The sequence below is a fragment of the Kaistia sp. SLG-1 genome (assembly GCF_059699055.1).
On the sequence record NZ_AP048544.1, the window covers coordinates 866,408 to 1,096,382 of the forward strand.

The following is a 229,975-nucleotide window of genomic DNA, read 5'->3' on the forward strand; positions in this document are numbered from 1 at the left end:
CTCGTCGAGGCGCTGGTCGCCCGTCCTGTCGTGAAAACTGTCGCCGAGCGCGATGACGCGTTGAGGCGCCAAGCGGGCGAGGATCGCCGCGAGCCGCGCCAGCGTCGTCCGCGTGTCGTAGGGCGGCAGCATCTGGCCGCGCCGCGCGAAGGACGAGCCCTTTTCGAGATGCAGGTCGGCGACGACGAGCGTGCGCTCGTCCGGCCACCAGAGCGCGCCTTCGATTAGCGGAACCAGCGGCACCGAGGCGACCGAGAGCCCGGCAGTCGCCGTTTCCGTCCTGTCCGGGGCTGTCGCGGTTCCTTGCATGTCGTTCCGGTTCGAAGCGGGGAATTGAATCAGGCGAGCATTCTAGCATTCGCGGCGCCGCACGAAACCTCGAAGCGCGTCCGTTTCGGCTCGCTCCTACATTCCTGCGAAGTGGCGTACAATCCTGCGGCAGATGCCCGGGGCCGGGAACGCTTTGGCATCGCCCGCATCCAATGAGCGCCCACCGATCGCGACCGCGCTTGGGGGCGGACGAGGAGGCAGGAATGGCCAGCCACGAACTAGCCCGCATCGAGCTCGGCGAAGCCGATTTGATCCTCCGCGCGCTCCGGCACGAGGAGGCGGCGGTCCGCACCATCATCCGCCAGAACAACCGGCGCCTGTTCCGCCTGGCGCGCGGCATGACCGGCGATGACGACGAGGCGGAGGATATCGTGCAGGCCGCCTATGTCCGCGCCTTCTTGAGGCTCGGCAGCTTCCGCCGTGAATCGAGCCTCGCCACCTGGCTGTCGCGCATCGTCATCAACGAGGCGCTCGGCCGCATCCGCCGCCGCCATCCGACGGTCGAGCTGACGCCGATGATCGAGGCCGAAGCGACCGAAGCCGACATCATCCCGTTCCCGCTGGCGGCAGCCAGCCCAGATCCGGAGAGGAGCATGGCCCAGCGCGAGATCCGCCAACTGGTCGAGGCCGCGATTGACGCGCTCCCGGAACCGTTCCGCATCGTGCTCGTCGCCCGCCTGGTCGAGGACCTTTCGGTCGAGGAGACGGCGTCGCTGTTCGATCTCAAGCCCGAGACGGTGAAGACGCGCCTGTTCCGGGCGCGCAAGCTGCTGCGGCAGGCGCTGGAAGCCAAGGTCGGCGACGTGCTCGGCGATGCCTTCCCCTTCGGCGGCGCGCGCTGCGAGCGCATGGCCGACCGCGTCGTGGCGATCCTCGCATCGCGGGAACCTTCGTCGACCGGCGACATCTAACGGATCGTCGCGGGCCAACCGGCCATCGCATCGACAAGATTATCGCAGCGACTGGGAGACGATCATGAACGCGCTGAAAACGATGGGCATCGCCCTTGGCGGGCTGATGCTGACGACGACGCTTGGCCTCGCCGCCGAGACCGCGAAGCCGACCGATCCGGAAATCGCCCACATCGTCTACACGGCCGACACCATCGACATCCAGGCGGCGCAACACGCCGTGAAGACATCGAAGAACAAGGCCGTGCTGGAGTTTGCCAAGGACATGATCCGCGACCACGAGGCGGTCAACAAGCAGGCCCTCGCGCTCGCCGCCCAGCTCAAGGTCACGCCGAAGGACAATGCGACCAGCCAGGCGCTGACGAAGCAGGCGGACGCGACGGCGAAGCACCTCGCGACGCTGAAGGGGGCGGCCTTCGACAAGGCTTATGCCGACAACGAGGTCGCCTATCACCATGCCGTCAACACGGCGCTCGAGACGACGCTGATCCCGGCGGCGCAGAACGCGCAACTGAAGGACCTGCTGACGACCGGCCTCAAGATCTTCCAGGGCCATGAGGAGCACGCCCGCATGGTGGCGGGAGAGCTGAAGTGACGGGCGGCTGGGGCCGCCGGCGGGCGCGCGTCGGGTTGGCGCTCGCCGGCGTCGTGCTCCTGCCGGCCGCTTTTACACCTCTCGCTGCATCGGCCGAGACGATCACCGTCCAGGTGAGCAAGCTCGCCTTTGTTCCGGCCAGCGTCACAGCAAAGGCAGGCGACACGATCGAATGGGTGAACGCCGATTTCGTCGACCACACGGCGACTGCGGCTGACAAGGGCTTCGACGTGAAGCTGCCGGCCGGCAAGACCGGCAGCGTGACGCTGAGCAAGGCGGGGACGTTCCCGTATTTCTGCCGGGTCCACCCGATGATGAAGGGGATGATCGCGGTTACGGAGTAGGGGAGTTTGGCCTCTCCAGAGGGGTGGGGCGGCGCCTGTTGCGGCACTGGAGTGCGTGGCCCCGCCGCTCGCCCACCCTCGCCGTCATCCCAGCTCGCCGTCATACCATCCTCGCCGTCATCCCCGCGAAGGCGGGGATCCATACAGCCGCTCTTTTGGGAGGTTTACACGCCCGCCGCTTCGGCTGAATGGATCCCGGGTCGGGGCCCGGGATGACAGCGAGGGTGGGATGACGGCGGAGCCAAGAGGCTGTGGCAGCCAAGCGCGGGAGTCGAAGCCCAAGACCACGAGCCAGCAGGCCCGTCACGCCGCCTCACTCCACCGCAGCCCTTTCCACCACTTCGCCCATCGCCTCGCGGACGAGGTCGTCGGCGTTCTCGCGCAGGATTGCCTCGTTCGCCTCGCCGCCGACCGGCTCCTTGCCGATATCGAGCATCACCGGCACGGCGAGCGGCGAGATGCGGTCGAGCGGCTGATGCCGGATGTGGTCCTTCACCCGCGCCAGCATGTCGGAGAGACGGCGGACGTCGAGCAGTCCGGTCGCGGCATCCGCCCAGGTCGCCTGCAGCAGGATGTGGTCGGGCTCGTGGCTCCGCAGCACGTCGTAGATCAAATCCGTCGAGATCGTCACCTGTCGGCCGGTCTTCTCGCGGCCCGGATGCCGGCGCTCGATCAGGCCGGAAATCAGCGCGCAGCTGCGAAAAGTCCGCTTCAGGAGGTGACTTTCCGCCAGCCAGGCGTCGAGATCGTCGCCCAGCATGTCCTGGTCGAACAGATCGCCGACGGATGGCCTTTCCCGGGCGAAGGCCTCGCCCATGTCGCCGAGGCCCCAGACGGCGAGCGCATAGTCGGAGGCGACGAAGCCCATCGGCTTGAGCTTCGCCCGCTCGAGCCGTCGGGTCAGCAGCATGCCGAGCGTCTGGTGCGCCAGCCGCCCCTCGAACGGATAGGCGACCATGTAGAAGCGGTCGCCGCGCGGAAAGGTCTCGACCAGCAGCTCGTCGCGCGCCGGCAGGACGGAGGCCCATTTCTGCAGAGCGAGCCAGTCGGAGACCTGATGCGGCAGCCGGCTCCAGGCGGTCTCGTCGGCGATCAACCCGCGGACGCCGTCGGCGAGGTAGGTCGAGAGCGGGAACTTGCCGCCGAAATAGGACGGCACCTTGGGCGCCTCGTTCACCGTGCGGCTGGCGATCGCCTCGTTGTCGCGAATGCCCTCGAAGCGCAGCACGAGACCGGCGAACAGGAAGGTGTCGCCCGGCACCAGCGTCTCGAGGAAATACTCCTCCACCTCGCCAAGCACGCGGCCGCCCATGCCGAGCGGGGCCCCGCTTCTTCGCGAGGCGAGCCGCACCTTCAGCATCGGATCGGCGACGATGGTGCCGACATTCAGCCGGTATTGCTGCGCGACGCTCGGATGGGTGATGCGCCAGGTGCCGTCGGTGACCCGGCGGATCTTGGCGAACCGCTCATAGCTCTTCAGCGCATAGCCGCCCGTGGCGACGAAATCGACCACGCGGTCAAAGGTCTCGCGCGGCAGCGACGCATAGGGCGCGGCGGAACAGATCTCTTCATGCAGGTCGTCGGCGGAAAACGGCGCGGCGCAGGCCATGCCGAGCACGTGCTGCGCCAGCACGTCGAGCGAGCCGGATTTCGGGCGCGGCGTATCCTGCGCGCCGATCGTGCTCGCCTCCAGCGCGACGGTGCATTCCATCACCTCGAAGCGATTGGCCGGCACGAGTAGGGCGCGCGACGGTTCGTCCATGCGGTGGTTGGCACGGCCGATGCGCTGGGCGAGCCGGCTCGCACCCTTCGGCGCGCCGACATTGACGACCAGATCGACATTGCCCCAGTCGATGCCGAGATCGAGCGTCGAGGTGCAGACGACGCAGCGGAGGCTCCCCACCGCCATTGCTGCCTCGACCCGGCGGCGCTGCGCGACGTCGAGCGAGCCGTGATGCAGCGCGATCGGCAACGCGTCCTCGTTGACCTGCCAGAGCTCCTGGAACACGCGCTCGGCCTGGCTGCGCGTGTTGACGAAAACCAGCACCATGCCGTTCGCCTGGATCGCGGCGTAGATCTCGCCGATCGCATGCACGGCCGAATGCCCGGCCCAGGGCAGGCGTTCCTCGGTGTCGAGGATGGAGATCTCCGGCTTGGCGCCGCCGGCGACGGTGACGAGATCGGACAGGTTGGCCGGTTCGCCTTGGGTCTGCGGCATCAGCCAGGCGCGCAGATCGTCCGGCTCGGAGACCGTCGCCGACAGGCCGACGGTTCGCAGGTCCGGCGCGAGACGGCGGAGCCGGGCGAGCCCGAGCGCCAGCAGGTCGCCGCGCTTCGCCGTCACCAGGGCGTGCAGCTCGTCGAAGATGACGGTCTTCAGATCGCCGAAGAAGCGGCCGGCATCCGGATTGGAGAGGAGCAGGGCCAGCTGCTCCGGCGTCGTCAGCAGGATCTCCGGCGGCTTCAGTTTCTGGCGCTGGCGCTTGTGCGCCGGTGTATCGCCGGTGCGTGTCTCGATCGCGATGTCGAGGCCGATCTCTGAGGCCGGGGCCTCGAGATTGCGGGCGATGTCGACGGCGAGCGCCTTGAGCGGCGAGATGTAGAGCGTATGCGGCCCGCGTCCGCCTTTTCCCGCCGGCGGGCGCGTCGCGAGATCGACGAGGGTGGGCAGGAAACCGGCGAGCGTCTTGCCGGCGCCGGTCGGCGCGATCAGCAGCGCGGATCGTCCCTCGCGCGCCTTTTCCAACAGCGCGAGCTGATGCGGCCGCGGCGCCCAGCCGCGACGGGCGAACCAGTCGGCGAACGAGTCGGGCAGGCTCGCGACAAGGCTTCCAGGGTCGGCTTGGGGGCGAAACTGGTGCGTCACGTTCGAGAGGTAGCGCGCGGCACGGTCATCGCCAAGGGAAAACTGGAACAAAACGGGACCAGAGTCGCGAAGCTCCGCAAGGCCATCAGGCCCGTTCGAACCGCATCACCCAGTTCTTTTCCCAATTGTCGCCGCCATCGGCCGAGAACCATTGTTCCCAGATCGGCCGCTCGCCGGCCGTCCAGTCGAAGCGCACGCGCACCGGAACCCCGCCCTCCCTGTCGTCGCCAAAGAACTGGCCATGCCCGTCCCGGAACTGGCCGATCGTCGGCGGGAAAAGCCGGAAGCTCTTGGTGTCCGACCAGTAGATCGACCAAAGGCCGGAAACGGGATCGAAGAGGCGTAGCGTCATGCCGGTGAAGCCGCGCGCCGGGACGAACATCGTGTCCAGATTGCCGCCATGCCCGCCCGCATGCCTCCCCTCGGGGATCGGCATCACCTTCTCCACGCGGGATGTCGCCGGGAATGTTTCCCACTCCGTCGAGCCGACGAGGCGGTGCTTCAGGAACTCGTTGGTGATGGTCCACTCGCCGATCAGGAAGTCGAAGTCGCCGAAACCACTCATCTGCCCCTCCGCGTGAAGCTGGGATCATGACGTTGTCCCAGCGGAAAGGGAACGGCAAGGAATCCTCGCGCGGATCTCGCAGGTTTCCCTTTCATCAGGGTCGAGACCACCTAGATTGGAGGCATGCGTCCGTCCGACTTGCTGTCCCCCGTTCCGGAAGGCCTCTATTGCCCACTCGGCGGCTTTCACATCGATCCCGTGCGGCCGGTGGCGCGGGCGCTGATCACCCATGGCCACTCCGACCATGCCCGGCCCGGCCACGGCGCCGTGATGGCGACGCGCGAGACGCTCAAGATCATGGCCGAACGCTACGGCCCCGATTTCGCCGGCAGCGAGACGGTGGCCCGCTTCGGCGAAGCGGTCACGATCGGCGACGTCACCGTGCAGTTTCATCCGGCCGGCCATGTGCTGGGCTCGGCGCAGATCGCAGTCGAGGCGAAGGGGATGCGCATCGTCGCGTCTGGCGACTACAAGCGCCGGCGCGATCCCACCTGCGCGCCGTTCGAGCCGGTGAAGTGCGACGTCTTCATCACCGAGGCGACGTTCGGCCTGCCGGTGTTTCGCCATCCCGACGACGGCCACGAAATCGGCAAGCTGCTCGCCTCGCTCGCCGCCTTTCCGGAGCGGGCGCATCTCGTCGGCGCCTATGCGCTCGGCAAGGCGCAGCGGGTGATCAAGCGGCTGCGCGAGGAAGGCTACGACCGCACGATCTACATCCACGGCGCGCTGGAGCGGCTCTGCCGGCTCTATCAGGAAGAGGGCATCGACCTCGGCCCGCTGGAGGCGGCGACCGTCGAGGCCGGCCGCAAATCGGCCGGCGACACGGATTTCGCCGGCGCCATCGTCGTCGGGCCGCCCTCCGCCTTCGCCGATCGCTGGGCGCGGCGCTTTCCCGATCCGGTCTCCTGCTTCGCCTCCGGCTGGATGTCGATCCGCCAGCGCGCCAAGCAGCGCGGCGTCGAGCTGCCGCTGATCATCTCGGATCATTGCGACTGGGCCGAGCTGACCCAGACGATCGCCGAGATTGCTCCCGCCGAGGTCTGGGTCACGCATGGCCGCGAGGAGGCGCTGGTGCGCTGGTGCGAGCTGGCCGGGATCCGCGCCCGGCCGCTGCACATGGTCGGCTACGAGGACGAGGCGGAGTAGGCCGCCTTGGCGCCCTGCTGCCGGCTTTCGCGCCAGAGCAGGAACATTGACGCGCCGACGATCAGCGCCGCGCCCGCCCAGAGATGGCTGGGCGGGATCCAGCCGAAGACGAGCCAGCCGGCGATGACGTTGAGCGGCAGCTTGACATGGTCGAAGGGCTGCACATAGGCGGCGTCGGCCCTGGCATAGGCGAGCGCCAGGAAGCCTTGGGCGGCCGCGGTAAGCACGCCGACGGCGACAATGGCGATCCAGGCGTCGCCGGACGGTAGGACGATGCCCGTGGGCAGCGCCAGCAGCAGATTGACCGGCGCGAGCAGCAGCAGCAGCCAGGCGGTCACCGCCTCGGGGCTATCCTCGGCGAGCAGCTTCTTCTGCACGAGCGAGACGCCGGCCCAGAGCACGGAGGCCGCCAGCGGATAGAGGCTGGCGATGGTGAAGCTTTCCGAGAACGGATCGAGGATGATCAGCCCGCCGGCGAAGCCGACGACGACGGCGAGCCAACGCTCGATCGAGACCTTTTCGCCGAGAAAGAGCCCGGCGCCCAGCGTGACGACGAAGGGCGAGGTCATGACGAGGGCGATCGCCTGGCCGATCGGCACGGCATGCGAGAGGCCGAGCACCCAGAACTGCACGCCGACGGCGGCGAGCAGGACGCGCAGCGCCTGCAGGCCCGGCCGGCGGGTCCGCAGCGAAGGCAGGCCGCGCCGCGCCGCCCAGGGCAGGACGACGACGAGGGCGATGGCATATTGCAGGAAGGCGGCGGTCGGCGCCGGCAGATGCAGGCTGACGGTCGCGACCTGTTCGAGCGTATTGACGCCGGCAAAGGCGACGCCGGCGAGGATCATCCAGAAGGCGCCGGCGACGGGCGCTCCAAGAGCGGAAGGCTTTGCAAGCGATGGCTTGGCGAGGGTCGTCTGACTCATGTTGGTTCCCATCGGGTTCGACAACACGAAATCAGGGCATGAGCGACAGCCATTGCGCCGGCCGCGAGGGCCGGGTTGCAATGTCTTCGCCGTTCTCTTCCATCCGGACTATGACCGTCGGCTTCGGAATTTAACCGAATCTGCTGACCCTTTCCGCTGGAACGGAAAGGCGCTCGCGGGCTTGAAGGAGAACCTTCTTACCGCCGGTGGGGAGTTTCACCCCGCCCTGAGAACGAGATCCGACGAAACGCCGGACCGCTCACATCTAGTCGGTCGCCGGCGTCACTTCAACCCGGGCGCGCCGGGGCTTTCCCGCGTCGTCGCCACTCCGCAGAACCTTTGTTGGTCGCGTTTTCTTCACGCGAACCGGTATCCACTTCGCTCGAAAACGCTCTAGATTGCCGTCATGCAGGCCTTCGCCGCCCTTCTCGACCGCCTGATCCTGACGCCGTCGCGCAACGCCAAGCTGCGGCTGATGGCGGAGTATTTTCGCGAGACCCCGGATCCCGATCGTGGCTGGGCGCTGGCGGCGCTGACCGGCTCGCTTGACGTCCCCGCGGTCAAGCCGGCGATGCTCCGCGCGCTGGTCGCCGAGCGCATCGACGAAGTGCTGTTCGCCTATTCCTACGACTATGTCGGCGACTTGGCGGAGACGATCGCGCTGGTCTGGGACGAGGGCGCGATCGCGCCGGTGGCGGCGGAGCCGGTACCCCTCTCTCCAACTCTTCCCCACAAGGGTGGAGAGGGCGCTCCGGTGGGCGTCCTCGACATCTCCATGGACGAAAGCCGAAAGCCCTCCCCCCTTGTGGGGGAGAGTTGGGTGGGGGGTACCGCCTCGACGCCTCAAGCCTCTCGCAAGACAAACCTCCCCTCGCTCTCCGCCATCGTCGAAACGCTGCTCGCCTCGTCGCGCGCCGACGGGCCGAGACGCGTCGCCGCCTTTCTCGATGCGCTCGATGCCGAGGGGCGCTGGGCGCTGCTGAAGCTCGTCACCGGCGGCCTGCGCATCGGCGTCTCGGCACGGCTCGCCAAGCAGGCGCTGGCCGATTTCGGCGCCGAAAAGGTGGAAGGGCTGCAGGTCAACGAGATCGAGGAGCTCTGGCACGGCCTCAAGCCGCCTTATCTGCCGCTGTTCGCCTGGCTGGAGGGGCGGGCGGAGAAGCCGGTTTCGTCGGCGCGGGCGCCGTTCCGGCCGGTGATGCTGGCGCAGCCGCTGGAGGAGGCGGATCTTCCGCGCATCGTTCCCGAGATCTATGCGGCGGAGTGGAAATGGGACGGCATCCGCGTCCAGGCCGTGTCGGACCAGGGCGTGCGCCGGCTCTATACGCGCACCGGCGAGGATATCGGCGACACCTTTCCCGACATGCTGGAGGCGCTCGACTTCAAGGGCGCGATCGACGGCGAACTCCTGGTCGGTCGCCGCGAGGGTGAGGTGATCGAGCCGGGCTCCTTCTCCGAGCTGCAGCAGCGCCTCAACCGGAAGACCGTCTCCGGCAAGCTGATTGCCAGCCATCCGGCCTTCATCCGCGCCTATGATTGCCTCGTCGACGGCGAGGACGACGTCCGCGCGCTGCCGTTTCGGGATCGGCGCGAGCGGCTGGAGAGTCTCGTCGCCGGCTCGCTCGCTGGCCGCATCGATCTGTCGCCGCTCGTTGCCTACGAGACGACTGACGATCTCATGGCGAAGCGCAGCCAGCCACCGGCGCCCATCATCGAGGGCCTGATGCTGAAGCGCTGGGATTCGGTCTACGAGCCCGGCCGGCCGAAGGGGCCCTGGTTCAAGTGGAAGCGCGATCCCTACACGGTCGACGCGGTGCTGATGTATGCGCAGCGCGGCCACGGCAAGCGCTCGTCCTTCTATTCCGATTACACCTTCGGCGTCTGGAAGGCGGGTGAGGGCGGCGACGAGCTGGTGCCGGTGGGAAAAGCCTATTTCGGCTTCACCGACGAGGAGCTGGTCGAGATCGACCGTTTCGTCCGCCGCAACACGCTGAACCGCTATGGCCCCGTGCGCGAGGTGACGCATACCGCCGCGACCGGCCTCGTGCTGGAAGTGGCGTTCGAGGGGCTGAACCGCTCGACGCGGCACAAATCCGGCGTCGCCATGCGCTTTCCCCGCATCAGCCGCCTGCGCTGGGACAAGCCGCCGGCCGAGGCCGACCGGATCGAGACGCTGGAGGCGTTGCTCGGCCCGGACGCGGGATGAAACGCCAGCGGTGATTTAGCCGGTTTTCCGACCGCCCCGATCCGCTATCATCCGACCGAATCGAACGCCGGGTCCGTGTCGGGCGCGGCGTCACAGGAGATGACGAATGAACGGCCTTCAACGCTTCATGGGCGGCTCGCCTGCCCAGGTCCTGCTTCGGCTGATCGTCATTTCGCTGGTCGTCGGCATCGTGCTCTCCGCGCTCGGACTGTCGCCCTACGACATCATCCAGAAGGCCGAGCAGATGGTCTGGCGCATCTGGAACATGGGCTTCGGCGCCATCGAGTGGATCTGGAAGTATTTCCTGCTCGGCGCGGTGATCGTCGTCCCGGTCTGGGTCGTCATCCGGCTCCTCAATCTGGGCAAGGGCGGCTAGCGGCCGTCCAGGCTCAGTCCCTGCGGAAGATGACACCGGCGAGCCAGCCGGTGAAGACCGCCAGGATCACGCAGATCACGCCGTAGAGCAGGCCCTGATTGTGGGCGAGGTCGAAGGTGAACTGCTCGAAGCCCATCTTGGCGATGCGGATCTCCGACTGGTCGGTGGCGAGCAGCGCGCCGTCGCGGAACAGATAGACGTTCACGACATAGCGCCCGACCGGCACGTTGGCCGGAATGCGCATGGCGGTCTGGAAGATCTCGTTGCCGGGAAAGGTGACGCCGTAGGCCTCGCTACGGAACAGGCCGTCCTGCTGTTTCAGCCGGATGAAGGCCTTGCGGAATTCGTCGTCGAAGTCCGCCGTTTCCGCCCCGTCGTCGGCCGAGACCGGGAAGATCATGTCGTCAGCGCCGATCTGGAAGCGCTTCAGGATCTGCGGCGTCGTCACCTGCGAAAGCGGGCGCGACGAGTTGATCGCGTAGAAGGACGGGATGTTGACGAAGGTGCGCGAGGCGCTGTTCAGCCAGACGCCGAGGAAGCGGTCCTTCTGGCGGGTCACCACCGTCTCGGGTGGGCCCTTGATCGCCACCACGACATCATAGAACTCGGCGCGCGAGACCGTTGCCGCGTCGCGCTCGATGGCGCCGAAGACGGTGATGCTGGTGCCCGTGAAGTTCGAGGTGATCCGCACCTCCTCGGCCGAAAGCGCGACGATGAGCTGCTCGGCGCGCGCCGGCGACAGCCCCAGCGAGAGCAGGGCGAGCGCGAGGAGGGCCGCCAGCCGTCTCACCTCGTGTCGCCCGTCAGCGTCGCCAGCGAGAACAGCTCGGCCGGCGTGTGGACCAGGTCGACGAGGAAGCGCACGCCGACGGCGAGCACCAGCAGCGCCAGCATGGCGCGGAGCTGGTCGCCGCGGACATAGGCGCCAACCCGCGTGCCGAACTGCGCGCCGATGACGCCACCGACCATCAGGATCAGCGCGAGCACGCCGTCGACCGTGTGGTTGCTGGTCGATTGCAGCACGGTCGCGACCGCCATCGTGCCGGTCATCTGGATCAGAGAGGTGCCGATGACGATGTTGGTGGGAACGCGCAGCAGGTAGATCAGCGCCGGCACCAGGATGAAGCCGCCGCCGATGCCGAGCAGCGATCCGAGCGCGCCGATGCCGACGCCGATGGCGATGACCGGGATGACGCTGACATAGAGTTTCGAGCGCTGGAAGCGCATCTTGAAGGGCAGGCCGTGCGCCCAGTTGTGCTGGCCGGGCCTGCGCAGCGGGGCCGGCCGGCCCTTCCGCGCATTGATCATGGCGCGGATCGATTCCGTCAGCATCAGGCCGCCGACGAGGCCGAGGAAGGTCACGTAGCAGATGGCGATGACCAGATCGAGCTGGCCATAGCGCCGGAGCATGCTGAATAGCCCGACGCCGATCGACGAGCCGACGATGCCGGACGCCACCAGCACCCCGGCGAGCTTCATGTCGACCATGCGGCGGCGCCAGAAGGTGATGGCGGCGGAAGCGGAGGAGGCGACGACCTGCGCCGTCGTGCTCGCGACCGCGACGGCGGGCGGAATGCCGGAGAAGATCAGGAGCGGTGTCAAAAGGAAGCCGCCGCCGACGCCGAAAAGGCCGGACAGGAAGCCGACGGCGCCGCCCATGCCGAAGATGATGAACATGTTCACCGGCAGTTCGGCTATGGGGAGGTAGATCTGCACGACGACAGAACCGCTGGCACAGGGTGGCGTTGAGGCAGAAGCCGGCCGCGACCGGACCGAAGCCATCACAAAGCCTAGTCAAGACAAGGGCATGACGAAGCAATGGACGTCGTGGCCGATAAAGCCGCTCGGCCCGCCTGTGTCAACGGCTGATCCGCCGGCGGCGACGAAGCGCCGGCCGGCTTCCAGCCTCAGCCGCGCGGCGTGGCCGTCTTCGTCACGTCGCGCATGCTCGTCTGCGCGGGCGAAGTCTTCCACTCCGGCCGGACGCGCGGCTCCGAATTGGCGGTGGTGTCGAGCGGCTTCGCCTTGAAGGTCTGCACCGAGGCGCGGGCGGCGGCGAGCGCGTCCGGCTTCATCGCCTTGGCGACCTCGTCGCGGCGCTTGCCGGCGTCGCGGTCGCCCTGCTGGGCGGCCAGCGCGAACCACTTGTAGGACTGCATCAGGTCGACGCCGACGCCGAGCCCGCGCGCATAGAGGACGCCGAGATTGTACTGGCTGTCGGCGACGCCGAGATTGGCGGCCTGGGTGAAATATTCCGCGGCGCGGCCATAGTCCGGGTCGCCGGTGGCGCCCTCGCTCATCAGCACCGCGAGATTGTGGGTGGCGCGGGCATTGCCCTGCGCGCTCGCCTTCTCGTACCAGCCCTGGGCGGCGGCGAGGTCGCGCTGCACGCCTTCGCCGCGCTCGTAGAGGCTGCCGGTGCGGTATTGCGCGATGGCGAGGCCGGCCTCGGCGGAGCGCTGGTACCAGTCGGCCGCGAGGCGCGCATCCTTCGGCACGCCGTTGCCGCCCTCGGAGAGACGGCGTCCCATCTCGAAGGCAGCGACGGCATCGCCCTTGGCGGCGGCCGTCTCTAGGTCCATGCCCTTGGTGGCGTCCGGGGTCGTGCTGAAGCTCGTGGCCGGCGGCGCTTCCGGCGCGATCGCGGCGAAGCGGCTGTCGGTCGTGGCGGGCGGGTCGAAGGCCAGCGCGCTGGAACCCTCGGAGTTCGGCGCCACCATGGCATTGGGAGCCGGCTTCGCCGGCGCGGCGACGGGGGCTGCCGGCTTGGCCGGAACCGAGCCGGTGGCGAGCGGATCGGTCGTCGCGGGAGCTGTGCTCTCGGTCGCGGTGCTGCGGGCCGACGGGAGAAGCTTGGAGGCCTGGCGCGTCAGCGGATCGGTCAGCTGCATGGCGCCGATCGCCAGCACGATGGCGGCGATGGCCAGCACCAGCGGCCGCTTGCGCGAGCGCAGCGCGTCGCCGATGCGGCTGAAGGTGCTCGGCCGTTCGCCGTCCTTGGCATCGTCGGCAAGCGCATCGGCGGATTCCGACTGCGCGGCCTGGGCGGCGCGGCGGGCGGCGGCGATGAAGTCGGCCTTGCGGTCGCCGGGGCGATCGGCCGGAGCAGCGCCGGTCACCACCGGAGCGTTGGGCGGCAGGACGGGGCGGCCCGAGCCCGGAGCGAGCGGGCGATGCTCTTCCGGCAGGCCGGCGCCGAGCGAGGAGGTCGTCCCGGACGCATGCGCGCGCTTAGCGTCGGAGCGCTCTTCGGTCTCGAGCTGGGCGATGCGGCTCACCACCTTGGCCAGCGTGTTGTGCACGGCCTCGAGCGTCTCGTGCGTCTGGCGATCCGACCGGTCGGCCGCCATCTGCAGGGCGCGCATGTCTTCGCGCAGCGCCTGGATCAGATGATCGTCCGTCCGGCCGTTCAGGCTGCCGGCGAATTCCTGGAAGGTGGCGCGGGCGGCGTCGCGCGCCGCTTCGATCGTATCCTGACGGCTGTCGCCGAGCAGGCTTTGCAGCCGGTCGAGGTTTTCCTCGACGCGGGAGATGGCGCGGGTGTCGGAGCCGGCCGAAACCTGCTCGGCCAGCGCGCCGACCTGCGCCTCGAGCTGCGCCAGCGCATGATGGTCGTCGGGCCGCGTCGTCTCGTCGAGCCGGCGGACGAGCGCCTGCATCTGTTCTTCGATCGCGCTCAGGCGGGCCGGCTCGCGTGCGACAAAATCCTCGCGCAGCTGGCTGATTTCCGAGCGCAGGCCGTCGAAGGAGTCGGAAGCGACCGGCGCGCGGAGCGTCGGCAGCTCGGCGAGGGCGTCGAAACGGCCGGCCAGCGCGTCGATGCGGTCCTCGAGCCGCGAGAGCGCCGTCGAATCGAGGCCCGCCGGACGCGGGTCGATCTCGTCGATGGTCGTGCGGATGCCGGCGATCTGCTTTTCCAGCCGGATCATCGTCAGCGGATCGGCGCCGCGGGAATGTCCGTCCATGTCGCGCCGGAGCGAATCGATCTCGCGCTCGATGCCGGAAAGGTCGATGGCCGGAGCCGGGCGGGAGGCGAGGGCGTCGATCGCGGCGTGCAGGCCGGCGACCTGCCGCTCCACGGCGGCGCTGACAGCGTCCGATCGGGAGATGGTCAGCGAGGCGACGGCGTTGCGGATGTCCTCGACCTCGGTCTCGAGCTCGCGCGACGGCGCGCTCGTCTCGATCGAAGTGGCGAGCTGCGCGATTTCCCGCGCCAGGCGGTCGAAGCGATCCTCACCGGGCGCGCGGCGGACGATCTCGTCCAGCCGCTCGATGATGTGGCCATAGCCGGATTCGATGGTGGCGAGCGTCGTCTCGCGGGCGGCGAGCTCGACCGACTGGCGGACTTCCGCCAGCTCGCGGCGCAGGTCGTCGATCGCCTCGGCTTCCGGCGGCCGGGTGTCGGCCAGCGCCTGGATGCGAGCGGCGAGTTCGTTCTTCAGCGTCTGGCCGCTTTCGTCCGTGCGGCGCGCCTCGGCCTGGATGCGGCGACCGAGCAGGGCGATGTCGTCGCGCAGCGCCGCGATGGCGTCCTCGATCGCGACGGCGTCGAAATGATTGGGCGCGCCGCTGGTCTCGCGGTCGATCGCCTGCTGGCGGTTGGAGATCTCGGCGATCGCCGCCTGCAGGCTGTTCAGCGTCTCGGTGCGGGCGCGGTTCGGCGCGCTGCCGGCCGAAGCGGGTTGCTGGACCGGAGCCTGGACGGGGGGCGCCTGGAGGGGAGCCTGCCTGGCCGTATCCACCTTGGCCGGATCCGATTTGGCGGCCGCCAGCTGGCTGGCAAGCGCGGCGAGCTTGGTCTCGATCCCGCTCAGCCGTTCGGCCTGGCGATCGTCGAGCTGGCGCCCGAGCGCGTCGATGCGGCCATCGAGGAGGGCGCGGCCGTTATCGGACTTCGGCGCGGGGGCACGCGGAACCGCGGGCTCGTCCGGCCGGATCGCCGGCCGTCGCGAGGATCCCTCGATCGCGTCGATCTGCTGGGAGAGATTGTCGACCAGGGCCGAGAGCGCGGCAAGGCGCTCGGCGCCATCCGGTTCCTGCCGGCGCACGAACACGCCAGCGGTTCGCCGCGGAAGGTCCGAGCCAGGCTGGCCTGTTCCGTAACCCGACCTGCTGTCCGACTTCATGTCCCACAACCCCTGGATGCCCTGATCACGGCATCGTCCCCAATCGCCATTGCCTCGTTGCCGACGCCGGGTGGCCCCTGGAGCCACTCGTGGCCCGATTCACCCTACTGGCTTCGTTTGCAGCTTCGCGTCATCATGGTAAACAACCGGTTAACCAACCAGCATGTTCTACACGCTTCGGTAATGAGGCTTAACGATTTTCCCAGAGCCGCCCATGGCTTAGGCGGCTTTTTTTGGAGGTCGCCTGAGCCGTTTAACCGTTATCGGAGAACGAAATTTCCGTTAGGTGACGATAAAGCGCTTTACCTGACGCAGCGACACCTGCATGAAGGGAGCATGCATTTCGGCGGCCTCCTCCCGGTTCGACCGATACGCTGCAACCAAGAATAAGGATGTGACTCCCATGAGCATGGCCCAACTTGCGGGGATTTCCCGTGAAGATCTCGACAGTGCCGGCGCCCCCGACGGCAACAAGCAGACCACCTTCACGATCGGCGATCTTTCGCGCGAGTTCGATGTCACCCTGAGGACGTTGCGTTTCTACGAGGACAAGGCGCTGCTCAATCCGCGCCGCGAAGGTCTGAACCGCATCTATTCCCGCCGCGACCGCTCGCGGCTGAAGTTGGTCCTGATGGGCAAGAAGGTCGGCTTCTCGCTGACCGAGATCAAGGAGATGCTCGATCTCTACGATCTGAAGGACGGTCAGGTGCTGCAGATGCGGCTGGCGCTGCGCAAGTTCAACGAGCAGATCGAAGTGCTCGAGCGCCAGAAGGTCGATATCGAGCAGGCGCTCGACGAACTCCGCCGCACCGTCGACGTGGTGGCGGGCCTGCTGCGCCAGAAGGAAGCCGGCGCCGCCTGATCCTTTCCGCAATCCGGACTGGCCGCGCCGATTCTGATTTCGGCCCGGCCCCTAGGTCGGCACCTTCTTCTCCTCCCTGGGTGCCGACCCTCTTCCCGCCGCGCGGGTTCGCGCCGCTGCCGCAGCGTGATAGGGTCGGCCGGCGTCGAAAAAGGGAGCAGGCTGATGTTGCAGGCATTCACCCCAAGACCGGTCACTACAAGGCCGGTCGATCCGGCGACGATGTGCCGTCGCATCGGGCTGGCCACGTTGACGATGGCGCTGCTTGCGGCCGCCGCGCCGGGCGCCGGCGCCGAGACGATCGCCCCGTCTCCCGCTCCCGGTTCCTCTGCCGCCTCCGACGCTGAAATCGCGCCCCGGGCCGGCCGCTACACGATGGTTCCGGCGGCAGGCGGCTTCGTCCGCCTCGACACGCAGACCGGCGCGGTTTCCCATTGCCAGCGCGGCGACGCGGCGGCGGGCGGCGTCTGGCATTGCGCCGCCATTCCCGAAGACGTGCTGACCGGACCCAAAGACGCGCTGACCGGACCGAAGGACGCGCTTGCCGGGCCGAAGTCGCCGGAAGCCGCCGGCGGCGACGTCGCCGAGCTCCAGCGCCAGGTGACGGCGCTTCGCACGCGCATCGACGAGATCGAACGCCGGCAGGAGCCCAAGCTCGGGGCATTGCCGTCCGGCGATCCGGAGCTCGATCGCGCCATGAACTTCAGCCAGGAGCTGATGCGCCGCTTCTTCGGCATGGTGCGCGAGCTGAAGCAGGACGCCGACGAGGGGCGGATCTGAAGCCGCTAGCGGGGTCTGAAATGCCCTTCCTTCACCTCTCCCTGAGGGAGAGGTCGACGCACGGAGTGCGGCGGGTGAGGGTTTACGGCCTCTCCGGAGAATTCCCTAAACCCTCACCCGGCTCTTCGAGCCGACCTCTCCCTCAGGGAGAGGTAAGGGGCAACGCGGCTCGGGGGGAGGGGAACGGACTCGCTCATCGAATTACGGGCCAGGTCCTCAGGCCGGCCGGGCTTTGAAGCGCTCGGTCGCCGCGATCAGCTCGTGGATGTTGCCGGGCTCCGACATGGCGTGGCCGGCATCCGGCACGATGCGGAGGTCCGACTCGGGCCAGACCTTCGACAGGTCCCAGGCGATCGCCGCCGGCGTGCAGAGGTCGTAGCGGCCATGCACGATGACGCCGGGGATCCTGGCGATCCGCCGGGCATTGGCGAGGATGAAGTCGTCGCGGTCGAAGAAGCCCCGGTTGACGAAATAGTGCGCCTCGATCCGGGCGAAGGCGAGCGCGTAATAAGGCGAGCCGAAGGCCGACACCCGCAGCGGGTCCGGCAGCAGCGACAACGCGTTGCCTTCCCACATGCTCCAGGCGCGGGCCGCCTTGAGGCGGACGGCCTCGTCCTCCGAGGTCAGCCGCCTGTGATAGGCGTTGATCATGTCGTGCCGTTCCTCGGGCGGGATCGGCGCCTGGTAGGCCTCGAACGCCTCCGGCAGCAGCCAGGACGCGCCTTCCTGGTAGAACCACAGCAATTCGCGTTCGCGCAGCGTGAAGATGCCGCGCAGCACCAGCTCGCTGACGCGCTCCGGATGCGTCTCGGCATAGGCGAGCGCCAGGCACGAGCCCCAGGATCCGCCGAAAAGCTGCCATCGCTCGATGCCGAGATGCTCCCGGATCGTCTCCATGTCGCCGACGAGGTCCCAGGTCGTGTTTTCGCGGAGCTCGGCATGCGGCGTCGAGCGGCCGCAGCCGCGCTGGTCGAACAGGATGATCCGGTAGGCGGCGGGATCGTGATAGCGCCGCATGTTGGGGCCGCAGCCGGCGCCTGGCCCGCCATGCACCATCAGCACCGGCTTGCCGTCGGGATTGCCGCATTCCTCGACATGGATCTCATGCAGGGCCGAAACCTTGAGCCGGTGCACGGCATAGGGCTCGAGCGGCGGGAAGAGCTGCAGGCGGTTCTGGGCGGAGGAATCGGGGGGCATGGCGGAACTCCGGGTCAGGCGTCGGTCGGCTTGTCGGCCGGGAGCGGCGGCGCGCCGGGCGCTTCGCGACGCAGGAGTCTTGCCGCGAAGGCCGGCAGCGGTCCGAACAGGGATGCCGGTGTGGTGCCGGGCGCGGCGAGGGCGGGTGTCGGCTCTGCTGTTTCGGTAGGCGCCGGTTCAGCAGGGTTCGCGGCGGCGACGCTCGCGGCGGGGATCGGGGCCGGCTGGGGAGCGGGGCGGGATCTCGCCTTCCAGCGGCGCTGCAGCTTTCGCGCCGCGTAGCGGATGCGAAGCCAGACCAGCGGCCATGGCACGCCGGGCAGCAGCGACAGCGCCAGCAGGGTCGCCACGCCGCAGACCATGCCGATCAGGCCGGACAGCCCGACGGGCAGGCCGAACCAGCCCGTCGGCCCCAGCACCGTCGGCGTGACCGTGCCCATGCCGAGGAAGCGCCCGGCGACCTCCGGCGCGAAGCGTGCGAGCAGCACGTTGGCGACGGTCAGCCACAGCCCGACCGCGATGGCGGCGACCGCGGCGAGCGGTGTGGCGCGCCGCATGCGCCAGCCGACGAGCAGCAGCGGCGCGAGGCTCGCCGCCGAGACCGACAGCGCGACGCCGGCCAGCATGGCGATGCTGCCGATGGAAAGGCGGTTCATGCCGAGGATGGCGGCTGTGACCAGGAGGATGCCGAGCCGGGTGATGAAGATGCGCCGCCCGGCCGGCACCCGCCGCTCGATGAAGGCGCCGTAGAGATCGTTGCCGATCGTCGTCGCGGCGGTGGCGAGCCCCATGGCGATGGCGATCAGCGAGGCGGCGAGCAGGCCGCCGATCAGAAGCACCGCCGGCATGGCGGAAAGCCCGACCCGGTCCGGGAAATTGACGACGAGGCCGAGCGGATCGAGCGTCGCCTCGATGCCCGCCAGCCGGCCATAGACGGCGTAGCTCGGCGCCGCCAGCAGGATCACCGCCGCGATGGCGATGCCGGCGACGAGATTGCGCCGTGCGGGCGGCTGCCTCAATGTCGACCAGGCCGGGAAGATCAGCGTCGGCATCGCCCCGACGCCGGCGACCAGCGAGATGGCGAAGGCGGTGATCACCAGGTCGGGGATGCGCGTCGCGCTCGAAAGCGACTCGGGCTCGGCCAGCCCGATCCACGGCATCGGCAGCCAGCTTTCGCCGAGCGAGACCGCCGCCACCGGCACCAGATAGGAAAGGGCCACGATCGGCCCGAGGACGGCCGCGATGGCGATCGCCGCCCGAAGGCCGCCGATGACACAACCGAGCGCGGCGAGGCCGAGGAGGATGTCCTCGGCGAGCTGCGGCCTGAGGCCCAGCATGCGTCCCGCCACCGTGCCGGCCAGCGACGCTTCCGCCGCCAGCAGCGGCAGCAGCGTCAGCAGGACGGCGACGGCGGAAAGGGCCCGGACCGGGGTTCCGAACCGCGTGCCGAGCGCCTCGGCCAGCGTCGTCGCGTGCAGGCTGCGCGCCGCCGGCGCGACGACGAGGACTGCCAACGCAAGGCCGATGACGAAGGCGGCGATCAGGACCAGTCCGCGCGCGCCGCCGAGCGCGGTGCCGACCGGGGCTGCGGCGAGTACGATCGCCGACAGCGCCGTGCCGGCGAGGGCCCAGCCGATCGCGGCGGAGGCCAGATTGCCGCCGCGCATGATGTCGCCGAAGTCGAGCGAGCGAAATCTGACGGCAATCGCGGCGGCGATCGCCAGCGGGACAATGGGGAACAGGGCGGGCAGCACGGGCCAGGCGCCGAACTGATCCAGCGCCTCGACCAGCGCCAGGCTCGCCAGAACGATGACGAGGGCGGTCGCCGCCATTGTCCCGAGACGCACTTCTCCGACCAATTCAGCCTCTTCCTGCCCGTTCGACGGCCGATCGGACAGGAGCGGCTCTCCCTTGTCAACGATGGTTTCCCACGCCCTCCGTGACAACCGGAGTTTTGGCGGATCGACGCGGCGAGGCCGCCTGCGGCCGGATCAGCCGGGCGGCCTCGCGCTCGAAGGTCTTCACGCCGCGCTTGAAGCCCATCAGGGGCTGGGCGATCTCGGCGACGGCATGGGCCGGATCGGTGGCGTCCATCACGACCATGTCGGCGGCGTTGCCGACCGCGATGCCGTAATCGGTGCAGCGCATCAGCCGCGCGGCTGATCCCGTCACCATGTCGAGGCAGCAGAGCATGTCCGCCCGGCGGCCGAGCTGGGCGACATTGGCATAGAGGTTGGCGATGCGGTTCAGCGAACCGTCGCCGAACGGGGTGAACGGGTTCAGCACATTGTTGGTCGCGAGCGAGCAGGTGACGCCGAGCTCGGCCAGGCGATGCGCCGGCGCCACGCCGCGCGGCACGCTGTGCTCGTGCTTTCGCCCCATCAGATAGAGATCCGTCGCCGGCAGGACGGTGACGGCGATGCCGGCGGCGGCGAGTTTCTGCCCGATCGCGGTCAGCGTCGCCGGCGGAATTGCTGAAAGCTTGGTCACATGCCCGACCGCGACGCGCCCGCCCCAGCCGCTCCGCTCGGTCGCCGCGATGACGGTGTCGAGATGCATCCAGCCGGGGTCGAGGTCGAAATCGAGGTGAAAATCGATGTCGAGATCGAATTCCCGGGCGATGGCGAAGATGCGATCGACATGGCCTTCGGGATCCGTGTCGGTATAGGGACAGCCGCCGATCGCGTCGGCCCCTGACTCGCAGGCGGCGACGATGAGCGCCTCGGCGCCGGGATCGTTGAAGAGCCCCTCCTGCGGAAACACGCAGAGTTCGAGATCGACCGCCCAGGCATAGTCCCGCTTCAGCCGGCGGAGTGCCTCGAACGAGCGCAGCCCGATGCGCGGATCGATCTCGACATGCGTCCGGATCCGCATGGTTCCCTGCAGGATCGCCTTCACGAGCGTCCGTTCGGCGCGGGCATGGACGTCGTCCTCGCTGAAGTCCCGCTTCAGCCGCGAGACTTCGGCGATCGCCTCGCCGAGCGCGCCATCAGCCGAGCAGCGGTCAAGGATGCAGGATTTGTCGAGATGGATGTGGCTGTCGACGAAGCCGGGCAGCACCAGCCGGTCGCCGGCCGTCTCGCTGCGCCGGGCGGGCCCGAGATCCCTGCCGATCGCCGCGATGACGCCGTCGACGACGCCGATGTCGAAGGAGCCGCGGCCCTGCTCGGGCAGGCGGGCGTTGCGCAGGACGAGGTCGAACATCGTGCGGGCTCCAAGGCCTGATATGCGGCAGCCGGACACAAGGCGGGATTTCCGGCTGCCGGGTTCTCCCAAGCAAGTCCCGCGCCATGACCGGGCGTCCGGACAGCGAGGGTTCCGCAAAGGGCGGGCGCGGCCGGTTGTGCCGGATGGCCCCTATCGAAAGAAAGTTGCGGCCGGCGCGGGCGCAACGGAAGATGCGCGGCAGGGGCTGCCGATTCTGTCGGCTCGGGGAGGCGACATGCAGACTTTCGTGAGCGATCCGGCGCTGATGTTTCTGGCCCTGATCGCGCTCTACAGCCCGCTGGCGGCGCTTTCGTCCTATTTGCCGGTGGTCGGCCCCTACAGCCAGAAGGACCAGCTCCGGCTGGCCCTCGGCCTGTTTCGCAATGTGGCGATCTTCGTGCTCGCGGCGATCTGGATCGGCGAGCCGCTGCTGCGCCTGCTCGGCATCAGCACGGCGGCGCTGTCGATGACGGGCGGCATCGCACTTCTCTACGCTGGCATTCCGATGATGCGCGGGATTGACGAGGTTGTGCCGGAGCAAGCCGCCGCCGCCATGCCGGATGCGTCCGGGACCGTGGAGAACTGGCGGTCAGTCCTGTTCACGCCGCTGACGTTTCCGCTGACCGTCGGCGGCACCACTTTCGGCCTGATCGTCGCCTTCGCGTCGCGGGGCAACGGCGTGGCGGACGAGTTGCGCTTCACCGTCGCTGGCCTTGCCTATGCGGTCGTCACCAGCGTCACCCTCTACGCCGCCGGCCATCTTCACCGCCGCGTTTCGCCGCGGATGCGGATCATCCTCTCGCGTGTGGCAGGCATCCTTCTGACGGCGATCGCCGTAACGCTCCTCGCCAATGGAGGGACGCAGCTGGTCGTTGCGACGCTTCGCGAACTGGGCGTTCTGGGGCCAGGGATCGCCCCGGCCATCTAGGCCGATCAAGTTCTTTCACGGCTTCGGCAGTATTGGCCTCAGGCCCGCGTTGTCGGGGGAGAGTGTGCGGGCATGACCGAGTGGAAGAGGAAGCTTCCGGCACAATGGTACGATTTGACTAGACTTGGGACACCTTGCTCATGCCTCCCTCGCGGGAAGAGGGCATAAGAATTCCTAGCCTGCTGCATTCTGGGGGGAAATGATATGGCATCGGCGACGACGGGGAAGCTGTCTCTCGGGGCGTTGACCGCGATGGTCGTCGGCTCGATGGTCGGGGCGGGTATCTTCAATCTGCCGGGGCGGTTTGGTTCGGCCACCGGGCCGTTTGGCGCCATCATCGCCTGGCTGATCGCCGGAACCGGCATGTACATGCTGGCCCGGGTGTTCCAGGCGCTGGCCGAAAAGCGCCCCGACATCGATTCCGGCGTGTTCGCCTATGCGAAGGCCGGCTTCGGCGACTATATGGGCTTCCTGTCGGCCTTCGGCTACTGGCTCGGCAGCTGCCTCGGCAACGTCTTCTACTGGGTGCTGATCGGCTCCACCCTCGGTCGCTTCTTCCCGGAAATCTTCGGCGACGGCAGCGCACCCACCGCCATCATCGTCTCGCTGGCCGGCGTGTGGCTGTTCCACTTCATGATCCTCCGCGGCGTCGAGCAGGCGGCCTTCGTCAACACCATCGTCACCATCGCGAAGATCGTGCCCATCCTCGTGGCTGTTCTCGCAATGGTCTTCTTCTTCAACTACGCGCAGTTCTCGGAGAACTTCTTCGGCGGCATCGGCATGCCGGAGAAGACGCTGGTTGCGCAGGTGCGCGACACGATGCTGATCACCGTGTTCGTCTTCCTCGGCATCGAAGGCGCGAGTGTCTATTCACGCTTCGCCAAGAAGCGCTCGGACGTCGGCAGCGCGACGATCCTCGGCTTTGTCGGCGTGACCGGCCTGATGGTCGCCATTACGCTGCTGCCCTATGCCAACATGCCCCGCGCGACGATCGCGGGCGTCAGCAATCCCTCGCTGGCCGGCGTGCTCGAAGTGGTGGTCGGCCATTGGGGCGCGGTGTTCATCTCGATCGGCGTGCTGATCTCGGTGCTTGGCGCCTATCTGGCTTGGTCTCTGATTTGCGCGGAGGTTCTGTTCGCCGCCGCCAAGTCGCAGGACATGCCGAAGCTCTTCGCCGCGCAGAACGGCAACCGGGTCCCTGCCAACGCGCTGTGGCTGACCAATATCGTCGTGTCGCTGTTCATCATCTCGACCTACTGGTCGCGGGATGCGTTCAACTTCATGCTCGACATGACCAGCGTGACGGCGCTGCTGCCCTATCTGCTCGTCGCGGGCTACGGCGTGCTGCTCGCCCGCAGCGGCAAGGGCTATGAATCCACCCCGAGCGAGCGCCGCCGCGACCAGATCTTTGCCTGGATCGCCGTCTTCTACACGCTCGTCATGTTCGTCGCCGCCGGGCTCAAATACGTGCTGCTCGTGGCGGTGTTGTTCGTGCCGGGCACCATTCTCTACGTCTGGGCCCGCCGCGAGCAGAATGCCCGCCTCTTCACCCCGACAGAACTCGTCGTCTTCGCCGTCACGGTGGTCGCTGGCCTCATCGGGACCTACGGCCTGCTGACCGGCACGATCACACCTTGAATGGAAGGATAGTCACATCATGGCCAATGAAATCCAGTTCGGTGTCCATTCCGAAGTCGGTCAGCTCCGCAAGGTGCTGGTCTGTGCACCCGGTCGCGCGCATCAGCGCCTGACGCCGAGCAATTGCGACGACCTGCTGTTCGATGACGTGCTCTGGGTCGACAACGCCAAGCGCGACCACTTCGACTTCATCACCAAGATGCGCGACCGCGGCATCGAAGTGCTGGAGATGCACAATCTCCTCGCCGAGACGGTGGCGATCCCGGAAGCGAAGAAGTGGATCCTCGACAACCAGGTCGTGCCGAACCAGGTCGGCCTCGGCCTCGTCGACGAAGTGCGCTCCTATCTCGAGGGGCTCACGAACCGCGAGCTGGCCGAGACGCTGATCGGCGGCCTGTCGACGGCGGAGTTCCCCGAGACGCATGGCGGCGAGATGCTGAAGCTCGTGCGCGAGGCAGCCGGCGTCAACGAATATCTGCTGCCGCCGCTGCCGAACACGCTCTACACGCGCGACACCAGTTGCTGGATCTATGGCGGCGTCACGCTGAACCCGCTCTACTGGCCGGCCCGGCACGAAGAGACGATCCTCACCACCTCGATCTACAAGTTCCATCCCGACTTCGCCGGCAAGGTGAACGTATGGTGGGGCGATCCGACCGAGGATCACGGGCTTGCCACCTTCGAGGGCGGCGACGTCATGCCGATCGGCAAGGGCAATGTCCTGATCGGCATGAGCGAGCGCACCTCGCGCCAGGCCATCAGCCAGGTGGCGCAGGCCCTGTTCGAGAAAGGGGCGGCGGAGCGTGTCATCGTCGCGGCGATGCCGAAGCTGCGTGCCGCCATGCATCTCGACACCGTCTTCACTTTCGCCGATCGCGACTGCGTGCTGCTCTATCCCGATATCGTCAACGGTATCGGTGCCTTCTCTTACCGCCCGGACGGCAAGGGCGGACTGGAGCTGCACAAGGACAAGGGCACCTTTGTCGAGACCGTGCGCGACGCGCTTGGCCTCAAGAAGATGCGTGTCGTCGAGACCGGTGGCAACGACTACATGCGCGAGCGCACGCAGTGGGATTCGGGCGCCAACCTCGTCTGCGCGTCGCCCGGCGTCGTCTACGCCTATGACCGCAACACCTACACCAACACGCTGCTGCGCAAGGAAGGCATCGAGGTCATCACCATCACCGGCGCCGAGCTCGGCCGCGGCCGTGGCGGCGGCCATTGCATGACCTGCCCGATCTCGCGCGACGCCGTCGACTACTAGTCGCGTTTCGAGCGAAATGGAGCCCGCCCCGCAAGGGCGGGCTTTTCGTTTCCGGGGGCATCTGACGCGCGTTCAAAACTCTGTCCGCAACGGTTGCGCTGGACCGCTTTGTCGCGCATGGATGGCTGGATCAGACGAGACGTCGATCGGCTCTACTTCACCGCCGGTCCGTCCAACCGGGAAGACATCCGCACGATGCGTTGGCTGCTGCGCAACCTGAAGCGAGCGATCGCGCTCGTCGTCGTCATCCTCCTGACGCTGCTCGCGGCGCGCATCTACGAGACGCAGCGCGGCCTGCCGCTGGCGCTCTGGCACACCCATGTGCCGCACGAGATGACGGCGAAGCAGATGGAGAAGGCGATCTGGCCGGACTACACCCGGACGGAAAACGCGATCTTCGACGACATCCGCGACGAGGTGACGGCCAAGCTCCCGGCCGAGCAGAAGGTCGCTTCCAACCGCTATTTCGCGGATAGCCGGGTCAACCCCGAAAGCTTCAAGCAGGACTGGAACCGTTCCGTCGTCCTGCAGCCCGAGGGGGCGCCGGTGGGCGCGGTGGTGCTGCTGCACGGCCTGACGGATTCGCCCTACAGCCTCCGCCACATCGCCGAGCGCTATCGCGATCGCGGCTTCGTCGCCGTCCTCATCCGCCTCCCTGGCCACGGCACAGTCCCGGCCGGGCTGACCGCCGTCGACTGGGAAGACTGGATGGCGGCGACCCGGCTCGCGGTCCGCGAGGCCAAGCGGCTCAGCGGGGCCGAGGCGCCGCTGCATCTCGTCGGTTATTCGAATGGTGGCGCGCTGGCGCTGATGTATGCGCTCGACGCCGTCGAGGACCCATCGCTGGCGCGTCCCGACCGGCTCGTCCTGCTGTCGCCGATGGTCGGCGTGACGCGGTTCGCGCGCTTCGCGGGGCTTGCCGGCCTTCCGGCCATTCTTCCCGCCTTCGCCAAGACCGCATGGCTCGGCCGGCCGCCGGAATTCAACCCGTTCAAGTACAATTCATTCCCGGTCAACGCCGCCCGGCAGTCGCATCTCCTGTCGTCGACGCTGCAGGAGCGCATCGCCCGTCTGGCGCGCGAGGGGAAGCTCGGCGGCCTCGCGCCGGTGCTGACCTTCCAGTCGGTCGTCGATTTCACCGTCTCGACGCAGGCGATCATCGCGGCGCTCTATGACCAGCTGCCGGCCAATGGCAGCGAGCTGGTGCTGTTCGACATCAACCGCAATGCCAAGCTCGGGCCGTTGCTGAACGCGTCGACCGACACCGTGCTTTCGCGCGTCCTGCCGCCGGCCGAGCGGCGCTACCGGACGACCGTCATCGCCAATGCGTCGGCTGACGAGAGCGAGGTGGTGGCGCGCACGGTCGAGGCCGGCCAGACCGCCGAGCAGACGACGCGGCTGGGGCTCGATTATCCGCACGACGTCTATTCGCTGTCGCATGTGGCGCTGCCGTTCCCGGTCGATGACGGCCTCTACGGCACGGATCCGGATCCGGCGGACGATTTCGGCATCAATCTCGGTGCCATTGCCTCGCGCGGCGAGCGGGGCACGCTCCTCGTCGGCCTCGACACGCTGATGCGGATCTCGTCGAACCCGTTCTATCCCTATCTGATCGAACGGGTGGAAGCGCTGATGCAGCCCGCGGCGACGCCGTCGCCCTGAGCGGGAGGCGGCGTCTATCGGCGGCCCATTGGCGGCCCAATGTCAGCGGACGAAGAAGCCGATGACGATGGCGTTGGCGATGTCGATGAAGAAGGCCGAGACCAGCGGCAGGATGATGAAGGCCATCGGCGCCGCGCCATGCACCTTGGTGACGGCGGTCATGTTGGCGATCGCCGTCGGCGTCGCGCCGAGGCTGATGCCGCTGAAGCCGGACGAAATAACCGCCGCCTCGTAATTGCGGCCCATGGCCGGGAAGACGACGAACAGCATGTAGAGCACGGCGGCGATCGTCTGGAGGCCGAGGACGAGCACCAGCGACGGGCCGAGGCCGCCGAGCGTCCAGAGCTGCATGCTCATCAGCGACATGGCGAGGAAGACGTTCAGCGACAGATCGGAAATGAGCGCCAGCGCGCGGGTGCGAGTCGGCCAGTGCATGGCCGGCATCAGCCGGGGCAGGGTGTTGGTCAGCACGATCGCCACCAGCAGGCAGGCGACGAAGAGCGGCAGGCGGATGCCGAACTCGGTGAAGATCTCGTCGAGCGCATAGCCCAGCAGCACCGCGACGTTGAGGACCAGGATGGTCCGCAGCAGGCTGATATGGCTGACGTCGTCGCCGTCGGTAGCGCCCTTGTCCTTCGGCAGGCCGATCATCGGACGCGCGCCCGTCGGGCCGCTCAGTCCGTAGCGCGAGATCAGGAGTCGCGCGACCGGGCCGCCGACGAGGCTCGCGACCACGAGGCCGAGCGTCGCCGCCGCGATGCCGACTTCCATGGCGTTCACCAGGCCGAATTTCTGCGTGATCATCGGCGCCCACGCGATCGTCGTGCCGTGGCCGCCGATCAGAGACGCCGATCCGAGCAGGACCGTGATCCCCTCCGGCAGTCCGAGCACGGCGACGCTGCCGGCGGCGATCAGGTTCTGGATGACGAGGAAGACGAGCGTGAGCAGCAACAGGACGAGCAGGGGCTTGCCGCCCGCGAGCAGGTCGTCCAGCCGCGCGTTGAGGCCGATACCGGTGAAGAAATAGAGCAGCAGCAGGTCGCGGGCGCCGAGATCGAACGAGATCGTGGTGTCGAAGAAGCGGTAGGCGCACAGCGTGGCAAGCGCCGCGAGCAGGCCGCCGGTCACCGCCTCCGGGATGTTCCAGCGCCGCAGCGGCGCGATCCAGTGATTGAGGCCCGTGCCGACGAAGAAAACGACGATCGCGATCGTCAGGCTGAGGAATCCTGGAACTGCAACGGTCGTCACGTTTGCCAATACCTGTCTTGTTAGCCGCTGGGCCTTGGGTCGTCGGAGGGCGCTCGGTGGCGCTCGCAGGGCGGGTGAACCGAATCAATCTCGCCTCCGCAAGACCTACACGGCCGATCCATTCCTGGCGATTTCGAAAATGCCCCGGGTCCCGCGTCGCCGGGACATCGCCCTTTCGAGCCATTCCAGTCTTGACCCAGATCAATTGTCACCTGCCGTCCGTATTGATAAAAGCAGTCCTCGGGGCTGACGTAAGGTTTGAACGCGGAGGCGGCGGGGGCCCCACCATGACTGTTCAGAAGACGGCAGCGGAAACGCGAGCCAAGCCGACCCATTTCAGCACAGCTTCGCTGCCCGTCCGCGATCAGTTCGACGCCTGGCGGGTCTTCATGGCGCCGGCGATCGATCTCGACATAAGGGGTGGGCGCACCGAGGCCTTCGAGGCCGAGCAGACCGCCTGGGACATCGGCAGCTTCGCGCTGACACGGGCGAGCCTGCCGGGCGACGGCCGCGAGCGTGTCTGGCAGCATCACCGGAAAAATGCCCTCGACCACTGGTGTTTCGTGGTCGTCCAGGGGAACGCTCGCGGTGCGGGCGGCGCATCCCGGCACCTGTTCTTCCGTTCGCTCGGCGAGCCCTTCGACGGCGCGGCGAGCGATAGCAACGTGCTCAGCCTCTATATCCCGCGTGAACTGTTTGGCGAACGGCTGACCCGCATCGACAGCGCCACGAGCGAGGTTCCGAACCTCGGGATCGGCGCGCTTCTCGCCGATTATTTCATCAGCCTGGAGCAGCGGCTGCCGGATATCGCGGTCGCGGATCTGCCGCAGGTGGCCGAGGCGACACGGGCGATGATCGCCGCCTGCGTCCGCCCCAGCGCCGAGCGGATCGAGGTGGCGCAGGGCGCCATCGTCGCCACGCTGATGGAGCGGGCGCGCCAGATCGTGCAGGCCAATCTCGGCAATATGCGTTTCGGACCGGAGCATCTCGCCCGCGATCTCGGCGTGTCGCGGTCGAGGCTCTATCGGATCTTCGAGCCGTTCGGCGGTGTCGCGCGCTATATTCATCGCCAGCGCATGCTCGCCGCCCATACGGCCCTTTCCGATCCGGCCAATGCCAGCTCCATTGTCCGCATCGCCGAGAGCGTGGGTTTCGGCGATGCGTCGGGCTTCAGCCGCGGGTTCAAGCAGGAGTTCGGCTACAGCCCGCGCGATGCGCGCGTCGCCGGGACGATCCGCTTGTCCGTCCCGCCGCCGCCGCGTCTGCGCGGATCGCAGACGACCGATTTCGCGACGATCCTGCGTCGTCTCGCAGCGTGAGGTTTTGCTGGCCCTTTGGGATTTCGCGCACAGGTCTGGGATGCGGCGCTCATCACAGTTCGCGGGCAAATCGCTAAGGTCCGCCGCGCCGGGACACGGTTGTTCCGTTGCGACGGCAGGTTGGATGGATGTCGGGTTGCAATCTTGACTGTGTCAGGCGCTGTCGTCACACAGGGTTGGGCTGCGCGGCGTCGCGCAAGGGTTCCGGAATAAGCAGGACGCTCGGGAACGGTCCCGTATCGTCCAGCGACTTCCGGGCATTTTAGGTTTGGGGGTTTTCGTGACGAAACGGGCTGATCATCGGAAGAGCACGGGCAGTCTTTGGCGTTCCGTCGCGTTCATCCTCGCTGTTGCACCCGTTCTGGCGGCCTGCCAGCGGGAAACCAAGGAGGCCGCTCCCGAAGTGCGCCCCGTCCGCACGGTGACCGCCGTGCGCGAAGCCGCCGGCGAGACGGTCGTCCTGACCGGCCAGGTGCAGTCCCGCAACGAGGCGGGCATGGCGTTCCGGATCGGCGGCCGCATGATCGAGCGTCCCGTCAATGTCGGCGACCGGGTCGAGGCCGGCCAGGTGCTCGCCCGTCTCGATCCCGTCAACGAGCTGAATGCGCTCCGTTCCGCCCAGGCGGCGCTCGCCGCCGCGCAGGGCCTGGTGACCCAGACCCGCAACGCCTATGACCGGCAGGAGCACCTGCTGCGCAACGGCTTCACCACGCGCGCCAATTACGACCAGGCGCAGCAGGCACGGAACACCGCGCAGGCGCAGCTCGACGATGCCGAGGCGCAGCTCGAGATCGCGCATGACCGTGTCGCCTTCACGGAACTGAAGGCCGATGTCTCCGGCACGATCACCGCGCGCGGCGCCGAGCCGGGCGAAGTGGTGCAGGCCGGCCAGATGATCGTCCAGCTCGCCCATGAGGGCGGCCGCGACGCCGTCTTCGACGTGCCGGCGCAGGTGCTGCGCACGGCGCCGACCGATCCGCTGATCACCGTCCGCCTGACCGACGATCCGTCCGTGAACGCGGTCGGCCGCGTCCGCGAGGTCGCGCCGCAGGCCGATGCCCAGACGCGCAACTTCCCCGTCCGCGTCGGTCTCGACAATCCGCCGGAGGCGCTCCGCCTGGGTTCGACGGTGACCGGCACGATGGTGACGGACACGGTGCCGGTGATCGCCATTCCGGCATCCGCGCTGACCACCGCCGAGCAGAACCCGGCCGTCTGGATCGTCGATCCCGCCGCCTCGACCGTCTCGCTCCGCAATGTCGAGATCGTCCGGCACGATCCGGCGACGGTGGTCGTGTCGCAGGGGCTCGACACGGGTGAGATCGTCGTCACCGCCGGTGTCCAGGCGCTTCATCCGGGCCAGAAGGTCCGTCTGCTCGGTGCCACGCAATGAGCGGCTTCAACCTCTCTGCCTGGTCGCTCAACCATCGCTCCTTCGTCGTCTACTGGATGATCGCGGTGATGGTGGCGGGCATCGCCTCCTTCATCAACCTCGGCCGGAACGAAGATCCGCCGATCACCATCAAGACGATGGTCGTGCACGCCGTCTGGCCGGGCGCGACGATCGAGGACACGCTCAACCAGCTCACCGAGCGGCTCGAGCGCAAGATCCAGGAGATCCCGGAGGTCGACGACGTCCGATCCTCGACCAGCGCCGGCAGCACGACGCTGTTCGTCAATTTGCGCCAGGAAGTGACCTCGGCCGAGGTGCCGGATGTCTGGTACGAGGTCCGCAAGGGCATCGGCGATATCCGCCAGACGCTGCCGAGCGGGGTCCTTGGGCCCTTCTTCAACGATAGCTTCGGCGACACCTTCGGCATCATCTACGGCTTCACCGCCGACGGCTTCACCCATCGCGACCTGCGCGACTATGTCGAGGCGGCGCGCTCGCGCCTGCTGCAGGTGCCGGATGTCTCGCAGATCGAGATCATCGGCGCGCAGGACGAGAAGATCTATGTCGAGTTCTCGACCAAGCAGCTCGCCGGCATGGGGATCGACCGCTCGGCGCTCTTGAACGCGCTGCGCGCGCAGAACATCGTCAGCCCGGCCGGCGTGCTCGAGACGGGCGAGGAGCGCATTTCGCTGCGCGTTTCCGGCGCCTTCGCCAGCGAGCAGGACCTGCTCGATCTCAATGTCGTCACCAATGGCCGGCTGGTCCGCCTGCGCGACATCGCCGAGATCCATCGCGGCTATGCCAGCCCGCCGCAGCCGCAGTTCCGCGTCGACGGCAAGCCGGCGATCGGCCTCGGCATCGCCATGCGCGAGGGCGGCGACATCCTCGCGCTCGGCGAGAACGTCCGCAAAGCCATGGCGGAGATCACCGCCGACCTGCCGCTCGGCATCGAGCCGACGCTGGTGGCCGACCAGGCCGTCGTCGTCGACGAGGCGATCGGCGATTTCACCACCTCGCTCTGGCAGGCGATCGCCATCATCGCGGTGGTGAGCTTCGTCAGCCTCGGCATCCGCGCCGGCACCGTGGTGGCGCTCGCCATCCCGATCTCGCTCGCCATGGTCTTCGCCGTGATGAACGTCGTCGGCATCGATTTGCAGCGCATCTCGCTCGGCGCGCTGATCATCGCGCTCAGCCTGCTGGTCGACGATGCGATGACGACGGTCGATTCGATGACATCGAGGTTGGCCGCGGGAGAAACCAAGGAAGACGCGGCGGCGAACACGTTCAAGACGCTGGCGCTCGCCATGCTGACGGGAACGCTGGTCACGGCCGCCGGCTTCGTGCCGATCGGCTTCGCCCGCTCGTCGGCCGGCGAATACACCTTCTCGATCTTCGCCGTCGTCAGCATCGCGCTGGTGGTGTCGTGGCTCGGCGCGGTGATCTTCTCGCCGCTGATCGGTGCGGTGCTCCTGAAGGCGCCGAAGCAGAAACCGGATCCGAACAAGGTCAGCGTCATCGTGCGGGTGTTCCGGACGATCCTGCTGACCGCGATGCGGATGCGCTGGGTCACCATCGGCCTGACGGTCGCCGCCTTCATCGGCGCGCTGCTGCTCTTGCCGCATGTTCCGCAACAGTTCTTCCCGGCCTCGGACCGGACGGAGCTGATGGTCGACCTGCGCCTGCCGCAGAACGCGTCGATCTACCAGAGCGGCGACGTCTCCGCCCGCTTCGACGCCATCATGCGGGACGATCCCGACGTCGAGCGCTGGAGCACCTATATCGGTCGCGGCGCGATCCGCTTCTACCTGCCGCTCAACGTCGAGCTGCCGAACGAGTTCTTCGCCCAGGCGGTGGTGATCGCCAAGGACGTCAATGCGCGATTGCGGCTCGAGGAACGGCTCGAAACCAAGCTGGCGGAGCAGTTCCCGGATTCCGTCTCGCGCGTCGCGCCGCTCGAGCTCGGCCCGCCTGTCGGCTGGCCGGTCCAGTATCGCGTCAGCGGACCGAACGTCGACCAGGTGCGCGACATCGCGATGCGTCTCGCCCAGGTCGTCTCGGCGAACCCGGATACCAAGCGCGTCAATTTCGACTGGATGGAGCCGGCGCGCATGGTGCGCGTCAAGATTGACCAGGACCAGGCGCGGCTTCTCGGCCTGAGCTCGCAGGCGCTCGCCTCCGCGCTGAATGCCGTGGTGACGGGAACGACCGTCACCCAGGTGCGCGACGACATCTATCTGGTGGATGTCATCGCCAGGGCGACCGACGAGCAGCGTGTTTCGCTCGCCAATCTGCAGACGTTGCAGGTGCCGCTGCCGAACGGACGGACCGTGCCGCTCAGCCAGTTCGCCACCTTCGACTTCGGCCAGGAATACCCGCTGATCTGGCGTCGCGACCGCGTGCCGACGCTGACGGTGCAGTCCGACGTTCGCGCCGGCGGTTCGCCGGAGGCGGTGGTGGACGAACTGACGGAGCAGGTAGCCGCGCTGCAGGCGACCTTGCCCTCCGGCTACAGCATCGCCGTCGGCGGCGTCGTCGAGGAGAGCGCCCAGTCGCTCCAGTCGGTCATGGCCGTCGTGCCGATCATGCTGTTCCTGATGGTGTCGTTCCTGATGGCGCAGCTGCAGAGCTTCGGCAGGCTGTTCCTCGTCCTCTGCGTCGTGCCGATGGGCTTGATCGGCGTCGTCGGCGCGCTGTTCCTGTTCAACCGGCCGCTCGGCTTCGTCGCCATTCTCGGCATCCTCTCGCTGCTCGGCCTGATCGCGAAGAACGCCGTGATCCTGATCGAGCAGATCGAGGCGGAGCGCAGACGCGGCCTGCCGACCTGGGACGCCGTCGTCGAGGCGACGGTGTCGCGCTTCCGGCCGATCATGCTGACGGCGATCTCGACCGTGCTCGGCATGATCCCGATCGCCGCGACGATCTTCTGGGGCCCGATGGCTTTCGCCATCATGGGCGGCCTGCTGGTCGCGACGCTCCTGACGCTGGTGTTCCTGCCCACCCTCTACGTCACCTTCTACCGGGGCAGGGAAGGCGAGGCGGCACCCGTTGCAGCAACTCCGGCGCCTCCGGCCCCCGCGACGACCTGATCCGGCATCGGTATTGCCGATCAAAGAAAAGGGCCGCGGTCTTCCGCGGCCCTTTTTCTTTGGCTCGGTGGTCAGGCCTGTCTTTTCACCGCTGAGGGAACCTTTGTAAGGGCAGCGCGCCGTCGCCCCGGCGGAGGCCGGGGCCCATGAACACCGACCAAGAAAGCTTGGTCCAGCAAGCTGGCTCAGCCTATCGGCCACAGGCCGGTGTGTCTGGATCCCGGCCTTCGCCGGGATGACGGCGGAGAGTGGCAAGATCCGATCCGCGCGAGGAAGGGGTGTTGCGCGAAGGTCCCCTCAGGGAGAGGTGAAGGGCCTGCCGGCAAGCCACCAGCCGCTTACTTCCGGGCGGCGCTTTCGAAGATCAGGATCGGGGCGGTCAGCACGGCGCCGGCGGCGGAGCCGATCACCTGTCCGGCGCCGAGCGTCGTCGAGCCGAGCGAATTGGTGCCGGCGAGGCTCGAATCGGTCACCGATTGCCCCTGGATCAGCCGGTCGCCCATCAGCTGCACCACCTCCGGGCTGGTGGCGAACTTGCTGTGGTTGAGGCGATCGCCGTTCTGCAGCGCGGTCAGGTCGAGGATGGTGATGCCGGTGGCCGTTTCCATCTGCGAGAGATACGGCTCGCGGGTGATGTCGACGGCGCCGAGCCGGGTCATGCGGCCCGAAAGCAGCCGGGACAGCCGCAGCGCCCGGTCGCTGGTGGAGACGAACAGCGTGATATGCGGCCGCTTCGGCCCCATCTCGAGGACCTGCTTGCGGAACACGTCGATGTCGAGGTCGGGCGAGGCGAGGATCAGGTTCGACACCTTGGCCGGGACGCGGCCGTCCTGCAGCGCGATCTGCCGGAGCGCCTCGACGGCGAGCCAGCCGCCCATCGAATGCGCCATGATGGTGACGTCCGAGACGGCCGGGCTGGTGGCGGCGGCGCGGATCACGGTGGCGAGCTCGCTGCGCGAATAATTGGCGCTCTCGCGGTCGTAATTGTAGTCGAAGATGTTGCCGCGCGACGGCCACGAGAACAGGATCGGCGCCACATTGGCGTCGGTGTCGTGGACGATCTGGGCGAAGCGGAAGATGCTGTCGGCATATTGGGTGTTGAAGCCGTGCACGAAGATCAGCACGCGGCGCTTCTTGCCCGAGGTGCGCTTGAACCAGTCCTTGGCCTCGCTCGGCTGCATCGTCGTCACCTTGGTGGTGACGAAATCGCGCGCGGGGTCGCCGGGCACGCGGCTCGGCCACTGGATCGAGCCGACCTGGCGCTGTTCCGGGATCGAGACGACGATGTTGTTGAGCGAAAGATCGGAGCCGCGCTCGCCGTTGAAATAGACGCCGGGCGCATCCGACCTGGCGCGGGTGGTGGCGACGAGCAGATCGACCTTGTCCGCCGCGGCGGCATCGGCCTTGACCGGCGTCAGCACGCCTTGCGGCCGCGAGGCGCAGGCCGCCAGCACGATCGCCAATCCAAGGATGAGCATCGTCCGTGAAAGGACAGAGACCACTGACGACACACGCCCCCCGCACACAATTCCGACCAGCACGACGCCCCAAGCTAGCCGGCGCTTCTGACGACAGTGTTACACGGTGCGGAAGACGTGGTGAAGCGCGGCCGGCGTCGACGTCCCCATCGACGCGTCGAACGTTGTGTCGCGCCCGATATTTCGGCCGGACGTTGCAGTTTCGCCGCTGTGGCGGAGCGGTCGTGCCGGATCAGGGGCCCGCGGTCAGGGTCAGTTCGGTGACGCCGGCCGCGATGTTGACGCCGATCTCGCCCTCGACGGAGATCGGCTGGAGCGCGAAGGCCTGGTTCGACCCGCCGACCAGCACGTTGGCGCCGAGCCCGGGACCGAAGGCGGCGTCGGCGCTGGCGCCGACATATTTCCCGGCCAGCGCACCGACCACCGGCGCATCATTGATCTTCGCGACGACGCCCCAGACGAGATGGCCCTTCTCGACCGCGCCGAGCGTGACGCCGAAGGTCTCGATCTTGCCGGTGTAGGCGCCGGTGATATCGCTCTTCAGGGGTTTGAACGAACACGTCATCGTCTGCTTCTCGACCACGAACATCCCGATCCCCGACGAGACGTCGCAGGACAGCGTGCCGATCTTGGTGGCGGACTGCGCCATGGCGGCGGGGGCCATCGCGAGCAGGCCGGCCATCGCCAGGCCGGCGGCGAGCCCCGGCGAGCGGAGGGCGATCCGGGTCTTCCGGGTGGTTGCGAACGACATGAGCATCCCCTTTCCTGATGAACGAAAGTTCATTCCGCTAGAGCGATTTCAAGCGAAGTGGATACCGGTTCGCGTCAAGGAAACGCGACCAAACAAAATAGTCTAGAAATGGAAGCCGACGCTGGTGAAGACGCCCTGTTCGGTCGTGTCGAAGACGAAGCCGTCCTTCTCATAGTCCGTGTAGATGACGCGATAGCCGATCGCGGTCGAAATCGTCTTGGTCCAGTTGTAGCCGATCGTGGCGAAGCCCTGCGACGTGAAGTTGGAGCCGACGCTGAAGCCGCCGACGTCGGCGAGCGCGTTGATGAACCAGCGTTCGTTGATGTCGTAATGCAGGCTGAGGCCGATCGTCGGGTCGATCCACTGCTTGGTTCCCTCGACGTCGAAGGAAAACCGGGGATCGGCCGCGTCGAGATCGAGCGACACGTTCAGGCGCTGGTATCGAAAGCCGGCCGTCGCGCTCAGATCGAGGTTCTGGATGTCGAGCGGCAGCCGGTAGCCCACCAGGGCCGAGGCGGTCAGCTGCTTCTGGACGAAGTCGAGCGAGCCGCCATTGCGGCCGACCTGCGCGTCGTCGCCGATCTTGACCCACATCAGGTCGGTCAGGAACAGCCAGTCGCCATATTCCGCCCCGAAGGATCCCATCACCGCGCCCTTGAGATGCTGGAGCGCGTCCCAGGCGGTGACGTCGATGTCCTGGGGCGGCAGTCCGCGCACGCCGACATCGCCGGAGACACCCGCGGCCCAGCCATAGAGGGTGGCCTGGAAGCGCCAGTCCTGTACGGGCGCCACGGGCTCGACGGGCGTCGGCGTGATGTCCGCGGCGAGGGCAGGCGACATCGTCGCCGCCAGCAGGAGCGGGGCAGAAAGGCGGAGCAGGTTCATGGTCCCCTCGTCCAGGATGCTGTCCGGTTGATGCTCCTGCCTGCGATCCGCCGCGGCGGCCCGGACGGGCGAAGCAGATCGCGGGCTGGAAGGGAATTGATTCACGAAACCGCGATGGCTGCTTGTTCGCGGGGGACATGATCTTGTCTTTCGAGGACAAAAGATGTGCCGCAGCGGAAAGTCAGATGAAGGCGCGCCGGATTTCATGCTAGCGTTGCATGGAAGCCCATATTTCGGTGCGCCATGGCGAATTCTGAGCCAAACGGGGAATGCGCCTGGACGACCGCGTCCGACGACGTCGGCGCTCGTTCCGGCGCGGCGCGACGTCGGAGCGAGGGAGAGGCCGCCGGTCCGCAGATCCTGGTCCGGCTCGGCATGGCGACGGCGATCCCCCGCCTGCTGCGCGAATACGGGCTCGATCCGGCGGCCGTTCTCGCAGGCGCCGGGCTGGACTTGCTCCTGTTCGACGATCCCGACGCGCTGGTTCCGCTCAGGGCGCTCGACGCCCTGCTGGGGCTGTGCCTCGAAGCGACGCAATGCGAGCATTTCGGCCTGCTGATGGGGCGCGCCTGCGGACCGTCCGCGCTCGGCGCCGTCGGCTGCCTCACCCTGCATTCGCCGACGGTCGGCGCGGCGCTCGACAGTCTCGTCCGTCATTTCCGCCACCATGGCCAGGGCGCGGAGCTCCATCTCGGCCTCCGCAGCGATGTCGCCATGCTCGGCTTCCAGCTGCCGCTCGCGGCGCATGCCGACCAGATCGCCGACGGCGCGGTGGCTGTCGCCTGCAATCTCCTGCGCGCGCTTTGCGGCCCCGGCTGGCAGCCGGTGGAGGTGCTGCTGCAGCGCCGCGTTCCCAGCGAGCTCGGGCCCTTCCGCCAGCACCTCGGGCCGAACCTCCGCTTCAATCAGGAGGCGCCGACGATCGTCTTCTCCGCGCACTGGCTCCGCAGCCCGGTCGAGGGGGCGGACCCCGTGATGCGGCGGATCCTGGAGCACCGGATCGCCGAGATGGAGGCGGAAGCGCCGGTGAGCCTGAGCGACAGCCTCCGGGGTTATCTGCGCTCCATGCTGCTCAAGGAGAACTGCTCGATTGAGGCGGCCGCCCGCCGGCTGGAGCTGCACCCGCGCGCCCTGCGTCGCCGGCTCGCCGAGGAGCGCACGACCTACAGCGCCCTGGTCGACGAGGTGCGTTTCGAGATCGCGCGCCAGCTTCTCTCCCTGACGTCGCTGACGGCCGGGGAGATCTCGTCGGCGCTGGATTTCTGCGACGGCGCGGCCTTCACGCGGGCGTTCAAGCGCTGGTCGGGATGGACGCCCTCGGCCTGGCGAAACCATGCGGCCGCCGCGCCGGGGCGTTGAAGGCTGGTCCTCCTGCTAGGGGCTTCGGATGATATTCGGACCAAATTTCAATTCGGTGTGGATCGGCGTGCTCGCCTTCGTCGCCATCTTCGGCGGCGTGCTCCTCGGCGTGTTGATGTCCAAGCGGCTACCCGAGCAGCACCTCGGCAGCGATACCCGCACGGCCGTGTCCGTCTCGATGGCCGTCGTCGGCACGCTATCCGCCCTCGTCATCAGCCTGCTCATCTCCACGGCCAACAGCTCCTTCATGGCGCGGACCAATGCGATCGGCGATCTCGCGGTCGACATTCTCCGTCTCGATCGTTCCCTGGTGCGCTATGGCCCCGGCGCCGACGCGATCCGTTCGACGATCCACGAATATGCGACGGCGAAGGTCGGCGAGCTGTCGAGAGACCGGCGCGAGGCTCTCGGGCTCGAAACGATGAGAGTGCTGGAGACGGTCAGCGACCAGATCACCAACCTCAAGCCCGTCGATGATCGCGAGCGGATCATCCAGGCCCAGGCGCTGCGGTTCGTCGAGGCGATTTCGGATGCGCGCTGGGTCCTGCTGGAAAAGAACAGCAGCGCCGTGCCGGGGCCCTTCCTCATCTTGCTGATCTTCTGGCTCGCGATCCTGTTTGCGAGCTTCGGGCTGTTCGCGCCCCGCAACGCCACCGCGCTGGCGGCGCTGTTCCTCTGTTCCGTCGCCGTGGCGGGGGGGATCTTCATGATTCTGGAGCTGGCGTCGCCGAGCGAAGGGATCATCCAGCCGTCGCTGAAACCCCTGCAGACAGCGATCGCGCAGCTCCGCGCCGACTGAGTCCGCCGGGCCTGCGGGCGGGGCGCGGGCTTCCCCAGCGAAGCGGGTACTTCAATATTGTGGATAGTTGCGGTCCCATACGGCAAGCTTGGCGCGCATCGCGCCGGCGCGGGCGTCCCGCCTCGGAGAGGTTCGTCGCCCGTTGTTCTGTATGAGATTGTTGGTGGTCCTCCAAAATCGGGCGACCCTTTGCGATTCCAATCATTTGGCCGTCATGTCCAAAGCCCGCAAAGTTTTCTCCCGATTTTCCTGCGCTCTTGCGCATTGACAGCCGCCGAACTTTCCCTTCAATCTCATAGGGCCACCAATGATATTGGCGATCAGGTGCAGGGAACGCGATCTGGTCGGCTCGACAATGTCGGAGAGGGCAGCGATAGCGAAAGCTTCTCATCAAGCTCCAGAGGTTGGATTCAATCATGTCTCGTTGGTCTCGTCGTCTCGTCGCGCTGTGTGGCGCTTCCGTCATCGCGCTCGCCAGCCAGGCCGCGCTTGCTAAGGACGTCTCCGTCGCGGCGATCTCCGGCTACTTCTCCCAGGGCTTTGGCGTTGCCATCGTCGAGGGCCTGAAGAAGGCCGAGAAGGATCTCGGCGTGAAGGTCAAGCTGGTCGACACCGGCAACCGCGCCCTCGACTACGAGGAGCAGTTCAACAATCTCGCCAAGGGCGGCGAGTACGACATCGTCTTCGTCATGGGCTGGGAGCTGGTCGACGCGCTGCAGAAGACCGCCGCCGCCTATCCGAACACGAAGTTCGTCTTCATCGACGGCGTGCTCGATTCCAAGCACATCGTCTATGCCAACTTCGCCCAGAATGAGGGCTCGTTCCTGGCCGGCGCGCTGGCCTCGATGATGGCGGAGAAGGGCAGCGAGATCGACGGTCTCGGCGACGGCAAGGCTGTCGGCTTCGTCGGCGGCCGCGACATCCCGGTCATCCGCGACTTCCTCGTCGGCTACGAGCAGGGCGCCAAGACCGCCGCTCCCGACGTGCGCCTCGACGCCGTCTTCGCCGGCACCTTCGACGATCCGGCCAAGGGCAGCGAGCTGACCATGGCCCTCTACGGCCAGGGTTCTGACATCGTCTACAACGTCGCCGGCCCGACGGGCGAGGGCGTGCTGCAGGCGAGCGCCGCCGCCGGCAAGTACTCGATCGGCGTCGACGTCAACCAGTGCAACGTCGCGCCGGGCCACGTGATGGCCTCGATGCTGAAGAACGCCAACGTCGCCGTCTATGACCTGGTCAAGGACGTCGTCGACGGCAAGACGCTCGAGCCCGGCAGCGTTCACACGGCGAACGTGAAGTCCGGCGGCGTCGAACTGCTGCTCTGCCCTGACGTCGCGGACAAGATCCCGGCCGACGTCAAGGAGAAGCTCGAAGGCCTCAAGGCCGACATCGCTTCGGGCAAGATCAAGGTCGCCACGACCACCCAGTAGAGAGCTTCGGCTTGAACCGGCCGGCCACCCACCTCTGCCCCTAGGGCGGGCGCGGCGGGCTGGCCGGTCGTCTACACTCGTTCCGTGCCTGCGTGCAGACAGTAGGTCTGTGCGCAGGCGCGTATCCGGGATTGGGCGCGGCCGGCGCATCCTTGCGCGGGTCTCTCCCAGGGGACAAAACTGATGACACTTGCCATCGAACTGAAATCCATCACCAAGCGGTTCGGCGCCTTCGTCGCGAATGAAGACGTGAACCTCGCCGTCGAACGCGGCAAGATCCACGCGATCATCGGTGAGAACGGAGCCGGCAAGACCACCTTGATGAACGTCCTGTTCGGCCTGTTGCAGCCGGACGAGGGCGAAATCTGGATCGATGGCGAGAAGAAGTCGCTTCCCAACCCGGCCGCGGCGATCGCCGCCGGCATCGGCATGGTCCATCAGCACTTCAAGCTGGTGCCGTCGCTGACGGTGGCGGAGAACGTCTTCCTCGGCATGGAGATCCGCAAGGGTGGCCTGATCGACCACGCGGCCCAGATCAAGAAGACCGCCGAGCTTTCGAAGCAGTTCGGCCTGCAGGTCGATCCGAACGAGCGCGTCGGGCTGCTCTCGGTCGGCATCGAGCAGCGCATCGAGATCTTGAAGGTGCTGGTGCGCGGCGCGCGGACCATCATCCTCGACGAGCCGACCGCCGTGCTGACGCCGCAGGAAAGCCGCGAGCTGTTCCAGACGCTCCGCGGGTTCGTCGCCCAGGGCATGACCGTCATCTTCATCTCGCATCACCTGGAAGAGGTGATGGAGGTTTCCGATACCGTCTCGGTGCTGCGCCTCGGCAAGAACGTCGCCTCGAAGCCGACAGCCGAGCTGACCAAGTCCGATCTCGTCCAGCTGATGGTCGGGCGCCTGGTTTCCTTTGATCGCCTGCCGCGTTCGCCGAGCCTCGGCAAGACGGTGCTCGAGGTCGAGGACCTGTGGTGCCGCGACGAGCGCCAGCTGCAGGCCCTGCGCGGCGTTTCCTTCAACGTCCGCGCCGGCGAGATCGTCGGCATCGCCGGCGTCGCCGGCAACGGCCAGACCGAGCTCGCCGAGGTACTTTCCGGCCTTCGACCGTCGAGCCACGGCAAGTTCCGGCTTGCCGGGCGGGACATCACCGGCCGCTCGGCGCGCGACATCCGCGCCGCCGGCGTCGGCCATGTTCCGGGCGACCGGCTGGTGCGCGGCGTCGACCGCAATGCTTCGATCGCGCTCAACCTGTTGATGGGGCGGCAGGACCAGAGCCCCTGGTCGCGCCACGGCATCATCGATCAGAACTATCTGCAGCAGGAGACGAAGGCGCTGATCAAGCGCTTCGACATCCGCGCCCGCGGACCGGAATCGACGGCGAAGAGCCTGTCGGGCGGCAACATCCAGAAGATCGTGCTCGCCCGTGAATTCACCGGCAGCGCCGATTGCCTGCTGATCGACCAGCCGACGCGCGGCGTCGACATCGGCGCGCAGGAATCGATCCACAGCGAGATCATGCGCCAGCGCGAGGCGGGCAAGGCGATCCTGCTGATCTCCGTCCAGCTGGACGAACTGATCGCGCTCGCCGATCGCATCCTCGTCATGTTCGGCGGCACCATCATGGGCGAAATCCCCGGTGACCGCGTCGACGAGGAAGAGATCGGCATGCTGATGGCCGGCGTCGTTCCGGAGCCTCGTTCCAAAACCGTGGGGGCCGCTTGATGTCGGACCGCTTCGACAGTCTTTTCGGCCAGAGCCTGGCCATCCTCTTCGCGCTCGGACTGGGCGCCCTTGTCATCCTGACGGTCGATGAGAGCCCGGTCCGCGTCTTCGTCACCCTGCTGAACGGCGCCTTCGGCAGCCCCGAGCGGATCGCCGGCACGCTCTTGCAGACGACGCCGATCCTGATCTGCGGCATCGCCGCCTGCATCTCGTTCCGCGGCGGCCTGTTCAACATCGGCATCGAAGGCCAGCTCTTCATGGGCGGCTTCTGGGCGACCTGGGTCGGCTTCTCGTTCAACCTGCCGCCGGTGCTGCATCTGCTCTTCGCCATGGCCGTCGCCATCTTCGCCGGCATGGCCTGGATCGCGATCCCCGCCTTCTTCCGGGCGCGCTACAAGACCAACGAGGTGGTCTCGACCATTCTCGCCAACTATGTCGCGATCCTGTTCACCTCCTATCTGACGATCAACATCTTCAAGCGCCCCGGCGGCCAGTCCGAGACGCCGCCGATCCTGGAGAGCGCCTACCTGCCGGAGCTGTTCTCGTTCTCGCGGCTGAACTGGGGCTTGATCATCGGCCTCGTGCTCGCGATCGGCGTGTACCTCTTCTTCACCCGGACCGCGCGCGGCTATGCCGTCAGCGAGATGGGCGCCAACCCGAAATTCGCCGAATATGGCGGCATCGACATCAAGAAGCAGACCTTCCTGGTGCTGATCGCTTCCGGCGCGGTCGGCGGCCTGGCCGGCGGCGTCGAGGCGCTCGGCGTGCACCATCGCTTCATGGAAGGCTTCGCGCCCGGCTTCGGCTTTGACGGCGTCATCGCCGCGCTGCTCGCCAACGGCAACCCGATCGGCACCATCTTCACGGCGCTGTTCTTCGGCGCGCTCAGGAGCGGTTCGCTGCTTCTGGAAGTCGACACCTCCGCCTCGCGCGAAATCATCACCGTCATCCAGGCGCTGATCATTCTCGCCGTCTCGGCCCAGATCACCATTCGCCGCAAGGCATCGGATTCGACCGCGGGAGAGCGTCGATGGAAGTTCTAGAACGTCTCCTCAACGTTACGCTCGTCATCGCGACGATCCGCACGACCGCGCCGATCCTGCTCGTCGCGCTGGGCGGCTCCTTCACCACCAAGGCCGGCATCTTCAACATCGGCCTCGAAGGCCAGATGCTGGTCGGCGCGTTCTTCGCCGTGATCGGCACGATCGCCACCGGTTCGCCCTGGCTCGGCGTGCTCTGCGGCGTCGCCGCCGCGCTGACGCTGGCGCTGATCTTCGCGTTGCTCGTCGTCACCTTCAAGGCGAACGAGGTCGTCGTCGGCCTGGCGCTCAACATCCTAGCGGGTGGCATGACCATCTCGCTGATGAAGGCGATCTTCGGCACGCGCGGCTCGATCTTCGGCCACGGCCTCGTCGGCCTGCCGCCGTTGAAGCTGCCGAATGTCAAGGATCTCGGCTGGTTCGGCCAGATGATCTCCGGCTACACGCCGCTGGTCTATCTCGCCTTCATCCTCGTGCCCGTCCTGATCCTCTTCTACAACCGCTCGCGGCTCGGCCTCTATATCCGTGTCGTCGGCGAGAAGCCGGAAGCAGCCGAGGCGCTTGGTATCTCGATCGTCCGCATCCGCTACGTGTCGTCGCTCCTCTGCGGCCTGCTGGCGGGCCTCGCCGGCGCGCATCTGTCGCTCGGCTACACGACGATGTTCACCGAGAATATGTCGTCCGGCCGTGGCTTCATGGCCGTCGCGATCCTGATCTTCTCGAACGGCGATCCGCTCAAGATCCTGATCGGCTGCCTGCTGTTCGGCTTCTCGGACGCGCTGGCGCTGCGCCTGCAGACGCTCGGCATCTCGTCCTACCTCGTGCTCGCCGTGCCCTATCTGGTCGCGCTGATCGCACTGTTCGCACTCTCCTACCGGTCACGCCCGCGCGTGATCCAGGAGACGCTGGCCAGCATGGGCCGCGCCCTTTCCGTCAAGTCCAACACCATCAAACCAGCTGCCGCCACGGACGCTTCCAAGCCGTGACGAGGGGATAAAATGGAACGCATCATTCTCGACGTCGACTCCGCGGGCGACGACATTCTCGCGGTGCTCTTCGCGGCGATCTCGCCGTCGATCAAGCTCGAAGGTGTCACCACCTGCACCGGCGCCGCCGGTCCCATCGACCAGGTGACCAACGTCGTCCTCAACACGCTGGCGCTGGCCGGCAAGGGTGACGTCCCGGTCGCCAAGGGCGCCTGGCGCCCGATCGTCGGCAATTCCAAGGAAGACATGGAAGCGCCGGTGCATTTCGAGAAGCGCCTGGTCGCCCGCTTCGGCGACCGGCTGAAGAAGTTCAACCCGCCCGCGCCGACGCCGACGCTGAAGGTGATCGACAAGCACGCCGTCGACTTCATCATCGACACGGCGCTCGCCAACCCCGGCGAGATCACGCTGGTCGTCACCGGCCCGATGACCAATGCCGCCATGGCGTTCCTGCAGGAGCCGGCGCTCGCCAAGGCGCTGAAGCGTATGGTGCTGCTCGGCGGCAACTTCGTCACCCCAGGCAACATCACGCCGCTGTCGGAATACAACATCTGGGCGGACCCCGAAGCGGCCCGCGTGGTGCTCAACCAGGGCGTCGACACGATCCTGGTGCCGCTCGACGTCTGCGAGGACAACCGCGCCGCCGCCAGCATGCTGACGCGTGACGATCTCGCCGATCTCAAGGATCTGGGCGACCACCCGGTCCTCAAGATGATCCAGGAGACGTTCCCGATCTATATCGACATCTGGCGCGAGTTCTTCGATCTCGTCGGCTTCCCGATGGACGATATCATCACCGTCGCGCTCGCCTTCGATCACTCGCTCTGCACCATGACCGAGCCGCTGTTCTGCGACATCGTGCTCGACGGGCGCCTCGCCCGCGGCCAGACGGTCGCCTATCGCGGTCGCCAGCTGCTTCCCGGCGGCGGCCCGAAGACGACGCGGATTTGCACCGACATCGACGGCCGCCGCTTCATGAAGCTCTTCAAGGAAACGATCGTCCGCTACCAGAGCGAAGCGGCGTAAGGGCACGAGAATGACCACGACCGAAATGACCAGCACCCGCCCGACGCCGATCCTGCTCGATTGCGATCCCGGCCATGACGACGCCATCGCGCTCGTGATGGCGCATCGCTCGAAGGCGATCGACCTCCTTGGCGTCACCGTCACCTGCGGCAATGCCGAGCCGGAGAAGACCGTCTCCAACACGCTCCGCATCCTGGAGTTCATCGGCGCGCATGACGTGCCGGTCGCGGCCGGCTGCGTGCGCCCGCTCGCCCGTCCGCTGGTGCTCGGCACCGCCGACGGCCCGAGCGGCCTGGAGGGCTCGCCCTACCTGCCGCAGGCGACCAAGAAGGTCGAGCCGATGCATGCGGTCGACTTCATCGCCAAGACGCTCCGCGAGCAGGACGAGCCGCTGCGCATCGTCGCCACCGGCCCGCTCTGCAATCTCGGCCTGTTCGTCCTGAAGTATCCGGAGCTTCTTTCGAAGATCAAGGATATCACCTGGATGGGTGGCGTGTTCTGGCGCAAGAGCGAGTACATCACGCCGACCGAGTTCAACGCCTTCTGCGATCCGGAAGCGCTGAAGATCGTCCTCGACAGCGGCGTGCCGATCACCATGGTCGGCCTCGACGTCACCATGAAGGTGCTGGTCGAGGAGCCGCAGTACCGCGAGTTCGAGAAGATCGACACCGAGCTCGGCCGCGTCGTTCTCGACTGGCTGAAGTTCTACGAGAAGCTGCATCGCAACTCGATGGGCGTGGGCGGCGCGCTGCACGACCCGCTGGCGCTGGCGCTGATCATCGACCCGACGCTGGTCAAGACCCGTCCGGCCCATATCGGCGTCGACCTGACCGGCACCTACACCTTCGGTGCGACGGTCGCCGATTACTGGAACGAGCGCGGCCTGCCGCCGAACGCCCAGGTTTGCGAGGAGGTCGATTCCGACCGCTTCTTCGACCTGCTCTACAGCCTGCTTCGGGACTGATCCCCGGCTCCGGCCAGTCTGGCAAAGTCTGGCAACATCCGCGCCGGCATGACGCCCCTCGGGCCGCCATGCCGGCGTTTTTGTTTGTAGTATCCGAGCCTTTCGGCGTCGCTCTTTCGAGGGCGCCAGACCGGCAACCGCCCTACGCCGGCGTCGCCAGCAGGCGGTCGATGCGGCGGCCTTCGAGGCCGACGACTTCGAAGCGCCAGCCTTCCCAGGTGAACGCCTCGCCGACCGCCGGCAGGTGGCCGAGATGCTCCAGCGCGAAGCCGGCCAGCGTCGTGTAGTCGCCGTCGCCCTGCATGTCGCCGGTCGCAAGCGTGCGCTCGACCTCGTCGATCGGCATGCGCCCGTCGATCAGCCAGCTGCCGTCATCGCGGCGCGTGGCATAGGGCTCTTCCTCGCCGGCCCGCTCGGGCAGGTCGCCGGCGATCGAGATCAGGATGTCGGTCGGCGTCACTAGGCCCTCGAACGTGCCGTGCTCGTCGACGACGATCGCCATGTGCACGGGCGAGCTCTTGAACTGCTCGAGCAGCTTCAGCACCGGCATGGATTCGGTGACGTAGAGCGGCGGCCGCATCGCCGCCTCCAGCGCCAGGTCGTGCTCGTCCTGGCCGATCAGGTCCTTCGCGTGCACGATGCCGAGGATCTGGTCGACGTCGTGCCGGCACAGCGGAAAGCGCGACCGGCCGCTCTCGCGGATCTCGGCGAGGATCGTCTTCGGGTCGTCCTCGATGTCGAGCCAGATCGCGTCAACGCGCGGCACCATGATCGACCGCACCGGGCGTCCGGCCAGCGACAGCACCTGCTCGATCATCAGGCTTTCCTCGGCGCTGAAGGCGCTGGCGCCGCCGCTGTTCGCGACGATCGCCGCGACCTCCTCGGACGCCTGCGGCGCCGACTGGCCGCCGCGCAGCATGCGCAGCACCGCCATCGCCGTCCGGTCGCGCAGGTCGGCCGTCGTCACCCGCCGCACCACGTTGCGGCGGCCGAGCTGGTTGGCCGCCTCGATCAGGATCGAGAAGGCGATCGCGGCGTAGAGATAGCCCTTCGGAATGTGGAAGCCGAGACCCTCGACGATCAGGCTGAAGCCGATCATCAGCAGGAAGCCGAGGCAGAGGATCACGACGGTCGGATGCCGCGAGACGAAGGCCATCAGCGGCCGGCTCGCCAGCATCATGACGCCGATCGCCACGACGACGGCGATCATCATCACCGAGAGATGGCTCGCCATGCCGACGGCCGTGATGACGCTGTCGAGCGAGAACACGGCGTCGAGAACGACGATCTGCACCAGCACCTGCCAGAAGACGGCGTGGGCGCCGCCGCTCGACCTGGCGCCGTGGTCGCCCTCCAGCCGCTCATGCAGCTCCATCGTGCCCTTGAACAGCAGGAAGGCGCCGCCGACGATCAGGATGATGTCGCGCCAGGAGATGTCGGAGCCGAAGATAGAGAACAGCGGATAGGTGAGCTTGACGATCCAGGCAATCGAGGCGAGCAGCACCAGCCGCATGACGAGCGCCAGCGATAGGCCGACGATGCGGGCGCGATCGCGCTGATGCGGCGGCAGCTTGTCGGCGAGGATCGCGATGAAGACGAGATTGTCGATGCCGAGCACGATCTCGAGGATGATGAGGGTCGCAAGGCCAGCCCAGGCGGCCGGATCGGCCATCCATTCGAGGATCATCGGTTCTTTCCTGCGGCGGATCGGATCGATCGGCCAGATTGTCGGGATCGGTCGGCCATCGTCAGGCCGGCGCTTCGGTCAGCATGCGGCATTCGCGCGACGCCGAGGCGACGCCCGCGAGGCGACCGGAGAATGGGGTCAAGGGGACGAGCGGCGCGTGATCGGTCCCGCGGGCGCGTCAAGGCGCGCGTCGACGAACGCGCCATCGCGCCGGAAACCGGCGCATGGCGGCGCGCGGGGCGGAATTCGTCCCGGGATGGAGTTCGCTGATAGCGGGGCGATCGATCGCTCGATCCGCCTCCGTCGCGGCCTTCGTTTCGGTTTGCCCCCTGCGCGCGTTGGCGGGAAGGGGGCTCGGTACTATCGGGGTCGTCGGATGGCATCAGGCGACAGGGCCGGGCAACGGAAGGATCCTCGGGGCATGTTGGCGAAGCGGTCAGGCGACCGGTCGGCGCCAGATTAATACGGCTTGCGCGACAGGTCCATGGATTGTCTCGCGCGAAACGAGCACGGCCCTCCGCCCGCGGGCTGCGGGGGAGGGCCGTCTTCTCGGGCTTCGGGGATGCTCGTCAGAAGTTTGCGGTCAGGCCGGCCCAGATCGTGCGGCCGGGGCCGGGAACGTTCGAGAGGCCGAGCGGATCGACATAGTACTGGTCGGCGACGTTCTCGACGCGCAGTTCGGCGGTCAGGGTGTCGTTGACCTTGTACTCCGCGAACAGGTCGACCAGCGTGTAGGGATCCCAGTTGATCGGCAGGATGAACGGCGCGGCGCCCTGGACGGTCGGCTGATCGGAGCCGATCGCCTTCGGCCCGATATAGCTGACACGCCCGCCGATGGTCAGCGCGTCGTCGAAGAGCTTTTGCGAGACCGTGAGGCTGACGGAATATTCCGGCGGCACCTGATTGGTCGCATAGTCGCCATAGAGCGTGCTGTTGGAGCAGGTCGACGCGGTCGGGCAGAATTCGATGTCGGTGTAGTAGTTCGCCGCGAGATCCAGCGACAGGCCGGCCAGCGCGTAGTGGCCGGTGAACTCGATGCCGCGGAACCTGGCTTCGTCGATATTGCCGACGGCGAGACCCTTGGTGACGATACCTCCGGTGTAGTGGAGATCGACGACACGGCGGGCGATGTAGTCGGTGACCCGATTGTCGAACCAGCCGAGCTTCAACCAGACTTCATCCCCGGTCGCGACGACGTTGTCGCGCATCAGGTTCATGCCGAGCTCCCAATTGTGGGCGCGCTCCGGCACGATGTCCGGCGTCACATAGGTGAAGGCCATGCTGGCCGATTCCGAAAGGGCCGGGGAGCGCAACCCTTCCGAATAGCGGGCGAAGAGCTGCATGCCGTCCATCGGCGTCACCACGGCGCCGATCGCCGGCGCGATGCCCGAGCCGTCGCGATGGTCGGTCTGCCCGACGAACAGCTTGCCGTTGGTGTCGCGCGCCTCGGAGCGATCCAGGGTGTTGTAGCTCTGGTAGCGCAGGCCGGCATCGAAGGTGAGCCAGTCCAGTGCCTTCCATTCGGCGTTGGCATAGGCAGCCGTCTCCTCACGCGTGCCGTTGCGCGGGCCATAAGGGTATTCGAGGATGCGCGTCAGCTCCGTCGGCCTGGCGTCCTCGCTGAGATACGAGGCGCCGTAGTGCAGCGAGACATCGCCCAGGGGCGTCTGCCACAGCGAGGTATTGCCGATATCGCCGCCCCACATAAGCGTATCGGATCCGATCAGGATGCGTTCCAGCAGGGGATTGGGCAGGCCGAGCGGCGTCGTCTTGGACCGGCCGGCGGTGGTCGGATTGCGGGTCTCCAGGGCGCTGACCCAGAGACGGGCCTTGAGGTCGACGAGATCGTTGTCCTGCGGGTTCCAGGCGTAGGTGGACGTTCCGGTGTCGGTGCGGGCCCGGGCAAGCCAGTTCTGGACCGGCCGGGAGGACATGTCGGACATGATCGAGGCGCGGATGTCGCCCTGCTCGCTGCGGAACCCCGTATAGCCGAGTTCGAAGCTCTGGCCGTCGCCGAACAGGAGCTTGCCCTTGGCGAGCCAGGACTCGGTATCGAGCGAGGTGTTCAGTACTTCCTCGCCCCGACGATAATTGGTGAGGCCCAGATTCTCGTAGTAGTTCTGGTAGGTCGGGCAACCCGGCGCCGAACAGGGCGTGTGGGGGCCGAGATTGCCGCTTGGCTCGGCGACGGGGCCATGGGTTCCGGCGTGGTAGTTGCCGTTTTCGCGCCGGGCATAGGCGGCGACCACCTCGTAATTGTCGCCGCGCGCGGCGGCGGCCGCGCTGCCATAGCCGCGCGTCGCCTCGAGCAGACCGGGCCTGTCGAGGCCGGCCGTGTCGCCAGGCCGGGGCGGCAGGCCGATATTGGGCAGGAAGAAGATCATGCCGCCCAGCGTGCCGCGATCGGGCACCGATGACGTGTTGGTGCCGCCGCCGCCCTTGATCCGGAGGCCGATATTCTTGCCGTCCTTGATGATGTCGTTGGCGTCGATCGTGCGCATGGCGACGGATCCGCCGATGCCGCCAAAGGGTCCCGAGGCCGGGCCCTTGGAGATGTCGATGCCGCCGATCAGGTCCGGATCGACATAGGAGCGGTTGCTGACGCCCTGGTAGCCCTGATAGGCCGTGGTCGAGTTCATCGCGCCGTCGATCGTGACCGGGACGCGGCCCATGCCCTGCATGCCGCGAATGTTGACGTCGATGGCGGCGCCGTTGCGGCTTTCACCCGACATCACGCCCGGCGTTCCGCGAAAAATGTCGCCGGGCGAACTGCCGCGGAAACGCTCGATCGTCTGCTGCGAGATGTAGGAGACGGCGGCCGGCGTCTCGAAGACCTGCTCGGCCGAACGGATGCCGCCGCCTCCCGCCGTCACGTCGATCACGTCGAGAACGGTCGAGCCGTCGGTCGCGACGGGCACGGCCGGCGATCCGGCCGTGCCGATTGCCGCCGTCGTGGCGTTCGGGAAGGAGAAGGCGAGGCCGGAGCCGGCGAGGATGCGCGCCAGCGCGTCGTCGCGCGTGGCGCGGCCGGTGATCCCCGGCGAGGTCTTGCCGGTGGCGGAGGCGGCGAGATAGGTCACCTGCAGGCCGGACTGGCGGCCGAAGGCGGCCAGCGCCTGATTGAGCGGACCGGCCGGAACCTTGAAATCGACCGTCTCTACCGCCGCCGATTGCGCCTGCGCCGGGGTGCTCATGACCCAGCCCGCGCCGATCGCCGACGTCAGCATCAGCGCAGCCGCGAGCGTCTTGCGCGCCACTCGCCGGCGCGCCGCATTGTCCGAATTTCGCATTATGACCCGGCCGTTCCCGTTGTTTGCATGAGGGCGGGATGCCGTGCCTGGTTGCTGGGTAGTGCAGTCCCTGGGGCTGATACAAACGGGATCCGGCGTTTTTCACCCGCAAGGGGAAGATTCGGATCTCGGCTCCGGAACGCGGCTCGGCCGGCCCAGGCAGGCGAGAACGAGGGCGAGCATCGTCAGGCCGGCGGCGACCAGAAATGTCGTCGCGAAGGCGTCGCCGATGCGATGCGCCGGCGCGTCGGCGATCGACCCGTTCCCGGCCGTGACGGCGAACAAGGTCGCCATCGCGGAGGCGCCGGTCATGAAGCCGAGGTTTCGCGACAGGCCGAGCAATCCGGACAGTATCCCGCGCTGCTCTTCCCTGGCGGCCAGCATCACGACGGTGTTGTTCGCGGCGAGGAACAGTTGGAAGCCCGGCGTCAGGAGGATCAGCGCGGCGACATATCCGGCAGCGCCCAAAAACCTCGGCAGGAAGGCCAGACAGGCGAGGCCGACGCTCATCTGCAGCAATCCGGCCTGAAGGACGCGTGGCGCGCCGAACCGGTCGGCGAAGCGTCCCGCCGGAACGCCGGCCAGGGCGGCCGTGACCGGCCCCACCGCCATGACGAGGCCGACGAGCGCCTCATTCAGGCGCAGACCGAACGCCAGAAAGAACGGCCCGACGACCAGGGTCGCCATCATCGCGGTGGAAACGAGCAGGTTCATCGTCAGCGACACGCCGAATACCCGGTCGCGCAGGATCGAGACGGGCACCAGCGGCGATGCGGATCGCGCCTCGACCCGAATGAAGAGCGCGAGAGCCGCGATCGCGACGGGGAGATGCAGATCCGGGTTCCAGCCCAACGAGACCTTCCCGCCGGCAGTCGCGAGCGCATAGGCCGTCAGGGCCACGGCGAGCAGGGCGAGGCCGGTCCAGTCCGTCGTCCCGACCCTTCGATGGCGGCCGGGCGGCGCGGCCGGGATGGCCCTGAGGGCGAGGCCGAGCACGAGGACGGACAGGCCGGACAAGAGGACGAAGGCCGATCGCCAGCCGAAGCCGGCGAGCAGCAGGCCGCCGAGCGACGGGCCGAGCGCCGTTCCGATCGCCGACATCGTGCCGAGGAGCCCCATCGCCGACCCGACCCGTTCCTTGGCGACCGCTTCCCGCACGATCGATATCGGCAGCGCCATGAGGATCGCGCCGCCGATGCCCTGGACGGCGCGAGCCGCGATCAGGGTTCCGAGCGTCGGGGCGGCCGCGCAGAGGACGGAGGCTGCCGTGAACAGTGCCAGTCCGGCGATCATCACGCGACGATGACCCAGTCGATCGCCCAGCCGCCCCGCCGATACGATCACCACCGTTCCCGTGATCAGATAGGCGAGAACTACCCACTGGACGTTCGAGACCGGCGCCGAGAACGCCCGGCTCAGGGTTGGAAGCGCCACGGAGGCCATGCTGGTTCCGAGCGACGCGAGCAGCATCGCCCCGGCCAGCGCGGTTTGCGCGGCCGGCGCTCCGTCGCTCCGGATCATCCGTTTCATGGCAGTTTTCCTTGTCGCTGTCTCAGGTCGCGGCTAGGTTGCCACTTCAAGTCAACTTGAGGTCAAGCATGCTGTTTCTCGACATCGGCGTCCTGGCGGAGAGAAGCGGCGTGCCGGCCTCGACGCTGCGCTATTACGAGGAGATCGGGCTGATCCGGTCGGTGGCGCGGCACGGATTGCGACGCCAGTTCGACGCCGAGGCGCTGACCCAGCTTGCCTTGATTTCGCTTGGCAAGACGGCGGGTTTCTCGCTCGAGGAAATCCGGGGGATGTTCGGCAAGGACGGCTCGGCCGATCTGCCTCGCACAGTCCTGCACCAGCGGGCCGACCAGATCGAACGGCAGATCCGCGAACTCACGACGCTCCGGAACGCACTCCGGCACGTGGCCGAATGCCCGGCCGAGCAGCACATGGAGTGCCCGAAATTCCGGAGGCTGTTGCGGCTGGCGTCGCCACCTCCGAAGCCACGGCGGGCGCCGCGCCGCGAAGGCTAGGCCGGCCCCGAACCCAGGATGGAACGCGAGATCATTCGTCCTGGTACAGGTCGTGTCGCGTGAGCTCGACGGTCAGGAGCGCGGTCAGGACGGCGTGGAGCACGACCGCGGGCCAGAGCAGCACGCCGGCGAAACCTCCCGCGAGACCGAGATAGGCGAGATACAGCGTGGCCAGGGCACTGTAGGTCAGCATGCCGACCAAGGGCCAGCCGCAGGCGATCCCCAGCGCGACCAGGGCAATCCCGACCAGGCGGGCGGTCGGGATCGCCGCGCCGGTCAGCGGCGCGCCGAACAGCAGCCACGCGACAAGCGACGGCGCGACGAGCAGGGCCAGCCCCGTCGCGATTTCGGCCGCGGCGGCTACCGTCAGCGCCCATTTGCCCGCCCACATCGCTTTCTCGCCCCTCCTGGCTTTCTCGCCTCTCTTGGCTCTCTCGCGCCCGTCGCCGCGCGGCCTAGTTGGCGCTCGCCGCCGGCTGCAGTCGGAATGTCAGCTTGTCGATCTTGCCGGTGAACTTGAACGGTGGGTCGTAGCGATATTCCACCAGCGCGACGCCGGTGCGGGTATCGAGGCCGACGTCGAAGGTCTCGTCCTCCGGGAAGGTGACGGGAATGCCGTGGTCGAGCGTATTGGTGGCGACCGCCTTGCCGTCGACCGACAAGACGCCCGTGCCGCCCTTGCCGAGGCCCGGGCCGGCCGAGGTGAAGTCGAAGACGATCGTGTGCTTGCCGGGTTCCAGCTCGGGCCCCTCCCACATCGTGCGCTTCAGGTCGAGGAGGTTGTAGAGGAACACGACCCTGCCGCGCCCGACGCCGAAATCGCCCTTGCTGAGAAAGAGGCCGTAGCCGCCGAAACGCCCGCCCTCGGTGACGATCATACCCTCGGCGCCGCCCTCGGGGATCTCGACCTCGGCGGTGATCGTGTAGGACTTGTTCAAGGTGCTGGGCGCCGCGCTCGCCGGCACGCCGCTCAATTCGCCGGAATAGGTGAACTCCGTGCTTCCCGCCGTCAGGCTCGGCCGCGGCGTGTTCCAGCGCGCGAGCGTCGAGTTGTCGAGCGGCAGCACGTTATATTTCCGCGCTTCCTCGTAGAAGAGGTCCTGCATCTGCTTGAGCCTGTCGGGCTCGGCCGCGGCGAGATCGGTGGACTGCGTCGGATCCGCGTCGACGTTGTAGAGCTCCCAATTGTAGCCGGTGATCACGTCGGGCGGCGTCTTGGTGCTGAGCTCCCAGGGGAGCGTCGCGGGCGTCGTCGCAGCCACCCAGCCATCGTGGTAGATGGCGCGATTGCCGAGCATCTCGAAATACTGCGTGGTGTGCCGGGTCGGGACGTCGGCATGGGCCTTGTCCCAGCTGTACATCATGCTCACGCCCTCGATCGGGCGTTGGGCGATTCCGTTGATCGTGTCCGGCGCCGGAATGCCGGTCGCCTCCAGGATGGTCGGCACGATGTCGATCACGTGGTGGAACTGGTTGCGGATGCCGCCGGCGTCGGTGATGTGGCCGGGCCAGGACATGGCGACGCCTTGCGCGGTGCCGCCGAAATGCGAAGGCACCTGCTTCACCCATTGGAACGGCGTATCCATCGCCCAGGCCCAGCCGGCCGAATAATGCGGGAAGGTCCGCTCCGAACCCCAGAACGGATACCAGAGGAACTGGTCCTTCACCGGCACGGCGATGCCGTTGAAGGTGGTGAACTCGTTCGGCGTGCCGTTGATCATGCCTTCGGCGCTCGCGCCGTTATCGCCGCCGATATAGATAATCAGCGTGTTGTCGAGCTCGCCGAGATCCTCGACCGCCTGGATGACCCTGCCGATCTCATGATCGGCATAGGCGAGGTACGTGCCGTAGACATCGGCCTGCCGGATGAAGAGCTTCTTCTCCTCGAAGCCGAGCGTGTCCCATTCGGGCAGCCCCTTCGGCCACGCCGTCAGCTTGGCATTTTCCGGCATGATGCCGAGCCGCTTCTGGTTGGCGAAGATCGTCTCGCGCAGCTTGTTCCAGCCCTGGTCGAACAGGTGCATGTCGCTGATCTTCTTGAGCCATTCGGGCGTCGGATGGTGCGGCGCGTGGGTGGCCCCCGGCACGTAGTAGACGAACCAGGGCTTGTCCGGCGCGATCTCCTTCAGTTGCTGGATGTGCTGGATCGCGTCGTCGGCCATCGCCGTCTCGAGGTTCCAGCCCGGATTGCCCTCGAACGGGTAGATCGCGGTGGTGTTGCGGAAGAGGTTCGGCTGCCATTGGCTCGCGTCGCCGCCGACGAAACCATAGAAATAGTCGAACCCCATCCCGGTCGGCCATTGGTTGAACGGTCCCGCCTGGCTCGACTGGTAGGACGGCGTGTTGTGGTCCTTGCCGAACCACGACGTGGCGTAGCCGTTCTCCTTGAGGATCGTCCCGATCGTGCCCTTCTCGATCGGAATGATCGAATCGTAGCCCGGATAGCCGGTCGCGATCTCGCCGACGACGCCGAAGCCGACCGAGTGATGATTGCGCCCGGTGATCAGCGCCGCGCGGGTCGGCGAGCAGAGCGAGGTGGAGTGGAAATTGGTGAAGCGCAGCCCGGACCGCGCAATGCGATCCATAGCCGGCGTCGGAATGACGCCGCCGAACGTGCTCGGCGCGCCGAAACCCTGATCGTCCGTCATGATCAGGAGGACGTTGGGGGCGCCCTTCGGCGGCACGACGCGGGGCGCCCACCAGGGCGTCGAGTCCGACGCCCTTTCCTTGATCACGCCGCCGAACTTCGGGTCCGGCGGCGGCAGCTGCTTGCCCGTTATGGTGGTCGTGGCCCCGGGAGATCCGACGTCTCCGGTCGTCTGCTGGGCCGAGGCGACGGCGCAACCAAGGGCGATGAAAACCGAACTCGCAAGGATTTTTCGAAGGCTGTTCATTTCGAATGCCTCCAAATATCAGTCCTTAGTTAGAATAGTCGCAGTCAAAACGTCTTTTATTCTCAAAGTAATAGATGGGATATGGATCGCCGCGGCGGGCCGGCAAGCTCGCCGTCGTGACGACACCGGTAAACTTGTGGAGAGCCGCCGGCTTCTCGGGCATGGCTGCGCCGGGCTCGAGCGACAGATCGCGCCCTTGCCATGCGCCGGCCTGCCATGCGAGGGCGGGAGGAAACCAGTCCGATCCGGTATGTGAAGGAACCATCCGCTTGACCAGCGCCGTCGCCCCCGCTCTCCCCAACGGCTATTCCTCGGTCGCGGCCGGGCATCTCGCCGCGGTCGTGACCAGTCTCGAGATGAAGGAGCGCCCGGCGCCGCGGCCCGCCCAGCCGTTTCCCGCGGGGATCAGTCTGCTGCCTCTAGGGCGGCCGTCGGTGGAGCGCTATCGCGCCCTCTATCGCGCGGTCGGTGAGGATTGGCTGTGGGTGTCCCGGCTCATCATGCCCGACGACACGCTGCGCGCCATCCTGGAGGACCCGCTGGTCGAGATCTTCGCGCTGCAGAAGGACGGCGTCGACGCGGGCATCCTCGAACTCGATTTTCGCGAGCCGGGTGCCTGCGAACTCGCCTTCTTCGGCGTCACCATGGCCGTGCAGGGAACGGGCATGGGCCGGGCGCTGATGAACCAGGCGATCGAGCGGGCCTGGGCCCGGCCGATCCGGCGGTTCTGGGTCCACACCTGCACGCTCGACCATCCCGCCGCGCTCGACTTCTACCGCCGCTCGGGCTTCACGCCCTTCGCGTTTCAGGTGGAGGTGATGCCGGACCCGCGCCTGACCGGCGCGATGCCGAGAAACTGCGCGCCGCAAATCCCGATTGTCGGAGCCGATTGAGGGAGGCGCGCGTCTCCCAATCGCAGGATGTTCCCGACCGACCGGCGCTGCCGTCCTATCCCAGCCTGGATCGATCGCGAAACTGTCGTGGCGTAACGCCGGAGATCCGGCGGAACGCGCGGCTGAAATGCGCCGGATCCGTGTATCCGGAAGAATAGGCGATATCGATGATCTTCGAATCCGTGCTGCGCAGCAGCTTGCTGGCGTTCTCGTATCGGACGGTCTCCAGTATATCGGAGTAGGTCAGGCCGATATGGTAGAGCTTTCGTTGGAGGGTCCGCGTGCTGACGCCCGCCATCTCCGCAACAACAGCCAGAGTCGGTGTGTTCTCGTCGAGATAGGCCGGCAGCATCAGCTTGATCAGTTCGACGATGTCGTAGCCCGAAGGGCCGTCTTCCGTGTCTAACGGAGGCGGAATGGATGCGCCGGCGCGAATGGAGAGACTGAGATGCGCGATCGGCACGCTGATCCAGGAGGCGTGCTGGCCTGACAGAAACCGCACGTTTGGCCATAGGGCCTGGGTCGCGCGACCGGGCGTATAGCGGGCTTCAAAGGCAATCGTATCCGGCATCCAGTCCGGCCCGGCAAATTGGCGGACGATGTAGATGGGAAAGACGAGCTGGAGCCATTGCGAATGCTCCAAATGCCGCAGCGCGCTCGTTCCGGAAAGCCTGCTGCAGATGCGCACGTGATCGACATGGGGCTCGATCCACAGGCTCAGAATGGTATCCTCGCGCGCCGCCCATTTGCAGGCGTGCTGCAGAGCCACGAGCAGCGTCGGAGAGTGCTCGATCAGCGCCCGGGTCTTGTCCCGCAGATGAGAATAATGCAGCCGCTGGGTGGCCAGAAAGCCGAAGTCCTCAATGCCCTGGGACCTCTGCGCGGCTTCTATGAAGCGGATGGTCGGCATTAGCGGAATATAAAGCTGGCTTTTTTCTTCCAGAGCCGAAGGAAGGCGAAACTTCCCCAAAGTTGAACTGACGGGAGCGCCGCTATCGCGAAGAATCCCGACGAAAGGAAGAAGAAACTGGCCTCGCGTCAAAGGGATGTTCGCCAATGGATTTCGCCGCGCTTACGGGGTTAGTCCCTGCGACGGGTTCCGGTACCGGCAAGGTTGACGATAGCAAGCCGTGATTGGCGCGAAATGGCAAGATTGCGATTTGCCTTTGCCCGAAATGAATCGCGTGGAACTCGCTTGTCGACACGAAAATCGACCGGCCGCCGGTATCCGCGAACGATCCGCCGGACGGCTGGTGGCGACATCGTCGCTTTGCCTGTCCGCGAGCATAAAGGGACTGGGAATATCAATGATGGGGAATGCAGTTCGGGCCGTTGCCGTCTCCGTGTCTGCCCTGCTGGGGATCTGCGGGCAGAGTTTCGCCCAATCAGACGAAGCCCAGCCCAACGTCACCGATCCTCATTTCAAGATTGCGCCGGGCTATCTGCAGCGATCCGATCTGCCGGACAGCCTGATGCTGCTCGGCCCGCCTCCCGCGCCGGACTCGGCAGCGCTCGCCAGAGACGAGGAAGCGCGCAAGGCGACGCTCGCTCTGCGTAGCACCGACCGCTGGAAGCTTGCCGCCAGCGACGCCGATCTCTCCTTCCCGCAGGCGGCGGATAATTTCTCCTGCGCGATGGGTGTCAGCATCAACGAAACGGACACGCCGCGTCTCTATGCAATGATGCAGAAAATGTTGTCGGATCTCGGCCTGTCGACCTATGGCGTGAAGAACAAGTACAACCGGACGCGTCCCTTCGTCGTGCACGACGAAGCGACCTGCAGGGCGGACCAGGAGCCAATTCTGCGGGAGGACGGCTCTTATCCTTCGGGCCATACGGCCGCGGGATGGGGATGGGCGCTTGTGTTTGCCGAGATCAATCCCGAGCGGGCGAACGAGTTGCTCCGGCGCGGCATCGAGTTCGGGCAGAGCCGGGTGATCTGCGACGCGCATTGGCAGAGCGATGTCGACGCCGGCCGCATCATGGGCGCGGCGACCGTCGCGCGGCTACAGACCGATCCGGTCTTCCTTGCCGATCTGGAGGCCGCCAAGGCCGAGGTGGCGCAGGCGAAGCTGAAGCAGACCGCGGCGCCGGATTGCAAGGCCGAGGCATCCGCCCTGTCCCAGCCATAAGCCAGGCCTGATCGAAGGACGCATCCCTAGAGGTCCGGCCATCTCAAGCGAGGGGAGCCAAGGCCGTGTTCGAAACGATGCTTGCGGCCCTCGGGCAGGATATGCGGAATGGAGGCGAGGGCTCGCGAGCCCGCGCCTCCAGCCCCGGCGCCCCGGCCTCTCCCCAGCACTCCGACGCACCGATGCGCCTCTGCACGCCCAAGGCGGCAGAGGCGCGCGCCCCCTCCAAGCCTCTGGCCCAAACCGAGCCCCTTCAACCCGCGCCAGGGGACGGTTTGGCCATGAAATCAAGGCTTCTCGCTGAGATCGAAGGCGGATTGCGGCAGAACACCTTCGAGTTTCACTACCAACCGATTGTATCCCTGACGGTCGAACGCGCCCCCTCGCTGGAGGCGCTCATGCGCTGGCGCCATCCGGATCGAGGTCTCCTGCTGCCCGCAGCCTTCAGGCGGGGTTTTGCCGAGCCGCGCATCCGCGCGGCTTTTGGCATGTACATGCTCGACAGGGTCTTCAGCGACCTCGTCGCCTTCCAGGAGCAAGGCCTCGCGCTCGACCGCGTCGCCATCAATCTGACGGGCTCCGATTTTCGGTCGCCGGATTTCCTGGATCGCTTCTTCGAATTGAGCGCGAGAACGGGCATTCCGCCCACGGCCTTCTGCGCCGAGATCACGGAGAGCATGTTTATCGGTCGCCGCCAAACCTCCCTGCAACGGGGGCTTCGCTGCCTTCATGACGCTGGCGTCGAGATCGCGCTCGACGATTTCGGAACGGGCTTTGCTTCGTTGACCCATCTGCGCCAGCTGCCGATCGACCGGCTGAAGATCGACCGAAGCTTCATTGCGAACATGGTCGCCTCGAAGCGAGATCAGGCGATCGTCCGCGGCATCATCGAGATCGCCCACAGCCTGGACGCGATGGTCGTGGCCGAAGGTGTCGAGACCCTCGAGCAGGTCGAGCTGCTCGCCGAGTTCGGCTGCGACATGGTGCAGGGCTGGTACTTCGGCAAGGCGTGCGAAGGGGGCTCCCTGACCGAAGTGCTCAATGCCATGCCGTCGGGGCGAAATCGCTAATAAGTACGGCCACTTATCTCGGTTGATAGGAAGGGGATTGAAATGGGAAACGGTCAGTCGGCTGACCGTCTCCCGACCGTATTGACCCTTCTGCACGTTCGATGGCGTCGGCTTGGTGTGGCTCTCCGGACCTGTCCCTCCAGGAAACAGGCCGGCCCAAGAGCCTATTCCTATGCGGCGAGGATCAGGTTGGATCGGCGCCCATGACGAGGCCTTCGATGTCATGCTTCTGGGTAATCGGCACCAGCTCGTCGACGACCCGGCAGACGAGATGCTGCCTGGCGATCTCGGGGAGGGCGTCATGCCACTCCCGCGTCACCATCATGTCGTGCAGCTCGGCGTGCCCGGCGCCCGGCCTGTCGACGCCGAGCACCATGACCGGTCGAGCGATGGGCGACTGGTGTTCGGTGCCGCGATGGACCGTCAGTGCCGAGCGGCAGGAAATGTCGCCTCGTTTCGGAAATTTGCGGGTCGCGCGGTCCTGGAAGCGGCCCCAGAGCGCCTTGTCCGGGAACATCTCATGTTTCCACTCCCGGCCATCGTCATATTGCGTTCCCGGCGCCACTTCGAACGGCCCCATGTCCTCGGTGACGTCGACGCCTGTCAGGTTGAAGGCCAACGAGGTGATCCGGCGGTCGCGATAGGTATCGACGGGTGAGGGGAAGTCGCGGTGCCACGGTTGGTATTTGGCGCCCTGGAACGGCACGTCGAAGCCGATCTCCACGATCTGGTAATCCGATCCGAGCACGTTGGTGCAGACATCCACGACCCACGGATGGGTGATGAGATCGACGAAGCCGCGAAACGCCTGCGGATGGATCTCGACATACCAGCGGCGGGGGCCGCGTCCGACCGCGCCTCCCGGCCTCTGAATGGCCGACCAGAAGGCGGTCATCATGTCCTCGCGCATCTCGTCGGCCCATGCCGGACTGAAAGCACCCTTCAGTCCGATGATGCCGTCCTCCGCAAGCTGCGCTGCCTGCGCGGCAATATCGTAGTCGAATGCTGGCGTCGTGTTCATCTGGTTCTCCTCCCGATTTCGGAGAAGCCTACCGGTGCTAATAATTATTAGTCAATGGCCGATCTTTATCACCTGGTGTAGAGGAGCAGAGCGGGGGAGAGCATGAGCGGCGGGAAAACGATGAAGCGCGTGACCATGATGGATGTGGCCAAGGCGGCGGGCTGCTCGCAGGCGACGGTCTCGGTCGTCCTCAACAATGTCACGGACATCAAGATATCGCCCGACCTTCGCACGCGCGTGCTGGAAGCGGCGCGCAGGCTCGGCTACGGGCTCGCAAGCCCTATCCGTCGCGCGGGCCTCGGGGATCTTCGGGGCGGCTGCATCGGCTTCATCGTCGACCAGCTCGCGACGACACCGGAAGCGGTCAACGCGATCGAGGGCGCCCGGCATGCGTCCTGGGAAAACGACGTGACCATCCTTGTCGCGCAGACGCAGGGGCGGGCCGAGCATGAGCGCAAGGCGGTGGCGCGCCTTCTGCAGGCCGGCGCACAGGGCATCGTCTATATGTCGATCTTCACCCGCCGCGTATCGATCGACGCCGTCTTCGACGACCTTCCCGTGCCGCTCGTCCTGCTCAACTGCTATACCAGCGACAATCGCTTTCCCGCGGTCGTGCCGGACGAGATCACCGGCGGGCAGATGGCAACGGCCTCTCTGATCGGGAAGGGACATAGACGCATCGCCACGATCGTCGGCGAAAGCTTCATGGAAGCCGCGCAGGACCGGCTCGCCGGCTATCGCCAGGCGCTCGCCGAGGCAGGGCTCGCCTATGATGACCGTCTGGTGGTCGAGGGAAACTGGACGCCGACATCCGGCTTCGAGGCGACCCAGAAGCTCCTATCGCTCGAGGAGCCGCCGACAGCGATCTTTTGCCAGAACGACAAGATGGCCATGGGCTGCTTCAACGCCATCACCGAGGCGGGGATGCGGATCCCGGACGATCTTTCCGTCATCGGCTATGACGACGACGAGATCTCCCGCCATCTGCGCCCCCAACTGACAACGCTGGAACTGCCCCATCGTCCGATGGGCGCCTGGGCGATCGAACAGCTTGCAAGGAAGCCGCTCGCGGGCCGGCATGAAATCCACAAGGTCGGATGCACGCTCATCGAGCGAGCCTCCACAAAAGGTTGCGTCCCTCGCACGTAGGGGCTCCGGGGGCGGGCCCACCGATTGGCCAAGCTTTATAGGCTTCGGGCTCGACAAGGAGACGGATCCTGCATGGACCTCTACCGGCCGCAAGAAGAACAGATGTCGCGACCTGTACCTGCAAGGGCGCGAGCGAAATATCGGCGTCCGGAAAGCGCGCTTCGTCCGGATCTGCGCGGAAATCGCCTTCGCTGAACCGCTTCATCAACTCGCCGCACTGCACAAAGACGCAGCCGAGCTATTCGAGGGGGCGCCCTGGAGCCAGGTGAACCACGATGTGGAGCTTCGCCAACTCCCTAACATCCGTGATCCAACCCACTGCTCCAGTCTGCCGGCCACGTGTGCCTCGACATGGAGCCTGAGGGCATGCGACCAGATGCCGAGCTCTCCCGGCTCGTTGCTCAGGGCTTCCAGATTGTCCCGATAGGTGCGAACGGCCGAACCGAGGCGATGTGGTTCAATCTGACTTGCAGGTGGCTGGGGGCGCCAAGGTCGTCAACATCCTCGCCGCATCCAGGTTGATTGGTCGGCTTATGGGCTAGGGGTCAGTGGCGGGTGAGGGAGCGCGGAAGAGGCGAGAAAACTTCGATGACTTGCGATACTCGCAAGGGTAGCACTTTGGATCCATAACAATTATAAAGTAAGGGCGCGCATCCTTTCAGAGCGCGTGAGGCAGCTGCTCTCGTGGGGGGCTGTGGCCTGTTGACCCCATATGGAAAGTGCGAATTGAGTTGGGCAATGGGTGACAGAGTAGTATCTTACTGTATCGCAGTGAAAGATCGACTTGATGACCTCATTGAGACGATGTCATTCAACTTAGATGAAAATAGAATATATTCGAGTCACGTCGATTTTGTCATCCTCTCCTTCGACGAAGAGAGAGAGTTACTTTACAATCATTTTCATCAAAGATTCCAGCAAGACCTTGATTCCGGATATTTGAAAATATTCCATTCGGATGCCATCCGGGCATGGCATTTCGGGCGAGCAAAAAATCAATTCAAGCATTTGCCCATCGGATCGTTCTTTTCAAGTCTGGATGCAGATAATTTTGTTTCGTCGGAGGAAACTGCGCAGATACTGGATGCGGCTAGGGAGTATCCCCGAGGATTTGTTTTTCATCACTTTTCGGGGACTTGGGGAGATGGGACGTGTGGGCGTGTAACGCTAAACTCAGACCTCTATAGAGATATAGGGTACGACGAGACGTTCATGCCCCGCCAATTCGATGAATTGGACCTCATTGTTTCCGCATTGCGGCATGGCGGAAATATTCCATTCTTATCTTACCTAGAAGGTGGCGTATTCGCGAAGTCGGATTCGGCTCAGAATTGCATCGATGAGATCGGGCTGGCGCCGCTGATTGTTCGGCGACCTGACTTGCGTACTCGACTTCCTATCGGTGGCAAGGCGGGGAGCTACGCAGAGAGCGACAGTGTCTTAGAACTGATGACGGCTTTCAACCAGGCGCGGTCTCTCGCCAAGTGCGCCCAAGTCCCTGAGAGGGCGGGCCTGCATCTGGAGGCCGCTAAAGCCGCTGGGGACGGCCTGGTAACCGCAATGGGAAAAGAAGCTGTTCTGGCGGTATTTTTCGGGCTGGGTGAGGTGCCCGAATATGAACCGGGGCAGATCCCAGTGGTGTCTTGCATCCGTGACGACGCGCATCTGCTAGCCGACTGGTATTGGCACTACAAAAAGCGCGGGTGCGGTCCATTTCTGATCATTGACCATGGATCAACGAGACCAGTCGCAGAGGTGTTGCCGTATGATGACGTGTATGTCCTGAACCCCGCTGTTGGTTGCTTCAGATCCTGCAAAAGTGTGTGGATCAAAGCTGCAATGAAGTGCTTCTTGGAAGAGGGGCAATGGGCGGTGACGGTTGATTCCGACGAGTTGGTCGATCTCCCGTCGAACTTCGGGAACACCTTCGAAAAGGTAATTCAACAGGCCGAGACCGCGGGACGTGGCTTTGTACCGGGAATTCTTGTCGATTTGGTCCCGGGCCGGGAGATTGATGCCGAAGCATCGCTTGCCCAAGGCGTACCGGTCCAAGAGATATTTGACCACCATCTCTTTGACGGCAGCGGTGATAGGACGGGATATGCGGCAGACCCTGCCATTGAATGGGCGTTTGGCCAAAGCTGGTTGACGAGCTTCTGCATAGATGTTCGCTATCGGCTTTTCGGGACAATCGACGTCCTCCGGAAGATTCCTCTCGTGAAGTACGCGGAGGCGGTAAGACTGAGCCAGGGGTTCCATGATCTACATAGAGCGGACAATGGGTATGGCTTCACTCACAGCTCTGAGTGGAGTGGGGATCTCCTGCTTCCAGTAAGGCACTACAAGCTTTCAAAGCTATTTGACCGCTCTTCGCGAGAGAGAATTGCTGAAGCTGCCGATGATCACACCAGATATCATCCTAGAACTAAGGAGAATCTGAAGAGGATTGCGTCGACGACAGCCGCCGAAGTCGTCGACTCTCTTCGGAGTGCAAAGATCCGAAAATATGACCCGGGCTTATTTGCTGCAAACGTAGTTCACGGGGCGGCGGCCAAAGAGAGCTTACAGCCGGTCTCCTCGGGGCGACTTTGGACCAGACTAGTGTCTTTTTTTCGAAGCGCAGCGGTGTTCGAACGATAGCGCTCTCGGGCTGTCTCTAAGCGCTTCGTCAGTGTGTTTTTCTGAAGCTTTCCGAAAGCGGGATGGCAGTGATGATTGATCCAAATGAGGCTCGCCATGACCCGCGCGTGCTTGGGTCGCTCTTTCATTTGGCATTGGACCAGATGATAGCTGGGGCATACTCCGAAGCGGAGGGCTTGCTCGTTGGCTTCGCTGAAAGGGTGGCGAGAGCGACGGATAGTTCGCAATTTGGCAATCTACCGTCGCGCCCGGCGGCCTCGATCGTCGTCGTCAGCTACAAATCGACCGGCGGGGTAGAACCAGCGATCGCGGCGATCGCCCATCAGGCGCGCGACGAGAACTGTGAAGTCATCCTCGTTGACAACGGCAATGAAGATCTCGAACGGATCGGGCGGCAATATCTCGATGGGGCGCGGATAGTTAAGCCGCCCTTCCAGGCCGGGGCCTCGCTCGGCCGCACTCTAGGTGCCAATTTGGCCGAAGCGCCTTATCTGATCTTCATCGACGATGACGGGTTGATCGAGCCCGGCTTCGTCAGCGGGCTGGTCAGCGCAGCGCGCGAGACGGGAGCGGTGTCCGTGCGTGGGCGAATTGAGATTTTGACTGCGGGGGGCTTCAAGCCACCTCACTATGATCTCGGCACTCAGCGGTGCCCTGCCTTTGCGGCAACCGAGGGCGCGTCGATTTGGCAGCGCGGCATCTACCTGCAATCCGGCGGGTTCCACCCGCTGTTATACGGTCACGAGGGAATAGACCTATGCGCGCGGCTCTATTGTTCTCACGGGCCGTTGGGATTCTACTACGAGCCTTCGGCCGTGTTGCGACATGACTACGCCGATGATCCGGCCGGCCGGGCCGTCAAGAAGATGCGCTACGATAGTAACGCGGGGTTCGTCGAGCACCGGTCACCTAGCGTATGGAAGATTCAGTCACTGATTGACGCAATTTCGACCGATGGCCGCTCGTCCGGCAAAGGGCTGTAGCAAGCGATGAAGTGGTTGGCCGGCTCGCCAACTTTCTTGTTTAGAACGAGGACCTCAGGGTGCTCGATTCCGCATTCGCAGCCGCGGCGCTGCTGCAAAGGCTCCCCTCTGTAGCGCGGAGGGCTGTCCCTAAGCCCAGCAGCTACCGTCTGTTTGGGAACCAGCCCCCTGACACCGGGGACAAGACACGCTCGTCCGCAGCCCCTCCTATCGCTATAAGGAGATTGTCTCCATTTACGTCGCCCAGACTTCGAGAATGTCGAGACCGGGCTTCGCGGGGCTGTCAGCTAGGGCCGCAGGCGGCGGTGACCGCAAGGGCGACTTCAGCAAAGTCATTTGGGAAGATGGTGCTGCAAGAGAGGATTGAACTCTCGACCTCTCCCTTACCAAGGGAGTGCTCTACCACTGAGCTACTGCAGCGCTGTCGGGGAAGTGTCCCGGAACGGGGGTCTTACTGCCACAGCGGTGCGGCGCGATCAAGCGTGTCGGCGAAGTTTCCCAGCCTTTCGCACGGACGGGGATAAGTTGGCGCGCCGTAACGCTCTTTTGCGGGCGGAAATCGCTTGCCTGTGGACATCTCCACCGCGGTCCCCGGCCGTGAAGCCCATAGCGCCGGGGGCGGCGCGCAATGGTCGCCGCCGACGGGATCCGGATATTCTGGCCCATAATTCGAAATCGGGCCTGATTGGTGATTCAGATGACGGGCGGCGGCCCGCCAAGCCATTGTCCGAGCCTCCCTGATCGACGCGGATGGGCGAAATCCGCGTGCAGATCGGCGCCCTTCCGACATTGCGGGCCAAACGCTGGGGAGGGTGCCGCTCGTCGCGGCAATTCGCGCGCTGGATCACCTCGGAATCCTCGCCGGCCTCCGAGGATCCTCGCCGGCTCGGCGCGCCGCCATGCTCCGGATGGAAGACGAGCGGGCGGCGAGGGGATATGTTGTCTGCAGATCGAATCCCGCCTGCGACGTGCCAGGCAAGGCGGATTCAAAGGCATTCACTCAAGACCGCGACCCACCGAACCATGATGACGACGCCAACGCCCGATCCGAACTCCCCGCCGACATCCGATGCCGAAACGCAGGAGGAGCCGGCGGCGGCCCCGTCCGCCGCGAAGGCCTCGTTGACGCGGGCGCAGAAGGCGCAGGAGGAACGGCTGGCGGCAGCGCTTCGGGCCAATCTCGCCCGCCGCAAGGCGGCGACGCGGGCGGCGCGCCAGGCGGGGCGCGCCTCCGACGACGACGAGGCGTGACGCGAAGCCGGCTTTTCCTTGTATCAGCCGCAATCCTGCATTAGAGCGACAGAAATCCGGGGTGGGGCACGCTCGTCAACGTTCGCCGCTGCTCGTCACCTTCGCTTCGAAAGGCTTGGCTGGTCATGGACAGAATCCGCATCGTCGGTGGCGCGCGCCTGAACGGCACGATCCCGATCTCCGGCGCCAAGAACGCCGCCCTGCCGCTGATGATCGCGAGCCTCCTGACCGACGAGACGCTGATTCTCGCCAACGTGCCGCGCCTCGCCGACGTGGCGCAGCTGAAGCGCATCCTCGGCAATCACGGCGTCGACATGACGGTCGCCGGCAAGCGCCTCGGCGAGGGCGAGCTTTCCGGCGAGACGGTGCACCTGACGGCGCGCACCATCGTCGACACCACCGCTCCCTACGAGCTGGTCTCGGCCATGCGCGCCAGCTTCTGGGTGATCGGCCCGCTGCTCGCCCGCGAAGGCTTCGCCAAGGTGTCGCTGCCCGGCGGCTGCGCCATCGGCACGCGCCCGGTCGACCTCTTCCTCGAGGCTCTGCAGACGCTCGGCGCCGAAATCGACATCGAGGGCGGCTATGTGGTGGCCCGCGCGCCGGAAGGCCTCAAGGGCGCCCGCGTCGCCTTCCCGAAAGTGACGGTCGGCGCGACGCATGTGACCATGATGGCGGCGACGCTCGCCAAGGGCGAGACGATCATCGAGAACGCGGCGCGTGAGCCGGAAGTCGTCGATCTCGCTGAATGCCTGATCAAGATGGGCGCCAGGATCACCGGCGCCGGCACCTCGACGATCCGCATCGAGGGCGTCTCGCGCCTGAACGGCGCGCGCCATTCGGTCATGCCGGACCGTATCGAGGCCGGCACCTACGCGATGGCCGTCACCATGACGGGCGGCGACGTGCTGCTCGAGGGCGCGCGGTCGGACGACCTGAAGCGGCCGCTCGAGATCCTGCGCGAAGTCGGCGCCGAGATCACCGAAACCAATGAGGGCCTGCGCGTCTATCGCAACGGCGCCGATTTGAAGCCGGTCAACATCTCGACCGAGCCGTTCCCCGGCTTCCCGACCGATCTGCAGGCGCAGCTGATGGCGCTGGTGACGCGGGCCGAGGGCACCTCGGTGATTCGCGAGACGATCTTCGAGAACCGCTTCATGCATGTGCAGGAACTCGCCCGCTTCGGCGCCGAGATCCATCTCGACGGCCAGAACGCCACCGTCGTCGGTGTGCCGCGCCTGAAGGGCGCGCCGGTGATGGCGACGGATTTGCGCGCCTCCGTGTCGCTCGTCATCGCCGGCCTCGTCGCCGAGGGCGAGACGATCGTCAATCGCGTCTACCATCTCGACCGCGGCTTCGAGCGCCTCGAGGACAAGCTCTCGCGCTGCGGCGCGACGATCGAGCGGATCTCCGGCTGAGACGCGCCGGAGCGGACGCCCGGCGGCTTTCCACACGCGACCTGTTGCGGAGCGGCCACACAGTGACTACCTGTCGGATCAAGTAACACAGGCCGACAGGTGTCTCTCATGGATCAGCTGAAACTCGCCGCGTTCGACGCCGAGGACCTCGCCGTCGTCTCCGCCCACGTCCAGGACGCGGTGCTGAAGGTTGGCGACATCGCCTTCATTCCGAAGGAAAAGCGCTTCGCCGGCGTCATCAACCGCTTCGTCTGGGAAAAAGAGGCGGAGGGGCGCGCCGCGAAGAAGAACTGGGAGCGCCGTCGGTCGGGCTTCCATTTCGACCGCGTGCTCGCGGTCCGCTCGACCGGGATCGACCGCACCCGGCCTGACGCCGTCCTCGACCTTCTCGCCATCGCCTTCGAGCCCGGCGAAGAGCCGGCCGGGACGATCACCCTGATCTTCGCCGGTGGCGGCGCCATCGCGCTCGACGTCGAGTGCATCGAGGCCGCCGTCCGCGATCTCGGCCCCGCCTGGGCAACCCAGTGCTGCCCCGAGCACAAGCTCGACCAGACCGCCTGACGGCGCTCCGGCACCGGAAGGCCGCCCGCCCATCCCCGTGCGGCCTTTCCCCTCCGGCCGAACCGCGCTAGAGACGTCGCTCGCATTGAAGGAGCCGTCGTCTTGGCCATTCGCCTGTCCCAAACCGATCCCGATTTCGAGACGCGCTTCCGGGCGCTGCTCGCCGCCAAGCGCGAGGTCTCGGAAGATGTCGACGCCACGGTGCGCGGCATTCTCGCTGACGTGCGCGCGCGCGGCGACGCCGCCGTGCTCGATTTCACGGCGCGCTTCGACCGGCTGCAGCTAACGGCGGAGGGGCTCCGCGTCTCCGAGGCCGAGTTCGAGGCGGCCGAACGCGCCGTCGACGAGAAGACCCGCGCCGCGCTGGTGCTCGCCCGCGACCGCATCCGCTCCCACCACGCCCGCCAGAAGCCGCAGGACGATCGCTACACGGACGCGCTCGGCGTCGAGCTCGGCTCGCGCTGGACGGCGATCGAGGCGGTCGGCCTCTATGTGCCGGGCGGCACCGCCTCTTATCCCAGCTCCGTGCTGATGAACGCCGTGCCGGCCAAGGTCGCCGGCGTCGATCGCCTCGTCGTGGTGGTGCCGACGCCCGACGGCGTGATCAATCCGCTGGTGCTGGTCGCGGCCCGCCTCGCCGGCGTCGACGAGCTCTACCGCATCGGCGGCGCGCAGGCTGTGGCCGCGCTCGCCTATGGCACGGACACCATCCAGCCCGTCTACAAGATCGTCGGCCCCGGCAACGCCTATGTCGCGGCGGCGAAGCGCCAGGTGTTCGGCACGGTCGGCATCGACATGATCGCCGGGCCTTCGGAAGTGCTCGTCATCGCCGATGGCGCCAATGATCCCGACTGGATCGCGGCCGACCTCCTGGCCCAGGCCGAGCATGACACGGCGGCGCAGTCGATCCTGATGACGGACGATCCCAAGCTCGCCGACGCGGTCGAGCAGGCGGTCGAGCGCCAGCTGAAATCCCTGCCGCGCGGCGAGACCGCCGCGGCGAGCTGGCGCGATTTCGGCGCCGTCATCGTCGTCGCCTCGCTCGACGACGCCGTGCCGCTTTCCGACCGCATCGCGCCGGAGCATCTCGAGATCGCCGTCGCCGATCCGGATCCGCTGGTCGAGAAGGTGCGCAATGCCGGCGCCATCTTCGTCGGCCGCACCACGCCGGAAGTGATCGGCGATTATGTCGGCGGCTCCAACCACGTGCTGCCGACGGCGCGCTCGGCCCGCTTCTCGTCCGGTCTGTCGGTGCTCGACTTCATGAAGCGCACCTCGATCCTTAGGACCGGGCCGGAGCAGCTCCGCGTGCTCGGGCCGGCGGCGATCGCGCTGGCCGAGGCCGAAGGGCTGGGCGCGCATGCCCGCTCGGTGGCGATCCGTCTCAATCTGTAGCAGGATCGGCCCGCGATCGATGGAAGCGGATCCAACCATGGCGGAAGCGACGGCGCCCGGGATCGACGGCCGGCTCGTCGCCGTCGATCTCGACGGCGCGACGCTGGGCCGTGCCTCGGCCGACGTCGACCATGAGCGCAAGATCGCCATCTACGATCTGGTTGAGGACAACCGCTTCACGCTGCCCGATCATCCCGCCAAGGCGTACCGGCTGCATCTCGCCATCCGCGAGAACCGGCTGGTGTTCGACGTGCGCGACGAGAAGGATGCGCCGCTCGTCCTGCATGCGCTGTCGCTGACGCCGCTCCGGAAGATCGTGCGCGACTATTTCCTGATCTGCGACAGCTACTACGCCGCGATCCGCACCGCGACGCCGAGCCAGATCGAGACCATCGACATGGGCCGCCGGGGCGTGCACGATGACGGCTCCCGTCTCCTGATGCAGCGCCTCGCCGGCAAGATCCTGGTCGATTTCGAGACGGCGCGACGTCTGTTCACGCTGATCTGCGCGCTGCACTGGAAAGGCTGAACCTTGGTACCAGCCGATGCTCCGGGTGTGTTCCTGCCCCGCGACGCGCGGCCACCGACTTCGGTCCTCTTCATGTGCGGCATGAATGCGATCCGCTCGCCGATGGCGGCGGCGATCACCGGCCAGCTCTTTCCCCGCCTCTATGTCGCTTCGGCCGGCGTGCGCAAGAGCGATCCCGATCCCTTCGTCACGGCGGTGATGGAGGAGAGCGGGCTCGATCTCTCGCGCCATCGCCCGCACACGATCGAGGAACTCGAGGACACGAATTTCGATCTCGTGGTGACGCTGTCGCCACAGGCGCATCACCGCGCGCTGGAGCTGACGCGGACCATGGCGGTGGTGGTCGAATACTGGCCTACCCCGGACCCGACGCTCGTCTCCGGTTCGCGCGAGCAGATCCTCGATGCTTATCGCGACGTGCGCGACCAGTTGCGGAGGCGGATCAAGGAGCGCTTCGGCTGGGCGCCGCTGCCGAGCGGCTAGGCGAGGGCGAGGGGAGAGGCCAGGGAGAGGTCAGGGGAGGGGCAGGCCGCGCCAGCGGCGACGCTGTTTCCTTGATCGGGCAATTCGGCTACGGTCCCGCCGCCGCGCGCCGCATTCCGGCGTTTCCTGGCGGCACTCTCTTGGATCCTCGACCGGACGGAAGAATGACAGGCACCCCCAAACTCCTGCTTGCATCGGGCAGCCCGCGACGGCTGCAACTCCTCGCCCAGGCAGGGTTGGAACCGGACAGCCTGCTGCCGACCTCGGTCGACGAGACCCCGCTCAAGAACGAGCTCCCCCGCAGCCTCGCCAAGCGGCTCGCGCGCAGCAAGGCGGACGCGGCCCGCGCCATGGCGGCGCGCACGCCCGATTTCGCCGACAGCTACATTTTGGCGGCCGATACGGTCGTCGCGGTCGGCCGGCGCATCCTCCCCAAGGCCGAATTCCACGACCAGGCGGCGGAATGCATCCGCCTGCTTTCCGGCCGCTCGCACCGCGTCTACACCGCCGTCTGCCTGCTGACGCCGAAGGGCGTCATCCGCCAGCGCCTGGTCGAGACCAAGGTGCGCTTCAAGCGGCTTGGCCGGCCGGAGATCGATACCTATCTTGGTTCGGGAGAATGGCGCGACAAGGCCGGCGGCTATGCGATCCAGGGCATTGCCGGCACTTTCGTCGTCAAGCTGGTCGGCTCCTACACCTCGGTCGTCGGCCTGCCGCTCTTCGAGACGATCGCGATGCTGGACGGGGAAGGGTATCCCGTCCGCAAGGGCTGGCTCGGGCCGGCCTGACGAGGACAGAATCTCATGACTGACGAAAACAAGCCCGCCGCCCCGAAGGCCGCGGAAATCCTGCCGCTGCGCGCGCCGCGCCCCTGCGCCAATTGCGGCAAGGACACGGTTCGCGCCTTCTATCCGTTCTGCTCGAAGCGCTGCAAGGACATCGACCTGCACCGCTGGCTTTCGGGCGCCTATGCGATCCCCGTGGTCGAGCGGGACGCCGGCGACGGCGAGGAAGACTAAGCCGGCGCGAGGCGGTTCGGCCGGCCTCCGCGGGCCGTCCGAGCCGATATTCGCGAGGTTGTTCACAGGCCTGCATCTTCTGCGCAACGCCTCTGGACACGTTCTGAAGCGTCGCCTATAAGGCCGTGACTTCGCGAGCGGGCCACCTCATCGGCCCCGCTCGCTGGGCCCGGATAGCTCAGTTGGTAGAGCAGCGGATTGAAAATCCGCGTGTCGGTGGTTCGAATCCGCCTCCGGGCACCACTTATTTCTCAAGAAAATTCAATGATTTAAGTGGTGCGCATCGTCCCGAGCGGCGAAGCGCATGGCGCAATTGTTTTGCGCGCGGTTTTCCCCGGTTTTCCTCCCCTTCGCCTGCGCCGCGCCTGCCTGACGCCGGAGGAAACGCCATCTGGCGTCTTGCTGCCTTCCTAGGTCAATTCTTCATTTCTTTACATCGATCGCTATAGTGTCTTCGCGCTGCGGAATGATCCCTCTGCTTGTGGAGGATGATCCCGGCGGCCTTTGCCATGCTTGAACAGGATATCGAAGATGAGAATGCAGATCATCGCGGTGGCGGCGGTTCTCGCTGGAAGCCTGACGTTCGGGCAGCCGGCCGAGGCCCAGGACGCCGCGTCGCTTCGCGTCGGTACCCTGGCGGCCACGCCGCAGCCCATCAACCCGGCCAAGGAATTCGTCGGTCGCATCGAGGCGCGGGAGCGCGTCGATGTCCGCGCCCGCGTCACCGGCTTCCTGCAGGACGTGCTGTTCGAGGACGGCCAGATGGTCAAGGAAGGCGATCTGCTCTACCGGATCGAGCCGGAGCCGTTCCAGGCGGCGCTTTCGCGCGCGGAGGGCGCGCTCGACCAGGCCCGTGGCCAGGCGGCCTATGCCGACCAGCAGTTCGCCCGCGCCGAGGAACTCCTGAAGACCCAGACCGGCACCGTCGCGTCGCGCGACCAGCGTCTCGCCGAGCAGCTGACCGCCAAGGGCAACGTCCAGATCTCCGAGGCGAACGTCCAGACCGCGCAGATCGACCTCGGCTACACGGAGATCAAGTCGCCGATCTCCGGCCTGATCGGTCGCACCGCCGTGACGAAGGGCAATGTCGTCGGCCCGGATCGCGGCGTGCTGACGACGATCGTCAGCCAGGATCCGATGAATGTAGTGATCCCGGTCAGCCAGCGTGAATTCCTGAAATTGAAGAGTGACGATCGCACGGCCGCCAAGCAGGAGCTGACGGTGCTGATCCGCTTCTCCGATGGCTCGGCCTATGATTTCCCCGGCAAGATCGACTTCGTCGACGTCTCCGTCGACCGCGCCACCGACAGCGTGACGATCCGGGCGGTCGTGCCCAATCCGAACGGGCGGCTCATCGACGGCCAGCTGGTCAAGGTGATGATGGAGCTCGAAAAGCCGGTCGAGAAGATCCTGGTGCCGCAGTCGGCGCTGCTCGCCGACCAGCAGGGCTTCTATGTCTTCGTGGTGGAGGACGGCAAGGCCGCCATCCGCCGCGTGACGCTCGGGCGCGAAGTCGGCGTCAACGCCAGCGTCGAAACCGGCCTTTCTTCGGGCGACCAGGTGATCGTCGAGGGCATCGCGGCGCTCCGCCCCGGCGCGCCGGTTTCGGCCTATCCGGCCACTGTGCTGCCGAAGGCGGGCTGAGCCGATGATCTCCTCGCTCTTCGTTGATCGGCCGCGCTTCGCCATCGTCATCGCGCTGGTGACGGTGATCGCCGGCCTGCTGTCGCTCTTCGCCATTCCGATCGCGCAATATCCCGACATCGTGCCGCCGCAGGTGTCGGTGACGACCTTCTATCCCGGCGCTTCCGCCGCCGTGGTGGAATCGACCGTCGCCCAGCCGCTCGAAAGCCAGATCGTCGGCGTCGACAAGTCGATCTACATGAAGAGCGTTTCGGGCAATGACGGCAGCTATACGCTGACCGTGTCGTTCGAGCTCGGCTCGGACGCCGACATCAACGCCGTCAACGTCAACAACCGCGTCCAGGTGGCGCTCTCCAAGCTGCCGCAGGACGTGCAGAAGCAGGGCGTGACCGTCAAGAAGCAGTCGTCCGCGATGCTGGGCGTCATCGCGCTGACGTCGCCCAAGGGCAGCCACGACCAGCTGTTCATCTCGAACTACGCCACGATCAACCTCGTCGACGAGATCCGCTCGACGCCGGGCGTCGGTCAGGCGACCTTGTTCGGGCCGCAGGATTATGCCATGCGCGCCTGGGTGCAGACTGACCTGCTGACCGGGCTCGGGCTGACCACCTCCGACATCGTCAAGGCGATCCAGGGCCAGAACGTGCAGGCCGCCGTCGGCCGCATCGGCGCGCGCCCGATCTCGGACGACCAGCAGCTGCAGCTCAACATCCAGACCAAGGGCCGCCTGTCCTCGGTCGACGAGTTCAACCAGATCATCATCCGCACCAATCAGGATGGTTCGGTGCTGCGTCTCTCCGACGTCGCCCGCGTCGAGCTCGGCGCTGCCAATCTCGACCGCTCGACCCGCCTGAACGGCCAGCCGGCGACGCTGATCGGCATCTACCAGTCGCCCGGCGCCAACGCGCTGACGACGCTCGCCGCCGTCAAGCAGAAGCTCGCCGAGGCGCAGAAGCAGTTCCCCGACGACCTCGCCTGGAGCGTCACCTACGATCCCACCACCTTCGTCACGGCGACGATCGACATCGTCATGCACACGCTGTTCGAGGCGTTCGTGCTCGTCGTGCTGGTGGTGTTCCTCTTCCTTGGCAGTTTCCGCGCCACGCTGATCCCGACCATCGCCGTGCCGGTCAGCCTGATCGGCACCTTCATCGTGCTGAACGCCATCGGCTATTCGGCCAATACGGTGTCGCTGCTCGCGCTCGTGCTCGCCATCGGCATCGTCGTCGACGACGCCATCGTCGTGGTCGAGGCGGTGGAAGCGAAGATGGAGGCCGAGCCTCACCTGACGCCGGCCGAGGCCACCAAGGCGGCGATGGGCGAGATCACGGCGCCGATCATCGGCATCACGCTGGTGCTGCTGTCGGTCTTCGTGCCGGTCGCCTTCATTCCCGGCATCACCGGCGAGCTGTTCCGCCAGTTCGCGGTCACGGTCGCCGTCTCGATGCTGCTCTCCGCCATCAACGCGCTGACGCTGTCGCCGGCGCTCTGCGCCATCCTGCTGAAGCCGCATCACGGTCCCCGTCGCGGTCCGATGGGCGCGGTTATGCGCGGCATCGACCGCGTGCGCGATGCCTATGGCTCGGCCGTCGCCCGGCTGCTCCGCATCTCGATCATCGGCCTCGTCATGGTGGTCGCCTCCGGCATCGGCATCTACCTGCTGAACGGCGTCACGCCGACCGGCTTCCTGCCGGAAGAGGACCAGGGCGCCTTCTTCGTCGTCGTCCAGACGCCGGACGGCGCCTCGGTCGGCCGCACCAGCGCGGCCGTCGCCGAGGTCGAGGCGATCCTGAAGCAGGAAGAGACCATCGCCGACACGTCGTCGATCATCGGCTTCAACTTCGTCGACGGCTACTCGCAGCCCAACGCCGCCTTCGTCATCGCCACGCTGAAGCCGTTCGAGGAGCGCAAGGGCGCCGATCAGTCGGCCGCGGCGGTGATCCAGCGGCTCGGCCCGAAGCTGAAGACCATCACCGGCGGCTTCGCGCTGCCGCTCGCGCCGCCGCCGATCATCGGCCTCGGCACCGGCGGCGGTTTCACCTACATGCTGCGCGCGCTCTCCAACAACGATCCGACGGCGCTGGCGCAGACCCTGCGTGGCCTGCTGGTCGCCGCCAACCAGGATCCGCGCCTCGCAAACGTGTTCTCGTCCTTCTCGGCTTCGAACCCGTCGATCTATCTCGACATCGACCGCGACAAGGCCGAGATCCTCGGCGTCGACATCTCGGCGATCTTCCAGGCGCTGCAGACCTCGCTCGGCGGCGGCTATGTCAACGACATGAACCTGTTCGGCCGCACCTGGCAGGTGCAGGTCCAGGCCGAGGCGCAGGATCGCCGCGCGATCACCGACATCGACCGCATCAATGTGCGCAGCCGGACCGGCGAGATGATCGCGCTGCGCAGCCTGGTCGAACCGAGGCTGGTGCTCGGCCCGCAGGCGCTGATCCGCTACGACAACAAGCTTGCCGTCACGGTTCAGGGCAGCCCGGCGCCCGGCGTCTCGTCCGGCCAGGCGCTCGCCGCGATGGAAGAGGTCGCCGCCCGCGCCTTGCCCAACGGCTATGGCGGCGCCTGGACCGACATCGCGTTCCAGGAAAAGCGGGCCGAGGGGCAGACCGCCATCATCCTCGGCTTCGCGCTGCTGTTCGCCTTCCTGTTCCTGGTGGCGCTCTACGAGAGCTGGACCATTCCGGTGCCGGTGCTGCTCTCCGTCTCGGTCGCGGTGCTCGGGGCGTTCTTCGCCATCCTCGTCGGTCGCCTGACGCTCGATCTCTATGCCCAGATCGGCCTGATCGTGCTGATCGGCCTCGCGGCCAAGAACGGCATCCTGATCATCGAGTTCGCCAAGGAGCGGCGCGAGCACGGCATGCCGCTGATCGAAGCGGCGATCGAAGGCGCGCGGCTGCGCTTCCGCCCGGTGATGATGACGTCCTTCGCCTTCATCCTCGGGCTGGTGCCGCTCGTCTTCGGCACGGGCGCGGCCATGCTTGCCCGCCGCCACGTCTCGACCCCGGTGTTCGGCGGCATGCTGGCGGCATCGCTGGTTGGCATCTTCGCCATCCCCGCGCTCTACGTGATCTTCCAGGGACTGCGGGAACGCATCAAGGGAACGGGCGTGGCGAAGACCGGCGGTTCCGAGAAATAACGAAGATCGCATTTCTGGTTCTGGCGGCCATGGCAATGGCCGCCGGATATCGGCGGGGGCCGATCAGGCGGGCCTAGCGGTCGCGCAGGGCGTGGGTGAGCGCCACCAGTTCATGCTGCTTGTGCGTGTCGGTCTTTGCGAAGGCGGAGCGGAGCTGGGCCCGGATGGTATGGGGGGAGACGCCCCAGGCGGCGGCGAGGCTGCCGAGATTCTCGCCCTGGCTGAGGGCGATGACGATGCGGATTTCCGCCGGCGTCAATCTGAAGTGTTTTTCCAGCTTCTCGGCGAGGGCGCCGCAGGGCGCCAGGAGCGGCTGTCTGCGCAGCAGGACGAGGAAGTTCCTGTCGGAGGTGAACAGCGAGCCGACGCCCCTTATGTCGGGCGGTCGTCCGGTGAAGGGGAGGACCGAGATGGTGAGGGGCATCTCCGGGTGATCCAGGTGCAGATCGCCGGCCGCTCCCGGCGCGGCGTCGCCGAGGCGTTGCTGGAACTGCGCCTGGAAGCGCGTTGAGGCGAAGCGGAACCGGTCCGCCCCGTCGATGGCGACCGCATCGTGCTGGCCGAGGAGTTCCGTCGCGGCCGTATTCAATGCGAGCACGCGCCCCTCCTGGTCGATGATGAGGGCGGGGAGTGCGAGTGAATGCAGCAAGGATGTGTTCTCGTTGAAGGTGTTGGCGTATTTTGCAAGCGCGCGATTGACGTTCAGCGTCTGCCGCATCCGTCTCGTCAGGCCGTCCAGGATGGGGGCCACCTTGGCATGCATGGCTTCGGCGTCCTGGCTGCTGAAATGGACCGCCAGTGTGGCCTTCCGGTTGATTTCGCTGAACAGATGGACGCCGGTAGCGCTGTCCGCCGCGCCTTCGGGGCGAAGCATGTCGTTGTAGAACTCCGTCCGGTGAAGCTCCGGGAGCGGCAGATGGTGGTCCGTCAAGGCGATCTCACCCAGCCGGATTCGGCCGAGCAGAGGGAGCCAGGGCGAAATCGAGGCGAAATATCCGGCGTAGTTGCGGAGGCTTTGCTCGCTGAAGCCGGCGCTGTGCATGGGCGTGCACCAGGTGAGATCATCGTCGAAAGCCTGGAAGATGATCTTGCTGTCGCCGGTGTGGCGGCTGAGGCGATCGATGAACTCGCTCCAGCGGGACGGGTCGAGGGCGGCGGAATCGAGGATCTCGCTCAATTCCGAAACGATCGCTGTCGTCGTCGCTTTCATTCCGGTCATATCCGTCTCTCCGCTGCAGAGGATAGCCGATCCATGGTTGTGGATGAAGCGTTCGTTTCCGGAGGTTGTTCGGATCCGAAGAAGGCCGTCGGCGGGGGCGGCGCTCGGCGGACGCGCGCACCCTCTAGGCTCCCGGCGACCGGCGAGGCCCCGATTTCATGGTGATGTCCATCGACCCCAGGCTGCTCGCCGTCGCGCTCTATTGGGTCGCCGTCAATCTCGCCAGCTTCATCGCCTTCGCCCACGACAAGCGATGCGCCCGGCGGGGGCTTCGGCGGATCCCGGAGCGAACGCTTCTGGTGCTTGCCGGCATCGGCGGCTCGATCGGCGCCCTGGCAGGCCAGCGCTTGCTTCGTCACAAGACCCGCAAGCAGCCATTTCGCGCACGGCTGATGGCCATCGTCGTCCTGCAGGTCACGGCCCTTGCCACGCTCGGAGCGGTGTCCGCCTGGGCCGGGGCGTGACCAACGGCACAGCAATTCGGCAGAATCAAATCAAATCATTGCGTTCGGTTGATCTGTATTCCGTTAGGGAAACCTTCGCGGGAATTTGGTAGCTGTGAGCGGAACACTTCGCAAAACGGGAGGCAATGATGCGAATAGAGATATTGGCGCTGGCCGGACTGCTTGCGGCTTGCACGACCACCCAGCCCGCACGGGTCGCCACCAGCGGCCTGGATCAGGCGCGCCAGGCCTGTCAGACCGCCTATGATTCGGGCCGGATCACGACGCGCGAGGCGCGCGCGAAGTGTCTCAACAATGCGGAAAACCAGTTCCCGGCCGACTTCCCCGACAAGAAAGCGCTCCAGCAGCAACAGGCGCTTCGCCTGAGTCTCGCGAAGCAGGTCGACAGCGGTCGGCTGACGCAGGCCCAGGCCGAGGCGCAGTATGTCAGCTCCCTGAAGCGGATTTCGGCGAAGGCGGGCACCTGACGTCCCCGAACCGCCCCCCTTCGTGACGACGGAAGATCGCGCGAAGGGGATCGCGGGCGCTGGCAACGCGGGCGTGACGGCTTCATCGCCGTCCGGCGCTTTCGGCCGCCCCGGCGTTGCGACAGACCTGTCACAGATTTTGCGCGGGGCACGTTGCCATCGTTCCCAGCCTGCTGACGCAGGGATGGGCTGGCGATTTGCCGTTCTCGCGATGCGGCTGTGCCGACGCGGCGCCGCAATCACGACGATTGCCGCTTTTTCGTCTCGCCCGCGCCTTAACCTCTTCAACTACCGTGCTTATCTTGCCTGACGTGTTGGTTCGGTGGATGCATGGAAGGGTTGATCATGGGGTTTGGATTCTCGCGGCGTGATTTCGTCAAGGTTGGAGCTGTCGCCGGCGCGGGAATGATTGTGACCCAGAAATCGGCGGAGGCCGGACCCGCCAAGGCCGCCAAAGCCGCCGCGACCGCCAAGGCGGAGGCGCCGGCATCGGTCGCCGGCTACCGGCAGCCGACCGGCGACGAAGCGCTGTCGATCGTCAATCTGAACGATCTCGAGGCGGAGGCGGCAAAGGTCCTTCCCAAGGGCGGCTTCGCCTTTATCTCTTCCGGCGCCGACAATCAGGTGACGCTGCGCGACAACCTCGCAGCTTTCGAGCGCATCCAGCTCCGGCCGCATTACCTGGTCGGCAAGCCGGCGCCGGAGACCAAGGTCACGCTCTTCGGCCAGGAACTCAGCCTGCCGGTGATCACCGCGCCGATGGGCGCGCACGGTCTGGCGCATGCCTCGGCCGAGCTCGGCACGGCGCGCGGAACCGCCGCCGCCGGCACGCTGATGACGGTGAGCACCGCCGCCAACGAGACGCTCGAGGACGTCGCAGCCGCCTCGACCGGGCCGAAATGGTTCCAGCTCTATCTGCAGGAAGACCAGGGCAAGTCGCGCGAGCTGATCCAGCGGGCCGAGAAGGCCGGCTATTCGGCGATCGTCTTCACCATCGACGCCTTCGCCCCCGGCTCGTCGGACGAGGCGAACCGCCTTGGCTTCTCGTTTCCCCCGAGCCTGCCCTTCGCCAACACCGGCACGGCGACGTTCAAGCCGAGCCTGACGTGGGAAGACGTCGACTTCATCAAGGAGACGACGGACCTGCCGCTGATCCTGAAAGGCGTTCTGTCGCCGGATGTCGCCGAGAAGGCGATCAAGCGCGGCGTCAACGGCATCCAGGTCTCCAACCATGGCGGCCGCCAGCTCGACGGCGTGCAGGCGGCGATCGATGCGCTGCCGGCGGTGGCGGGCGCGGTCAAGGGTCGGGTGCCGGTGATCATGGATGGCGGCGTGCGGCGCGGCACCGACGTCTTCAAGGCGATCGCGCTCGGCGCCAATGCCGTCGCGCTCGGCCGGCCGGTGCTCTACGGGCTGGCGCTCGGCGGCGCCAAAGGCGTCGAGAGCGTGTACGGACAGCTCCAGGCCGAGCTCGTCCGCACGATGACGATCGCCGGCACCGCCAATGTCGCCGAGATCAGCCGGAAATACGTGCTTTAGCGGCGGGTCGGCGACGCCACTTCCTTGAACCTCCCCCTTGAGGGGAGGTCGAAAACGCCCTTCGCGTTTTCGGGAAGGGGTTCTTCTTGCAGCTTGCGGTGGTTTCGACGAAGACCCCCCTCCCCAAGACCGCCCGAAGGCGGTCTTGACCCTCCCTCAAAGGGAGGGTTCAGGCGTCCGGTGCCACGGCTGAGTTTATGGAGCAGACCTGTCAGGTCGCCGGCTCGGCTCGGAGAGTTTTCACCGGTGTCGTGCCGTAAGGTGTCTTTCCCAATTCATCCGGGTGCCCGATACTGCCGGTTGAGTCTGCGTCCGACATGCGAGGTATCGAGCGATGCGTCACCCTTGGCCAAGAGCGGCGCTGGTCGCGTTTCTGGCGGTCTTCGCCACCGATGCGGTGACGACGCAGCTGGGAGCCGGGTCCTGGCTCGTTTCGGAAGCGGCGGCGCAGAACAAGCTGAAGAGCCTGATCGACCGGCTGCGCGGCAATCCGCTGCCGGCCGGCATCGCCCAGTCGAACGGCCGCATCGAGGGCCAGGAGATCGACATCTCCAGCAAATATCCGGGCCGTCTCGCCTCGGTCGACGTGCATGAGGGCGACACGGTCGAGGCCGGCCAGGTGGTCGCCCGCATCGACGACCGCGAATATCGCGCGCAGCTGCTCGGCGCCCAGGCGCAGGTGCTTCGCGCCGAGAGCGCGCTGAGCGAGGTCGACGCGCAGATCACCCAGCGCGACAGCGATCGCGCGCTCGCCCAGGCGAGCTTCGACCGCATCAACGCGCTGTTCCAGAAGGGGCACGCGACGGCGCAGCTGCGCGACGAGGCGCAGAACAAGCTGAACGTCGCCAACGCCGCCTACCAGGCGATGGTCGCGGCGCGGGCGCAGGCGGAATCGACGATCAAGGCGGCGGAAGCCGACGTGTCGCGGCTCAACGCCATCCTCGAGGACATGGTGCTGGTGGCGCCGCGGCGCGGCCGCGTGCAGTACGAGCTGGCGCGCGCCGGCGAGGTGGTCGGCGCCGGCACGCGCGTGCTGACGCTGCTCGATCTCTCCGACATCTCGATGTCGATCTACCTGCCGGCCAAGGACGTCGCCGGCATCGGCATCGGCGACGAGGCGCGCATCATCCTCGATCCGATCCCCGACTACGTCATTCCCGCCACCGTCACCTTCGTATCCGGCGAGGCGCAGTTCACGCCGAAGACGGTCGAGACCAAGGACGAGCGCGAGAAGCTGATGTTCCGCGTCAAGCTGCAGATCCCGCGCGCGCTGGTCCAGCGCTTCGAGAAGCAGGTCAAGGTCGGCGTGCGCGGCACCGGCTTCGTGCGTACCTCGCTCGACGCCGAATGGCCGGAGAGCCTCAAGGTCAACGTTCCGCAATGAGCGAGCCCGTCGCGCGGCTCGAAGGCGTCACCCATCGCTACGGCAAGCGGCTCGCCGTCGATGCGCTGAACCTCGCCATTCCGGCCGGCTGCATGGCCGGGCTGATCGGTCCGGACGGCGTCGGCAAGTCGACCGTGCTGGCGCTGCTCGCCGGCGTGCGCAAGCTGCAGACGGGTTCCGTGCAGGTTCTCGGCGGCAACATGGCTGAGAAGCGCTTTCGCGACGAGGCCTCGCCGCGCATCGCCTACATGCCGCAGGGACTGGGCCGCAATCTCTATCCGACGCTGACCGTCTTCGAGAACCTCGATTTCTTCGCCCGCCTGTTCGGCCAGGGCGCTGCCGAGCGGCAGGCGCGCATCCACGATCTCCTGACCGCGACCGGGCTCGACCCGTTCCCGGACCGTCCGGCGGGCAAGCTCTCCGGCGGCATGAAGCAGAAGCTCAGCCTCTGCTGCGCGCTGATCCACGATCCCGATTTCCTCATCCTCGACGAGCCGACGACCGGCGTCGATCCGCTGTCGCGGCAGCAGTTCTGGGATTTGATCGACACTATCCGCGCCCGCCGGCCGCAGATGAGCGTCATCGTCGCCACCGCCTATATGGACGAGGCCGAGCGCTTCGACTGGCTGGCGGCGATGGATGACGGCAAGGTTATCGCCGAGGGTTCGCCGGCCGAAGTTCGCGGCCGAGCCGGCAAGGAGACGCTGGAAGAGGCGTTCATCGCGCTGCTGCCGGAGGAGAAGCGCCGGGGCTATCAGAGCGTGGTCGTGCCGCCGCGCGTCGTCGCGCCCGACGAGGTGCCGGCGATCGAGGCAGAGGGGCTGACCTGCCGCTTCGGCAATTTCACCGCCGTCAACAACGTCTCCTTCCGCATCTCCAAGGGCGAGATCTTCGGCTTCCTCGGCTCGAATGGCTGCGGCAAGTCGACGACGATGAAGATGCTGACCGGCCTGATCACGCCGACCGAGGGCTGGACCAAGCTGTTCGGCCAGTCGCTCACCGGCAACGAGATGGAGATCCGCCAGCACGTCGGCTACATGTCGCAGGCGTTCTCGCTCTATACCGAGCTGACGGTCCGCCAGAACCTCGACCTGCACGCGCATCTCTTCCACATCCCGGCGAACGAGATCGACGCGCGCATCGAGGAGATGCTGACGCGCTACGATCTCTCCGAGGTGGCCGACGCGCTGCCCGACAGCCTGCCGCTCGGCATGCGGCAGCGCCTGCAGCTCGCCGTCGCGGTTATCCACCGGCCGTCGATCCTGATCCTCGACGAGCCGACCTCGGGCGTCGACCCGGTGGCGCGCGACTCGTTCTGGCGCACGCTGATCTCGCTCGCCCGCGACCACGGCGTGACGATCTTCATCTCCACCCATTTCATGAACGAGGCGGCCCGCTGCGACCGCATCTCGCTGATGCATGCCGGCAAGGTATTCGCCGTCGGCGCGCCGCAGGAACTCGCCGAGCAGCGCGGCAAGGCGACGCTCGAGGAGGCCTTCGTCTCCTATCTGAAGGAAGCCTCCGGCATTCCGGAGGAAGCGCCGGCCGCGACCGAGGCGGAGACCGCGGCGGTCGCGACCGCGATCCCGGCGACCTCGCACGCTGTCGCGAGGCCGCGCCGTTTCGATCCCGGCCGTCTCTGGGCTTATGCGCGGCGCGAGACGATGGAGCTGCTGCGCGACCGCATCCGCCTCTGGTTCGCGCTGTTCGGCCCCGTCATCCTGATGATCACCTTCGGCTACGGCATTTCGTTCGACGTCGAGAACCTGACCTTCGCCGCCTATGACCAGGACAAGACGCAGGAAAGCCGCCAGCTGCTGGAGAACTTCTCCGCCTCGCGCTATTTCAGCGAACGTCCCGATATCGCGTCGAGCGCCGAGCTGCAGAGCCGGCTGAAGAGCGGCGAGGTCAACATCGCCATCGAGATACCCTCCGGCTACGGCCGCGATCTGAAGGCCAACCGCCAGCCCGAGGTGTCGGTGACGGTCGACGGCAGCATGCCGTTCCGGGCCGAGACGGCGAAGGGCTATGTGACCGGCCTCGCGACCGGCTATGCGAGCGAACTGATGCGGCAGAGCGGGGCGGCGGTGCCGGCGATCTCGATGGAGACGCGCTTCCGCTACAACCAGGCCTTCAAGAGCGTCAACGCCATGGTGCCGAGCGTCATCATGCTGATGCTGGTGCTGATCCCGGCGATCATGTCGGCGATCGGCATCGTGCGTGAAAAGGAAACCGGCTCGATCGCCAATTTCTACTCGACGCCGATCAGCAAGCCGGAATTCCTGCTCGGCAAGCAATTGCCCTATATCGGCGTCTCGCTGGTGAGCGCGGCGGTCTTGTTCCTCCTGGCGCTGTTCCTGTTCCGATTGCCGCTGAAGGGATCCTTCTCCCTCTTCGCCATCGCGACGCTCGTCTATCTCGTCGCGACGACGGGCTTCGGGCAGCTGGTCTCGACCTTCACCAAGTCGCAGGTGGCGGCGGTCGTCGCCACCGCGATCATCGCGATCGTGCCGGCGGTCAATTTCTCCGGCCTGATCATCCCCGTCTCGTCGCTGACCGGCAGCGGCCGCGCGCTCGGCCTCGCCTTCCCGCCGGCCTGGTATCAGCCGATCAGCGTCGGCGCCTTCACCAAGGGGCTCGGCTGGCTCGACCTCTGGCCCAATCTGCTGGCGCTGGTGGGCTTCTGCCTGCTGTTCTTCGTGCTGTCGCTCGTCCTCCTGCGCAAACAGGACACCTGACGATGAACGCGCTCCGCTGGCTCTCCAACCTCTACTACCTGTTCATCAAGGAACTGCGCAGCATCAAGGCTGATCCGATCATGCTGGTGCTGGTCGTCTACGCCTTCACGCTGGCGATCTATACCGTCTCGACCGGCGCCTCGACCGAGCTGAAGAACCTCGCCGTCGCGGTCGTCGACGAGGACGATTCGCAATTGTCGCGGAAGATCATCAGCGCGCTGCAGCCGCCGATCTTCCAGGAGGCGGTGAAGATCTCGGCACGCGAGGCCGACGCGGCGCTGAACGAGGGACGGTTCGTATTCATCCTCGACATCCCGCCCGATTTCGAGCGCGACATCCTCGCCGACAGGCCGGCCGAACTGCAGGTCGAGATCGACGCGACGGCCATCGTCTTCGCCGGCAACGGCTCGGTCGCGCTGCAGAACGTGATCGCCAACGAGATCTCGGAATTCCGCTATGGCGGCGGCGTCACGGCCGCGGCGCCGGTCCGTCTGGTGATGCGCAGCGCCTTCAATCCGAACCTGAACTCGGTCTGGTTCGGCTCGCTGATGCAGGTGATGAACAACATCACCATGCTGACCCTGATCCTCTCCGGCGCGGCGCTGATCCGCGAGCGCGAGCGCGGAACCGTCGAGCATCTCCTGGTCATGCCGGTCGTCGCCAGCCAGATCGTGCTCGCCAAGGTGCTCGCCAACGGGCTGGTGATCGTCGCGGCGGCGATCCTGTCGCTGATCTTCGTCGTGCACCTCCTGCTCAGCGTGCCGATCCAGGGCTCGGTGCTCTTGTTCCTGCTCGGTACGACGATCTACACGCTGTCGATCGCCTCGATGGGCATCCTGCTCGCCACCTTCTCGACCTCGATGGCGCAGTTCGGCCTTCTGGCCATCCCGGTACTCATCATCCTGAACCTGCTCTCAGGCGGCATGACGCCGATGGAGAGCATGCCGGTCTGGCTGCGCTACGCCATGCAGACGCTGACGACGACACCGCATTTCGTGTCGTTCACCCAGGCCGTGCTCTTCCGCGGCGGCGGCTTCTCGCTCGTCTGGCAATATCTGCTGATCTTCGTCGTCTTCGGCGCCGTCTATTTCGCGCTGTCGCTGATGCGCTTCCGCAGCGCCGTGCTGAAGGGGTAGCAGGCCCGAAGGCCGGCGCCCTTCTGCGCCCTCAGGGCAGGGCGGCGACGGCCGTGATCTCGATCTTGTAGGCGGGATCGGCAAGCGGAACCTGGCCGGTGGCGCGGGCCGGCGTGTTGTTGGGATCGACCCAGGCGTCCCAGACGCTGTTCATGGCGGCGAAATCGGCGATGTCGTCGAGCCAGATCGTCACCGCGAGCAGGCGCGACTTGTCGGTGCCGGAAAGCGCCAGCACGCGATCGATCTCCGCCAGTGCGCCGCGTGTCTGGGTGACGATGTCGGTGCCCGGCTGGCCGACCTGGCCTGCCACATGCACGACGCCGTCATGGGTCGCCGTCTCGCACCAGCGCAGATCCGGCTCCAGTCTCTTGATCTCCACGAAAGTCTCCTTGGTCGAATGGGTCGGTCCGCCGTTCCGTTAGCCGATGGCGCGCGCCCCTGTCCATGCCGCGCCCCGGATGTCGCGATCCGATCGGCGTCGTGGACACGGGCGCCTCGCGGCGGATTTCCGATTGACAGGGCCGCCGCTTGCTATCTGATATGAACAATGCATCTTACATACAAAAGTCGATATCCGGCCATCGTGCGCGAAAAAAGGTTCGGATCAACAACGGCTTGGTGGGATCGAGGGAGAGGCGGGGGACGGATTTCGTCGCCCGATCAGAGGGAGAGACGCACAATGAAACTGGCAAACAGAGTGAAGTCGGTTCTGGCGGCGGCCGTCGGCGGCGCCGCCCTGATGAGCGGCGCGAGCCTGGCCCAGGCCGCGGAGCTGCCCGCGACGTTCCAGACGCTGCCGCCGGAAATCCAGGCGCTCTATCTCGGCGTCGAGGAGACGATCCAGCCGTCGGCCTATGACAATTTCGCGCCCGTGGCGAAGCCGTGGAAGTGGTGCCATTCGGAATCCTACCAGGGCAATCCGTGGCGCGTTTCGGTGACGCGCGAGCTCGAGCGCCTCGTCGGCCTCTACAAGGAGAAGGGCTGGGTCTCCGAATTCGAGATGTCGGATTCGAACGGCGACACCGGCCAGCAGATCGCCCAGATCCGCGCCTTCATCGACAAGAAGTGCAGCATCATCACCTCCTTCGCCGGTTCGTCGACGGCGCTGAACGAGGTGATCGAGGCGGCGTTCAAGGCCGGCATTCCCTTCGTCACGGGTGCGGGCGCCGTCACCAGCCCCTACGCCATCAACGTCGATTCCAACTATGTGAAGTTCGGCTATGACGTCGCCAAGGGCGTCATCGACGGCATCGGTGGCAAGGGCAACGTGCTGCGCATCGAGGGCATCGCCGGCAGCCCGCTGGTCGCCCAGCAGCGCGCCGGCGCCGACAAGGCCTTCGCCGAGGCGCCGGAGGTCAAGGTCGTCCGCGACGTCAACGGCAACTGGTCGCCGAACGTCACCAAGACCGTGACGCTGCAGGTGCTTGCCACCACGCCGCAGCCGATCGCCGGCGTCTGGACATCGGGTTCGGAGTCGCGCATCGTCGCCGAGGCGTTCCAGCAGGCGGGCCGGCCGATCCCGGTCGTCTCCGGCTCGATCTCGGGCGACGCGCTCGGCTTCTGGAAGGAGAACCAGGATACGTTCCGCTTTACCGGCGGCGCGCTGATGCCGTCCTGGACGGCGCAGACGCTGTTCCGCGTCGGTGTCCGCGTGCTCGAGGGCCAGCAGCCGAAGCTCAACATCCTGATGGTCCCGATCCCGGCCGTGAAGCCGGACGAGCTCGGCAAGTGGCATCGCGACTGCATGACCAAGGACGCCGTGTCGGTGTTCCCGGTCGCGCCGGAAGATCCGATGCCGGAGACGCTGATGGACGCGTATTTCGCCAAGCCCGCGCATACGGAGCTGTTCGACTACGCGAAGACGCCGGATCCCTGCGCCAAGTAGGATCCAGCCGAAACAGCGGGAGGGCCGGCCGCCGGCTCTCCCGTCTCCGCATCCGGACGGGAGACTGACTGCCTATGCTCGAGATCCGCGATCTCTCGAAGCGCTATGGCGAGACGATTGCGCTCGACGGCGCCCATGTTTCGTTCTCGCCCGGCACGATCCATACCATCCTTGGCGAGAACGGCTCGGGCAAGAGCACGCTGGTCAAGCTGCTCTCGGGCATCGTCTCGCCGGATCGCGGCACGATCAGCTTCGAGGGCCGGCCGATCGTCGGCCGTGATCCCGCTGATTTCCGCGCCGCCGGCTTCGCCACCGTGTTCCAGGAAGTGCTGATCGCGCCGGACCGCAGCGTCGCCGACAACATCCTGCTCGGCTATGACGGCCTCTTCCGCCGCCGTGTGCCGCGCGGCGAGCGGCGGGCGCTGGCCGCCGGCATCCTCTCCGAATTCGCCGTTACCGACGTGCCGCTGGACGAGCCGGCCGGCGAAGTGCCGCTGGCGGCGCAGCAGCTGATCGTGCTGGCCCGGGCGCTCACGCGAAAACCCCGCGTGCTGATCCTCGACGAGGTGACGGCGGCGCTCGATTTCGCCGATCGCGAGGCGGTGTTCGCGCTGATGCGTCGGCTGGCGGGGGAGGGCTGCCTGATCCTCTTCATCACCCACCGCATGGACGAGGTCACCGGCCTGTCCGACCGGGTGACGGTGTTGCGCAGCGGCCAGGTCGTGAAGACGCTGGAGAAGGGTGAGCTCGTGCCCGATGATCTGCTCGCCCTGATGGCGCCCGAAACGGCGCGGGAGCTGCACCATGTCGGATAGCCCGATCACCCTTTCCGCGCGGGGCCTGTCGCTGAAGCCGGGCGCGGTTCCGTTCGACCAGGACATCCGCCGCGGCGAGATCGTCGGCCTCGCCGGGCTCGACGGTCATGGCCAGGACGCGTTCATGGAAACGCTGGCCGGCCTTCGCGCACCGGTCACCGGCCGCGTGACGGCGCCGCTGGCGAAGGGTGGCGAGCGGGTGATCACCAGCTTCCGCCGCGCGGTCCAGAGCGGCATCGCCTATCTGCCGCGCGATCGCCGCGCCACCGGCATCTTCCCGTCGATGTCGATCCTCGACAATTTCGCCATCGCCACCGTCGGTCGCGACCGCCGGTTCGGGCTGATCAGCCCGGCCGAGCGGCGCAAGCGCTATGACTATTACCGCGAGCGGCTGTCGATCGTCGCGCCCGAGCCCGGCCGCCACCTGATCACGACGCTGTCGGGCGGCAACCAGCAGAAGGTGCTGCTCGCCCGCGCGCTGGCCCACAAGCCGGACGTGCTGCTGCTCAACGATCCGACCCGCGGCGTCGACATCGCCACCCGCCGCGTCCTCTATTCGGTGTTCCGCGAGCTGGCCAACGAAGGCATGGCGCTGGTCGTGCTCTCGACCGAGATCGAGGAGGCGCTGGTGCTCTGCGACCGCATCCTCGTCTTCCGGGAGCAGGAACTCGCCGCGCCGCTCGAAGGCGCCGCGCGCTCGTCCGAGCGCATCATCGCAACCATGTTCGGACGGGCGGCATGACTGTTCTCGCGACCTCATCCGCCGCCGCCGGCCGCGCGCCGGCGCTGAAGGCGATCTGGCGGCAGACCGGCTTCGCGCCGATCCTGTTCGTCATCCTGCTTGCCATCAACATCTTCATCAATCCGGCCCGCTTCGCGCCCTCCGCCTGGGGAACGCTGATCGGCCTCGCCGCGCCGCTGATCGGCGCGGCAATCGCCTCGGCGCCGGCCATCCTCGGCGGCCGCGGCGGCATCGACATCTCGGTCGGCCCGATCATGGGCTTCGTCAACGCCATCGTCGTCCTGGTGCTGATCCAGAAGCTCGGCCTGACCTCGCCATGGATCGTCGTTGGCGCGGCGGTCGCGATCGGCGGCCTCGTCGGCGTGCTGAACGGCTTCCTGGCCACGATCCTGCGCATCCAGCCGATTGTCGCCACGCTCGGCACCTATCTGCTCCTGGTCGGCACGACGCTGACCATCCTGCCGGCGCCGACCGGCACCGTGCCGGTGTGGCTCAAATCGCTCGGCGGGCCGCTGTCGATCCTGCCGCTCGGCGCGGTGTTCCTGATCTGGTTTCTGATCCGCCGCCTGCCCTATTACGATCACCTGATGGCGGTCGGCAGCGACGACCGCGCCGCCTACACGGCCGGCATTCCGGTCACGCTGGTGCGCTTCCTCTCCTATGTCATCACCGGCGTGTTTGCCGGCGTGGCGGGGCTGATGATGACGGCGCTGATCGGCTCGGCCGATCCGTCGATCGGCCCGACCTATACGCTGATCGCGATCTCCGCCGTGGCGCTTGGCGGCGTCAGCCTCGCCGGCGGCCGTGGCGGGCTGATCGGCGCCGCCATTGGCGCGATCGACATCTTCCTGCTGCAGAGCGCGCTGACCTATTTCAATTTCTCGACCTTCGTGCTGCAGATCGCCTACGGCTCCATCCTCGTCATCGCCATCGTGCTGACGGCGCTGCAGGACCGCTGGCTCGGTCGTTCCAGGGGAGGCCGCTGATGCCCCGCTTCAGCCGCGACCAGGCGCGCGTCCTCGGCGCCCTCATCGTCGCCGTCGTCCTGCATCTCGCCGGAACGGCGCTGATCCAGGGTTATTCCAGCGAGTTCTCGATGCGGGCCATGCTGGTGCTCGCCTCGCTGCTCGCCATCGCCTCGATCGGCCAGACGCTGGTGGTGATCATCGGCGGCATCGATCTGTCGATCCCCTTCGTCATCGGCTTCGCCAATGTCGTCACCGCCCATCTCTATGGCGGCGGCATGGACTTTACGCTCGTCTGCGGGATCGTGATCGGCCTCGCCTTTCTGATCGGCGGGCTGAACGGGCTGATCTCGTCCAGCCTCGGCCTGCATCCGCTCATCGTGACGCTCGGCATCGGCACCATCGTGCAGGGCTCCGTGCTGCTGTGGACCGGCGGCTTCCCGTCCGGCTCGGCGCCGGCCTCGGTCACCGAATTCGTCTCGATCGGCGGCTCCGTCGGCTTCCTGCCGGTGCCGTGGCTGGTGCCGTGCTTCGTCGCGCTCGCGGCCATCGTCACGGTGGCGCTGGCGCGCACGCCCTATGGCCGCCGCCTGTTCGCGCTCGGCAGCAATCCGCGCGCCGCCCCGCTGGCGCTGATCCACCCGGTGGCGATGTGGACGGTGACCTTCGGCCTCAGCGCTGTCTTCGCGGCCGTTACCGGCATCCTGCTGCTCGGCTTCACCGGCTCCGCCTATGGCGAGGTCGGCCAGCCCTATCTGTTCCAGACCATCGCCGCCGTCGTCATCGGCGGCACGGCGCTGGTCGGCGGGCGAGGCTCCTATCTCGGCACCGTCGCCGGCGCGCTGGTGCTGACCGAGATCAACACGCTGCTGATCGGCCTCGGCCTGCAGCCGTCGCTGGTCCAGGCCGTGCTCGGCGTCGTCATCGTCGTGCTGGTGTCGTTCTACGGCCGCGACCCGCATGTGCGGACGACGATCTGACCGTCGCCGCAACCCTTCGATATCAACGGAACTGGAAGAAACATGTCCGGCGATCTCTATAGCGGGCCGATCATCGACGCCCACCATCACTTCTGGGACCTCGGTCTCGGCAAGCATGGCTGGCTCGCCGGCGGCAATCCCGGCGACGAGCTGGCGCCGATCCGCCGCAACGTCCTGCCGGCCGACTATGAGGCACTGGCACTGCCGGAAAACATCGTCGCCAGCATCCATATCGAGGCGAACTGGGATCCGGCCGATCCGTCAGGCGAGAGCGACTGGCTCGACGGTCTGTCGCGCAGCGACGGCATCGCGTCGCGCTACGTCGCCCATGCGGCGCTCGCCGACGCGGACGCGCCCGAGATTCTGGAGCGACATGCCGCCAACCCGCGCGTCGTCGGCATCCGCGAGATCCTGAGCTGGCATCCCGATCCCGCCAAGCGCCGCATGCCGGACAATGACCGCATGGACGACCCGCGCTGGCGCGCCAACCTCGCCCACTTCCGCGATCTCGGCTTCAGCTTCGATCTGCTGATCTCGCCGCACCAGCACGAGACGGCGCGCCGCCTCGCCGACGCGTTTCCGGACGTCCGCTTCCTGGTCAATCACTGCGGCAGCCCAATGGATCGCGACGCAGACGGCATGCGGCGCTGGCGCGAGGGGCTCGCGCTGCTGGCGGGCGCGGAAAACGTCGCGATCAAGATCTCCGATCCGGTCGCCTATGACCCGGACTGGACGCCGGCGAGCCTCACCGAGGTGATCGACGCCTGCATCGACGCCTTCGGCGCCGACCGCTCGATCTTCGCCAGCGATCACCCGGTGGCCGGTCTACATATCGGCCTCTCGGAATGGATCGCCATCTTCAAGCAGGCGGTGCGCGGCTTCTCGGCCGACGAGCAGGCGAAGCTGTTCGCCGGCAATGCGCGGGACTGGTATCGGCTGGCCTGAGCACGGGGCGAGGCGATCTCCCTCGCGCTGTGCCGCCCTCCGCCGTCATCCCGGCGAAGGCCGGGATCCAGACACGCCGACCCCGAACCAGAACGCTAGACCCAGATTTCCGGGCCGGTGTTCATGGGCCCCGGCCTTCGCCGGGGCGACGGGGCCCTGCAGAGCTCTCCCGAAGGGACACGCCGCTCAGCGGCTCGCTTCGGTCTGCACGTCGTCGAGCTTGACGAAGACGGTGCCTTTGTCGATCAGGCGCTGGATGCCCTCGACGACGCCCTTGCCGGCCGGATGGCCCGGCTGGTTGATGTGGGCGATGATGACGTCGCCCGAGCGGGCGGCGGCGATGCGCTTCGCCACCGCCGCGGCCGGCAGCGACGCGCCCATGTCGGCGTTCAGCGAGAAGCCGGCGATCGAATAGCCCTCGGCCCGGATCGCATCCAGCGCGTCCTGGCTGTAGACGGCGGTGGCCCCGCGATACCAGCGCGGCGGCTTGCCGGTCGCCTTGAGGACCGCCGAGGCGCCGCCATCGACTTCCTTGCGCACTTCTTCCAGCGATCCCGCCGTCTTCAGGCCGTAGAGCTGCGGAACATCGGTGATGGCCGGGACGTGCTGGTCGCCATGGTTCTCGATCTGGAACAGCTCCGGATGCGCCAGGAGCACGGCCGTGGTCTCCTGGTTCCGCTTCAGCCAGCGATGCGTGACGAAGAGCGTCGCCGGAATCTGGTGCTGCACCAGCGTGTCGAGGATGCGCCGGTCGATCGTGCCGGAACAGGCATCGAAAGTGAGCGCGACGACGCGGGCGCCGGGCGGCGGCGCGGCGATCCGAAGCTTCAGTTCGATGTCCTGCGGCTTGGCGAGGGCGCCCTGGGCCAGCAGGAGCGTGGCGGCGACGGCCAGACAGCCGGCGCGAAGGGAGGGGATCGGCATCGGAACTCCTGGACACAGGAAGAAGACGCGCACCTAGCGTCGCGCTTGGGACGCATTTAAGGCAGGGCGACGGATTTTGCGCGGGGGGAGGGCTGTGAATCCTGTGCACTTTGCGAAATCCCGACTTGACGGTAATGTCTTGGGTTCCGGGACAGCATGGAGGCCATCACCCCGGGGCAAGGATGCCTCATGACCCGCAGGACGACGGAAAATGGTCGCCGAGAGGGGCGACGCAGCCTGACGGATGGCTCGCGACCGAGAGGGGGCGGGGCCTCTTTTTCGCTCGGGGCTTTGCCATGAACGAGCTCGCCCCCCTGATCCTGCTGGTGGAGGACGAGGCGACTTTGCGCCTCGCCGCGGCGGACCTGCTGGAAGATCTGGGCTTTCGCGTCGAGACGGCCGGATCCGCGCAGGAAGCGACGGCGCGGGTCGATCGGCGCGGTGGCGACTACCAGGTCGTCATCATCGATCTCGACCTGCCGGACCGCTCGGGCGCCGAGCTCGCCAAGGAAATCCGCGACAATCGCGCCGATGTTCCGATCGTGATCGCGAGCGGCTATGACGAGGCGAGCCTCGATCATGCGCTCGCCGACGACGCTCGCGTCGGCTTTCTCGGCAAGCCCTATGGGGTGAAGGGCGTGATGCAGGTACTGGCCGATCTCGGCATCCTCGTCGATCGATCTTTGCTACCCTGAGTGACCGGCGGGGGCCGGAAACCAGAGAGGATGCGGTCGGCATATGGAACTCTACCTGGAGGCCATGCTGCGGCTCGGCGCCGCGGCTATCTGCGGGCTGCTGATCGGCATCGATCGGGACACGCGCGAAAAGCCGGCCGGCATGCGTACGCTGGCGCTGGTGTCGCTCGGCGCCGCCGTGGCGACGCTGACGGCGATCCATATTCCCGGCTTCGTCATGGGATCGGACGCCATGAGCCGCGTGCTGCAAGGCGTGATCCAGGGCGTGCTCGCCGGCATCGGCTTCATCGGCGCGGGCACGATCCTGCATCTCGGCCAGCATGGCGGGCACGTCCAGGGCCTGACCACGGCGGCAACCGTCTGGGTCGCGGCGGCGCTTGGCATCACCTGCGGCCTCGGCACCTGGCCGATCGTCCTGGTCGCGCTTGTGCTGGTCCTCCTGATCCTGGTCGTCGCCCGATATTTCGAGCGCTGGCTGATCAGCCACCTCGTGCCTGAGAGCGGCAGATCGCGAGACGGCGCGGAGAAGGAAGGGCGGGAGAAAGGCTGAAGTTCCCATTTCAACGCTCCCATCGGAGGCCTTTGCAGAACGCCGAAGGTCACCACGTGTTTCAAGGTCTGCGGGCATGACACCGTCGCCCCGGCGGAGGCCGGGGCCCATAAACACCGGCCAAGAAAGCTTGGCCTAGCCTATCGGCCACAGGCCGGTGTGTCTGGATCCCGGCCTTCGCCGGGATGACGGCGGTGTTGCCCCTCACCTCTCCCTGAGGGAGAGGTCGGAGCGAAGCTCCGGGTGAGGGTTTAGGAAACCATCGGGTGAGGCCGTAAACCCTCACCCGCCGGCCTGCGGCCGTCGACCTCTCCCTCAGGGAGAGGTGAAAAGAAGCGTCCCACTACGGGCCAGACACGGAGGGAGAGACGAAGGCCGGCTTCCATCTGCATCCAGACATCGCGGCCCGCCCCCTCAGGTCAGCACACTCGCCCCGAGGTTGATGGCAAGCGCCAGCAGCGTCGTGTTGAAGATGAACGACGCGATCGAGTGGAACATCATGACCATGCGGAAATCCGTGGTCCGGACGTTCACGTCCGAGGTCTGGAAGGTCGCGCCGAGGCAGAAGGAAAAATAGAAGAAATCCCAGATCGACGGCTCCGGCGTATCCGGGAAGACGAGGCCGCCGACATCGTCCTCCTTGCCGTCCGCGTTGCTGTCGGTCCCGGCCGGCGCGTAATAGAGGCGGGCATAGTGGAACGCGAACAGCGTGTTGAAGACGGCCCAGCCGAGCGGGATGCTGATGATCGCGGTGGCGAGATGGGGCGCCGTCGTGTTGGCGCCGTTCAGGATCGAGAAGATCGAATAGAACGAGAAGGCGATGGCGCCGACCGTCAGGCACATGATCAGGACGATGCCTTCGTCCTCGCTCCGCGCCCTGAGCCGCAGCTTGTCGAGATTGGCCCTCGCCGCGAGCCGCAGCTGGAAGAACAGATAGACGATGAAGAACACGTCGCCGGCGGCGATCATCGCGAATTCCGGCCGCACCAGGCGAATGACGAAATAGGCGACGATGGCGACGAGGACCGACTGATAGAAATGGGTGTGCTGCTGCCAGTGGCGTTGGACGAAGGAAATCGGACTGCTCCGCCTTGCGGGTTACTCGACGAACACGGTCACGCGATCCGACCGTCCGGCCGAATCTACCACCGATAGCGTAACAAATCCGGGTCCGTCCGGCGCCCAGCTTTCCGCGCGCGAGAACGGGGTACGGGCGATCGGCACGCCGTTGGCGAACCAGGTGAAGGGCGGCTGGCCGTTGCGGATCTTGATCATCAGCGGCATCGGGTCGCCGGCGCGGATGCCGAGATCGACCTGCACGCCATCCGGCGGGAAGGCGATCTGCGGCGTGTCCGGCGCCTTGTTGGCGAGGATGTCGCTGCCGCGAAAGCGCTTCAGCGGCGCCGGCAGGTCGCCATTCGCGGCGATCAGCGCGCCACGCGGGGCGGGGGCGAGCGGAACGCGGTCGCCGCCCATCTTGTCGAACGCCTCGAACAGGATCGGCGCCGCTGTGCCGATGCCGGAAAGGCCGGAGACGGGCGCGCCATCGGCCCGTCCGGCCCAGACGCCGATCACCGTGCGGCCATCGAAGCCGATCGACCAGGCGTCGCGATAGCCATAGGAGGTGCCGGTCTTGTAGGCGATGCGGCCGCGCGCGCCGATGGTCGGCGGCGGCACGTCGGCGAGGATGTTTCCGACATACCAGGCGGCGAGCGGCTCCAGCACCGGCGCGGGCTCGGCCGTCGGCGTGCGCGGTGCGGGCTCGGTATGCAGCGTCACCGGCCGGCCGCCGCGCGCGATCGCGCCATAGAGCGAGACGAGGTCGCGCAGCGAAAGGCCGACGCCGCCGAGCCCGACCGCGAGGCCGGCGGCCGACATGTCCGGCAGGCGCGGGCTCGCCGCCGCGCGCTTCATCCGCGCGATCAGCCGCGCCGGCCCGACCGCGTCGAGCACCTGCACCGCCGGAACGTTGAGCGATTGCGTCAGCGCGTCGTGGATGGTCACCGTGCCGCGATAGAACCCGTCGAAATTGACCGGCGCATAGCCGGCGAAGGCCGAGGGCTTGTCCTCGATCAGGCTTTGCGGATGGGCGAGGCCCTGCTCGAAGGCGAGACCGTAGATCAGCGGCTTCAGCGTCGAGCCGGGCGAGCGGATCGCCTCGGTCATGTCGACGAAGCCGTTCCGCGTATCGTCCATGAAGCTGGCGGAACCCACCGAGGCGAGGATATCGCCGCTGACATGGTCGGCGACGAGAAGGGCGACGGAGGCCTTGGGGCCAGCCTTGGCGGCGCGGGCGCTTGCCAGCGCCTCGAGCTTCGCCTGCAGACGGCCGTCGACGGTCAGGCGGATGACGGGCTCGGTCGGATGACGCCTGCGCGCCTGGTCACCGAGATGGGCGGCCAGCATGGGGAAGGGTTTTCGCGCCTCCGGCACGCGCTCGGTCTTGGCGGCGGCGGCGGTCTCCTCGTCGAGCACGCCGGCCGTTACCAGCCGGTCGAGCACACGGTCGCGCGCCGCCTTGGCGGCCTTCGGGTCGCGGTCCGGCCGCCGCGCTTCCGGGGACTGCGGCAGCGCGACGAGGAGGGCGGCCTCGGCGATGGTCAGCCGGCGCGGTTCCTTGCCGAAATAGGCGAGGGTGGCGGCGCGGATACCCTCCAGATTGCCGCCATAGGGCGCGAGCGTCAGGTAGAGCGACAGGATCTGGTTCTTGTCGAGCCGGTCCTCCAGCGCGCGGGCATGCACGATCTGCTTGAGCTTGCTCTCGGCCTGCCGGGTCGAGCCGCCCTGGACGAGGCGTGCCACCTGCATGGTCAGCGTCGAGCCGCCGGAGACGACATGGCCGTTGCGGACGATCTGCGCGGCGGCGCGGACGAACGCCCGCCAGTCGACGCCGTGATGCTCGCTGAAGCGCCGGTCCTCGTAGCCCTTCAGCATGGTGATGAACATCGGGTCGACGTCGGCGAGCCCGACCGGCAGCCGCCAGCGGCCCTCGGCGATGGTGTAGGGCCGGAGCAGCGCGTCGCCGCGGTCGACGACGATCTGCGAGGTGGGCACCGTCGCCGGATCGGGCACCGGCGGCAGGGTCGTCTCGATCTGGCGCACGACGTCGGAGAACCCGGCATAGCCGAAGAAGCCGGCGAGTCCGAGCACGACCCCGGCAATGGCGGCGCGGCGTGGCCATCGGTTATGGCTGCGCTTGCCTTCTCCCTCCCCCTTGTGGGGAGGGCCGGGGAGGGGGAGCGCCGGGGACGAAGCGGACGTGTCCGGAGTGAGGGAGCCGGTACCCCCCTCTCCAACTCTCCCCCGCAAGGGGGGAGAGGGCTGGCCGTCGCTCGTCATCGACATCGCCGTTCAGCGCCTCACTTCGTCGTCGTCGGTCCGACGATCTCGACCGAGCCGGTGTCGGTGTGGGCCTGGCGGTCGGGGTCGTACATGTCCTCGACCGTCGCCGCCGGATGCACGAACTTGCCCGGCGAGACGGCGCGGACGCCGTAGGCGACCGTGAACTCTAAGGGATCGCCGGACGAGCGGGTCAGCGCCGCCACGAAGCGGTCGGTGCGCGCCTCGGTGTGCGCCAGCTCGGTCGTGCCCTGCAGCCACTCATAGGACGAGGTGTCGCCCGAGCGCGAGAGGTTGGGGTTCTCGATCTCGAAGCCGGCCGGCAGCGGATCGACCACCATCAGCCGTCCGAAGCGCGCCTGGTCGGCCGTCACCTTCAGAACCACCACCAGCCTGTCGTTCTGCGCGACCGTCGACGGGTCCGCCTCGCTGCCGTCGGTGTTGAAATAGCTGCGGGTGATGGCGAAGCCCTCGCCGCCGGCAGGCTCCGGTGATGACGGAATGCCGGTCAAGGTCAGCGCGGCGTCGAGCGGCACGTCGCTGGTGTTGGCGACGACGAGCGGCCGGTTGTCGACGTCCGAGCCGAGGAGCTTGCGGTAGAGCGGCACCTCGCCCTTGTTGCCGTCGATCTCGATCGAAGCCTGCTTTAGGTCCGACATCATCGCGGCGGCCGCCATCAGCATCCAGCCCTGCTCCTGGGTGGAGAGATAGCGGCGGTTGTCGCGCGTCGTCACGACGTCGTCGATCAGCTTCTTGACGTTGGCGCCCTTGTCGCCGCTCTCGGCCACGAGGGTGAGCACCGCCGCCTGGTCGCGCAGGCCCGAACCATAGTCCTCGCGGCCGGCGAGCTCGCGGCCGGTGACGCGGCGGAGATTGTCGATGGCGACGCCGAGCACGGAGCCCGAGCGCGCCTTGTCGCCATAGAGCGCCAGCGCCGCGCCGATCTGCGCCTGCGCCAGCGGGGTCGCGAAGTTGTTCAGCTTCGTTTCCGCGTAGTAGCGCAGATCGCCGATCGCTGCCTTGCCGTTGCGGGCGAGCACATAGAGCGAATAGGCGATCGCCTCGCCGCCCCGGTCGAAGTCGGAGGCGTAGCCGACCTTGTTCGCGAGGTTGTCGAGCGCGTTGTTGAACGCGACCTCCGGAACGAGATAGCCGCCCGCCTTGGCGCGGGTCAGGAAGTCGGTGACATAGGCGTCGAGCCAGAGGTCGTCATAGCCCGGCCCCCAGAGGCCGAACGAGCCGGCCGAGGACTGGTTGTCGAGCACCTTGCCGATCGAGGCCTGGATGCGCTCGCGCAGTTCGCTGTCCTGCGCGATGCCGATCGTCGCCGCCACCTGGTTCAGGTAGAGCAGCGGCATGGCCTTCGAGGTGATCTGCTCGGTGCAGCCATAGGGGTAGCGGTCGAGCGAGGCGAGGATCGCCGCGACGTCGAGCTTGGCCGTGCCGCCGACGGCGAGCGTCGCGCTCGTCGTTCCCGGCACGAACTCGGAGAAGGCGTAGCGGTCGACGCTCAGCGTGTTGCCGGGCGCGAGCGAGATCAGCGAGCGGCGCGAGACCGGCTGGCCGGCCGGGCGGATGCCCAGCATATACGTCCGGGCGAAGGTCTGGCCGTTCTCCGGGCTCGCCAGGCTGACGGTGATCTCGTGGTCGCCGATGTCGACGGCCTTGATCGGCAGCGCGACCGTCGCGCGACCGGCCTTTTCCAGCCGGATCCCTCTGTCCGCGTCGCCCGGATCCATGGCGACGCCGGGCGCGTCGACGGCGAGCCGGTAGTCGCCGGCCGGCCCCTCGACATTGTTGACCTCGACCAGGATGCGGCTCTGGTCGTCCGGCGTCATGAAGCGCGGCAGGCTCGCCATCACCACGACGGGATCGCGGACGATGATATCCTGCTCGGCATGGCCGATGCCCTCCTTCGACCAGGCCATCGCCATGACACGGACGGTGCCGTTGAAGTCGGGCAGGTCAAAGGTGATCGTCGCCTTGCCGTTTTCGTCGACCTTCACCACGCCGGAATAATAGGCGATCAGCTTCTCGGTCGGCGGCGGCGACTTCAGCCCTGCCGCGCCGCCATCGCCGCCGGAGCGGAGACGACCCGGAACGCCCTGCATGCGGTCGATCAGCAGGCCATAGAGGTCACGGATTTCCATGCCAAGCCGGCGCTGGCTGAAATACCAGCCGTCCGGATCGGGCGTCTTGAACTGGGTCAGGTTGAGGATGCCGACATCGACGGCGGCGACCGTGACATAGGCGTCCTCGCCGGCCTTCAGGTTGGCGAGCGTGACGGGGATGGTCAGGGACCCGCGTGGCCGGATCTGGTCCTCGGCGCCCAACTGGACGTCGATGCGGCGGTCGGCCGGATCGACCGGCACCCAGGCGAGGCCGAGCGCGCGCGAGGGCATGCGCTTCGCCTGCACGTCCATCGGCCGGAACAGGGTCGCGGTGACATAGGCGCCCGGTCCCCATTTCGTCGTCACGTCGAGGTCGACGGTGGTGCCGCCCTCCGGCACATCGACCGTCTTCATGTCGATGACGCGGTCGTCGATCACCATGATCTGGGCGATGCCGGGGAAGCGCGGATCGAGGCGCAGCTTGGCCGTTTCGCCGGGCTTGTAGTTCTTCTTGTCGAGCGAGACGGTCAGCATGTCCGGCGTCTCGGACGCTGCACTCGCGTCGACATACCAGCCGGCGTCGAAGGCGTAGCTCGACGAGGTCGGCGCCTCGCCGGCGAGCGCCACCGTCAGGCGGAAGCGGCCCCAGTCGACCTTGCTCTCGACCGTCGCGGGCTTGGAGGCGGAAAGGTCGACCGTGCCGTTGGCGACGCGGGTCGCCGTCGTGATCGCCTCGTATTTCCAGGCGCCGTCGCGACGGTACCACTGGTAATTCGTGTCGAGCTTCTCGATCGTCCAGGTCGCGCCCTTGGCATCGATGCGCTTGCCGTCCGGGCCGATGGCGATCAGCTCGAAGGACGCGGCGCCGCCTTCCGGCACGCTGCCGTCGAAAGCAGGCTTGATGCCAATATGCGGCTTGGTGCCGTCGGACGGCAGCGTCATCCGCCGCTCGACCGCGCGGCCGTTCGTGTCGGTGACGCGGACGATGATCTCGGCGTTGAAGAGCTTGGTCGTTTCCGGCAGCGACGGCACGGTGGCGTCGAAGCTGGCGCGGCCTTCCTCGTCGGTGACGGCGCTGGCGCCGAGCGAATCCCGCACGCTCTCGACCGGATCGTCCGAAAGGCCGAAGGCGTAGCCCGGATAGTCCGGGCTGACGCTGGTCGGCGTGGCGATGATGTCGCCGTCGACGCCGAGGCCGATCGCGTTGGCGCCATAGAGATATTTCGCGGTCAGCTCGATCGGGAAGGCTCCGCCCGAGGTGAGCCGCTCGGCGGTGGTCTTCAACTCGAAGGCGACGCGCTCCGGCTCGAAATCGTCGACGAGCGCCGAGATCTCGGTCAGCGCCGCGCCGTCGGGATCGGCATAGAGCTGGAAGCGCCAGGCGCCGCGCTGGGCGCCGTCGGGGATGGCGACGTCGCGGCTGTAGCCGCCCTGGCCTTCGTCGTCGAGCTTGGTGCGCAGGAATTCGACGCCGTCCGGGCGGTCGACGACGAGCGTCAGCGGCAGGCCGGCGACGGCCTTGGCCTGGCTGTCGCGCAAGAGCGCGGTCAGATGCACGGTCTCGCCGGGGCGGTAGATGCCGCGCTCGGAGGTGAAGAAGGTATCGAGCGCGCCCGGCGCCGGGCGGCCGTCAACGCCGCGGTCGGTCAGGTCGAACGCCGTCTTCTTCATGTCGAGGAAGGCGTAGTCGCCGGCTTCGGTCTGCGCGACCAGAAGCTGGGGCGCCATGCCGCCCGTGCCGCGCGCCAGGCCGGACTCGAAATGGACGTAGCCGTCGGCGTTGGTGGTGGCCTCGCCGAGGATCTCGTCATTGGTCGCGACCAGCTTCACCTTGACGCCGGCCAGCGCCTTGGCGGTGTTGAGCGAGCGGATGACGGCATGGACGCCGTCATTGCCGGAAAGGGCCGAGAGGCCGAGGTCGGAGACGATGAACCACTGGGTCGCGAGGGAGGAATCATAGCCGCCGTCGCTGGAGCCCTTGGTCGCCGCCTTGGCGGTGATGACATAGACGCCGGGCTCGATCGTCTTGACCGCGTCGCCGATCGGAATCGCCGTGGTGATGCTCTCGTTCAGCTTCTTGTTCGCCACCTCGATCTGGCCCTTCCAGACCGAGATGCCGGACTGGCCGGCGATCTGGCTGGCGGAGTAGCTGTCGAGCTGGCGCAGGAAATTGCCGTCGCGCACGGCGATGGCGAGCGCGCGATCGCCGATCCGGTAGACTTCGGCGTCGATCAGGTCCGTGTTGACCGAGTCGATCGGGATCGAGGCGCCCTGGCCGGCCGGCAGCACATAGGCGTTGCCGGCGAAGCCGACCCAGGGCGCGCGGTCGCGGATATAGCTCGAGACCTCTGCCATCTGCTGGAGCTTCTCGCCGTCGGCGGAAGGCAGGCCGGCGCGGAAGCGCATCGTGTAGCGCTGGCCGTGCTTCAGCCCGTCGATGCAGATCTGGTTGTCCTGCGGCTCGACCGCGAGGCCCTTGCCGCCCTCAACGACGACGAAGTCCGAGAGTGTCGGATCGGAGACGGGGAGGGGATCGGAGAAGACGACGCACATGCGCGGCGAGGCGGCGTCGGCGTCGATCGTGTTGGAGACGATGCGGAAGCCGCGCTCGGCGATGAGCTTGTCGAAGGCGGCGCGGAGCTGCGGATCCTGCTTGTATTCGAGGCTCAGGCGATAGGCCTTGATCGCGGCCTTCCACATCTCCCGCTTTTCCAGCGCCTGGCCGAGCAGGGCGAGGGCCTGCGCCTGTTCGCCGGTGCCGTCGGCGCGCAGATAGGCGTTGATCGCGGCCGACGAGGCGGCCGTCATCGCCTGCTGGCGCTGGCCGTAATCGTCGGGGTTGCGCTGCAGCTCGGCGGCGGCGAAGGCGCGCCAAAGCGCCGGGTCGTCCGGAGCGATGGCGAGCATGGCGCCGAGATCGCGCGCCAGCTCGGTGACGTTGCCGGTCTGGCGCGAGCGTTCGGCGCCGAGGCGGATCGTGTCGTAGCCGACGCCGTGCGAGGGATAGTCGCTGGCGAGCGCGCCGAGCTGGCGCTTGGCCTCGTCGAAGGGCGAGGGGCCGAGGAAGGCGAGTTCCTCGATCCGCTTCTCGGCGACGTTTCTGTCGATCGCCTTGGCGGTGACGACGCGGCCGGCATTGGCGCCGGGGGAGACCGCGAGCGCGCCGAAGTCGCTCTTCAGGAAGCACCACTTCGCCTTGGTGTTGTAGGTGAAGGCCTTGCAGTTTCCGTCGTCGGTGCAGGCCGTGGCGCAGGCCTTCTGGTCGACATCCTTCAGCGTCTGATAGTCGAAGCTCGGATAGTCGGCGTCGCGGCTGATGATCACCCGCCGGGGGCCACTCTCCTGCGCGCTGGCCGGAGCCGCGAGGCCGCCGAGCGAAAGGGTCAGTCCGAGCACGAGCCCGAAAATGCCGCCAACACCGCGCATGTTTGTCTCCCGTTCAGCCGCCGCCCAATCCGCCGCAGTCTACGGGCCGCGCCCCTCGCCGTAAAGCGGTGCCCGCCGCCGGCGCACAACGCTAAGTGTTTTGGAATGAATGGAAATTTGTCATGGCTAGCGCGTTTGTGATGGCGGTCACACGGGCCGTGCCTGCTCCTTCACCTCTCCCTGAGGGAGAGCCTTGCACAACAGCGCCGTCAATATGTTGAGATGGCACGAGCATCGGCTCATCAGGCCGTGCCGCCCTCCGCCGTCATCCCGGCGAAGGCCGGGATCCAGACACACCGGCCTGTGGTCGATAGGCGGAGGCCAAGCTTTCCTGGACGGTGTTCATGGGCCCCGGCCTCCGCCGGGGCGACGGTGCCCATAGGCCGGTGGCCCTCAGGGCGAGGGGAAGGTTGAGCTCAACCCTCGCCGAGCGCCGACAAAGCGGTGACCGCTGCCGAGGCGCGGTTTTCGACGCCGAGCTTCTGGTAGACCTGCTCCAGATGCTTGTTCACCGTGCGCGGCGACAGGCCGAGGATCTCGGCGATGTCGCGGTTCGATTTTCCGCGCGCGATCCAGAGCAGCACCTCCGCCTCGCGCTGCGTGACGGTGAACTGGCGGCGCAGCAGCGCCTCCTGGCCGCTGTCGTCCTCGCTCGACAGGCGGAACAGGAACTCGTCCTCGCCGGTCTTGCCGAGGAAGGCGAGCTGCAGTTGCCTTCCGCCCTCGACAGGGATCGGCCCGGGCTGGGTGGTGCCGCCGCGCTCGCCGGCCGAGACGCGCAGCCAGACGCGGATGCTTTCCGGCAGGCGGATATGGCCGTCGCAGTTCGGCAACGTCGCTTCGAGCAGCTTGACCGCCTGCGGCGTGCACCAGCGGATCTCGCCCTCGCGGTTGGCGGCGAGCAAATAGCGCCCGGCCGTGTCGAGCGCCAGGCGCGCGCTCTGCGCCGTGCGGGCATTGGCGAGGTGGACGCGGATGCGGGCGAGCAGCACGTCGAGCACGATCGGCTTGGTGACATAGTCGACGCCGCCCGCCTCCAGCCCCTCCAGCACATGCTCCGTCTCCGACAGGCCGGTCATGAAGATCACGGGCACATGCGCGAGCGCCGTGTTCGCCTTGAGCCGGCGGCAGGCTTCGAAACCGTCCATGCCGGGCATGACCGCGTCCATCAGCACGATGTCGGGGGTGATCCGCTCGACCAGCGTCAGCGCCCGCGCGCCGGAGGTCGCGACCAGCACGGTGGCGCCGGCGCGCTCCAGCGCCTCGGTCAGAAAGCTCAGCGTCTCGGGCGAATCGTCGACGACGAGGACGATGTCGCGGCCATGCGTCGTCTCACTCATGCTCGCTCACTTCCTCCAGCGTCGCCTGGTAGCGGTCGAAATCGAAGTTCCGGAGATGCCCGCGTAAGACCGCCACGAAGGGCTGGTTGTCCGTCTCGGCCGAAAGCGCTTCCAGCTTTGCCTCGATGCCGCGGACATAGCCGATATGGCCGAGATCGAGAAGCTCGCGCACATGGTCGGCGCCGGGGCTGCGCAGCGGCGCCGCGACCTCGATGCGAGGCGCCGGCGGCTCGTCGATCCAGTCGAGCTGCAAGAGCGCCTGGATGCGGTCGAGCAGCTGTCGCATGTCGAACGGCTTCGGCAGCGCGGCATCATGGGCGTCCTCGGCCGGTTCTGGCTGCATCTCGCCGAGGCTCGCCGACAGCATGACGATCGGCGCGGCGTGGCCGCCTTCCCGAAGCCGCCGCGCCAGCTCCCAGCCGGTCATGCCGGGCATGGAGATGTCGAGCAGGAAGAGATCGGGCCTTATGTCGGCCGTCAGCGCCAGGCAGGCGGGGCCATCGGCGACGGCGAGCACGGTGAAGCCGAGCGGCTCCAGGATCTGCCGCACCAGCTCGCGATGATCCTGGTCGTCGTCAGCGACGAGGATGACGCGGCGCTGGCCCTGGTAGCCGAACACCCGCTTGGCCGGCGGCGGCAGCGGCGCCGGCCGGTCGATGGCGGTGAGCATGACGCGCACCTCGAACCGGCTGCCGGCGCCGGGCCGGCTGGTGAGCCGGATGTCGCCGCCCATCAGCTGCGCCAGCATCTTGGTAATCGTCAGCCCAAGCCCGGTGCCGGGGGCTGCCAGCGCCTGCGCGCCGCTGCCGCGCTCGAACGGCTCGAAGATGCGGTCGAGATCCTCGGCGGCGATGCCGGGGCCGGTATCCTCGACGGTGAGCGTCGCGATCTGGCTGCGATAGGCGAGGCGGAAGGTGACGCCTCCCTGATCCGTGAACTTGATCGCGTTGGAGAGCAGGTTGACCAGGATCTGGCGCAGCCGCTTCTCGTCGGTCGCCACCACCTCCGGCAGTTGCTCCGGCCGCTCGAAGCGGAAGGCGAGGCCCTTCGCCTCGGCCTGGAAGCGGAACATGTCGACGAGCTGATCGAGGAAATCGCCGAGCCGGATCTCGTCGCGCTGCAACCGCAGCCGGCCGGTCTCGATGCGCGAGATCTCCAGGAGCCCGTCGATCAGGCCGGAGAGGTGCTCGGCGCTGCGGCGGATGACGCTGATATTGCCCTGCCGCTCGCGCGGGATGGTCTCGTCGCGCTCCAGGATCTGGGCATAGCCGAAGACGGCGTTGAGCGGCGTGCGCAATTCGTGGCTGAGGCCGACCAGATAGCGGCTCTTCGCCTGGTTGGCGGATTCGGCGACTTCCTTGGCCCGCTGCAGCTCGGCGTCGGTCTTCCGGTGCGCCTCGATTTCGCGCAAGAGCAGCGTCGTCTGCCGCGCTGATTCCTCCTGCGCCACATGCCGGCTCTCGTTCGCGAGCACGAGGAACCAGGCGGCGATGCCGGAGACGATCAAGAGGATGAAGAAGGCCGCCCAGAGCGTCTGGCCGATGATGTCGCCAAAGCCGCTCTCGTGCACGCCGCGATAGGAGGTCGCCTGCACGTGGATCAGCAGCAGCACCAGGCTGATCACCGCCATGAACAGGGTCAGCACGCCGGCATAGTGGATGATGCGCGGGCTGATGCGCTTGGCGAGCCCCGTCGGCAGCACAGCGGCGGCGGCGATGCTGACCTGGTTCTGCAGCCGCGCATGCGGCTTGCAGAGGTCGTGGCAGCGGGCGTCGAGCGAGCAGCAGAGCGAGCAGATCGGCCCGGAATAGGCCGGGCAATAGGCGGTGTCCTCCGGCTCGAAATAGTGCTCGCAGACCGTGCAGCGGATCTCCTTGATCGTATGCCAGTGCGCGCGCGGCTTTCGCGCCAGGTAGTAGCGGCCGCCCGTGCCCCAGGCGATCAGGGGAGCCGCCACCAGCGCCACGCCGAGCGCGATGAACGGCGCGAAGGCCTGCGCCACCGCGCCGGCGAGGCCGACCGCCGCGCCAAGGCCGAGCAAGGTGGCGATCGCCATCGCGCCGACGCCGACTGGGTTGATGTCGTAGAGATGGGCGCGCTTGAACTCGATCCCCGGCGGCGACAGGCCGAGCGGCTTGCTGATGGCGAGGTCGGCGACGATGGTGCCGAGCCAGGCGACAGCGACCACGGAGAACAGGCCGAGCGTCTGCTCCAGCGCCTGGTAGATGCCGAGCTCCATCAGGAGCAGCGCGATCGCGACGTTGAAGAGCAGCCAGACGACGCGGCCGGGATGGCTGTGCGTCAGCCGCGAGAAGAAGTTCGACCAGGCGAGCGAGCCCGCATAGGCGTTCATCACGTTGATCTTCAGCTGCGAGACGACGACGAAGGCGGCGGTCAGGAACAGTGCCGCATCGGGCCAGGGCAGCACGTAGCCGAAGGCGACGACATACATCCGCGCCGGCTCGGCCGCATGCTCGACCGGCACGCCGTGCCGGAGCGCCAGCACGGCGAGGAAGGAGCCGAACAGGAGCTTCGGCGCGCCGACGAGGATCCAGCCGGCGCCGGCGAGCAGCGTCGCGATACGTCCACGTTTTCCTTCAAGGCCCTGGGCCGGCAGGAAGCGCAGGATATCGACCTGCTCGCCGATCTGCGGCATCAGGCCGAGGATGACGGAGCAGGCGGCGCCGAGCGAGACCAGGCCGATGCCGTTTCCCGCCGTCGTCGGCGCCAGGCCTTCGAAGGCGAACCAGGAGGCGAGGGAGCCGGAATCCTGCCAGAGGATGAAGCCGACCGGCAGGATGTTGAGGATGATCCAGAGCGGCTGGGTCAGGAGCTGGAAGCGGCTGATCCAGGTGATGCCATGCGTCACCAGCGGGATGACGATGACCGCGCTCAAAATGTAGCCGAGCCAGATCGGGATGCCGAAGGCGATCTCCAGCGCCGTCGTCATGATCGAGGCTTCGATCGCGAACAGGATGAAGGTGAAGGTGGCGTAGATCAGCGATGTGACGGTGGAGCCGATATAGCCGAAGCCGGCGCCGCGGGTGAGCAGGTCGATGTCGACGCCGTAGCGCGCCGCATAGCGGGCGATCGGCAGGCCGGTCAGGAAGAGCACGATACCGACGATCGCGGTCGCGTAGAGGGTGGTCATCGTGCCGTGCGACAGCGTTATCGCGCCGCCGACCGCCTCCAGCGCCAGGAAGGAAATGGCGCCGATCGCCGTCTGCGCGACGCGCGGCGTGGTCCAGCGCCGGGCGCTCTTGGCGGTGAAGCGGAGCGCGTAGTCCTCCAGCGTCTGGTTGGCGACCCAGCGATTGTAGTCGCGGCGGACGGGGAGGATCCGCTGTCGTCCGGTCATCGCGTCTCTGCTCATCTTCTGGGCGTGCCTACTAATTAAGCGAAGATGCGCGATCCCGCGCTGCGGCGCAAGATGGGCGGGGGCGATTTTGGGGGCAGGAAGACCCTCACCCCAACCCTCTCCCGCGCGCGGGGGAGGGAGACGGACTGTGCGCCGCGCGTCGGCGTCGGCGTTGAGCTTGCTCGCAAGACGCCAGCCCCACGCTCGCCGTCATCCCGGCCCCCGAGCCGGGATCCATTCAGCTGGGTTGCCGGTTGTTGGTGCGCAACGACGTGAGCCTCAGGCTGTATGGATTCCTGCTTTCGCAGGAATGACGGAGCTTTTTCTGGGACGGGAAGTGGGCGACACGCCAACATCCTCATTGAGCTTGCTCGCACGACGCCAGCCCCACGGTCGCCGTCATCCCGGCCTCCGAGCCGGGATCCATTCCAGCCGGGTTGCCGGTCGTTGGAGCGCAACAACGTTGGCCTCAGGCTGTATGGATCCTCGCCTTCGCGAGGATGACGGCGGAGGGTGAGACGAGGTGGAGAGCCCTCCCTCCCCATGGCAGAGGCGAAGGCCCCGCCGTCGTCTCGGCAGCCCCCCGCCCAGCCCCTCCCGCCGACCTACGTCAATCGACGTATATGCTGCACTGCCAAAACTGCCGAGACTTCCCCCAAGAACGCGATCGGCCCGGCGACCCGCCGGATATCCCGCCGATCCCGTTCCGCGATGGTCGAACGCAACCGCTCCGCCCGGCAGGAAATGTCGCGGAAAGGGGCCAGCAGGGGGAATGGATACCGATGAGCTACATGAGCCGCATCGTCGGCGCGATCGCGACGGCCGCCATGATCGGCGCCGGAACGGTTGGCGCCATCGCCGCGGAGGACACGATCAAGGTCGGCGTTCTCCATTCGCTGTCGGGCACGATGGCGATTTCCGAGACGACGCTGAAGGACACCGTCCTGTTCCTGATCGACGAGCAGAACAAGAAGGGCGGCGTGCTGGGCAAGAAGCTCGAGGCGGTCGTCGTCGACCCGGCCTCGAACTGGCCGCTCTTCGCCGAGAAGGCGCGCGAGCTGATCAGCCAGGACAAGGTTTCGGTCGTGTTCGGCTGCTGGACCTCGGTCTCGCGCAAGTCGGTGCTGCCGGTGTTCAAGGAGCTGAACTCGATCCTGTTCTATCCGGTCCAGTATGAGGGCGAGGAGAGCGAGCGGAACGTCTTCTACACCGGCGCTGCGCCGAACCAGCAGGCGATCCCGGCCGTCGACTATCTGATGAGCGAGGAAGGCGGCGCCGTGAAGCGCTGGGTGCTCGAAGGCACCGACTACGTCTATCCGCGCACCACCAACAAGATCCTCGAAGCCTATCTGAAGTCGAAGGGCGTCGCCGCCGAGGACATCCTGGTCAACTACACGCCGTTCGGCTTCTCCGACTGGCAGACCGAAGTCGCCGCGATCAAGAAGTTCGGCTCGGCCGGCAAGAAGACCGCCGTCGTCTCGACCGTCAATGGCGACGCCAACGTGCCGTTCTACAAGGAGCTCGGCAACCAGGGCATCAAGGCGACCGATATTCCGGTCGTGGCCTTCTCGGTCGGCGAGGAAGAGCTGGCCGGCATCGACACCAAGCCGCTCGTCGGCCATCTCGCCGCCTGGAACTACTTCCAGTCGATCGACACGCCGGAGAACGAGGAATTCATCAAGAAGTGGCGCGCCTTTATCGGCAACGACAAGCGCACCACCAACGACCCGATGGAAGCGACCGTCATCGGCTTCAACGCCTGGGTGAAGGCGGTCGAGAAGGCCGGCACGACCCAGTCCGACGCGGTGATCGACGGCCTGATCGGCGTCTCGGTGCCGAACCTGACCGGCGGCTTCTCCACCATCATGCCGAACCACCACATCACCAAGCCCGTCTATATCGGCGAGATCCAGGACGACGGCCAGATCGACGTCGTGTGGCAGACCCCGGGCCTGGTCGTCGGCGACGAGTGGTCCGACTACCTGCCCGACTCGAAGGACCTGATCTCCGATTGGCGCGCCCCGATGTCCTGCGGCAACTTCAACGTCGCAACCGGCAAGTGCGGCGGCAAGGGTTCCTGACCTCCGCCGGAAAGCCCGAGAAGACGGGAGGCGGCGCGTCCGCCTCCCGGACTGGCCTCTAAAGCGCGCTACATCGGGGGGAAGATACCCCCTCCCCAAAACCGGCCATGCCGGTTTTGACCCTCCCTCGAGGGGAGGGTTCAGGGCGGAGCGGTTTCGCGAGGCTGGTGAATCGCGAGACCGGATCGCCGGGTCGTGCTCCGCTTGAACCCTCCCCTTGAGGGAGGGTCGAAAACGCCCTTCGCGTTTTCGGGGAGGGGTCGGACAAGGACGAACTCTCCGCCGCGTTTGCGCGGGCCCCGACCGACGGACGGCCCGCCAGCTCCTGTCCAGATACCGAGGACAAATCCGTGGTCGACATGATCCAACGTTTCAAGGCCCTTCTCGCCGTCCTGGCTCTCGTCCTCGTCGCCGCGCTGCCGGCCCGGGCGGACGATCTGAAGCCGCTGGTCGACGGGCTCGGCAAGACCGGCTACGCGGCGCTGAAGGATGCCGTCGGCGCGCTCGGCGCGAGCGGCGACCCGGCCGTGGCGCCCGTGCTGCAGGCGCTCGGTGCCGGCGATCTCTATGTGCGGAAATCCGACCGCGCGGTGTTCACCGCCGTGAAGGCCGATGGCGGCTTCAGCCTGAAGGATCCGCTCACCGGCGCCGATGCCGGCACGGCCGGTTCGCGCGACGTCGAGAAGATCAAGGTCAACAACGCGGTCCGCGAGGCGGTGACATCCGCGCTCGGCTCGCTGACGCTGATGAGCGCCGATCCGGCCAAGCGCCGCGCCGCGGCCGCCGACATGTTCCGGAACAGCGATCCGGCCCAGATACCGCTCCTCGACCAGGCGATCGCCAAGGAGACGGATCCGGCCATCGCCACCACGCTGCAGATGGCGCGGGCCGCGGCGATCCTGAAATCCGACGCTCCCGACGCCGACAAGGTCGCCGCCATCGCCGCGCTGCAGGCAAAGGGCGGCCGCGAGGCGCTCGGGCAGCTGACCGCGATCGAGGCCTCGGCGCCGGACGGTGCGGTCAAGGCAGCGGCCGGGAGCGCGATCACCGCGATCCACGGCACGTTGCAGCTCTGGGACGGCGCGCAGAACATCCTTTACGGCGTCTCGCTCGGTTCCGTCCTGCTGCTCGCCGCGATCGGCCTTGCCATCACCTTCGGCGTCATGGGCGTCATCAACATGGCGCATGGCGAGATGGTCATGCTCGGCGCCTACACGACCTTCGTCGTGCAGGAACTGATCCGTAACAATGCGCCGTTCCTGTTCGACTGGTCGCTGGCGATTGCGCTGCCGCTCGCCTTTCTCGTCGCGGGCCTCGTCGGCGTCCTGATCGAGCGCATGGTGATCCGCTATCTCTACGGCCGGCCGCTGGAAACCCTGCTCGCCACCTGGGGCGTGTCGCTGATCCTGCAGCAGGCGGTCCGCACCTGGTTCGGCCCGAACAACCGCGAGGTCGGTAATCCCTCCTGGATGTCGGGCGCCTTCGAGCTCGGCAACTTGACCATCACCTACAACCGCATGTGGATCGTCGTCTTCGCGCTGGTCGTGTTCGCGGCGCTGATGCTGGTCCTGAAGCGGACGTCTTTCGGCCTGCAGACCCGCGCCGTGACGCAGAACCGGCCGATGGCGTCCTCGATGGGCATCCGCACGCCCTGGGTCGACGCGCTCACCTTCGGCCTCGGCTCCGGTATTGCCGGCATCGCCGGCGTCGCGCTCAGCCAGATCGACAATGTCAGCCCCAATCTCGGCCAGGGCTACATCATCGATAGCTTCATGGTCGTGGTGTTCGGCGGCGTGGGCAATCTCTGGGGCACGCTGGTCGGCGCCTTCACGCTCGGCATCGCCAACAAGTTCCTCGAGCCCTATGCCGGCGCCGTGCTCGGCAAGATCCTCGTCCTCGTCTTCATCATCCTGTTCATCCAGAAGCGCCCGCGCGGCCTGTTCGCGCTGAAGGGCCGGGCGGTGGAGGCATGAGTGTCTTGATGTCCGCATGGGCCGTGGCCCGCATCCATCCCACGCTCCGGACGTCGAAAGGGCTCGCCCGATGCTGACCGCCTTCCTCCTGCGCGCCCTCGACCGCCGCACCTCGATCGTCCTCCTGGTCATCCTCGGCATCGGCGTCCTGCTGCCGGTGCTGAACCTCGCGACCGACCCGTCGAGCCCGTTGCATGTGCCGACCTATGTGCTGACGCTGCTCGGCAAGTACCTGACCTACGCGCTGCTGGCGCTCGCGGTCGATCTGGTCTGGGGCTTCTGCGGCATCCTCTCGCTCGGCCACGCCGCCTTCTTCGCGCTCGGCGGCTATGCCATGGGCATGTACCTGATGCGCCAGATCGGCGACCGCGGCACCTATGGCAATCCGCTCCTGCCCGACTTCATGGTCTTCCTGAACTGGAAGGAGCTGCCTTGGTTCTGGACCGGCTTCGACCATTTCTGGTTCGCCGCGCTCATGGTGCTCCTGGTGCCCGGCCTGCTCGCCTTCGTCTTCGGCTGGTTCGCCTTCCGCTCCCGCGTCACCGGCGTCTATCTCTCGATCATCACCCAGGCGATGACCTATGCGCTGCTGCTCGCCTTCTTCCGCAACGACATGGGCTTCGGGGGTAACAACGGGTTAACAGACTTCAAGGACATTCTGGGCTTTGACATCCAGGCGGATGCGACGCGCGGCGCATTGTTCTTCGCCTCGGCGCTGGCGCTCGCGGCCGGCTTCTGGATCTGTCGCGCCGTCATCGCCTCGAAGTTCGGCAAGGTGCTGGTCGCCGTCCGCGACGCCGAGAGCCGGACCCGCTTCATCGGCTATAGGGTCGAGGGCTACAAGCTGGTCGTCTGGACGCTGTCGGCCATGATGGCCGGCGTCGCCGGCGCCCTCTACGTGCCGCAGATCGGCATCATCAACCCCGGCGAGTTCGCCCCCGCCAACTCGATCGAGGCGGTGATCTGGGTGGCGGTCGGCGGTCGCGGCACGCTGATCGGCCCGATCGTCGGCGCGCTGCTCGTCAATTTCGGCAAGACCTGGTTCACCAGCGGCATGCTGGCCGAATACTGGCTCTTCGTCCTCGGCGGCCTGTTCGTGCTCGTCACCCTGTTCCTGCCCAAGGGCGTCGTCGGCACGCTTCTGGCCCGGGACCGGAAGAAGCCGGTGGAGAAGCCGATCGAGGACGTCGTGGCGCCGGGCGCCGTTGGACAGGCAGCGGAGTGAGCCTCATGAACACGGCAAATACCCAGGTCGCGAACGCCAAGGCCAAGGATTCGCTGCTCTATCTCGACGGCGTCAGCGTCTCCTTCGACGGCTTCAAGGCGCTGCGGGGCCTGTCGCTGGTGATCGAGCCCGGCGAGATGCGGGCGATCATCGGCCCGAACGGCGCCGGCAAGACGACGATGATGGATGTCATCACCGGCAAGACCAAGCCGGATTCGGGCGACGTCTACTTCGCCGGCGATACCGATCTGACCCGCATGGACGAGGCGTCGATCGCCTCGCTCGGCATCGGCCGCAAGTTCCAGAAGCCGACTGTCTTCGAGAGCCATACCGTCTGGGACAATATCGACCTGGCGCTCGCCGGCGTCCGCAAACCCTTTGCCACGCTGTTCCACCGCACCTCGAAGGCCGAGATCGCGCGGGTGGAGGAGATCCTCGCCACCATCCGTCTTGCCGACAAGCGCGACTGGCTCGCTGCCAATCTCTCGCATGGCCAGAAGCAGTGGCTGGAGATCGGCATGCTCCTGGCGCAGGAGCCGAAGCTGCTGCTCGTCGACGAGCCGGCGGCCGGCATGACCGACGCCGAGACGGCCGAAACGGCGATCCTGCTCAAGGAGATCGCGAAAACCAAATCGGTGGTGGTGGTCGAGCACGACATGACCTTCGTGCGCGACCTCGGGGTCAAGGTGACCGTGCTGCATGAGGGATCCGTCCTCTCGGAGGGCTCCCTCGACGCGGTCTCGGCCGATCCCAGGGTCATCGAAGTCTATCTGGGGCGCTAGCCATGACGCAGCGGCCCGCCGGCGAGCGGCCTGGGGATCCGGGACCGGATCCGCCGCAGCGGCCGCCGCTGGACGCCAAGCGCCCGTCACGCCGCGCCGCCGCCTGGAGCCTCGCGCTGAAGGGGCCGGGGGAGGCGACGCAGGAGCCGGAAGCCGAAAAGGACTGATCATGCTCGAAGCGAAGAATGTCGATCTCTTCTATGGCGCCGCGCAGGCGCTCCGCCATGTCTCGCTCTCGGCCGAGACCGGCGAGGTGACGTGCCTGATGGGCCGCAACGGCGTCGGCAAGACGAGCCTCTTGCGCGCCATCGTCGGCCAGCGGCCGATTGCGGGCGGCGAGATCCTGTGGGAGGGCAAGCCGCTCGGCCGCATGGCGCCGCACGAGCGGGCCAAGGCCGGCATCGCCTATGTGCCGCAGGGGCGGGAAATCTTCCCGCTCCTGTCGGTGAAGGAGAATCTCGAAACGGGCTATGCCCCGCTCGCGCGTCGCGAGCGCAACATTCCCGATTACGTGTTCGATCTGTTTCCGGTGCTGAAGGATATGCTTAGCCGGCGCGGCGGCGACCTGTCAGGCGGTCAGCAGCAGCAGCTCGCCATCGGGCGCGCGCTGGTGATGCGGCCCCGGCTGCTCGTCCTCGATGAGCCGACGGAGGGCATCCAGCCGTCGATCATCAAGGATATCGGCCGTGCGATCGAATGGCTGCGCGCACAGGGGACCATGGCGATCCTTCTGGTCGAGCAGTATTTCGATTTCGCACATGAACTGGCCGATCGATTTGCTGTGATGGATCGCGGTGAGATTGTCGTCTCGGGCACGCAATCCGAAATGGGCTCGGACATCGTCCGCGCCCATCTCACCGTATGAAGCAACGCTCCATCGCCTCGAGATCGCGGGGACGCCGCGTCTCGGTCCGGCGTTCCATCTTGCGATAGAGCGCGCGGATATCGTCGGAATGCACGCCGTCGCTTGCCATCAGCATGGCGATGATCGGCTCATGCAGCAGTTCGTTGAGTGAAGCCTCCCGTGGGAAGCAGGCGGTGGAAACGTCCATGACGGTTCTCCTGATCTCGCTTCATAGGCCTCATACTACACAGATCAGTATGCGGATTTTATGACGTCGGTCACAAGCGGGTTCACTTTCGCTTGAGGCGTTCGCTCTCGCGATCGTGAACCCTACTTGGTTGCTTCGTCAGCCTTATTCAACGGCAGTTGGCGGACAAAGTGCCGGGGGTGACGACCGTGCCGGCGACCGAGAAGGTCGCGCCGCCCGTCTGGACCAGATCGGTCGACGTCCACTGACCCGTCGCCGCCGCGCAGTCGGCCTTCGCCGTGCCGACCTTGATGTCGCCGGAGATGTTGCCGAGCGTGCCGGCGAGATAGACGGCTTCCTGGCCGGCGCTCTCCACCTTCACATTGTCGAAGCTGACATTCTGGAGCGGCATCCCGAAGAAGGGAGACGGGCCGTAGAGATAGATGCCGTGGTCGGCGACGTCGCGGATGGCGATGTTGGAGAAGTGGATGTCGCTCGAACCCATGTTCAGCATGATGCCGCTGCGGCTCTGGCCTTCGATGACGACGTTTGAGACCTGGATGTCGCTGGCGGGCTTGGCGAAGCCGGACGGTCCGATGAACTGCAGCGCATTGACGCCGCCGATCAGGGTCAGGTCGTCCATCTTGATGCCGGTCGACGACATCATGACCATCAGGTCCATCGTGCGCTGCGCCATGGAGTTGTCGATCGTGAGCTTGTGGATCGACGCGTCCTCGACGCCGACGAACTGGACCGCCTCGCGCCGCGTATTGCTGATCGAGACGTTCTCGATGGTCAGGCCGGTCGTCGGATTGGGCGCGTAGGAGCGCCAGTCGTCGTTATCCTCGAACTGGGCATTGGCGAAGATGCCGTAGGTGGTGTTGCGGATATCGACGTCGCGGATCGTCACGTCCTTGGCCGAGAACAGCGAGATCGCCGCGTTCGGCACGCTGCGGCTCGGATTGAAGATCGAGAATTCGCAGGTGGTGTTGTTCTGGCAGATCGTCAGGTCGTGGATCTTCGTGTTCTCGATCAGCGCGCCGTCGACGCCGCTCAGGAAGATGCCGTGGCTCGCCGTTTCGGCGATGTCGAGGCCGCGCAGGGTGATGTTCTCGACGTTCTTGCCGACAACGCCGTCGCGGCCGCCGCGGATCGACAGGCCGACCGCGCCGCTGTCGTCGGCCATGGCGAGCACGTCGGCGTTGGCGTTGCTGCCGACGAGCTTCGTCTCGGCGCCGGAGCGCGTGAAGGTGGCCGCGCCGCCGCTGCGGGCGCCGACGATTTCCAGGCCGCCCTTGCCGCCGACGATGAACTGGCCGGAGGAAAGCAGCAGCGACTGATTGAGCTGGATCACGCCGTCCGCGAGGATCAGCGCGTTCTTGCCGGCGGCGGCGAGCGCCTCGTTGATTTCGGCCGCGTTGCCGGTCGCGGACGAGATGGTGCGGACATTGCCGACCAGATTGCCGGTATCCTTGTAGATCGCCGCTTCCGCGTCGCCCGTCGCGCCGACGCGCGTGCGGATGAAGTTGGCGCGCTCGACGCGCTGCATCAGCGGATCGCGCGCCGCAAGCGCCGGTCCTGCCTTGCCGAGCGGGATGCGCAGCCGGGCCAGGAACTGGCCCTGGGCCTTGTCCTCGTTGTCGTAGGTCAGGCCGGCCGACACGCTGAAGGTCGAGCCCTGCGTGAAGCCGGGCAGATCGGAGAAGGAGAGCTCGGCCCGGGCGCTGACGCCGGTGATGTCGTCGAACCGGCCGTCGCCGTCATACCAGTAGCCGCCGCCATAGAGCATCATTTGGGCGGACGACTTGGCGTCGAAGATCGGCAGGCGGAAGCCGGCCTCGCCGTCGAAGCCGGCGAGCGCCCGCTCCTGGCCGGCGCGGAACACCAGGCGGCCGGCCTCGATCAGGGCGGCGTTCGCCTCGGCGGCGGAGCCGTACTTGTCGCCGAAGGGCAGGTAGCCGTTCAGGCGGAAGACCATGTCGCGCGAGATCAGCTCCGCGCCGGCCGAAACCTGGTGAAAGTTGTTGTCGTGGCCGCTGCGCAGATAGTCGTAATAGCCGTAGGCGCCGACGGTCCAGACGCCATCCAGGTTCATGCGCCAGCCGAGGCCGGCGGAGAACTGGGTCATCTGGTCGTTGTTCATGTGGCCGCGGATGTCGCCGAAGCCGATCGAGCGATCGCCGAAGCCGAACGGCAGGAAGATGTCGAAGCCGCCGAGCGCTCCGTTTTCCTGGCCGCCCCCGAGCGTGAATTCGACGGTCGGTCCGATGGCGTCGGCCCGAGCCGCGGTGGATATGGCGAGCGAGGAGGCAGCGCAGAGAAGCGCTGCGATCATGTGTGATCGCATGGTCGGAAATCCCGGTTTTCAAATTAGGCCGGGATTTGAAACAAATCGCCCGGCAGGCATGCCGGGCGATATAGATACGAATCAAGTCATTGAAAACAAATATGTTTTCTCATTAGACTAATGAGAAAGTAAGCTTACGCAACGATGGTTGCAGCCTTGAAGGCTGCAACCAGTTTGTGTGCCCGCTCGCCCACTTCGCCAGCCGTCATTCCCGGCTTGTAGATGTTCGAGCCGATGCCGAAGCCGGCGCATCCGGCCTGGATATAATCCCCGAAATTGGTCTCGTTGGCGCCGCCGACGGCGAGCACCGGAACGTGCTTCGGCAGCACGGCCTTCATCGCCTTGATGCCGGACGTGCCGATCAGCTCGGCCGGGAAGAACTTCAGCGCATCGGCGCCGGCCGAAAGCGCCGCGAAGGCTTCCGTCGGCGTGAACACGCCGGGGTAGGATTCCATGCGCAGCGCCTTGGTCTTGCGGATCACCGCGAGGTCGGCGTTCGGCGAGACGACGAGTTCGCCGCCGACGTCCCGGACCCCCTGGACCTGGTCTTCAGTCAACACCGTGCCGGCGCCGATCTTGGCGCGGCCCGCCGCGCGCCGGACCATGGCCGCGATGGAATCGAAGGGATCGGGCGAGTTCAGCGGCACTTCGATCAGCGTGATGCCGGCGCCGATCAGCGCGTCGAACACATCATCTGCCTCGGGCGGGGTGATGCCGCGCAGGATGGCGATGATCGGAATGTGATTGCCGAAGAGGGGATGGGTCATGGTGCTTTATCCGAAGGTCGTTCTCAGAGGAGGCCGTTGGCGCGGGCGAGGCGGATGAGGCCGCGGCGGACAAGGGCGGAGCCGTCGCGCGTCTCGGCCTTGTGGCCGGCGACCTTGAAGGCGGCGTCGTAGGAGCGGGCGAGCGTGCGCGAGCCGATGATGCGGATCGGCCGCTCGGCGTCGAGCAGCCCGATCTGCTTCGCCGCCGCGATCTCGCCGCCGATGACGAGGCCCGACAGGTAGGCGAGATTGTCGTCGCCGGAGACGCCGTCGAGCAGCTGGCGCACGCGGACCGAGAAGATCGCGCCGAGGAAGGGCAGCCCCTCGAGGACGCTGCGCCGGACCGCGAGAGCGAAATGTGGCGAACCGGCGATGTCGTCGGAATCCTCGGCGACGGAATGGCGCAGCAGCGATTTGCGCGCGAGCAGCTCGAAGACCTCGCCGGTCAGGAAGGTCTGGAACGTGGTGATCTCACCGTTCTCGATCGCCGCCCATTTGGAATGGGTGCCGGGGAGGATGGCGATGCCGCTGAAATCGGGCTCCTCCTCGATCAGGCCGATCAGCTGGGTCTCCTCGCCGCGGATGACGTCGCCGTCGCGCGTTTCCGAGCGCAGCACGAGCCCGGGTACGATCGCCATCGGCCGGTGGTCGGAGGTCTCGAACTTGAGCAGCCCCTGCGCGAGCGCTTCCGCCGAGGCCGGCACATTGACGTAGACCGCCTCGTGCCAGCCCTGCCGGCTGCCGACCATGCCGGCCATGATCGCCGGCACCTTGGGCCAGTTCGCGACGACCGCGTTGAAGGCGTCCTCATGGCCGGCGCCGCCGAGCGCGCCGATGCCGTCCGCGCTGTCCGCTTCGTCGAGAACCGCGCCATTGCCATCGAGCAACATGGCGCGGCAGCGGGTCGTGCCCCAGTCGACGGCGATCAGGGCGGCGTTGGCGAAGGGAGCGGCGGGCATTCTGCTTTTGATCCGTCAGTTCTAATTGCGGGCAGGATGGAACGGTTGTTCGATGATCGGCCGCTCGTGTCAAGGCGACCGGACGGCGCGGCCAGAGCGTTTTCGCGCGAAGTGGATACGGATTCGCGTCAAGAAAACGCGGCCAGACGGCGCGGCTAGATCCCGCGATAGGCGCGCAGCGCCAGCACCCGCTGCTTTACCAACTCGGCATTTTCCCGGGCGAAGGTCACGGAAAGCTTGGCGCCCTGAGCGCTTGCCCGGCGTACCGCCTGGAAGCGCTGCTCGGAGGACATGAAGCCTTCCCACTGCTTCTGCGAGCCGCGCAGCAGGGCGCGCGATTGCGCGTCGAGCGACGCCGACAGGGCGAAGAAGGCGGCCGCCATTTCCTTTTCCCAGGCGGCGCGCGCCGTGTCGAAGCAGGCGATCATGGCCGGGCTGGTGCTGGTCTCCGGCTTGCCGAGGCATTCCGCCAGCGCCGTGTCGATCGGATCGGGCGCTTCGCTCACCGTCTGCGCCTGCGCCGGCGTCGAAAGCGCTCCCGCCGCAAGAAGCAGCAGGCCGGCCAGGATGGGGCGCATCGCGTTCAACTCCGCTCGGGCAAATCACCGGCTGTGATTTCCACCGGATCGGGTGTCGCGGTCAATCCCGGGGCGCTGGACCGGTCGAGCCGCGGATGACGAGGTCCACCGGCCACAGTTCATGGATGCTGCCGGGGGCGCGGCCGTCAGCGATGATTTCCATCAGGAGTTCGCCGATGCGCGTGCCGGCGGACCGGATCGACGAGCGGGTCGTCGACATGGTGGGCACCATGGCGTCCGGGCTCAGGAACGGAATGACGTCGTCATGGGCGATCATCGAGATGTCGCGGCCGAGCACCAGCCCGGCGGAGCGGATAGCGCGCAGCGCGCCGAGCGACATCATCATCGAGGAGACGAGCAGCGCCGTCGGACGAGGGCGTTCCGCGAGAAAACGGGCCGTGACGCGGTAGCCGTTCTCGTCGCTCATCGTGCCCTCGGCGATCAGCCGGTCGTCGGCGGCGATGCCATGGTCGGCCAGCGCCGCGCGGAAGCCGCGCTCGCGGTCGATGGCGAAGGTGTGCCGCGTCTCGCCGTTGATCAGGCCGATGCGCCGGTGGCCGAGATCGAGCAGATGCTTGGCGGCATGGCGGAAGGCGCCCTCATTGTCGATGTCGAGCCAGGCATAGCTGTGCCGGGTCTGCGAGCGGCCGTGCACGACGAAGGGGAGGCCGATCTCGTTCAGGAGGGCGATGCGCGGGTCGTCGACAACCGGGCTCGACAGGATCACGGCGTCGACGCGCGAACTGACCGCCATGCGGCGGTAGGTGGCCATCTCGTCGCCGGCACGGGACGGCGACAGCACGATGTCGATCTCGTCCTTCATCAGCCTTTCGCCGAGGCCGGCCTGGAACTCGACATAGTGCGGATCGAGCAGCATGTTGCGGTCGGTCGGCAGGACGATGCCGATGGCGCCGGAGCGGCCGGTGGCGAGCCGGCGCGCGCTGGCGTTCGGGCGATAGTCATAGCGCCGCGCCGCGTCCAGCACCCGCCGTCGCGTGTCCTCGTTGACTTCGGGATATCCGTTCAACGCCCGGCTCACGGTCGTCTGCGACAATCCCAAGTGCGACGCCAGTTCCTTCAGCCTCATGTGGAAAAGCATCCTCCCGAAATCATTCAAAGCGCTTTCAATCGTCCTGGCAAGCGCGCTGTCGCGGAACCGCCCCGAGCCGGCCGAGCCTGCTGCACTGCGGAAACCGTCAATGGCAGCAAAGCGTCCGGAAAATCAAGAAATTACGCTGATTTATCGTATGAAATTGAAAGATTATCATATTGCAGCGCACATTCGACCCGTCGGCTGTCGGGGTTGACAGTGGAGCGGCTTGCCGGTGAGAATGCCCTCAAAGCGCTTTGAGGAGAGTGTGAAGGTACAACCTTCGCCAAGGGCGCTTTGGAAGCGGGAGGCCTGGCGGTTCGGGGTGCAAGGCACTGGCGAGGCCCGGTTTCCAAGTTTCTGTCATGGACAGTCTCTCAGGGAGGTTCCTGCAATGAACTTGCGCTCTGCGCTTCTGGCCTTCGGGGCCGGTATCGTGTTGATGGGCAGTGCTGCCAATGCCGCCAATCTGTCGATCGTCTCGGGCGACACCGGCAATGGCCTGGCCGTGCTGCGCGAACAGCTCGACCTGTTCGAGAAGGCGACCGGCAACAAGGTCACCATCGTGCCGATGCCGTCGTCGACGAGCGATCAGTTCGGCCAGTACAAGCTCTGGCTCGCCGCCGGCAATTCCGACATCGACGTCTACCAGACCGACGTCATCTGGGCGCCGCAGCTGGCCGACCAGCTGCTCGATTTGACCGATGCGACCAAGGACGTCATCGGCGCGCATTTCCCGTCGATCGTCGAATCGCAGACGGTGAACGGCAAGCTCGTCGCCATGCCGCTCTTCACCGACGCGCCGGCTCTCTACTACCGCAAGGACCTGCTCGAGAAGTACGGCAAGACGCCGCCGAAGACCTGGGACGAGCTCGCGGCGACCGCGAAGGAGATCCAGGACAAGGAGCGCGAGGCCGGCAACAAGGACATCTGGGGCTTCGTCTGGCAGGGCAATTCCTATGAAGGCCTGACCTGCAACGCGCTCGAATGGGTCAAGTCGAACGGCGGCGGCCAGATCATCGAGGCCGACGGCTCGATCTCGATCAACAACCCGCAGGCCGTCGAAGCGCTGGACCGCGCCAAGGGCTGGGTCAACACCATCTCGCCGCCGGGCGTGCTCGCCTATCAGGAAGAAGAGGCGCGCGGCGTCTGGCAGACCGGCAATGCCGTGTTCATGCGCAACTGGCCCTACGCCTACGGTCTCGGCAATGGCGCCGACTCGGCGGTGAAGGACAAGTTCGACGTCGTTCCGCTGCCGGCAGGCTCCGGCGAGGGCGCCAAGTCGGCCGCGACGCTGGGCGGCTGGAACCTGGCCGTCTCGAAGTATTCGAAGAGCCCGAAGGAAGCCGTCGAGCTGGTGAAGTTCATCACCTCGCCCGAGATGCAGAAGCTGAAGGCCCTCAAGGCCTCCAACCTGCCGACGATCCAGGCCCTCTATGACGATGCCGACATCGCCAAGGAGCAGTCGATCATCCCGCGCTGGAAGGAAGTCTTCCAGAACGCCGTGCCGCGTCCTTCGGCTCCGGCCAAGGTCAAGTACAACGAAGTGTCGTCCAACTTCTGGACCGCCACGCATGACACGTTGAGCGGCAACGGTTCGGCAGCTGACAACCTCGAGCAGCTCGAGGCCAAGCTGACCAAGCTCAAGGGCGCCAACTGGTAACATCCAGAAGCCCGGCCGGAAGCCTCAGTGGCTTCCGGCCGGTCTCTTTGGTTTTCTGCGTGGCGGGCAAGGTCCCGCCACCTTCCATCGATGACGACCGAGGCATCGGTCCAACCAGCGAGAGCCGAGAACATGGCGGTAGCCGAGACAATTACCGCGCCGGTCGAGGGAGTGCGATCGGACCTGATGCGCCAACGCGTGCGCTCGGCCTGGATCTTCCTGGCGCCCATGCTGGCCGTCCTGGCGCTGGTCGCCGGCTGGCCGCTGCTGCGCAGCATCTACTTCTCCTTCACCGACGCTTCGCTTGCCAATATCGAGGCGGCGCAATGGATCGGCTTCGAGAACTATTTCTCGGCCACGACGCTGAAGAGCGGCAAGGTCCTCTATGACGGCCTGCTGGTCGATCCGATCTGGTGGCGCGCCGTCTGGAACACCGTCAAGTTCACCATCGTCTCGGTGACGCTGGAAACCATTTTCGGCACCATCGTCGCGCTGGTGCTGAACGCCGAATTCAAGGGCCGCGGCATCGTCCGCGCCGCCATCCTGATCCCCTGGGCGATCCCGACCGTCGTCTCCGCCAAGATGTGGGGCTGGATGCTCAACGACCAGTTCGGCATCATCAACGACGTCCTGCTCAATCTCGGCATCATCAGCCAGAAGATCGCCTGGACCGCCAATCCGGACACCGCCATGCTCGCGGTGCTGGTCGTCGACATCTGGAAGACAACGCCGTTCATGGCGCTGCTCATCCTCGCCGGCCTGCAGATGGTGCCGGGCGACATCTACGAGGCCGCCAAGATCGACGGCGTGCATCCGGTCAAGGTGTTCTTCAAGGTGACGCTGCCGCTGATCCGGCCGGCCCTGATGGTCGCGGTGATCTTCCGCATGCTCGACGCGCTCCGGATCTTCGACCTGATCTATGTGCTGACGCCGAACAACTCGCAGACCAAGACGATGTCGGTCTATGCCCGCGAGAACCTGTTCGACTTCGACAAGTTCGCCTACGGCTCGGCCGCCGCGACCTTCCTGTTCCTGATCCTCGCGGTGATCACGGTGGTCTACATCGTCGTCGGTCGCGTCAATTTCGACGGAGGCCGCTGATGGTCTGGACCCTCGCCAAGCGGACCGCCTTCTATGCGCTGGTCCTGCTCATCGTCTTCATCTCGGTGTTTCCGTTCTATTACGCGATCCTGACCTCGTTCAAATCGGGCACGGATCTGTTCCGGATCGACTACTGGCCGAAGTCGCTGGTGCTCGACAACTACGTCGCCGTCCTGACGCAGGGCAGCTTCGTCCGCAATCTCGGCAACTCGCTGCTGGTGTCGACGGTGACGGTGGCGATCTCGCTGCTGCTTGCGGTGACAGCGTCGTTCGCGCTCGCCCGCGTCCGCTTCCGCGGCCGCTCGCTGCTGCTCTTCACCATCCTGTCGGTGTCGATGTTCCCGCAGATCGCGGTGCTCGCCGGCCTGTTCGAGATCGTCCGCTTCTTCGGCATCTTCAACACGCCGCTGGCGCTGATCTTCGCCTACATGATCTTCACGCTGCCGTTCACCGTGTGGGTGCTGACCACCTTCATGCGGGACCTGCCGATCGAGATCGAGGAAGCGGCGATCGTCGACGGCGCCACGCCCTGGGTGATCATCACCAAGGTGTTCATGCCGCTGATGTGGCCGGCGCTGGTGACGACGGGCCTGCTCGCCTTCATCGCCGCCTGGAACGAGTTCCTGTTCGCGCTGACCTTCACCTCGTCGAACGCCACCCGCACGGTGCCCGTGGCGATCGCGCTCTTGTCCGGCGCCAGCCAGTACGAAATTCCCTGGGGCAACATCATGGCCGCGTCGGTGATCGTCACCGTGCCGCTGGTCGTGCTGGTGCTCATCTTCCAACGCAAGATCATCTCCGGCCTGACCGCCGGTGGCGTAAAGGGCTGATGATGAACGAAGCAGTATCCGGCGGCGCAGCGTCCCCCGCGCTGGCCGCCGACGCCAACTGGTGGCGCGGCGCGGTCCTCTACCAGATCTATCCGCGCTCGTTCCAGGACACGGATGGCGACGGGGTCGGCGACCTGAAGGGCATCACCGCCCGGCTCGACCACATCGCCTCGCTCGGTGTCGACGCGATCTGGATCTCGCCCTTCTTCCAGTCGCCGATGAAGGATTTCGGCTACGACGTCTCCGACTATTGCGCCGTCGATCCGCTGTTCGGCACGCTGGAGGACTTCGACAAGCTGATCGCCGAGGCGCATGCCCGCGGCATCCGCGTCACCATCGACCAGGTGCTGTCGCACACCTCCGACCAGCATGCTTGGTTCAAGGAGAGCCGCTCGTCCAAGACCAATGCGAAGGCGGACTGGTATGTCTGGGCCGACGCCAAGCCGGACGGCACGCCGCCCAACAACTGGCTGTCGATCTTCGGCGGCTCGGCCTGGGAGTGGGACACGACCCGCTGCCAGTACTTCCTGCACAATTTCCTGACCTCGCAGCCGGATATCAACTTTCACTCGAAGGCAGCGCAGGATGCGCTGCTCGACAGCGTCGAGTTCTGGCTGAAGCGCGGCGTCGACGGCTTCCGCCTCGACACGGTGAACTTCTACGTCCACTCGCAGGGCCTCGAGGACAATCCGCCGTCGAAGCTGGAGGACCGCAACTCGCCCGAGGCGCCGGCGGTCAACCCGTACAACTGGCAGGATCACATCCACGACAAGAGCCAGCCGGAAAACCTCGAATTCCTGAAGCGCCTGCGCGCGCTGCTCGATCGCTATCCTGGCCAGACGACGGTCGGCGAGATCGGCGACGGCCCGCGCTCGCTGAAGACGATGGCGGCCTATACCGCCGGCGGCGACAAGCTGCACATGTGCTACACGTTCGACTTCCTGAGCCCGATCTTCACGAAGGAGCACTTCGTCAATCGGATCAAGGCGTTCGAGGCGATCGTCGGTGATGGCTGGCCGTGCTGGGCCTTCTCCAACCACGACATCGTCCGCCATGTTTCACGCTGGACCACGGACGGCGACTATGACGCCGTGGCCAAGCTCGCCGCCAGCATCCTGCTGTCGCTGCGCGGTTCGGTCTGCCTCTACCAGGGCGAGGAACTCGGCCTGACCGAGGCGGATATCGCCTATGAGGATCTGCAGGATCCCTACGGCATCCGCTTCTGGCCCGAATTCAAGGGCCGCGACGGCTGCCGCACGCCGATGGTCTGGGAATCGAATGGCGCCCATGCCGGCTTCTCGGCGGCCAAGCCGTGGCTGCCGGTGCCGCAGGAGCATGTGGCGCGGGCGGTCAACCGCGAGACGGCCGACCGCGCGTCGGTACTGGCGCATTACCGCCAGGCGATCGCCTTCCGCCGCGCCCATCCGGCGCTGCATGACGGCTCGATCGCCTTCGTCGACTCGCCCGCCGACGTGCTCGCCTTCGTGCGCGAGACGGAGGGCGAGAAGATCCTCTGCGTCTTCAATCTCGCCGGCACCGCGGCGAGCTTCACGGTTCCGGCCGGGACGACGGTATCGGCGCTCGACGGCAGCGGCTTTGCCGCTTCGCTCGACGCTTCGGGGCGGACCGTCAGCCTCGGCGGCCGCGACGCATTTTTCGGCAAGATCGCCTGAACAAGAAACGGGCACGGGAAGGAAACAGACATGGCCGGCTTGCTGCTACGCGACATCAAGAAAGCCTATGGCACCGTCAAGGTCCTGCACGGCATCGATCTCGACATCAAATCGGGCGAGTTCATCGTCTTCGTCGGTCCGTCCGGCTGCGGCAAGTCCACGCTGCTGCGCCTGATCGCGGGCCTCGAGGACATCACCTCCGGCACGCTGCAGATCGACGGCAAGGTGGTGAACCAGCTGGCGCCGTCGAAGCGCGGCATCGCCATGGTGTTCCAGAGCTACGCGCTCTATCCGCACATGACCGTCTACGACAATATGGCCTTCGGCATGAAGCTCGGCGGCGGCGGCAAGGAAGAGATCGACCGGCGCGTGCGCGAGGCGGCCAACGTGCTGCAGATCACGCCCTATCTCGACCGCCTGCCGAAGCAGCTTTCGGGCGGCCAGCGCCAGCGCGTCGCCATCGGCCGCGCCATCGTGCGCGATCCCAAGGTGTTCCTGTTCGACGAGCCGCTGTCGAACCTCGACGCGGCGCTGCGCGTGCAGACCCGCATCGAGATCAACAAGCTGCACGAGCGCATGGCCGGCGTGACGATGATCTACGTCACGCACGACCAGGTCGAGGCGATGACGCTGGCCGATCGGATCGTCGTGCTGAATGCCGGCCGGGTCGAGCAGGTCGGCGCGCCGATGGAGCTCTATCACAACCCCGACAACCTCTTTGTCGCCAAGTTCCTCGGCTCGCCGTCGATGAACACCATCCCCTGCGTGGTCGAATCGGGCGGTGCCAGCCCGCGCGTCCGCCCGAACGGCGGCGAGGCGATCGCCGTCCGCGCCGCCATTCCGGAGAGCGCCGCCGGCACCAAGGCGACCTTCGGCGTCCGGCCCGAGGATCTCGTGATCACGACCGGCGACGACGCGATCTTCCGCGGTACCGTCGACATCATCGAACAGCTCGGCGAAGTGACGCTGATCTATGTCGATATCGGGACCGAAGAGCCGATCGTCGCCAAGCTGGAGAACGACATCCAGGTCACCAAGGGCGACACGGTTGGGCTCACCTCGCCGCTGAAGCACCTGCAGGTCTTCGACGAGAAGGGCGTTGCCTACCGCCGCAATTGACGGCTGGGCTGCAGTGATTTCCGGGCTGGCGGATTTTCCGCCGGCTCGATCCCATGGAAAGCGAGGGAATGCCATGACTCTCACGCTCTACATGCATCCGCTGGCTTCGTTCTGCCAGAAGGCGCTGATGGCGCTCTACGAGACGGAGACGCGCTTCGAGCCGCGTCTCGTCGATCTCGGCGACCCGGCCGAGCGGGCGGAATTCAACGCGCTCTGGCCGATCGGCAAGATGCCGGTGCTGCGCGACCAGGCGCGCGGCCAGATCGTGCCGGAATCGACCGTCATCATCGAGTATCTGGCGCGCTTCTATCCGGGCCGGACCCGCTTCATCCCGGAAGATCCCGATCTCGCCTGGCAGACCCGGCTCGCCGATCGCTTCTACGATCTCTATGTGCACGAGCCGATGCAGAAGATCGTGACCGACAAGCTCCGGCCGGAAGGGCGCGGCGATCCGCATGGCGTCGAGGCCGCGCGGGCGACGCTCCGGACCTCCTACGACATGCTGGAAAAGGCCCTCGGTAATCGCTTCTGGGCCATGGGCGACGCTTTCACCATGGCGGACTGCGCCGCGGCCCCGGCGCTGTTCTACGCCAACGAGGTTCAGCCCTTCAACGAATCCCACCCCGGCCTGTTCGGCTATTTCGGCCGGCTGCTGGATCGCCCGTCCTTCGCCAGGGTGGTCGCCGAGGCGAGGCCCTATTTCGGGCTGTTTCCGGGCTGACCGGCGGCCTCAGGCCAGCCGGCGGGCGACGATCTTGCCTTCGGTGCGGACCGTCAGTTCGAGGTGTCCTGCCTGCGTGACCTCCTGGATCTTCGACGGCCGGTAGGCGCAGACATTGACGCCGCCGCGATGGCGGAGGCTGTCATAGAGGATGCCGTCGCCGCCCTCGGCACGGATCGCCTCGCCGAAAGCCTGCGGCGCGGCATAGTCGGCGCGGGCATAGAGGTCCGGCCGGGTCTCCGCCATCCCTCGCGTATCGACATAGAAGGCGCCTTCGATGCGGGCGGTGTAGGCGCGGTAGGTGGTGACGAAACGGTCGGCGCCCGAGCGCAGCATTTCGCGGCGGAGGTGATGCGACACCTCCGCGATGCAGGTCTCGACTGACATCGCGCCATACCAGGCGCCGAGCGCGCCGCCGGAAAAGCGCAGGCCGGTTGGCGGCGTGTGCAGGAACGAGGCCATGACGACGCTCGCGTTCGGCCGTCCATAGACCCATTCGGCGCGGGGGAGGCGGGCGGCGCGCTCGGCCACCAGCCGGTCGTTGGTCCAGCCCTCCAGCTCCAGGACGGCAGCGAGATCGTCGGCCGAGGCGACGTCCTCGAAGGCCGAAATCGGCGGAAACCGGGACGGAATCAGCCGGTGGGTCGGCTGCTCGATCGCGACTTGCGGAAAATCGGATGCGGTCATGCCCAGACGATGTCGCTCGTCTCGATCGGCGCGATCTCGTCGTCGAAGCCGGGGAGGGGCGCGGAGAACAGGCCGCCGCGCCAGGCGTCGAGATGGCGGCGCAGCAGCATCATGCCGTCCTGCGTTCCGGCCGTGATCAGTGCCATCGGCGGCTGGCCGCCGAACAACGGACCGGTGTTCCCGGTTGTTAACCACCTGTTAGCCTCGGCGTCGCTCGGGAAGACGATTTTGAGCGCCTGGTAGATGCCGAGCAGGGCGGAGATGCGGATCAGCGTGTCGACCGGCAACATCAGCTCGGTCCCGCTCCGCGCCTTGGCGAGCCAGCCGAAATAGGTCGAGCGTCCGGGCTGGCCGAGAATGCGCATCCGCTCGGCCTCGCCGAGCCCCCAGCGATCGGCGATGGCGCTGAAGGTGCGGAGCCCGGGCCCGCCGAGGCGACGCCGGGCCGACGCCGCGAAGCGGTCGGGCGCTACGGTGGCGAGTTCAGCGGTTCGGGCGAGGCGGGGCATGGCGGCGCTCCTTTATCCAATCATGGATAAGATAGTCCAATATTGGACTGGATCAAGGGGCGGTACGGGGGTGTGGAGGCGAGGGAGAGGGAGAGGGAGAGGGAGAGAGAAAGGGGGAGGGAAGGGCAAGGGAAAGGGAAAGGGAAAGGGGGTGGCTAGTTCGGCCTGCTAGGGTCTGGCAGCGGCAGGCGTCAAAGGGATAAGGCTTTCTTGAACCTCCCCCTGGAGGGGGACGAAAACGCCCTTGCGTTTTCGGGAGCGGGGCGCGCCGCCTGCCGCAAGTCCGACGGAGAACCCCTCCCCAAGACCGCCCGAAGGCGGTCTTGACCCTCCCTCAAGGGGAGGGTTCAGGGATGGCTCCAGTTTTGAATAGGGACCAGAAACTCAGGGGGCGCGCGGGGTAGGGGGGCGGAGATCCCTTCATCGCTTCATGAGAAGTATGAAGGGACGGGGAGAAGGACGAAGGGATCCGTGCCGCGCGATTTCCCCGACCTCAGCCGGTCACTGGGCAAGGGGCGCGAGGGCCTTCTGGCAGCGCGGCGAGAGAGAGGCGGCGTTCTCCTTCAGGCAGGCGACGACATTGCCGCCGCCGATCGGCACGCCGCGGCAGTGGCTGCGGAAATCCTTGGCGCAGGACTGCCGCACCAGCGCCAGTTCCTGGCGCGGCGTTAGCGTTCCCGGGGCCGGGGTGGCCTCTGGCGCGGCGGCCTTCGCCGCCGGCGCGGCGGTTGTCTTGCCAGGGGTCGTCTTGCCGGGAGCGGTCGTGGTGGTGCTCTGACCGGTGGGCTTGCTATCCGCCGGCGCGGCGGATGCGGCTGGTGCTGCGGGAGCGGGCGTTGTCGCCGCGCTGCCGCCGACCGCCTGCACGGCGGTCCGGCAGGCGTCGGAGAGCTTGGCCACGCTCTGCTGCAGGCAGGCCAGCGCCGCCTTGCCGCCCGGAGGAATGCCGGCGCAATGGCTCTTGTAGTCGGCCGGGCAGGCGGAGCGGATCGCCGATTGCTGGGCTTCCGTCGGCGTCTGCGCTTGCGCGCCGCTCAGGCCGAAGACAGCCCAGACGAGCAGGGCCGGCAGGATCGCATGAATAGAATCGGGAAAATTCCTCGTCATGGCAACCTCCACTAAGGGGGTTCTACCATGACGGTGGAAAGGCGGCGATTTGCGGGCCGGATCTTCTGGCTAAAGCAGAAATTCCCCTGCGGCAGGGTGGCGATCTTGTTTCGATCCGGCTCTCTGCCGGGCCGTCAGGACTTGCGGGAGGTCCGCCAAAGCGGCCGGAGGGCAGCGCCCTCCGGGAAAGCGCGATCAGCGATCGAGCCGGAACACGTTTTCCGCCAGGCCTGGCGCCTCGGTGCGGATGGCGAACAGGCCGCCGGCCAGCCGCTCGAGCGGGCCGTTTCCGCCCTGCGCGGTGGTGATGTAGAGCGTCTTCAGGTCGGCGCCGCCGAAGGTGCAGTTGGTGATGTTCGAGACCGGCATGTCGAGGATGCCGGCGACCTTGCCCTCGGGCGAGACGCGGACGACGCAGCCGCCGCCATAGCGGCAGTTCCAGACATGGCCCTCGCTGTCGATCTGCGAGCCGTCCGGGCCGCCGCGCTCGAAGCCGGAGAACCAGGGCCGGTCGTTCGAGACGGCGCCGGTCGCCGGGTCATAGTCGAACTGCCAGATCTCGTTCTTCATCGTGTCGCCGGTGTAGAAGCGCTGGCGCGCGACGTCCCAGCACATGGTGTTGGTGATGCCGATCTCCGGCTTGATCGTCGAGACGCGGCCCTTGTCGTCGACGAGGTAGAGGCCGCCCGCCTTGTTGTCGGTGATATCGACGCCGGAGCCATCGGGCGCGACATTGTTGAACATCGAGCCGACGACGAGGTTGCCGAACGGGTCGGGCCGGCCGTCGTTCAGCCGCGCCTTCGGGAAGTTCGGCTCCGGGACGGAGAAGTCGGTGCGGCTGTCGGTCTCGGGCTTCCAGAGAATCACCTTCGAGGCGAGGGCGGCGATCAGCGTGCCCGGACGATCGGTGAGGCCGAGCGTCGTCACCGGCTCGTCGAAGATCCAGTTCTGCGTCGTTTTCGTCGCCGGATCATAGCGATGGATGAGGAAACGGTTGATGTCGGTCCAGTAGACGGCCTGCTCGGCGGCGCTCCAGACGACACCTTCGCCGCAGCGATCGCCGGCCGGTACGACGCAAACTGGATCGGTCATGTGCATTTCCCCCGTTGCCCCTTGGGGGCTCGTTTAAGCGACTGAATTCGCTTAGCGTGTCGTCGCTGCCGTTACACGCGAATCTCGTCGCAAGGATTTTATTTCGGTTCTCTAATTTTGTCCCTCAACATATGACGCGGACTTGATTAGGACATGGCTGCAGACCAGCTGAGGCCCGGCTGACGCCGGAAAGAGGGAATTCATGACCAGTCGTATCATCGCCGTCGACCCCTTCGATCTCGTCGTCTTCGGCGCCACGGGCGATCTCGCCTATCGCAAGCTTATGCCGGCGCTCTACCATCGCCACCGCGACGGTCAAATCCCCCCGGTTGCCCGCATCATCGGCGCGTCGCGTCGCCCCATGAGCGACGAGGCCTACCAGAAGCTGACCGAGGCGGCGCTGGAGAAGTTCGTGCCGGCGGACGAGCGCGAGCCGGAGCAGGTCGCCTCGTTCCTGAAGCGGATCTCGTATGTCGCGATCGACGCGACGGCCGAGAAGGCCGGCTGGCCGGATCTCGTCGAGGCGCTGAAGGATGGCAAGGACCGCATCCGCGCCTTCTACCTGGCGGTGGCGCCGGACCTGTTCGGCATCATCTGCGAGGGCCTCGGCGCCCATCATCTCGTGACGCCGAAGACGCGCGTCATCATCGAGAAGCCGATCGGCAAGAGCCTCGCCTCCGCCAACGAGCTGAACGACTCGATCGGCAAGGTGTTCAAGGAAAGCCAGATCTACCGCATCGATCATTACCTCGGTAAGGAGACGGTGCAGAACCTGATGGCGCTCCGCTTCGCCAATGCGCTGTTCGAGCCGCTCTGGAACGCCAACCACATCGACAACGTGCAGATTACGGTCGCCGAGAGCCTCGGCGTCGAGGGTCGCGCGGGCTATTACGACACGGCCGGCGCGCTGCGCGACATGGTGCAGAACCACATCCTGCAGCTGCTCTGCCTCGTCGCCATGGAGCCGCCGGGCCGCTTCGACGCCGACGCGCTGCGCGACGAGAAGCTCAAGGTGCTGCGCTCGCTGAAGCCGATCGTCGATGGCGAGGTCGACAGCGTCACCGTCCGTGGCCAGTACAAGGCCGGCGCCTCGGCCGGCGGGCCGGTCCCCGGCTATCTGGAAGAACTCGGCCGCGACGATTCCACCACCGAGACCTTCGTGGCCATCAAGGCGGAGATCGAGAACTGGCGCTGGGCCGGCGTGCCCTTCTACATCCGCACCGGCAAGCGCCTGCCTTCGCGCCTCTCCGAGATCGTCGTCAACTTCAAGACGATCCCGCATTCGATCTTCGGCGACAGCGCCGGCCAGCTCGCTTCCAACCAGCTGGTCATGCGCCTGCAGCCGGACGAGGGCGTGCGGCTCTGGCTGATGATCAAGGATCCCGGCCCGGGCGGCATGCGCCTGCGCCACGTTCCGCTCGACATGAGCTTCGCCGAGACCTTCAAGGTGCGCAGCCCCGAGGCCTATGAGCGGCTGATCATGGACGTGATCCGCGGCAACGCCACGCTGTTCATGCGCCGCGACGAGGTCGAGGCGGCGTGGAAGTGGATCGATCCGATTCTCGAGGGCTGGGCGGCTTCGCGCGAGGCGCCGAAGGGCTACACCGCCGGCACCTGGGGCCCGTCCTCGTCGATCGCCCTGATCGAGCGCGACGGCCGCACCTGGCACGAAGAAGGCGCCTGAGCGAAAACCCGCCGCCGCGGGGCGGCGGGAACGCGGCTTGAGCGATAGGGCTTCGGCACAAGACCGATGCTCCAACAAGATGAGAACGGCCGCGCCGAACCAGATCGGCGCTGTCGCCGTTTCCAAGAAATGACCACCGAACGGGGAACCCTCTCCCGTTCACGGGAGGGCGTGGGGAGAGGGGTTTGAAGCGGGCGGCGCCACCGGGCCTCTCGCAGGTTACGGTTGCCCAGGAGACACCACGTCATGTCCATCCACCCGAAGATCCTCGAAGTGACGGATCGGATCCGGGCTCGCAGCGAGAAGTCGCGCGGCCTCTATCTCGATCGCCTCGCTGCCGCCCGCGACTCAGGCCCCCGCCGCGCGTCGCTCGCCTGTGGCAACCAGGCGCATGGATTTGCTGCCTGCGGTCCGGCCGACAAGGCGGCGCTGAAGGGCGACGTGGTGCCCAATCTCGGCATCATCACCGCCTATAACGACATGCTCTCCGCCCACCAGCCCTACGAGACCTATCCGGAACTCATCCGGCAGGCGGCGCGCGAGGTTGGCGGCGTGGCGCAGGTCGCCGGCGGCGTGCCGGCGATGTGCGACGGCGTCACCCAGGGCCAGACCGGCATGGAGCTGTCGCTGTTCTCGCGCGACGCCATCGCCATGGCGGCGGCGATCGGCCTGTCGCACAACACCTATGACGCGGCCGTCTACCTCGGCATCTGCGACAAGATCGTCCCGGGCCTCCTGATCGCGGCGCTGACCTTCGGCCACCTGCCGGCGATCTTCATTCCCGCCGGCCCGATGACCTCCGGCCTGCCGAACAGCGAGAAGGCGCGCGTGCGCCAGCTCTTCGCCGAGGGCAAGGCGACCCGCGCCAACCTCTTGGAGGCCGAGAGCGCCTCCTATCACGGCCCCGGCACCTGCACCTTCTACGGCACCGCCAACACCAACCAGATGCTGATGGAGATCATGGGCCTGCACCTGCCCGGATCCTCCTTCGTCAATCCGAACACGCCGCTGCGCGAGGCGCTGACCCGCGCCGCCGCCAAGCGCGCGCTCGCCATTACCGCGCTCGGCAACGAGTTCACGCCGATCGGCGAGATCATCGACGAGAAAGCGGTGGTGAACGGCGTCGTCGGCCTGAACGCCACCGGCGGCTCGACCAACCACACGCTGCACCTCGTCGCGATGGCGAAGGCGGCGGGCATCCAGCTGACCTGGGACGATTTCTCGGATCTCTCCGACGTGGTGCCGCTCCTGACCCGCGTCTATCCGAACGGCATGGCCGACGTGAACCATTTCCACGCCGCCGGCGGCATGGGCTTCCTGATCCGCGAGCTGCTCAAGGCGGGCATGCTGCACGAGGACGTCACCACGGTGTGGGGAACGGGCCTCTCCGGCTACACGGTCGAGCCGAAGCTCGGCGATGACGGCGCCATCCACTGGCGCGAGGCGGCGACGGAAAGCCTCGACGAGAAGGTGCTGGCGCCGGTCGAGAAGGCGTTCCAGCCGACGGGCGGCCTCAAGCTGCTCTCCGGCAATATCGGCCGCGCCGTGATCAAGGTCTCGGCCGTCAAGGCGGACCGCCACGTCATCGAGGCGCCGGCCAAGGTGTTCCATACCCAGGACGCGCTGATCTCAGCCTTCAAGGCGGGCGAACTGACCGAGGACTTCATCGCCGTCATCCGCTTCCAGGGCCCGCGCGCCAACGGCATGCCGGAACTGCACAAGCTGACGCCGACGCTGGCGGTGCTGCAGGATCGCGGCCTCAAGGTGGCGCTGGTCACCGACGGCCGCATGTCGGGCGCTTCCGGCAAGGTGCCGGCGGCGATCCACGTCACGCCCGAGGCGGCGGCCGGCGGGCCGATCGGCAAGGTGCGCGACGGCGACCTGGTCCGGCTCGATGCGGTCAACGGCACGCTCGAAGTGCTGGTCGACGCGGCGACCTTCGCGGCGCGGCCGCAGGTCGAGGAGGATCTCTCCGGCAACGAGTTCGGTTTGGGCCGCGAGCTCTTCGCCATGTTCCGCGCCAGCGCCGCCCCGGCCGAGCTCGGCGCCGGTGTGTTCTAGGGCGCCGACGGCAATATCTCGATAAACACTATGAGATAAGTCGTGTATAATTCGTTCTTCTTGGCTCCGCCGGAAGCGGGGTCAAGAAGAGCGCGAGGAAATCCGACCGGAATGACTGGGCAGGGCGGGCGATTGACGCAGGAATACGCTTCCTCGTCATGCGCACCGCCTTGCGTGGAATGTTTTTTCAAGCCGCTTTGCGAGATTGGAACGCGGATCGTCGTCTTTGGGCGCTGAAGTCTCTAGAAGTCTGCAATCGTTCCAGACTTCGCGGGATCCGTTCGTCGGGTCGCGCCCGAGGAGAGACGGATGGCTGCGGTCCATCGCACGGTTCAGCGCAAGCTCGGCACCTTTCCGGCCTTCCACAAGGTCGAGGGCCGCCGGGTCGTGATCGCAGGCGGTGGCGACGAGGCGGCGGCCAAGATCCGCCTGCTCGCCGAGACCAGCGCCGACATCGTCGTTTTCGCGACCGCGCTGGAAGACGAGGCGCGGCGAGATCTCGAAGCCGCCGGCGCCAGGCTGGAGCCCCGTTTCCCGGAAGCCGCCGATCTCGCAGATGCGGCGCTCGTCTTCGCCGCGACCGGCGATCTGGAGAGCGACCGCGCCGTACGCGACCTCGCCAAGGCGGCCGGCGTTCCGGTCAATGTCGTCGACCGTCCCGATCTCTGCGATTTCTATACCCCGGCGCTGGTCAACCGCGCGCCGCTTTCGATCGCGATCTCCACGGAAGGCGCCGCGCCGGTGCTGGCGCGCCACGTTCGCGCCCGCATCGAGGCGATGTTCGCGCCGCGCCTCGGCGATCTCGCCGACCTTGCCGAGCGCCTCAGGGCGCGGGTCGCGGAAAAAATCGGCTCCGGCGAGGCGCGCCGCCGCTTCTGGGCGCATTTCTTCACCGGGCCGACCGCCGCCAAGGTGCTGGCCGGCCAGATCGAGGACGGCGAGGGCGAGGCCACCGCTGCGATCGACGCCGCCGCCGCGCAGTCGGCAACCGTCGGCCATGTCAGCCTGGTTGGCGCGGGTCCGGGTGCGGAGGATCTGCTGACGCTGCGCGCCCAGCGCCTGCTGCAGGAAGCCGACGTCATCGTCTATGACAAGCTGGTGCCGGAGGCGATCGTCGCCATGGGCCGGCGCGATGCGCTGCGCATCTATGTCGGCAAGGCCAAGGGCGCGCATGCCGCCAGCCAGGACGAGATCAACGCCATTCTCGTGCGCGAGGCGCGCGACGGCCGCCGCGTCGTCCGGCTGAAGTCGGGCGATCCGCTGATCTTCGGCCGCGCCGGCGAGGAGATGGCCGCGCTGCGCGAAGCCGGCGTCCCGTTCGACATCGTGCCCGGGATCACCGCCGCGTTCGCTGCCGCCGCCGAGAACGAGATCCCGCTGACGCTGCGCGACGTCGCCTCGACGCTCGTCGTCGCCACCGGCCACGACATGCGCGGCGATACGCTGCCCGACTGGGCCGGCCTCGCGCTCTCGGGCGCCACCGTCGCCGTCTATATGGGCCGCAGCGTCGCCACCCGGGTCGCGGCCAAGCTGATCGAGAACGGCCTCAGTGCCTCGACGCCGGTCGCCGTCATCGAGAATGCCTCGCGCGCCGATCGCCGCGCCTATGCCGGCCGGCTCGACGAGCTGGCTGAAATCGCCGACCGGCCGGAGCTCGACGGCCCGGTCGTCATCATCGTCGGCCGCGTGGTCGCCGAGAGCGCGGTCGGCGTCAAGCCGCTGCCGCTCGTGGCGCTGGCGGCATGAGGATACGGATCTGGAAAGCGGAATGACCGACAAGCTCATCACAGCGAACCATCTCTCCGACGGGCTGGTCGTGTTCCTGACCGCTTCCGGCGGCTGGTCCTACCGGCTCGCCGACGCCCGGGTCATTCCGGATGCCGAGCTCGAGGACGCGCTCCGCCACGCCAAGGCGCAGCAGGAAGCGCTGATCGTTGTCGACCCCTACGAGATCGAGGCGACCGTCGACGCGGACGGCCTGCCGGTTCCGGTCCGTCTGCGCGAAAAGATCCGCGCTGCCGGCGGCCCCACCGTCACCTATGGCGAGGCCGAGATCGCCGCCCGCGCCGCCCTTCTGAATCAGGCAGGTTGAGTGATGTATCGCTACGACGAGTTCGACCATGAGTTCGTGACCTCCCGCGTCGCGCAGTTCCGCGACCAGGTCGGCCGCCGTGTCTCCGGCGAGCTGACCGAGGACCAGTTCAAGCCGCTCCGCCTGATGAACGGCGTCTATCTGCAGCTGCACGCCTACATGCTGCGCGTCGCCGTGCCTTATGGCACGATGAACAGCCAGCAGCTCCGCATGCTCGCCCACATCGCGCGAAAGTATGATCGCGGCTACGGCCACTTCACGACGCGGCAGAACATCCAGTTCAACTGGCCGAAGCTCTCCGAGATCCCCGATGCGCTGGCCGATCTCGCCTCGGTCGAGATGCACGCGATCCAGACCTCGGGCAATTGCATCCGCAATGTCACGGCCGACCATTTCGCCGGCGCCGCCGCCGACGAGGTCGCCGATCCGCGCCCCTATGCCGAGATCCTCAGGCAGTGGTCGTCGCTGCATCCGGAATTCGTCTTCCTGCCGCGGAAGTTCAAGGTCGCCGTCACCGGCGCCGAGCGCGACCGCGCGGCGATCCAGGTGCACGACATCGGCCTGCACCTGAAGAAGGACGAGAACGGCCGGCTCGGCTTCGCCGTCTATATCGGCGGCGGCCAGGGCCGCACCCCGATGATCGCCAAGAAGATCCGCGACTTCCTGCCGGAAGAGGATCTGCTCTCCTATTCGGAGGCGATCCTGCGCGTCTACAACCTGAACGGCCGGCGCGACAACAAGTACAAGGCGCGCATCAAGATCCTCGTGCACGAGACCGGCGCCGACGAGATCTCGCGCCAGGTCGAGGAAGAGTGGGAGCGCATCCGCCACGGCGCGCTCAAGCTGCCGCAGGGCGAAGTCGAGCGCATCCGCGAATATTTTGCCGCGCCCGCCTCGCTGAAGGCGCTGCCGCCCAGCCCGGCGCTGGCGATCGAGCGCGCCCGCGACCCGGAATTCGACGCCTGGGTCCAGCGCAACACGCATCCCCACCACGTCGCCGGCCATGTCTCGGTGACGATCTCGCTGAAGCCGATCGGCGGCACGCCGGGCGACGCCACGGCCGAGCAGATGGACGCCGTCGCCGACCTCGCCGAACGGCTCGCCTTCGACGAGATCCGCGTCAGCCACGAGCAGAACCTCATTCTCCCGCATGTCGCCAACAGCGATCTGAAGGCGATCTATGACGGACTGGTCGCCAATGGGCTGGCGACCGCCAATGCCGGCCTCGTCACCGACATCATCGCTTGCCCGGGCCTTGATTATTGCGCGCTCGCCAATGCGCGCTCGATCCCCGTGGCGCAGCGGATCTCGCAGCGCTTCGGCGACATCGAGCGCCAGCGCGACATTGGCGATCTCAAGATCAAGATCTCCGGCTGCATCAACGCCTGCGGCCACCACCATGTCGGCCATATCGGCATTCTCGGCGTCGAGAAGAAGGGCGAGGAGTTCTACCAGATCTCGCTCGGCGGCTCCGGTGACGAGAACTCCTCGATCGGCGAGATCATCGGCCGCGGCTTCTCGACCGAGGAGATCGTCGATGCGATCGAGACCGTGGTCGACACCTATATCGCCAAGCGCGAAAACAGCGACGAGACCTTCCTTGCCGCCTATCGCCGCCTCGGCCAGGCACCGTTCAAGGAAGCGCTTTATGGGACGCCTTGACCCCGTCGCCTTCGGCTTCGAGCAGGAGCGCGGCGGCCCCGTTTTCGATCACGAGAGCGCGGGGCTGCAGGAGGCCGCGATCCTCAATGCCCGGTTCGCCGGGCTTTCGGCGCGCGAGCTGATCGAGCGCTCGCTCCACGAGATCTTCCCCGGCCGCATCGCGCTGGTATCGAGTTTCGGGGCGGAATCGGCGGTGCTGCTGCATCTCGCGGCATCCGTCGATCGCGCCATCCCGGTCGTCTTCATGGATACGCACCGGCTCTTCGCGGAGACGGTTGCCTATCGCGACACGCTGGTGGAGCGGCTGGGCCTCTCCGACGTGCGCACCATCACGCCGGATCCGGCAGCGCTGGCTGCGGCCGATCCCTACAAGGCGCTCTGGATGACGGACGCCGACACCTGCTGCCGCATCCGCAAGACCGAGCCGCTGGCGCGCGCCATGGAAGGCTTCGACGCCTGGTTTACCGGGCGCAAGCGTTTCCAGGCGGCGACGCGGGCGGCGATCCAGTCCTTCGAGCAGGACGGCGCGCGCATCAAGGTCAATCCGCTCGCCACCTGGTCGGCCGACGAACTGAAGGCCTATGTGGCCGAGCACGATCTGCCGCCGCATCCCCTCGTGGCGCAAGGCTATCCTTCGATCGGCTGCCAGCCCTGCACCTCGAAGGTGAAGCCCGGCGAGGATGCGCGGGCGGGGCGCTGGCGCGGTCTGGAAAAGACCGAATGCGGCATCCATGTAGGTCTCGAGAACGACGGAAGCGGCATCTGACATGAGCCTCTGGAAGAATGGATCCTTCGTCGAAGACGCGTTTCGTCGGCTGGCCGACGACGAGTTGCCGGCCGATGGCGAGGCGGTGATCGTCAGCCTCGAGCGTTTCCGCGCCGAGCGCGAGGCGCTTCTGGCCCGCTCCGCGCCTCTCGGCGTGGTGATCGAGCCCGGCGCCGACTGGTCCGACATCGTCGCCGACCTGCCGCGCCTCGCTGTCGTCGCGGCGGATCTGCCGAAATTCGCCGATGGCCGCGCCTTCTCGATCGGCCGGTTGCTGCGCGACCGCGACGGCTTCCGGGGCGAGCTCCGCGCCGTCGGCGCCTTCTTCCTCGACCAGATCCCCTTCCTGAAGCGCGTCGGCTTCGACGCCTTCTCGACGGAGGACCCGCTGGTCCTGAAGGGGCTTCGCGAAGGCCGCTGGCCCGAGGTGACCGAATATCTGCAGCCCATCGCCGAGCAGGGCGAAGTGCCCGCCGGAACGCGCCCCTGGGCGCGCCGGCCGACCGCAAGGGTCGCCGACTAGTTTTTTTGGTTCGCTCGCGTCCCTTGGACGCGAGCCGGCATTCACTTCGCTCGAAAGCGCCCCTCGGTTGGGGCGGTCGAATAGGGATAGTGCCATGAAGATCTTCGTCACCGACCACGCCGGCGAGGAGCACGAGCTCGAAGCGCTCGAGGGCTGGCGGGTGATGGAAGTCATCCGCGACTGGAACATCGGCATCAAGGCCGAATGCGGCGGCGCCTGCGCCTGTGCCACCTGCCATGTCTATGTCGACCCGGACTGGGTCGACCGGCTGATCCCGATGACGGACGAGGAAGAGGAACGCCTCGACGACGCCATGGCAGTCAAGTCGAACTCGCGCCTGTCCTGCCAGATCCTGATGTCGGAAGAGCTCGACGGCCTCCGCGTCCGCCTCGCCCCCGGCAGCGAACCGGAAGAGCTGGCGGCGTAGTTCTTGTCCCGTACGGCAATTAGCCGTATGCTTCCAGCATGAGCGACACCGGAAACTCCTCGCGCCTCGAGGCGCGCGTTCCCACCCGCGTGCTGGATATGATCAAGCGCGCGGCGGAACTGCGTGGAATTTCCGTGACCAGCTTCGTGATCGAGGCGACGGCCGAGAAGGCCGTGCAGGTCATCGAGCAGATGGACGCGATCCGCCTGACGCGCGAAGAGCAGGCTCGCTTTGCCGAGGCGCTCGTCAATCCGCCGGAACCGACCGAAGCACTCCGCGATGCCGCCAGGCGTCATCGTGATCTCGTCGCCAGCAAGTCTTGACCACGCTCTACCGGATCGAACCGCTGGCTTCGACGCAGGATCGCAGCGCGTTTCGCTGTGGCAATGATCGTATCGACCGCTTCTTCCTGAACGTCGTTTCGCAGGATGTCCGGCGGAACTACGCGCGCTGTTTCGTCTGTATCGAACTGGAGAGCGAGGCGCTTGCCGGCTTCTACACCCTGTCGGCGCAATCCGTCGATCTCGGCGAGATCCCGGCGGAGATGGCGAAGAAGCTGCCGCGCTATCCACGAATGCCCTGTGTGCTGATCGGCTGGCTCGCCGTCGATCATCGCTTTGCCCGACGCGGCATCGGCTCGCTCTTGCTGGCGGACGCGCTCGATCGTGTCGCTCGCTCCGATATCGGTGCCCATGCCGTGCTGGTCGATCCGATCGACGCGGCGGCGACCGAATTCTACCGCCGCCACGCCTTCGTGAGCCTCGGCCCGGACAGCACCAGGCTCGTCCTGCCGCTCGCCACGTGGCGGGCTCTGGCCTCGCCCTAATCCAGCGTCCGCCGGTAGCGGAAGAGCGCCAGCGCGCCGACGGCGAGCCAGAAGGTGGCGAGGGGCCAGATTTCGCCGACGAGGTCGGACGGGCCGCTGCCCTTCAGCATGATGCCGCGCACCGAGCGGATGTAATGCGTGATCGGCAGCGCGCTGCCGATGACCTGCGCCCAGTCCGGCATGCCGCGGAACGGGAACATGAAGCCCGAGAGCAGGATCGACGGCAGGAACCAGAAGAAGGTCATCTGCATCGCCTGCATCTGGTTGCGGGCGATCGTCGAGAAGGTGTAGCCGAGCGTCACGTTGCAGCCGATGAACAGGAAGGTGACGCCGAGCAGCACGGCGAACGACCCCATCATCGGCACATGGAACAGGATCTGCGCGCAGACGAGGATGACGGCGACCTGAACCAGGCCGAAGCCGATATAGGGCACGATCTTGCCGATCATGATCTCGAACGGCGTCGCCGGCATCGCCATCAGGTTCTCCATCGTGCCGCGCTCGATCTCGCGCGTCAGCGCCAGCGCCGTCATCAGGATGGTCGTCATGGTGAGGATGGTGCCGAGCAGGCCCGGCACGATGTTGTAGGCGGTGATGCCCTCCGGATTGTAGCGGCGCTGGATGACGAGATCGACGGCGGCCGGGGCGCTGGTCTGGGTCGCGAGCGGACCGATCAGCTCCCGGTTCAGCGCGCTGGAGAGGATCTGCGGCAGGGCGCCGAGCGCATTGGAGGTGGCGGCCGGGTCGGTCGCGTCGGCCTCGACGAGGAGTTGCGGCCGCGTGCCGCGAACGAAATCGCGCTCGAAGCCGGGCGGCAGCGTGATGACATAGCTGGCGGAGCCGTCGATCAGCGCCTCGTTCGCCTGCGCCTCGCTGGCGAGGCCGGGCGCGACGCTGAAATAGCCCGACGCCTCCATCGCCGCGACGATGGCGCGCGAGGCGGGGCCGCTGTCGCCGGCGACGATGAGCGTCGGCAGCCGCTTCGGATCGAGGTTGATCGCGTAGCCGAACAGCACCAGCTGGATGATCGGAATGCCGATGATCATCGCGAAGGTCAGCCGGTCGCGCCGCATCTGGATGAATTCCTTCACCATCAGCGCGAGGATGCGGGAGAGGCCGGCGCTCATGACGATGCCTGCTCGCCGTTTGCAGGCTGGTCGCCTGCCTGCGCCGTCTGCATCAAGCGGATGAAGACGTCCTCGAGGCTGGTCTCGCCCGGCATCGCGACGGCGTCGGAACCGGTCTCGGCGAGCGCCGCGTCGACGGCCGCCTTGAGCGCGGCGGGATCGGGGCCGACGACATGCAGATCGTTGCCGAACGGCGCCACCTGCTCGACGCCCGGCTTCTCGCGCACGATCTTCGCGATCGCCCCGACGTCGCGGCCGCTGACGATGATGGTGGAGAGGCCCGAGCTCTCGATCACCTCCTCGACCGTGCCGCGCGCGACGATCCTGCCATAGGCGATGTAGATGATGCGGTGGCAGCGCTCGGCCTCGTCCATGTAGTGGGTCGAGACCAGCACGGTCAGCCCGTCGTCGGCCAGCGTATGGATCTCGTCCCAGAACTCCCGCCTTGCCTGCGGGTCGACGCCGGCGGTCGGCTCGTCGAGCAGCAGGAGCTTCGGCTGGTGCATGACCGAGGCGGCGAGCGCCAGGCGCTGCTTCCAGCCGCCGGAAAGCGCGCCGGCGAGCTGGTCGCGGCGCTTGTACAGGCCGAGCCGCTCCAGCGTCCGCTTCACCACCGCCGCCCGGTCCGGCAGGGCATAGATCCGCGCCACGAAATCGAGGTTCTCGCGGATCGTCAGATCCTCGTAATAGGAGAAGCGCTGCGTCATGTAGCCGACCTGGCGCTTGATCCGCTCGGCATCCCTGAGGATGTCGAGGCCGAGGCATGTGCCGCTGCCGCCGTCCGGCCGCAGCAGGCCGCAGATCATCCGGATCGTCGTGGTCTTGCCGGAACCGTTCGGGCCGAGGAAGCCGACGATCTCGCCGCGCCGGACGTCGAGCGAGACGTCGTCGACGACCGTCTTGTCGCCGAAGCGCTTGGTCAGGCCGTGAATGTCGATGACGACGTCTTCCGGCCTGTCGGGCGCCATGGTGCTATTTCTCCGCCGCCGGAAGCCGGACGTCGACCGGCTGGCCGGGATCAAGCTTTTGCGCCTCGCCCTCCGGCCGCGCCTCTACGCGATAGACCAGCTTGGCCCGGCTCTCCTTCGAATAGATCACCGGCGGCGTGAATTCGGCGTTGGTCGCGATGCTCGATACGGTCGCCGTCAGCCCGTCCGCGCAGCTGTCGCAGGATAGCGCCACGCGCTGGCCCGGACGGACGGTGGCGCGCGCCGGCTCCGGCACGAAGAACAGGATTTTTCGCGCGCCGTCGGGGAGGAGGGAGACGACGGCCTGGCCGGCCGGGACGATCTCGCCGACCTGGTAGAACACGTCCTCGATCCGCCCCGCGCTCGCGGCGCGCTGGCTGCGGCGGGCGAGTTTGGTCTCGGCGGCGGTGACGGCGGCGGCGAGCGCCTCGACCTGCTGTTCCGCCGCCGCGATCTGGTCGGGCCGGGCCGGCAAATTGGCGACGGCGCGGTTCTCGCGCGCCACCTGCACGCGGGCTGCGGCCGAATCGAGGTCCGCCTTCGCCTGGTCGAGCGTCGCGACGGCGACGACGGCGCGCGTCGAGAGGTCCCGGTTGCGGTCATAGCTCTTCTGCGCCACCGTCAGCGACGCCTCGGCGTCGGCAAGCTGCGCATCGAGCACGCGGATTTCTTCCGGCCGCTTGCCGGTCCGGAGATCCTGCAGGCTCGCTTTCGCCTGCGCCAGCTCGGCCCGCGCCTGGGCAAGCGCTGCCGTCTCGTCGCGATCGTCGAGGGTGAAGAGCGGCGCATCCGCCGCGACGGGATCGCCCCGCCGCACGGAAAGCGTGGTCACCCGGCCGCTGGCCTCGGCGCCGGCCAGCACATAGTCGGCGTCGACATAGCCGTGCAGCAGCGCGTCGTCGCCGCCGTCGCCGCAGCCGGCGAGCAGCAGTAACGCGACGAGCGCTGACGCCCGGCCGGCCTCCATGTCATCCCTCGTGCGTGAGCGTCTCTCCGACCAGCTGGTCGATATGGCCGGTAACGATGCTGCGGATTTCCTCGCGGTCCTGGCTCGCCAGACTATCGCGTCCGAGCCGCTTCAGCACCATCGGGCGGCCGACGCAGAAAATGACGAACTGGCCGGAGATGGTGAAAGAGCGCAAAATCGCCTCTTCCGAGCGCGGATCGAGCTCCAGCAGCAGGGCCACGAGGTTCGTCATCGTGATCTGGCAACGGGTCATGAAGTCATAGATGACGTCGAAGACCGAGGAGGGTTCCATCTGCTCGCGCATGATGAACCGGCCCCAGAGTTCGGCCTCGGCCTCGCCCAGCATGGAATCGATATGCGCGTCGATGATGTTCTGCAGCAGGCGGCGCGCGGTCGGCCGGTCGATCGTGCCGGCCAGCGCGGAGGCTGCCGCGTCCATGCTCTCGCCGATGCGGGCTTCCATCTGCTCGACGACATATTCCGCCACGGCCTTGTGCAGGGCGTCCTTGCTGCCAAAATGGTAGACGATGGCCGCGAGATTGGCGTCGGCGCGCTTGGCGATGTCGCGGGTCGCGGCGCCTTCGAAGCCGTAGCGGCCGAAGACGTCGAGGGCGGCGAGCAGGAGCTTCTGGCGCGTCTCGGCGCCGCGATCCTGGCGGGCGCGCCGGTAGTGCCGGGAGGCCGGGAGCGGCGCGGCGCTCGCATCGTCGTCCGCCTCGCGGACGGCGTTGTCCATCTCGACTCGGTCAAAACTGATCGCGTCCGCGCTCATCCGGCAAAACTCCGCTTCGTTTCCCACCCCCCCGAACGCAAAAGTTGTCCAATTCGGCGACGACGTCAATCGATCGACTTAATTTATGCAGGACTATAATTTTTCGACGAGCTCTTGCAGGAAGAGGCTGGAATCACCAAGGAAACCGCCATTCCGTAACGTCGCCCTCGTGCCGGCGTGGGACAACCTCAGCTCGCCCCGCGCGCGGCTTTGCCCATTCCGGACCGTCTCATGGCCCGGTGATACGCCGGCTAATTATCTCTGGCCGAACTCAGGCGGCTTTGACGATTCCCTGCTCGATCAGCCAGTCGAGCGAATCCCGCACGGCCTCGAGCGAGCTGAAACGCGGCTCGTAGCCGAGGTGGCGGCGCGCCTTCTCGATCGAGCAGCTCGGACTGTGGGCGATGTGGTCATAGGTCTGCTCGACGACCGTTTCGCTGTGGCGTTGCTTCCAGCTCTCCCAGGGCAGGTAGGCGAGCTTCGCCTCGTGGCCGAACCAGGACGAGACCGCCTCGGCATAGCCGCGTAGGCTGACCGCCTGCGGCGAGACGGTGTGATAGGCCTCGCCGACCGACACGCCCCAGTTGGCGATCGCCTTCATGAACATCTGCGCGACGTCGTCGGCATGGACGTGGTGCACCGTCTCCAGCCCGAAATTCGGCAGCACCAGGTCGTCGCCGCGCGCGAGCGCGGAGAACACGGCCGGATCGAAATGCCCGGCCGGATTGAGCGGCGCCCAGCCGCGCCCGACGATATGACCGGGATGGACGAGGGTCGCCGGAAAGCCGCTCCGCTGCGCCTCGGCCAGCAGATAGGCCTCGATCTCGGCCTTCTGGATGCCGTAGGCGCCGAACGGGCGTCGCTTCGCCGTCTCGGTCGTCGGCACGCTGACGCTCGGCCCGTGTACCCAGATCGTGCCGGTATGCAGGAAATGCTGCACGCGGCCGCGCAGCGCATCGACGAGCAGTTCGGCGCTGCGCTGCGTGAAGCAGATCATGTCGATGACGATGTCGGGATGGAGATCGGCGATCCGCGCGCCGAACGTGCCGGCGCGGTCCTCCGCCTCGCGGTCGGCCGTGATCGTCTCGACCGCCGACCAAGCCGCATGCGGCTGATAGGGCGCGCGCTGGCCGCGCGTCACGTTCACCACCTCGAAGCCTGCTTCGACCAGCCTCGGCACCAGATAGGTCCCGACATGGCCGCTGCCGCCGATCACCACCACGCGCGTCATTCGTCATCTCCCCCGAATTTCGGTGCGACGATGCTAGAGCGTTTTCGAGCGAAGTGGATACCGGTTCGCGTGAAGAAATCGCGACCAAACCAATAGCCAGAGCCCGGAACGGTTTTCGCTCGCTTTGTCGCGCCGGATTGCTTCGCCGAAGCCGCCGACGGGTTTTCAGCGGGGGGCTCGTGGATGCTATGCTTGCCTTCCTTGGCTGAGGACAGGAAACGTCATGACGAATTGGGCCGATCGCCGCATCCTCGATCTGTTCGGGATCGAACACCCCATCCTGCTGGCTCCGATGGCCGGCTTCGGCACGCCGGCGCTGGCGATCGCCGTGGCGGAAGCGGGCGGCCTCGGGGCGCTCGCCTGCGCGACGATCTCGCCGGACCAGGCGCGGGAAAACATCGCCGCCGTCCGCGCGGCGACGACGCGGCCGATCAATCTGAATTTCTTCTGCCACAGGCAGCCGGAGCCCGATCCGGCCCGCGAGGCGGCGTGGCGCGCCCGGCTGGCGCCCTATTATCGCGAGCTCGGCCTCGATCCCGCCATGCCGGTCCCGGCCTCGAACCGCGAGCCCTTCAGCGACGCGTTCTGCGCCGTGGTCGAGGATCTGCGCCCCGAGATCGTCTCGTTCCATTTCGGCCTGCCGGAGAAGCCGCTGCTCGACCGGGTCAAGGCGGCCGGCGCCAAGGTGATCGCCTCGGCGACGACGGTGCGCGAGGCGCGCTATCTGGAGGCGGGCGGCTGCGACGCGATCATCGCGCAGGGCGCGGAGGCGGGTGGCCATCGCGGCATGTTCCTGACCTCGGACGTCTCCGGCCAGGTCGGCACCTTCGCGCTGGTGCCGCAGGTGGTGGATGCGGTCGGCGTGCCGGTGATCGCGGCGGGCGGCATCGCCGATGCGCGCGGCGTGGTCGCGGCGCTGGCGCTCGGCGCCTCGGCGGTGCAGATCGGCACCGCCTTCCTGCTCGGCCCGGAGGCGAAGGTCGCGCCGCAGCATCGCCGCGCGTTGGAGACCGCCGAGGCCGACGAGACGGCGATCACAAACGTCTTCACCGGCCGTCCGGCGCGCGGCATCGTCAATCGCCTGATGCGGGATCTCGGCCGCTTCTCGTCGGACGTCCCGCAATTTCCCCTCGCCGGCGGCGCACTGGCGCCGCTCCGGGCCGAGACCGAGCCGGTCGGCTCGCGCGATTTCATGTCGCTCTGGTCCGGCCAGGCAGCCCGCCTCGCCCAGCCGATGCCGGCGGGAGACCTGGTCCGCACGCTCGCGGCCGAGGCGCAGGCGAAGCTTGGGTGAGGCGGGGCGACTCTATCTCTGCCCGAGGGAGATGAGGGGACGCAGTTCCCCCATGGTCGGCATTGCGAAGGGCCTTATCAACCAAAGGCACTGCCGCACCCTCGCCGTCATCCCCGCGAAGGCGGGGATCCATGCGGCCGCGCCCTTGGATGGATGACCTCCCGATGCCTCGGCTGAATGGATCCCGGCTCGGAGGCCGGGATGACGGCGAGCGTGGGGCTGAGGAAGTGCTTTCTCGGTCAAGACCACCGGAGGCGGTCTTGACCCTCCCTCAAGGGGAGGGTTCAGCCCCTCAGTGGTTGTTCGCCCCCAGCGCGCGCTCCAGCTCCTCGTCCGACATGCCGGTGATGACGCGTTCGACGTCTTCGACGCTGGATTGCTTCGGATTGATGTCGTCCGCCACCACGCGGCCGCCGCGCATCACCACGATCCGGTCCACCACCTGGAAGACGTGGTGGATGTTGTGGGCGATGAAGATGCAGGAATGGCCGGAATTGCGGGCGTTGCGCACGAAGCGCAGCACGCCCTGCGTCTCGGCGACGCCGAGATTGTTGGTAGGCTCGTCGAGGATGATCAAATCGCTCTCGAAATGCATGGCGCGGGCGATGGCGACGGCCTGGCGCTCGCCGCCGGACAAGGATCCGATCGGCGTCGAGGGCGGGATGTTCTTGCTGATTCCGACGCGCTTCAGGAGATCGCGCGTCACGGTATCCATGCGGGCGTGGTCGAGCCGGTTCAGGAAGCCCGTCACCGGCTCGCGGCCGAGGAACAGATTGCGGGCGATCGAGAGCTGGGTGACCAGCGCCGAGTCCTGGTAGATCGTCTCGATGCCGTTGGCGATAGCGTCGGTGGTCGAGCGGATGCTGACCTTCTTGCCGCGCACATAGATGTCGCCGCCGGTCGAGGGCACGGCGCCGGAGAGAACCTTGATGAGCGTCGACTTGCCGGCGCCATTGTCGCCGAGCAGGCCGACGATCTCGTTCTCGCGGACGCTGAAATCGACGTCCTTCAGCGCCTGGATCCTGCCATAGGATTTCGAGATGCGCTCCATGCGGATCAAATCGGTCATGATCAGGTTCCCGCCTGGTGCCGGCGCTCGAGGATCGAATGCAGCGTCATCATGCCGAGGATGATCGCGCCGATGAAGATGTTGTAGGCGAGGCCGGGCACGCCGATCAGCACGATGCCGTTGCGCATGACGCGCAGGATGAACACGCCGAGCACGGTGCCGATGATGGTGCCGCGGCCGCCCATCAGCGCCGTGCCGCCGATCACCACCATGGCGATGACCTCCAGCTCGTAGCCGGCGCCGCTGTTCGGGTTGGCGGCGGAGGTGCGGATCGAGCTGATCACGCCGGCGAAGGACGCCATCGTCGCCGACAGCATGAAGAGCAGCACCTTGGTGCGGTTGACGTTGACGCCGCGCGCCCGCGCCGCGCCGGGATTGCCGCCCGTCGCCTGGATCCAGTTGCCGGCCTTGGTCTGCGTCAGCACGTAGCCGAGCACCAGCGCCACGCCGATGAACCAGAACAGCGACATGTAGATGCGGAAGGGGCCGATATAGAAATCGCCGACCAGCACATGCGCCAGCCAGTGCTGGCCCGCGCTCCAGGTCCGCTGCGGGAAGCCGTCCGAGATGAACAGCGCGACGCCGCGCACGACCAGCAGCATGCCGAGCGTGACCAGGAAGGACGAGATCTTGATCCGCGTCACGAACAGGCCGTTGGCAAGCCCGATCAGCGCCGCGACGGCGAGCGCGATCACGAAGGCGATTTCGAGCGAGGTGATGCCGGAATTGAACAGCGTCCACATCAAGACCGGCGCGAAGCCGAACACCGAGCCGACCGAGAGGTCGAATTCGCCCGCCGTCATCAGCAGCGTCATGGCCAGCGCGATCAGGCCGAGCTCGACGGTGAAGGACAGTGTGTTGGAGATGTTGAGCGGCGAGAGGAAGTCCGGGTTGATCGACCAGAAGACCGCGATCTCCGCGATCAGAAGGACGAGCGGGCCGAACTCCGGCTTCGCGATGAAGCGCTGGACGAGGGAGCAGTTTTCCACGGGCAGACCGATTGGCATGAGGGCAGGCAGGTCGCGCCGCGCGAACGCGGTCATGCGGCCGTCGATCGACGGGGCATCCGCGAGCGATCGCGGATGCCTGCTGCTACGGGACTACTTGCCCGAGAGGATGTTGTCGTAGAGCTGCGCCGTGTCCTTCTCGTACAGGGCGCCGGTGATCACGTTGAAGCCCGGGGGAATGCCGCTGGCGGCCATGTTGGCGAGCGACAGCGCGACATAGCTGGTCGCCTGCGGATCCTGCCACTGGGCGGCGTTGACATAGCCGTTCAGGACTTCCTGGGTGGTGTCGAGCGAATTGCCCCAGCCGACGACCGGGATTTCGCCCGGCTTGACGCCGACCTGGTCGAAGACGCGCTTGATCGAGCCGGTGACGAGGTCACCGAGGCCGATGATCGCCTTGACCTTGGCGCGGTTGGCGGTGAGGTAGTCGACCATGCGGTTGATGGCGTCGGCCTGGTCGAGCGTCGCCTCGGTCACCTCATAGGTGATGCCGAGCGGCTCGAACACGCTCTTGATGCCTTCCTCTTCCTGCACGCCATAGGTGGCGCCCGGGATCTCGACCGGCATCCAGACGAAATCGCCCTTCTTCACCAGGCCCTTGTCGACGAGATACTGCGCCCAGCCGCGGCCGAACACGACGTTGTTGCCGCCGACATAGGCGTTGAACGAGGCCGTCGGGTCGGGCGTGTTGAAGTTGATGATCGGGATCTTGGCGGCGTTCGCTTCCTTGGCCACCTCGACCAGGCTGCCCGGATCCGGGCTGGTCGTGACGATGCCGTCGGCCTTGGCGGCGATGGCGGCGCGGACCGCTTCCTGCTGCGAGGCGACGTTGCCCTGGTGGAACGAGGTGTTGACCGTGTTGCCGGTATCCTTCTGCCATTGCTGCGCGCCGGCGAGGAAATAGGTCCACACCGGGTCGGCCGATGTGCCGTGCGAGATCCAGTAGAAGGTCTTGGCCTGCGCCGCGACCGGAATTGCCAGCGCCAGTATGGCGCCGGCCAAGAGTACCGCGAGCTTCTTGAACATTGGCATCCTCCCGTTGAACGTTGCGTTCGCGCGACCACGGCTATGGCTGCCGCTTCGCCGCTTTCGCGGCGCGCTCGCTGTCCGGTCGAGAGGTGCCTCTACGCCGGTGGCAGCAGCGGTCTCGGGGGGAGACTGACAGAACTGCCGCTCACGTCAACTGCCGCTGCGACAGATTGTCCTAAAAATGACATCGCTGTCATTGGCGGCTCGCCGCGGCTCCGCCGGGATGGGAGGCGGCCGGCGTCAGAGCCGGTCGCGCAGCGCGTACCAGCTCATGCCGGCGACGAGCGCCGGCCAGCGCAGGAGCTTGCCGCCGGGAAAGCGCGGGCAGGGGAGTGCCGCGAAGGCGTCGAGCCTCGACGGATTGCCGAGGATCGCCTCGGCGAGGATCTTGCCGCCGAAGGGCGCGAGCGCGACGCCCTGGCCGGAATAGCCTGACGCCGCATAGACGCCGGAGCGGACCTTGCGCAGGAAGGGCAGGCGGTTGACCGTGACCGCGAGCGTGCCGCCCCAGGCATGGTCGATGCGCGTCCGCTCGAGCTGCGGATAGATCTTCACCAGATGCCGCTTCACGAAGGCGAAGATATCGGCCGGGTCGGAGCGCGAATAGGTCTCGCCGCCGCCGAACAGGATGCGGCCGTCCGGCGTCGGGCGCCAGTAATAGACGACGAAGCGCGAATCCGAGACCGCCTCGCCGCCGGGGATCAGCCCGCCCGGCCCGCCGGCGCCGATCGGCTCCGTCGTCAGGATGAAGTTCTTGATCGGCATCGCCCGGGTCTCGGTCTCCTGGTCGATGCCGTCGAGCAGGCCGTTGCCGGCGAGGATGACGATGTCGGCCGTGATCTTCCCGCGCAGCGTCTCGATCACCGGCGCCGCGCCGCCCTCATTGAGCTTCCGCGCCGGCGTCTGCTCGTGGATGCGCGCGCCCGCCTTGGCGGCCGCCTTCGCCAGCCCTTGCGCGAATTTCAGCGGATGCAGATGGCCGGCCGTGCGGTCGATCCGGCCGCCGAAATAGGCGTCCGTGCCGATCTTCGGCGCCAGGCGGTCGCGGTCGATCCATTCGGCGGCGGCGTAGCCATAGTCGCGGTTCAGCTTCTCGACATAGTGCCGTTCCTCGTCGACGAGGCGCGCCTTGTGCACGGCCTCGATCAGCCCCGGCCGCCATTCCGCGTCGATGCCGTGCTTGTCGATCAGGTGATGGACGAGCGCCTTCGCTTCCTCGGCGAGGTTCCAGAGCTCGCGCGCCGCCGGCAGGCCCAAGCGTTTCTCCAGCCAGTCCTGGTCGCGGCGCTGGCCGGTGTGGAGCTGGCCGCCATTGCGGCCCGAGGCGCCCCAGCCGACCTTCTCCGCCTCGATCAGCACGACGTCGATGCCGGCCTCGGCGAGATGCAGCGCCGCCGACAGCCCGGTATAGCCGCCGCCGATGATGGCGACGTCGGCGCGCGTGTCGCCGTCGAGCGGGGCGAAGGCGAGGGTCTTGTCGGCCGTCGCGGCATACCAGGAAGGCGCGTGCGGATGGTTCATGCGGAATGTCCGTCGAACGGGTTCGCCGCCGCCATCATAGCAACCCCTGCCGCTTCAGTTCCGCCTGCGTGTCGTCCAGCGTCTTCCGCGCCGAGGCGACGAGGATCTCGGCCTCCTCGTGCGAGAGGGTCAGCGGCGGGGCGATGATGAGCGAATCCCGCACGGCCCGCATGACGAGGTTGTTCTTGAGCGAGATGTCGCGCGCGATCGTGCCGACCTTGCCGGTATCGGCGAATTTCTGCGTTCGCGACGGCTTGTTCGGCACCAGTTCCAGCGCGCCCATCAGGCCGGTCATTCGCGCCTCGCCGACGAGCGGATGATCGGCGAGCGCGCGCCAGCGGCTCTGCAGATACGGGCCAATGTCGTCGCGCACCCGCTCGACCAGCTTCTCTTCCTCCAGGATGCGGAGGTTTTCCAGCGCCGCCGCGGCGGTGACGGGATGGGCGGAATAGGTGAAGCCGTGGTGGAATTCGCCGGCCGTGTAGAGGACATCAGCCACCTTGTCGGAGACCATGACGCCGCCGATCGGCAGGTAGCCGGAGGAAAGGCCCTTGGCGATCGGCATCAGGTCGGGCTCGATGCCGAACGTCTCGGAGCCGAACCAGTTGCCGGTGCGGCCGAAGCCGGTGATGACCTCGTCGGCGACCAGCAGGATCTCTCGCTCCGCGAGGATGCGCTTCACTTCCGGCCAGTAGGTGGCGGGCGGGATGATGACGCCGCCGGCGCCCTGGATCGGTTCGGCGACGAAGGCGGCGATCCTGTCCTCGCCGATTTGGTCGATCGCCTTTTCCAGCTCGCGCGCCGCGAAGAGGCCGAATTCGTCGGGGCTCATCTCGCCGCCCTCGCCGAACCAGTAGGGCTGGGCGATGTGGTGGATGCCGGGGATCGGCAAGCCGCCCTGGCTGTGGATCGACGACATGCCGCCGAGGCTGCCGCCGCCGAGCGTCGAGCCGTGATAGGCGTTGTGGCGGGCGATCAGCACGGTCTTTTCCGGCTTGCCGAGGCTCGCCCAATAGTGGCGCGCCATGCGGATGACGGTGTCGTTCGCCTCCGAGCCGGAGCCGACGAAGAAGACGCGGTTGAACTGCGGCGGCGTGATCTCAGCCAGTTTCTCGGCGAGCGCGATCGCCGGCGGGTGGGTCGACTTGAAGAAGGTGTTGTAGAAGGAGACCTCGCCCATTTGCCGCTGCACGGCCTCGGCGATCTCCTTGCGGCCATGGCCGATGTTGACGCACCAGAGCCCGGCCATGCCGTCGAGGATGCGGTTGCCCTCGGAATCCCAGATCCAGGAGCCCTCGGCGCGGACGACGACGCGGCTGCCCTCGGCGTTCAGGCTCTTCATGTCGGAGAAGGCGTGGATGTGGTGCGCCGCGTCGCGGGCGCGATAGTCGGCGGTGACGTTCGAATTCGTCATGAGCAGGTCCGGTTGCGGTCGTCTCGATATCGCTGGCAGCGCTGGAAGCGCCGCCTTCTTTAGCTCTCGCCTCTAGGGAGGCCTTTGCAGAACACCGAATGTCGGCACGCGGTCAATGGCCTAAGGGCAAGGCTCCGTCGCCCCGGCGGAGGCCGGGGCCCATAAACACCGGCCAGGAAAGCTTGGCCCAGCCTATCGGCCACAGGACGGTGTGTATGGATCCCGGCCTTCGCCGGGATGACGGCGGAGGGCGGCATGGCCCGATCCGCATTTCCCCGTGCTATCTCAATCCCGGGCTAGACGTTCAGCAGCAGGAACTCGCGCTCCCACGGGCTGATCACCTGCATGAAGGTCTCGTATTCGGCCCGCTTGATCGCGCCATAGGTGGCGACGAAGCGCTCGCCGAAGATCTCGGCCAGCTCCTCCTGCTCCTCGAACAGAGCCACCGCTTCGAGCAGCCCGCGCGGCAGGTCGATCTCGTCGGAATTGGCCGAGCCCGAAACCGGGTCGCCGACCTTCAGCCCTTCCATCAGGCCGAGATAGCCGCAGGCGAGCGACGCGGCGATGGCGAGGTAGGGGTTGGCGTCGGAGGAGGGCAGGCGGTTTTCCAGTCGCCGGCCGGCCGGATTGGAATTCGGCACGCGCAGGCCCACTGTGCGGTTGTCATAGCCCCATTGCGTGTTGACCGGCGCAGAGGACGAGCGCACCAGCCGGCGATAGGAATTCACATAGGGCGCCAGCATGCAGAGCACGGCCGGCAGGTATTTCTGCGAGCCGCCGATGAAGGCGAAGAACTTCGAGGTCGGATCGCCGTCCTCGTCGGAGAAGATGTTCTTGCCGGTCGTCATGTCGATGACTGACTGGTGGATGTGCATGGCCGAGCCCGGCTCGCGCGACATCGGCTTCGCCATGAAGGTGGCGTACATGTCGTGCCGGAGCGCCGCCTCGCGGATGGTGCGCTTGAACAGGAACACCTGGTCGGCGAGCGCGAGCGGGTCGCCGTGCAGCAGGTTGATCTCCATCTGCGCCGCGCCTTCCTCGTGGATCAGCGTGTCGATCTCGAGGCCCTGCTGCTCGGAGAAGTCGTAGATGTCGTCGAACAGGTCGTCGAACTCGTTGATCGCCGCGATCGAGTAGGACTGCCGCGCCGCTTCCGGCCGGCCGGAGCGGCCGGTGGGCGGCTCGAGCTGGTAGTCGGGATCGGTGTTCGGCTTGACGAGATAGAATTCGAGCTCCGGCGCCACGACCGGCTGCCAGCCCTGATGCGCATAGAGCTCGATCACCCGGCGCAGCACCTGGCGCGGCGCGGTTTCGACCGAGCGGGCGTCGCGATGGTAGGCGTCGTGGATCACCTGCGCCGTCGGATCGGTCTCCCACGGCACGACGCAGAGCGTCGACAGGTCCGGCTCGAACATGACGTCCTGGTCGGCGGCGTCGCTCTGGAAGCGGTCGTCATCGTCGGGATAATCGCCGGTGATGGTCTGGGTCAGGATCGAGCCCGGCATCGACATGGTCGGCCCGGCGAGGAATTTCTGCACCGGCATCATCTTGCCGCGGGCGACGCCGGCCTGGTCGGGGACGACGCATTCGATGTCCTCGATGCCGCGGGCTTTCAGCCAGTCGCGGGCCTCGTCCAGCGATTTGACGCCCCGGACGCTGCCGTCGGCCGTCCTCACGCCCTTCTTCCGTTTTGCCACGATTTCTCCTCGGCTCTGACGGGAATTTCTTTGGAGTGTCGTCACCGCTGAAGCGAAGTCAACTTGTACGGTTGCCGTGCGGCTTCAGGTCCTTGCGAACGGACGCGATAAACGGTTGAGGTAGCTGAAAAAGCCTTCTAACGTCTGAATCTTAGTATGGGTTTGTGGCAGCCGCGCCTGAGAGGCGCGAGTCCATCTAGGGGTTAGACATGATCAAGCATGCCTTCAGCGGCGTCGCGATTTCCGCGATGCTGGCGTTCGGAGCCTCCAGCGGTGCCCTGGCCGCTGACAAGGAGCTCCATATCTTCAACTGGTCTGACTATATCGACACGTCGATCATCGACGATTTCACCAAGGAGACCGGGATCAAGGTCGTCTATGACGTCTACGATTCCATGGAAATCCTGGAGACGAAGATGCTGGCCGGCGGCTCGGGCTACGACATCGTCGTGCCGACCGACCGCAATCTGAAGCGCATGATCGACGTCGGCGTGTTCCAGAAGCTCGACAAGTCGAAGGTCCCGAACCTCTCCCACATGTGGGACGAGATCACGACCCGCCTCGCCACCTACGATCCCGGCAACGAGATCGCCGTGAACTACATGTGGGGCACCACCGGCATCGGCTACAATGTCGAGAAGATCAAGGCGGCCATGCCGGACGCGCCGGTCGACTCGATGGACATGTTCTTCAAGCCGGAAGTCGTGTCGAAGTTCAAGGATTGCGGCGTCTATATGCTGGATTCGCCGGACGACGTGATCCCGGCCGCGTTGAACTATCTCGGCCTGCCGCCGGATTCGAAGAACCCGGACGAGATCGCCAAGGCGGGCGAGCTGATCGACAAGGTCCGCCCCTATATCCGGAAGTTCCATTCGTCGGAATACATCCAGGCGCTCGCCAATGGCGACATCTGCCTGGCCTTCGGCTATTCGGGCGACGTGATCCAGGCGCGCACGCGCGCTACCGAAGCCAAGAACAACGTCGAAGTCGGCTACGCCATCCCGAAGGAAGGCGCGCTGCTCTGGATGGATTCGATGGCGATCCCGAAGGACGCCCCGAACCCGGAGGCGGCGCTCGCCTTCATCAACTACATCCAGCGCCCGGAAGTCATCGCCAAGGCGACCGACTACGTCTCCTACGCCAATGGCAACAAGGATTCGCAGGCATTCATCGACAAGGCGATCCTGAACGATCCGACGATCTATCCCACTCCGGACGTCATGAAGAAGCTCTATACGACGACCCCGAACGATCCGAAGGTTCAGCGGGTCGTGACGCGACTCTGGACGAAGATCAAGAGCGGCACCTGATCTGATGGACAAAGGAGGCCCGGTCTAGTACCGGGCCTCTTCACGACGGGTATCGAAGGCGGGGGTAGAGGCTTCATGGCAGGTAAGTCGCTTACGGCGGGCAAATCGCTTGGACCGATCCGCAGGGCCTTCGCGCCCTGGAACGATCCGGCCGCCAAGCCCTTCATCCAGTTCCAGAACGTCACCAAGACGTTCGGCGACTTCACCGCCGTCGACGATCTCTCGCTGAACATCTACGAGCGCGAGTTCTTCGCCCTGCTCGGCCCATCGGGCTGCGGCAAGACCACGCTGATGCGCATGATCGCCGGCTTCGAGGAGCCGACCAGCGGCCATGTCATGCTCGACGGGCAGGACCTCGTCGGCGTGCCGCCCTATCGGCGCCCGACCAACATGATGTTCCAGTCCTATGCGCTGTTCCCGCATATGAGCGTCTGGGACAACATCGCCTTCGGCCTGAAGCAGGACGGCATGCCGAAGCCGGAGATCGCCGCCCGCGTCGAGGAGATGCTGGCGCTGGTCAAGCTCGAGAAATTCGCCAAGCGCAAGCCGCATCAGCTTTCGGGCGGCCAGCGGCAGCGCGTCGCGCTCGCCCGCTCGCTCGCCAAGAAGCCGAAGGTGCTGCTGCTCGACGAGCCGCTCGGCGCGCTCGACAAGAAGCTGCGCGAAGAGACGCAGTTCGAGCTGATCGACCTGCAGATGAAGCTCGGCATGACCTTCGTCATCGTCACGCACGACCAGGAAGAGGCGATGACGGTCGCCGACCGCATCGCCGTGATGGATCAGGGCCAGATCGTCCAGATCGCCACGCCGGCCGAGATCTACGAACAGCCGAATTCGCGCTATGTCGCCGACTTCATCGGCGACATCAACCTGCTCGAGGGCACCATTGGCGCGGCCGAGGACGGCGTCGCGACGCTCGACTGCGTCGGCACCGGCGCAAGAGTCCAGGTCAGCCAGGACATCACCGCCAGCCCCGGCACCACGGCCTGGTTCGCGGTCCGGCCCGAAAAGGTCGCGATCTCGCTGACGCCGCCGGCCGATCCGGGCGTCAACGCCGTCACCGGCGAGGTCTGGGACATCGCCTATCTTGGCGACGTCTCGATCTATCACGTGCGGCTCGCCACCGGCGCCACGGTCAAGGCAACCATCACCAACACCACCCGTCTCGTCGAGCGGCCGATCACCTGGGACGACAAGGTCTGGCTGACCTGGTCGCGGGACGGCGGCGTCGTGCTGACGAGGTAGATGATGGCCACGACCAACCGCAATACCGGACCGTCCCGCCTGCGCTGGCTGGTCGTCGCGATCCCCTATCTCTGGCTGATCGTGCTCTTCCTGGCGCCGTTCCTGATCGTGGTGAAGATCTCGCTGTCGACGACGGCGATCTCCATGCCGCCCTATACGCCGGCGCTGGACTTCACCTCCGGCCTTGGCGCGCTCTGGGAGCAGATCCGGGAATTCAGCTTCGACAATTACGTCTTCCTGACCGAGGACGCGCTCTACTGGAAATCCTATCTGTCGAGCCTGCAGATCGCGCTGGTCTCGACCTTCCTGATCCTCCTGATCGGCTATCCGATCGCCTATGGCATGGCGCGCGCCCGCAAGGAGTGGCGGACGACGCTCTTGATGCTGGTCATCCTTCCGTTCTGGACCTCGTTCCTGATCCGCGTCTATGCCTGGATCGGCATCCTGAAGCCGGAAGGGCTGCTCAACCAGCTGCTGCTCAGCCTCGGCGTCATCAGCGAGCCGCTCAACATCCTGCCGTCGACGCTCGCCGTCTATATCGGCATCGTCTACTCCTATCTGCCCTTCATGATCCTGCCGCTCTACGCGACGCTGGAGAAGCTCGACGAGACGCTGCTCGAGGCGGCCGCCGACCTCGGCTGCCCGCCGATCCAGGCGTTCTGGAAGATCACCTTCCCGCTGTCGATCCCCGGCGTTATCGCCGGCTGCTTTCTCGTCTTCATCCCGGCGGTCGGCGAGTTCGTCATCCCGGACCTGCTCGGCGGCTCCGACACGCTGATGATCGGCAAGACGCTGTGGGCCGAGTTCTTCTCGAATCGCGACTGGCCGGTCTCCTCGGCGGTCGCCGTCGTGCTGCTGGCCATCCTGGTGATCCCGATCATGCTGTTCCAGAACGCGCAGAAGAAAGCGACGGAGTAGGCCCATGCTGACACATTCGCTTGCCCGGTTTGCCTTTGCCTCGCGCGGTTTCGTGGCCCTCCCGCGGGGAGGGGCGCGATGAGACGCGGCGCTTCCTGGTTCAACGTCACCTCGATCACGCTCGGCTTCGCCTTCCTCTATCTGCCGATCGTCCTTCTGGTGATCTATTCGTTCAACGCCTCCAAGCTGGTGACGGTCTGGGGCGGCTTCTCGACGAAGTGGTACGTGTCGCTGCTCAGCAATCAGGGCCTGCTCGACGCCGCCTGGGTGACCATTCGCGTCGCGTTGCTGTCAGCGACGATCGCCACCGTCCTCGGCACGCTGGCGGCGATCGCGCTGGTGCGCTTCGGCCGCTTTCCGGGCGGCACGCTGTTCTCCGGCATGGTATATGCGCCGCTCGTCATGCCCGAGGTCATCACCGGCCTCGCCATGCTGCTGCTCTTCGTCGCCATCGGTTTTGCCCGCGGGTTCTGGACCCTGACGCTGGCGCACATCACGTTTTCGATGTGCTTCGTCGCCGTCGTCGTGCAGTCGCGCCTGGTCACCTTCGACCGCAGCCTGGAGGAGGCGGCGCTGGATCTCGGCTGCCCGCCGTTCCGGACCTTCTTCACCATCACGCTGCCCTTGATCCTGCCGGCGGTGGTGGCGGGCTGGATGCTGGCCTTCACGCTGTCGCTCGACGATCTGGTGATTTCGAGCTTCACGACGGGGCCGGGCGCCACGACGCTGCCGATGAAGATCTACAGCCAGGTCCGGCTCGGCGTGACGCCGGAGATCAACGCCATCTGCTCGATCCTGATCGCCATCGTCGCGACGGGCGTCATCATCGCGTCAGTCGTCACCAAAAGGCGAGAGGTCGAACGCCAGCGGGCGGAGCGGCTGGCGCTGCAACTCGGCTAAAGCGGCTCCAACCATCACGGATAATTTACCCGGGTATTATTGACGAAAATATTCTATCCGGGTAATTTAAGGCCTCTGCGACAGAGGACATCACGATGAGCGTGGCCAGGACCATCTATTGCACGGCCTTCCAGGGCCTGACGCGGATTGCCTCCGGCGTCCTGCCGGAGGTCGCGCTGAAGAGCAAGGCCGCGATGGAGCAGGGCGGCGAGCCCGTCCTGCTGTTCGACGACGAGACCAGCCGGCCGATCGAGGTCGATTTTCGCGGCTCGCCCGAGGAAGTCCTGGAGCGGCTGAACCAGCCGCCGGCCGAACCCGGCGAGGCGGCCGAGGCCGTGGCGCCGGCGCGCGGCCCGGGCCGGCCGAAGCTCGGCGTCGTCGCGCGCGAGGTCACGCTGCTGCCGCGCCACTGGGCGTGGCTGACGGCTCAGCCAGGCGGCGCCTCGGTGACGCTGCGGCGGCTGGTCGACGAGGCGCGGCGCGCCTCGGAGGGGATCGATCGCATGCGCCAGGCGCGCGAGGCGACGCTGCTCTTCATGACGGCGATGGCCGGCAACCTGCCGCATTACGAGGACGCGACGCGCGCGCTTTTCGCCGGCGATCGGGCCCGTTTCGGGCAACTGATCGAGGCCTGGCCGGTTGACGTCAGGGATCACACCGAAAAGCTCGCCGGCCCCGCCTTCGAAACCGCCTGATCCCCTCGGAGATTGAAATGTCGCTGCCGCCGCTGTGGAGGGCGTTCCTCGTCTTCCTGGGGCCGATGATCCTCAGCAACGTGCTGCAGGCGCTGTCGGGCACGCTCAACAACATCTATCTCGGCCAGATGATCGGCGTCGGCGCGCTCGCTTCCGTCGCCGCCTTCTTCCCGATCCTGTTCCTGTTCATCTCCTTCACCATCGGCCTGGGCGCCGGCGCCTCGGTGCTGATCGGCCAGGCCTATGGCGCGCAGAAGCTGGAGACGGTGAAGGCCGTCGCCGGCACCGTGCTGACGGTGTCGATGCTCTTCGGCGCGCTGGTGGCGGTGTTTGGCGGCGCCTTCACCGCGCCGGTGCTGAAATTCGTCGGCACGCCGGCCGACATCCTGCCGGATGCGACGGCCTATGCCCGCATCATGCTGATCGCCATGCCGGGCCTGTTCGTCTTCCTGCTGATGACGTCGATGATGCGCGGCGTCGGCGATACGGTGACGCCGCTCTATGCGCTGGCGATCTCGACCGCGACGGGACTTCTCGTCACGCCGGCGCTGATCCGCGGCTGGTTCGGCCTGCCGAAGCTCGGCGTCGTCAGCGGCGCCTATGCCTCGATCTTCTCCTTCCTGGTGGCGCTCGCCTGGCTCGCCGTGCACATGCGGCGACGCAACCATCCGCTGGCGCCGGATGCCGTGCTGATCCGGCATCTCCGCATCGACTGGAAGCTGCTGCGCAATGTCCTGAAGATCGGCATTCCGTCCGGCGTCCAGCTCGTCCTCGTTTCGCTGGCGGAGATCGCCGTGCTGGCGCTGGTCAATTCCTTCGGCTCGGACGCGACCGCCGCCTATGGCACCGTCAACATGGTGATCAACTACGTGCAGTTCCCGGCGATCTCGGTCGCCATCACCGTGTCGATCCTGGGCGCGCAGGCGATCGGCGCCGGCCGGGTCGAGACGCTGGGCGTCATCACCAAGACCGGCCTTCAGCTGACCCTGATCATCACCGGCAGCCTGATCGCGCTCTGCTACCTGTTCTCGCGCACGCTGATCGGCTTCTTCATCACCTCGGAGCCGGTGATCGAGCTGGCGCAGACGCTGCTGCACATCGTGCTCTGGGGCTACATCCTCTTCGGCATGTCGAGCGTGCTCGCCGGCGTCATGCGGGCGAGCGGTACGGTTCTGGTGCCGACCCTGATCTCGATCGTGGCGATCGTCCTCGTCGAGGTGCCGGTGGCGTACGGACTGTCGGGCATCTACGGCATCAACGGCGTCTGGGCGGCCTATCCGATCGCCTACATCGTCATGCTGGCCCTGCAGGCGAGCTACTACCAGTTCGTCTGGCGCAAGAAGACGATCCGCCGGATGGTGTGACGGCTCCGCCGCCGTCCGCCGCTTGGGAAGCGATCAGTCGGGCAGGGGAGACGGCACGAGGCTGTCGCTGCTGCCGCTCCGGCGGGCGATGCCGCTGAAGTCGGGCACCAGGGTCGGATGGTCCCAGCTGCCGCCGATCACGAAGGGCACGTTGATCGACGTGCTCGCTGCGCCGGTGCTGCGCTCGATGGCGAGATCGCCGCGCGCGCTGATCGTCGGGACCTGCAGCGGCGCTTCGCCCGAGAGGTCGATGGTGTAGCCACTGCCCTTCACCACGATCGACGAGGCGGTGACCCGGTCCGCGTCGACGGTAAAGCTGCCGTCGGCCTGCGTGAACTTGGTGGAACCGCCGAGGAGATTGCCGCTGATGATGCCGTCGGCGGTGATCTTCTGCGACAGTGCGCCGATGTTCACGCCATCGAACGTGCCGTCGCTGATCGTCGCGCGCCCGCCGCCGGAAAGCGACGCCATCAGGCCGTTCCAGCTGGTGCCGTGCGCCGAGAGATTGACCGTGCCGCTGCCGGTGCCGTCGATGTGGCTGATGCCGAAGAGGTCGGAGAGCGCGGCGCGGACCGGCAGGCCGTCGACGCGGCCCTGCAGCGAGGTCGACGCGGCTTCATCCTTGAGCGAGGCGGAAAGGCTGGCCGACAGGCGGCCGCCATAGAGCTGCGCCTCGCCGACCGATAGCGTCAGCCGGTCGTCGCGGATCGTCGCCGAGGCCGCCGTGCGGCCGAGCCGGGCGCTGCCGAGCAGCACCTGCGAGGCCGAGACGCGGAGATCGACGTCGCCCTCGTTGAGCGCGCTGACCGGGAAGGGCTGGTCGGGCGCGGCGCGTGCCGCCGACACGGCGCTGGCCAGCGCCTCGGCATAGGCGGAAAGATCGAGGCTCTCGAAGGCGAGCGTGCCCTGGACCGCCGGACGCGCCTTGGCGAAGCCGATCGACAGCACGCCCTCGCCGTCATTGCCGTCGACGCTGATCTTGGCGTCGGCGAAGGTCAGCGTGTTGAGCGCGAGGCTCGCCTGCGATTCGATCGAGGCGCTGCCGAGCGTCGAGCCCTCTTCCATCGGCATGTCGAACAGGCCGGCGAGGCGGCGGATCGACGGCGTCGTCACCGTCAGCTGTCCCTCGCCCTCGGGCTGGATCAGGTTGCGAACCGTGCCGTTGAACGAAGCGCGCAGCGGCGTCGAGGCGACGGCGAAGCGCAATGTCGAGCGGTTGCCGGCGACGAGGTCGAGCGGCGCGCCGACCGAACCGTTGAAATCGAAGGTCTCTTCCTGCCAGGTCGCGCTGCCCTTGACGCTCGCCGTCGTGCTCGGATCCGGCCAGTTCAGGTCTGCGTTGACGCGGGAAAGCACCACTTCCGGCCGGTCGGCGGCGACGTAGTGGATGGTGCCCGCGCGGATGATCAGCCGGCCGAGCTCGGACTCGCCGAGCAGGGAGCGCGGCAGGGTCCAGTTCGGCGTGCCCTTGGCGTCGACGGCGAAACGGAAGACCGGCTTCTCGAGCTCCAGCGCCGACGGCCGGACATGACCGATGAAGAGCGGCAGCAGGCCGAGCTCCGCCCTCAGCGAATCCATCACGACGAGCGGCTGCGCATCCTGTCCCGAGCCGATCCGCACCTTCTGGAACGTGACGACCGGATAGGGCCGGAAGGAAACGGTCGGCGTTCCTTCGAAGGTCAGCGTCTTCCCGCTCCAGCCCGCGACTTCGCGCGTGATGGAGCGGCGAACCGCCTCGATGGTGACGAGCTTGGGCGCGATCAGCACGAAGCCGACGCAAATGACCAGAATCGTCAGGATGGCTAGCAGGATTTTTTTCATAGGACCCGGTGACGACTGCCCCTGACGTTTCGGAAGCTGTTACGGCCAACCGGCTTCCCGATAGGCAGAAATCCGCGATTTCGCAAGGCTTTTCTCTGCCGCGCCGGTGCGGTTTCGAGCGTGACTCGGGGATTTGCTGCGGATATCCATGGGCTGTCGACGCATTTTTTGCCGCACTGCAACCATTCTGGGGAGGACCGTTGCCGCCATGACGCCCGAGACCGCCGACGAAGTCATCGACCAGCCCCTCTGGACGCCGTCGGCGGCCCGCATGGCGGCGCATCCGATGACGCGGTTCCGGGAGCGCGCCGCGGAGCGGTCCGGGCGCGCCTTGCCCGACCATGACGCGCTGCATCGCTGGTCGATCGAGGATCGCGCCGGGTTCTGGGATCTGGTCTGGGACTTTGGTGGCGTCGTCGGCGACAAGGGCGAGCGGCGGCTCGTCGACGGCAACCTTATGCCGGGCGCGCGCTTCTTCCCCGACGCGACGCTGAATTTCGCGGAAAACCTGCTGAAGAAGACGGGCGCAGGCGACGCGCTGGTGTTCTGGGGCGAGGAGCGGGTGAAGCGCCGGCTCTCCTGGGACGATCTTCACGCGCTGGTCTCAAAGCTGCAGCAGGCGCTCGTCGCCGCCGGCGTCAAGCCCGGCGACCGCGTCGCCGCCATGATGCCGAACATGCCGGAGACGATCGCTGCCATGCTGGCGACCGCCTCGATCGGCGCGGTCTGGTCGTCCTGCTCGCCGGATTTCGGCCCGCGCGGCGTGCTCGATCGTTTCGGCCAGATCGAGCCGACCGTGTTCATCGCCTGTGACGGCTATTACTACGCGGGCAAGACGATCGACATCTCGCCCAAGCTCGCCGAGATCGTCCCAAGCCTGCCCACGGTCCGGGCGACGGTGATCGTGCCCTATATCGGCACCGCCGCCGCCACCGCCGCGAAGCTCCCGCATGGCGTCGCGCTGGAGGATTTCGTCGCACCGTTCGCCGCGAAGCCGGTCGCCTTCACGCCGATGCCCTTCGCCGCGCCGCTCTATGTGATGTTCTCATCCGGCACGACCGGCGTGCCGAAATGCATCGTGCACTCGGCCGGCGGCACGCTGCTGCAGCACATCAAGGAGATCCATCTCCATTGCGGCATCGGCGAGAACGACCGGCTGTTCTATTTCACCACCTGCGGCTGGATGATGTGGAACTGGCTCGCCTCCGGCCTCGCCACCGGCGCGACGCTGCTGCTCTATGACGGCTCGCCCTTCCATCCCAATGGCAACATCCTGTTCGACTATGCCGACGCCGAGCGGATGACGATGCTCGGCACCTCGGCCAAGTTCCTCGACGCCGTGCACAAGGCAGGGCTCCGGCCGATCGAGACGCACGATTTGTCGTCGCTCCAGATGATGACCTCGACCGGCTCGCCGCTGGCGCCGGAGAGCTTCTCCTTCGTCTATGAAGGCATCAAGCGCGACATCCATTTGGCCTCGATCTCGGGCGGTACCGACATCGTCTCCTGCTTCGTGCTCGGCATTCCCGGCAAGCCGGTCTGGAAGGGCGAGATCCAGGGGCCGGGCCTCGGCCTCGCCGTCGACGTCTGGGACGAGGACGGCAAGCCGATTACCGAGGGCAAGGGCGAGCTGGTCTGCCGTCTCGCCTTTCCCTCGATGCCGATCGGCTTCTGGAACGATGCCGACGGCAGCCGCTATCACGCCGCCTATTTCGACCGCTTCGCCAATGTCTGGTGCCATGGCGACTTCGCCGAATGGACCACGCATGGCGGCCTGATCATCCATGGCCGCTCCGACGCGACGCTCAATCCGGGCGGCGTGCGCATCGGCACGGCCGAGATCTACAACCAGGTCGAACCGATCCCCGAAGTGCTGGAGGCGCTGGCGATCGGCCAGGATTTTGACAATGACGTCCGCGTCGTGCTGTTCGTGCGGCTGCGCGACGGCGCCATCCTCGACGCGGCGCTCGAGAAGACGATCCGCGACCGCATCCGCAGCGGGGCCTCGCCGCGCCACGTCCCGGCGAAGATCCTCGCCGTCGCCGACATCCCGCGCACCAAGTCCGGCAAGATCGTCGAGCTCGCCGTGCGCGAGATCGTGCATGGCCGCCCGGTGAAGAACCAGGAGGCCCTCGCCAACCCCGAGGCGCTGGCGCTCTTCCGCGATCGCCCCGAGCTGGCGGTCTAGAGGAAAGAAAGACCCTCACCCTGACCCTCTCCCGCGGGCGGGAGAGGGGGCGCGCTCGATCGCTGTGCTTATCCTGAAAACTTGAACTCGGCCTTGACGATCCGCCGGCCAAAAAGCCCTCGCCCGCTTGCGGGAGAGGGTTGGGTGAGGGTCTTCCTTCTTCGTCAGCCCACCACCGGCCGCCGCCGATCCCGCATCCCGGCGCGGGCGAGCAGGGCTACCGGCAGCATGCCGATGACGACGATGACGAGCGCGGCGATCGCGCCGTCCTCATAGGTGCCGCGCGCCGCCTCGCCATAGACGTAAGTGGCGAGCGTCTCGAAGTTGAACGGCCGCAGCAGCAGCGTTGCCGGCAGTTCCTTCATGCAGTCGACGAAGACGAGCAGGCCGGCGGCGGCGAGCGCCGGCGACAGCAGCGGCACGTGGATGCCGCCCATCAGCCGGGCGGGGCCGGCGCCGAGGCTGTGCGCCGCCATGTCGATCGAGGGCGAGATGCGCGTGAAGCCCGCCTCGATGCCGCCGATCGAGATCGCCATGAAGCGCAGGCAATAGGCGAGGATCAGCGCCGCGCCGGAACTCATCAGGATCAGGCCCGGCGAGCGGCCCCAGATGCCCTTCACCAACTCGGCGATCCAGTTGTCGAGGCCGGCGATCGGCACCAGCAGGCCGACGGCGAGCACCGTGCCCGGAATGGCGTAGCCGATGCCGGAGAGGCGGATCAGGCCGTGCAGCGTCTTTCGCCGCGACATGCGGCCGGCGGTTGCGAGGAACAGGCCGATGGCGACGGTGAGGATCGCGGCGATGGCGGCGAAGAGCAGGCTGTTGCCGGTCCAGATCCAGAGCTCCGCCGGCAGGCCGCCGAGCTTGACCCGCCGCCAGGCCGAGACGACGAGATAGCTCGCCGGCACGACGAAACCGAACAGGATTGGCGCCGCGCAGGCCAGCGTGGCCGAAAAACCAGCTAGGCCGGTGAGCGGCTGCGGCATGGCCGGCTTGTTGCCGCGCGGGCCCGAATAATTCATGCCGCGCCGCCCGAGCCGCTCGATCACCACCAACGCGAAGACGATGGCCAGCATGACCAGGGCGATCTGCGCGGCTCCCTCGATCGACGAGCGCGTCACCCAGGTGGTGTAGATCGCGACGGTCAGCGTGCGCACGCCGAGGAATTCCGAGGCGCCGATGTCGTTCAGCGCCTCCATCAGCGCCAGGCTGACGCCGACGGCGACCGCCGGGCGCGCCAGCGGCAGCGCCACGGTGCGGAAGGCGCGGAAGCGGCTGGCGCCCAGCGTCCGCGACGCCTCCAGCATCGAGGCCGACTGCATGACGAACAGCGCCCGCACCGGCAGGTAGACATAGGGGTAGAGGATGAAGCCGAGCAGCAGGATCGCGCCGCCGAGCGAGCGTATGTCGGGAAAGGGCAGGCCGCGCGGATCGGTGATGCCGAAGAGGTTGCGCAGGCCCGTCTGCAGCGGCCCGACCGGGTGCACCACGTCGAGATAGGCATAGGCCATGACGTAGCTCGGCACCGACAGCGGCAGCAGCAGCGCCCATTCGAACAGGCGGCGGCCGGGGAAGCGGTAGGCCGTCACCAGCCAGGCCGTGCCGATGCCGATGACGGTGACGAGGATGCCGACGCCCGCGAGCAGAAGCGCCGTGGTCCGCGCCGCGACCGGCAGCACATTGGCGATCAGGTGCGGCCAGAGCGTGCCGGAGCCGCGCGCGGCGAAGAAGACGAGGCCGAAGATCGGCGCCAGCGCGACGAGCGCCACGAGGCCGCCGCCGACCAGCCAAAGCCGGTCGGAGCGGGCGGGACGCCGTGTCGCGCGGCGCGCAATCGCGGAAGCGGTCATGCCCCGGAGGATCCGGGGCATGCGAGGACGGGCGATGAGCCTGCCGGATGCGGCATGCGGCCGATCAGCCGTCGAAACCGACGACGTCGACCAGCTCGCTCGCCTGCTTGCGCTCCTTGGCGACCGAGGTCAGCGGCAGCGGATCGACCGTCAGCGTGCCGAGCTCGGCGATGATCGGGTCGGCGGCGACGCCGGCGCGGACCGGATATTCGAAGTTCGCCTTGGCGTAGATTTCCTGGGCCGGCTCGGAGGCGAGGAATTCCAGCAGCTTGATGGCGTTCTCCTTGTTCGGGGCGTTCTTGGCGACGGCTGCGCCCGAAACGTTCACATGCGTGCCCGCCTTGTCCTTGAAGGTTGGCAGGATGACGCGGATGGCGTTGCCCCATTCGACCTGCTCGGGGCCGCCCTTGCCGGAGCGCATCAGGCCGACATAGTAGGAATTGGCGACGCCGATGTCGCAGAGATTGGCGAGGATGTCGCGCGCCACGTCGCGGTCGCCGCCGCCGGCCTTGCGGGCGAGGTTTTCCTTGACGCCGCCGAGCCATTCCTTGGCCGCTGCCGGGCCGTCCTTGGCGATCACGGCCGCGATCAGCGAGGTGTTGTAGGGGTGCTGGCCCGAGCGGATGCAGACCTTGCCCTTGAAGCGCGGATCGGCGAGGTCCTCATAGGTCAGCGTCTCGTCGGTGACGCGGTCCTTCGAGGCGTAGATGACGCGGGCGCGCATCGACAGGCCGAACCACTGGCCGTCGGCGTCGCGCAGATTGGCGGGGATCGCCTCTTCCAGCACGGCCGACTGGATCGGCTGGGTCAGGCCGCGATCGGCAAGCTCGATCAGATTGCCGAAATCGACGACGGAAAGCAGGTCGGCCGGCGAATTGGCGCCTTCGGTGGCGACGCGCTCGGCGAGGCCTTCCTTGACGAAGATCACATTGGCCTTGATGCCGGTCTCTTTGCTGAAGCTGTCGAGCAGCGGCTGGATCAGGCCCGGTTCGCGGGTCGTGTAGACGTTCACCTCGCCGGAGGCTTGCACTTCGCCGGCCGCTTGGGCGGAAAGCGTGGTCGTCGCAAGCAGCGCAGCGGCGGCGGCGCCCTGGATCAGGCGGGTCAGGCTCAGCATAGTGAACTCCGTTCATTGAGGGGGCGGAACCCTGGCCGCCATCGTGTATCGGCGACCGGCGCTGGCTCCATCCCATCATCGCGAAGTGAGGTCAACCAGATGAACCGCATTTTGCTCAAAGTTAGACTGATTCTAAGGTGGAATTAGTCTATCCGGCCCAGGCTTTCCTCTTGCCGGAAAACGCCGTCATTGCTCTGGACTGTCGCCGACCGTGCTAGTCACGATTTCGTGAGCGGTCTATCCGAAAATATACAGACAAGTCCCGGCTGGTTCGTCCGGGCTAGCTCTCGATCCAGTCGCCGGCGACCGCCTGGACCAGCGCCAGCGCGGCGACGGCCGCGGTATCGGCGCGCAGGATGCGCGGCCCGAGCGGGATCGCCGTGACGAAGGGGAGGGCGTGCAGCGTCTCGCGCTCCTCCGGCGAGAAGCCGCCCTCGGGGCCGATCAGCACGGCGAGCGGGCCCTTCGGCAGCGTGCGCAGGATCGACACCGGATCGGCGCCGGTCTCGTCCTCGTCGCAGAAGATGATGCGCCGCTCGGGCTCGTCCTTCGGCCAGCGGGCAAGCAGGGCGGCGAGTGGCTCAGCCGGCGCGATCTCGGGGATCGACAGCACGCCGCATTGCTCCGCCGCCTCGATCGCGTTGGCGACGAGGCGGTCGTCGTTCAGGCGCGTCACCTGGGTGCGGCGGGTGATCACCGGCCGGATCAGCCCGGCGCCCATCTCGACCGCCTTCTGCACCATGTAGTCGAGCCGCGCCTGCTTGATCGGCGCGAACAGGTAGTGGAGCGTCGAGGGCGGCGTCTGCTCGCGCGCCAGCGCGTCGGCGGTCAGCACGGCGCCCTTGCGGCCGGCCTCGGCGAGCGTCGCCCGCCACTCTCCATCACGCCCGTTGAAAATCAACACCGGGTCACCCTCGCGCATGCGGAGGACGTTGACGAGATAGTTGGTCTGGCCCTTGTCCATGACGATGCGGGCGCCCGCGTGGAGCGGGGCATCGATGAACAGGCGTTGGGTGGTGAAATCATAGCGCGACATGCGCTTCGATAGCGCGGAGCCCGGCCGCGCCGCAAGGTGGCGCGGCTGCCGGCTTGACCGGGGCGGGCGGCGGGGGCATTCAGGACCGGCAGATACCGTCGGCACGTCTCGGCGGCATGAAGAAGGGCCGCGACCGACTTGACCGATCCCGTCCACAACGCCGGCGAATATTCCGTCTCCGAAATCTCGATGGCGCTGAAGCGCACGGTCGAGGACGCGTTCGGCTTCGTCCGCGTGCGCGGCGAAATCTCGGGCTATCGCGGGCCGCATTCCTCGGGCCATGCCTATTTCGCGCTGAAGGACGACCGCGCCAAGATCGAGGCGGTGATCTGGAAGGGCAATTTCGGCAAGCTGCGCTTCCGCCCGGAAGAGGGCATGGAGGTCATCGCCACCGGCAAGCTGACTACCTTCCCGGGCTCGTCAAAATATCAGATCGTCATCGAGTCGCTGGAACCGGCCGGCGTCGGCGCGCTGATGGCGCTGCTCGAGGAGCGCCGGCGCAAGCTCGCGGCCGAGGGCCTGTTCGACAGCGCGCGCAAGCGGCCGATCCCTTACCTGCCCCGCGTGATCGGCGTCGTCACCTCGCCGACCGGCGCTGTCATCCGCGACATCCTGCATCGCCTCGACGACCGCTTCCCTGTTCGCGTGCTGGTCTGGCCGGTGCGCGTGCAGGGCGAGACCTCGGCGGCGGAAGTGGCGGTGGCGATTGCCGGCTTCAACGCGTTGCCCGTTGGCGCCGCCATTCCGCGTCCCGACGTGCTGATCGTCGCGCGCGGCGGCGGCAGCCTGGAGGATCTCTGGGGCTTCAACGAGGAGATCGTGGTGCGCGCGGCGGCCGCCTCGTCGATCCCGCTGATCTCCGCCGTTGGCCACGAGACCGACACGACGCTGATCGATTTCGCCGCCGATCTCCGCGCCCCGACGCCGACGGGTGCTGCCGAAATGGCCGTGCCGGTGCGCTCGGAGCTGCTCGGCGCGGTGAGCGATCTCGGCCGCCGGCTCGACGGCGCCATGCTGCGCCTGGTCGAGGGACGCCGGCGCGAGCTCCGCGCCGCCGCCCGCGCCCTGCCGCGCCTCGACGACCTGCTCGCCATTCCGCGCCGCTCCTTCGACGAGCTCGCGGCCCGCATCGGCCGCGCGCTCGGCGCCAACACGCTGGCGCATCGCGGCAAGCTGGAGCGGACCGCCGGCCGCCTGTCGCCCGCCTCGCTCGACCGGCTGACCGTTCGGGCCCGCGACCGGCTCGCCGCGCTCGGCGAACGGCAGGGACGGGCGCTGGAGGTGCATGCCGAGCGCAAGCGCGCGCTTTTCGCCCGCATCGCAGGCCGTCTCCGCATCGAGCCGCTGTCGCAGCGTGTTGCGCGCGGCGCGGTGCAGATCGCCGATATCGACGGCCGTGGCGGCCGCGCGTTCATCCGCATCGTCGAGCGGAACCGCGACCGTCTCGACCGCGCCTGGCGGCTGGCCGAGACGCTCTCCTATCGCAGCGTGCTGGCGCGCGGCTTCGCGCTGGTGACGGATGCCGAGGGCAAGACGGTCCGCGCGGCGGCGCAGGTTTCGAGCGGCGAGGCGCTGACAATCGAGTTCCAGGACGGCAAGATCGGCGCCATCGCCGCCGGCGGCGCCGCCGAACCGCGCCCGAAACGCGCCGCCAAGCCAAAGCCGCCGACACAGGAGAGTTTGTTTTAGGACGCCATCCCTCGGCCCTGCCTCCGGCGTCATCGCGGGCTTGACCCGGGATCCGGTTGCCGGACAGGGCTGCTGCGGATCGGCGCCCAATTTCGCGGCTGTATGGATCCCTGCTTTCGCAGGGATGACGGAGCGGGATGGATGACGACGGAGTAGCTGCAAGGGTCTGTCGGCGGCGCACCTGCGCCCCTTTCGTTCCCTCCCCGAACGACCACGCTCAGCCGTCATCCCTGCGAAAGCAGGGATCCATTCATCCGCGTTCGCCGGGAGTTACGCTCGAAGCGGATCGGCGCAGACTGATCCTACTCCTTCAACCTCTTCCCCCGGATCTCGGCGATCGTCGCCGAGGGCGAGATGGCCTCTGGGTCGACCTTCAGGTGCAGGATCGCCGGCTTGCCGCTCGACAGCGCCCGCTCGAAGGCAGGGCCAAAATCTTCCGTTCGATCCACCGTCTCGCCATGGCCGCCATAGGCGCGGGCGAGCGCCGCGAAGTCCGGATTGGTGAGCTTCGTCGCCTCGATGCGGTCGGGATAGTTGCGCTCCTGATGTGCGCGGATCGTGCCGTACATGCCATTGTCGACGACGACGACGAGGATCGCCGCGCCCTCCTGCACCGCCGTGCCGAATTCCTGCCCCGTCATCTGGAAGCAGCCGTCGCCGGCGAAGGCAACGACGGTGCGCTCGGCAAAGCGCAGCTTGGCCGCGACCGCCGCCGGCAGGCCGTAGCCCATCGAGCCGGAGGTCGGCGCGAGCTGGGTCTTCGGACCCCGGAAGCGATGATAGCGATGCACCCAGTTGGCGTAGTTGCCGGCGCCGTTGGTGAGGACGGCATCCTTGGGCAACGCGTCCCGCAGCGTCCGCATCACCGCGCCCATCTCGACGCCGCCGACATTGCGCGGTTTCGGGTCCGACCAGTCGCGATAGGCGGCGTTGGCGGCGCGGGTCTCGCCGCTCCAGCGGATCGTCGCCGGCGGATGCACGGCCTCGAGCTGCGCGGCAAAACCGTTCGGCGTCGCGTTGATGGCGAGCGCCGGGCGATAGACGCGGCCGAGCTCCTCCGAACCGCCATGCACATGCACCAGCGTCTGCCGGGGCTCGGGAATGTCGAGCAGCGTGTAGCCGGAGGAGGGCATCTCGCTCATCCGGCCGCCGACGAGGATCAGGAGATCCGCCTCCTTGACCCGCTTTGCCAGCGCCGGGTTGATCGCGATGCCGACCTCGCCGGCGAAGTTCGGGTGCTCGTGGTCGAACAGCCCCTGCCGGCGCAGCGAGACGCCGACCGGCAGGTCGAAGCGCTCGGCGAAGCGCTGCATCGACGCGATCGCCGGGTCGCTCCAGCGCGAACCGCCGAGCACCAGCAACGGCCGCTCCGCCTTCCAGAGCAGCTTCTGCAACTGCGCCGTCTGGGTCAGGCCCGGATAGGTCTCGATCGGCTCGGACGCGCCGACCGTGGCGACGGCGGCGGTCTCGCGCAGCATGTCCTCCGGCAGCGCCAGCACCACCGGGCCGGGGCGGCCCGAGGTCGCGACATGGAAGGCGCGGGATAGGAATTCCGGGATCCGCGCCGCCTGATCGATCTCGGCCACCCATTTGACGACGTCGCCGAACATCCGCCGGTAGTCGATCTCCTGGAACGCCTCGCGCTCGCGCATCGAGCGGCCGACCTGGCCGACGAACAGGATCATCGGCGTCGAATCCTGCATCGCGACATGCAGGCCGGCGGCGGCGTTGGTGGCGCCGGGGCCGCGGGTGACGAAGCAGATGCCGGGGCGGCCGGAAAGCTTGCCCCAGGCATCCGCCATCATCGCCGCGCCGCCCTCGTGGCGGGCGACCGTGACGGGGATGGCCGAATCATGCAGCGCGTCGAGAACGGCCAGGAAGCTCTCGCCGGGCACGCAGAAGACGCGCTCGACGCCATTCGACTCCAGCGCCTCGACGAGGAGGCGGCCGCCGGTGCGGGGCGGGACGACGTCGGACATGAGGAATTCCTTGCATGGGCGGGTGTTCGGGCGGATCGCGCCGGATCGGGCGCGTCATTGGAACGGGGATGGTGGCATCAACTTCTGTTCGGCGGAAGGCGGTGTCGCTAGACTGCGTTGGGTGGGGTCAAGTCCAGGGATAAAGAGCGTGCGCAGCGGATCTGTATTCGGCAAGTCGGGCCTCGTCGGCCTGGTGGCAGCGGCGGCGATGGCGGTGTCGATCGGCGCCGTGTTCGCGCAGGAGGAGCCCGACGACGACGTCACCCAGGTCTCGCCTTATCCGACCACGGAATTCGCCGAAGGCGCGAAGGAAGCGACCGTATCCGATGGCGCCATCTCGGTGCGCGTGTTCCAGGAGCGCCGCCCCAACATCGATCCGGACGACGACGTGCCGGTGTTCCAGGTCAGCGTCGACGGCAAGATGGTGCTGGAGCATGTCGGCTCCGCTTCCGGCATGTCGGTGCCCGGCATGAGCGCCTCGATCGCCGAGATCGATCCGACCAACGACACCAAGGAAGTCTATCTCAGCAATTATACCGGCGGCGCGCATTGCTGCTCGGAGGTCGTCGTGGCCACGAAAACAGCCAAGGGCTGGGTCGCGGTGGACGTCGGCGCCTTCGACGGCGACGGCGATTATCTGCAGGACCTCGACAATGACGGCGTGGCGGAGATCGCCACGGTCGACAACCGCTTCCTCTACGCCTTCGACTGCTATGCCTGCAGCGCCGCGCCGCTGGTGATCCGGACGGTGCGCGACGGCAAGGTCGTCGACGTGACCAACGAGCCGCGTTTCGCCAAGGCGCATCGCGAATGGCTGAAGCAGCTCGAGGACGGCGCCGATCCTGACCAGCGCTGGAAGTCGCCCGGCTTCCTGGCCGGCTGGGTGGCGCAGAGTGTGCGCGCCGGCGAGGGCGAGCAGGCGTTCCAGGCTCTGAAGAAGCACTGGGACCTGAAGTCGGACGAGGGCGAAGAGGCCTGCCTGACCGGGCCGGATGTCGACAGCTGCCCCAAGAAGGATCTCAAGGTTCTGAAGTTCCCCGAACGGCTGAAGCTGTTCCTCGACCAGAACGGCTACAAGTTCTGATTTTTTTCGCATCCGGAGCGACGGAAGGGCCGCGCTCGCGCGTTAAACCGGTTGCGGGTGGTATCCGGGTGCGTTTCCGCGTCCAAAAGTGATGGGATGGATGACTATGCTTTCTCGACGTTCTCTGTTGACGGGCCTGCTGGCCGCGGCCGCTGCCGCTCCGCTGGCGACGATCGCCGCGGGCGAGGCCGAAGCGCAGTCGTGGGGTGGGCCGGGACCCGGTCCGAACGGCCGGCCGCCGCAGCCCCGCATGGAGCGCCGGCCGCCTCCGCGCCGCGGCTATGTCTGGGTGCCGGGTCACTGGCAGTGGAGCCGTGGCCGCTATGTCTGGGTCAGCGGCGGCTGGGAACGGTCCCGTCCGGGCTGGCGTCACCGCGATCCGCAGTGGGTCTGGCGCAATGGCCGCTGGGTCTTCATCCAGGGCGGCTGGTACCGCTAAAGGCTTCCTGATTTCAGGCTGGAACGGCGCGGATTTCCGCGCCGTTTTCTTTTGTGACGAAGCGCATTCCGCTGGAACCCGGCCCTACCGATACGTCCCGCGCAGGTGCTGGATCGTGAGGTCCGCCGCCGTCGGCGGGCGGTGGCCTGCCTCCGGCTTGAAGGCGACGCTGCGCGGTTCGCCCGGCAGCAGCAGGAAGCTCGCATCGTCGAAATGGCCGGGAATCCCCTCCGCCTCGGCACGGACATGAAAGGCGGGCGCGTCGCTCGAAAGCGTGAAGCGGCCGGGGCCGTCCTCGCGCACCGAGACCTTCGCCGCGGGCAGCTCGAACCGCTTCGGCACGTCCGGGAAGACGACGATCTGGCGCTCCGGCGCGGCGACGCCGTCGACCTCCGCGTCGACAACATAGAAGCGGTCCTGCGCGGCGGGCGCGGCGATCGTTGTGATTTCGACGGCGCGGTCGGGCGGCACATGGCCCTTCGCGTGCCGTTCGTCGATCAGCGTGCCGTCGAGCTGGAAGCTCCGCAGCCGCGTCGCGAGCGACACCTCGCGGTGCCGGTCGTTTATCGCGCGGACGATCAGTTCGCCGTCGTCGAGGCGGGCGGCGAGTGCGACGGGCGCGAAGAAGCGCTTGGCGTGATAATGCAGCGTCTTCCAGGCGAGCGAATGGTCGATCGACGACCAGGAGATTGACGGCCAGACGTCGTTCAACTGCCAGTAGAGCGCGCCCATCGAATGGGGCTTCAGGCTGCGCCAGTAGCGGACCGCCGTCTCGATCGCCAGCGCCTGCTGCAATTGCGACAGGTAGACGAAGCTCTCGAAGCCGGACGGCACGCGGAAATAGCGCGCCATCGTGTCGAGAATGCGCGAATTGCCGGCGCCGTCGCGCTGGTGGAACTCCATGACGGGAGAGGTGGCGTTCCAGCTCTCCGGCTCGGCGAAGGCGCGGATGCCGGTCATCGACGGGAAGGACTGGAAGCCGAACTCCGAGCAGAAGCGCGGCTTCACCGTGTAGTAGTGCTCGAAATTCTTGTTCGAGTGCCAGACGTCCCAGAAATGCAGATCGCCCGAGCGGTCGTCATGCCAGGCGTCACCATAGTCCATGTCGCCATTGCAAGGGCTCGACGGCCAGAAGCGCCGGTCGGGATCGGTGTCCTGCACCGCCTTGTCGATGACGCGGTTGAAGCGGTCGTAGTTGACGAGGTAGCGGTCGCGGTTGTTGCGCGAGATCTCGAACCAGTTGAGCGAGCCGATCACCTCGTTGTCGCCGCACCAGAGCGCGATCGACGGGCGGCTGGAGAGGCGCTGGATCTGGTAGCGCAGTTCCGCGTCGATCTCGGCCAAAAAGTCCGGCGTCGAGGGATATTGCGAGCAGGAGAACATCATGTCCTGCCAGACCAGCAGGCCGAGCCGGTCGCAGGCGTCATAGAAGGCGTCGAACTCGTAGAAGCCGCCGCCCCAGACGCGAATCATGTTCATGTTGGCTTCGACGGCAGCGGAGAGCAGCGCCTCGATGCGGCCCTTCGTGATCGCGGCGGGCAGCGCGTCGGCCGGAATCCAGTTGGCGCCCTTGGCGAAGATGTCGACGCCGTTGACGCGGAAGAACATCGAGGCGCCGACCTCGTCCTTCTCGGTCACCACCTCCAGCGTGCGAAAACCGACGCGGCGGCGGACGCTGTCGCCGGGGATGGTGACGACGGCGTCGTAGAGCGGCTGCTTGCCATGGCCGGCCGGCCACCAGAGATCCGGCGTGCCGATTTCGAGCGGGATCTCCGCCTTGCCGCCATGCTCGGCCGAGACCTTGACGGTCGCCGTCGCCGTCTTGCCGGCGAGCTCGAACGTCACGGGGAACGTCCCGTCCGCCTTGGCGGCGAGTTCGATCGCCGCGATCGCGGTCACCGTGCCGTCGGCATGGTGACGCTGGCGGATCTGCACCGCCTCGAGCCGCGCCGCCTCGTAGAAGCGCAGCACCGGCTCGGCGTAGATGCCCGCCACCATCAGGCAGGGGCCCCAGTCCCAGCCGCCATGGCATTGCGGCTTGCGAATCATGTTGAGGTCGGGAACTCGGTTGTTCGAGACGCTCCAGGGGATCGGGAAGGGCTGCTTCTTCGCCCGCGCGATCGCCTCGGCCCCGGCCGGCGCAAAGCGGATGCGGATCTCGTTCGTGCCCGGCTTCAGCGCCTCGGTGACGTCGATGCGATGGCGCAGGAAGCAGGAGCCGAGCGTCGCGATCGGCGCGTCGTTCAGGAACACCTCGGCGAAGGTATCGACGAATTCGAGCTCCAGCACGGCCCAGCGGCCGGCGAGCGCCGGGGCGCCGATCTCGAAATGGCGCCGGATCTCCCAGGTGCTCTCGCCGACCCACTGGATCTCGGCCTCGTGCATGGCGGCATAGGGGCTCGGAATCCGGCCGAGGGCGACGAGGGCGGAATGCACGTCGCCGGGAACCTGAATGGCCCCCAATGCATCCAAATCATCGTTCGAGAGTGTCCAGGAACCGGCAAGGGAATGTTTCGACATTGATGGGAACCTTGGGGCAATGCGGCCATTGGGCGGCCATCGAACGGTCAGCGTCGCCACTCCCGTTGCGGAATGCAATGCCGGAGGGCGCTACCGGGCGAATTGCACCCCAGCATTCGGTTCGCGAAGATAATTTCGCGCTTCCATTTGTCGTCCGGGATGCTCATATGCCAGGTAGAAGCGTGCCCAGTACAAGCGCGAACGCGTAGCCGTCAGATTGGAGGAGTGTCCTATGACCTCGAAACTTGATCAGCTTAAAGCCATGACCGTTGTCGTTGCCGACACCGGCGATCTCGAGGCCATCAAGACCTATCGCCCGGTCGATTGCACGACCAACCCGTCGCTCGTCCTGAAGGCAGCCGAGCTGCCGGCCTACCAGGACGTCATCGAGAGCGCGATCGCCTGGGGCCGCAAGCAGGGCGGCACGCAGGACGCCGTCGCGGCGCATGTCGCCGACCGCCTCGCCGTCGCCTTCGGCGCCGAGATGTCGAAGCTCGTCCCCGGCCGCATCTCGACCGAAGTCGACGCCGACCTCTCCTTCGACGTGGAAGGCTCGGTAAAGCGTGCGCGCGACATCATCGCCGCCTATGACGCCCTCGGCGTCCCGCGCGAAAAGATCCTCGTCAAGCTCGCCTCGACCTGGGAGGGCATCCGCGCCGCCGCGATCCTCCAGAAGGAAGGCATCGACTGCAACCTGACGCTGCTGTTCTCGCTCGCCCAGGCGGTCGCCTGCGCCGAGGCCGGCGTGTTCCTGATCTCGCCCTTCGTCGGCCGCATCCTCGACTGGCACGTCAAGGCTTCCGGCAAGACGTTCGAGCCGGAAGAGGATCCGGGTGTCCTCTCGGTCCGCCAGATCTACAGCTACTACAAGCAGCACGGCATCGAGACCGTCGTCATGGGCGCCTCCTTCCGCTCGACCGGCGAGATCGAGGCTCTGGCCGGCTGTGACCGCCTGACCATTGCGCCGGCCCTGCTCGAGAAGCTCGCCGCCGACAACGGCACGCTTGTGCGCAAGCTCGACCCGGCCAACACCGGCGAGAAGATCGCCGCCATCTCTGCCGACGAGAAGAGCTTCCGCTGGGCGATGAACGAGGACCAGATGGCGACCGAGAAGCTCTCGGAAGGCATCCGCCTGTTCGCCAAGGACCTGCGCGCGCTGCGCACGCTGATCGCCAAGCGCCTCGAGGCCGGCGTCCCGGCCTGATCGAACGCGATTTGAGACAAGAGGCCGGCCGCCCGATGGGTGGCCGGCCTTTTTTTGTTTTGGGGTTTTGTTTTCGTGGTCGTGCCGCGAAGGGGCGGCCTTCCTTCACCTCTCCCATGGGGAGAGGTCGACGGCCGAAGGCCGGCGGGTGAGGGGTTCAGCCCTATCCGGATGGTTCCCTACCCCCTCACCCGGAGCTTCGCTCCGACCTCTCCCCATGGGAGAGGTGAGGGGGCGGAGCAAATACCCGCGGACGGCGAAACGCCCCCTACAGCCCGATCTCGACGCCCGTCGTCGGGGCCAGAAAACTCTGGATCTGGCAGACGATCTGCGCCGCGTGGTCGCGGCCGAGCGTCTCGGCGCGGTCGCGGTCGCCGGCCGCGATGGCGGCGATCAGCGCCTCGTGCTCGTCGACGAATTCCTGCGGCAGGTGATCCTCGTAGGTGAGGTAATAAAGCCGGAGCAGTCGCGTGCCCTCGTTGAGGAGGCGGGCGAAGAGATCCGTGTAGTAGCGGTTGCCGCCGGCGATCGCGATGGCGAGGTGGAAGGCGCGGTTGGTCTCGATCATGCCGATGGCGTCGGAGGCGGAAACCGCGGCGACGAAATCGTTCTGGCAGGCCCTGAGCGCCGCGAGATCGGCGTCGCTCCGCCGTTCCGCCGCCAGCCGCGCTGTCACTCGGTACATCAGCATCAGCGCGTCGAGATAATCCGGCAATCCGGCATAGTCGATGATCGAGACGATGGTGTTGCGGTTCGGCAGCGTCGTCGCCAGCCCCTCCGCCACCAGCTTCACCAGCGCCTCGCGCACCGGCGTGCGCGACAGGCCGAAGCGGGCCGAGAGGCCGACCTCGTCGAGCGGGTCGCCGGGCGCGAGCGCCATGTCGAGGATGTCGCGCTTCAGCGCGTCATAGACGGCCGAGACGCCGAAGCCGCGCCGATGCGCCGTCTCGCCCGCCTCTTTCCGCTGCCCGTCCTTCGCCACCCGCCGTCCCCCTCGCTGCTCCCGACCTTATAGGGCCCGCGTTGCCAGCCTGTCGACGGCGGCCTCACCCTTGCTTGCCGCTTCGTCATGCAATGTGTATACAGATTGTACACATTTCGATCGAATCCGGACAGGAGGATGGAATGGCGAGGCCGAAGGTGAACTGGTGCGGTGTCTTTCCCGCCGTGACGACGCAGCTCCGCGCCGATTTCTCCGTCGATCTCGACGCTACCGCCCGGGTGATCGAGGCGCTGATCCGCGACGGCATTTCCGGCCTGGTGATGTGCGGCACGGTCGGCGAAAATCCGGCGCTCACCCGTTCGGAAAAGATCGCGCTTTTGGAAATGGCCAAGGCGACGGCGAGGGGACGCGTGCCGGTCCTCTCCGGCGTTGCCGAATATACGAGCGCCTTCGGCTCGGACTACGCGCGCGAGGCGGCGCGGGCGGGGATCGACGGGCTGATGGTGATGCCGGCCATGGTCTATCCGGCCAAGCCCCGCGAGACGCGCGATCATTTCGCCACCATCGCCCGCGCGACCGACCTGCCGATCATGATCTACAACAACCCGCCCTCCTACCGGACCGACGTCACGCCGGCCATGCTGGCGGAACTCGCCGACTACGAGACGATCGTCGCCTTCAAGGATTCCTCCGGCGACACGCGCCGCATCGTCGACGTCCGCAACATGACGGGCGATCGCTTCATCCCGTTCTGCGGCCTCGACGATGTCGTGCTCGAATGCGTCATGCTCGGCGCCGTCGGCTGGGTCTCCGGCATGTCCAACATCTTTCCGCGCGAGGGGGAGACCCTGTTCCGCCTGGCGCGGGCCGGCCGCTACCAGGAGGCGCTGGCGATCTACGACTGGTACATGCCGCTCCTGCATCTCGACGCCCGCGCCGATCTCGTCCAGGCGATCAAGCTCTGCGAGAAGATCGCCGGCCGCGGCACGGATCTCTGCCGCCCGCCGCGACTGGCGCTCGACGCGGCCGAGACGGCGGAGATCGAGGCGATCATGCGACAGGCGCTGGCGACCCGCCCGAACCTTCCGGATGTGGGCTTGCCGCTGGCGGCCTGACCATCGGATCATCGCGCAGCCAACGCGGCAGCAGGAGCACGGGAAGTATGGCGCGGCATACCTTCGTCTGCATCGACGGCCACACCTGCGGGAATCCCGTCCGCGTCGTCACCGGCGGCTCGATCCCGGTGCTGAAGGGCGCGACCATGTTCGACAAGCGCCAGCATTTCCTCGCCGAGTTCGACTGGATCCGGAAGTCGCTCTGCTTCGAGCCGCGCGGCCACGACATGATGTCGGGCTCGATCCTCTACCCGCCGTCGAGCGACGATTATGATGTGGCGATCCTGTTCATCGAGACCTCGGGCTGCCTGCCGATGTGCGGCCATGGCACGATCGGCACGGTGACGACGATCATCGAGCACGGCCTCGTAACGCCGAAGACGCCGGGCCTCTTGCGGCTGGAGACGCCGGCCGGCCTCGTCGAGGCGCGCTATGTCCAGAATGGACCCTATGTCGACAGCGTCACGCTCACCAACGTGCCGTCCTTCCTGCTCGGGCGGGACTACGAGGTCGAGGTGGACGGTCTCGGCGCGCTCAAGGTCGACGTCGCCTATGGCGGCAACTTTTATGCGATCGTCGAGCCGCAGCCGAACTATGCCGATCTTTCGGACTTTGAGCCCTCCGACATCGTCCGGCTTTCGCCAAAACTGCGCGCCGCCTTCAATGCACGGCACAGCATCGTGCATCCGGAAAACCCGGCGCTGGACAGGCTCACCCATGTGCTCTGGACCGGCCGGCCGAAGAACCCGGGCTCCTCTGCGCGCAACGCCGTCTTCTATGGCGACAAGGCGATCGATCGCTCGCCCTGCGGCACCGGCACCTCGGCCCGCCTCGCGCAGCTCTTCGCCACGGGACGCCTCAAGGAGGGCGAGGCCTTCGTGCATGAGAGTATCATCGGCTCGACCTTCACCGGCCGCGTCGCCGGCGCCACGACGGTCGGCGGGCTGCCGGCCATCATCCCGACGATCGAGGGCTGGGCGCGGGTGACCGGCTACAACACGATCTTCGTCGACGATCGCGACCCGTTCTGGGCCGGCTTCCAGGTCGTCGACGGGGCCGGGTAGGGGGCGACCCTGCCAAGAAGTGTGATGTCGGCTGCATCGGGATCGTAGCGGCGGTCGGTCGGCTCGGCTAAAACGGCTTAACCGCCGCCAATCTGGATTGCTGCCATGCGTGCTCTCGTTCTCGAAGAAAAGCTCAAGCTCTCGCTGCGCGACATCGACCTGCCGCTCGAAGTCGGCCCGCGCGATGTCCGCATCGCCATCCACACGGTCGGCGTCTGCGGCTCGGACGTGCACTATTACACCCATGGCGCGATCGGCCCGTTCATCGTTAGGGAGCCGATGGTGCTCGGCCACGAGGCCGCCGGCACGGTGCTGGAGATCGGCTCCGAGGTGAAGAACCTCAAGGTAGGCGATCGCGTCTGCATGGAGCCGGGCGTCCCGGATCTTACGTCCAAGGCGTCGAAGCTCGGCATCTACAATGTCGATCCGAGCGTCACCTTCTGGGCGACGCCGCCGGTGCATGGCTGCCTGACGCCGGAAGTCGTCTTCCCGGCCGCCTTTACCTACAAGCTGCCCGACAACGTCTCCTTCGCGGAAGGCGCGCTGGTCGAGCCCTTCGCCATCGGCATGCAGGCGGCGGCCAAGGCCAAGATCGTCCCGGGCGACACGGCGCTGGTGATCGGCGCCGGCCCGATCGGCATCATGGTGGCGCTGGCAGCGCTCGCCGGCGGCTGCAGCCGCGTCTACATTTCCGACCTCGTCAACGAGAAGCTCGCCATCGCCGGCCACTATGACGGCGTCATCCCGGTCAACATCCGCGAGACGGACCTGAAGGCGAAGATCGCGGCGGAGACGGACAATTGGGGCGTCGACATCGTGTTCGAGGCCTCCGGTTCCCCGCGCGCCTATGACGGCATCTTCAACTATGTCCGCCCCGGCGGCGCGATCGTCTTCGTCGGCCTGCCGGTCGAGCCGATCGCCCTCGACATCGTCTCCGCCTCGGCCAAGGAAGTGCGGATGGAGACGGTGTTCCGCTATGCCAATGTCTTCGATCGCGCCCTGGCGCTGATCGCATCGGGCAAGGTCGACCTGAAGCCGCTGATCACCGGCACCTATGATTTCGAGGAGTCGATCGCCGCCTTCGAGCGCGCCGCTTCGGCCAACCCGAACGACGTCAAGCTGCAGATCACGCTCTGATCTTCCATGAAAAAAGGCCCCGGATCACTCCGGGGCCTTTCTCGTTCGGATGGGATTACATCATCCAGTAGGGCGGCATGCCGTAATAGTCGTGCACGCGCTTTTCATAGTCGCGGTCGCCCCAGGCCGGCTCGTCGCCTTCGTCATAGGCGGGGCCGCCTTCCAGCTGTTCCTTGGTCAGGCCGACCACATAGCCACCCTGGTTGGTGTCGTATTTCAGCGTATTCCACGGCAGCGGATGGTATTTCTCGCCGAGACCCAGGAAGCCGCCGAAGGAAAGGATCGCATAGGCGACGCGTCCGGTCTGCTTGTCGATCATGATGTCATGAATATCGCCAAGACGATCGCCGGCTGTATTGTAGACGGCGGTGCCGTCAACCTTCGCGGCGCCAATCAGCGAATTGGAAACGTGCGCATGTTCCATCGTCTTCCTCCATGTTGCGTATTCATGGCAGGTTAACGTCGAGCGCCGGTCTTGGTTCCGAATAGGGCGCGCCGTTTTGGTCAGGCGCTCGCGGGCTTCCGCGCGACGAGATAGATGTGCTCGCAGGCGAGCACGGTCTCGCCGGTCTGCTTGGTGACGGTGACGAGCTCGGCGACGATGCCGTGCGTGGCGCGCTTCGGGTGGTCGCGCTTGTCGACAATCTTCGCTTCGACCGTGATGGTGTCGTTGATGAAGACGGGCTTCACGAACCGCACCTTGTCATAGCCATAGGACATGGCGTGCGGATTGATCGTCGTTGCCGTCATGCCGACCGCCACCGACAGGATCAGCGTGCCATGGGCGACGCGCTGCTTGAAATCCTGCGTCGCGCACCATTCGGCGTCCATGTGGTGCGGGAAGAAGTCGCCCGTCTGGCCGGCATGGATGACGATGTCGGCCTCGGTGATCGTGCGGCCCATCGTGCGGCGGGTGAAGCCGATCTCGTAGTCCTCGAAGAACTGCTCGACGATCATGGGGTCTGGTCCTTGGCAGCCGGCCGCAATGTCGGCGCCGGAAAAGCTGCGTCATCCCGGGCTTGGACCCGGGATCCATTCAGGCGAAGCGCTGAACGGCGAGGCTCAGGCTGCATGGATCCCCGCTTTCGCGGGGATGACGGCGGGGGCAGGGATACCGCCTCCGCCAGTCGAAGGATTGCCTCCCGCGCCATCCGATCTCGCCGGATGCGGGAGGGCAGGGCGAGGGTCTTAGTTGACCCAGCCGCCGTCGATGATGTGCATCTGGCCGGTCGTGTAGGTCGCGGTCGCCAGGTAGATGGCGAGGTCGGCGATCTCTTCCGGCTGGCCGATGCGGCCGATCGGCTGGCGGGCGATGAAGGCGGCGCGGGCCGCTTCATAGTCGCCCTGGTCGCGCAGGCGCTGCTGCAGCGACGGGCTCTCGACCGTGCCGGGGCAGATGCCGTTGCAGCGGATGCCCTTGGTGACGTAGTCGGCGGCGATCGACTTGGTCAGGCCGACGGTCGCCGCCTTGGTCACTGCATAGGCGAAGCGGTTCGGCACGCCCTTGATCGAGCCGGCGACCGAGCAGATGTTGACGATCGAGCCGTCCTTCTGCGCCAGCATGCCCGGAAGGGCGGCCGAGATCGTCCGCCACATCGACTTGACGTTGAGGTCATAGGCGAGGTCGAGATCGGCTTCGGTCGCCTCTTCCAACGTGCCGGCATGCACGATGCCGGCGCAGTTGAACAGCACGTCGATGGTGCCGATCTCGGCGACGAGCGCCTTGACGTCGTCGTTCGACAGGACGTTGAGCTTGCGGGTGGTGATGTTCTTGACGCCGTCGAGCTCGGCGAGCTTCGCCTCGTTGACGTCGGTCGCCCAGACGATCGCGCCCTCGGCCGCCGCCTGCTCGGCGATCGCCCGTCCGATACCCTGCGCCGCCGCCGTGACCAGCGCGACCTTGCCTGCGAGCTTACCGCCCATGTCGTCAGTCCCTTCCGTTCGCTGCCGGATCCGTCCGCGGATCCGGCCGATCGATCAATTCCTGGTCAGGAACGCCGAGCCCTCGACCGTCTGGCGGCCGATGGCGTCGAAATCCCACGAAATGCCAAGACCCGCCTCGGGGCTCGGAACGGCGTAGCCGTCGGCGATCGTCATACCCTTTGTCGTCAAGCTATCCAACTGGGGGATGTACTCGACCCAGCGTGCATTCGGCACGGCGGCGCAGAGGGCGACATGCAGTTCCATCAGGAAGTGCGGGCAGACGACAACGTTGAAGGTTTCTGCCAGGTGCGCGACCTTGAGCCAGGGCGTGATGCCGCCGATGCGGGCGACGTCGACCTGGACGACCGAGCAGGCGCGGCGCTGCAGATAGTCGCGGAAATGCAGGCTCGAATAGAGGCTCTCGCCGACGGCGATCGGGATCGAGGTCGATTCGGACAGGCGGATATGGCCGTCGACGTCGTCGGCGGTCAGCGGCTCCTCGAGCCAGCCGATATCGGCCGCCTCGTAGTGGCGCGCGCGCCGGATCGCCTCGTCGACCGAGAAGGCCTGGTTGGCGTCGGTGAACAGCTCGAAGCCCGGGCCGACGGCCTCGCGCACGGCCTTGAGCCGGGCGGCGTCCTCGTGGATCGGCCGGCCAACCTTCATCTTGGCGCCGCCAAAACCGTTCTCCTTGGCGCGCAGCGTGTCCTCGACGATCGCCTCCGTCGGCAGGTGCAGCCAGCCGCCCTCGGTGGTGTAGAGGCGGATCTTCTCCTGCGCGCCGCCGGCGAGGATATGCACCGGCAGGTTCGCCTTGCGCGCCTTCAGGTCCCAGAGCGCCGTGTCGATGGCCGCGAGCGCCAGCGAGGTGATGGCGCCGACCGAGGTCGCATGCGTTAGGAACAGGAGGTCGCGCCAGATCTGCTCGATCATGCCGGCCTCGCGGCCGATCAGGGCCGGCGCCAGCGTCTTCTCGATCAGCGACATGATCGCCGGGCCGCCGGTGCCGATCGTGTAGCTGTAGCCAGTGCCGACGACGCCGTCGGAATCCGTGATGCGGATGATCGGCGTCTCCTGGCTGACGAAGGACTGGATCGCATCGACCCGCTTCACCTTCGGCTTCAGGTCGACCATCAGGCCTTCGACACGTACGATTTTCGCCATTTTCTCCCTCGGGGCTCTCTGTTTAGACCAGCACGCTCTTCCCCGATGCCTTGTCGAAGACATGCAGGCGGGTGAGGTCGAGATTGAAGGTCATGCGCCCGCCGGGCTGGGCGGGGCGCGGGTTCAGTATCTTGCCCTGTACTTCCTTGCCGCCGAGCTGGGTGTAAAGCAAGGTCTCGGTGCCGAGCGGTTCCGGCAGGGTTACCGTGCGCTCGATCGCGGCGATCTCGTTGTCGTCGGTGAGGCCGTAGCCGGCCGGCGAGAACGCCTCGGCGCGGAAGCCGACGGGGATCGCCTGGCCGGGGAACTGGGTCCGATCGACAGCCTCTTCAGCGGAGGCGGCAGCTGTGAGTGCGCCAAGCGCCGCGCATGAATAAAGAGCGGCCTGAATGCCGCGCATGGAATTCATGTGCCTGATTCCTCCCCGTGGACACCCGAACCGCTTCGGCTCAAGGGCGTCACATTCTCCACCATTGAATGGAGCATTCGTATATAAGCGAATTTGACTGGCGCGAGTCAATGTCTAACTTGTCATCGCCCGGAGACAGGGCCGGGGGGAGTCGCTCAATGACGGAAGACGCAAATGACCGCTATCGGGCGCCCGCGCTCGACAAGGGGCTGGACATATTGGAGCTGCTCGCGGCGACCGACGAGAGCATGACGCAGGCGGAAATCGCCAAGGCGCTCAACCGCTCGCCGAACGAAATCTACCGCATGCTCGATCGCCTGGTGCGGCGCAGCTACGTCGCCCGCGTGCATGGCGACCGCTATGAACTGACGCTGCGGCTGTTCGCGCTGGCGCATCAGCACGCGCCCGTGCGCCGGCTCGTCAGCCAGGCGCTGCCGGTGATGCGGCAGTTCTCGCGCGATTCCGAACAGGCCTGCCATCTCGCCGTCTACGACCGCGGCCGGATCGTCGTCGTCGCCCAGATGGATGCGCCAAGCTATTGGAGTTATTCAATTCGCGTCGGCGCGCGGGTCAGCCTCTACAACACCGGCTCCGGCCATGTGCTGCTCGCCTTCGCCTCGCCGGAAGAGCGCGTGATGATGGAGGCCGAGCGCGAGGAGCAGGACGAGGACAAGCTGCGCCCGGACAATCTCGACGAGCGGCTGACCCAGATCCGCCGCCGCGGCTACGAATCGACGCCGAGCGCCCAGTCGCAGTCGGTCTACAATCTGTCGGTCCCGGTGCTCGGCGCCAACGACACCGCGCTCGCCGCGCTGACCTGTCCTTTCCTGCCGCGCATCGACCGCCCCAATGTCCCCGACCTGCAGGAGGCGCTGGCGATCCTGATCGCCGCCAGCCAGGAGCTCTCGCATGTCGTCGGGCGCGGCGGCGCGGAGGACTGAGCGTCGCGCCGGCGGCGACCGGAGACGTGCTCGCCCTTGCCAGTTGCCGGCTACTGTGAATGATACCCCCGTATATGAATGAGTTTCGGCCGTGCAACCCGGCCTGAGGGAGAGAGGCGTCATGCGGATGATCGATACCCACCTGCACCTGGTCTACCAGGAGCGGTTTTCCTACCCCTGGCTCGCGGATGCGCCGGCGCTCAACCGCAACTTCACCCTCGACGACTACCTGCCGCAGGCGAAGGCCGCTGGCATCACCGACATGATCCACATGGAGGTCGACGTCGCCGAGAAGGACATCGAGGCGGAGACAGCCTTCGTCACCGGCCTCGGTCACGGCATCCTCGGCGCCATCGCCGCCTGCCGGCCGGAGAGCGCTGATTTCGCAGCCCAGCTCGAGCGCCTCGCCGCCAACCCCAAGGTCAAGGGCCTGCGCCGCATCCTGCACCAGTCGCCGGACGAGCTCGGCCAGCGGCCGATCTTCGCCGAGAACATCAAGCGGCTCGCGGCGCACAAGCTGACCTATGATTTCTGCGTGCTGCCGCACCAGATCCCGATCGCGATCGCGATCGCCAAGGCGGCGCCGGACGTCCAGTTCGTCATCGACCATTGCGGCGTACCCAACATCAAGGACAAGGCGTTCGAGCCCTGGCGCACCAACATGACGGCGATCGCCGAAGTGCCGAACGTCGTCGCCAAGATCTCCGGCGTCATCGCCTATGGCGATCCCGTCAACTGGACGGTCGACGACCTCCGCCCCTTCGTCGAGCACACGATCGGCGCCTTCGGCTGGGACCGCCTCGTCTGGGGCTCGGACTGGCCGGTCTGCACATTGACGGCCGACCTCGGCCGCTGGGTCGCGGCGACGCACGAGATCATCCGGGGCGCCAGCGACGACGAGAAGGCCAAGCTCCTGCACCGCAACGCCGAGCGGGTCTATCGGCTGGACTAGGCGCTTTCAGGCCTTGTGCGTGCTTCGAGACGGCCCTGCGGGCCTCCTCAGCATGTTGAGTTTGGGGGAGACCTTCTCCGGTAGGTTAGGCCTTGTTCCCCAACATGCTGAGGAGCCCGCGTGAGCGGGCGTCTCGAAGCACGCACGACCAAACGATCCAAACTGAACGGGAGGAACGCCATGCAGCGCATGGGATCTGTCATCGGGCTGAAGCCGGCCGACATCGCCGAATACAAGCGCCTGCACGCCGCCGTCTGGCCGGGCGTGCTGGCCAAGATCGCCGACTGCAACATCAGGAACTACTCGATCTTCCTGAAGGAGCCGGAAAACCTGCTCTTCGCCTATTTCGAGTATCACGGCACCGATTTCGCCGCCGACAGCGCCAGGATGGCCGAGGACAAGACCACGCAGGAATGGTGGGCCATCTGCGGGCCGATGCAGCAGCCGCTGGAAAGCCGCAAGGAAGGCGAATGGTGGGCGGAGATGGAAGAAGTCTTCCACACCGACTGAGGGTTCGCCTCGATTTGTCCTCTCTCCCGCGAACGGGAGAGGGGGCAACTCTTCCTGCCGCCGGGAAACGAGATTGCCATGACGTCCTTCGACCCCGCGACGCTCGCCCAGAGCTGGCCGCAGCCGACCGCGCCGCGCCCGATCGTCATCATCGGCGCCGGCGGCATCGTCAACGACGCGCATCTGCCGGCCTATGCGCTGGCCGGCTTCCCGGTCGCCGGCATCTTCGATCGCGACGTCGGCCGCGCCAAGGCGCTGGCCGAGCAATGGAGCGTGCCGTTCTTCCGCACGATGGACCAGGCGGTCGCGGTGCGCGACGGCGTGTTCGACCTGGCGACGCCGCCCGCGGCCCATCTCGAAATCCTGCGCCGTCTGCCCAAGGGCGCTACCGTGCTGATCCAGAAGCCGATGGGCCGCGATCTCGACGAGGCGACCGCGATCCTGAAGCTCTGCCGCGAGCGCCAGTTCGCGGCGGCCGTCAATTTCCAGCTCCGCTTCTCGCCGATGATGCTGGCGGTCCGCGACGCCTTGCAGAAGGGCCTGCTCGGCCGGCTGGTCGACGTCGAGATGCATCTGAACCTCGTCACGCCCTGGCATCAGTTCCCGTTCCTGAAGGGGATGTCGCGGGTCGAGATCGCGGTTCACTCGATCCACTATCTCGACCTGATCCGCTCCATGCTCGGCAATCCGACCGGCATTCACGCGCGCACCCTCGGCCATCCCGGCAACGAGCTGGCGCAGACGCGCACCTCGGCGCTGCTCGATTTCGGGCGGGATGTCCGCTGCACGCTGTCGATCAACCACGACCATGATTTCGGCCGACAATTCCAGGACGCGACCTTCCGCTTCGAGGGCGACCAGGGCGCGGCCTCGGTCAAGCTCGGCCTGCTGCTGAACTATCCGGCCGGCGAGCCGGACGAGCTCTGGATCACGGCTTCGCGGGGCGCGGATGCCGCGTGGCAGCAGGTTCCGCTCATCGGCGGCTGGTTCCCGCACGCCTTCGTCGGGGTGATGTCGAACCTGCAGCGCACCGCCGCCGGCGAGGACGACGCGCTCGTCACCTCGGTCGAGGATGCCTGGCACACCATGGCGCTGGTCGAGGCGGCGTTCCGGTCGGCCGCAGCGCCGGCGACCCCAGTGCCGCAACAGCCGGACTAGCGGCTTCTCGATTCAATCAAAACACATCAATCCATCGCATTTCGCTGCAAACAATTTGCGCATGAGCGAATGATTGATCTATGAATGGCTCAGGGAGGAAGAGCCATGACCGAGCCATTCGCGCCGACCGTGGGCGTCGCGTCGACCCATCCGAAGGACATGCCGAAAGAGCATTCCGACCTGCCGGTCTGGAACGCCGAGAACTGGCTGTATGAGGATTGGCCCGTCGGCCAGAAGATCCGCTCGCTCCGCCGCACCCTCGGAGAGGGCGAATCCCATCTCTTCAACACGCTCGTCACCGACATCCATCCCTATGTGCAGGACAGGATGTTCGCGGAGACGGAAGGCGTGTTCGGCCGCCGCCTCGTCGCCGGCGCCTTCGTCTTCTCGGCCGGCCTCGGCCTCGTCGCGACCAACTGCGTCAACGCCTTTTCCTACGGCTATGACAAGCTGCGCTTCATCAAGCCGGTCTTCATCGGCGACACGATCTACACGATCCGGACCAATCTCGATAAGCGTCCGAAATACAAGGAAATGGGCCTGATCCGCGCTTCCTACGAAGTGTACAAGGGCGAGGGCGAGCTGGTGCTCTATTGCGAGCATCTGCAGACGGTCCGATACCGCGACGCCGGCGCTTTCGCCGATCAGGTCGAGAAGAAATAGGCGAAGAATAGGCCAACCATGTCCCAGTCCGATCTGCCGCTCGACGGCCTGCTCGTCGTCGACCTCAGCCAGTTCCTGTCCGGCCCCTATTGCGCGCTCCGGCTGCGCGATCTCGGCGCCCGCGTCATCAAGATCGAGCGGCCGGACGGCGGCGATCTCTGCCGCCGCCTCTATCTGACCGACACCGAGATCGGCGGGGATTCGACGCTCTTCCATGCGATCAACCGCAACAAGGAGAGCTTCGCCGTCGACATGAAGAACCCGGTCGAGCTGGAAAGCCTGAAGAAGCTGCTCGCGAAGGCCGACGTCGTCATGCAGAACTTCCGCCCCGGCGTGATCGACCGTCTCGGCCTCGGCTACGAGGCGGTGAAGGCGATCAATCCGGACGTCGTCTATGGCTCGATCACCGGCTATGGCGACGAGGGGCCCTGGGTGACGCGTCCGGGCCAGGATCTGCTGGCGCAGGCGCGCTCCGGCGTCACTTGGTTGAACGGCGACGAAGGGCAGGGGCCGGTGCCGTTCGGCCTCGCCATCGCCGACATGCTGGCGGGCGCTGCCCTCTGCCAGGGGCTCCTCGCGGCGCTGGTGAAGCGCGGCATCTCGGGGCGGGGCTCGCATGTCGAGACCAGCCTGATCGAGGCGCTGATCGATTTCCAGTTCGAGGTGCTGACGACGCATCTGAACGACGGCGGCCGCAAGCCGACGCGGGCGAGCTTCCGGAGCGCCCACGCCTATCTCTCCGCGCCCTATGGCATCTATCCGACGAAGGACGGCTTCCTCGCCGTCGCCATGATGCCGGTGCCGAAGCTCGGCGAGCTGCTCGGCATGCCGGAGCTCGAGCCCTATCGCGAGGCGCCGAGCTGGTTTTCCGAGCGCGACGCCATCAAGCGCCTGATCGCCGCGAAACTGGCGACGGAGACGACGGACCACTGGCTGTCGATCCTGGAGCCGGCCGACGTCTGGTGCGCCAAGGTGCTGGAATGGCCGGAGCTCCTGACGAGCGAGGGCTTTACCGCGCTCGACATGCTGCAGACGGTCGAACGCGCCGACAACGTCCGCGTCGTCACCACGCGCTCGCCGATCCGCGTCGACGGCAAGCGCCCGGTCAGCGCGGTCGCGGCACCCCGCATCGGCGAACACACCGACGCGATCCGGGCCGAATTCGGCCTGTGAGAGAGGCTTGAGGAGGCTGGCCTTACCTCACCTCTCCCGCAGGGAGAGGTCGACGGCCGAAGGCCGGCGGGTGAGGGTTTACGCCCTCTCCGGATAGTTCCCTAAACCCTCTCCCGGAGCTTCGCTCCGACCTCCCCCTCAGGGGGAGGTGAAGGGAAGGGCGTGCTGAGGAAGCTGGCCGCTCACCGGCCGAACATGTTCATTGCCAGCCGGGATGCCGCCCGACGCGGATCCTGTCCGAGGGGGAGAGATCTTGAGCAAGTCCATCACGCTGAAGGGCATGACGTGGAGCCATCCGCGCGGCTACGACCCGGTCGTCGCCTGCGCGGAGCTCTATCGACACGAGACCGGCGTCACCGTCGAATGGGACAAGCGCTCGCTGCAGGATTTCGAGAGCTTCCCGGTCGAGGAGCTGGCGCGCGCCTATGATCTGATCGTCATCGATCATCCGCATGTCGGCCAGATCACGAAAGAGGGCTGCCTGGCGCCGCTCGACGTCGCCGGCCGCGAGGCGGAGCGCGCGGCGCTTGCCGCCGGCTCCGTCGGCGCTTCCTACGAGAGCTACACCTGGCAGGGCCATCAGTGGGCTTTTCCCATTGATGCGGCGACGCCGGTGCTCGCCTATCGGCCGGACTTGATCGCGACCCCGCCGACGAGCTGGGACGAGGTGTTTGCGCTTGGGCCGGGTCGGGCGCTGGTGCCGTTCCGCGCGCCGCATTCGCTGATGAGCTTCTATTCGCTCGCCGCCAATCTCGGCCGCCCCTGCGACGTCAGCGGCGACGGCGATCTGATCGACCCGGCCATCGGCGTCCGCGTCTATGATTTTCTCGCCAAGCTCGCGGCGAACGGCATGGCCGATTTCGACAGCGACCCGATCCAGGTGTTCGAGAAACTGGCGGCGGAAGGCTCTGATCTCGCCGTCGCGCCGCTTCTCTACGGCTATGTCAGCTACGCGACCGACGGCTTCCGGCCGCACCGCCTCGCCTTCGCTGACATGCCCGTGCTGGGCACCGCTGGCCCGGTCGGCTCGGCCCTCGGCGGCACCGGCATCGCCGTCTCTGCCTATTCGCAGAACCGCGACGCGGCGATCGACTTTGCCTACTGGCTCGCCAGCGCCGACGTGCAGCGCGGCCCCTATGCCGCGAATGGCGGCCAGCCCGGCCACGCGACCGCGTGGGAAGACCCGGACGTCAACGCGCCGACGCACGGTTTCTACGAGAACACGCGGGCGACGCTGGAAGGCGCCTGGGTCCGCCCCCGCCACAACGGCTACATGGCGTTCCAGGACGCCGCGTCGAAGCGCATCAACGCGGCGCTTCAGGCCGGCGAGCCGGGCGAGGCGCTGGTCGCCGAGCTGAACCGGATGTTCCGCGACAGTTTCGCCGAGGCGTGAGGGGGGACGGCCCCTCGCCGTCATCCCCGCAAAGGCGGGGATCCATGCAGCCGCGTCGCTAGCCGTTCGAACCTCCCAAGGCTTCGGCTGAATGGATCCCGGCTCGGAGGCCGGGATGACGGCGAGGGTGGGGATGCGCGGTGCGTCCCTGTCGACGCTGAATGGGAGCTGCGCCGCCGGGCGTTCGAGCCTCCGAAGGTCCCGGCTGAATGGATCCCGGAACCTCTTCGGGACCGTCAGCCCCAGGGCTGTCCGCCTAAAAAATAGGCCGTCGTCGAAACGAAACGCGCTATGGCATAAGGTGCTTCCGTGATGAGGCGCCGCGTTGGGGCATTCCGGCCGTTCCGGAGGTCCGTCCGATCCGGCATCTTTGTTGCATGGATCAGGAGCCGGCCCGAACGATCGCCGTGGGGCCGGGGACGGAAGAAAGCGCGGCGAGCCAGACGAGGCCATTTCGATGCACGATACCGTCATGCCGACACCGACCGGGGAAACCGGTTCGGGCAAGTCCGCGCGCGCTCCCGCAGCGCCGGTCTCCGCCGCCGACGTCGCCGCGGCGCGCGACGCGATCAACGCCAAGCTCACCTATGCCGTCGGCAAGAACGCCGTCACCGCAAGCGACCGCGACTGGTTCGTCGCCACGGCGCTCGCCGTGCGCGACCGTATGGTCGATCCGTGGATCGCCTCGTCCAAGGCGACCTATGCCGAGGGCCGCAAGCGCGTCTATTACCTGTCGCTCGAATTCCTGATCGGCCGGCTCTTGTTCGACGCGATGAACAATCTCGGCCTGACCGAGGCGTTCCGCGCCGCGCTTGGCGATCTCGGCGTCGACATGGACCGGCTGAAGACGGTCGAGCCGGACGCAGCGCTCGGCAATGGCGGCCTCGGCCGTCTCGCCGCCTGCTTCATGGATTCGATGGCCTCGCTGTCGATCCCCGCCTATGGCTACGGCATCCGCTATGACCACGGCCTGTTCCGCCAAGTGGTGAAGGGCGGCTGGCAGCAGGAATATCCGGAGACCTGGCTCTCCTTCGGCAACCCCTGGCAGTTCGAGCGGCCCGAGGTCGTCTACGACATCCAGTTCGGTGGCTCGGTCGAGGCGATCATGTCGCCGAACGGCGTCGCCCGTTATGTCTGGCATCCCTCCGAGACGATCGAGGCGGTGCCCTATGACACGCCGATCCCCGGCTGGCGCGGTCGCCACGTCAACACGCTCCGCCTCTGGTCGGCGCGCGCCGTCGATCCGCTCCGCCTCGACGCCTTCAATTCGGGCGATCACATCGGCGCGCTGGTCGAGCAGGTCCGCGCCGAGGCGATCTCGAAGATCCTCTATCCGAGCGACGAGAGCGCCGCCGGGCAGGAGCTGCGCCTTCGGCAGGAGTACTTCTTCGTCTCCGCCTCGCTGCAGGACCTGATCCACCGCCACACCCGCACCTATGGCGACATCCGCTCGCTGCCGGACAAGGTGGCGATCCAGCTGAACGACACGCATCCGGCGATCTCAGTCGCCGAGCTGATGCGCATCCTGGTCGATCTGCGCGAGATCCCGTGGGACGAGGCGTGGGACATCACCACCCGCACGCTCGGCTACACCAACCACACGCTGCTGCCCGAGGCGCTGGAGACCTGGCCGGTGCCGCTGCTCGACCGGCTGCTGCCGCGCCAGATGCAGATCATCTACCTGATCAACGCGATCCATCTCGAGAAGGCGAAGAAGCTCGAGGGCGCGGATGACGGCTTCTTCTCGTCCGTCTCGCTGATCGACGAGAACAATGGCCGCCGCGTGCGCATGGGCCATCTCGCCTTCATCGGCTCGCATTCGATCAACGGCGTCTCGGCGCTGCATTCCGACCTGATCCAGAAGACGATCTTCCAGGATCTCGACCGCGTCTATCCGGGCCGCCTCAACAACAAGACCAACGGCATCACGTTCCGCCGCTGGCTGCACGAGGCCAATCCCGGCCTGACGCGCATCCTGGTCGATACCTGCGGCCCGGCGATCCTCGACAATGCCGACGTGCTCTCGAAGCTCGAACCGCTGGTCGGCGACACCGGCCTGCACGAGCAGTTCGGTGCGGTCCGCCGCGCCAACAAGGTGGCGCTCGCCAGGCTGATCCGCGACCGGCTCGACATCCGCGTCAATCCGAACGCGTTGTTCGACGTGCAGATCAAGCGTATCCATGAATACAAGCGCCAGCTCCTCAACATCCTGGAGACGATCGCGCTCTACCAGGCGATGCGCGCCCAGCCGCACAAGGAATGGGTGCCTCGCGTCAAGATCTTCGCCGGCAAGGCGGCGGCGAGCTACCATCAGGCCAAGCTGATCATCAAGCTCGCCAATGACGTGGCGCAGGTGGTGAACAGCGACCCGACGGTGCGCGACCTGCTGAAGGTGGTGTTCCTGCCGAACTACAATGTCAGCCTCGCCGAGATGATCATCCCGGCCGCCGACCTGTCCGAGCAGATCTCGACCGCCGGCATGGAAGCGTCGGGCACCGGCAACATGAAGCTGGCGCTGAACGGCGCGCTCACCATCGGCACGCTCGACGGCGCCAATGTCGAGATCAAGGAACGCGTCGGCGACGACAACATCTTCATCTTCGGCCTGACGACCGAGGAGGTCGCCGAACGCCGCCGCGCCGGCATCGACGCGCAGGAGACGATCGCGAACTCGCGCATGCTGGCGGACGTGCTGGAAGCGATCGAGAGCGGCATTTTCTCGCCCGGCGAGCCGGCCCGCTTCGCCGCGCTGACGACGGCTTTGCGCCATCACGACTACTTTCTCGTGACCGCCGACTTCGATTCCTACTATGCCGCGCAACGAGACGTTGACGCCCTGTGGCTCGACAGAGCAGCATGGTGGAAAGCGAGCCTGACGAACACGGCTCGGGTCGGCTGGTTTTCCTCGGACCGCACCATCGCGGAATATGCCGGGGAGATCTGGAACGTGCCCGTCAGACCGGCCGGATAGGCAGAGCGTACAGGGAGATGCAATGACGGGCTGGCGGGCGAGCGTATCGGATGTCGAAGCCCTCATTGCTGCGCGCCATGGTGATCCCTTCGCGTTTTTAGGGCCGCACGAGACGGATGACGGTCTCGCCATCCGCGCCTTCGTGCCCCATGCCGAAACGCTCGCCGTCGAGGATCTCGACGGCAAGCGGATCGCGCCGCTGGAGCGGCGGCCGGGCACGGATTTCTTCGAGGGCCTCATTCCCGGCCGCAAGAAGCGGTTCGGCTACCGGCTCCGGGCGGAGAACGCCGGCGGCGGCTGGACCTTCCACGATCCCTATTCCTTCGTCGGCGTGCTCGGCGCCACCGACGACTACCTGCTGGTCGAGGGCACGCACCGCCAGCTTTACGAAAAGCTCGGCGCCCATCTGCTGCATCATGAGGGCGTCGACGGCGTGCATTTCGCCGTCTGGGCGCCGGATGCGCGCCGGGTTTCCGTCGTCGGCAATTTCAACGGCTGGGACGGCCGCCGCCACCAGATGCGCAAGCGCGTCGACAGCGGCCTCTGGGAGATCTTCGCGCCGGGCTTCGGCGAGGGCGAGATCTACAAATACGAGATCGTCGGCGCCGATGGCGTCGTGCAGCCGCTGAAGGCCGATCCCGTCGGCTTCGCCGGCGAATTGCGGCCGTCGACCGCCTCGGTCGTCGCGCGCACCGACAATTTCACCTGGTCCGACGACGCCTATTTGCGCCAGCGCACCGAGGGCGAGGCGCGCCGCCGGCCGATGGCGATCTACGAGGTGCATCTCGGCTCCTGGCAGCGCGGCGACGGCAATTCGTTCCTCTCCTATGACGAGTTGGCCGACCGGCTGATCCCCTATGCCGTCGAGATGGGCTTCACCCATCTGGAACTGCTGCCGGTCAGCGAGCATCCGCTCGATGATAGCTGGGGCTACCAGCCGATCGGCCTGTTCGCGCCGACGCGCCGGCATGGCGAGCCGGCCGGCTTCGCCCGCTTCGTCGACCGCGCCCACCAGGCCGGCCTCGGCATCATCCTCGACTGGGTGCCGGCGCATTTCCCGACCGACCGGCACGGCCTCGCCCATTTCGACGGCAAGCCGCTCTACGAGCATGCCGATCCGCGCCGCGGCTTCCATCCCGACTGGAACACGGCGATCTATGATTTCGGCCGCGCCGAGGTGTCGAACTTCCTCGCCGCCAGCGCGCTCTACTGGCTCGATCGCTTCCATGTCGATGGCCTGCGCGTCGATGCCGTCGCCTCGATGCTCTATCTCGACTACTCGCGAAAAGCCGGCGAGTGGCTGCCCAATCCAGACGGCTCGAACGACAACAAGGATGCCGTCGCCTTCCTGCGCCGGGTCAACCAGCTCTGCTACGGCGAGCATCCCGGCACCGCGACGATCGCCGAGGAATCGACCTCCTGGCCGGGCGTGTCGCAGCCGGTGCACGAGGGCGGCCTCGGCTTCGGCTTCAAGTGGAACATGGGCTGGATGAACGACACGCTCGACTACATGTCGCTCGAGCCGATCCATCGCCGCTATCACCACGACAAGCTGACCTTCGGCCTGCTCTACGCCTTCTCGGAAAACTTCGTGCTGCCGCTCAGCCATGACGAGGTCGTGCATGGCAAGCGCTCGATCCTCGGCCGCATGCCGGGCGACGCATGGCAGCAATTCGCCAATCTCCGCGCCTATTACGGCTTCATGTGGGGCCACCCCGGCAAGAAGCTGCTGTTCATGGGCCAGGAGTTCGGCCAGCGCAACGAATGGAACTTCAACCAGAGCCTTGACTGGCACCTGACGGTCGAGCCGGCGCATGCCGGGGTCCGGGATTTCGTTCGTGACCTGAACCGCGCCTATCGGGACCATCCGGCGCTTTACGCGCGCGACTGCGAGGGTGACGGCTTCCGCTGGGTGGTGGCCGACGACAAGGACCAGTCGGTCTTCGCCTTCCTCCGTTTCGGCGCGCCGGGCGACAAACCCATTCTCGTCGTCTCGAACTTCACGCCCTTGATCCGCGACGGCTACCGCGTCGGCCTGCCTGAGGCGGGGCGCTGGCGCGAGATCCTGAATTCGGACGCCGCCGTCTATGGCGGCTCCGGCGTCGGCAATCTCGGCGCCGTCGAGGCGACGGCCGTGCCGGCGCATGGTTTCCCGGCTTCGGCCGCGATCGTTCTGCCCCCGCTGTCGACGGTCTTCTTCGAGTTCGAAGGCTAGCGCTGTCGCCGGTCCGGGGATTGAGTTTGAGAAAAACACTGCTGGGCAAAGAGCGTTTCGGGAGGGACTGAGGGATGGAACGGCCGCAGACCAATGCGCCGCTGGCGCGTAATGCCATGGCCTTCGTGCTGGCGGGTGGACGCGGCAGCCGGTTGATGGAATTGACGGATCGCCGCGCCAAGCCGGCCGTCTATTTCGGCGGCAAGTCGCGCATCATCGATTTCGCGCTGTCGAATGCCGTGAATTCCGGCATCCGCAAGATCGGCGTCGCCACGCAGTACAAGGCGCACAGCCTGATCCGCCACCTGAACCGGGGCTGGAACTTCTTCCGGCCCGAGCGCAACGAGATCTTCGACGTCTTCCCGGCGAGCCAGCGCGTATCCGAGGATCAGTGGTATCGCGGCACCGCCGACGCGGTCTATCAGAACCTCGACATCCTGAAGGACTACGACGCCAAGTATTTCGTCATTCTCGCCGGCGATCACATCTACAAGATGGACTATGAATTGATGCTGCAGCAGCACGTCGATTCCGGCGCCGACGTCACCATCGGATGCCTCGAGGTGCCGCGCCTGGAGGCGACCGGCTTCGGCGTCATGCATGTCGACGAGACGGATCGCATCCTCTCTTTCATCGAGAAGCCGAAGGATCCGCCGGCCATGCCCGGCAAGCCCAGCCAGGCGCTCGCCTCGATGGGCATCTATGTCTTCGACACCAAGTTCCTGATCGAGGAGCTGGAGCGCGACGCCAACGATCCGAATTCCAGCCACGATTTCGGCAAGGACATCATTCCGAACATCGTCAAGAACGGCAAAGCGGTCGCGCATCACTTCGAGGATTCCTGCGTGCGCTCGTCGCAGGAATCGATCAGCTACTGGCGCGACGTCGGCACCGTCGATGCCTATTGGGAAGCGAACATCGATCTCACCAGCATCGTGCCGGATCTCGACCTGTTCGACCGCAACTGGCCGATCTGGACCTACAGCGAGGTGACGCCGCCGGCGAAGTTCGTGCACAACGAGGATCATCGCCGCGGCTATGCGCTGTCCTCGCTCGTCTCGGGCGGCTGCATCGTCTCCGGCGCCTCGCTGGAGCGCGCGCTGCTCTTCACCGGCGTCCGCTGCAATTCCTATTCGCACATCGAGAACGGCGTGATCCTGCCCTATGTCGATGTCGGCCGCTCGGCCCGGCTTTCCAACGTGGTGGTCGATGCGCGCGTGCAGATCCCCGAGGGCCTCGTCGTCGGCGAGGATCCGGAGCTCGACGCCAAGCGCTTCTCCCGTTCGGCGAACGGCATCTGCCTGATCACCCAGCCGATGATCGACGCGCTGAACACGTGATGATGCGTTTCCTTGGACCCTCACCCCAGCCCTCTCCCGCAAGCGGGAGAGGGGGTGGCCGGCGCTATCGCTCGATCTTTGCGAAGCACGCCGGCGCAAAGCCCTCGCCCGCTTGCGGGAGAGGGTTGGGTGAGGGCCTTGCTTTCCCGAAGGCCGATCCATGCCCCTGAAAATTCTCGCCGTCGTCTCCGAGATCTATCCGCTGGTGAAAACAGGCGGACTGGCCGATGTCGCCGGCGCGCTGCCCGGCGCGCTCGCGGCCGAGGACGTCCAGGTCACGACGCTGGTGCCGGGCTATCCGGCGGTGAAGGCGGCGCTGAAGAAGCCGGAGACGGTCCATACCTTCCCGAACCTGTTCGGCCACGAGGCGCGGCTTTTGAAGGCGCAGGCGAAGGGGCTCGACCTCCTCGTCCTCGACGCGCCGCATCTCTACGACCGGCCGGGCAACCCCTATGTCGACGCCGACGGCAAGGACTGGATCGACAATCCGCTCCGCTTTGCGGCGCTCTCGCGCGTCGCCGCCGAGATCGGGCAGGGGCTGGTGCCGAAGCTGACCCCCGATGTCATCCACGCGCATGACTGGCAGGCCGGACTCGCCGCCGCCTACCTGCACTATTCCGATCGCCCGGCCGTGCCGACGGTGATGACCGTGCACAACCTCGCCTTCCAGGGCCAGTATGGCCGCGACCTGCTGCCGGCGCTCGGCCTGCCGGCCCGCGCCTATGCCATCGACGGCGTCGAATATTACGGTACGATCGGCTTCCTGAAGGCCGGCCTGCAGCTTTCCGACCGGGTGACGACCGTCTCGCCGACCTATGCGGCGGAGATCCGCACGCCCGAGGGCGGCATGGGGCTCGACGGCCTGCTCCGGAGCCGCGGCAGCGCCGTCTCCGGCATCCTGAACGGCATCGATACCGGCGTCTGGGACCCGGCCACCGATCCGAGGATCGCCGCGCCTTATGACCTCGCGCATCTCTCGGCGCGCGCCGCCAACAAGAAGGCGCTGCAGAAGAAGCTCGGCCTCGACGTCGATCCGAACGCGCTCGTCTTCGGCGTCGTCAGCCGGCTCTCCTGGCAGAAGGGGCTCGATCTCCTGCTCGATCGCCTGCCCGCCCTCGTCGCGGCCGGCGGGCAGCTGGCGCTGCTCGGTTCCGGCGAGCCGGCGCTTGCCGGCGGCTTTGCGCATGCCTCCGTCGCGCATGGCGGCCGGGTCGGCATGGTCAACGGCTATGACGAGGCGCTCGCCCATCTGATCCAGGCCGGATCCGACGTCATTCTTGTGCCGTCGCGCTTCGAGCCCTGCGGCCTGACCCAGCTTTGCGCGCTGCGCTATGGCGCGCTGCCGCTGGTCGCCCGCGTTGGTGGCCTCGCCGATACGGTGATCGACGCCAACGAGGTGGCGCTCGCCGCCGGCGTCGGCACCGGCATCCAGTTCAACCCGGTCACCGGCGACGCCTTCGAGAGTGCGCTCACCCGCACCTTCGACCTCTGGCGCGATCGCCCGGCGTGGAAGAAGCTGCAGAAGAACGCAATGAAGCTGGACGTGTCGTGGACGCGGCCGGCGGCCGCCTATGCGAGGCTCTATCGCGAACTCGCGGCCGGGCGCGCCTGATGTCGTCAGACGCGCTTCGCGACGGCTCGCCGGAGCCGCTCGGCGTCGCGCCGACCGCGACCGGCGTCAACGTCGCCGTTCATTCCACCCATGCCGAGGCGGTTCATTTCTGCCTGTTCAACGCGGCCGGCGCCGTCGAAATCCGGCGCATCCGCCTGCCGGCGCGCACCGGCGACGTGCATCACGGCGAGATCGACGGGATCATGCCGGGCGACCGCTACGGCCTTCGTGCCGAAGGGCCGTGGCACCCGGAGGCCGGGCAGCGCTTCAATGTCGCCAAGTTGCTGGTCGACCCCTATGCGCTGGCGCTCGACCGGCCGTTCGCCCTGCACGAGGCGCTGTTCGACGCGCGCCGTCTCGGCGAGGCGAGCGACACGCGCGACAGCGCCGCCTTCGTGCCCAAGGCGATCGTGACCGGCGCCGCAAACGCGCCCGCGCCCCGCCAGGGTCCGCCGATCGCCTGGGACCGGCAGGTGATCTACGAACTGCATGTGCGCGGTTTCACCAAGCTCAATCCGGCCGTGCCGGAGCGGCTGCGCGGCACCTTCGCCGGGCTCGGCCATCCCGCCTCGATCGCGCATCTGAAGCGGCTCGGCGTGACGACGGTCGAGCTGCTGCCGGTCGCCGCCTGGCTCGACGAGCGCCATTTGCCGCCGCTCGGGCTTTCGAACTACTGGGGCTACAATCCGGTCGCCTGGATGGCACCCGATCCGCGCCTGGCGCCGGGCGGTTTTGCGGAGGTGGCGGCATCCGTCGCGGCGCTGCATGCGGCCGGCATCGCCGTCATCCTCGACGTCGTCTTCAACCATTCTGGCGAGAGCGATCACCTCGGTCCGACCGTCTCGATGCGCGGCCTCGACAATGCGACCTACTACCGGCTCGAGCAGGGCGATCCCTCCGGCTATGTCAACGACGCCGGCACCGGCAACATCCTCGCCTGCGACCGGCCGCCGGTGCTGCGGCTGGTGATGGACGCGATGCGAACCTGGGTCGAGCGCACCGGCGTCGACGGCTTCCGCTTCGATCTCGCCACGACGCTGGCGCGGCGCGAGGACGGTTTTGACCCGGCAGCTCCCTTACTCGCCGCCATCGAGCAGGACCCGCTGCTGCGCGACGTCATCTTGATCGCCGAGCCCTGGGACATCGGGCCGGGCGGCTACCAGCTCGGCCAGTTCCCGGCCGGCTGGGGCGAGTGGAACGACCGCTATCGCGACACGGTGCGGCGGTTCTTCCGTGGCGACGGCGGCATGATCGGCGATCTCGCCACGCGGCTCGCGGGTTCGGCCGACATCTTCGCGCCGCGTCATCGCAGCGTCGACCGCAGCGTCAATTTCGTCACCGCGCATGACGGCTTCACGCTCGCCGATCTCGTCGCGCATGAGCGCAAGCACAATGACGGCAATGGCGAGCACAATCGCGACGGCACCGACGACAACAAGTCATGGAACAACGGCGCCGAGGGCGAGACCGCCGATCCGGCCATTCTGGCGCGACGGGTGGCCGATGTCCGCGCGTTGCTGATGACCCTGATCGTCTCACGCGGCACGCCGATGCTCTCGATGGGCGACGAGCTCGGCCGCAGCCAGCGGGGCAACAACAACGCCTATGCGCAGGACAATGCCGTCGCCTGGCTCGACTGGGAAAAGGCCGACGACGACCTCGTCGCCTTCACGGCGGAGCTGATCGCGCTCCGCGCCGCCCACCCGGCCTTGCGCGGCCCGCGTCCGCTGACGGGGGAGGCGGCCGGTGAGGACTGCATTCCCGACGTGCTCTGGATCGGCGCCGACGGCCTGCCGCTCAAGGAGAATGCCTGGAGCGATCCGGCAGTCCGGACACTCGGTATGGTGCTCAACGAGCCGGAGATCGGCGACCGCCTCTGCCTGCTGCTCAACGGTGGCGGCGACACGGTCGAGGCGACGGTGCCTCCGGCGCGGGCCGGCCGGCTGTGGCGCAAGGCGGCGGAGAGCCTCGATTTCGGCCCGGTGGACGCGGCCTTCGCGATGCCGCCGCGGTCGGCGATCCTGCTGGTCGAGGCCGTCGCGGAATGAGGTTTCCGAGCGGTTAACGGGACTTAACCCGTTTTTGGTTTGTCGCGGCGTTTGGCAGTTTACCTTAAGTCGCCGAATTGTTGGCAATTGCGCGGGATCTCGCCTAGCTTCCGCCGAGAGGGCAAATCGAGCGAGGGGCGCGACATGTCTGATGCCGTTCTTAGGAATTGGAATCCCGGCAACGTGGCCAAGTGGGGCAACGAGCCGCTGCTGATCGAGCACACGCTGCACGAGAACCCGTTGTTTTCCCGCGAGGCGCTGGCCGAGCTGATCGAGCGCTATCCCGTCGAGCACTACGCGCTGGTCCATACCGGCAAGCGCGGCGAGAGCAAGAAGACCTGGCGCGAGGGCGAGGTCGGCGATCTCTCCGGCCAGGAAGTCATCGACGCGATCGGCAACGGCCGCATGTGGCTCAACATGCGCAACGTCAAGATGGTCGACGACCGCTATGGCGCGCTGCTCAACACGATCTTCGACGAGTTCTCCGCCAAGGTCCCGGGCTTCGAGACCTTTAACCGCGGCATGGGCATCCTCGTCTCCTCGCCCGGCGCGCAGGTCTATTACCACTGCGACCTGCCCGGTCAGTCGCTCTGGCAGATCATGGGTCGCAAGCGGATCTACATCTATCCGACCGAGGAGCCCTATCTGCCGCAGGACGAGCTTGAGAAGATCGCGCTCTATGGCGTCGAGGTCGACATGCGCTACGACCCCATCTACGACCGCGACGCGATTGTGTTCGACCTGGAGCCGGGGCAGATGCTGACCTGGCCGCTGAACGGCCCGCATCGCGTCGAAAATTATGACGTGCTCAACGTTTCGGTCACCACCGAGCACTGGACCGACGACATCCGCCGCTCGCAGATGGTGACGGTGGCGAACGGCATCCTGCGCCAGCATTTCGGCGTCACACCGAAGAGCCGCTCGCTCGATGGTCCCGGCTTCTGGGCCAAGGCGGCCCTGCAGGCCGGCTGGCGCCGCAGCCCCTGGATGAAGCGGGCGCGCCGCAACCGCCGGCCGATCGATTTCCGCCTGTCGCGCGAGAACCCGGGCACGATCGTCGATATTCCCGCGTATACGCGTTGAGCCGGTCCAGCCCGGAAGGGGGCCCGTCCTTGCGCTACCGTGTCACCATCGATCGATCGTGGGACGCCGCGCTGCCGCGCTGGCAGGCGCTGCTCGACGGCGCCCTGTTCTCGCCGTTTCAGGCGGCGCCGTGGCTGTCGCACTGGTATCAGCGCTTTGCCGGGAACCCGGGCGTCAAGCCCCTCCTGGTGCATGTCGCGGACGCCAGCGGCGCGGACGTGCTGGCGCTGCCGCTGATCCTCAGGCGCGGCCGGCTGCGCTCGATCGAATTCGCCGATCTCGGCATCACGGATTACAACGCACCGCTGCTCGGCCCCGCCGCGCCGAGCGATGAGGCGGGAGCCCGCGCGCTCTGGCGGGCGATCCGGGCGGCCTTGCCGGCGGCCGATCTCTTCGAATTCACCAAGGTGGTGACCGCGATCGGCGAGCGGCCCAATCCGCTCACCCTGGCGCTCGGCGGCGAGGTGTCGAACCTCTTCGGCAACTATGTCCGGATCGATGGCGATTATGAGGGCTGGCTGCGCAGCCTTTCCAAGGATAACCGCAAGGAGCTCGGCCGCTTCTGGCGGGTGTTCACGCGCGACGAGCGCGCCCGCTTCGTGCTCGCGGAGACGCAGGCGGAGGTCGAGGCGATCTATGCCGGGCTGACGGCGCAGCAGAGCGAGCGGATCGCCTCGCTCGGTCTGCCCTATCTGCTCGACGAACCCGACTACGACGCCTTCTACCGCGAGCTGATCCTCGACGGGCTGAAGGACGGCTCGGCGCGGCTGACGGCACTGATGGCCGGCGACGAACTGGTGGCGGGCCTCTATGGCGTCGCGCATGGCGACCATTATTCGATGGTGCGGATCAGCACGGCCGGCGGCCAGTGGGCGAATTGCTCGCCGGGCCGCCTCGTCATCGAGCGGACGATGGAGGCGCTGTACCGCCAGGGCTTCCGCACCTTCGATTTCACCATCGGCGATTATGGCCATAAGCGCAGCTTCGAGGTGGCGAACATCCCGCTCGTCAACATCCACCAGGGCGCTTCCTGGCGCGCCTGGCCGACGATCGGCTACGAGGGCGCCAAGGCCTTCGTGAAGCGCCACCCCGCGCTGGAGCGTTTTGCCCGCAAGGTTCTCCGCCGCGCCGCCTGAAGCTTACGCGGAAGCCTGGGCCCGGCGGCTCAGCCGGCGCTCGAGGATCCCCCGCGCTTCGCCGCGATAGGCAACGAGGATCGCCGCGGCGTAGACCGCCATGCCGAACAGGATCGTCAGGACGAGGCCGGTGACGCTGGTCGCGGTCGGAAGCACGGCCAGCCCGATCGCCATCGCGGCGGTTGCCGCCGCCACCTGGGCAATGTCGCGCATCGGCGGCACGAAGTCGAGTTTCGCCATGGCGAGGTAGAGGCTGACGATCGCAGCGAGCAGCGAGCCGAGCGCGGTGCCGATGACGGCGCCAACCGGGCCGTAGGCGAGGAGGCCCGCCGCCGTCAGCGCGACGGCCGCCACGATCTCGACGACGTCGACGATGCCGGCATAGCGGAGCCGCTTCTCCAGCACGAAGATCTGGTCCGTGACGTGCACATGCAGGAAGCGGATGGCGGCGGCGAGCGCCGAGAGGCCGAGAATGGCCTTGGTCATCTCGCGATAGGGCTCGGCGATCAGGAGATCGGTCGCCGGGGCGCTGATCATGGCGATGCCGGCAACCGTCGGCGCCATGACGCCGATCAAGAGCGCCGCGTTGGTGGAGAGCTGCCTCAGCGCTTCCTCGCGCTTGCCTTCGTTCAGGAGCCGCGCGGCGATCGGGAAGGCGGCGGCGGCCACCAGCATGGCGCCGAAAGAGGCGCAGCGGCGGCCGAGCCCCCAGCCGACGGCGAGCAGGCCGAAGACGGCGGCGCCGGATACATGGCTGACGACATAGCGGAAATTGTTCTCCGCGATCCAGCCGAGGCCGTAGAGCACCAGCATCGGACCGCCGAAGGCGAAGGCGGCCTTCAGGATGACGGTATCGATGCGGCGGGGCAGGACGGCGATGCCGATCATCGGCGCGGCGACGAGATTGGCGATCATCTGGGCGATGCCATAGGCGAGGATCAGGGCCTCGCCGGTCGGCTGCCATTCGATCAGCAGCGCCAGGCCGAGGCCGAAGCCGAGGATCGGCCCGAGGATCTGCAGCATCGTGTAGGCGAGGATGTTCGATTGCGCCCGCGCCCGCTCGGAATAATGGGTGTTGATGCCGCGCGTCGCGAAGAAGAACGCGATGATCGCCACCGTCTGCCAGGTCAGATGCGTGACGTCGATGATGCGGATCGTTGCCACAGCGGCCAGGAGGCTGATCGGGATCGAGATCCAGATGATCGCCGCTTCCGTATGCAGGAAGGCGCTGCGCTCGGCCCGGCCGCGCTCGAACGGCATGAAGCGCAGCGCATAGACGGAGAACCAGGAGAGCGCGATCAGATAGGCGAATTCCTGCGTCGCCGTGATCAGCATGTAGGAGCCCATCTCGGCCGGCGGCAGGAAATAGGTCCACACCACCATCGACAGCAGCTGGAAGGCCGGCGAGAGCAGTTGCGCGGGCAGGTATCGGATCGTCTGGCGAATCAGCATGCGGGGCGTCCGGGGATCGCCTGGGGAATGAATCGGCGATCGAGCAGGATCAGGATCATCGCCATGATCAGCGCGAAGTCGATCGTCTTGTTGGCGATGCCGGTCGCGGTCGAGGTGACGACGAAATAATAGCCGAGCGGCAGCAGCGCGGCCGGCCCGACCGAGCGGACGATCTCGGCGACGAACGCGGCGAGGCCGAGGAAGAACAGCACCGTCGTGACGATGCCGTAATAGGCGAAGAAGGCGACGACGAAGCTCTCGATGCCGATCGCGAGATCGAGCCGGCGCTGGTTGGAGCCGACATGGACGAGATCGGGCGCGAAGAACACGTCCCGGAGCGCCATGCCGTCGAAGATGTGGAACATTGCGACGCGCGTCGCGGCGCTGCCGGAATCGTCCTGGAAGCGGCCGACGAAATTGTCGAGCGCGCCGCCCTGCACCAGGAGCGAGCCGATGGTGGCGATCATCGTCAGGATGACGGCCACTACCATGGCGTCGCGCAGCCGGAAGCGGCGGCCGGCCAACACCCGGAGCAGGCTGAGGGCGCCGCGAAGGGCCAGCAGGGCGAGCAGCACGATCGTCGCCGCGCGACCGCCGAACGCCACCATCGCGCCCAGGTTGTAGAGGAGCAGAAAGGCGCGGATCGGCATGTCGAAACGGCGTCCGCCCGGCCCGGTCAGGATCAGCAGATAGATGCCGGTCGAGAGCGCGTTGATGAGCGGGTGGCCGAGCAGCGCCGTCGCGCGCCAGTCATAGGTGACGATGACGCCGTCCTGGTAGACGGGGGTCAGCCGCCAGGGCGTGAAATATTCGAGATAGCCGAGCGTCGAATTCAAGAGGAAGAACAGGTGCAGGCCGATCAGCAGCCGCTCCGCCACCGGCGCCCGCAGCGCGGAGATCGAGACGAACAGCGCCAGCGGCAGCACGAAGGTGTCGACCACAGCCGAGATCGGCAGCTTCTGGACGATCGCGGCCTGGAAGGCGAGGAGCAGAATGGCGAGGGCGAAGACGAGGGTTCCCGGCCGCTTGGCTGCCAACTGCGCGAGCAGCCGCCCGGGTCCGATGGCGACCGCCCAGATGCCGAGCGCTGCCAGCGCCAGGAAGGTGGCCGGGTGGAACTTGGAGAGGGCCGAACCGCCGGGCGATCCATAGGGGATGCCGGCGGCATCCAGCACCTTGGAGGACACGAAGAAGAGCACGATCAGGCAGAGCACGGTCAGCGCGCTGGCGAGGCCGACCGGTCGCGCGACATAGATCGGACGGGATGCCGGTGCGGCCTGGGACAGGCTCATGGTGCGATCCCGTCGGCGCGGCCGGCGTCCGCCGTCGTCAGTCGGGCGCGCGGGGCCGGCCGGCTGATGCCGAGGAACAGCAGCGCGGTCCAGCGCCAGCGGATCAGGACCTTGTGCAGCCCGATCGGCAGCAGCAGGCCGGCGGCCAGCGCGGTGACGAAGAAGATGCCGCTGGAGGCGCCGGGAAAGGCGATGCCGAACGATTTGCGCAGCGCCGCCGTGAAGAACACGTGGAAGAGATAGATCGTATAGGAATAGGCGCCGATGCGTTCGAGCGGCCGCCACTCCAGCCGCGTCAGGAACAGGAACAGGCAGGCGCTCACGCCGAACAGCAGGCCCAGCGCCGATTGCCGGGCGAAATTGAGCTGGTTGAGGCCCTCATACTGCGCGAGGTCGAGCGCGAACATGAGTGCGACCAGCAGCCCCAACCCGATCACCAGCGGCTGCCGGCGCGACGGCACGGCGCGGATCCGCCGCTCGGCCGACCAGACGCGCAGCAACTGGCCGAGCAGGAAATAGGGCAGCAGGTAGATCGCCGAGCTGATGGCGAAGACATCCGGATCGAACACCGGGGCGGCGATGAACAGGGCGCAGGCGAGCGGGAACAGCGCGGTCATGAAGCCGCGCGCGCGATCTCCGGCAAGATGACAGCCGACCAGAATGCCGATCATGATCAGCAGCGTCGCCTGCAGGTACCAGTAATGCTGGTAGGGCAGGACGTAGATCTGCCAGATCGGTTCGTCGAAGCCGTCATTGATCAGGCCGAAGCAGAGATAGAACAGCGTCGAGACGACGACGAGCGGGATGCCGAGGCGGCGGAACTTCTTGGTGATGGCGACGCCGAGCCCGGCGCGATCGGCGACGATGGCGGAGAAGACGTAGCCGGACAGGAACGAGAACAGCGGCATGCGGACATGGATGAACAGCTCCGTGAAGAGCCGCCAATTGTCATGCGCGGTGATGTGCATGCCATGCGCGGGATCGTTGCCGATGACGTGGTAGGCGACCAGCAGAATGCAGGCCAGCCCGCGCAGCGTTTCGATATGCCTGTCTCTCCGCTGCGGACCCGTCGCCATGCCGTTCAACTCGCCAGGTTGCACACGACGAGCGCATGCGCGCGGGAGCTATAGAGCCATTTGAACGGCCGTGGGCCAGATTCTGGCCGTAGCGTTAACCGATTCGACCGGGGGTGGGGCAAGGCTAGATATTCCAGGTATCTGTCGAGGATTCCACCGTGATACTGAGGGATTAACGGAGGATATCTTTCCGGAAGCGCTTGCTGCCGTCGCTAGATTTGGTCCGGCTAAATGATGATTATCGTTTACATATCCTTAATCCAGAAAACTCCATAGTTCGGTTGTCGGGTGGGCGGACCGGCAACTCTCTAACCATGCGCATCACGATCTCGTCCGTGGAAGACAATGGCGGCCAGAGCCAATTTCTCGATCACGCGACCATCGGAAACGGCGGGCGAGCGTGGCGCGGCGTTCGATCCGGTTTCGGACCAGATCGATCTCTCCGCCCTGTTCGCGCTGCTGCGCCGGCAATGGCTCCTGATCCTGCTGACGCTAGCGCTGTTCCTCGGCGCTGCCTTCGCCTATGTCACTTTCGCCGACAAGGTGTTTCAGGCGACGACCCGCGTCCTGCTCGATCCGCGCGACAAGCAGCTGGTCGGGCCGGAAGTGGTCCGGCCGACCCAGGGCATCGATCTTCCCTGGATCGAGACGCAGGTCGACCTCGTCACCGCCTCGGCGACGCTGCGCAAGGTCGTCGACAGTGAAAACCTGATCAACGATCCCGAATTCGGCGGGCGCGGCGAGGCGTCCGACATCGACGCCGTCTTGCTGTCCCTCGCCAGGCACGTCCGGGCCGAGCGGGCCGCCGATACCTATGTCATCGACGTGATCGTCTCGTCGACCTCGGCGGAGAAGGCGGCGCGGCTGTCGAACGCGGTCGCCGAGGCCTTCATCGTCAGCCAGACCGAGGCGAAGCAGAACGCGGCGCGGCAGGCCAACCTGCTGATCGCCCGCCAGGTCAGCGATCTGCAGGCGAAGTCCCGCGACGCCGACGAGCGGCTCGAAGCCTATCGCAAGAAGCATGGCTTCGTGCAGGTCGACGGGCGGCCCGTCGACGAGCAGACGCTCCGGCAGCTGAACGAGGCCAATGTCACGGCGCGCCTGCGCGCGGACGAAGCCTCGGCGCGGCTGGCGCAGCTCGATGCGATCGCCCGGTCCAGCGGCGGCGATCTCGCCTCGGCGCTCTCGACGATCGATTCCCCGGTCCTCGCCCGGCTGAAGCTCGACTATGCCGCCGCATTGCGCCAGCAGACCGAACTCGGCGAGACGCTCGGCGCCCGGCATCCGCGCATGCAGACGGTCGGGGCCGACGTCGCGCGCAGCCGCAGCCTGATCGCGCAGGAGCTGGACGCGCTCGCCGCCAAGGCGCGCGTCGATGCCGATCTCGCCAAATCGCAGGTCGCGAGCACCACGACGGCGCTGGCGGCGGCGACCGTCAAGGCCAACGACACCAGCGATGCCAGCGTCGCGCTGCGCGAGCTCGAGGGCGAGGCGGCGATCCTCCGCGACGCCTACCGCGCCTTCGTCGCCCGCGCACAGGAGACGGGCCTGCAGGAGAACCTGCAGGTCTCCGACGCCCGCGTCATCAGCCCCGCCCAGATCCCGCTCTATCCGTCCTCGCCGAAGAAGAAGATCATCCTCGGCCTCGCCGGCATCGGCGGGCTTGGGCTCGGCATCGCGCTGGCGCTCTATCGCGGCCGGCCCCGCCTGCCGGCCCCGAGGCCGGCCCGGGCCGAGCCGGTCTTGGGACCCGCCATTCCCGCCGTCGTCGCGATCGAGCCTCCGATCGACGTCCCAGCGGCCCCCGTCGCCACAACAATCCTCGCCGAGATCCCGGTGCCGAAAGCGCTGCTGGACAGCGCCACACTGACCGAGGCGATGCTCGGCGAGCGGATGAACGAGGTCGCCCGCGATGCGGCGGAAACGTTCCGGGCGCTGGCCGGAAAGCTCACCTCGCCCGCCGATACGGAAGGCCCCGCCGTCCACGTCCTGTTTGGCACCGCCGCCAGCGGCGTGATCGCGACGATTGCCTGCGGCCTCGCCCGCGCCGTGGCGGAGCCCCCCGCCGAGACCCTGCTGATCGATGCCAATGGCGGCGCGATCACCACCGGAATGGCGCTCATCGGCGAGGACGCGCCGGGCATCCTCGACGCGGCGTTGAGCGATACCGATCCGGAGGCGATCGGCACAAGGCTTCAGCTCGCCTCGATCGTGCTGCTGCCGGCGGCGAGCGCCGGGCGCCGCGACGAGCTCGGGGAGCATGGCGACCGCGTGGTCGAAACCATCCGGGACGTCGCCGACGGCTTCGAGCGGGTGATCGTCGACCTCGGGCCATCCTGCCCGCCGGCACTTTTCAACGCCCTGGTGGCGATCGCCGACGACGTCGTCATGGTGGTCGACGCCGAGGAGGCCGGGACGGCGGCGATCCTCACCGCCTATGCCGATCTTCGTGAACTCGTGCCGGAGCTTCGGGGCATGGTGACCGTGCGTGCGATGCCTTCCCCCCAGGAGACGGGCCAGGAGCCGGCCCGGGAACTCACCCAAGCGCCGCTTGAGCTGACCTGACCATGGCGCGCGATCCCGTGCTCTTTGTCGATGAAAGCCATCTCGGCCGCCATGTGACGGGGCTGGAGCGGATCACGCTCGAGCTGTTCTCGGCCGAGGCGCTGGCGCCGCTGCCGGTCGAGGCGGTGCGCGCCTCCGGCCTGCGCGGAATGATCACCGCGCAGACGATGCGGCTGCCGTCGCGTCTCCTCGCCAATCGCCGCGCGCTGGCGCTCTGCCCGGGCTTTCCGCCGTCGATCCCGCTGACGCTGTTCGGCGACCGGGTCGTGCCCTACATCCACGATACCTTCCTGCTGACCCGGCCGCAGGACCTGAACTGGCGCGCCCGCCGCTACATGGTGCCGGCCTTCGCCTTCGCGCTGAAGCGGCTGCGCTGGCTGCTGGTCAATTCCGAGACGACGCGGGCCGAGCTCGCGGCCTTCGCCCGTCCCGATGCGGAGATCTCGCTCTATCGGCCGCGCGTCCGCGACGTCTTCGGCATTGCCGGGCAGGCGACGCGTCCGCGTCTCTGGGCGCCGGGCGAGACGCTCCGGCTGATCGCGATCGGCACGGTCGAGCCGCGCAAGAACCTCCGCGCCGCCGCGGCAATCGTCGGCGCGCTGCGCGAGAGCGGCCTCGACGCGCATCTCGACGTCGTCGGCCGGCTCGGCTGGGGCGACGAGGCGGAGGCGCTCCAAAAGTTCCCGTATGTGACGCTGCACGGCTACCAGGAAGCGGATTATGTCCGCGAGCGGATCGCCGCCGCCCATGCCCTGATCACCACCTCGCATGACGAGGGCCTCGGCCTGACGCCGCTGGAAGCGCAGCATGGCGGGCTCGGCGCGATCGCCACCGACATCAAGGTTTTCCGCGAGGCGCTCGGTCCTTCGGGCTGGATGATCGATCCCGCCGATCCGGCGGCGAGCGCGGCCGCCATCCGCGCGCGGCTGGAGCAACCCGATGCGCTCGCCGGCATGGCGGCGCTGGCAAAGCGCAATCTGGAGCGCTGGAACGAGGCCGCCGATCGCGATCGCGCCGCGCTGCTCGAGCGGCTCGGCGCCCGGCTCGCCGCGCTGCGCTAGGTCATTCCTTCGTCGCTGCGCCAAACGCCGCGACCATCGCGTCGAAGGCGGGCTTCGGCTGGAATTGTTCGTCGAAGGGCAGGGGACGCGGCAGGCGGGCGGCGCCCGGATCCTCCTCGCGCGCCGCGTGATCGTACCAGCTCGCGGAATCCGCCAATTGCCAGGTGATCACCGTCGATACCGCCGGCACCGCGAGAACCGCGCCGAGAAAATCGCGGTAGCGGGCGGCGACGGCGGCGTCGCGCAGGCGGACGTCATCCGGGAACGGCGTGTCGTCGACGTCGAGTTCGGTGATCCAGATCTCGACCTTCCGCTCGGCGATCTCGTGCAGGAAATCCGCGAAGCCGGCGTCGTCGAAGGGCCGGCCGGGCTGCAGATGCCCCTGCAGGCCGACGGCATCGAGCCGGACGCCCGAATCCTGCAGCGTGTCGACCAGCCGGAGCAGGCCCTGCCGGATCCTCGCGCCGTCCTCGCTCCAGACCTCGGTCATCGCCTCGTTGAGCACGAGCCGGGCCTTTGGGTCGGCGACCTGCGCCCGCTTGAAGGCGCGCTCGACATAGCCGGAGCCGAACGCTTGCAGCCAGGGGCCGTTGCGAAAATCGCCGGGCCGGCCATGGCCCGGCCAGAACGGCTCGTTGACGACGTTCCAGGACGGCAGCCTGCCGGCGAAATGGCCGACCGTCTCGTCGATATGGCGGTCGAGCGCCTTCCGCTTCTCCGCCTTCGAGAGCTTCATCAGCCAGTCGGGTCGGCTTTCGTTCCAGGCGAGCGCATGGCCGTGCACGGGAACGCCGGTCGCCCCCGCAAAGGCGAGGATCGCCTCGGCGCCGTTCGGGCGGAACTGGTCTGCCTGCGGCCGCAGATAGGCGAACATCAAGGCCCAGTCGACGGTGAAGATCCGCGCCTCGCGGCGATAGAGCGCCGCCTGGGCCGGGTTCAGCAGCGTGTCGGCGGCGATCGAGGTGCCGAAATGGATGCCGGCGCGCCGGGCCGCCGCGCCGAGCGTGATATCCGCCGCCGCCGTTGCCGGCCTCCCGCTAAGGGGAAGCGCGGCCAGAAGGGCGCTGGCGCGCAGAAGCTCGCGGCGAGATGGCTTCAACGGGTCACCCAGCGTTACTCCGGTTCCGGTCTTTTTAACCTTCTCAGCTATATCGATAACCGGCAAGTCGATGCGACGGCCCTTTCGGGCGGCGCTGGCACGCGGCCGCCGGGCCGAGACGTGGGAGTTTGAGGCAGCTCATGGCAATGCGAGAGCGCGATGGCCGCCGGCCGGATGCGCCGGCCGATCTGGTCCGGATCGGCGACGGCCGCGTCAACATCGGCACCGAGGCCGAGCTGATCGCCCGCATCCTCGCCGATGCGCGCGCCGGGCATGGTGGCACCGTCTTCACGCTCAATCTCGATCATCTCGTCAAGCTGCGCGAGGACGCCGGCTTCCGCGCCGCCTATGACGCCGCGACCTATGTCAGCGCCGACGGTGCGCCGGTGGTGAAGATCGCGCGCCGGCAGGGGGCATCCGTGGACCGGGTGACCGGAGCCGATCTCGTCCTGCCGCTCTGCCGCGCCGCCGCCGGCGCCGGCATCTCCGTGCATCTCTTCGGCACCTCGGACGCCATCCGCGACGAGGCCGCCGCGAAGCTCGTCGCCGACATTCCCGGTCTCGTCATCGCCGGCTCGGAATCGCCGCCGCGCGGCTTCGATCCCGAGGGCGAGGCGGCGAAAGCTGCGGCCGCGCGGATCGAGGCATCCGGCGCCGGCATCTGCTTCGTCGCGCTCGGCGCGCCGAAGCAGGAGCTCTTCGCCCATGCCGCCACCAGGCATCCGGCCGGCGTCATCTATGTCTGCATCGGCGCGGCGCTCGATTTCATTTCCGGCCACAGCAAGCGCGCGCCGATCCTGTTCCAGCGCACCGGCACCGAATGGGTCTGGCGCTTTCTCCAGGAACCGCGCCGGCTCGGCATGCGCTATGCGCGCTCGATGGCCTACTATATCGGCTACCTGATAAAAGGGCCCGACAGGCGTTCGAATGGGCGCGGCTGAGGGAGCTGGGGGAAGGGAATGGTGCATCGGCTGACCATGCTGCATCCGATCGATCCGCGCGGCTTCAAGGTCGGCGGCATCGAAACGCATGTGCGGCTGATGTTCGAGCGCCACCCGCCCGACTTCTCCGTCCTGCTTGTCGGCGTCGACGAGCGCGGCGACCTCGAGCTCGGCAAGGTGGTGAAGCTGCCGGTCGGCGACCACACGATCGACTTCCTGCCCGTCGTGCACATTCCCGACCAGGAAATCCACGGCGCCGCCAAGAAGCTATGGCAGTCGGTGACGCTGCGCTTCGCGCTCGGCGCGCTGCGCTATCTGCCGACGATCCGCAGGCTCGGCGCCGCGCCGCAGGCGACGACGGAATTGCAGCGCTTCGAATTCGCGCCGATCGGGCGGATGCTCGGCAGGCCTGTCGTGCAGCTCGTGCATGGCGAGGGCAGTCGCAAGGACCAGATGGATTCGCTGATCAAGCGCTTCTGGTACATCAACGCCGTCAACGAGCGCATCGCGCTCCGCCTCGCCAGCCGCATCGTCTGCGTCAACCAGAACATCATCGAGCGCTTCAAGAAGGTGATGCCGCAATTCGTGGCGAAGTCGGAGCTCCTGACCGTCTCGGTCGACATGGACCGCTTCGCCTTGGCGCCGTTCCCGCAGGATGACGTCTTCCGCATCGTCTTCGCCGGCCGCCTCGATACCTTCAAGGACCCGCCTTTGATGTTCGAGACCATGCGCCGCCTGCATCAGGCGCGCGCGGGGCGGTTCGAGTTCCACTATATCGGCACCAGCGATCCCCACCGCTTCGCGGAGTTCGCCGCCATCGAGCCGTTCACGGTGCGGCACGGCTTCCAGAACTCCGACGGCGTGGCGGCGATCATGCGCCGGTGCCATGCCGGCGTGCTGACCTCGTTCTTCGAGGGCATGCCCTGCTATCTGCTGGAATTGCTCTCGACCGGCCGCCCCGTCGGCGCGATCCGCCTGCCGCAGTTCGATCCGCTCATTGTCGCGGGCGAGAGCGGCTTCCTGGTCGAGCGCCCCGCTGATCCCGAGGCTTCGGCCGAGCAGATGACGGCGGGCTTCTTGAAGCTCTTCGACGACATCCGGTCGGGTCGCCTCGACCCAGCGGTGATCCGCGCCAAGGCGGTTCCCTATTCGACCAAGGTGCAGATGCCGAAGCTGTTCGAGCGGCACCGCGAGTTGGCCCGAGCCTGATCAGCCCTTCCGGGCGATCTCGTCGAGCAGCCTCGCCCAGGCGGCGAAGCCGGCTTCGCTGGAAAAAGCTTGAGCGCGGTCGATGCGCGGCGCTGGATCGCCGGGGGCCGCCAGCGCCGCGTCGATGCCCTGCGCCATCGCTGGCGCATCGCCGACCGGAACCAGCGTGCCGAAGCGGCCGCCGTCGAGGATCTCGCGCGGCCCGGCGCAACGCGTCGCGACAACCGGCAGGCCGGCTGCCAGCGCCTCGACCGCCACCATGCCGAACGCCTCGGTGCGCGACGGGATCGCGCAGAGCCGGGCGCGGGCATAGAGCGGGGCGGGATCGGTGAAGCCGGCGAGATGGACGCGGCCGGCGAGCCCGAGCGCGCCGATCTCGGCTTCGAGCTTGCCGCGCTCCGGTCCCTCGCCGGCAATCGTCAGCATCGCGTCGCGGTTCGCCACCAGGGCGAAGGCGGCGATCAGGTCGCCAAAACCCTTTTCGGGCGACAGCCGGCCGACGGCGACGACCTCCGGCGGCCGCGCCGCGAGCGTGGCGGCGTCGATCTCGGCGGGGGCGAGCGGCACGGGATTGTAGATCCGCACCGTCTTGTCGGCTTCCGCGCCCCAGCGCTCGATCATCACCGCCTTCAGCGTGTCGGAGACGCAGACGATCCGGCTGCAGGATTTGGTCAGGATCGGCATGCCGTAATAGGCGGCGGCGCTCAATTTGCCGGTGCGGTATTCCTCGAAGCCGTGGAACGAGACGACCAGCGGCACGGACGAGCGCGCCCAGAGCTTTGCCAGCGCCAGCTTGGTGGCGTTGCCGGAAAGGGCTGACAGCGCGACATCCGGCCGGAAGCGGCGGAGCAGGCCCGCCAGCGCCGTGATCTGCGCGCGGTTGCCGGCGGGGAGCACTTCGACGCGGACGGACGGGTCGAGCGGGACGGACGGATCGCCGGCGCCGTCGACGGCGAGGATGACGTCGTTGCCATCCGACGCGAAATGCGAGGCGAGCAGCGCCCAGACGCGTTCGGCCCCGCCGCCGCCGGCGAGCGATCGCGTGTAAAAGAGATACTTACGCTTTGCCATTAGCCTGTCCGTCCCGCCCGCCCGGAATCGTTCCCCTCCGAGGCGTAAAGCCTGATGCGCGCCGCGCCAAGGAGAGAGATGACATGCGGATCGATATCCGGCTCGACCCGATGGACCTGCGCGGCTGGCAGCGCGAGATCGTCGCCCGGCTGTCGACGCTTCCGGGCTGCGCGGTCCGGGTCGAGCAGGGACGGTCGACCGCGCCGTTGCCCCAGGGCGCCGCGACGCTGTTCTTGCTGGAACGCACGCTCTACGGCGCCACACACGACGCGCTCGAAGTCGGGGTTGCCTGGTCCGATCTCGGCGTGCCGGAGGCCGATGGCGTCGCGCCGGAACTTCTGATCGACCTCTGCGGCGACGGCTCCAGCGCCGTGCCCGTGCTGACGCTTCGCTGCGACGGTGGCCCCATCGAGGCCGGGGCGCTCGCCGCCGTGCTCGACGAGCGCGCGCCGCTGTTCGAGACGGTTCTCGTGACGGCGGGGAGAGAGCGCATCCTGTCGGCGTGGCGGCCGGCGGTCGAGAGTCCGCGCAGCGCCACGGCCGCGCTCGGCATGCTGCTCGGCCGCGCCGCGCACATGGTCGTGCATCAGGCGGCACGACTGGCCGAGGGCATTCCGCCCGGCAGCCTCGCGCCCGCGTCGGCGCCCGCCGCGCCGCGCCGGTCGGCGGCCGGCTTCTTCACGGCGATGCTCGCCGCCCGCATCAAGAGCCGGATCGAGCGCCAGCTCGGCCGCGCGCCGAACTGGTATGTCGCCTGGCGCGAACGGGCCGACACCTCCGAAGCGCTGCCGGTGATCGGTCCCAGCGGCTTCCGCCGCCTCGCCGACGACGGCGCGCGCTTCTACGCCGATCCCTTCCTCTGGGAGCAGGACGGCCGGCGCTTCCTCTTCGTCGAGGAGTTTCCCTATGCGACCGGCAAGGGCGTCATCTCGCTGGCCGAGATCGATGCGGCCGGCAGGGTCGAGACGCCGCGCATCGTGCTGGAGACGGATTGCCATCTCTCTTATCCGTTCCTGTTCGAGCATGACGGCGCGATCTGGATGATCCCCGAAACCTCATCCCGCCGCACCGTCGAGCTCTACCGCGCCGATCCGTTCCCGGATCACTGGACGCTGCATTCCGTGCTGCTGGAAAATGTCGATCTCGGCGACGCGACCTTGCAGAAGATCGGCGACAGTTGGTGGATGTTCGCTGCCTCGCGCGAGCGCTGGACGTCGAGCTGGGACGCGCTGTCGCTCTTCCACGCCCCGTCGCCCTTCGGTCCGTGGCAGCCGCATCCCGGCAATCCGGTGTTGGTCGATCTTCACGCCGCGCGACCGGCCGGCCGCATCCTCGATGTCGGCGGGCGGCTGGTGCGGCCGGTGCAGAATTGCGACGGGCTCTATGGCGCGGCCCTCGGTTTCGCCGAGATCCGGTCGCTGACGCCGGGGGCCTATGCGCAGACGCTCTCTGCGACCGCACTGCCCTGGGGCGACAATCTCGGCCTGCACACTTTCAATCGCAGCCCCTCGCTGGAGGTGATCGACCTTTTTGGTCCGCGCGGCTGAGCCCCTTCTAGCAAACCCTCACACACGAAGACCCTCACCCAACCCTCTCCCGCCAGCGGGAGAGGGCTTTTTCGCTTGCGCTCGCTTCTGTCTGACACAGCGAACCCGCTGGACTGGGTCCGACGCGCTCCCTCTCCCGCCAGCGGGAGAGGTTGGGGTGAGGGCCGTCTTGACTCCATCTCGACAAATATGAAAAAGATTTTTGCATAAGAAAATGCGGAGATCGGAACATGGCAGTGGCGACTCTGGTGGAAACGGACCTGATCGAGCGGGGCGGCAAGCGGATCGACTGGATCCGGTCGCGGATGCGGCTGCTCGCCGGCGTGCGCGCCGATTTCGAGCGCGAGAAGCCTTTCGCCGGCCTCTCCATCGGCGTGTCGCTGCATCTGGAGCCGAAGACGGCGGTGCTGCTCGAAGTCTTGAAGGCCGGTGGCGCCGACATAGTCGGCACCGGCAATCACGGCTCGACCCAGGACGACATCGTCGCCGTGCTGAAGGCGCAGGGCATGAACCTGTTCGGCAAGCGCGACGACGATCTGCAGCGGCACCTGAAGAATGTCCGGAGCGTCGTCGCGGCGAAGCCCGATATCCTGCTCGACAATGGCGCCGACCTCGCGGCGCTGGCGATCGAGGCGGGCACGGAAGGCTCGATCCGGGGCGGCACAGAGGAGACCACCTCGGGCGGCGACCGGCTGCGCGACGAACTCGCCGGCAAGGTGCCGTTCCCGGTCATCGTCATCAACGACAGCCCGCTGAAGCAGATCGCCGAGAACCGCCACGCGGTCGGCCAGTCGATCGTCGAGAGCTTCATGCGGATCACCAATCTGATGATCCCCGGCCGCCGTTTCGTCGTCGTCGGCTATGGCTGGTGCGGGCGCGGCATCGCGCAATATCTGGATGCGCTGGGCGGCCGCGTCGCCGTGGTCGAGACGGATCCGATCAAGGCGCTGGAGGCGGCGCTCGACGGCTATCGCGGCGGCACGATCGACCAGCTCGCGCCCTGGGGCGAGGTGTTCATCACGGCGACCGGCCGCGCGGGCGTCATCGGCGAGGCCGCGATCGCGAAAATGCGCTCCGGCGCGATCCTCGCCAATTCCGGCCATTTCCCGTGGGAGATCGACGTTGCGGCGCTGCGCCGGCAGGCGCGCGTCACCGAACTCGTCGACGACTCGCTGGAACGGATCGAGTTGGCCGACGGCCGCCACGTCGTGCTCGTCGCGGACGGGCGCATGTTCAACCTCGCCGGCCGCGAGCCGAAGGGCAATTCGATCGAGTCCATGGATATCGGCTTCATGCTGCAGGCCCTGTCGCTGGCGCGCGTCGCCGACGCCGGCCGGACGGCGCTGGTTGCGGGCGCGCAGCCCGTCCCCGCCGACATCAACGAGACGATCGCCCGCCGCATGGTGGCGGAGATGGGCGTCGACCTGTAGAAGCCGATGGTTCCGGGCGTCGCGTGGGCCGCGCGGAGCGAGGAATGGAGCAAGCCGATGGCGGTCGAGGCGACTGGCGAAGGCCCGAACTACGGCGTGCCGGCGCTCGACAAGGCGCTCGATATCCTCGAGCTGCTGGCCGGCAGCCGCGAGGGGATGACGCTCGGCGAGGTCGCGGCGGCGGTCGATCGCTCGATCAACCAGATCTACCGCACTCTGGTGACGCTGGAGCGGCGCGGCTACCTGTTCCGCGCCCGCCCGTCCGGCCTCTATTTCCTCTCCATGATGATGTTCGAGCTCGCCCACCGGCAGGAGCCGATGCGCGGCCTGATCGACATGGCGCTGCCGGCGATGCGGGGCCTGAGCGAGGCGATCGGCCAATCCTGCAATCTGAGCATCCATGACGCCGGCCGCGTCGTCGTCATCGCCCAGATCGACAGCCCCAGCGCCTTCGGGTTTCGCGTGCGCGCTGGGGCGACCTTCCCGCTGTTCGAGAGCGCGACGGGGCGGCTTCTGATGGCGTTTGAGCCGGAGGAGCGGGTTCTGCCTTGGCTCGAAGGTCAGGATGCGGCGGTGCGGGCGACGATGCCGGCCCGCCTCGCCGCGATCCGCGAGCGCGGCTTCGAGGAGGAGCCGGACAGCCTGCAGCCGGGCATCACGGATCTGGTCTTCCCGATCCTGTCCCGCGACGGCCGCATCGTCGCCGCGCTGACCGTCCCCTATGTCGCGACCAGCTATAGCCGCCGCCCGATCGCCGACGTTCTGGCCGCGGCGCAGGAAGCGGCCAGGACCATCAACGCGGTGATCGGCGGCGAGGGCGCCTAGCCCTCGTATTTTTCCAGGAACGCTTCGATCGAAAGGGCGCGGAAATCCGGCAGGGCGTGGCGGAGCTGCTCGTGGTCCCAGTCCCACCACGAAAGCGCCATCAGCCGGTCGGCGATCGCGACCGGGAAGCGGCGCTTGACCGTCTTCGCGGCGACGCCGACGGCGATCTCGTAGGGGCCGACATCCTTGGCGACGACCGCGCCCGAGCCGATGATCGCGCCGGTGCCGATCGAGACGCCGGCGAGAACCGTGACGCCATGGCCGATCCAGACGTCATGGCCGATGGCGCAGGGCGTCGACCGTCGCCAGTCGAAGAACTCGGCCTCGTCCGCTTCGCCGTCGAAATACTTTGACGCGCGATAGGTGAAGTGGGACTGGCTGGCGCGCCATTGCGGATGGTTGCCGGGATTGATGCGGACAGCGGCCGCGATCGAGCAGAACTTGCCGATCGTCGAATAGATGACGTCGCCATCGGGCGAGATGTAGGAATAGTCGCCCATCGTCGTCTCGATCAGCGACGTGCGGGCGCCCACTTCCGTATAGCGCCCGAGCGTCGACCGCTCGACATGCGCGGTCGCGTGAAGGGCCGGCGTCGGGCCGAGTTGCATCGCGAATTCTCCATTGTCAGTTGGTTGCGGCGAAGGTGGAGAATGTGGATGACGTTGCGATGACTAAGCCGGCGAAGCCGATTTATGCTTGAGTTGTCGTGTTGTGCCGGTTCGCTTCCAAGTGGAAAACTCCGTCACAAAAGTTTTGCTTCGAAATTGCATGATCCGCCCAATCGGGAGATCATGACATGTTGGTTCTGGACGGCGTTGCACGACACTATAATCACAAGGCTGCCGTCAGCGACGTCAGTCTGACGATCGGGTCGGGAAGCTTCGTCGGCGTCATTGGTCGGTCCGGTGCCGGCAAGTCGACGCTCCTGCGCATGATCAACCGCCTCGTCGACCCGACGGACGGCTCGATCCGCTTCGGCGATGTCGACGTCACCAAGCTGAAGGGCAAGGCGCTGCGCGACTGGCGTGCCCGCTGCGCCATGATCTTCCAGCAGTTCAATCTGGTCGGCCGCCTCGACGTTCTGACCAATGTGCTGATGGGCCGCCTCAATACGGTTTCGGCCCCCCGCTCCATGCTGCAGCTCTGGAAGGACGAGGATCGCGCCGTGGCGCTCTCGGCGCTGGAGCAGTTCGATATCGCCCAGCTCGCCGCCCAGCGCGCCGACAGCCTCTCCGGCGGCCAGCAGCAGCGCGTCGCCATCGCCCGCGCGCTGGTGCAGGAGCCCGAAATCATCCTCGCCGACGAGCCGATCGCCTCGCTCGATCCGCGCAATACCAAGGTCGTGATGGACGCGCTGCTGCGCATCAACCGGCACTACGGCATCACGGTCATGTGCAATCTGCATTCGCTCGATCTCGCCCGCACCTATTGCGACCGGCTGATCGGCATGTCGGCCGGCCGCGTCGTGTTCGACGGCGTGCCGGCGGAGCTGACCGAGGACGTCGCCCGCGACCTCTACGGCCTGGAGGCCGAGGAACTTCTCGATTTCGAGCCGGCGACACTGCCGGCCGGACTGCCCGGCGTCGCCGTCGCGGCCTGATCGCATCCAGATCGGTGCCGCACCGGCACCGCCATACCAACACCTACCGACCAACACCTGGAGAATACCGATGTTGAACCGTCGCACCCTTATCGGCGCCGCCGTTGCTGGCCTCGCGCTGGCCGGTGTCGCTTCGCCCGCCTTCGCCGACTGGAAGGCCGAGTATCCCGAGCTGACGATCGCCGTCATCCCGGCCGAGAACGCCTCGACCACCACCGATCGCTACCAGCCGCTGGCCGACTATCTCGGCAAGCAGCTCGGCGTTCCGGTCAAGCTGGCCGTCGCCACCGACTACGCCGCCGTCATCGAGGCGCAGCGCGCCGGCAACGCCCAGATCGCCATGTACGGCCCGGCTTCCTACGCCCGCGCCGTGCTGACCGGCGTCGAGGTCGAACCGGTCGTCGTGCCGCGTCATTCGAACGACGCCACCGGCTATTATTCGGTCATCTACACGCTGGCCAACGGCCCGTACAAGTCGATCGACGACCTGAAGGGCAAGACGCTCGCCCTGGTCGATTCCAACTCGACCTCCGGCAACAACGCACCGCGCTTCTTCCTGCATCGCGACGGCAAGGACGTCGATACGTTCTTCGGCAAGGCGATCTTCGCCGGCAGCCATGACAACGCCGTGCTGGCTCTGGCCCAGGGCACCGTCGACGCCGCCGCCAATTCCTGGAACTCGGAAAACGATTCCAACCTGACCCGCATGATCTCCAAGGGCATCCTCAAGAATGCCGACGGCAAGCCGATGACGAAGGAAGACTTCCGCATCGTCTTCAAGTCGGACTTCCTCCCCGAGGGCCCGTTCTCGGTGCTGTCGACGCTGCCGGCTGACCTGAAGGCCCAGATCAAGCAGGCCTTCCTCGACATGCCGAAGAACGACCCGAAGGGCTTCGCCGGCCTGTCGGACGGCAAGGACAAGGAATTCGTCGCGATCGAGCCGGCCGCTCTCCAGCCGATCATCGACATGGTCAAGTTCAACGACGAGCAGCGCAAGAAGGGCTCCTGAGCCTCTTCTAGCCTTTCGAGAGGCGGCCGGTTCATCCGGCCGCCTTTTTCGTAACCGGCCGCAAGTGGCGGTCGTTCGTCCCCTGGGGCGGATGAAGAAAAGCGGAGACGGCTCTTGGCGACCGCCATTGCAAAGCTTCCCGACCAGCAGGCGACCGCGCTCAGCCGGGCCTATTCCCGCGCCGTATCCGCCAAGCGGATGAAGACGCTCGCCGTCCTCGCCGTGCTGGTGGTGCTGATCGTCATCAGCGCGCAGATGGCCGGCGTGAAGCCCGCCAAGCTCGTCGCCAATATCGGCAATTTCGGCAGCTATATCGTCCGCACCCTGCCGACGATCACCTTCGACAATTTCTTCGCCGACATCCGCGCCTGGTACTGGAATTTCGGCGGCTGGTTCCGCCTCTTGATCGAGACGATCCTGATCGCCTATCTCGGCACCTTCATGGGCGGCATCCTCGCCTTCTGCCTCTGCTTCTTCGCCGCCGCCAACCTCGTCCGCAACAAGACGACGCGGTTCATCGCCCGGCGCTTCCTCGAATTCTGCCGCACCGTTCCCGACATCGTCTTCGCGCTGATCTTCGTCATCGCCTTCGGCCTCGGCCCGATGGCGGGCGTGCTGGCGCTGACGATCCACACCGTCGGCGCGCTCGGCAAATTGTTCGCCGAGGTAGTCGAGAACATCGACATGAAGCCCGTCGAGGGGCTTTCGGCGACCGGCGCCTCGTGGCTGCAGATCGTCCGCTTCGCCGTGCTGCCGCAGGTCTCTTCCGGATTTGCTTCCTACGGCCTGCTGCGCTTCGAGATCAATGTGCGCGGCGCCGGCGTCATGGGCTTCGTCGGGGCCGGCGGCATCGGCCAGGAGTTCCTGATCGCCATCCGCAATTTCTACTACACCGACGTCAGCGCCATCCTGCTGATGATCATCGTCACCGTGATCCTGATCGATCTCGGCACGGAGCAGGTCCGCCATCGGCTGATCGGCATGGAGCGCATGCGATGACTTCAGCATCCACGATTACCGCATCCACCACCCTTTCGCCCGGCAACCGGGCGATCCGCTCGGCGGCGCTGGCCGATATCGACGGCCTCAAGGCCCGCCACCCCGCCGCCTTCGCCGCGTCGGGATCGAAGCGGGCGCTCGCCATCGGCCTGCCGCTTGCAGCCGTCCTGCTGGCGCTCGGCGCCATGGTCTGGCTCGATTTCTCGCTGGTGCGGATCTGGAACGGCCTGCACCGGCTCGGCCAGTTCGCCGTCCTGATGATGCCGCCGGCGCCCGAGGGCCGCTTCGGCGCCTTCGCCATCGCGCTCGGCGAGACGCTGGCGATCGCCTTCCTCGGCACGCTGACGGCGGCGATCCTCGCCTTCCCGGTGGCGTTCCTGGCGGCCAAGAACGTCATCCCGAACATCTTCGTGCATTTCGGCATGCGCCGGACGTTTGACGTCTTCCGCTCGGTCGACACGCTGATCTGGGCGCTGATGTGGATCAACGTCGTCGGCCTCGGCCCGTTCGCCGGCGTGCTGGCGATCGCCTGCGCCGATTTCGGCGCGCTCGGCAAACTGTTCTCCGAAGCGATCGAATCGACCGACGGCAAGGCGACCGAGGGCATCGCGGCGTCTGGCGGCAACAAGGCGCATCAGGTGCGCTTCGGCCTGGTGCCGCAGGTGCTGCCGGTGATCGCCAGCCAGATCCTCTATTTCTTCGAATCGAACACCCGCTCGGCCACCATCATCGGCATTGTCGGCGCCGGCGGCGTCGGCGCCTATCTGACCGAGCTGATCCGCGTGCTCGAGCTGCAGCAGGTCGCCTTCCTGATCCTGATGATCCTCGTCACCGTCGCTGTGATCGACTTCATCTCGTCGAAGCTCCGCCTGGCGGTGATCGGCAAGTCGAAGATCGTCTGAGGCTCCTTCTTGGACCTCCCCCCTTGAGGGGAGGTCGAAAACGCCTTTGCGTTTTCGGGAGGGGGCTGCGCCGTTTCAGAAGGCAACCCCTCCCCAAAACTGGCTCCCGCCAGTTTTGACCCTCCCTCAAGGGGAGGGTTCAAGCCGTGCGTGCTTCGAGACGCCCGCTGCGCGGGCTCCTCAGCATGTTGGATTGAGGTCTGCTGACGGGTCTTGGCCAGTCGCAGGCCTCAGCGCTTTCTAGAGATGGCCTTCCAACCCCAACATGCTGAGGAGCCGCTCGAAGAGCGGCGTCTCGAAGCACGCACGAACACCCCAAGCCTCAGCTCCCGATCACCAGCTCCGTCCGGTCGGCGGAAAACGCCGCGCGGGTGAACTGGATCGGCTGGCCCTCGATATCGACATTGATGCTGTCGACGGTCAGCAGCAGCCGGCCGGGCGCGAGGTCGAGCCGGGTGGCCTCCTCGGCGCCGGCGGGGCGGGCCGAGATACGCGTCTCGTGCCGGCGGTAGTCGGCGACGCCGCAGGCTTCCAGCGCCGCGGTCAAGGTATCGAACGACCGGTAGGCCTCGATCAGGCCGGAAAAGCGGGGCAGCGGGAAATAGGCGCTGCCGAGCGAGATCGGCGTGCCATCGGCGTATCGAACCGTATCCATCCGCACCACTGGCGCGCCCTCGTCGATTCCGAGGGCGGCGGCGACCTGGCGATCGGCCGAGGTCGGATAGGCGTCAAGAAGTTTGCCGCCGGCCTCGCGACCGGCGCGCGAGACGTTTTCGGAAAAGCGCGTGCGCGCGCCGATCGGGTAGGGGATCGGCCGGTCCTCGACGAAGGTGCCGCGCCCCTGCGTTGCCCGAACCAGCCCGCGCGCCGCGAGCTCCGCGAGGCTGCGCCGCACCGTGTGCCGGTTGACGGCGAAACGGGCGGCCAGCTGGCTCTCGGTCGGCAATTGCATGCCGGGGCCGAGCCGGCCGGCCCGGATGTCGGCCTCGATCTCGTCGGCAATCTGCCGCCAGGCGGCGATGCCGCGTCCCCGCGCCACTTCCGTCACGCTGCTGTCGCCGCTCGGGCGCACTGTATCCGTCATCAAATCGTCACTGGACCTATTCATGGAGTTGTCTATATCATTAGACAAATCCGATGAGAAGCTTTTGATGGATTGGATCATGCCACAACAAGCGAGCGGCGCGCAGCCGATCCCCGAATCCGAGATCGCGGCCCGGCAGGCCGCCATGGCGACCTTGACCGGCGCCTCTCCGGCCGAACTCGAGCAGGCGCTGGCCTCGCTCGGTCCGGTCCCTGCGGCAAGCGACCTGCGCGGCACGGAATCCGGCCTCGTCATGCTGCGCGGCCGGATGGGCGGCGACGGCCGTCCCTTCAATCTCGGCGAGGCGACGGTGACGCGGGCGGCGGTCCGTCTGGAAGATGGCCGCACCGGCTTCGCCTACCAACTCGGCCGCGACGCCGCCAAGGCGCGCACCGCCGCCATTCTGGACGCGCTCTGGCAGGGTCCGGAGCGCGCCGCCGTCGAGGCAGCGCTGTCGCCGATCCGCGCGCGCATCGCCGACGAGGCCGCCGCCAAGGCCCGCCGCGTCGCCGCGACCCGCGTCAATTTCTTCACCATGGTTCGCGGAGAGGATTGATGTCCGCCCCCGTCATCACTGCCGGCTTCTCCGATCCCGTCATCGAGGCGCAGGCGCATTTCCACGCCCTGATGGACGCGCTGGCGCGTCCGGGCTCGGTCCAGCCGTTCCCGGCCGCCGTCGACGCGCCGTCGCCGCTGACGCCCGAGCTCGCGGCAACAGCGCTGACGCTCGTCGATCACGAGACGACGCTCTGGCTCGATAGTCCGCTCGCGGCGTCGAAGGCCGTCGTTGACTATCTCCGCTTCCACACCGGCGCCCGCATCGTCGCGGATCCGTCCGAGGCCGCCTTCGCGCTGGTCACGGATGTCGCCGCCATGCCGCGCCTCGCCGATTTCGCGCAAGGCTCGGATGAATATCCGGATCGCTCGACGACGATCGTCGTCGCCGCCGACGCGATCGTGCCCGAGGGCGCGTTGGAGCTCGCCGGCCCCGGTATCCGCGACCGCGCCCGCATCGGGCTCGCGCCGGTGCCGGCCGATTTTGCCGCCCAGCTCGCCGCCAACCGGGCGCAGTTCCCGCGCGGCGTCGATCTCGTCTTCACTTCAAGCCGCCAGGTCGCCGCGCTGCCGCGCACGACCCTCGTTTCGGAGGTCTGATCATGTATGTCGCCGTCAAGGGTGGCGAGCAGGCGATCGACAACGCGCATGCGCTGCTGGCGCATGAGCGTCGCGGCCCCGTCTCGATCCCCGACCTCTCGCCCGACCAGATCGAGAGCCAGCTGGCGCTCGCCGTCGACCGCGTCATGGCCGAAGGTTCGCTCTACGACCCGGCGCTGGCCGCGCTCGCCATCAAGCAGGCGCGCGGCGACCTGATCGAGGCGATCTTCCTCGTCCGCGCCTTCCGCACCACGCTGCCACGCTTCGGCCATGCCGAGCCGGTCGAGACCGGCGCGATGGCGATCGAGCGCCGCATCTCCGCGACCTTCAAGGACCTGCCCGGCGGGCAGGTGCTGGGCCCGACTTTCGACTATACGCACCGCCTGATCGACTTCCTGCTCGCCGCCGGCGTCACGCCGCCGGCGCCCGCCGAGGTCGCGACCGAACTGGAAGCCTCCCCGCGCGTGACGGATCTGCTCGACGGCGAAGGCCTGATCGAGCAGGAGTTTCGCGCCGACGACGCGGAAGTCGGGGATCTGACCCGCGCGCCGCTCGACTTCCCGGTCGATCGCGACCTGCGCCTGCAGGCGCTGGCGCGTGGTGACGAGGGTTTCCTGCTGGCGCTCGGCTATTCGACCCAGCGCGGCTATGGCCGCACCCATCCCTTCGTCGGCGAGATCCGCTTCGGCGAGGTGATGGCCGAATTCGTGCCGGAGGAGCTCGGCTTCGCCGTGCCGCTCGGCCCCGTGGCGCTGACTGAGTGCCAAATGGTCAACCAGTTCCGCGGCTCCGCCGCGCTGCCGCCGCAGTTCACAAGGGGCTACGGCCTCGTCTTCGGCCAGAGCGAGCGCAAGGCGATGTCGATGTCGCTGGTCGACCGGGCGCTCCGCACCCGCGAGTTCGGCGAGGATGTCACCGCCCCGGCGCAGGACGAGGAATTCGTGCTGTCGCATTGCGACAACGTCCAGGCGACCGGCTTCGTCGAGCATCTGAAGCTGCCGCACTATGTCGATTTCCAGGCCGAGCTCGGGCTCGTCCGCAAGATGCGCGCCGAATACGAAGCGCGCCAGCAAGAGCTGAAGGAGGCGGCGGAATGAGCGCCGTGGCAGCGCCGCAGGCGAGCGGCTACAACTTCGCCTATCTCGACGAGCAGACCAAGCGGATGATCCGCCGCGCAATCCTGAAGGGGATCGCGATCCCTGGCTATCAGGTGCCGTT

188 protein-coding genes, 2 tRNA genes, 1 pseudogene and 1 riboswitch (2 of these 192 cut by a window edge) are annotated in these 229,975 nt (G+C 67.0%); of the genes and pseudogenes, 121 read left to right on the top strand and 70 right to left on the bottom strand.

Annotated elements, in window-relative coordinates; genetic code table 11:
- Positions 1–309, bottom strand: the beginning of a protein-coding gene (gene pdeM, locus AC6HZP_RS03920) for a ligase-associated DNA damage response endonuclease PdeM (protein ID WP_497525477.1). The gene continues 408 nt to the left of window position 1, outside the view; 309 of the gene's 717 nt are visible here — the first part of the coding sequence; it begins with the start codon at positions 307–309; its stop codon lies off the left edge, out of view.
- A gap of 224 nt (positions 310–533) precedes the next feature.
- Between pdeM and AC6HZP_RS03925 the strand changes: the two genes are divergently transcribed.
- The 3 genes from AC6HZP_RS03925 to AC6HZP_RS03935 all read left to right on the top strand — a co-directional run bounded on the left by AC6HZP_RS03925 (position 534) and on the right by AC6HZP_RS03935 (position 2,180).
- Positions 534–1,241 (top strand): RNA polymerase sigma factor, encoded by a 708-nt coding sequence (locus tag AC6HZP_RS03925; RefSeq protein ID WP_497525478.1) that lies wholly within the window; start codon positions 534–536, stop codon positions 1,239–1,241.
- Between the two features lie 64 nt (positions 1,242–1,305).
- Entirely contained in the window at positions 1,306–1,836 is a 531-nt protein-coding gene (locus tag AC6HZP_RS03930) for a DUF4142 domain-containing protein (RefSeq protein ID WP_497525479.1), read from the top strand.
- A complete protein-coding gene (locus AC6HZP_RS03935; RefSeq protein ID WP_497525480.1) occupies positions 1,833–2,180 on the top strand; it encodes a cupredoxin domain-containing protein in 348 nt (115 codons plus the stop codon). The genes AC6HZP_RS03930 and AC6HZP_RS03935 overlap by 4 nt, the downstream gene beginning before the upstream one ends.
- Before the next feature lie 313 nt (positions 2,181–2,493).
- On the opposite strand, the gene AC6HZP_RS03940 is transcribed toward AC6HZP_RS03935, so the two are convergent.
- Together AC6HZP_RS03940 and AC6HZP_RS03945 are read right to left on the bottom strand one after the other, a co-directional pair.
- A complete protein-coding gene (locus AC6HZP_RS03940) occupies positions 2,494–5,046 on the bottom strand; it encodes a ligase-associated DNA damage response DEXH box helicase (protein WP_497526730.1) in 2,553 nt (850 codons plus the stop codon).
- Between the two features lie 85 nt (positions 5,047–5,131).
- A complete protein-coding gene (locus AC6HZP_RS03945) occupies positions 5,132–5,611 on the bottom strand; it encodes a hypothetical protein (RefSeq protein WP_497525481.1) in 480 nt (159 codons plus the stop codon).
- A 123-nt stretch (positions 5,612–5,734) separates the two neighbouring features.
- On the opposite strand from AC6HZP_RS03945, the gene AC6HZP_RS03950 reads away from it, so the two are divergent.
- Positions 5,735–6,757: a ligase-associated DNA damage response exonuclease gene (locus AC6HZP_RS03950; protein WP_497525482.1), complete on the top strand. Its 1,023-nt coding sequence runs from the start codon at positions 5,735–5,737 to the stop codon at positions 6,755–6,757.
- Here the strand turns inward: AC6HZP_RS03950 and AC6HZP_RS03955 are convergent.
- Positions 6,736–7,680: a DMT family transporter gene (locus tag AC6HZP_RS03955; RefSeq protein ID WP_497525483.1), complete on the bottom strand. Its 945-nt coding sequence runs from the start codon at positions 7,678–7,680 to the stop codon at positions 6,736–6,738. The genes AC6HZP_RS03950 and AC6HZP_RS03955 overlap by 22 nt on opposite strands.
- Positions 7,681–7,767: 87 nt before the next feature.
- Positions 7,768–7,918, bottom strand: a riboswitch (FMN riboswitch).
- Between the two features lie 168 nt (positions 7,919–8,086).
- Between AC6HZP_RS03955 and AC6HZP_RS03960 the strand changes: the two genes are divergently transcribed.
- Positions 8,087–9,886, top strand: coding sequence for a cisplatin damage response ATP-dependent DNA ligase (locus tag AC6HZP_RS03960; RefSeq protein WP_497525484.1), 1,800 nt, complete (start codon positions 8,087–8,089; stop codon positions 9,884–9,886).
- A 106-nt stretch (positions 9,887–9,992) separates the two neighbouring features.
- Positions 9,993–10,262: a DUF6460 domain-containing protein gene (locus AC6HZP_RS03965; RefSeq protein WP_497525485.1), complete on the top strand. Its 270-nt coding sequence runs from the start codon at positions 9,993–9,995 to the stop codon at positions 10,260–10,262.
- Positions 10,263–10,275: 13 nt separating this feature from the next.
- On the opposite strand, the gene AC6HZP_RS03970 is transcribed toward AC6HZP_RS03965, so the two are convergent.
- From AC6HZP_RS03970 to AC6HZP_RS03980, 3 genes are all read right to left on the bottom strand, one after another.
- On the bottom strand, positions 10,276–11,052 hold the full coding sequence (locus AC6HZP_RS03970; RefSeq protein ID WP_497525486.1) for a TIGR02186 family protein: 777 nt from the start codon (positions 11,050–11,052) through the stop codon (positions 10,276–10,278).
- Positions 11,049–11,978, bottom strand: coding sequence for a sulfite exporter TauE/SafE family protein (locus AC6HZP_RS03975; protein ID WP_201402342.1), 930 nt, complete (start codon positions 11,976–11,978; stop codon positions 11,049–11,051). Before AC6HZP_RS03975 ends, AC6HZP_RS03970 begins: the two co-directional genes overlap by 4 nt.
- 191 nt (positions 11,979–12,169) lie before the next feature.
- Positions 12,170–15,310, bottom strand: coding sequence for a hypothetical protein (locus AC6HZP_RS03980; RefSeq protein ID WP_497525487.1), 3,141 nt, complete (start codon positions 15,308–15,310; stop codon positions 12,170–12,172).
- A gap of 481 nt (positions 15,311–15,791) precedes the next feature.
- On the opposite strand from AC6HZP_RS03980, the gene AC6HZP_RS03985 reads away from it, so the two are divergent.
- Together AC6HZP_RS03985 and AC6HZP_RS03990 are read left to right on the top strand one after the other, a co-directional pair.
- Positions 15,792–16,250 carry a MerR family transcriptional regulator gene (locus AC6HZP_RS03985; protein WP_201402344.1) on the top strand — a complete coding sequence of 153 codons (459 nt, stop codon included), beginning with the start codon at positions 15,792–15,794 and terminating at the stop codon, positions 16,248–16,250.
- A gap of 165 nt (positions 16,251–16,415) precedes the next feature.
- A complete protein-coding gene (locus AC6HZP_RS03990) occupies positions 16,416–17,030 on the top strand; it encodes a hypothetical protein (protein WP_497525488.1) in 615 nt (204 codons plus the stop codon).
- A 216-nt stretch (positions 17,031–17,246) separates the two neighbouring features.
- Here AC6HZP_RS03990 and pip read toward each other — a convergent pair whose 3' ends face one another.
- From pip to AC6HZP_RS04005, 3 genes are all read right to left on the bottom strand, one after another.
- A complete protein-coding gene (gene pip / locus AC6HZP_RS03995; RefSeq protein ID WP_497525489.1) occupies positions 17,247–18,227 on the bottom strand; it encodes a prolyl aminopeptidase in 981 nt (326 codons plus the stop codon).
- Between the two features lie 14 nt (positions 18,228–18,241).
- On the bottom strand, positions 18,242–20,059 hold the full coding sequence (locus tag AC6HZP_RS04000) for a sodium:solute symporter family transporter (protein WP_497525490.1): 1,818 nt from the start codon (positions 20,057–20,059) through the stop codon (positions 18,242–18,244).
- 82 nt (positions 20,060–20,141) lie between these two features.
- Positions 20,142–21,431, bottom strand: a complete 1,290-nt coding sequence (locus AC6HZP_RS04005) for an amidohydrolase family protein (protein ID WP_497525491.1) — start codon at positions 21,429–21,431, stop codon at positions 20,142–20,144.
- 238 nt (positions 21,432–21,669) lie between these two features.
- Between AC6HZP_RS04005 and AC6HZP_RS04010 the strand changes: the two genes are divergently transcribed.
- From AC6HZP_RS04010 to AC6HZP_RS04025, 4 genes are all read left to right on the top strand, one after another.
- Positions 21,670–22,362 carry a MarC family protein gene (locus AC6HZP_RS04010; protein WP_497525492.1) on the top strand — a complete coding sequence of 231 codons (693 nt, stop codon included), beginning with the start codon at positions 21,670–21,672 and terminating at the stop codon, positions 22,360–22,362.
- A 204-nt stretch (positions 22,363–22,566) separates the two neighbouring features.
- On the top strand, positions 22,567–24,000 hold the full coding sequence (locus AC6HZP_RS04015) for a basic amino acid/polyamine antiporter (RefSeq protein ID WP_497525493.1): 1,434 nt from the start codon (positions 22,567–22,569) through the stop codon (positions 23,998–24,000).
- A 19-nt stretch (positions 24,001–24,019) separates the two neighbouring features.
- The gene (gene arcA, locus AC6HZP_RS04020) at positions 24,020–25,264 is read left to right on the top strand and encodes an arginine deiminase (protein WP_497525494.1); all 1,245 of its coding nucleotides are present in this window, start codon (positions 24,020–24,022) and stop codon (positions 25,262–25,264) included.
- A gap of 195 nt (positions 25,265–25,459) precedes the next feature.
- Positions 25,460–26,926: an alpha/beta hydrolase gene (locus tag AC6HZP_RS04025; RefSeq protein WP_497526731.1), complete on the top strand. Its 1,467-nt coding sequence runs from the start codon at positions 25,460–25,462 to the stop codon at positions 26,924–26,926.
- A 42-nt stretch (positions 26,927–26,968) separates the two neighbouring features.
- Here AC6HZP_RS04025 and gltS read toward each other — a convergent pair whose 3' ends face one another.
- Complete coding sequence (gltS, locus tag AC6HZP_RS04030) at positions 26,969–28,174, bottom strand: sodium/glutamate symporter (protein ID WP_497525495.1); 1,206 nt, start codon at positions 28,172–28,174, stop codon at positions 26,969–26,971.
- Positions 28,175–28,461: 287 nt separating this feature from the next.
- Here gltS and AC6HZP_RS04035 point away from each other — a divergent pair, with 287 nt between their 5' ends.
- The 3 genes from AC6HZP_RS04035 to AC6HZP_RS04045 all read left to right on the top strand — a co-directional run bounded on the left by AC6HZP_RS04035 (position 28,462) and on the right by AC6HZP_RS04045 (position 33,972).
- Positions 28,462–29,493 carry a helix-turn-helix domain-containing protein gene (locus AC6HZP_RS04035; RefSeq protein ID WP_497525496.1) on the top strand — a complete coding sequence of 344 codons (1,032 nt, stop codon included), beginning with the start codon at positions 28,462–28,464 and terminating at the stop codon, positions 29,491–29,493.
- A 280-nt stretch (positions 29,494–29,773) separates the two neighbouring features.
- Positions 29,774–30,886: an efflux RND transporter periplasmic adaptor subunit gene (locus AC6HZP_RS04040; protein ID WP_201402354.1), complete on the top strand. Its 1,113-nt coding sequence runs from the start codon at positions 29,774–29,776 to the stop codon at positions 30,884–30,886.
- Entirely contained in the window at positions 30,883–33,972 is a 3,090-nt protein-coding gene (locus AC6HZP_RS04045; RefSeq protein WP_497525497.1) for an efflux RND transporter permease subunit, read from the top strand. Before AC6HZP_RS04040 ends, AC6HZP_RS04045 begins: the two co-directional genes overlap by 4 nt.
- 338 nt (positions 33,973–34,310) lie before the next feature.
- Here the strand turns inward: AC6HZP_RS04045 and AC6HZP_RS04050 are convergent, their stop codons facing one another.
- The 3 genes from AC6HZP_RS04050 to AC6HZP_RS04060 form a co-directional block, all read right to left on the bottom strand.
- Positions 34,311–35,450 (bottom strand): alpha/beta hydrolase, encoded by a 1,140-nt coding sequence (locus AC6HZP_RS04050; RefSeq protein WP_244669773.1) that lies wholly within the window; start codon positions 35,448–35,450, stop codon positions 34,311–34,313.
- A 232-nt stretch (positions 35,451–35,682) separates the two neighbouring features.
- The gene (locus AC6HZP_RS04055) at positions 35,683–36,201 is read right to left on the bottom strand and encodes a DUF992 domain-containing protein (RefSeq protein ID WP_497525498.1); all 519 of its coding nucleotides are present in this window, start codon (positions 36,199–36,201) and stop codon (positions 35,683–35,685) included.
- Between the two features lie 102 nt (positions 36,202–36,303).
- Positions 36,304–37,086, bottom strand: coding sequence for a hypothetical protein (locus AC6HZP_RS04060; RefSeq protein ID WP_244669775.1), 783 nt, complete (start codon positions 37,084–37,086; stop codon positions 36,304–36,306).
- A gap of 243 nt (positions 37,087–37,329) precedes the next feature.
- On the opposite strand from AC6HZP_RS04060, the gene AC6HZP_RS04065 reads away from it, so the two are divergent.
- From AC6HZP_RS04065 to AC6HZP_RS04100, 8 genes are all read left to right on the top strand, one after another.
- Positions 37,330–38,445 carry an AraC family transcriptional regulator gene (locus AC6HZP_RS04065; protein ID WP_497525499.1) on the top strand — a complete coding sequence of 372 codons (1,116 nt, stop codon included), beginning with the start codon at positions 37,330–37,332 and terminating at the stop codon, positions 38,443–38,445.
- Positions 38,446–38,473: 28 nt separating this feature from the next.
- Positions 38,474–39,244, top strand: coding sequence for a bestrophin-like domain (locus AC6HZP_RS04070; RefSeq protein ID WP_497525500.1), 771 nt, complete (start codon positions 38,474–38,476; stop codon positions 39,242–39,244).
- 416 nt (positions 39,245–39,660) lie between these two features.
- Positions 39,661–40,674: a BMP family lipoprotein gene (locus tag AC6HZP_RS04075; RefSeq protein WP_201402359.1), complete on the top strand. Its 1,014-nt coding sequence runs from the start codon at positions 39,661–39,663 to the stop codon at positions 40,672–40,674.
- Between the two features lie 183 nt (positions 40,675–40,857).
- Positions 40,858–42,396 carry an ABC transporter ATP-binding protein gene (locus AC6HZP_RS04080; RefSeq protein ID WP_201402360.1) on the top strand — a complete coding sequence of 513 codons (1,539 nt, stop codon included), beginning with the start codon at positions 40,858–40,860 and terminating at the stop codon, positions 42,394–42,396.
- Positions 42,396–43,439: an ABC transporter permease gene (locus AC6HZP_RS04085; RefSeq protein ID WP_201402361.1), complete on the top strand. Its 1,044-nt coding sequence runs from the start codon at positions 42,396–42,398 to the stop codon at positions 43,437–43,439. Before AC6HZP_RS04080 ends, AC6HZP_RS04085 begins: the two co-directional genes overlap by 1 nt.
- Positions 43,427–44,422: an ABC transporter permease gene (locus tag AC6HZP_RS04090; protein ID WP_201402362.1), complete on the top strand. Its 996-nt coding sequence runs from the start codon at positions 43,427–43,429 to the stop codon at positions 44,420–44,422. The genes AC6HZP_RS04085 and AC6HZP_RS04090 overlap by 13 nt, the downstream gene beginning before the upstream one ends.
- 12 nt (positions 44,423–44,434) lie before the next feature.
- Positions 44,435–45,448: a nucleoside hydrolase gene (locus AC6HZP_RS04095; protein ID WP_497525501.1), complete on the top strand. Its 1,014-nt coding sequence runs from the start codon at positions 44,435–44,437 to the stop codon at positions 45,446–45,448.
- Between the two features lie 10 nt (positions 45,449–45,458).
- The gene (locus AC6HZP_RS04100) at positions 45,459–46,412 is read left to right on the top strand and encodes a nucleoside hydrolase (RefSeq protein ID WP_497525502.1); all 954 of its coding nucleotides are present in this window, start codon (positions 45,459–45,461) and stop codon (positions 46,410–46,412) included.
- Between the two features lie 142 nt (positions 46,413–46,554).
- Here AC6HZP_RS04100 and AC6HZP_RS04105 read toward each other — a convergent pair whose 3' ends face one another.
- From AC6HZP_RS04105 to AC6HZP_RS04115, 3 genes and pseudogenes are all read right to left on the bottom strand, one after another.
- Complete coding sequence (locus AC6HZP_RS04105) at positions 46,555–48,099, bottom strand: TerC family protein (RefSeq protein WP_497525503.1); 1,545 nt, start codon at positions 48,097–48,099, stop codon at positions 46,555–46,557.
- Positions 48,100–48,668: 569 nt separating this feature from the next.
- The gene (locus AC6HZP_RS04110; RefSeq protein ID WP_497525504.1) at positions 48,669–51,389 is read right to left on the bottom strand and encodes a TonB-dependent receptor; all 2,721 of its coding nucleotides are present in this window, start codon (positions 51,387–51,389) and stop codon (positions 48,669–48,671) included.
- Positions 51,390–51,491: 102 nt separating this feature from the next.
- A pseudogene (locus AC6HZP_RS04115) lies at positions 51,492–52,931 on the bottom strand (MFS transporter); the annotation flags it as partial.
- A gap of 56 nt (positions 52,932–52,987) precedes the next feature.
- Between AC6HZP_RS04115 and AC6HZP_RS04120 the strand changes: the two are divergent.
- Positions 52,988–53,413 (top strand): helix-turn-helix domain-containing protein, encoded by a 426-nt coding sequence (locus tag AC6HZP_RS04120; protein ID WP_497525505.1) that lies wholly within the window; start codon positions 52,988–52,990, stop codon positions 53,411–53,413.
- 31 nt (positions 53,414–53,444) lie between these two features.
- On the opposite strand, the gene AC6HZP_RS04125 is transcribed toward AC6HZP_RS04120, so the two are convergent.
- Positions 53,445–53,804 carry a hypothetical protein gene (locus AC6HZP_RS04125; protein WP_497525506.1) on the bottom strand — a complete coding sequence of 120 codons (360 nt, stop codon included), beginning with the start codon at positions 53,802–53,804 and terminating at the stop codon, positions 53,445–53,447.
- A gap of 64 nt (positions 53,805–53,868) precedes the next feature.
- Positions 53,869–56,307, bottom strand: coding sequence for an arylsulfatase (locus tag AC6HZP_RS04130; protein ID WP_497525507.1), 2,439 nt, complete (start codon positions 56,305–56,307; stop codon positions 53,869–53,871).
- Positions 56,308–56,576: 269 nt separating this feature from the next.
- On the opposite strand from AC6HZP_RS04130, the gene AC6HZP_RS04135 reads away from it, so the two are divergent.
- Entirely contained in the window at positions 56,577–57,200 is a 624-nt protein-coding gene (locus tag AC6HZP_RS04135) for a GNAT family N-acetyltransferase (protein ID WP_497525508.1), read from the top strand.
- A 55-nt stretch (positions 57,201–57,255) separates the two neighbouring features.
- On the opposite strand, the gene AC6HZP_RS04140 is transcribed toward AC6HZP_RS04135, so the two are convergent.
- Positions 57,256–58,257 carry a helix-turn-helix transcriptional regulator gene (locus tag AC6HZP_RS04140; protein WP_497525509.1) on the bottom strand — a complete coding sequence of 334 codons (1,002 nt, stop codon included), beginning with the start codon at positions 58,255–58,257 and terminating at the stop codon, positions 57,256–57,258.
- Positions 58,258–58,330: 73 nt separating this feature from the next.
- Between AC6HZP_RS04140 and AC6HZP_RS04145 the strand changes: the two genes are divergently transcribed.
- Both AC6HZP_RS04145 and AC6HZP_RS04150 read left to right on the top strand, forming a co-directional pair.
- Positions 58,331–59,332: an acid phosphatase gene (locus tag AC6HZP_RS04145; RefSeq protein ID WP_497525510.1), complete on the top strand. Its 1,002-nt coding sequence runs from the start codon at positions 58,331–58,333 to the stop codon at positions 59,330–59,332.
- Between the two features lie 281 nt (positions 59,333–59,613).
- Positions 59,614–60,402 carry an EAL domain-containing protein gene (locus AC6HZP_RS04150; RefSeq protein WP_497525511.1) on the top strand — a complete coding sequence of 263 codons (789 nt, stop codon included), beginning with the start codon at positions 59,614–59,616 and terminating at the stop codon, positions 60,400–60,402.
- Positions 60,403–60,586: 184 nt separating this feature from the next.
- Here the strand turns inward: AC6HZP_RS04150 and AC6HZP_RS04155 are convergent, their stop codons facing one another.
- A complete protein-coding gene (locus tag AC6HZP_RS04155) occupies positions 60,587–61,423 on the bottom strand; it encodes a phytanoyl-CoA dioxygenase family protein (protein ID WP_497525512.1) in 837 nt (278 codons plus the stop codon).
- Positions 61,424–61,525: 102 nt separating this feature from the next.
- Here AC6HZP_RS04155 and AC6HZP_RS04160 point away from each other — a divergent pair, with 102 nt between their 5' ends.
- The 3 genes from AC6HZP_RS04160 (at position 61,526) to AC6HZP_RS04170 (ending at position 66,195) form a co-directional block, all read left to right on the top strand.
- Positions 61,526–62,572, top strand: coding sequence for a LacI family DNA-binding transcriptional regulator (locus AC6HZP_RS04160; protein ID WP_497525513.1), 1,047 nt, complete (start codon positions 61,526–61,528; stop codon positions 62,570–62,572).
- Between the two features lie 738 nt (positions 62,573–63,310).
- Positions 63,311–65,212, top strand: coding sequence for a glycosyltransferase family protein (locus AC6HZP_RS04165; RefSeq protein WP_497525514.1), 1,902 nt, complete (start codon positions 63,311–63,313; stop codon positions 65,210–65,212).
- 62 nt (positions 65,213–65,274) lie between these two features.
- Positions 65,275–66,195, top strand: a complete 921-nt coding sequence (locus AC6HZP_RS04170; protein WP_497525515.1) for a glycosyltransferase family 2 protein — start codon at positions 65,275–65,277, stop codon at positions 66,193–66,195.
- Positions 66,196–66,540: 345 nt separating this feature from the next.
- Here AC6HZP_RS04170 and AC6HZP_RS04175 read toward each other — a convergent pair.
- Positions 66,541–66,615 (bottom strand) — tRNA-Thr (locus tag AC6HZP_RS04175).
- Between the two features lie 603 nt (positions 66,616–67,218).
- On the opposite strand from AC6HZP_RS04175, the gene AC6HZP_RS04180 reads away from it, so the two are divergent.
- The 11 genes from AC6HZP_RS04180 to AC6HZP_RS04230 all read left to right on the top strand — a co-directional run bounded on the left by AC6HZP_RS04180 (position 67,219) and on the right by AC6HZP_RS04230 (position 77,637).
- The gene (locus tag AC6HZP_RS04180; protein WP_497525516.1) at positions 67,219–67,446 is read left to right on the top strand and encodes a hypothetical protein; all 228 of its coding nucleotides are present in this window, start codon (positions 67,219–67,221) and stop codon (positions 67,444–67,446) included.
- Between the two features lie 125 nt (positions 67,447–67,571).
- Positions 67,572–68,861, top strand: coding sequence for a UDP-N-acetylglucosamine 1-carboxyvinyltransferase (murA, locus tag AC6HZP_RS04185; RefSeq protein ID WP_201402388.1), 1,290 nt, complete (start codon positions 67,572–67,574; stop codon positions 68,859–68,861).
- A gap of 108 nt (positions 68,862–68,969) precedes the next feature.
- The gene (locus AC6HZP_RS04190; protein ID WP_201402389.1) at positions 68,970–69,422 is read left to right on the top strand and encodes a DUF2948 family protein; all 453 of its coding nucleotides are present in this window, start codon (positions 68,970–68,972) and stop codon (positions 69,420–69,422) included.
- A gap of 102 nt (positions 69,423–69,524) precedes the next feature.
- Positions 69,525–70,817: a histidinol dehydrogenase gene (hisD, locus tag AC6HZP_RS04195; protein WP_497525517.1), complete on the top strand. Its 1,293-nt coding sequence runs from the start codon at positions 69,525–69,527 to the stop codon at positions 70,815–70,817.
- Between the two features lie 37 nt (positions 70,818–70,854).
- Complete coding sequence (locus AC6HZP_RS04200) at positions 70,855–71,346, top strand: UPF0262 family protein (RefSeq protein WP_201402391.1); 492 nt, start codon at positions 70,855–70,857, stop codon at positions 71,344–71,346.
- Between the two features lie 72 nt (positions 71,347–71,418).
- Complete coding sequence (locus tag AC6HZP_RS04205) at positions 71,419–71,829, top strand: arsenate-mycothiol transferase ArsC (protein WP_497526732.1); 411 nt, start codon at positions 71,419–71,421, stop codon at positions 71,827–71,829.
- Between the two features lie 164 nt (positions 71,830–71,993).
- Positions 71,994–72,617, top strand: a complete 624-nt coding sequence (locus AC6HZP_RS04210; protein WP_497525518.1) for a Maf-like protein — start codon at positions 71,994–71,996, stop codon at positions 72,615–72,617.
- Positions 72,618–72,632: 15 nt separating this feature from the next.
- The gene (gene yacG, locus AC6HZP_RS04215) at positions 72,633–72,848 is read left to right on the top strand and encodes a DNA gyrase inhibitor YacG (RefSeq protein ID WP_497525519.1); all 216 of its coding nucleotides are present in this window, start codon (positions 72,633–72,635) and stop codon (positions 72,846–72,848) included.
- 167 nt (positions 72,849–73,015) lie between these two features.
- Positions 73,016–73,091, top strand: a tRNA-Phe gene (locus AC6HZP_RS04220).
- A 288-nt stretch (positions 73,092–73,379) separates the two neighbouring features.
- Entirely contained in the window at positions 73,380–74,492 is a 1,113-nt protein-coding gene (locus AC6HZP_RS04225) for an efflux RND transporter periplasmic adaptor subunit (RefSeq protein WP_497525520.1), read from the top strand.
- Between the two features lie 4 nt (positions 74,493–74,496).
- Positions 74,497–77,637 (top strand): efflux RND transporter permease subunit, encoded by a 3,141-nt coding sequence (locus AC6HZP_RS04230; protein ID WP_497525521.1) that lies wholly within the window; start codon positions 74,497–74,499, stop codon positions 77,635–77,637.
- Between the two features lie 73 nt (positions 77,638–77,710).
- Here AC6HZP_RS04230 and AC6HZP_RS04235 read toward each other — a convergent pair whose 3' ends face one another.
- Positions 77,711–78,856: a helix-turn-helix transcriptional regulator gene (locus AC6HZP_RS04235; protein ID WP_497525522.1), complete on the bottom strand. Its 1,146-nt coding sequence runs from the start codon at positions 78,854–78,856 to the stop codon at positions 77,711–77,713.
- A gap of 164 nt (positions 78,857–79,020) precedes the next feature.
- Between AC6HZP_RS04235 and AC6HZP_RS04240 the strand changes: the two genes are divergently transcribed.
- The 6 genes from AC6HZP_RS04240 to AC6HZP_RS04265 all read left to right on the top strand — a co-directional run bounded on the left by AC6HZP_RS04240 (position 79,021) and on the right by AC6HZP_RS04265 (position 86,584).
- Positions 79,021–79,320 carry a DUF1294 domain-containing protein gene (locus tag AC6HZP_RS04240; protein ID WP_497525523.1) on the top strand — a complete coding sequence of 100 codons (300 nt, stop codon included), beginning with the start codon at positions 79,021–79,023 and terminating at the stop codon, positions 79,318–79,320.
- Between the two features lie 125 nt (positions 79,321–79,445).
- Positions 79,446–79,787: a hypothetical protein gene (locus AC6HZP_RS04245; protein ID WP_497525524.1), complete on the top strand. Its 342-nt coding sequence runs from the start codon at positions 79,446–79,448 to the stop codon at positions 79,785–79,787.
- A gap of 411 nt (positions 79,788–80,198) precedes the next feature.
- A complete protein-coding gene (locus AC6HZP_RS04250; protein ID WP_497525525.1) occupies positions 80,199–81,326 on the top strand; it encodes an alpha-hydroxy acid oxidase in 1,128 nt (375 codons plus the stop codon).
- 334 nt (positions 81,327–81,660) lie between these two features.
- Entirely contained in the window at positions 81,661–82,710 is a 1,050-nt protein-coding gene (locus AC6HZP_RS04255; RefSeq protein WP_201402400.1) for an HlyD family secretion protein, read from the top strand.
- Positions 82,707–85,448: a ribosome-associated ATPase/putative transporter RbbA gene (gene rbbA / locus AC6HZP_RS04260; protein ID WP_497525526.1), complete on the top strand. Its 2,742-nt coding sequence runs from the start codon at positions 82,707–82,709 to the stop codon at positions 85,446–85,448. Before AC6HZP_RS04255 ends, rbbA begins: the two co-directional genes overlap by 4 nt.
- A gap of 2 nt (positions 85,449–85,450) precedes the next feature.
- Positions 85,451–86,584, top strand: a complete 1,134-nt coding sequence (locus AC6HZP_RS04265; protein ID WP_497525527.1) for an ABC transporter permease — start codon at positions 85,451–85,453, stop codon at positions 86,582–86,584.
- A 31-nt stretch (positions 86,585–86,615) separates the two neighbouring features.
- Here the strand turns inward: AC6HZP_RS04265 and AC6HZP_RS04270 are convergent, their stop codons facing one another.
- Complete coding sequence (locus tag AC6HZP_RS04270; RefSeq protein WP_497525528.1) at positions 86,616–86,963, bottom strand: RidA family protein; 348 nt, start codon at positions 86,961–86,963, stop codon at positions 86,616–86,618.
- Between the two features lie 300 nt (positions 86,964–87,263).
- Here AC6HZP_RS04270 and AC6HZP_RS04275 point away from each other — a divergent pair, with 300 nt between their 5' ends.
- From AC6HZP_RS04275 to AC6HZP_RS04300, 6 genes are all read left to right on the top strand, one after another.
- The gene (locus AC6HZP_RS04275) at positions 87,264–88,469 is read left to right on the top strand and encodes a substrate-binding domain-containing protein (RefSeq protein WP_497525529.1); all 1,206 of its coding nucleotides are present in this window, start codon (positions 87,264–87,266) and stop codon (positions 88,467–88,469) included.
- A gap of 74 nt (positions 88,470–88,543) precedes the next feature.
- On the top strand, positions 88,544–89,284 hold the full coding sequence (locus AC6HZP_RS04280) for an ATP-binding cassette domain-containing protein (protein WP_497525530.1): 741 nt from the start codon (positions 88,544–88,546) through the stop codon (positions 89,282–89,284).
- Positions 89,274–90,026 (top strand): ATP-binding cassette domain-containing protein, encoded by a 753-nt coding sequence (locus AC6HZP_RS04285; RefSeq protein WP_497525531.1) that lies wholly within the window; start codon positions 89,274–89,276, stop codon positions 90,024–90,026. Before AC6HZP_RS04280 ends, AC6HZP_RS04285 begins: the two co-directional genes overlap by 11 nt.
- The gene (locus AC6HZP_RS04290; RefSeq protein ID WP_497525532.1) at positions 90,023–91,012 is read left to right on the top strand and encodes an ABC transporter permease; all 990 of its coding nucleotides are present in this window, start codon (positions 90,023–90,025) and stop codon (positions 91,010–91,012) included. The genes AC6HZP_RS04285 and AC6HZP_RS04290 overlap by 4 nt, the downstream gene beginning before the upstream one ends.
- Positions 91,012–91,971, top strand: a complete 960-nt coding sequence (locus tag AC6HZP_RS04295) for an ABC transporter permease (RefSeq protein WP_497525533.1) — start codon at positions 91,012–91,014, stop codon at positions 91,969–91,971. Before AC6HZP_RS04290 ends, AC6HZP_RS04295 begins: the two co-directional genes overlap by 1 nt.
- 42 nt (positions 91,972–92,013) lie before the next feature.
- On the top strand, positions 92,014–92,916 hold the full coding sequence (locus tag AC6HZP_RS04300) for an amidohydrolase family protein (RefSeq protein ID WP_497525534.1): 903 nt from the start codon (positions 92,014–92,016) through the stop codon (positions 92,914–92,916).
- A gap of 186 nt (positions 92,917–93,102) precedes the next feature.
- On the opposite strand, the gene AC6HZP_RS04305 is transcribed toward AC6HZP_RS04300, so the two are convergent.
- On the bottom strand, positions 93,103–93,840 hold the full coding sequence (locus AC6HZP_RS04305; RefSeq protein WP_497525535.1) for a polysaccharide deacetylase family protein: 738 nt from the start codon (positions 93,838–93,840) through the stop codon (positions 93,103–93,105).
- Between the two features lie 296 nt (positions 93,841–94,136).
- On the opposite strand from AC6HZP_RS04305, the gene AC6HZP_RS04310 reads away from it, so the two are divergent.
- Together AC6HZP_RS04310 and AC6HZP_RS04315 are read left to right on the top strand one after the other, a co-directional pair.
- Complete coding sequence (locus AC6HZP_RS04310) at positions 94,137–94,535, top strand: response regulator (RefSeq protein ID WP_497525536.1); 399 nt, start codon at positions 94,137–94,139, stop codon at positions 94,533–94,535.
- 43 nt (positions 94,536–94,578) lie between these two features.
- Positions 94,579–95,085: an MgtC/SapB family protein gene (locus tag AC6HZP_RS04315; RefSeq protein WP_497525537.1), complete on the top strand. Its 507-nt coding sequence runs from the start codon at positions 94,579–94,581 to the stop codon at positions 95,083–95,085.
- Between the two features lie 414 nt (positions 95,086–95,499).
- On the opposite strand, the gene AC6HZP_RS04320 is transcribed toward AC6HZP_RS04315, so the two are convergent.
- The 5 genes from AC6HZP_RS04320 to AC6HZP_RS04340 all read right to left on the bottom strand — a co-directional run bounded on the left by AC6HZP_RS04320 (position 95,500) and on the right by AC6HZP_RS04340 (position 108,659).
- Positions 95,500–96,054 (bottom strand): DUF1345 domain-containing protein, encoded by a 555-nt coding sequence (locus tag AC6HZP_RS04320; RefSeq protein WP_497525538.1) that lies wholly within the window; start codon positions 96,052–96,054, stop codon positions 95,500–95,502.
- 129 nt (positions 96,055–96,183) lie between these two features.
- Positions 96,184–98,235 (bottom strand): penicillin-binding protein 1C, encoded by a 2,052-nt coding sequence (pbpC, locus tag AC6HZP_RS04325; protein ID WP_497525539.1) that lies wholly within the window; start codon positions 98,233–98,235, stop codon positions 96,184–96,186.
- 209 nt (positions 98,236–98,444) lie between these two features.
- Entirely contained in the window at positions 98,445–103,961 is a 5,517-nt protein-coding gene (locus AC6HZP_RS04330) for an alpha-2-macroglobulin family protein (protein WP_497525540.1), read from the bottom strand.
- 416 nt (positions 103,962–104,377) lie between these two features.
- Positions 104,378–105,301 (bottom strand): response regulator, encoded by a 924-nt coding sequence (locus AC6HZP_RS04335; protein ID WP_497525541.1) that lies wholly within the window; start codon positions 105,299–105,301, stop codon positions 104,378–104,380.
- Positions 105,294–108,659 carry an ATP-binding protein gene (locus tag AC6HZP_RS04340; RefSeq protein ID WP_497525542.1) on the bottom strand — a complete coding sequence of 1,122 codons (3,366 nt, stop codon included), beginning with the start codon at positions 108,657–108,659 and terminating at the stop codon, positions 105,294–105,296. Before AC6HZP_RS04340 ends, AC6HZP_RS04335 begins: the two co-directional genes overlap by 8 nt.
- 791 nt (positions 108,660–109,450) lie before the next feature.
- On the opposite strand from AC6HZP_RS04340, the gene urtA reads away from it, so the two are divergent.
- From urtA to urtE, 6 genes are all read left to right on the top strand, one after another.
- Positions 109,451–110,740: an urea ABC transporter substrate-binding protein gene (urtA, locus tag AC6HZP_RS04345; RefSeq protein ID WP_497526733.1), complete on the top strand. Its 1,290-nt coding sequence runs from the start codon at positions 109,451–109,453 to the stop codon at positions 110,738–110,740.
- Between the two features lie 359 nt (positions 110,741–111,099).
- Positions 111,100–112,713, top strand: a complete 1,614-nt coding sequence (gene urtB, locus AC6HZP_RS04350; RefSeq protein ID WP_497526734.1) for an urea ABC transporter permease subunit UrtB — start codon at positions 111,100–111,102, stop codon at positions 112,711–112,713.
- 70 nt (positions 112,714–112,783) lie between these two features.
- On the top strand, positions 112,784–113,938 hold the full coding sequence (gene urtC, locus AC6HZP_RS04355; protein ID WP_497525543.1) for an urea ABC transporter permease subunit UrtC: 1,155 nt from the start codon (positions 112,784–112,786) through the stop codon (positions 113,936–113,938).
- A 5-nt stretch (positions 113,939–113,943) separates the two neighbouring features.
- On the top strand, positions 113,944–114,720 hold the full coding sequence (urtD, locus tag AC6HZP_RS04360) for an urea ABC transporter ATP-binding protein UrtD (protein ID WP_497525544.1): 777 nt from the start codon (positions 113,944–113,946) through the stop codon (positions 114,718–114,720).
- A gap of 2 nt (positions 114,721–114,722) precedes the next feature.
- Complete coding sequence (locus AC6HZP_RS04365; RefSeq protein WP_497525545.1) at positions 114,723–114,887, top strand: hypothetical protein; 165 nt, start codon at positions 114,723–114,725, stop codon at positions 114,885–114,887.
- A gap of 2 nt (positions 114,888–114,889) precedes the next feature.
- Positions 114,890–115,585: an urea ABC transporter ATP-binding subunit UrtE gene (urtE, locus tag AC6HZP_RS04370; RefSeq protein ID WP_497525546.1), complete on the top strand. Its 696-nt coding sequence runs from the start codon at positions 114,890–114,892 to the stop codon at positions 115,583–115,585.
- Here the strand turns inward: urtE and AC6HZP_RS04375 are convergent.
- From AC6HZP_RS04375 to AC6HZP_RS04400, 6 genes are all read right to left on the bottom strand, one after another.
- A complete protein-coding gene (locus AC6HZP_RS04375) occupies positions 115,575–115,772 on the bottom strand; it encodes a hypothetical protein (RefSeq protein ID WP_201402422.1) in 198 nt (65 codons plus the stop codon). The two genes, urtE and AC6HZP_RS04375, sit on opposite strands and share 11 nt — an antisense overlap.
- 148 nt (positions 115,773–115,920) lie before the next feature.
- Positions 115,921–118,086 carry a right-handed parallel beta-helix repeat-containing protein gene (locus tag AC6HZP_RS04380; protein WP_497525547.1) on the bottom strand — a complete coding sequence of 722 codons (2,166 nt, stop codon included), beginning with the start codon at positions 118,084–118,086 and terminating at the stop codon, positions 115,921–115,923.
- Positions 118,087–118,232: 146 nt separating this feature from the next.
- Positions 118,233–118,865 carry a 2-dehydro-3-deoxy-6-phosphogalactonate aldolase gene (locus tag AC6HZP_RS04385; RefSeq protein ID WP_497525548.1) on the bottom strand — a complete coding sequence of 211 codons (633 nt, stop codon included), beginning with the start codon at positions 118,863–118,865 and terminating at the stop codon, positions 118,233–118,235.
- Between the two features lie 23 nt (positions 118,866–118,888).
- Entirely contained in the window at positions 118,889–119,824 is a 936-nt protein-coding gene (locus AC6HZP_RS04390; RefSeq protein ID WP_201402425.1) for a 2-dehydro-3-deoxygalactonokinase, read from the bottom strand.
- 155 nt (positions 119,825–119,979) lie between these two features.
- Positions 119,980–120,402 (bottom strand): lysozyme inhibitor LprI family protein, encoded by a 423-nt coding sequence (locus AC6HZP_RS04395; protein ID WP_497525549.1) that lies wholly within the window; start codon positions 120,400–120,402, stop codon positions 119,980–119,982.
- Between the two features lie 61 nt (positions 120,403–120,463).
- Positions 120,464–121,489, bottom strand: coding sequence for a substrate-binding domain-containing protein (locus AC6HZP_RS04400; RefSeq protein WP_201402427.1), 1,026 nt, complete (start codon positions 121,487–121,489; stop codon positions 120,464–120,466).
- Between the two features lie 397 nt (positions 121,490–121,886).
- On the opposite strand from AC6HZP_RS04400, the gene AC6HZP_RS04405 reads away from it, so the two are divergent.
- The 6 genes from AC6HZP_RS04405 to AC6HZP_RS04430 all read left to right on the top strand — a co-directional run bounded on the left by AC6HZP_RS04405 (position 121,887) and on the right by AC6HZP_RS04430 (position 128,599).
- The gene (locus AC6HZP_RS04405) at positions 121,887–123,155 is read left to right on the top strand and encodes an ABC transporter substrate-binding protein (RefSeq protein WP_201402428.1); all 1,269 of its coding nucleotides are present in this window, start codon (positions 121,887–121,889) and stop codon (positions 123,153–123,155) included.
- A 132-nt stretch (positions 123,156–123,287) separates the two neighbouring features.
- On the top strand, positions 123,288–124,256 hold the full coding sequence (locus AC6HZP_RS04410; RefSeq protein ID WP_497525550.1) for a carbohydrate ABC transporter permease: 969 nt from the start codon (positions 123,288–123,290) through the stop codon (positions 124,254–124,256).
- The gene (locus tag AC6HZP_RS04415; protein ID WP_201402430.1) at positions 124,256–125,086 is read left to right on the top strand and encodes a carbohydrate ABC transporter permease; all 831 of its coding nucleotides are present in this window, start codon (positions 124,256–124,258) and stop codon (positions 125,084–125,086) included. The genes AC6HZP_RS04410 and AC6HZP_RS04415 overlap by 1 nt, the downstream gene beginning before the upstream one ends.
- 2 nt (positions 125,087–125,088) lie before the next feature.
- On the top strand, positions 125,089–126,759 hold the full coding sequence (bglA, locus tag AC6HZP_RS04420; RefSeq protein ID WP_497526735.1) for a beta-galactosidase BglA: 1,671 nt from the start codon (positions 125,089–125,091) through the stop codon (positions 126,757–126,759).
- Between the two features lie 30 nt (positions 126,760–126,789).
- Positions 126,790–127,878 carry an ABC transporter ATP-binding protein gene (locus AC6HZP_RS04425; RefSeq protein ID WP_497525551.1) on the top strand — a complete coding sequence of 363 codons (1,089 nt, stop codon included), beginning with the start codon at positions 126,790–126,792 and terminating at the stop codon, positions 127,876–127,878.
- Positions 127,879–127,951: 73 nt separating this feature from the next.
- Entirely contained in the window at positions 127,952–128,599 is a 648-nt protein-coding gene (locus tag AC6HZP_RS04430; RefSeq protein WP_201402433.1) for a glutathione S-transferase family protein, read from the top strand.
- A gap of 9 nt (positions 128,600–128,608) precedes the next feature.
- Here the strand turns inward: AC6HZP_RS04430 and AC6HZP_RS04435 are convergent, their stop codons facing one another.
- From AC6HZP_RS04435 to AC6HZP_RS04450, 4 genes are all read right to left on the bottom strand, one after another.
- Entirely contained in the window at positions 128,609–129,286 is a 678-nt protein-coding gene (locus AC6HZP_RS04435; protein WP_497525552.1) for an RES family NAD+ phosphorylase, read from the bottom strand.
- Positions 129,283–129,795, bottom strand: coding sequence for an MbcA/ParS/Xre antitoxin family protein (locus tag AC6HZP_RS04440; protein WP_497525553.1), 513 nt, complete (start codon positions 129,793–129,795; stop codon positions 129,283–129,285). The genes AC6HZP_RS04435 and AC6HZP_RS04440 overlap by 4 nt, the downstream gene beginning before the upstream one ends.
- 501 nt (positions 129,796–130,296) lie before the next feature.
- Positions 130,297–130,902: a cysteine rich repeat-containing protein gene (locus AC6HZP_RS04445; RefSeq protein ID WP_497525554.1), complete on the bottom strand. Its 606-nt coding sequence runs from the start codon at positions 130,900–130,902 to the stop codon at positions 130,297–130,299.
- A gap of 195 nt (positions 130,903–131,097) precedes the next feature.
- Entirely contained in the window at positions 131,098–131,994 is an 897-nt protein-coding gene (locus tag AC6HZP_RS04450; RefSeq protein WP_497525555.1) for an SMP-30/gluconolactonase/LRE family protein, read from the bottom strand.
- Positions 131,995–132,196: 202 nt separating this feature from the next.
- On the opposite strand from AC6HZP_RS04450, the gene zwf reads away from it, so the two are divergent.
- The 10 genes from zwf (at position 132,197) to AC6HZP_RS04500 (ending at position 142,035) form a co-directional block, all read left to right on the top strand.
- Entirely contained in the window at positions 132,197–133,678 is a 1,482-nt protein-coding gene (gene zwf / locus AC6HZP_RS04455; protein WP_201402438.1) for a glucose-6-phosphate dehydrogenase, read from the top strand.
- Between the two features lie 246 nt (positions 133,679–133,924).
- A complete protein-coding gene (gene edd, locus AC6HZP_RS04460; RefSeq protein WP_497525556.1) occupies positions 133,925–135,739 on the top strand; it encodes a phosphogluconate dehydratase in 1,815 nt (604 codons plus the stop codon).
- 309 nt (positions 135,740–136,048) lie between these two features.
- On the top strand, positions 136,049–137,485 hold the full coding sequence (cysG, locus tag AC6HZP_RS04465; protein ID WP_497525557.1) for a siroheme synthase CysG: 1,437 nt from the start codon (positions 136,049–136,051) through the stop codon (positions 137,483–137,485).
- 22 nt (positions 137,486–137,507) lie between these two features.
- Positions 137,508–137,831 carry a DUF2849 domain-containing protein gene (locus tag AC6HZP_RS04470; RefSeq protein WP_201402441.1) on the top strand — a complete coding sequence of 108 codons (324 nt, stop codon included), beginning with the start codon at positions 137,508–137,510 and terminating at the stop codon, positions 137,829–137,831.
- A gap of 3 nt (positions 137,832–137,834) precedes the next feature.
- Positions 137,835–139,493 carry a nitrite/sulfite reductase gene (locus AC6HZP_RS04475; protein ID WP_497525558.1) on the top strand — a complete coding sequence of 553 codons (1,659 nt, stop codon included), beginning with the start codon at positions 137,835–137,837 and terminating at the stop codon, positions 139,491–139,493.
- On the top strand, positions 139,480–140,259 hold the full coding sequence (locus AC6HZP_RS04480; RefSeq protein ID WP_497525559.1) for a phosphoadenylyl-sulfate reductase: 780 nt from the start codon (positions 139,480–139,482) through the stop codon (positions 140,257–140,259). Before AC6HZP_RS04475 ends, AC6HZP_RS04480 begins: the two co-directional genes overlap by 14 nt.
- A gap of 1 nt (position 140,260) precedes the next feature.
- Positions 140,261–140,782 (top strand): DUF934 domain-containing protein, encoded by a 522-nt coding sequence (locus AC6HZP_RS04485; RefSeq protein ID WP_201402443.1) that lies wholly within the window; start codon positions 140,261–140,263, stop codon positions 140,780–140,782.
- Between the two features lie 94 nt (positions 140,783–140,876).
- Positions 140,877–141,209, top strand: coding sequence for a 2Fe-2S iron-sulfur cluster-binding protein (locus tag AC6HZP_RS04490; protein WP_497525560.1), 333 nt, complete (start codon positions 140,877–140,879; stop codon positions 141,207–141,209).
- Positions 141,210–141,247: 38 nt separating this feature from the next.
- Positions 141,248–141,532 carry a type II toxin-antitoxin system TacA family antitoxin gene (locus tag AC6HZP_RS04495; protein ID WP_497525561.1) on the top strand — a complete coding sequence of 95 codons (285 nt, stop codon included), beginning with the start codon at positions 141,248–141,250 and terminating at the stop codon, positions 141,530–141,532.
- A complete protein-coding gene (locus AC6HZP_RS04500; protein WP_497525562.1) occupies positions 141,529–142,035 on the top strand; it encodes a GNAT family N-acetyltransferase in 507 nt (168 codons plus the stop codon). The genes AC6HZP_RS04495 and AC6HZP_RS04500 overlap by 4 nt, the downstream gene beginning before the upstream one ends.
- Here AC6HZP_RS04500 and AC6HZP_RS04505 read toward each other — a convergent pair.
- The 5 genes from AC6HZP_RS04505 to AC6HZP_RS04525 all read right to left on the bottom strand — a co-directional run bounded on the left by AC6HZP_RS04505 (position 142,032) and on the right by AC6HZP_RS04525 (position 147,100).
- Positions 142,032–143,162, bottom strand: a complete 1,131-nt coding sequence (locus tag AC6HZP_RS04505; RefSeq protein WP_497525563.1) for an ABC transporter permease — start codon at positions 143,160–143,162, stop codon at positions 142,032–142,034. The genes AC6HZP_RS04500 and AC6HZP_RS04505 overlap by 4 nt on opposite strands.
- Complete coding sequence (locus AC6HZP_RS04510) at positions 143,159–144,130, bottom strand: ABC transporter ATP-binding protein (RefSeq protein WP_497525564.1); 972 nt, start codon at positions 144,128–144,130, stop codon at positions 143,159–143,161. The genes AC6HZP_RS04505 and AC6HZP_RS04510 overlap by 4 nt, the downstream gene beginning before the upstream one ends.
- 4 nt (positions 144,131–144,134) lie before the next feature.
- On the bottom strand, positions 144,135–145,097 hold the full coding sequence (locus AC6HZP_RS04515; RefSeq protein ID WP_497525565.1) for an HlyD family secretion protein: 963 nt from the start codon (positions 145,095–145,097) through the stop codon (positions 144,135–144,137).
- A 1-nt stretch (position 145,098) separates the two neighbouring features.
- The gene (locus AC6HZP_RS04520; protein WP_244669791.1) at positions 145,099–145,869 is read right to left on the bottom strand and encodes a CerR family C-terminal domain-containing protein; all 771 of its coding nucleotides are present in this window, start codon (positions 145,867–145,869) and stop codon (positions 145,099–145,101) included.
- Positions 145,870–146,140: 271 nt separating this feature from the next.
- Positions 146,141–147,100, bottom strand: a complete 960-nt coding sequence (locus AC6HZP_RS04525; protein WP_497525566.1) for an NAD-dependent epimerase/dehydratase family protein — start codon at positions 147,098–147,100, stop codon at positions 146,141–146,143.
- A 223-nt stretch (positions 147,101–147,323) separates the two neighbouring features.
- Here AC6HZP_RS04525 and AC6HZP_RS04530 point away from each other — a divergent pair, with 223 nt between their 5' ends.
- Positions 147,324–148,394, top strand: a complete 1,071-nt coding sequence (locus AC6HZP_RS04530) for an NAD(P)H-dependent flavin oxidoreductase (RefSeq protein ID WP_497525567.1) — start codon at positions 147,324–147,326, stop codon at positions 148,392–148,394.
- 292 nt (positions 148,395–148,686) lie between these two features.
- Here the strand turns inward: AC6HZP_RS04530 and AC6HZP_RS04535 are convergent, their stop codons facing one another.
- The 6 genes from AC6HZP_RS04535 to AC6HZP_RS04560 form a co-directional block, all read right to left on the bottom strand.
- The gene (locus tag AC6HZP_RS04535; protein WP_371812856.1) at positions 148,687–149,463 is read right to left on the bottom strand and encodes an ATP-binding cassette domain-containing protein; all 777 of its coding nucleotides are present in this window, start codon (positions 149,461–149,463) and stop codon (positions 148,687–148,689) included.
- 2 nt (positions 149,464–149,465) lie between these two features.
- On the bottom strand, positions 149,466–150,452 hold the full coding sequence (locus AC6HZP_RS04540; protein WP_497526736.1) for an ABC transporter permease: 987 nt from the start codon (positions 150,450–150,452) through the stop codon (positions 149,466–149,468).
- Positions 150,453–150,563: 111 nt separating this feature from the next.
- Positions 150,564–151,496 carry a substrate-binding domain-containing protein gene (locus AC6HZP_RS04545; protein ID WP_201402450.1) on the bottom strand — a complete coding sequence of 311 codons (933 nt, stop codon included), beginning with the start codon at positions 151,494–151,496 and terminating at the stop codon, positions 150,564–150,566.
- Between the two features lie 243 nt (positions 151,497–151,739).
- On the bottom strand, positions 151,740–153,020 hold the full coding sequence (locus AC6HZP_RS04550) for an NAD(P)/FAD-dependent oxidoreductase (protein WP_497525568.1): 1,281 nt from the start codon (positions 153,018–153,020) through the stop codon (positions 151,740–151,742).
- Positions 153,021–153,054: 34 nt separating this feature from the next.
- On the bottom strand, positions 153,055–154,434 hold the full coding sequence (locus AC6HZP_RS04555; RefSeq protein ID WP_497525569.1) for an aspartate aminotransferase family protein: 1,380 nt from the start codon (positions 154,432–154,434) through the stop codon (positions 153,055–153,057).
- A gap of 296 nt (positions 154,435–154,730) precedes the next feature.
- Positions 154,731–156,131, bottom strand: coding sequence for a glutamine synthetase family protein (locus tag AC6HZP_RS04560; RefSeq protein ID WP_497525570.1), 1,401 nt, complete (start codon positions 156,129–156,131; stop codon positions 154,731–154,733).
- A gap of 209 nt (positions 156,132–156,340) precedes the next feature.
- On the opposite strand from AC6HZP_RS04560, the gene AC6HZP_RS04565 reads away from it, so the two are divergent.
- The 6 genes from AC6HZP_RS04565 to AC6HZP_RS04590 all read left to right on the top strand — a co-directional run bounded on the left by AC6HZP_RS04565 (position 156,341) and on the right by AC6HZP_RS04590 (position 162,563).
- A complete protein-coding gene (locus AC6HZP_RS04565) occupies positions 156,341–157,441 on the top strand; it encodes a polyamine ABC transporter substrate-binding protein (protein WP_371812858.1) in 1,101 nt (366 codons plus the stop codon).
- Positions 157,442–157,516: 75 nt separating this feature from the next.
- A complete protein-coding gene (locus AC6HZP_RS04570; RefSeq protein WP_497525571.1) occupies positions 157,517–158,686 on the top strand; it encodes an ABC transporter ATP-binding protein in 1,170 nt (389 codons plus the stop codon).
- On the top strand, positions 158,687–159,604 hold the full coding sequence (locus AC6HZP_RS04575) for an ABC transporter permease subunit (RefSeq protein ID WP_497525572.1): 918 nt from the start codon (positions 158,687–158,689) through the stop codon (positions 159,602–159,604).
- Between the two features lie 78 nt (positions 159,605–159,682).
- Positions 159,683–160,504 (top strand): ABC transporter permease, encoded by an 822-nt coding sequence (locus AC6HZP_RS04580; RefSeq protein ID WP_201402456.1) that lies wholly within the window; start codon positions 159,683–159,685, stop codon positions 160,502–160,504.
- A 95-nt stretch (positions 160,505–160,599) separates the two neighbouring features.
- On the top strand, positions 160,600–161,199 hold the full coding sequence (locus AC6HZP_RS04585; RefSeq protein WP_201402457.1) for a DUF2239 family protein: 600 nt from the start codon (positions 160,600–160,602) through the stop codon (positions 161,197–161,199).
- A 17-nt stretch (positions 161,200–161,216) separates the two neighbouring features.
- A complete protein-coding gene (locus AC6HZP_RS04590) occupies positions 161,217–162,563 on the top strand; it encodes an MATE family efflux transporter (RefSeq protein WP_497525573.1) in 1,347 nt (448 codons plus the stop codon).
- Positions 162,564–162,596: 33 nt separating this feature from the next.
- Here the strand turns inward: AC6HZP_RS04590 and AC6HZP_RS04595 are convergent, their stop codons facing one another.
- Positions 162,597–164,384 carry an AsmA family protein gene (locus AC6HZP_RS04595; protein ID WP_497525574.1) on the bottom strand — a complete coding sequence of 596 codons (1,788 nt, stop codon included), beginning with the start codon at positions 164,382–164,384 and terminating at the stop codon, positions 162,597–162,599.
- A gap of 208 nt (positions 164,385–164,592) precedes the next feature.
- Here AC6HZP_RS04595 and AC6HZP_RS04600 point away from each other — a divergent pair, with 208 nt between their 5' ends.
- Positions 164,593–166,572, top strand: a complete 1,980-nt coding sequence (locus tag AC6HZP_RS04600) for an acetoacetate--CoA ligase (RefSeq protein ID WP_497525575.1) — start codon at positions 164,593–164,595, stop codon at positions 166,570–166,572.
- A 164-nt stretch (positions 166,573–166,736) separates the two neighbouring features.
- Here the strand turns inward: AC6HZP_RS04600 and AC6HZP_RS04605 are convergent, their stop codons facing one another.
- The 3 genes from AC6HZP_RS04605 to AC6HZP_RS04615 form a co-directional block, all read right to left on the bottom strand.
- Positions 166,737–168,422, bottom strand: coding sequence for an ABC transporter permease (locus tag AC6HZP_RS04605; RefSeq protein WP_497525576.1), 1,686 nt, complete (start codon positions 168,420–168,422; stop codon positions 166,737–166,739).
- Positions 168,423–168,486: 64 nt separating this feature from the next.
- The gene (locus AC6HZP_RS04610) at positions 168,487–169,539 is read right to left on the bottom strand and encodes a Fe(3+) ABC transporter substrate-binding protein (protein ID WP_497525577.1); all 1,053 of its coding nucleotides are present in this window, start codon (positions 169,537–169,539) and stop codon (positions 168,487–168,489) included.
- Positions 169,540–169,819: 280 nt separating this feature from the next.
- A complete protein-coding gene (locus AC6HZP_RS04615; protein ID WP_497525578.1) occupies positions 169,820–170,575 on the bottom strand; it encodes a 16S rRNA (uracil(1498)-N(3))-methyltransferase in 756 nt (251 codons plus the stop codon).
- A 138-nt stretch (positions 170,576–170,713) separates the two neighbouring features.
- On the opposite strand from AC6HZP_RS04615, the gene xseA reads away from it, so the two are divergent.
- Positions 170,714–172,264 (top strand): exodeoxyribonuclease VII large subunit, encoded by a 1,551-nt coding sequence (gene xseA / locus AC6HZP_RS04620; protein ID WP_497525579.1) that lies wholly within the window; start codon positions 170,714–170,716, stop codon positions 172,262–172,264.
- Positions 172,265–172,566: 302 nt separating this feature from the next.
- Here xseA and AC6HZP_RS04625 read toward each other — a convergent pair whose 3' ends face one another.
- Positions 172,567–174,243 (bottom strand): thiamine pyrophosphate-binding protein, encoded by a 1,677-nt coding sequence (locus AC6HZP_RS04625; RefSeq protein WP_497525580.1) that lies wholly within the window; start codon positions 174,241–174,243, stop codon positions 172,567–172,569.
- Between the two features lie 148 nt (positions 174,244–174,391).
- On the opposite strand from AC6HZP_RS04625, the gene AC6HZP_RS04630 reads away from it, so the two are divergent.
- Positions 174,392–175,327 carry a hypothetical protein gene (locus AC6HZP_RS04630; protein ID WP_497525581.1) on the top strand — a complete coding sequence of 312 codons (936 nt, stop codon included), beginning with the start codon at positions 174,392–174,394 and terminating at the stop codon, positions 175,325–175,327.
- A gap of 100 nt (positions 175,328–175,427) precedes the next feature.
- Positions 175,428–175,766: a hypothetical protein gene (locus tag AC6HZP_RS04635; RefSeq protein ID WP_497525582.1), complete on the top strand. Its 339-nt coding sequence runs from the start codon at positions 175,428–175,430 to the stop codon at positions 175,764–175,766.
- Positions 175,767–175,850: 84 nt separating this feature from the next.
- Here AC6HZP_RS04635 and AC6HZP_RS04640 read toward each other — a convergent pair whose 3' ends face one another.
- The gene (locus tag AC6HZP_RS04640; protein ID WP_497525583.1) at positions 175,851–178,286 is read right to left on the bottom strand and encodes a beta-mannosidase; all 2,436 of its coding nucleotides are present in this window, start codon (positions 178,284–178,286) and stop codon (positions 175,851–175,853) included.
- A gap of 232 nt (positions 178,287–178,518) precedes the next feature.
- Here AC6HZP_RS04640 and tal point away from each other — a divergent pair, with 232 nt between their 5' ends.
- Positions 178,519–179,490 carry a transaldolase gene (gene tal, locus AC6HZP_RS04645; protein WP_201402469.1) on the top strand — a complete coding sequence of 324 codons (972 nt, stop codon included), beginning with the start codon at positions 178,519–178,521 and terminating at the stop codon, positions 179,488–179,490.
- A gap of 268 nt (positions 179,491–179,758) precedes the next feature.
- On the opposite strand, the gene AC6HZP_RS04650 is transcribed toward tal, so the two are convergent.
- On the bottom strand, positions 179,759–180,472 hold the full coding sequence (locus AC6HZP_RS04650; RefSeq protein ID WP_497525584.1) for a GntR family transcriptional regulator: 714 nt from the start codon (positions 180,470–180,472) through the stop codon (positions 179,759–179,761).
- Positions 180,473–180,615: 143 nt separating this feature from the next.
- Between AC6HZP_RS04650 and AC6HZP_RS04655 the strand changes: the two genes are divergently transcribed.
- The 3 genes from AC6HZP_RS04655 (at position 180,616) to AC6HZP_RS04665 (ending at position 183,749) form a co-directional block, all read left to right on the top strand.
- The gene (locus AC6HZP_RS04655) at positions 180,616–181,548 is read left to right on the top strand and encodes a dihydrodipicolinate synthase family protein (RefSeq protein WP_497525585.1); all 933 of its coding nucleotides are present in this window, start codon (positions 180,616–180,618) and stop codon (positions 181,546–181,548) included.
- 47 nt (positions 181,549–181,595) lie between these two features.
- A complete protein-coding gene (locus tag AC6HZP_RS04660; protein WP_497525586.1) occupies positions 181,596–182,612 on the top strand; it encodes a 4-hydroxyproline epimerase in 1,017 nt (338 codons plus the stop codon).
- Positions 182,613–182,717: 105 nt separating this feature from the next.
- A complete protein-coding gene (locus AC6HZP_RS04665) occupies positions 182,718–183,749 on the top strand; it encodes an NAD(P)-dependent alcohol dehydrogenase (RefSeq protein WP_497525587.1) in 1,032 nt (343 codons plus the stop codon).
- 55 nt (positions 183,750–183,804) lie between these two features.
- Here AC6HZP_RS04665 and AC6HZP_RS04670 read toward each other — a convergent pair whose 3' ends face one another.
- From AC6HZP_RS04670 to AC6HZP_RS04690, 5 genes are all read right to left on the bottom strand, one after another.
- On the bottom strand, positions 183,805–184,173 hold the full coding sequence (locus AC6HZP_RS04670; RefSeq protein WP_201402474.1) for a PRC-barrel domain-containing protein: 369 nt from the start codon (positions 184,171–184,173) through the stop codon (positions 183,805–183,807).
- Between the two features lie 80 nt (positions 184,174–184,253).
- The gene (locus AC6HZP_RS04675; protein ID WP_497526737.1) at positions 184,254–184,703 is read right to left on the bottom strand and encodes a MaoC family dehydratase; all 450 of its coding nucleotides are present in this window, start codon (positions 184,701–184,703) and stop codon (positions 184,254–184,256) included.
- A gap of 234 nt (positions 184,704–184,937) precedes the next feature.
- Positions 184,938–185,672, bottom strand: coding sequence for an SDR family oxidoreductase (locus AC6HZP_RS04680; protein ID WP_201402475.1), 735 nt, complete (start codon positions 185,670–185,672; stop codon positions 184,938–184,940).
- Positions 185,673–185,726: 54 nt separating this feature from the next.
- Positions 185,727–186,836, bottom strand: coding sequence for a mandelate racemase/muconate lactonizing enzyme family protein (locus AC6HZP_RS04685; RefSeq protein ID WP_497525588.1), 1,110 nt, complete (start codon positions 186,834–186,836; stop codon positions 185,727–185,729).
- A gap of 22 nt (positions 186,837–186,858) precedes the next feature.
- Positions 186,859–187,245, bottom strand: a complete 387-nt coding sequence (locus tag AC6HZP_RS04690) for a hypothetical protein (RefSeq protein WP_497525589.1) — start codon at positions 187,243–187,245, stop codon at positions 186,859–186,861.
- 158 nt (positions 187,246–187,403) lie between these two features.
- Between AC6HZP_RS04690 and AC6HZP_RS04695 the strand changes: the two genes are divergently transcribed.
- The 14 genes from AC6HZP_RS04695 (at position 187,404) to AC6HZP_RS04760 (ending at position 206,440) form a co-directional block, all read left to right on the top strand.
- Positions 187,404–188,186, top strand: a complete 783-nt coding sequence (locus AC6HZP_RS04695; RefSeq protein WP_201402478.1) for an IclR family transcriptional regulator — start codon at positions 187,404–187,406, stop codon at positions 188,184–188,186.
- 121 nt (positions 188,187–188,307) lie between these two features.
- A complete protein-coding gene (locus AC6HZP_RS04700) occupies positions 188,308–189,138 on the top strand; it encodes an amidohydrolase family protein (protein WP_497525590.1) in 831 nt (276 codons plus the stop codon).
- A 180-nt stretch (positions 189,139–189,318) separates the two neighbouring features.
- Positions 189,319–189,648, top strand: coding sequence for an L-rhamnose mutarotase (locus AC6HZP_RS04705; protein ID WP_497525591.1), 330 nt, complete (start codon positions 189,319–189,321; stop codon positions 189,646–189,648).
- A gap of 78 nt (positions 189,649–189,726) precedes the next feature.
- A complete protein-coding gene (locus AC6HZP_RS04710) occupies positions 189,727–190,806 on the top strand; it encodes a Gfo/Idh/MocA family protein (RefSeq protein WP_497525592.1) in 1,080 nt (359 codons plus the stop codon).
- A 105-nt stretch (positions 190,807–190,911) separates the two neighbouring features.
- Positions 190,912–191,469 (top strand): MaoC family dehydratase, encoded by a 558-nt coding sequence (locus AC6HZP_RS04715; protein ID WP_497525593.1) that lies wholly within the window; start codon positions 190,912–190,914, stop codon positions 191,467–191,469.
- An 18-nt stretch (positions 191,470–191,487) separates the two neighbouring features.
- Complete coding sequence (locus AC6HZP_RS04720) at positions 191,488–192,642, top strand: CaiB/BaiF CoA transferase family protein (RefSeq protein WP_497525594.1); 1,155 nt, start codon at positions 191,488–191,490, stop codon at positions 192,640–192,642.
- Positions 192,643–192,922: 280 nt separating this feature from the next.
- Positions 192,923–194,035, top strand: a complete 1,113-nt coding sequence (locus AC6HZP_RS04725; RefSeq protein ID WP_497526738.1) for an extracellular solute-binding protein — start codon at positions 192,923–192,925, stop codon at positions 194,033–194,035.
- A 457-nt stretch (positions 194,036–194,492) separates the two neighbouring features.
- Positions 194,493–197,006: a glycogen/starch/alpha-glucan phosphorylase gene (locus AC6HZP_RS04730; RefSeq protein ID WP_497525595.1), complete on the top strand. Its 2,514-nt coding sequence runs from the start codon at positions 194,493–194,495 to the stop codon at positions 197,004–197,006.
- Positions 197,007–197,028: 22 nt separating this feature from the next.
- Complete coding sequence (gene glgB, locus AC6HZP_RS04735) at positions 197,029–199,221, top strand: 1,4-alpha-glucan branching protein GlgB (protein WP_497525596.1); 2,193 nt, start codon at positions 197,029–197,031, stop codon at positions 199,219–199,221.
- 74 nt (positions 199,222–199,295) lie between these two features.
- On the top strand, positions 199,296–200,561 hold the full coding sequence (gene glgC / locus AC6HZP_RS04740; RefSeq protein WP_201402485.1) for a glucose-1-phosphate adenylyltransferase: 1,266 nt from the start codon (positions 199,296–199,298) through the stop codon (positions 200,559–200,561).
- Between the two features lie 160 nt (positions 200,562–200,721).
- Positions 200,722–202,173 carry a glycogen synthase GlgA gene (gene glgA / locus AC6HZP_RS04745; protein ID WP_497525597.1) on the top strand — a complete coding sequence of 484 codons (1,452 nt, stop codon included), beginning with the start codon at positions 200,722–200,724 and terminating at the stop codon, positions 202,171–202,173.
- A complete protein-coding gene (gene glgX, locus AC6HZP_RS04750) occupies positions 202,173–204,221 on the top strand; it encodes a glycogen debranching protein GlgX (protein WP_497525598.1) in 2,049 nt (682 codons plus the stop codon). Before glgA ends, glgX begins: the two co-directional genes overlap by 1 nt.
- 144 nt (positions 204,222–204,365) lie before the next feature.
- Positions 204,366–205,304 carry a hypothetical protein gene (locus AC6HZP_RS04755; protein ID WP_497525599.1) on the top strand — a complete coding sequence of 313 codons (939 nt, stop codon included), beginning with the start codon at positions 204,366–204,368 and terminating at the stop codon, positions 205,302–205,304.
- A gap of 29 nt (positions 205,305–205,333) precedes the next feature.
- On the top strand, positions 205,334–206,440 hold the full coding sequence (locus AC6HZP_RS04760; protein ID WP_497525600.1) for a GNAT family N-acetyltransferase: 1,107 nt from the start codon (positions 205,334–205,336) through the stop codon (positions 206,438–206,440).
- A gap of 3 nt (positions 206,441–206,443) precedes the next feature.
- On the opposite strand, the gene AC6HZP_RS04765 is transcribed toward AC6HZP_RS04760, so the two are convergent.
- The 3 genes from AC6HZP_RS04765 to AC6HZP_RS04775 are packed head-to-tail and all read right to left on the bottom strand — an operon-like array spanning position 206,444 to position 210,260.
- On the bottom strand, positions 206,444–207,892 hold the full coding sequence (locus tag AC6HZP_RS04765; protein WP_497525601.1) for a lipopolysaccharide biosynthesis protein: 1,449 nt from the start codon (positions 207,890–207,892) through the stop codon (positions 206,444–206,446).
- Positions 207,886–209,184 carry a VpsF family polysaccharide biosynthesis protein gene (locus AC6HZP_RS04770; RefSeq protein ID WP_497525602.1) on the bottom strand — a complete coding sequence of 433 codons (1,299 nt, stop codon included), beginning with the start codon at positions 209,182–209,184 and terminating at the stop codon, positions 207,886–207,888. The genes AC6HZP_RS04765 and AC6HZP_RS04770 overlap by 7 nt, the downstream gene beginning before the upstream one ends.
- On the bottom strand, positions 209,181–210,260 hold the full coding sequence (locus tag AC6HZP_RS04775; protein ID WP_497525603.1) for an acyltransferase family protein: 1,080 nt from the start codon (positions 210,258–210,260) through the stop codon (positions 209,181–209,183). Before AC6HZP_RS04775 ends, AC6HZP_RS04770 begins: the two co-directional genes overlap by 4 nt.
- A 345-nt stretch (positions 210,261–210,605) precedes the next feature.
- On the opposite strand from AC6HZP_RS04775, the gene AC6HZP_RS04780 reads away from it, so the two are divergent.
- Both AC6HZP_RS04780 and AC6HZP_RS04785 read left to right on the top strand, forming a co-directional pair.
- Complete coding sequence (locus AC6HZP_RS04780) at positions 210,606–212,825, top strand: GumC family protein (protein WP_497525604.1); 2,220 nt, start codon at positions 210,606–210,608, stop codon at positions 212,823–212,825.
- A 2-nt stretch (positions 212,826–212,827) separates the two neighbouring features.
- Positions 212,828–213,886 (top strand): glycosyltransferase, encoded by a 1,059-nt coding sequence (locus AC6HZP_RS04785; RefSeq protein ID WP_497525605.1) that lies wholly within the window; start codon positions 212,828–212,830, stop codon positions 213,884–213,886.
- 1 nt (position 213,887) lies between these two features.
- Here the strand turns inward: AC6HZP_RS04785 and AC6HZP_RS04790 are convergent, their stop codons facing one another.
- On the bottom strand, positions 213,888–214,985 hold the full coding sequence (locus AC6HZP_RS04790) for an endo-1,4-beta-xylanase (protein ID WP_497525606.1): 1,098 nt from the start codon (positions 214,983–214,985) through the stop codon (positions 213,888–213,890).
- Positions 214,986–215,125: 140 nt separating this feature from the next.
- Here AC6HZP_RS04790 and AC6HZP_RS04795 point away from each other — a divergent pair, with 140 nt between their 5' ends.
- Both AC6HZP_RS04795 and AC6HZP_RS04800 read left to right on the top strand, forming a co-directional pair.
- Positions 215,126–215,926 (top strand): WecB/TagA/CpsF family glycosyltransferase, encoded by an 801-nt coding sequence (locus AC6HZP_RS04795; RefSeq protein ID WP_497525607.1) that lies wholly within the window; start codon positions 215,126–215,128, stop codon positions 215,924–215,926.
- Between the two features lie 18 nt (positions 215,927–215,944).
- Complete coding sequence (locus AC6HZP_RS04800) at positions 215,945–217,135, top strand: glycosyltransferase (RefSeq protein ID WP_497525608.1); 1,191 nt, start codon at positions 215,945–215,947, stop codon at positions 217,133–217,135.
- Here the strand turns inward: AC6HZP_RS04800 and AC6HZP_RS04805 are convergent, their stop codons facing one another.
- Positions 217,136–218,206, bottom strand: a complete 1,071-nt coding sequence (locus AC6HZP_RS04805; RefSeq protein ID WP_497525609.1) for a glycosyltransferase — start codon at positions 218,204–218,206, stop codon at positions 217,136–217,138.
- Between the two features lie 83 nt (positions 218,207–218,289).
- Here AC6HZP_RS04805 and AC6HZP_RS04810 point away from each other — a divergent pair, with 83 nt between their 5' ends.
- From AC6HZP_RS04810 to AC6HZP_RS04820, 3 genes are all read left to right on the top strand, one after another.
- Positions 218,290–219,753, top strand: coding sequence for a glucosamine inositolphosphorylceramide transferase family protein (locus AC6HZP_RS04810; RefSeq protein ID WP_497525610.1), 1,464 nt, complete (start codon positions 218,290–218,292; stop codon positions 219,751–219,753).
- Between the two features lie 230 nt (positions 219,754–219,983).
- Positions 219,984–221,183, top strand: a complete 1,200-nt coding sequence (locus tag AC6HZP_RS04815) for an adenosylhomocysteinase (protein WP_497525611.1) — start codon at positions 219,984–219,986, stop codon at positions 221,181–221,183.
- A gap of 57 nt (positions 221,184–221,240) precedes the next feature.
- Positions 221,241–222,008 (top strand): IclR family transcriptional regulator, encoded by a 768-nt coding sequence (locus tag AC6HZP_RS04820; protein ID WP_497525612.1) that lies wholly within the window; start codon positions 221,241–221,243, stop codon positions 222,006–222,008.
- On the opposite strand, the gene AC6HZP_RS04825 is transcribed toward AC6HZP_RS04820, so the two are convergent.
- A complete protein-coding gene (locus tag AC6HZP_RS04825) occupies positions 222,005–222,616 on the bottom strand; it encodes an LbetaH domain-containing protein (protein ID WP_497525613.1) in 612 nt (203 codons plus the stop codon). The two genes, AC6HZP_RS04820 and AC6HZP_RS04825, sit on opposite strands and share 4 nt — an antisense overlap.
- A 188-nt stretch (positions 222,617–222,804) precedes the next feature.
- Between AC6HZP_RS04825 and phnC the strand changes: the two genes are divergently transcribed.
- The 4 genes from phnC (at position 222,805) to phnE (AC6HZP_RS04845) (ending at position 226,518) form a co-directional block, all read left to right on the top strand.
- Positions 222,805–223,608 (top strand): phosphonate ABC transporter ATP-binding protein, encoded by an 804-nt coding sequence (gene phnC / locus AC6HZP_RS04830; protein ID WP_201402502.1) that lies wholly within the window; start codon positions 222,805–222,807, stop codon positions 223,606–223,608.
- Positions 223,609–223,678: 70 nt separating this feature from the next.
- Complete coding sequence (gene phnD, locus AC6HZP_RS04835; RefSeq protein ID WP_497525614.1) at positions 223,679–224,617, top strand: phosphonate ABC transporter substrate-binding protein; 939 nt, start codon at positions 223,679–223,681, stop codon at positions 224,615–224,617.
- Between the two features lie 114 nt (positions 224,618–224,731).
- Positions 224,732–225,616 (top strand): phosphonate ABC transporter, permease protein PhnE, encoded by an 885-nt coding sequence (phnE, locus tag AC6HZP_RS04840; RefSeq protein ID WP_497525615.1) that lies wholly within the window; start codon positions 224,732–224,734, stop codon positions 225,614–225,616.
- Positions 225,613–226,518 carry a phosphonate ABC transporter, permease protein PhnE gene (gene phnE / locus AC6HZP_RS04845; protein WP_497525616.1) on the top strand — a complete coding sequence of 302 codons (906 nt, stop codon included), beginning with the start codon at positions 225,613–225,615 and terminating at the stop codon, positions 226,516–226,518. The genes phnE (AC6HZP_RS04840) and phnE (AC6HZP_RS04845) overlap by 4 nt, the downstream gene beginning before the upstream one ends.
- A 322-nt stretch (positions 226,519–226,840) precedes the next feature.
- Here phnE (AC6HZP_RS04845) and phnF read toward each other — a convergent pair whose 3' ends face one another.
- Entirely contained in the window at positions 226,841–227,602 is a 762-nt protein-coding gene (gene phnF, locus AC6HZP_RS04850) for a phosphonate metabolism transcriptional regulator PhnF (protein ID WP_497525617.1), read from the bottom strand.
- A 79-nt stretch (positions 227,603–227,681) separates the two neighbouring features.
- Between phnF and phnG the strand changes: the two genes are divergently transcribed.
- The 4 genes in view from phnG to AC6HZP_RS04870 are tightly spaced (at most 2 nt apart) and all read left to right on the top strand, a layout consistent with a single transcriptional unit that may run on beyond the window.
- The gene (phnG, locus tag AC6HZP_RS04855) at positions 227,682–228,158 is read left to right on the top strand and encodes a phosphonate C-P lyase system protein PhnG (protein ID WP_497525618.1); all 477 of its coding nucleotides are present in this window, start codon (positions 227,682–227,684) and stop codon (positions 228,156–228,158) included.
- The gene (gene phnH / locus AC6HZP_RS04860; protein ID WP_497525619.1) at positions 228,158–228,757 is read left to right on the top strand and encodes a phosphonate C-P lyase system protein PhnH; all 600 of its coding nucleotides are present in this window, start codon (positions 228,158–228,160) and stop codon (positions 228,755–228,757) included. The genes phnG and phnH overlap by 1 nt, the downstream gene beginning before the upstream one ends.
- A 2-nt stretch (positions 228,758–228,759) precedes the next feature.
- On the top strand, positions 228,760–229,854 hold the full coding sequence (locus AC6HZP_RS04865) for a carbon-phosphorus lyase complex subunit (RefSeq protein ID WP_497525620.1): 1,095 nt from the start codon (positions 228,760–228,762) through the stop codon (positions 229,852–229,854).
- A protein-coding gene (locus tag AC6HZP_RS04870) for an alpha-D-ribose 1-methylphosphonate 5-phosphate C-P-lyase PhnJ (protein ID WP_497525621.1) crosses the window boundary here: on the top strand, positions 229,851–229,975 show its 5' portion. Its footprint extends 760 nt past the window's final position; only the first 125 of its 885 coding nucleotides appear in the window; the start codon lies at positions 229,851–229,853; its stop codon lies off the right edge, out of view. The genes AC6HZP_RS04865 and AC6HZP_RS04870 overlap by 4 nt, the downstream gene beginning before the upstream one ends.

Bases quoted from the DNA above. Each gene is read 5' to 3' on its own strand.
- AC6HZP_RS03925 (WP_497525478.1), top strand. From the start codon at position 534: ATGGCCAGCCACGAACTAGCCCGCATCGAGCTCGGCGAAGCCGATTTG.
- AC6HZP_RS03930 (WP_497525479.1), top strand. From the start codon at position 1,306: ATGAACGCGCTGAAAACGATGGGCATCGCCCTTGGCGGGCTGATGCTG.
- AC6HZP_RS03945 (WP_497525481.1), bottom strand. From the start codon at position 5,611: ATGAGTGGTTTCGGCGACTTCGACTTCCTGATCGGCGAGTGGACCATC.
- AC6HZP_RS03950 (WP_497525482.1), top strand. From the start codon at position 5,735: ATGCGTCCGTCCGACTTGCTGTCCCCCGTTCCGGAAGGCCTCTATTGC.
- AC6HZP_RS03955 (WP_497525483.1), bottom strand. From the start codon at position 7,680: ATGAGTCAGACGACCCTCGCCAAGCCATCGCTTGCAAAGCCTTCCGCT.
- AC6HZP_RS03960 (WP_497525484.1), top strand. From the start codon at position 8,087: ATGCAGGCCTTCGCCGCCCTTCTCGACCGCCTGATCCTGACGCCGTCG.
- AC6HZP_RS03965 (WP_497525485.1), top strand. From the start codon at position 9,993: ATGAACGGCCTTCAACGCTTCATGGGCGGCTCGCCTGCCCAGGTCCTG.
- AC6HZP_RS03985 (WP_201402344.1), top strand. From the start codon at position 15,792: ATGAGCATGGCCCAACTTGCGGGGATTTCCCGTGAAGATCTCGACAGT.
- AC6HZP_RS03990 (WP_497525488.1), top strand. From the start codon at position 16,416: ATGTTGCAGGCATTCACCCCAAGACCGGTCACTACAAGGCCGGTCGAT.
- pip (WP_497525489.1), bottom strand. From the start codon at position 18,227: ATGCCCCCCGATTCCTCCGCCCAGAACCGCCTGCAGCTCTTCCCGCCG.
- AC6HZP_RS04000 (WP_497525490.1), bottom strand. From the start codon at position 20,059: ATGGCGGCGACCGCCCTCGTCATCGTTCTGGCGAGCCTGGCGCTGGTC.
- AC6HZP_RS04005 (WP_497525491.1), bottom strand. From the start codon at position 21,431: ATGTTCGACCTCGTCCTGCGCAACGCCCGCCTGCCCGAGCAGGGCCGC.
- AC6HZP_RS04010 (WP_497525492.1), top strand. From the start codon at position 21,670: ATGCAGACTTTCGTGAGCGATCCGGCGCTGATGTTTCTGGCCCTGATC.
- AC6HZP_RS04015 (WP_497525493.1), top strand. From the start codon at position 22,567: ATGGCATCGGCGACGACGGGGAAGCTGTCTCTCGGGGCGTTGACCGCG.
- arcA (WP_497525494.1), top strand. From the start codon at position 24,020: ATGGCCAATGAAATCCAGTTCGGTGTCCATTCCGAAGTCGGTCAGCTC.
- AC6HZP_RS04025 (WP_497526731.1), top strand. From the start codon at position 25,460: ATGCGTTGGCTGCTGCGCAACCTGAAGCGAGCGATCGCGCTCGTCGTC.
- AC6HZP_RS04035 (WP_497525496.1), top strand. From the start codon at position 28,462: ATGACTGTTCAGAAGACGGCAGCGGAAACGCGAGCCAAGCCGACCCAT.
- AC6HZP_RS04045 (WP_497525497.1), top strand. From the start codon at position 30,883: ATGAGCGGCTTCAACCTCTCTGCCTGGTCGCTCAACCATCGCTCCTTC.
- AC6HZP_RS04050 (WP_244669773.1), bottom strand. From the start codon at position 35,450: ATGCTCATCCTTGGATTGGCGATCGTGCTGGCGGCCTGCGCCTCGCGG.
- AC6HZP_RS04055 (WP_497525498.1), bottom strand. From the start codon at position 36,201: ATGTCGTTCGCAACCACCCGGAAGACCCGGATCGCCCTCCGCTCGCCG.
- AC6HZP_RS04060 (WP_244669775.1), bottom strand. From the start codon at position 37,086: ATGAACCTGCTCCGCCTTTCTGCCCCGCTCCTGCTGGCGGCGACGATG.
- AC6HZP_RS04065 (WP_497525499.1), top strand. From the start codon at position 37,330: ATGGCGAATTCTGAGCCAAACGGGGAATGCGCCTGGACGACCGCGTCC.
- AC6HZP_RS04070 (WP_497525500.1), top strand. From the start codon at position 38,474: ATGATATTCGGACCAAATTTCAATTCGGTGTGGATCGGCGTGCTCGCC.
- AC6HZP_RS04075 (WP_201402359.1), top strand. From the start codon at position 39,661: ATGTCTCGTTGGTCTCGTCGTCTCGTCGCGCTGTGTGGCGCTTCCGTC.
- AC6HZP_RS04080 (WP_201402360.1), top strand. From the start codon at position 40,858: ATGACACTTGCCATCGAACTGAAATCCATCACCAAGCGGTTCGGCGCC.
- AC6HZP_RS04085 (WP_201402361.1), top strand. From the start codon at position 42,396: ATGTCGGACCGCTTCGACAGTCTTTTCGGCCAGAGCCTGGCCATCCTC.
- AC6HZP_RS04090 (WP_201402362.1), top strand. From the start codon at position 43,427: ATGGAAGTTCTAGAACGTCTCCTCAACGTTACGCTCGTCATCGCGACG.
- AC6HZP_RS04095 (WP_497525501.1), top strand. From the start codon at position 44,435: ATGGAACGCATCATTCTCGACGTCGACTCCGCGGGCGACGACATTCTC.
- AC6HZP_RS04100 (WP_497525502.1), top strand. From the start codon at position 45,459: ATGACCACGACCGAAATGACCAGCACCCGCCCGACGCCGATCCTGCTC.
- AC6HZP_RS04105 (WP_497525503.1), bottom strand. From the start codon at position 48,099: ATGATCCTCGAATGGATGGCCGATCCGGCCGCCTGGGCTGGCCTTGCG.
- AC6HZP_RS04110 (WP_497525504.1), bottom strand. From the start codon at position 51,389: ATGCGAAATTCGGACAATGCGGCGCGCCGGCGAGTGGCGCGCAAGACG.
- AC6HZP_RS04120 (WP_497525505.1), top strand. From the start codon at position 52,988: ATGCTGTTTCTCGACATCGGCGTCCTGGCGGAGAGAAGCGGCGTGCCG.
- AC6HZP_RS04125 (WP_497525506.1), bottom strand. From the start codon at position 53,804: ATGTGGGCGGGCAAATGGGCGCTGACGGTAGCCGCCGCGGCCGAAATC.
- AC6HZP_RS04130 (WP_497525507.1), bottom strand. From the start codon at position 56,307: ATGAACAGCCTTCGAAAAATCCTTGCGAGTTCGGTTTTCATCGCCCTT.
- AC6HZP_RS04150 (WP_497525511.1), top strand. From the start codon at position 59,614: ATGAAATCAAGGCTTCTCGCTGAGATCGAAGGCGGATTGCGGCAGAAC.
- AC6HZP_RS04155 (WP_497525512.1), bottom strand. From the start codon at position 61,423: ATGAACACGACGCCAGCATTCGACTACGATATTGCCGCGCAGGCAGCG.
- AC6HZP_RS04160 (WP_497525513.1), top strand. From the start codon at position 61,526: ATGAGCGGCGGGAAAACGATGAAGCGCGTGACCATGATGGATGTGGCC.
- AC6HZP_RS04165 (WP_497525514.1), top strand. From the start codon at position 63,311: ATGGGTGACAGAGTAGTATCTTACTGTATCGCAGTGAAAGATCGACTT.
- AC6HZP_RS04170 (WP_497525515.1), top strand. From the start codon at position 65,275: ATGGCAGTGATGATTGATCCAAATGAGGCTCGCCATGACCCGCGCGTG.
- AC6HZP_RS04180 (WP_497525516.1), top strand. From the start codon at position 67,219: ATGATGACGACGCCAACGCCCGATCCGAACTCCCCGCCGACATCCGAT.
- murA (WP_201402388.1), top strand. From the start codon at position 67,572: ATGGACAGAATCCGCATCGTCGGTGGCGCGCGCCTGAACGGCACGATC.
- AC6HZP_RS04190 (WP_201402389.1), top strand. From the start codon at position 68,970: ATGGATCAGCTGAAACTCGCCGCGTTCGACGCCGAGGACCTCGCCGTC.
- AC6HZP_RS04200 (WP_201402391.1), top strand. From the start codon at position 70,855: ATGGCGGAAGCGACGGCGCCCGGGATCGACGGCCGGCTCGTCGCCGTC.
- AC6HZP_RS04205 (WP_497526732.1), top strand. From the start codon at position 71,419: ATGTGCGGCATGAATGCGATCCGCTCGCCGATGGCGGCGGCGATCACC.
- AC6HZP_RS04210 (WP_497525518.1), top strand. From the start codon at position 71,994: ATGACAGGCACCCCCAAACTCCTGCTTGCATCGGGCAGCCCGCGACGG.
- yacG (WP_497525519.1), top strand. From the start codon at position 72,633: ATGACTGACGAAAACAAGCCCGCCGCCCCGAAGGCCGCGGAAATCCTG.
- AC6HZP_RS04225 (WP_497525520.1), top strand. From the start codon at position 73,380: ATGAGAATGCAGATCATCGCGGTGGCGGCGGTTCTCGCTGGAAGCCTG.
- AC6HZP_RS04230 (WP_497525521.1), top strand. From the start codon at position 74,497: ATGATCTCCTCGCTCTTCGTTGATCGGCCGCGCTTCGCCATCGTCATC.
- AC6HZP_RS04235 (WP_497525522.1), bottom strand. From the start codon at position 78,856: ATGACCGGAATGAAAGCGACGACGACAGCGATCGTTTCGGAATTGAGC.
- AC6HZP_RS04240 (WP_497525523.1), top strand. From the start codon at position 79,021: ATGTCCATCGACCCCAGGCTGCTCGCCGTCGCGCTCTATTGGGTCGCC.
- AC6HZP_RS04245 (WP_497525524.1), top strand. From the start codon at position 79,446: ATGATGCGAATAGAGATATTGGCGCTGGCCGGACTGCTTGCGGCTTGC.
- AC6HZP_RS04255 (WP_201402400.1), top strand. From the start codon at position 81,661: ATGCGTCACCCTTGGCCAAGAGCGGCGCTGGTCGCGTTTCTGGCGGTC.
- rbbA (WP_497525526.1), top strand. From the start codon at position 82,707: ATGAGCGAGCCCGTCGCGCGGCTCGAAGGCGTCACCCATCGCTACGGC.
- AC6HZP_RS04265 (WP_497525527.1), top strand. From the start codon at position 85,451: ATGAACGCGCTCCGCTGGCTCTCCAACCTCTACTACCTGTTCATCAAG.
- AC6HZP_RS04275 (WP_497525529.1), top strand. From the start codon at position 87,264: ATGAAACTGGCAAACAGAGTGAAGTCGGTTCTGGCGGCGGCCGTCGGC.
- AC6HZP_RS04280 (WP_497525530.1), top strand. From the start codon at position 88,544: ATGCTCGAGATCCGCGATCTCTCGAAGCGCTATGGCGAGACGATTGCG.
- AC6HZP_RS04285 (WP_497525531.1), top strand. From the start codon at position 89,274: ATGTCGGATAGCCCGATCACCCTTTCCGCGCGGGGCCTGTCGCTGAAG.
- AC6HZP_RS04290 (WP_497525532.1), top strand. From the start codon at position 90,023: ATGACTGTTCTCGCGACCTCATCCGCCGCCGCCGGCCGCGCGCCGGCG.
- AC6HZP_RS04295 (WP_497525533.1), top strand. From the start codon at position 91,012: ATGCCCCGCTTCAGCCGCGACCAGGCGCGCGTCCTCGGCGCCCTCATC.
- AC6HZP_RS04300 (WP_497525534.1), top strand. From the start codon at position 92,014: ATGTCCGGCGATCTCTATAGCGGGCCGATCATCGACGCCCACCATCAC.
- AC6HZP_RS04305 (WP_497525535.1), bottom strand. From the start codon at position 93,840: ATGCCGATCCCCTCCCTTCGCGCCGGCTGTCTGGCCGTCGCCGCCACG.
- AC6HZP_RS04310 (WP_497525536.1), top strand. From the start codon at position 94,137: ATGAACGAGCTCGCCCCCCTGATCCTGCTGGTGGAGGACGAGGCGACT.
- AC6HZP_RS04315 (WP_497525537.1), top strand. From the start codon at position 94,579: ATGGAACTCTACCTGGAGGCCATGCTGCGGCTCGGCGCCGCGGCTATC.
- AC6HZP_RS04320 (WP_497525538.1), bottom strand. From the start codon at position 96,054: ATGATCGCCGCCGGCGACGTGTTCTTCATCGTCTATCTGTTCTTCCAG.
- AC6HZP_RS04330 (WP_497525540.1), bottom strand. From the start codon at position 103,961: ATGCGCGGTGTTGGCGGCATTTTCGGGCTCGTGCTCGGACTGACCCTT.
- AC6HZP_RS04335 (WP_497525541.1), bottom strand. From the start codon at position 105,301: ATGAGTGAGACGACGCATGGCCGCGACATCGTCCTCGTCGTCGACGAT.
- AC6HZP_RS04340 (WP_497525542.1), bottom strand. From the start codon at position 108,659: ATGACCGGACGACAGCGGATCCTCCCCGTCCGCCGCGACTACAATCGC.
- urtA (WP_497526733.1), top strand. From the start codon at position 109,451: ATGAGCCGCATCGTCGGCGCGATCGCGACGGCCGCCATGATCGGCGCC.
- urtB (WP_497526734.1), top strand. From the start codon at position 111,100: ATGATCCAACGTTTCAAGGCCCTTCTCGCCGTCCTGGCTCTCGTCCTC.
- urtC (WP_497525543.1), top strand. From the start codon at position 112,784: ATGCTGACCGCCTTCCTCCTGCGCGCCCTCGACCGCCGCACCTCGATC.
- urtD (WP_497525544.1), top strand. From the start codon at position 113,944: ATGAACACGGCAAATACCCAGGTCGCGAACGCCAAGGCCAAGGATTCG.
- AC6HZP_RS04365 (WP_497525545.1), top strand. From the start codon at position 114,723: ATGACGCAGCGGCCCGCCGGCGAGCGGCCTGGGGATCCGGGACCGGAT.
- urtE (WP_497525546.1), top strand. From the start codon at position 114,890: ATGCTCGAAGCGAAGAATGTCGATCTCTTCTATGGCGCCGCGCAGGCG.
- AC6HZP_RS04375 (WP_201402422.1), bottom strand. From the start codon at position 115,772: ATGGACGTTTCCACCGCCTGCTTCCCACGGGAGGCTTCACTCAACGAA.
- AC6HZP_RS04380 (WP_497525547.1), bottom strand. From the start codon at position 118,086: ATGATCGCAGCGCTTCTCTGCGCTGCCTCCTCGCTCGCCATATCCACC.
- AC6HZP_RS04385 (WP_497525548.1), bottom strand. From the start codon at position 118,865: ATGACCCATCCCCTCTTCGGCAATCACATTCCGATCATCGCCATCCTG.
- AC6HZP_RS04390 (WP_201402425.1), bottom strand. From the start codon at position 119,824: ATGCCCGCCGCTCCCTTCGCCAACGCCGCCCTGATCGCCGTCGACTGG.
- AC6HZP_RS04395 (WP_497525549.1), bottom strand. From the start codon at position 120,402: ATGCGCCCCATCCTGGCCGGCCTGCTGCTTCTTGCGGCGGGAGCGCTT.
- AC6HZP_RS04400 (WP_201402427.1), bottom strand. From the start codon at position 121,489: ATGAGGCTGAAGGAACTGGCGTCGCACTTGGGATTGTCGCAGACGACC.
- AC6HZP_RS04405 (WP_201402428.1), top strand. From the start codon at position 121,887: ATGAACTTGCGCTCTGCGCTTCTGGCCTTCGGGGCCGGTATCGTGTTG.
- AC6HZP_RS04410 (WP_497525550.1), top strand. From the start codon at position 123,288: ATGGCGGTAGCCGAGACAATTACCGCGCCGGTCGAGGGAGTGCGATCG.
- AC6HZP_RS04415 (WP_201402430.1), top strand. From the start codon at position 124,256: ATGGTCTGGACCCTCGCCAAGCGGACCGCCTTCTATGCGCTGGTCCTG.
- bglA (WP_497526735.1), top strand. From the start codon at position 125,089: ATGAACGAAGCAGTATCCGGCGGCGCAGCGTCCCCCGCGCTGGCCGCC.
- AC6HZP_RS04425 (WP_497525551.1), top strand. From the start codon at position 126,790: ATGGCCGGCTTGCTGCTACGCGACATCAAGAAAGCCTATGGCACCGTC.
- AC6HZP_RS04430 (WP_201402433.1), top strand. From the start codon at position 127,952: ATGACTCTCACGCTCTACATGCATCCGCTGGCTTCGTTCTGCCAGAAG.
- AC6HZP_RS04435 (WP_497525552.1), bottom strand. From the start codon at position 129,286: ATGACCGCATCCGATTTTCCGCAAGTCGCGATCGAGCAGCCGACCCAC.
- AC6HZP_RS04440 (WP_497525553.1), bottom strand. From the start codon at position 129,795: ATGCCCCGCCTCGCCCGAACCGCTGAACTCGCCACCGTAGCGCCCGAC.
- AC6HZP_RS04445 (WP_497525554.1), bottom strand. From the start codon at position 130,902: ATGACGAGGAATTTTCCCGATTCTATTCATGCGATCCTGCCGGCCCTG.
- AC6HZP_RS04450 (WP_497525555.1), bottom strand. From the start codon at position 131,994: ATGACCGATCCAGTTTGCGTCGTACCGGCCGGCGATCGCTGCGGCGAA.
- zwf (WP_201402438.1), top strand. From the start codon at position 132,197: ATGACCAGTCGTATCATCGCCGTCGACCCCTTCGATCTCGTCGTCTTC.
- edd (WP_497525556.1), top strand. From the start codon at position 133,925: ATGTCCATCCACCCGAAGATCCTCGAAGTGACGGATCGGATCCGGGCT.
- cysG (WP_497525557.1), top strand. From the start codon at position 136,049: ATGGCTGCGGTCCATCGCACGGTTCAGCGCAAGCTCGGCACCTTTCCG.
- AC6HZP_RS04470 (WP_201402441.1), top strand. From the start codon at position 137,508: ATGACCGACAAGCTCATCACAGCGAACCATCTCTCCGACGGGCTGGTC.
- AC6HZP_RS04475 (WP_497525558.1), top strand. From the start codon at position 137,835: ATGTATCGCTACGACGAGTTCGACCATGAGTTCGTGACCTCCCGCGTC.
- AC6HZP_RS04480 (WP_497525559.1), top strand. From the start codon at position 139,480: ATGGGACGCCTTGACCCCGTCGCCTTCGGCTTCGAGCAGGAGCGCGGC.
- AC6HZP_RS04485 (WP_201402443.1), top strand. From the start codon at position 140,261: ATGAGCCTCTGGAAGAATGGATCCTTCGTCGAAGACGCGTTTCGTCGG.
- AC6HZP_RS04490 (WP_497525560.1), top strand. From the start codon at position 140,877: ATGAAGATCTTCGTCACCGACCACGCCGGCGAGGAGCACGAGCTCGAA.
- AC6HZP_RS04495 (WP_497525561.1), top strand. From the start codon at position 141,248: ATGAGCGACACCGGAAACTCCTCGCGCCTCGAGGCGCGCGTTCCCACC.
- AC6HZP_RS04505 (WP_497525563.1), bottom strand. From the start codon at position 143,162: ATGAGCGCCGGCCTCTCCCGCATCCTCGCGCTGATGGTGAAGGAATTC.
- AC6HZP_RS04510 (WP_497525564.1), bottom strand. From the start codon at position 144,130: ATGGCGCCCGACAGGCCGGAAGACGTCGTCATCGACATTCACGGCCTG.
- AC6HZP_RS04515 (WP_497525565.1), bottom strand. From the start codon at position 145,097: ATGGAGGCCGGCCGGGCGTCAGCGCTCGTCGCGTTACTGCTGCTCGCC.
- AC6HZP_RS04520 (WP_244669791.1), bottom strand. From the start codon at position 145,869: ATGAGCGCGGACGCGATCAGTTTTGACCGAGTCGAGATGGACAACGCC.
- AC6HZP_RS04525 (WP_497525566.1), bottom strand. From the start codon at position 147,100: ATGACGCGCGTGGTGGTGATCGGCGGCAGCGGCCATGTCGGGACCTAT.
- AC6HZP_RS04530 (WP_497525567.1), top strand. From the start codon at position 147,324: ATGACGAATTGGGCCGATCGCCGCATCCTCGATCTGTTCGGGATCGAA.
- AC6HZP_RS04535 (WP_371812856.1), bottom strand. From the start codon at position 149,463: ATGACCGATTTGATCCGCATGGAGCGCATCTCGAAATCCTATGGCAGG.
- AC6HZP_RS04545 (WP_201402450.1), bottom strand. From the start codon at position 151,496: ATGTTCAAGAAGCTCGCGGTACTCTTGGCCGGCGCCATACTGGCGCTG.
- AC6HZP_RS04550 (WP_497525568.1), bottom strand. From the start codon at position 153,020: ATGAACCATCCGCACGCGCCTTCCTGGTATGCCGCGACGGCCGACAAG.
- AC6HZP_RS04555 (WP_497525569.1), bottom strand. From the start codon at position 154,434: ATGACGAATTCGAACGTCACCGCCGACTATCGCGCCCGCGACGCGGCG.
- AC6HZP_RS04565 (WP_371812858.1), top strand. From the start codon at position 156,341: ATGATCAAGCATGCCTTCAGCGGCGTCGCGATTTCCGCGATGCTGGCG.
- AC6HZP_RS04570 (WP_497525571.1), top strand. From the start codon at position 157,517: ATGGCAGGTAAGTCGCTTACGGCGGGCAAATCGCTTGGACCGATCCGC.
- AC6HZP_RS04575 (WP_497525572.1), top strand. From the start codon at position 158,687: ATGATGGCCACGACCAACCGCAATACCGGACCGTCCCGCCTGCGCTGG.
- AC6HZP_RS04580 (WP_201402456.1), top strand. From the start codon at position 159,683: ATGAGACGCGGCGCTTCCTGGTTCAACGTCACCTCGATCACGCTCGGC.
- AC6HZP_RS04585 (WP_201402457.1), top strand. From the start codon at position 160,600: ATGAGCGTGGCCAGGACCATCTATTGCACGGCCTTCCAGGGCCTGACG.
- AC6HZP_RS04590 (WP_497525573.1), top strand. From the start codon at position 161,217: ATGTCGCTGCCGCCGCTGTGGAGGGCGTTCCTCGTCTTCCTGGGGCCG.
- AC6HZP_RS04595 (WP_497525574.1), bottom strand. From the start codon at position 164,384: ATGAAAAAAATCCTGCTAGCCATCCTGACGATTCTGGTCATTTGCGTC.
- AC6HZP_RS04600 (WP_497525575.1), top strand. From the start codon at position 164,593: ATGACGCCCGAGACCGCCGACGAAGTCATCGACCAGCCCCTCTGGACG.
- AC6HZP_RS04605 (WP_497525576.1), bottom strand. From the start codon at position 168,422: ATGACCGCTTCCGCGATTGCGCGCCGCGCGACACGGCGTCCCGCCCGC.
- AC6HZP_RS04610 (WP_497525577.1), bottom strand. From the start codon at position 169,539: ATGCTGAGCCTGACCCGCCTGATCCAGGGCGCCGCCGCCGCTGCGCTG.
- AC6HZP_RS04615 (WP_497525578.1), bottom strand. From the start codon at position 170,575: ATGTCGCGCTATGATTTCACCACCCAACGCCTGTTCATCGATGCCCCG.
- AC6HZP_RS04625 (WP_497525580.1), bottom strand. From the start codon at position 174,243: ATGTCCGACGTCGTCCCGCCCCGCACCGGCGGCCGCCTCCTCGTCGAG.
- AC6HZP_RS04635 (WP_497525582.1), top strand. From the start codon at position 175,428: ATGACTATGCTTTCTCGACGTTCTCTGTTGACGGGCCTGCTGGCCGCG.
- AC6HZP_RS04640 (WP_497525583.1), bottom strand. From the start codon at position 178,286: ATGTCGAAACATTCCCTTGCCGGTTCCTGGACACTCTCGAACGATGAT.
- tal (WP_201402469.1), top strand. From the start codon at position 178,519: ATGACCTCGAAACTTGATCAGCTTAAAGCCATGACCGTTGTCGTTGCC.
- AC6HZP_RS04655 (WP_497525585.1), top strand. From the start codon at position 180,616: ATGGCGAGGCCGAAGGTGAACTGGTGCGGTGTCTTTCCCGCCGTGACG.
- AC6HZP_RS04660 (WP_497525586.1), top strand. From the start codon at position 181,596: ATGGCGCGGCATACCTTCGTCTGCATCGACGGCCACACCTGCGGGAAT.
- AC6HZP_RS04665 (WP_497525587.1), top strand. From the start codon at position 182,718: ATGCGTGCTCTCGTTCTCGAAGAAAAGCTCAAGCTCTCGCTGCGCGAC.
- AC6HZP_RS04670 (WP_201402474.1), bottom strand. From the start codon at position 184,173: ATGGAACATGCGCACGTTTCCAATTCGCTGATTGGCGCCGCGAAGGTT.
- AC6HZP_RS04680 (WP_201402475.1), bottom strand. From the start codon at position 185,672: ATGGGCGGTAAGCTCGCAGGCAAGGTCGCGCTGGTCACGGCGGCGGCG.
- AC6HZP_RS04685 (WP_497525588.1), bottom strand. From the start codon at position 186,836: ATGGCGAAAATCGTACGTGTCGAAGGCCTGATGGTCGACCTGAAGCCG.
- AC6HZP_RS04690 (WP_497525589.1), bottom strand. From the start codon at position 187,245: ATGAATTCCATGCGCGGCATTCAGGCCGCTCTTTATTCATGCGCGGCG.
- AC6HZP_RS04695 (WP_201402478.1), top strand. From the start codon at position 187,404: ATGACGGAAGACGCAAATGACCGCTATCGGGCGCCCGCGCTCGACAAG.
- AC6HZP_RS04700 (WP_497525590.1), top strand. From the start codon at position 188,308: ATGCGGATGATCGATACCCACCTGCACCTGGTCTACCAGGAGCGGTTT.
- AC6HZP_RS04705 (WP_497525591.1), top strand. From the start codon at position 189,319: ATGCAGCGCATGGGATCTGTCATCGGGCTGAAGCCGGCCGACATCGCC.
- AC6HZP_RS04710 (WP_497525592.1), top strand. From the start codon at position 189,727: ATGACGTCCTTCGACCCCGCGACGCTCGCCCAGAGCTGGCCGCAGCCG.
- AC6HZP_RS04715 (WP_497525593.1), top strand. From the start codon at position 190,912: ATGACCGAGCCATTCGCGCCGACCGTGGGCGTCGCGTCGACCCATCCG.
- AC6HZP_RS04720 (WP_497525594.1), top strand. From the start codon at position 191,488: ATGTCCCAGTCCGATCTGCCGCTCGACGGCCTGCTCGTCGTCGACCTC.
- AC6HZP_RS04725 (WP_497526738.1), top strand. From the start codon at position 192,923: ATGACGTGGAGCCATCCGCGCGGCTACGACCCGGTCGTCGCCTGCGCG.
- AC6HZP_RS04730 (WP_497525595.1), top strand. From the start codon at position 194,493: ATGCACGATACCGTCATGCCGACACCGACCGGGGAAACCGGTTCGGGC.
- glgB (WP_497525596.1), top strand. From the start codon at position 197,029: ATGACGGGCTGGCGGGCGAGCGTATCGGATGTCGAAGCCCTCATTGCT.
- glgC (WP_201402485.1), top strand. From the start codon at position 199,296: ATGGAACGGCCGCAGACCAATGCGCCGCTGGCGCGTAATGCCATGGCC.
- glgA (WP_497525597.1), top strand. From the start codon at position 200,722: ATGCCCCTGAAAATTCTCGCCGTCGTCTCCGAGATCTATCCGCTGGTG.
- glgX (WP_497525598.1), top strand. From the start codon at position 202,173: ATGTCGTCAGACGCGCTTCGCGACGGCTCGCCGGAGCCGCTCGGCGTC.
- AC6HZP_RS04755 (WP_497525599.1), top strand. From the start codon at position 204,366: ATGTCTGATGCCGTTCTTAGGAATTGGAATCCCGGCAACGTGGCCAAG.
- AC6HZP_RS04765 (WP_497525601.1), bottom strand. From the start codon at position 207,892: ATGCTGATTCGCCAGACGATCCGATACCTGCCCGCGCAACTGCTCTCG.
- AC6HZP_RS04770 (WP_497525602.1), bottom strand. From the start codon at position 209,184: ATGAGCCTGTCCCAGGCCGCACCGGCATCCCGTCCGATCTATGTCGCG.
- AC6HZP_RS04775 (WP_497525603.1), bottom strand. From the start codon at position 210,260: ATGGCGACGGGTCCGCAGCGGAGAGACAGGCATATCGAAACGCTGCGC.
- AC6HZP_RS04780 (WP_497525604.1), top strand. From the start codon at position 210,606: ATGGCGGCCAGAGCCAATTTCTCGATCACGCGACCATCGGAAACGGCG.
- AC6HZP_RS04785 (WP_497525605.1), top strand. From the start codon at position 212,828: ATGGCGCGCGATCCCGTGCTCTTTGTCGATGAAAGCCATCTCGGCCGC.
- AC6HZP_RS04795 (WP_497525607.1), top strand. From the start codon at position 215,126: ATGGCAATGCGAGAGCGCGATGGCCGCCGGCCGGATGCGCCGGCCGAT.
- AC6HZP_RS04800 (WP_497525608.1), top strand. From the start codon at position 215,945: ATGGTGCATCGGCTGACCATGCTGCATCCGATCGATCCGCGCGGCTTC.
- AC6HZP_RS04805 (WP_497525609.1), bottom strand. From the start codon at position 218,206: ATGGCAAAGCGTAAGTATCTCTTTTACACGCGATCGCTCGCCGGCGGC.
- AC6HZP_RS04810 (WP_497525610.1), top strand. From the start codon at position 218,290: ATGCGGATCGATATCCGGCTCGACCCGATGGACCTGCGCGGCTGGCAG.
- AC6HZP_RS04815 (WP_497525611.1), top strand. From the start codon at position 219,984: ATGGCAGTGGCGACTCTGGTGGAAACGGACCTGATCGAGCGGGGCGGC.
- AC6HZP_RS04820 (WP_497525612.1), top strand. From the start codon at position 221,241: ATGGCGGTCGAGGCGACTGGCGAAGGCCCGAACTACGGCGTGCCGGCG.
- AC6HZP_RS04825 (WP_497525613.1), bottom strand. From the start codon at position 222,616: ATGCAACTCGGCCCGACGCCGGCCCTTCACGCGACCGCGCATGTCGAG.
- phnC (WP_201402502.1), top strand. From the start codon at position 222,805: ATGTTGGTTCTGGACGGCGTTGCACGACACTATAATCACAAGGCTGCC.
- phnD (WP_497525614.1), top strand. From the start codon at position 223,679: ATGTTGAACCGTCGCACCCTTATCGGCGCCGCCGTTGCTGGCCTCGCG.
- phnE (WP_497525616.1), top strand. From the start codon at position 225,613: ATGACTTCAGCATCCACGATTACCGCATCCACCACCCTTTCGCCCGGC.
- phnF (WP_497525617.1), bottom strand. From the start codon at position 227,602: ATGACGGATACAGTGCGCCCGAGCGGCGACAGCAGCGTGACGGAAGTG.
- phnG (WP_497525618.1), top strand. From the start codon at position 227,682: ATGCCACAACAAGCGAGCGGCGCGCAGCCGATCCCCGAATCCGAGATC.
- phnH (WP_497525619.1), top strand. From the start codon at position 228,158: ATGTCCGCCCCCGTCATCACTGCCGGCTTCTCCGATCCCGTCATCGAG.
- AC6HZP_RS04865 (WP_497525620.1), top strand. From the start codon at position 228,760: ATGTATGTCGCCGTCAAGGGTGGCGAGCAGGCGATCGACAACGCGCAT.